218 protein-coding genes and 4 tRNA genes (2 of these 222 cut by a window edge) are annotated in these 227043 nt (G+C 69.8%); 92 read left to right on the forward strand and 130 right to left on the reverse strand.

The genetic code is table 11. The features are described 5' to 3' along the window. The 9 genes from carA to ACFQ0P_RS14230 form a co-directional block, all read left to right on the forward strand. A protein-coding gene (carA, locus tag ACFQ0P_RS14190) for a glutamine-hydrolyzing carbamoyl-phosphate synthase small subunit (protein ID WP_204979301.1) crosses the window boundary here: on the forward strand, positions 1-263 show its 3' end. 895 nt of this gene lie to the left of the window's left edge; the window shows 263 of its 1158 coding nt (coding positions 896-1158); the start codon falls outside the window, past its left edge; the stop codon is at positions 261-263. Then, positions 263-3550: a carbamoyl-phosphate synthase large subunit gene (gene carB / locus ACFQ0P_RS14195; RefSeq protein ID WP_204979302.1), complete on the forward strand. Its 3288-nt coding sequence runs from the start codon at positions 263-265 to the stop codon at positions 3548-3550. Before carA ends, carB begins: the two co-directional genes overlap by 1 nt. Then, positions 3547-4404 carry an orotidine-5'-phosphate decarboxylase gene (gene pyrF, locus ACFQ0P_RS14200; protein ID WP_204979303.1) on the forward strand — a complete coding sequence of 286 codons (858 nt, stop codon included), beginning with the start codon at positions 3547-3549 and terminating at the stop codon, positions 4402-4404. The genes carB and pyrF overlap by 4 nt, the downstream gene beginning before the upstream one ends. Continuing rightward, complete coding sequence (gene gmk / locus ACFQ0P_RS14205; protein WP_204979304.1) at positions 4397-5293, forward strand: guanylate kinase; 897 nt, start codon at positions 4397-4399, stop codon at positions 5291-5293. Before pyrF ends, gmk begins: the two co-directional genes overlap by 8 nt. Before the next feature lie 91 nt (positions 5294-5384). Further along, positions 5385-5639: a DNA-directed RNA polymerase subunit omega gene (gene rpoZ / locus ACFQ0P_RS14210; protein ID WP_169582550.1), complete on the forward strand. Its 255-nt coding sequence runs from the start codon at positions 5385-5387 to the stop codon at positions 5637-5639. An 88-nt stretch (positions 5640-5727) separates the two neighbouring features. Next, positions 5728-6921 carry a methionine adenosyltransferase gene (gene metK / locus ACFQ0P_RS14215; protein ID WP_204979305.1) on the forward strand — a complete coding sequence of 398 codons (1194 nt, stop codon included), beginning with the start codon at positions 5728-5730 and terminating at the stop codon, positions 6919-6921. 30 nt (positions 6922-6951) lie between these two features. Further along, the gene (locus ACFQ0P_RS14220; protein WP_204979306.1) at positions 6952-8928 is read left to right on the forward strand and encodes a primosomal protein N' family DNA-binding protein; all 1977 of its coding nucleotides are present in this window, start codon (positions 6952-6954) and stop codon (positions 8926-8928) included. An 8-nt stretch (positions 8929-8936) separates the two neighbouring features. Beyond that, entirely contained in the window at positions 8937-9860 is a 924-nt protein-coding gene (gene fmt, locus ACFQ0P_RS14225; protein WP_204979307.1) for a methionyl-tRNA formyltransferase, read from the forward strand. Continuing rightward, positions 9857-11227 carry an RsmB/NOP family class I SAM-dependent RNA methyltransferase gene (locus ACFQ0P_RS14230; protein WP_378772624.1) on the forward strand — a complete coding sequence of 457 codons (1371 nt, stop codon included), beginning with the start codon at positions 9857-9859 and terminating at the stop codon, positions 11225-11227. Before fmt ends, ACFQ0P_RS14230 begins: the two co-directional genes overlap by 4 nt. Before the next feature lie 9 nt (positions 11228-11236). Here ACFQ0P_RS14230 and glsA read toward each other — a convergent pair whose 3' ends face one another. After that, positions 11237-12409: a glutaminase A gene (gene glsA, locus ACFQ0P_RS14235; protein WP_204979309.1), complete on the reverse strand. Its 1173-nt coding sequence runs from the start codon at positions 12407-12409 to the stop codon at positions 11237-11239. A gap of 20 nt (positions 12410-12429) precedes the next feature. Here glsA and rpe point away from each other — a divergent pair, with 20 nt between their 5' ends. The 16 genes from rpe to ACFQ0P_RS14315 all read left to right on the forward strand — a co-directional run bounded on the left by rpe (position 12430) and on the right by ACFQ0P_RS14315 (position 29697). Next, positions 12430-13122, forward strand: coding sequence for a ribulose-phosphate 3-epimerase (rpe, locus tag ACFQ0P_RS14240; RefSeq protein ID WP_204979310.1), 693 nt, complete (start codon positions 12430-12432; stop codon positions 13120-13122). 55 nt (positions 13123-13177) lie between these two features. After that, positions 13178-13441, forward strand: a complete 264-nt coding sequence (locus ACFQ0P_RS14245; RefSeq protein ID WP_204979311.1) for a phosphoribosyl-ATP diphosphatase — start codon at positions 13178-13180, stop codon at positions 13439-13441. A 40-nt stretch (positions 13442-13481) separates the two neighbouring features. Then, on the forward strand, positions 13482-14324 hold the full coding sequence (hisG, locus tag ACFQ0P_RS14250) for an ATP phosphoribosyltransferase (RefSeq protein ID WP_204979312.1): 843 nt from the start codon (positions 13482-13484) through the stop codon (positions 14322-14324). Then, entirely contained in the window at positions 14324-15094 is a 771-nt protein-coding gene (gene hisF, locus ACFQ0P_RS14255; protein WP_204979313.1) for an imidazole glycerol phosphate synthase subunit HisF, read from the forward strand. The genes hisG and hisF overlap by 1 nt, the downstream gene beginning before the upstream one ends. Next, positions 15091-15456 carry a phosphoribosyl-AMP cyclohydrolase gene (hisI, locus tag ACFQ0P_RS14260; protein ID WP_204979314.1) on the forward strand — a complete coding sequence of 122 codons (366 nt, stop codon included), beginning with the start codon at positions 15091-15093 and terminating at the stop codon, positions 15454-15456. Before hisF ends, hisI begins: the two co-directional genes overlap by 4 nt. Further along, positions 15453-16058 (forward strand): Trp biosynthesis-associated membrane protein, encoded by a 606-nt coding sequence (locus ACFQ0P_RS14265; protein ID WP_204979315.1) that lies wholly within the window; start codon positions 15453-15455, stop codon positions 16056-16058. Before hisI ends, ACFQ0P_RS14265 begins: the two co-directional genes overlap by 4 nt. Before the next feature lie 31 nt (positions 16059-16089). Then, positions 16090-16320, forward strand: a complete 231-nt coding sequence (locus ACFQ0P_RS14270) for a DUF6704 family protein (RefSeq protein ID WP_204979316.1) — start codon at positions 16090-16092, stop codon at positions 16318-16320. A 1-nt stretch (position 16321) separates the two neighbouring features. Beyond that, positions 16322-17098 (forward strand): indole-3-glycerol phosphate synthase TrpC, encoded by a 777-nt coding sequence (gene trpC, locus ACFQ0P_RS14275; protein ID WP_204979317.1) that lies wholly within the window; start codon positions 16322-16324, stop codon positions 17096-17098. Continuing rightward, positions 17095-18360 (forward strand): tryptophan synthase subunit beta, encoded by a 1266-nt coding sequence (gene trpB / locus ACFQ0P_RS14280; RefSeq protein ID WP_204979318.1) that lies wholly within the window; start codon positions 17095-17097, stop codon positions 18358-18360. The genes trpC and trpB overlap by 4 nt, the downstream gene beginning before the upstream one ends. After that, positions 18357-19151, forward strand: coding sequence for a tryptophan synthase subunit alpha (gene trpA, locus ACFQ0P_RS14285; RefSeq protein ID WP_204979319.1), 795 nt, complete (start codon positions 18357-18359; stop codon positions 19149-19151). Before trpB ends, trpA begins: the two co-directional genes overlap by 4 nt. A 55-nt stretch (positions 19152-19206) precedes the next feature. Further along, a complete protein-coding gene (gene lgt / locus ACFQ0P_RS14290) occupies positions 19207-20178 on the forward strand; it encodes a prolipoprotein diacylglyceryl transferase (protein WP_204979320.1) in 972 nt (323 codons plus the stop codon). A 64-nt stretch (positions 20179-20242) separates the two neighbouring features. Beyond that, positions 20243-24850 carry a glutamate synthase large subunit gene (gene gltB, locus ACFQ0P_RS14295; RefSeq protein WP_204979321.1) on the forward strand — a complete coding sequence of 1536 codons (4608 nt, stop codon included), beginning with the start codon at positions 20243-20245 and terminating at the stop codon, positions 24848-24850. Next, entirely contained in the window at positions 24843-26309 is a 1467-nt protein-coding gene (locus tag ACFQ0P_RS14300; protein WP_204979322.1) for a glutamate synthase subunit beta, read from the forward strand. The genes gltB and ACFQ0P_RS14300 overlap by 8 nt, the downstream gene beginning before the upstream one ends. Positions 26310-26356: 47 nt before the next feature. Then, positions 26357-27808, forward strand: coding sequence for a pyruvate kinase (gene pyk, locus ACFQ0P_RS14305; protein ID WP_204979323.1), 1452 nt, complete (start codon positions 26357-26359; stop codon positions 27806-27808). Positions 27809-27889: 81 nt separating this feature from the next. After that, a complete protein-coding gene (locus ACFQ0P_RS14310) occupies positions 27890-28267 on the forward strand; it encodes an SHOCT domain-containing protein (RefSeq protein ID WP_204979324.1) in 378 nt (125 codons plus the stop codon). A gap of 89 nt (positions 28268-28356) precedes the next feature. Further along, positions 28357-29697 carry a MinD/ParA family ATP-binding protein gene (locus ACFQ0P_RS14315; protein WP_204979325.1) on the forward strand — a complete coding sequence of 447 codons (1341 nt, stop codon included), beginning with the start codon at positions 28357-28359 and terminating at the stop codon, positions 29695-29697. A gap of 16 nt (positions 29698-29713) precedes the next feature. On the opposite strand, the gene ACFQ0P_RS14320 is transcribed toward ACFQ0P_RS14315, so the two are convergent. Beyond that, a tRNA-Leu gene (locus ACFQ0P_RS14320) sits at positions 29714-29796 on the reverse strand. Positions 29797-29842: 46 nt separating this feature from the next. On the opposite strand from ACFQ0P_RS14320, the gene ACFQ0P_RS14325 reads away from it, so the two are divergent. Beyond that, entirely contained in the window at positions 29843-30463 is a 621-nt protein-coding gene (locus tag ACFQ0P_RS14325) for an ANTAR domain-containing response regulator (protein ID WP_378772631.1), read from the forward strand. Positions 30464-30556: 93 nt separating this feature from the next. Here the strand turns inward: ACFQ0P_RS14325 and ACFQ0P_RS14330 are convergent, their stop codons facing one another. Further along, the gene (locus tag ACFQ0P_RS14330; protein WP_204979327.1) at positions 30557-30988 is read right to left on the reverse strand and encodes a hotdog fold thioesterase; all 432 of its coding nucleotides are present in this window, start codon (positions 30986-30988) and stop codon (positions 30557-30559) included. A 54-nt stretch (positions 30989-31042) separates the two neighbouring features. Between ACFQ0P_RS14330 and polA the strand changes: the two genes are divergently transcribed. Together polA and ACFQ0P_RS14340 are read left to right on the forward strand one after the other, a co-directional pair. Further along, the gene (polA, locus tag ACFQ0P_RS14335; protein ID WP_204979328.1) at positions 31043-33682 is read left to right on the forward strand and encodes a DNA polymerase I; all 2640 of its coding nucleotides are present in this window, start codon (positions 31043-31045) and stop codon (positions 33680-33682) included. Positions 33683-33741: 59 nt separating this feature from the next. Then, positions 33742-35415 (forward strand): DUF885 domain-containing protein, encoded by a 1674-nt coding sequence (locus ACFQ0P_RS14340; protein WP_204979329.1) that lies wholly within the window; start codon positions 33742-33744, stop codon positions 35413-35415. Positions 35416-35421: 6 nt separating this feature from the next. On the opposite strand, the gene ACFQ0P_RS14345 is transcribed toward ACFQ0P_RS14340, so the two are convergent. Continuing rightward, complete coding sequence (locus ACFQ0P_RS14345; protein ID WP_204979330.1) at positions 35422-36048, reverse strand: phosphoribosyltransferase; 627 nt, start codon at positions 36046-36048, stop codon at positions 35422-35424. Positions 36049-36158: 110 nt separating this feature from the next. Here ACFQ0P_RS14345 and ACFQ0P_RS14350 point away from each other — a divergent pair, with 110 nt between their 5' ends. From ACFQ0P_RS14350 to ACFQ0P_RS14360, 3 genes are read left to right on the forward strand one after another with little or no spacing between them, the layout of a single operon-like run. After that, on the forward strand, positions 36159-37196 hold the full coding sequence (locus ACFQ0P_RS14350; protein ID WP_204979331.1) for an LLM class flavin-dependent oxidoreductase: 1038 nt from the start codon (positions 36159-36161) through the stop codon (positions 37194-37196). A 37-nt stretch (positions 37197-37233) separates the two neighbouring features. Next, a complete protein-coding gene (locus ACFQ0P_RS14355) occupies positions 37234-38595 on the forward strand; it encodes an MFS transporter (RefSeq protein WP_204979332.1) in 1362 nt (453 codons plus the stop codon). A 19-nt stretch (positions 38596-38614) separates the two neighbouring features. Continuing rightward, entirely contained in the window at positions 38615-39376 is a 762-nt protein-coding gene (locus ACFQ0P_RS14360) for an SGNH/GDSL hydrolase family protein (protein ID WP_204979333.1), read from the forward strand. Here ACFQ0P_RS14360 and ACFQ0P_RS14365 read toward each other — a convergent pair. Then, positions 39365-39865, reverse strand: a complete 501-nt coding sequence (locus ACFQ0P_RS14365; protein WP_378772636.1) for a DUF2087 domain-containing protein — start codon at positions 39863-39865, stop codon at positions 39365-39367. The genes ACFQ0P_RS14360 and ACFQ0P_RS14365 overlap by 12 nt on opposite strands. Continuing rightward, positions 39862-40431: a dihydrofolate reductase family protein gene (locus ACFQ0P_RS14370; RefSeq protein ID WP_204979334.1), complete on the reverse strand. Its 570-nt coding sequence runs from the start codon at positions 40429-40431 to the stop codon at positions 39862-39864. The genes ACFQ0P_RS14365 and ACFQ0P_RS14370 overlap by 4 nt, the downstream gene beginning before the upstream one ends. Positions 40432-40515: 84 nt before the next feature. Here ACFQ0P_RS14370 and ACFQ0P_RS14375 point away from each other — a divergent pair, with 84 nt between their 5' ends. Next, positions 40516-40878 (forward strand): ArsR/SmtB family transcription factor, encoded by a 363-nt coding sequence (locus tag ACFQ0P_RS14375; RefSeq protein WP_204979335.1) that lies wholly within the window; start codon positions 40516-40518, stop codon positions 40876-40878. Further along, positions 40875-41321 (forward strand): SRPBCC family protein, encoded by a 447-nt coding sequence (locus tag ACFQ0P_RS14380; protein ID WP_204979336.1) that lies wholly within the window; start codon positions 40875-40877, stop codon positions 41319-41321. The genes ACFQ0P_RS14375 and ACFQ0P_RS14380 overlap by 4 nt, the downstream gene beginning before the upstream one ends. 1 nt (position 41322) lies before the next feature. Here ACFQ0P_RS14380 and ACFQ0P_RS14385 read toward each other — a convergent pair whose 3' ends face one another. Beyond that, on the reverse strand, positions 41323-42162 hold the full coding sequence (locus ACFQ0P_RS14385; RefSeq protein WP_204979338.1) for a carbohydrate kinase family protein: 840 nt from the start codon (positions 42160-42162) through the stop codon (positions 41323-41325). Further along, positions 42159-43076 (reverse strand): pseudouridine-5'-phosphate glycosidase, encoded by a 918-nt coding sequence (locus tag ACFQ0P_RS14390; protein WP_204979339.1) that lies wholly within the window; start codon positions 43074-43076, stop codon positions 42159-42161. The genes ACFQ0P_RS14385 and ACFQ0P_RS14390 overlap by 4 nt, the downstream gene beginning before the upstream one ends. 203 nt (positions 43077-43279) lie before the next feature. Between ACFQ0P_RS14390 and ACFQ0P_RS14395 the strand changes: the two genes are divergently transcribed. Further along, complete coding sequence (locus ACFQ0P_RS14395) at positions 43280-43543, forward strand: DUF6458 family protein (RefSeq protein WP_204979340.1); 264 nt, start codon at positions 43280-43282, stop codon at positions 43541-43543. 74 nt (positions 43544-43617) lie between these two features. Here ACFQ0P_RS14395 and ACFQ0P_RS14400 read toward each other — a convergent pair whose 3' ends face one another. The 6 genes from ACFQ0P_RS14400 to ACFQ0P_RS14425 form a co-directional block, all read right to left on the reverse strand. Next, the gene (locus tag ACFQ0P_RS14400) at positions 43618-44484 is read right to left on the reverse strand and encodes a GyrI-like domain-containing protein (RefSeq protein WP_204979341.1); all 867 of its coding nucleotides are present in this window, start codon (positions 44482-44484) and stop codon (positions 43618-43620) included. 98 nt (positions 44485-44582) lie between these two features. Further along, positions 44583-45260, reverse strand: coding sequence for a hypothetical protein (locus ACFQ0P_RS14405; protein WP_204979342.1), 678 nt, complete (start codon positions 45258-45260; stop codon positions 44583-44585). A gap of 179 nt (positions 45261-45439) precedes the next feature. Further along, positions 45440-46171, reverse strand: a complete 732-nt coding sequence (locus ACFQ0P_RS14410; protein ID WP_204979343.1) for a phosphotransferase — start codon at positions 46169-46171, stop codon at positions 45440-45442. After that, positions 46168-46626, reverse strand: a complete 459-nt coding sequence (locus ACFQ0P_RS14415; RefSeq protein WP_204979344.1) for a pyridoxamine 5'-phosphate oxidase family protein — start codon at positions 46624-46626, stop codon at positions 46168-46170. The genes ACFQ0P_RS14410 and ACFQ0P_RS14415 overlap by 4 nt, the downstream gene beginning before the upstream one ends. Before the next feature lie 360 nt (positions 46627-46986). Further along, positions 46987-47181 carry a DUF2283 domain-containing protein gene (locus ACFQ0P_RS14420; protein ID WP_204979345.1) on the reverse strand — a complete coding sequence of 65 codons (195 nt, stop codon included), beginning with the start codon at positions 47179-47181 and terminating at the stop codon, positions 46987-46989. Beyond that, positions 47178-47621, reverse strand: a complete 444-nt coding sequence (locus ACFQ0P_RS14425; protein WP_204979346.1) for a hypothetical protein — start codon at positions 47619-47621, stop codon at positions 47178-47180. The genes ACFQ0P_RS14420 and ACFQ0P_RS14425 overlap by 4 nt, the downstream gene beginning before the upstream one ends. 170 nt (positions 47622-47791) lie before the next feature. Here ACFQ0P_RS14425 and ACFQ0P_RS14430 point away from each other — a divergent pair, with 170 nt between their 5' ends. After that, positions 47792-48712: an AEC family transporter gene (locus ACFQ0P_RS14430; RefSeq protein WP_204979347.1), complete on the forward strand. Its 921-nt coding sequence runs from the start codon at positions 47792-47794 to the stop codon at positions 48710-48712. A 3-nt stretch (positions 48713-48715) separates the two neighbouring features. Here ACFQ0P_RS14430 and ACFQ0P_RS14435 read toward each other — a convergent pair whose 3' ends face one another. The 3 genes from ACFQ0P_RS14435 to ACFQ0P_RS14445 are packed head-to-tail and all read right to left on the reverse strand — an operon-like array spanning position 48716 to position 50300. Next, on the reverse strand, positions 48716-48985 hold the full coding sequence (locus ACFQ0P_RS14435) for a DUF6510 family protein (protein WP_204981428.1): 270 nt from the start codon (positions 48983-48985) through the stop codon (positions 48716-48718). Continuing rightward, a complete protein-coding gene (locus tag ACFQ0P_RS14440) occupies positions 48985-49710 on the reverse strand; it encodes a ferredoxin reductase (protein ID WP_204979348.1) in 726 nt (241 codons plus the stop codon). Before ACFQ0P_RS14440 ends, ACFQ0P_RS14435 begins: the two co-directional genes overlap by 1 nt. Then, complete coding sequence (locus tag ACFQ0P_RS14445) at positions 49707-50300, reverse strand: sulfite oxidase-like oxidoreductase (RefSeq protein ID WP_204979349.1); 594 nt, start codon at positions 50298-50300, stop codon at positions 49707-49709. Before ACFQ0P_RS14445 ends, ACFQ0P_RS14440 begins: the two co-directional genes overlap by 4 nt. A gap of 187 nt (positions 50301-50487) precedes the next feature. Here ACFQ0P_RS14445 and ACFQ0P_RS14450 point away from each other — a divergent pair, with 187 nt between their 5' ends. Next, entirely contained in the window at positions 50488-51048 is a 561-nt protein-coding gene (locus tag ACFQ0P_RS14450) for an HdeD family acid-resistance protein (protein ID WP_204979350.1), read from the forward strand. 56 nt (positions 51049-51104) lie between these two features. Here the strand turns inward: ACFQ0P_RS14450 and ACFQ0P_RS14455 are convergent, their stop codons facing one another. Together ACFQ0P_RS14455 and ACFQ0P_RS14460 are read right to left on the reverse strand one after the other, a co-directional pair. Further along, positions 51105-53087, reverse strand: a complete 1983-nt coding sequence (locus ACFQ0P_RS14455; RefSeq protein ID WP_204979351.1) for a S9 family peptidase — start codon at positions 53085-53087, stop codon at positions 51105-51107. Between the two features lie 3 nt (positions 53088-53090). Next, positions 53091-53864 (reverse strand): SDR family oxidoreductase, encoded by a 774-nt coding sequence (locus ACFQ0P_RS14460; protein ID WP_204979352.1) that lies wholly within the window; start codon positions 53862-53864, stop codon positions 53091-53093. Positions 53865-53909: 45 nt separating this feature from the next. On the opposite strand from ACFQ0P_RS14460, the gene ACFQ0P_RS14465 reads away from it, so the two are divergent. The 4 genes from ACFQ0P_RS14465 (at position 53910) to ACFQ0P_RS14480 (ending at position 56620) form a co-directional block, all read left to right on the forward strand. After that, a complete protein-coding gene (locus ACFQ0P_RS14465) occupies positions 53910-54392 on the forward strand; it encodes an NfeD family protein (RefSeq protein ID WP_204979353.1) in 483 nt (160 codons plus the stop codon). Next, entirely contained in the window at positions 54389-55357 is a 969-nt protein-coding gene (locus ACFQ0P_RS14470; protein ID WP_204979354.1) for an SPFH domain-containing protein, read from the forward strand. Before ACFQ0P_RS14465 ends, ACFQ0P_RS14470 begins: the two co-directional genes overlap by 4 nt. After that, positions 55354-56133 (forward strand): glycerophosphodiester phosphodiesterase family protein, encoded by a 780-nt coding sequence (locus ACFQ0P_RS14475; protein WP_204979355.1) that lies wholly within the window; start codon positions 55354-55356, stop codon positions 56131-56133. The genes ACFQ0P_RS14470 and ACFQ0P_RS14475 overlap by 4 nt, the downstream gene beginning before the upstream one ends. 103 nt (positions 56134-56236) lie before the next feature. After that, positions 56237-56620: an RNA polymerase-binding protein RbpA gene (locus tag ACFQ0P_RS14480; RefSeq protein WP_204979356.1), complete on the forward strand. Its 384-nt coding sequence runs from the start codon at positions 56237-56239 to the stop codon at positions 56618-56620. 3 nt (positions 56621-56623) lie between these two features. On the opposite strand, the gene lnt is transcribed toward ACFQ0P_RS14480, so the two are convergent. The 9 genes from lnt to ACFQ0P_RS14525 form a co-directional block, all read right to left on the reverse strand. Then, positions 56624-58201: an apolipoprotein N-acyltransferase gene (lnt, locus tag ACFQ0P_RS14485; protein WP_204979357.1), complete on the reverse strand. Its 1578-nt coding sequence runs from the start codon at positions 58199-58201 to the stop codon at positions 56624-56626. 37 nt (positions 58202-58238) lie between these two features. After that, positions 58239-60737, reverse strand: coding sequence for a DEAD/DEAH box helicase (locus tag ACFQ0P_RS14490; RefSeq protein ID WP_204979358.1), 2499 nt, complete (start codon positions 60735-60737; stop codon positions 58239-58241). Next, positions 60734-61495: a twin-arginine translocase subunit TatC gene (gene tatC / locus ACFQ0P_RS14495; RefSeq protein WP_204979359.1), complete on the reverse strand. Its 762-nt coding sequence runs from the start codon at positions 61493-61495 to the stop codon at positions 60734-60736. The genes ACFQ0P_RS14490 and tatC overlap by 4 nt, the downstream gene beginning before the upstream one ends. 66 nt (positions 61496-61561) lie before the next feature. After that, complete coding sequence (gene tatA, locus ACFQ0P_RS14500) at positions 61562-61819, reverse strand: Sec-independent protein translocase subunit TatA (protein ID WP_204979360.1); 258 nt, start codon at positions 61817-61819, stop codon at positions 61562-61564. 86 nt (positions 61820-61905) lie between these two features. Continuing rightward, the gene (locus ACFQ0P_RS14505; RefSeq protein ID WP_378772646.1) at positions 61906-62868 is read right to left on the reverse strand and encodes a helix-turn-helix transcriptional regulator; all 963 of its coding nucleotides are present in this window, start codon (positions 62866-62868) and stop codon (positions 61906-61908) included. Further along, a complete protein-coding gene (locus ACFQ0P_RS14510; protein WP_204979361.1) occupies positions 62865-63860 on the reverse strand; it encodes a helix-turn-helix transcriptional regulator in 996 nt (331 codons plus the stop codon). The genes ACFQ0P_RS14505 and ACFQ0P_RS14510 overlap by 4 nt, the downstream gene beginning before the upstream one ends. 56 nt (positions 63861-63916) lie before the next feature. Continuing rightward, positions 63917-64855, reverse strand: coding sequence for an FKBP-type peptidyl-prolyl cis-trans isomerase (locus tag ACFQ0P_RS14515; RefSeq protein ID WP_204979362.1), 939 nt, complete (start codon positions 64853-64855; stop codon positions 63917-63919). A gap of 9 nt (positions 64856-64864) precedes the next feature. After that, positions 64865-65881, reverse strand: coding sequence for a tRNA (adenine-N1)-methyltransferase (locus ACFQ0P_RS14520; RefSeq protein WP_204979363.1), 1017 nt, complete (start codon positions 65879-65881; stop codon positions 64865-64867). Next, the gene (locus ACFQ0P_RS14525) at positions 65878-66561 is read right to left on the reverse strand and encodes an HAD family hydrolase (RefSeq protein ID WP_204979364.1); all 684 of its coding nucleotides are present in this window, start codon (positions 66559-66561) and stop codon (positions 65878-65880) included. Before ACFQ0P_RS14525 ends, ACFQ0P_RS14520 begins: the two co-directional genes overlap by 4 nt. 135 nt (positions 66562-66696) lie before the next feature. Here ACFQ0P_RS14525 and ACFQ0P_RS14530 point away from each other — a divergent pair, with 135 nt between their 5' ends. Continuing rightward, the gene (locus tag ACFQ0P_RS14530) at positions 66697-67563 is read left to right on the forward strand and encodes a PAC2 family protein (protein WP_204979365.1); all 867 of its coding nucleotides are present in this window, start codon (positions 66697-66699) and stop codon (positions 67561-67563) included. Positions 67564-67591: 28 nt separating this feature from the next. Here the strand turns inward: ACFQ0P_RS14530 and ACFQ0P_RS14535 are convergent, their stop codons facing one another. From ACFQ0P_RS14535 to ACFQ0P_RS14555, 5 genes are all read right to left on the reverse strand, one after another. After that, positions 67592-68416: an undecaprenyl-diphosphate phosphatase gene (locus ACFQ0P_RS14535; RefSeq protein WP_204979366.1), complete on the reverse strand. Its 825-nt coding sequence runs from the start codon at positions 68414-68416 to the stop codon at positions 67592-67594. 19 nt (positions 68417-68435) lie between these two features. Then, positions 68436-69746 carry a M20/M25/M40 family metallo-hydrolase gene (locus ACFQ0P_RS14540; RefSeq protein ID WP_204979367.1) on the reverse strand — a complete coding sequence of 437 codons (1311 nt, stop codon included), beginning with the start codon at positions 69744-69746 and terminating at the stop codon, positions 68436-68438. A 58-nt stretch (positions 69747-69804) separates the two neighbouring features. Continuing rightward, positions 69805-69889 (reverse strand) — tRNA-Leu (locus tag ACFQ0P_RS14545). Between the two features lie 81 nt (positions 69890-69970). Further along, on the reverse strand, positions 69971-71059 hold the full coding sequence (locus tag ACFQ0P_RS14550) for a VIT1/CCC1 transporter family protein (RefSeq protein ID WP_204979368.1): 1089 nt from the start codon (positions 71057-71059) through the stop codon (positions 69971-69973). Between the two features lie 123 nt (positions 71060-71182). Next, on the reverse strand, positions 71183-73069 hold the full coding sequence (locus ACFQ0P_RS14555) for a DEAD/DEAH box helicase (RefSeq protein ID WP_378772651.1): 1887 nt from the start codon (positions 73067-73069) through the stop codon (positions 71183-71185). Positions 73070-73177: 108 nt separating this feature from the next. On the opposite strand from ACFQ0P_RS14555, the gene ACFQ0P_RS14560 reads away from it, so the two are divergent. Then, positions 73178-74032 (forward strand): SGNH/GDSL hydrolase family protein, encoded by an 855-nt coding sequence (locus ACFQ0P_RS14560; protein WP_204979369.1) that lies wholly within the window; start codon positions 73178-73180, stop codon positions 74030-74032. A gap of 3 nt (positions 74033-74035) precedes the next feature. Here the strand turns inward: ACFQ0P_RS14560 and ACFQ0P_RS14565 are convergent, their stop codons facing one another. Next, on the reverse strand, positions 74036-74839 hold the full coding sequence (locus ACFQ0P_RS14565; RefSeq protein WP_204979370.1) for a TrmH family RNA methyltransferase: 804 nt from the start codon (positions 74837-74839) through the stop codon (positions 74036-74038). Positions 74840-74917: 78 nt separating this feature from the next. Between ACFQ0P_RS14565 and ACFQ0P_RS14570 the strand changes: the two genes are divergently transcribed. Genes ACFQ0P_RS14570 through ACFQ0P_RS14580 form a run of 3 tightly spaced genes read left to right on the forward strand, consistent with a single transcriptional unit; the run spans position 74918 to position 76783 of the window. Next, positions 74918-75769: a Sir2 family NAD-dependent protein deacetylase gene (locus ACFQ0P_RS14570; RefSeq protein ID WP_204979371.1), complete on the forward strand. Its 852-nt coding sequence runs from the start codon at positions 74918-74920 to the stop codon at positions 75767-75769. A 26-nt stretch (positions 75770-75795) separates the two neighbouring features. Continuing rightward, positions 75796-76398: a histidine phosphatase family protein gene (locus ACFQ0P_RS14575; RefSeq protein ID WP_204979372.1), complete on the forward strand. Its 603-nt coding sequence runs from the start codon at positions 75796-75798 to the stop codon at positions 76396-76398. A gap of 10 nt (positions 76399-76408) precedes the next feature. After that, positions 76409-76783: an iron chaperone gene (locus ACFQ0P_RS14580; protein WP_204979373.1), complete on the forward strand. Its 375-nt coding sequence runs from the start codon at positions 76409-76411 to the stop codon at positions 76781-76783. A gap of 9 nt (positions 76784-76792) precedes the next feature. On the opposite strand, the gene ACFQ0P_RS14585 is transcribed toward ACFQ0P_RS14580, so the two are convergent. The 5 genes from ACFQ0P_RS14585 to ACFQ0P_RS14605 are packed head-to-tail and all read right to left on the reverse strand — an operon-like array spanning position 76793 to position 82828. Next, the gene (locus tag ACFQ0P_RS14585; RefSeq protein WP_204979374.1) at positions 76793-77605 is read right to left on the reverse strand and encodes an HpcH/HpaI aldolase/citrate lyase family protein; all 813 of its coding nucleotides are present in this window, start codon (positions 77603-77605) and stop codon (positions 76793-76795) included. Next, positions 77602-78096, reverse strand: a complete 495-nt coding sequence (locus tag ACFQ0P_RS14590) for a MaoC family dehydratase (protein WP_204979375.1) — start codon at positions 78094-78096, stop codon at positions 77602-77604. Before ACFQ0P_RS14590 ends, ACFQ0P_RS14585 begins: the two co-directional genes overlap by 4 nt. 5 nt (positions 78097-78101) lie before the next feature. Further along, entirely contained in the window at positions 78102-79253 is a 1152-nt protein-coding gene (locus ACFQ0P_RS14595; protein ID WP_204979376.1) for an acyl-CoA dehydrogenase family protein, read from the reverse strand. A gap of 15 nt (positions 79254-79268) precedes the next feature. Continuing rightward, entirely contained in the window at positions 79269-81218 is a 1950-nt protein-coding gene (locus ACFQ0P_RS14600; RefSeq protein ID WP_204979377.1) for an acetyl/propionyl/methylcrotonyl-CoA carboxylase subunit alpha, read from the reverse strand. Positions 81219-81223: 5 nt separating this feature from the next. Next, the gene (locus tag ACFQ0P_RS14605; RefSeq protein ID WP_204979378.1) at positions 81224-82828 is read right to left on the reverse strand and encodes a carboxyl transferase domain-containing protein; all 1605 of its coding nucleotides are present in this window, start codon (positions 82826-82828) and stop codon (positions 81224-81226) included. A 104-nt stretch (positions 82829-82932) separates the two neighbouring features. On the opposite strand from ACFQ0P_RS14605, the gene ACFQ0P_RS14610 reads away from it, so the two are divergent. Further along, positions 82933-83529: an SACE_7040 family transcriptional regulator gene (locus ACFQ0P_RS14610; protein ID WP_204979379.1), complete on the forward strand. Its 597-nt coding sequence runs from the start codon at positions 82933-82935 to the stop codon at positions 83527-83529. Positions 83530-83608: 79 nt separating this feature from the next. Here ACFQ0P_RS14610 and ACFQ0P_RS14615 read toward each other — a convergent pair whose 3' ends face one another. From ACFQ0P_RS14615 to pdhA, 3 genes are read right to left on the reverse strand one after another with little or no spacing between them, the layout of a single operon-like run. After that, a complete protein-coding gene (locus ACFQ0P_RS14615) occupies positions 83609-84988 on the reverse strand; it encodes a dihydrolipoamide acetyltransferase family protein (RefSeq protein ID WP_204979380.1) in 1380 nt (459 codons plus the stop codon). A gap of 49 nt (positions 84989-85037) precedes the next feature. Beyond that, positions 85038-86048 (reverse strand): alpha-ketoacid dehydrogenase subunit beta, encoded by a 1011-nt coding sequence (locus ACFQ0P_RS14620; protein ID WP_204979381.1) that lies wholly within the window; start codon positions 86046-86048, stop codon positions 85038-85040. Beyond that, positions 86045-87181: a pyruvate dehydrogenase (acetyl-transferring) E1 component subunit alpha gene (pdhA, locus tag ACFQ0P_RS14625; protein WP_204979382.1), complete on the reverse strand. Its 1137-nt coding sequence runs from the start codon at positions 87179-87181 to the stop codon at positions 86045-86047. Before pdhA ends, ACFQ0P_RS14620 begins: the two co-directional genes overlap by 4 nt. A 167-nt stretch (positions 87182-87348) precedes the next feature. Between pdhA and ACFQ0P_RS14630 the strand changes: the two genes are divergently transcribed. Continuing rightward, on the forward strand, positions 87349-87822 hold the full coding sequence (locus ACFQ0P_RS14630) for an Lrp/AsnC family transcriptional regulator (protein WP_204979383.1): 474 nt from the start codon (positions 87349-87351) through the stop codon (positions 87820-87822). Positions 87823-87831: 9 nt separating this feature from the next. Here ACFQ0P_RS14630 and ACFQ0P_RS14635 read toward each other — a convergent pair whose 3' ends face one another. After that, entirely contained in the window at positions 87832-88833 is a 1002-nt protein-coding gene (locus tag ACFQ0P_RS14635) for an EamA family transporter (RefSeq protein WP_204979384.1), read from the reverse strand. A gap of 74 nt (positions 88834-88907) precedes the next feature. Here ACFQ0P_RS14635 and ACFQ0P_RS14640 point away from each other — a divergent pair, with 74 nt between their 5' ends. Further along, on the forward strand, positions 88908-89462 hold the full coding sequence (locus ACFQ0P_RS14640) for a CGNR zinc finger domain-containing protein (protein WP_204981431.1): 555 nt from the start codon (positions 88908-88910) through the stop codon (positions 89460-89462). Here the strand turns inward: ACFQ0P_RS14640 and ACFQ0P_RS14645 are convergent. Next, positions 89446-90321, reverse strand: a complete 876-nt coding sequence (locus ACFQ0P_RS14645; RefSeq protein ID WP_204979385.1) for an alpha/beta fold hydrolase — start codon at positions 90319-90321, stop codon at positions 89446-89448. The genes ACFQ0P_RS14640 and ACFQ0P_RS14645 overlap by 17 nt on opposite strands. 72 nt (positions 90322-90393) lie before the next feature. Between ACFQ0P_RS14645 and ACFQ0P_RS14650 the strand changes: the two genes are divergently transcribed. After that, positions 90394-91125, forward strand: coding sequence for an exonuclease domain-containing protein (locus tag ACFQ0P_RS14650; RefSeq protein WP_204979386.1), 732 nt, complete (start codon positions 90394-90396; stop codon positions 91123-91125). A gap of 56 nt (positions 91126-91181) precedes the next feature. On the opposite strand, the gene ACFQ0P_RS14655 is transcribed toward ACFQ0P_RS14650, so the two are convergent. The 3 genes from ACFQ0P_RS14655 to glgA all read right to left on the reverse strand — a co-directional run bounded on the left by ACFQ0P_RS14655 (position 91182) and on the right by glgA (position 93558). Next, positions 91182-91433: a type B 50S ribosomal protein L31 gene (locus tag ACFQ0P_RS14655; RefSeq protein WP_204979387.1), complete on the reverse strand. Its 252-nt coding sequence runs from the start codon at positions 91431-91433 to the stop codon at positions 91182-91184. Between the two features lie 120 nt (positions 91434-91553). After that, a complete protein-coding gene (locus ACFQ0P_RS14660; protein ID WP_204979388.1) occupies positions 91554-92354 on the reverse strand; it encodes an ABC transporter ATP-binding protein in 801 nt (266 codons plus the stop codon). A 10-nt stretch (positions 92355-92364) separates the two neighbouring features. Then, positions 92365-93558, reverse strand: coding sequence for a glycogen synthase (glgA, locus tag ACFQ0P_RS14665; protein ID WP_204979389.1), 1194 nt, complete (start codon positions 93556-93558; stop codon positions 92365-92367). Between the two features lie 76 nt (positions 93559-93634). On the opposite strand from glgA, the gene ACFQ0P_RS14670 reads away from it, so the two are divergent. Genes ACFQ0P_RS14670 through ACFQ0P_RS14680 form a run of 3 tightly spaced genes read left to right on the forward strand, consistent with a single transcriptional unit; the run spans position 93635 to position 96295 of the window. Next, positions 93635-94879 carry a glucose-1-phosphate adenylyltransferase gene (locus tag ACFQ0P_RS14670; protein WP_204979390.1) on the forward strand — a complete coding sequence of 415 codons (1245 nt, stop codon included), beginning with the start codon at positions 93635-93637 and terminating at the stop codon, positions 94877-94879. Positions 94880-94922: 43 nt separating this feature from the next. Beyond that, positions 94923-95564, forward strand: coding sequence for a phosphoserine phosphatase SerB (gene serB, locus ACFQ0P_RS14675; RefSeq protein ID WP_204979391.1), 642 nt, complete (start codon positions 94923-94925; stop codon positions 95562-95564). Positions 95565-95599: 35 nt separating this feature from the next. After that, entirely contained in the window at positions 95600-96295 is a 696-nt protein-coding gene (locus ACFQ0P_RS14680) for an alpha/beta fold hydrolase (RefSeq protein WP_204979392.1), read from the forward strand. A gap of 22 nt (positions 96296-96317) precedes the next feature. Here the strand turns inward: ACFQ0P_RS14680 and fabG are convergent, their stop codons facing one another. Next, positions 96318-97028: a 3-oxoacyl-ACP reductase FabG gene (gene fabG / locus ACFQ0P_RS14685; RefSeq protein WP_204979393.1), complete on the reverse strand. Its 711-nt coding sequence runs from the start codon at positions 97026-97028 to the stop codon at positions 96318-96320. A 114-nt stretch (positions 97029-97142) separates the two neighbouring features. Between fabG and ACFQ0P_RS14690 the strand changes: the two genes are divergently transcribed. The 4 genes from ACFQ0P_RS14690 to ACFQ0P_RS14705 all read left to right on the forward strand — a co-directional run bounded on the left by ACFQ0P_RS14690 (position 97143) and on the right by ACFQ0P_RS14705 (position 99207). Then, entirely contained in the window at positions 97143-97631 is a 489-nt protein-coding gene (locus ACFQ0P_RS14690; protein WP_204979394.1) for a DUF4190 domain-containing protein, read from the forward strand. A gap of 81 nt (positions 97632-97712) precedes the next feature. Further along, positions 97713-98099 (forward strand): DUF3099 domain-containing protein, encoded by a 387-nt coding sequence (locus ACFQ0P_RS14695; protein ID WP_204979395.1) that lies wholly within the window; start codon positions 97713-97715, stop codon positions 98097-98099. Then, positions 98096-98320, forward strand: coding sequence for a hypothetical protein (locus tag ACFQ0P_RS14700; RefSeq protein WP_204979396.1), 225 nt, complete (start codon positions 98096-98098; stop codon positions 98318-98320). Before ACFQ0P_RS14695 ends, ACFQ0P_RS14700 begins: the two co-directional genes overlap by 4 nt. Then, the gene (locus ACFQ0P_RS14705) at positions 98317-99207 is read left to right on the forward strand and encodes an SURF1 family cytochrome oxidase biogenesis protein (RefSeq protein ID WP_378772664.1); all 891 of its coding nucleotides are present in this window, start codon (positions 98317-98319) and stop codon (positions 99205-99207) included. The genes ACFQ0P_RS14700 and ACFQ0P_RS14705 overlap by 4 nt, the downstream gene beginning before the upstream one ends. Before the next feature lie 88 nt (positions 99208-99295). Here ACFQ0P_RS14705 and ACFQ0P_RS14710 read toward each other — a convergent pair whose 3' ends face one another. From ACFQ0P_RS14710 to sufB, 13 genes are all read right to left on the reverse strand, one after another. Next, complete coding sequence (locus tag ACFQ0P_RS14710) at positions 99296-100894, reverse strand: ABC-F family ATP-binding cassette domain-containing protein (RefSeq protein ID WP_204979397.1); 1599 nt, start codon at positions 100892-100894, stop codon at positions 99296-99298. Positions 100895-101016: 122 nt separating this feature from the next. Continuing rightward, positions 101017-102051: an ABC transporter substrate-binding protein gene (locus tag ACFQ0P_RS14715; RefSeq protein ID WP_204979398.1), complete on the reverse strand. Its 1035-nt coding sequence runs from the start codon at positions 102049-102051 to the stop codon at positions 101017-101019. Between the two features lie 19 nt (positions 102052-102070). After that, positions 102071-102892: an ABC transporter ATP-binding protein gene (locus ACFQ0P_RS14720; protein ID WP_204979399.1), complete on the reverse strand. Its 822-nt coding sequence runs from the start codon at positions 102890-102892 to the stop codon at positions 102071-102073. After that, complete coding sequence (locus ACFQ0P_RS14725; protein WP_204979400.1) at positions 102889-103908, reverse strand: FecCD family ABC transporter permease; 1020 nt, start codon at positions 103906-103908, stop codon at positions 102889-102891. The genes ACFQ0P_RS14720 and ACFQ0P_RS14725 overlap by 4 nt, the downstream gene beginning before the upstream one ends. Beyond that, the gene (locus tag ACFQ0P_RS14730; RefSeq protein ID WP_204979401.1) at positions 103905-104915 is read right to left on the reverse strand and encodes a FecCD family ABC transporter permease; all 1011 of its coding nucleotides are present in this window, start codon (positions 104913-104915) and stop codon (positions 103905-103907) included. Before ACFQ0P_RS14730 ends, ACFQ0P_RS14725 begins: the two co-directional genes overlap by 4 nt. Then, the gene (locus ACFQ0P_RS14735) at positions 104912-105856 is read right to left on the reverse strand and encodes a siderophore-interacting protein (RefSeq protein WP_204979402.1); all 945 of its coding nucleotides are present in this window, start codon (positions 105854-105856) and stop codon (positions 104912-104914) included. The genes ACFQ0P_RS14730 and ACFQ0P_RS14735 overlap by 4 nt, the downstream gene beginning before the upstream one ends. A 54-nt stretch (positions 105857-105910) precedes the next feature. After that, complete coding sequence (locus ACFQ0P_RS14740; RefSeq protein WP_204979403.1) at positions 105911-107284, reverse strand: MFS transporter; 1374 nt, start codon at positions 107282-107284, stop codon at positions 105911-105913. Further along, on the reverse strand, positions 107284-108432 hold the full coding sequence (locus tag ACFQ0P_RS14745; protein ID WP_204981433.1) for a MalY/PatB family protein: 1149 nt from the start codon (positions 108430-108432) through the stop codon (positions 107284-107286). The genes ACFQ0P_RS14740 and ACFQ0P_RS14745 overlap by 1 nt, the downstream gene beginning before the upstream one ends. A gap of 86 nt (positions 108433-108518) precedes the next feature. Continuing rightward, a complete protein-coding gene (locus tag ACFQ0P_RS14750) occupies positions 108519-108848 on the reverse strand; it encodes a metal-sulfur cluster assembly factor (protein ID WP_204979404.1) in 330 nt (109 codons plus the stop codon). 9 nt (positions 108849-108857) lie between these two features. Beyond that, positions 108858-109652, reverse strand: a complete 795-nt coding sequence (sufC, locus tag ACFQ0P_RS14755) for a Fe-S cluster assembly ATPase SufC (protein ID WP_204979405.1) — start codon at positions 109650-109652, stop codon at positions 108858-108860. Positions 109653-109668: 16 nt separating this feature from the next. Next, positions 109669-109998 carry a non-heme iron oxygenase ferredoxin subunit gene (locus ACFQ0P_RS14760; RefSeq protein WP_204979406.1) on the reverse strand — a complete coding sequence of 110 codons (330 nt, stop codon included), beginning with the start codon at positions 109996-109998 and terminating at the stop codon, positions 109669-109671. Next, positions 109995-111185 (reverse strand): Fe-S cluster assembly protein SufD, encoded by a 1191-nt coding sequence (gene sufD, locus ACFQ0P_RS14765; protein WP_204979407.1) that lies wholly within the window; start codon positions 111183-111185, stop codon positions 109995-109997. The genes ACFQ0P_RS14760 and sufD overlap by 4 nt, the downstream gene beginning before the upstream one ends. Then, entirely contained in the window at positions 111185-112603 is a 1419-nt protein-coding gene (gene sufB, locus ACFQ0P_RS14770) for a Fe-S cluster assembly protein SufB (protein ID WP_378772672.1), read from the reverse strand. The genes sufD and sufB overlap by 1 nt, the downstream gene beginning before the upstream one ends. 259 nt (positions 112604-112862) lie before the next feature. Between sufB and ACFQ0P_RS14775 the strand changes: the two genes are divergently transcribed. From ACFQ0P_RS14775 to ACFQ0P_RS14785, 3 genes are all read left to right on the forward strand, one after another. Continuing rightward, positions 112863-113978: a COX15/CtaA family protein gene (locus tag ACFQ0P_RS14775; RefSeq protein ID WP_378772675.1), complete on the forward strand. Its 1116-nt coding sequence runs from the start codon at positions 112863-112865 to the stop codon at positions 113976-113978. Positions 113979-114129: 151 nt separating this feature from the next. Further along, on the forward strand, positions 114130-114516 hold the full coding sequence (locus tag ACFQ0P_RS14780) for a dinucleotide-utilizing enzyme (RefSeq protein ID WP_204979409.1): 387 nt from the start codon (positions 114130-114132) through the stop codon (positions 114514-114516). Between the two features lie 75 nt (positions 114517-114591). Then, positions 114592-116166 carry a Na+/H+ antiporter gene (locus tag ACFQ0P_RS14785; RefSeq protein WP_204979410.1) on the forward strand — a complete coding sequence of 525 codons (1575 nt, stop codon included), beginning with the start codon at positions 114592-114594 and terminating at the stop codon, positions 116164-116166. Here ACFQ0P_RS14785 and ACFQ0P_RS14790 read toward each other — a convergent pair whose 3' ends face one another. Continuing rightward, a complete protein-coding gene (locus ACFQ0P_RS14790; RefSeq protein ID WP_378772913.1) occupies positions 116167-117066 on the reverse strand; it encodes a heme o synthase in 900 nt (299 codons plus the stop codon). A 287-nt stretch (positions 117067-117353) separates the two neighbouring features. Between ACFQ0P_RS14790 and tkt the strand changes: the two genes are divergently transcribed. The 6 genes from tkt to pgl are packed head-to-tail and all read left to right on the forward strand — an operon-like array spanning position 117354 to position 125565. Beyond that, positions 117354-119450, forward strand: coding sequence for a transketolase (gene tkt / locus ACFQ0P_RS14795; protein ID WP_204979412.1), 2097 nt, complete (start codon positions 117354-117356; stop codon positions 119448-119450). Next, positions 119447-120568, forward strand: coding sequence for a transaldolase (tal, locus tag ACFQ0P_RS14800; protein WP_204979413.1), 1122 nt, complete (start codon positions 119447-119449; stop codon positions 120566-120568). Before tkt ends, tal begins: the two co-directional genes overlap by 4 nt. Then, positions 120565-122187 (forward strand): glucose-6-phosphate isomerase, encoded by a 1623-nt coding sequence (locus ACFQ0P_RS14805; RefSeq protein WP_204979414.1) that lies wholly within the window; start codon positions 120565-120567, stop codon positions 122185-122187. The genes tal and ACFQ0P_RS14805 overlap by 4 nt, the downstream gene beginning before the upstream one ends. A 14-nt stretch (positions 122188-122201) precedes the next feature. After that, positions 122202-123797, forward strand: a complete 1596-nt coding sequence (gene zwf, locus ACFQ0P_RS14810) for a glucose-6-phosphate dehydrogenase (RefSeq protein WP_204979415.1) — start codon at positions 122202-122204, stop codon at positions 123795-123797. After that, entirely contained in the window at positions 123794-124753 is a 960-nt protein-coding gene (locus ACFQ0P_RS14815) for a glucose-6-phosphate dehydrogenase assembly protein OpcA (protein ID WP_204979416.1), read from the forward strand. The genes zwf and ACFQ0P_RS14815 overlap by 4 nt, the downstream gene beginning before the upstream one ends. A gap of 32 nt (positions 124754-124785) precedes the next feature. Continuing rightward, positions 124786-125565 carry a 6-phosphogluconolactonase gene (gene pgl, locus ACFQ0P_RS14820; RefSeq protein WP_204981435.1) on the forward strand — a complete coding sequence of 260 codons (780 nt, stop codon included), beginning with the start codon at positions 124786-124788 and terminating at the stop codon, positions 125563-125565. Positions 125566-125629: 64 nt separating this feature from the next. Here pgl and ACFQ0P_RS14825 read toward each other — a convergent pair whose 3' ends face one another. The 6 genes from ACFQ0P_RS14825 to ACFQ0P_RS14850 all read right to left on the reverse strand — a co-directional run bounded on the left by ACFQ0P_RS14825 (position 125630) and on the right by ACFQ0P_RS14850 (position 130035). Then, complete coding sequence (locus tag ACFQ0P_RS14825; protein WP_204979417.1) at positions 125630-125986, reverse strand: RNA polymerase-binding protein RbpA; 357 nt, start codon at positions 125984-125986, stop codon at positions 125630-125632. Further along, positions 125986-126234 (reverse strand): preprotein translocase subunit SecG, encoded by a 249-nt coding sequence (gene secG, locus ACFQ0P_RS14830; protein ID WP_204979418.1) that lies wholly within the window; start codon positions 126232-126234, stop codon positions 125986-125988. Before secG ends, ACFQ0P_RS14825 begins: the two co-directional genes overlap by 1 nt. Before the next feature lie 56 nt (positions 126235-126290). Then, on the reverse strand, positions 126291-127082 hold the full coding sequence (tpiA, locus tag ACFQ0P_RS14835) for a triose-phosphate isomerase (protein ID WP_204979419.1): 792 nt from the start codon (positions 127080-127082) through the stop codon (positions 126291-126293). Continuing rightward, entirely contained in the window at positions 127070-128287 is a 1218-nt protein-coding gene (locus tag ACFQ0P_RS14840; RefSeq protein WP_204979420.1) for a phosphoglycerate kinase, read from the reverse strand. The genes tpiA and ACFQ0P_RS14840 overlap by 13 nt, the downstream gene beginning before the upstream one ends. Positions 128288-128295: 8 nt before the next feature. Beyond that, complete coding sequence (gene gap / locus ACFQ0P_RS14845; protein ID WP_204979421.1) at positions 128296-129306, reverse strand: type I glyceraldehyde-3-phosphate dehydrogenase; 1011 nt, start codon at positions 129304-129306, stop codon at positions 128296-128298. A gap of 102 nt (positions 129307-129408) precedes the next feature. Beyond that, positions 129409-130035, reverse strand: coding sequence for a superoxide dismutase (locus ACFQ0P_RS14850; protein WP_204979422.1), 627 nt, complete (start codon positions 130033-130035; stop codon positions 129409-129411). 161 nt (positions 130036-130196) lie between these two features. Here ACFQ0P_RS14850 and ACFQ0P_RS14855 point away from each other — a divergent pair, with 161 nt between their 5' ends. Beyond that, positions 130197-131036, forward strand: a complete 840-nt coding sequence (locus ACFQ0P_RS14855) for a PhzF family phenazine biosynthesis protein (protein ID WP_204979423.1) — start codon at positions 130197-130199, stop codon at positions 131034-131036. Between the two features lie 5 nt (positions 131037-131041). Here the strand turns inward: ACFQ0P_RS14855 and whiA are convergent, their stop codons facing one another. The 6 genes from whiA to ACFQ0P_RS14885 all read right to left on the reverse strand — a co-directional run bounded on the left by whiA (position 131042) and on the right by ACFQ0P_RS14885 (position 140750). Then, a complete protein-coding gene (whiA, locus tag ACFQ0P_RS14860; protein WP_204979424.1) occupies positions 131042-132019 on the reverse strand; it encodes a DNA-binding protein WhiA in 978 nt (325 codons plus the stop codon). Between the two features lie 71 nt (positions 132020-132090). Continuing rightward, a complete protein-coding gene (rapZ, locus tag ACFQ0P_RS14865; protein ID WP_204981436.1) occupies positions 132091-132972 on the reverse strand; it encodes an RNase adapter RapZ in 882 nt (293 codons plus the stop codon). Positions 132973-132997: 25 nt separating this feature from the next. Further along, positions 132998-134902 (reverse strand): excinuclease ABC subunit UvrC, encoded by a 1905-nt coding sequence (gene uvrC / locus ACFQ0P_RS14870; RefSeq protein WP_204979425.1) that lies wholly within the window; start codon positions 134900-134902, stop codon positions 132998-133000. Positions 134903-134906: 4 nt separating this feature from the next. Next, entirely contained in the window at positions 134907-137807 is a 2901-nt protein-coding gene (gene uvrA, locus ACFQ0P_RS14875; protein WP_204979426.1) for an excinuclease ABC subunit UvrA, read from the reverse strand. 59 nt (positions 137808-137866) lie between these two features. Further along, positions 137867-140164, reverse strand: a complete 2298-nt coding sequence (locus tag ACFQ0P_RS14880; RefSeq protein ID WP_204979427.1) for a 5'-nucleotidase C-terminal domain-containing protein — start codon at positions 140162-140164, stop codon at positions 137867-137869. Positions 140165-140294: 130 nt separating this feature from the next. Then, a complete protein-coding gene (locus ACFQ0P_RS14885) occupies positions 140295-140750 on the reverse strand; it encodes a MarR family winged helix-turn-helix transcriptional regulator (RefSeq protein WP_204979428.1) in 456 nt (151 codons plus the stop codon). Positions 140751-140793: 43 nt separating this feature from the next. Here ACFQ0P_RS14885 and ACFQ0P_RS14890 point away from each other — a divergent pair, with 43 nt between their 5' ends. Continuing rightward, positions 140794-141048 (forward strand): hypothetical protein, encoded by a 255-nt coding sequence (locus ACFQ0P_RS14890; protein ID WP_204979429.1) that lies wholly within the window; start codon positions 140794-140796, stop codon positions 141046-141048. Between the two features lie 49 nt (positions 141049-141097). Here ACFQ0P_RS14890 and uvrB read toward each other — a convergent pair whose 3' ends face one another. Genes uvrB through nhaA form a run of 4 tightly spaced genes read right to left on the reverse strand, consistent with a single transcriptional unit; the run spans position 141098 to position 147057 of the window. Then, positions 141098-143176 carry an excinuclease ABC subunit UvrB gene (gene uvrB, locus ACFQ0P_RS14895; protein WP_204979430.1) on the reverse strand — a complete coding sequence of 693 codons (2079 nt, stop codon included), beginning with the start codon at positions 143174-143176 and terminating at the stop codon, positions 141098-141100. A 51-nt stretch (positions 143177-143227) separates the two neighbouring features. Further along, positions 143228-143581: a UBP-type zinc finger domain-containing protein gene (locus ACFQ0P_RS14900; RefSeq protein WP_204979431.1), complete on the reverse strand. Its 354-nt coding sequence runs from the start codon at positions 143579-143581 to the stop codon at positions 143228-143230. Between the two features lie 19 nt (positions 143582-143600). After that, positions 143601-145247, reverse strand: coding sequence for an FAD-dependent oxidoreductase (locus ACFQ0P_RS14905; RefSeq protein WP_204979432.1), 1647 nt, complete (start codon positions 145245-145247; stop codon positions 143601-143603). A 10-nt stretch (positions 145248-145257) separates the two neighbouring features. Next, positions 145258-147057 carry a Na+/H+ antiporter NhaA gene (gene nhaA, locus ACFQ0P_RS14910; RefSeq protein WP_378772917.1) on the reverse strand — a complete coding sequence of 600 codons (1800 nt, stop codon included), beginning with the start codon at positions 147055-147057 and terminating at the stop codon, positions 145258-145260. A 447-nt stretch (positions 147058-147504) separates the two neighbouring features. Between nhaA and ACFQ0P_RS14915 the strand changes: the two genes are divergently transcribed. Continuing rightward, the gene (locus ACFQ0P_RS14915) at positions 147505-148419 is read left to right on the forward strand and encodes an alpha/beta fold hydrolase (protein WP_204979434.1); all 915 of its coding nucleotides are present in this window, start codon (positions 147505-147507) and stop codon (positions 148417-148419) included. A 53-nt stretch (positions 148420-148472) separates the two neighbouring features. Here ACFQ0P_RS14915 and ACFQ0P_RS14920 read toward each other — a convergent pair whose 3' ends face one another. Together ACFQ0P_RS14920 and ACFQ0P_RS14925 are read right to left on the reverse strand one after the other, a co-directional pair. Further along, positions 148473-149015, reverse strand: coding sequence for a gamma carbonic anhydrase family protein (locus ACFQ0P_RS14920; protein ID WP_204979435.1), 543 nt, complete (start codon positions 149013-149015; stop codon positions 148473-148475). Positions 149016-149035: 20 nt separating this feature from the next. Beyond that, a complete protein-coding gene (locus ACFQ0P_RS14925) occupies positions 149036-151180 on the reverse strand; it encodes an acyltransferase family protein (RefSeq protein WP_204979436.1) in 2145 nt (714 codons plus the stop codon). A gap of 175 nt (positions 151181-151355) precedes the next feature. Between ACFQ0P_RS14925 and ACFQ0P_RS14930 the strand changes: the two genes are divergently transcribed. Further along, positions 151356-151838, forward strand: a complete 483-nt coding sequence (locus ACFQ0P_RS14930; RefSeq protein WP_204979437.1) for a Dps family protein — start codon at positions 151356-151358, stop codon at positions 151836-151838. A gap of 60 nt (positions 151839-151898) precedes the next feature. On the opposite strand, the gene ACFQ0P_RS14935 is transcribed toward ACFQ0P_RS14930, so the two are convergent. From ACFQ0P_RS14935 to ACFQ0P_RS14970, 8 genes are all read right to left on the reverse strand, one after another. Continuing rightward, positions 151899-152555, reverse strand: a complete 657-nt coding sequence (locus tag ACFQ0P_RS14935; RefSeq protein WP_204979438.1) for a response regulator transcription factor — start codon at positions 152553-152555, stop codon at positions 151899-151901. Positions 152556-152575: 20 nt separating this feature from the next. Next, a complete protein-coding gene (locus ACFQ0P_RS14940; RefSeq protein WP_204979439.1) occupies positions 152576-153961 on the reverse strand; it encodes a sensor histidine kinase in 1386 nt (461 codons plus the stop codon). Further along, positions 153942-155501, reverse strand: coding sequence for a multicopper oxidase family protein (locus tag ACFQ0P_RS14945; RefSeq protein ID WP_204979440.1), 1560 nt, complete (start codon positions 155499-155501; stop codon positions 153942-153944). Before ACFQ0P_RS14945 ends, ACFQ0P_RS14940 begins: the two co-directional genes overlap by 20 nt. 90 nt (positions 155502-155591) lie before the next feature. After that, a complete protein-coding gene (locus ACFQ0P_RS14950) occupies positions 155592-157097 on the reverse strand; it encodes an amidohydrolase (protein WP_204979441.1) in 1506 nt (501 codons plus the stop codon). Beyond that, complete coding sequence (locus tag ACFQ0P_RS14955; RefSeq protein ID WP_204979442.1) at positions 157094-157735, reverse strand: FMN-binding negative transcriptional regulator; 642 nt, start codon at positions 157733-157735, stop codon at positions 157094-157096. The genes ACFQ0P_RS14950 and ACFQ0P_RS14955 overlap by 4 nt, the downstream gene beginning before the upstream one ends. A gap of 38 nt (positions 157736-157773) precedes the next feature. Next, positions 157774-158775: an Fpg/Nei family DNA glycosylase gene (locus ACFQ0P_RS14960; protein ID WP_204979443.1), complete on the reverse strand. Its 1002-nt coding sequence runs from the start codon at positions 158773-158775 to the stop codon at positions 157774-157776. 7 nt (positions 158776-158782) lie between these two features. Beyond that, on the reverse strand, positions 158783-159328 hold the full coding sequence (locus tag ACFQ0P_RS14965; protein ID WP_204979444.1) for a ribose-5-phosphate isomerase: 546 nt from the start codon (positions 159326-159328) through the stop codon (positions 158783-158785). 45 nt (positions 159329-159373) lie between these two features. Continuing rightward, a complete protein-coding gene (locus ACFQ0P_RS14970) occupies positions 159374-160600 on the reverse strand; it encodes a ferrochelatase (RefSeq protein WP_378772699.1) in 1227 nt (408 codons plus the stop codon). 139 nt (positions 160601-160739) lie between these two features. Between ACFQ0P_RS14970 and pepN the strand changes: the two genes are divergently transcribed. From pepN to ACFQ0P_RS14990, 4 genes are all read left to right on the forward strand, one after another. Beyond that, positions 160740-163286: an aminopeptidase N gene (gene pepN / locus ACFQ0P_RS14975; RefSeq protein WP_204979446.1), complete on the forward strand. Its 2547-nt coding sequence runs from the start codon at positions 160740-160742 to the stop codon at positions 163284-163286. 65 nt (positions 163287-163351) lie between these two features. After that, entirely contained in the window at positions 163352-164521 is a 1170-nt protein-coding gene (locus ACFQ0P_RS14980) for a mechanosensitive ion channel family protein (RefSeq protein WP_378772702.1), read from the forward strand. After that, the gene (locus tag ACFQ0P_RS14985; RefSeq protein ID WP_204979447.1) at positions 164518-164988 is read left to right on the forward strand and encodes a globin; all 471 of its coding nucleotides are present in this window, start codon (positions 164518-164520) and stop codon (positions 164986-164988) included. Before ACFQ0P_RS14980 ends, ACFQ0P_RS14985 begins: the two co-directional genes overlap by 4 nt. A gap of 31 nt (positions 164989-165019) precedes the next feature. Further along, positions 165020-166687 (forward strand): FAD-binding dehydrogenase, encoded by a 1668-nt coding sequence (locus ACFQ0P_RS14990; protein ID WP_204979448.1) that lies wholly within the window; start codon positions 165020-165022, stop codon positions 166685-166687. 40 nt (positions 166688-166727) lie between these two features. On the opposite strand, the gene ACFQ0P_RS14995 is transcribed toward ACFQ0P_RS14990, so the two are convergent. Next, positions 166728-167405, reverse strand: coding sequence for a hypothetical protein (locus ACFQ0P_RS14995; protein WP_204979449.1), 678 nt, complete (start codon positions 167403-167405; stop codon positions 166728-166730). Positions 167406-167507: 102 nt separating this feature from the next. On the opposite strand from ACFQ0P_RS14995, the gene ACFQ0P_RS15000 reads away from it, so the two are divergent. Further along, positions 167508-168368, forward strand: coding sequence for an acyl-CoA thioesterase (locus ACFQ0P_RS15000; RefSeq protein WP_204981438.1), 861 nt, complete (start codon positions 167508-167510; stop codon positions 168366-168368). Between the two features lie 4 nt (positions 168369-168372). Here ACFQ0P_RS15000 and ACFQ0P_RS15005 read toward each other — a convergent pair whose 3' ends face one another. The 5 genes from ACFQ0P_RS15005 to yczR all read right to left on the reverse strand — a co-directional run bounded on the left by ACFQ0P_RS15005 (position 168373) and on the right by yczR (position 173645). Then, entirely contained in the window at positions 168373-168855 is a 483-nt protein-coding gene (locus ACFQ0P_RS15005) for an acyl-CoA thioesterase (RefSeq protein ID WP_204981439.1), read from the reverse strand. A gap of 5 nt (positions 168856-168860) precedes the next feature. Further along, positions 168861-170540: an energy-dependent translational throttle protein EttA gene (gene ettA / locus ACFQ0P_RS15010; protein WP_204979450.1), complete on the reverse strand. Its 1680-nt coding sequence runs from the start codon at positions 170538-170540 to the stop codon at positions 168861-168863. A 97-nt stretch (positions 170541-170637) separates the two neighbouring features. Beyond that, entirely contained in the window at positions 170638-171168 is a 531-nt protein-coding gene (locus tag ACFQ0P_RS15015; RefSeq protein WP_378772706.1) for a DUF6993 domain-containing protein, read from the reverse strand. A gap of 41 nt (positions 171169-171209) precedes the next feature. Continuing rightward, positions 171210-171725, reverse strand: coding sequence for a single-stranded DNA-binding protein (locus ACFQ0P_RS15020; protein WP_204979451.1), 516 nt, complete (start codon positions 171723-171725; stop codon positions 171210-171212). 495 nt (positions 171726-172220) lie between these two features. After that, positions 172221-173645, reverse strand: coding sequence for a MocR-like transcription factor YczR (gene yczR, locus ACFQ0P_RS15025; RefSeq protein WP_204979452.1), 1425 nt, complete (start codon positions 173643-173645; stop codon positions 172221-172223). Positions 173646-173707: 62 nt separating this feature from the next. Here yczR and yczE point away from each other — a divergent pair, with 62 nt between their 5' ends. Next, complete coding sequence (gene yczE / locus ACFQ0P_RS15030; RefSeq protein WP_204981441.1) at positions 173708-174328, forward strand: membrane protein YczE; 621 nt, start codon at positions 173708-173710, stop codon at positions 174326-174328. A 19-nt stretch (positions 174329-174347) separates the two neighbouring features. Here the strand turns inward: yczE and ACFQ0P_RS15035 are convergent, their stop codons facing one another. Next, on the reverse strand, positions 174348-174560 hold the full coding sequence (locus tag ACFQ0P_RS15035; protein ID WP_204979453.1) for a methyltransferase: 213 nt from the start codon (positions 174558-174560) through the stop codon (positions 174348-174350). A 104-nt stretch (positions 174561-174664) separates the two neighbouring features. Here ACFQ0P_RS15035 and ACFQ0P_RS15040 point away from each other — a divergent pair. The 6 genes from ACFQ0P_RS15040 to ACFQ0P_RS15065 all read left to right on the forward strand — a co-directional run bounded on the left by ACFQ0P_RS15040 (position 174665) and on the right by ACFQ0P_RS15065 (position 176728). Beyond that, positions 174665-174737 (forward strand) — tRNA-Arg (locus ACFQ0P_RS15040). Positions 174738-174801: 64 nt separating this feature from the next. Then, positions 174802-175428 (forward strand): oligoribonuclease, encoded by a 627-nt coding sequence (gene orn, locus ACFQ0P_RS15045; RefSeq protein WP_204979454.1) that lies wholly within the window; start codon positions 174802-174804, stop codon positions 175426-175428. Between the two features lie 37 nt (positions 175429-175465). Then, positions 175466-175541, forward strand: a tRNA-His gene (locus ACFQ0P_RS15050). A 58-nt stretch (positions 175542-175599) separates the two neighbouring features. Then, on the forward strand, positions 175600-175941 hold the full coding sequence (locus tag ACFQ0P_RS15055; protein WP_378772712.1) for a metallopeptidase family protein: 342 nt from the start codon (positions 175600-175602) through the stop codon (positions 175939-175941). Then, positions 175941-176240: an ATP-dependent Clp protease adapter ClpS gene (clpS, locus tag ACFQ0P_RS15060; RefSeq protein WP_204979456.1), complete on the forward strand. Its 300-nt coding sequence runs from the start codon at positions 175941-175943 to the stop codon at positions 176238-176240. Before ACFQ0P_RS15055 ends, clpS begins: the two co-directional genes overlap by 1 nt. Next, positions 176237-176728, forward strand: a complete 492-nt coding sequence (locus ACFQ0P_RS15065; protein ID WP_204979457.1) for a DUF2017 family protein — start codon at positions 176237-176239, stop codon at positions 176726-176728. Before clpS ends, ACFQ0P_RS15065 begins: the two co-directional genes overlap by 4 nt. Positions 176729-176737: 9 nt before the next feature. Here the strand turns inward: ACFQ0P_RS15065 and ACFQ0P_RS15070 are convergent, their stop codons facing one another. From ACFQ0P_RS15070 to gatC, 6 genes are read right to left on the reverse strand one after another with little or no spacing between them, the layout of a single operon-like run. Beyond that, the gene (locus ACFQ0P_RS15070) at positions 176738-177262 is read right to left on the reverse strand and encodes a hypothetical protein (RefSeq protein WP_204979458.1); all 525 of its coding nucleotides are present in this window, start codon (positions 177260-177262) and stop codon (positions 176738-176740) included. Positions 177263-177305: 43 nt separating this feature from the next. Further along, positions 177306-177626, reverse strand: coding sequence for a hypothetical protein (locus tag ACFQ0P_RS15075; RefSeq protein WP_204979459.1), 321 nt, complete (start codon positions 177624-177626; stop codon positions 177306-177308). Positions 177627-177658: 32 nt separating this feature from the next. After that, a complete protein-coding gene (dinB, locus tag ACFQ0P_RS15080; protein WP_204979460.1) occupies positions 177659-178924 on the reverse strand; it encodes a DNA polymerase IV in 1266 nt (421 codons plus the stop codon). Between the two features lie 52 nt (positions 178925-178976). Beyond that, a complete protein-coding gene (gene gatB, locus ACFQ0P_RS15085) occupies positions 178977-180494 on the reverse strand; it encodes an Asp-tRNA(Asn)/Glu-tRNA(Gln) amidotransferase subunit GatB (protein ID WP_204979461.1) in 1518 nt (505 codons plus the stop codon). Further along, on the reverse strand, positions 180494-182005 hold the full coding sequence (gene gatA / locus ACFQ0P_RS15090; RefSeq protein ID WP_204979462.1) for an Asp-tRNA(Asn)/Glu-tRNA(Gln) amidotransferase subunit GatA: 1512 nt from the start codon (positions 182003-182005) through the stop codon (positions 180494-180496). Before gatA ends, gatB begins: the two co-directional genes overlap by 1 nt. Positions 182006-182013: 8 nt before the next feature. Further along, positions 182014-182313 (reverse strand): Asp-tRNA(Asn)/Glu-tRNA(Gln) amidotransferase subunit GatC, encoded by a 300-nt coding sequence (gene gatC / locus ACFQ0P_RS15095; protein ID WP_204979463.1) that lies wholly within the window; start codon positions 182311-182313, stop codon positions 182014-182016. Positions 182314-182404: 91 nt separating this feature from the next. On the opposite strand from gatC, the gene ACFQ0P_RS15100 reads away from it, so the two are divergent. Then, positions 182405-184105: a long-chain-fatty-acid--CoA ligase gene (locus ACFQ0P_RS15100; RefSeq protein ID WP_204979464.1), complete on the forward strand. Its 1701-nt coding sequence runs from the start codon at positions 182405-182407 to the stop codon at positions 184103-184105. Between the two features lie 14 nt (positions 184106-184119). Here the strand turns inward: ACFQ0P_RS15100 and ACFQ0P_RS15105 are convergent, their stop codons facing one another. The 4 genes from ACFQ0P_RS15105 to ACFQ0P_RS15120 all read right to left on the reverse strand — a co-directional run bounded on the left by ACFQ0P_RS15105 (position 184120) and on the right by ACFQ0P_RS15120 (position 189412). Continuing rightward, positions 184120-184614 (reverse strand): DUF4262 domain-containing protein, encoded by a 495-nt coding sequence (locus ACFQ0P_RS15105; protein ID WP_204979465.1) that lies wholly within the window; start codon positions 184612-184614, stop codon positions 184120-184122. 85 nt (positions 184615-184699) lie between these two features. Further along, positions 184700-187057 (reverse strand): NAD-dependent DNA ligase LigA, encoded by a 2358-nt coding sequence (gene ligA / locus ACFQ0P_RS15110; RefSeq protein ID WP_204979466.1) that lies wholly within the window; start codon positions 187055-187057, stop codon positions 184700-184702. A 60-nt stretch (positions 187058-187117) separates the two neighbouring features. Further along, entirely contained in the window at positions 187118-188215 is a 1098-nt protein-coding gene (gene mnmA / locus ACFQ0P_RS15115; protein WP_204979467.1) for a tRNA 2-thiouridine(34) synthase MnmA, read from the reverse strand. A 9-nt stretch (positions 188216-188224) separates the two neighbouring features. Next, complete coding sequence (locus ACFQ0P_RS15120; protein WP_204979468.1) at positions 188225-189412, reverse strand: cysteine desulfurase family protein; 1188 nt, start codon at positions 189410-189412, stop codon at positions 188225-188227. Between the two features lie 111 nt (positions 189413-189523). Here ACFQ0P_RS15120 and glgX (ACFQ0P_RS15125) point away from each other — a divergent pair, with 111 nt between their 5' ends. From glgX (ACFQ0P_RS15125) to glgB, 3 genes are all read left to right on the forward strand, one after another. Further along, on the forward strand, positions 189524-191608 hold the full coding sequence (gene glgX, locus ACFQ0P_RS15125; RefSeq protein WP_204979469.1) for a glycogen debranching protein GlgX: 2085 nt from the start codon (positions 189524-189526) through the stop codon (positions 191606-191608). Between the two features lie 224 nt (positions 191609-191832). Then, positions 191833-193761: a maltotransferase domain-containing protein gene (locus ACFQ0P_RS15130; RefSeq protein ID WP_378772922.1), complete on the forward strand. Its 1929-nt coding sequence runs from the start codon at positions 191833-191835 to the stop codon at positions 193759-193761. Next, the gene (glgB, locus tag ACFQ0P_RS15135) at positions 193758-195935 is read left to right on the forward strand and encodes a 1,4-alpha-glucan branching protein GlgB (RefSeq protein ID WP_204979471.1); all 2178 of its coding nucleotides are present in this window, start codon (positions 193758-193760) and stop codon (positions 195933-195935) included. The genes ACFQ0P_RS15130 and glgB overlap by 4 nt, the downstream gene beginning before the upstream one ends. A 22-nt stretch (positions 195936-195957) precedes the next feature. Here the strand turns inward: glgB and ACFQ0P_RS15140 are convergent, their stop codons facing one another. Both ACFQ0P_RS15140 and ACFQ0P_RS15145 read right to left on the reverse strand, forming a co-directional pair. After that, a complete protein-coding gene (locus ACFQ0P_RS15140) occupies positions 195958-196905 on the reverse strand; it encodes a tetratricopeptide repeat protein (RefSeq protein WP_204979472.1) in 948 nt (315 codons plus the stop codon). After that, the gene (locus ACFQ0P_RS15145; protein ID WP_204979473.1) at positions 196902-198764 is read right to left on the reverse strand and encodes a glycosyl transferase; all 1863 of its coding nucleotides are present in this window, start codon (positions 198762-198764) and stop codon (positions 196902-196904) included. Before ACFQ0P_RS15145 ends, ACFQ0P_RS15140 begins: the two co-directional genes overlap by 4 nt. A gap of 178 nt (positions 198765-198942) precedes the next feature. On the opposite strand from ACFQ0P_RS15145, the gene ACFQ0P_RS15150 reads away from it, so the two are divergent. Beyond that, on the forward strand, positions 198943-200004 hold the full coding sequence (locus ACFQ0P_RS15150) for an AI-2E family transporter (protein ID WP_204979474.1): 1062 nt from the start codon (positions 198943-198945) through the stop codon (positions 200002-200004). 3 nt (positions 200005-200007) lie between these two features. Here the strand turns inward: ACFQ0P_RS15150 and ACFQ0P_RS15155 are convergent, their stop codons facing one another. From ACFQ0P_RS15155 to rpsB, 9 genes are all read right to left on the reverse strand, one after another. After that, positions 200008-200733 (reverse strand): alpha/beta hydrolase, encoded by a 726-nt coding sequence (locus tag ACFQ0P_RS15155; RefSeq protein WP_204979475.1) that lies wholly within the window; start codon positions 200731-200733, stop codon positions 200008-200010. 26 nt (positions 200734-200759) lie between these two features. Further along, on the reverse strand, positions 200760-201044 hold the full coding sequence (locus tag ACFQ0P_RS15160) for a hypothetical protein (RefSeq protein ID WP_204979476.1): 285 nt from the start codon (positions 201042-201044) through the stop codon (positions 200760-200762). Between the two features lie 4 nt (positions 201045-201048). After that, entirely contained in the window at positions 201049-201795 is a 747-nt protein-coding gene (locus tag ACFQ0P_RS15165; RefSeq protein WP_378772724.1) for an aggregation-promoting factor C-terminal-like domain-containing protein, read from the reverse strand. A gap of 58 nt (positions 201796-201853) precedes the next feature. After that, positions 201854-202420: a DivIVA domain-containing protein gene (locus ACFQ0P_RS15170; protein WP_204981443.1), complete on the reverse strand. Its 567-nt coding sequence runs from the start codon at positions 202418-202420 to the stop codon at positions 201854-201856. Next, a complete protein-coding gene (locus tag ACFQ0P_RS15175) occupies positions 202420-203586 on the reverse strand; it encodes a phosphatidate cytidylyltransferase (RefSeq protein ID WP_378772727.1) in 1167 nt (388 codons plus the stop codon). The genes ACFQ0P_RS15170 and ACFQ0P_RS15175 overlap by 1 nt, the downstream gene beginning before the upstream one ends. A gap of 7 nt (positions 203587-203593) precedes the next feature. Then, entirely contained in the window at positions 203594-204148 is a 555-nt protein-coding gene (frr, locus tag ACFQ0P_RS15180; RefSeq protein WP_204979477.1) for a ribosome recycling factor, read from the reverse strand. 51 nt (positions 204149-204199) lie between these two features. After that, positions 204200-204919: a UMP kinase gene (gene pyrH / locus ACFQ0P_RS15185; RefSeq protein WP_204979478.1), complete on the reverse strand. Its 720-nt coding sequence runs from the start codon at positions 204917-204919 to the stop codon at positions 204200-204202. An 84-nt stretch (positions 204920-205003) separates the two neighbouring features. Then, a complete protein-coding gene (tsf, locus tag ACFQ0P_RS15190; RefSeq protein WP_204979479.1) occupies positions 205004-205831 on the reverse strand; it encodes a translation elongation factor Ts in 828 nt (275 codons plus the stop codon). Positions 205832-205941: 110 nt separating this feature from the next. Continuing rightward, complete coding sequence (gene rpsB, locus ACFQ0P_RS15195) at positions 205942-206904, reverse strand: 30S ribosomal protein S2 (protein ID WP_204979480.1); 963 nt, start codon at positions 206902-206904, stop codon at positions 205942-205944. Positions 206905-207208: 304 nt separating this feature from the next. Here rpsB and ACFQ0P_RS15200 point away from each other — a divergent pair, with 304 nt between their 5' ends. Then, positions 207209-207715 (forward strand): murein hydrolase activator EnvC family protein, encoded by a 507-nt coding sequence (locus tag ACFQ0P_RS15200; protein ID WP_204979481.1) that lies wholly within the window; start codon positions 207209-207211, stop codon positions 207713-207715. A gap of 2 nt (positions 207716-207717) precedes the next feature. On the opposite strand, the gene ACFQ0P_RS15205 is transcribed toward ACFQ0P_RS15200, so the two are convergent. After that, positions 207718-208626: a tyrosine recombinase XerC gene (locus ACFQ0P_RS15205; RefSeq protein ID WP_204979482.1), complete on the reverse strand. Its 909-nt coding sequence runs from the start codon at positions 208624-208626 to the stop codon at positions 207718-207720. A gap of 153 nt (positions 208627-208779) precedes the next feature. On the opposite strand from ACFQ0P_RS15205, the gene ACFQ0P_RS15210 reads away from it, so the two are divergent. The 3 genes from ACFQ0P_RS15210 to dprA are packed head-to-tail and all read left to right on the forward strand — an operon-like array spanning position 208780 to position 211861. Then, the gene (locus ACFQ0P_RS15210; protein WP_204979483.1) at positions 208780-209148 is read left to right on the forward strand and encodes a YraN family protein; all 369 of its coding nucleotides are present in this window, start codon (positions 208780-208782) and stop codon (positions 209146-209148) included. Then, entirely contained in the window at positions 209145-210671 is a 1527-nt protein-coding gene (locus tag ACFQ0P_RS15215; RefSeq protein ID WP_204979484.1) for a YifB family Mg chelatase-like AAA ATPase, read from the forward strand. The genes ACFQ0P_RS15210 and ACFQ0P_RS15215 overlap by 4 nt, the downstream gene beginning before the upstream one ends. After that, positions 210668-211861: a DNA-processing protein DprA gene (gene dprA / locus ACFQ0P_RS15220; protein WP_204979485.1), complete on the forward strand. Its 1194-nt coding sequence runs from the start codon at positions 210668-210670 to the stop codon at positions 211859-211861. Before ACFQ0P_RS15215 ends, dprA begins: the two co-directional genes overlap by 4 nt. A gap of 7 nt (positions 211862-211868) precedes the next feature. On the opposite strand, the gene ACFQ0P_RS15225 is transcribed toward dprA, so the two are convergent. The 5 genes from ACFQ0P_RS15225 to ACFQ0P_RS15245 all read right to left on the reverse strand — a co-directional run bounded on the left by ACFQ0P_RS15225 (position 211869) and on the right by ACFQ0P_RS15245 (position 214877). Then, positions 211869-212192: a DUF2469 family protein gene (locus tag ACFQ0P_RS15225; protein ID WP_056120641.1), complete on the reverse strand. Its 324-nt coding sequence runs from the start codon at positions 212190-212192 to the stop codon at positions 211869-211871. Positions 212193-212257: 65 nt separating this feature from the next. Then, positions 212258-212917 (reverse strand): ribonuclease HII, encoded by a 660-nt coding sequence (locus ACFQ0P_RS15230; RefSeq protein ID WP_204979486.1) that lies wholly within the window; start codon positions 212915-212917, stop codon positions 212258-212260. After that, on the reverse strand, positions 212914-213696 hold the full coding sequence (gene lepB, locus ACFQ0P_RS15235) for a signal peptidase I (RefSeq protein WP_204979487.1): 783 nt from the start codon (positions 213694-213696) through the stop codon (positions 212914-212916). The genes ACFQ0P_RS15230 and lepB overlap by 4 nt, the downstream gene beginning before the upstream one ends. Positions 213697-213861: 165 nt before the next feature. Then, on the reverse strand, positions 213862-214209 hold the full coding sequence (rplS, locus tag ACFQ0P_RS15240) for a 50S ribosomal protein L19 (RefSeq protein ID WP_204979488.1): 348 nt from the start codon (positions 214207-214209) through the stop codon (positions 213862-213864). 170 nt (positions 214210-214379) lie between these two features. After that, positions 214380-214877: an MFS transporter permease gene (locus tag ACFQ0P_RS15245; protein WP_204979489.1), complete on the reverse strand. Its 498-nt coding sequence runs from the start codon at positions 214875-214877 to the stop codon at positions 214380-214382. Positions 214878-214993: 116 nt separating this feature from the next. On the opposite strand from ACFQ0P_RS15245, the gene map reads away from it, so the two are divergent. Further along, positions 214994-215776, forward strand: coding sequence for a type I methionyl aminopeptidase (gene map / locus ACFQ0P_RS15250; RefSeq protein WP_204979490.1), 783 nt, complete (start codon positions 214994-214996; stop codon positions 215774-215776). 1 nt (position 215777) lies between these two features. Here map and treZ read toward each other — a convergent pair whose 3' ends face one another. The 7 genes from treZ to rpsP all read right to left on the reverse strand — a co-directional run bounded on the left by treZ (position 215778) and on the right by rpsP (position 224297). Then, complete coding sequence (treZ, locus tag ACFQ0P_RS15255) at positions 215778-217508, reverse strand: malto-oligosyltrehalose trehalohydrolase (RefSeq protein WP_204979491.1); 1731 nt, start codon at positions 217506-217508, stop codon at positions 215778-215780. Then, on the reverse strand, positions 217505-219847 hold the full coding sequence (gene treY, locus ACFQ0P_RS15260) for a malto-oligosyltrehalose synthase (RefSeq protein ID WP_204979492.1): 2343 nt from the start codon (positions 219845-219847) through the stop codon (positions 217505-217507). Before treY ends, treZ begins: the two co-directional genes overlap by 4 nt. A 9-nt stretch (positions 219848-219856) precedes the next feature. Then, the gene (gene glgX / locus ACFQ0P_RS15265) at positions 219857-222070 is read right to left on the reverse strand and encodes a glycogen debranching protein GlgX (RefSeq protein WP_204979493.1); all 2214 of its coding nucleotides are present in this window, start codon (positions 222068-222070) and stop codon (positions 219857-219859) included. 153 nt (positions 222071-222223) lie between these two features. Continuing rightward, positions 222224-222907 carry a tRNA (guanosine(37)-N1)-methyltransferase TrmD gene (gene trmD, locus ACFQ0P_RS15270; protein WP_204979494.1) on the reverse strand — a complete coding sequence of 228 codons (684 nt, stop codon included), beginning with the start codon at positions 222905-222907 and terminating at the stop codon, positions 222224-222226. A gap of 53 nt (positions 222908-222960) precedes the next feature. Continuing rightward, complete coding sequence (gene rimM, locus ACFQ0P_RS15275; protein WP_204979495.1) at positions 222961-223620, reverse strand: ribosome maturation factor RimM; 660 nt, start codon at positions 223618-223620, stop codon at positions 222961-222963. Between the two features lies 1 nt (position 223621). After that, positions 223622-223852 (reverse strand): RNA-binding protein, encoded by a 231-nt coding sequence (locus tag ACFQ0P_RS15280; protein WP_055965452.1) that lies wholly within the window; start codon positions 223850-223852, stop codon positions 223622-223624. Between the two features lie 4 nt (positions 223853-223856). Further along, positions 223857-224297: a 30S ribosomal protein S16 gene (rpsP, locus tag ACFQ0P_RS15285; RefSeq protein ID WP_204979496.1), complete on the reverse strand. Its 441-nt coding sequence runs from the start codon at positions 224295-224297 to the stop codon at positions 223857-223859. 253 nt (positions 224298-224550) lie between these two features. Between rpsP and ACFQ0P_RS15290 the strand changes: the two genes are divergently transcribed. Continuing rightward, positions 224551-225711 (forward strand): glutamate--cysteine ligase, encoded by a 1161-nt coding sequence (locus tag ACFQ0P_RS15290; protein WP_204979497.1) that lies wholly within the window; start codon positions 224551-224553, stop codon positions 225709-225711. On the opposite strand, the gene ACFQ0P_RS15295 is transcribed toward ACFQ0P_RS15290, so the two are convergent. Further along, positions 225708-227043, reverse strand: the 3' portion of a protein-coding gene (locus ACFQ0P_RS15295) for a glycosyltransferase (protein WP_378772738.1). Its footprint extends 347 nt past the window's final position; the window shows 1336 of its 1683 coding nt (coding positions 348-1683); the start codon falls outside the window, past its right edge; it ends in the stop codon at positions 225708-225710. The genes ACFQ0P_RS15290 and ACFQ0P_RS15295 overlap by 4 nt on opposite strands.

Here is a 227043-nt window from a genome sequence, read left to right on the forward strand (position 1 = left end):
AGATCACGTCGCACAATCACGGGTTCGCCGTGGACGCGCCCCTCGACGCCCCCTTCGACAGCCCGAATGGCTACGGCCGCATCGAAGTCAGTCACATCGGCCTCAACGACCGGGTCGTCGAAGGACTCCGCGCTCTCGACATCCCCGCCTTCTCGGTGCAGTACCACCCCGAGGCGGCGGCCGGGCCCCACGACGCCAACTATCTGTTCGACCGGTTCCGTGACATGGTCGTCGCCCACCTCTCGAAGAAGGACTCCGAGTAATGCCCAAGCGCGAAGACATCGACTCCGTCCTCGTCATCGGCTCCGGCCCGATCGTCATCGGTCAGGCGTGCGAGTTCGACTACTCGGGCACCCAGGCCTGCCGTGTGCTGCGCGAGGAGGGCGTGCGCGTCATCCTCGTCAACTCGAATCCGGCGACGATCATGACCGACCCCGACTTCGCCGACGCGACCTACATCGAGCCGATCACCCCCGCGGTCATCGAGACGATCATCGCGAAGGAGAAGCCGGACGCGATCCTGCCCACCCTGGGCGGGCAGACCGCGCTCAACGCCGCGATGGCGCTCGACAAGGCGGGGATCCTCGAGAAGTACGGCGTCGAGCTGATCGGCGCGAAGGTCGAGGCGATCGAGAAGGGCGAGGACCGTCAGGTCTTCAAGCAGCTCGTCCTCGACGCGGGCGCGGATGTCGCGGCATCCGTCATCTGCCACTCGATGGACGACCTGCTGGCCGGCGCGGAGAAGCTCGGCTACCCGCTGGTCGTGCGCCCGTCGTTCACGATGGGCGGCCTCGGATCGGGCTTCGCCTACGACGAGGCCGACCTCCGCCGCATCGGCGGGGCGGGACTGCACGACTCGCCGACGAGCGAGGTCCTGCTCGAGGAGTCGATCCTCGGCTGGAAGGAGTACGAGCTCGAGCTCATGCGCGACATGGCCGACAACACCGTCGTGGTGTGCTCGATCGAGAACGTCGATCCCGTCGGCGTCCACACCGGGGACTCGATCACCGTCGCCCCCGCCCTGACGCTCACCGATCGCGAGTACCAGAAGCTGCGGGACATCGGCATCGACATCATCCGCGCGGTCGGCGTGGATACCGGCGGCTGCAACATCCAGTTCGCCGTGAACCCCGAGGACGGCCGGATCATCGTGATCGAGATGAACCCCCGCGTCTCGCGCTCGTCGGCGCTCGCGTCGAAGGCGACCGGGTTCCCGATCGCGAAGATCGCCGCCAAGCTCGCGATCGGCTACCGCCTCGACGAGATCCCCAACGACATCACCAAGGTGACCCCCGCGAGCTTCGAACCGACCCTGGACTACGTCGTGGTGAAGGTGCCGCGCTTCAACTTCGAGAAGTTCCCGGCCGCCGACACGACGCTCACGACCACGATGAAGTCGGTGGGCGAGGCGATGGCGATCGGCCGAAACTATTCGACCGCCCTGCAGAAGGCGCTCCGCTCCCTCGAGAAGCGCGGATCGAGCTTCCACTGGGGAGAGGAGCCCCGCAGCGTCGAGGAGCTCCTCGCGATCGCCGCGACCCCGACCGACGGCCGTATCGTCGTCGTGCAGCAGGCGCTGCGCAAGGGCGCCACGGTGGAGCAGGCGTTCGAGTCGACCAAGATCGACCCGTGGTTCCTCGACCAGATCGTGCTGATCAACGAGGTCGCCGACTTCGTCGCACAGGCCGACGAACTGGATGCCGCGACCCTGCGCGTCGCGAAGGAGCACGGTTTCAGCGACGCGCAGATCGCGCAGCTGCGGGGGATCTCCGAGACCGAGGCGCGCGGTGTGCGCCACGCGCTCGACGTCCGCCCGGTCTACAAGACCGTCGACACCTGCGCGGGGGAGTTCCCGGCTCTCACGCCGTACCACTACTCCAGCTACGACACCGAGACGGAGGTCTCCCCGTCGGAGCGCACGAAGGTGGTCATCATCGGGTCGGGTCCGAACCGGATCGGACAGGGCGTCGAGTTCGACTACTCGTGCGTCCACGCCTCGTTCGCCCTCGCCGACGCGGGGTACGAGACCGTCATGGTCAACTGCAACCCCGAGACCGTGTCAACTGACTACGACACGTCCGACCGGTTGTACTTCGAGCCCCTGACCCTCGAGGACGTCCTCGAGGTGCTGCACGCGGAGTCCCGCTCCGGCGAGATCCTCGGCGTGATCTGCCAGCTCGGCGGGCAGACCCCGCTCGGGCTCGCGAAGGGCATCGAGGAGGCCGGGTACACGATCCTCGGAACGAAGCCCGCCGCGATCGACCTCGCCGAAGAGCGCGAGCTCTTCTCCCGTCTGCTCGACGACGCCGGCCTCGTCGCCCCGCGCAACGGCACGGCGATCGACGTCGACGGCGCGGTGGCGGTCGCGGAGGAGATCGGATACCCGGTCCTCGTCCGGCCCAGCTTCGTCCTCGGCGGCCGGGGCATGGAGATCGTCTACTCGACCGACGCGCTGCGCGACTACTTCGTACGCATCGCCGACCAGGCGATCATCGGCCCGGGCCTTCCGCTGCTGGTCGACCGCTTCCTCGACGACGCGATCGAGATCGACGTCGACGCGCTGTTCGACGGCGACGAGCTCTACATCGGCGGCGTCATGGAGCACCTCGAGGAGGCCGGCATCCACTCCGGCGACTCGTCGTGCACCCTCCCGCCGGTGAGCCTCGGCCGCACCGACATCGACCGGGTCCGCGAGGCGACGCGGGCGATCGCCGAGGGAGTCGGCGTGCGCGGTCTGCTCAACGTCCAGTTCGCCATCTCGGCCGGCGTGCTCTACGTCATCGAGGCCAACCCCCGCGCGAGCCGCACGGTTCCGTTCGTCTCGAAGGCGCTGGGCATCCCGCTCGCGAAGGCGGCGTCGCGCCTCATGGCGGGAGCCACCATCGCGCAGCTGAAGGCCGAGGGGCTCCTTCCCGAGCAGGACGGCTCGCGGGTGCCGCTCGATGCGCCGGTCGCGGTGAAGGAGGCCGTGCTTCCGTTCAAGCGGTTCCGGACCGCCGACGGCCAGACGGTGGACTCCGTCCTCGGACCCGAGATGCGCTCGACGGGGGAGGTCATGGGCATCGACCGCGACTTCCCGACCGCCTTCGCGAAGTCGCAGGAGGCGGCGTACGGCGGCATGCCGCTCGAGGGAACCGTGTTCATCTCGGTCGCGGACAGCGACAAGCGCGCGGTCATCCTGCCCGCGCATCGGCTGCAGGAGCTCGGCTTCGACCTGGTCGCCACCGAGGGCACGGCTGAAATCCTCGCGCGGAACGGGATCGATGTGAGGGTCGTGAGCAAGTACTCCGAGACGCAGGAGTCGGGAGCGACGAACATCGTCGACCTCATCAACGCCGGCGAGATCGACATCGTCGTGAACACGCCGTCGGGTGGCAGCGCCCGCGCCGACGGCTACGAGATCCGGGCGGCCGCCGTCGCGGGCGACAAGGCGCTGTTCACCACGATGGCGGTGCTGGGCGCCGCGGTGAGCGCGCTGCCGGTGCTGCGCGAGGGCTTCGAGGTCAAGAGCCTCCAGGAGTACGCCGACGACAGGAGGGAGCGCGCGTGAGCTCGTTCGGTGAGCGCGTCGCGACGGCGGTCGCCGCGCACGGACCGCTGTGCGTGGGTATCGATCCGCACGCACAGCTCCTGGAGGACTGGGGATCGGATGTCTCGGCCGCCGGTGCGCGGGACTTCGGCCTGCGCGTCGTCGAGGCAGCCGTCGGCCGGGTCGGCATCGTGAAGCCGCAGGTCGCGTTCTTCGAGCGGTTCGGGTCCGCCGGCTTCGCCGCGCTCGAGGACGTGCTGGCCGCAGCGCGCGAGGCGGGTCTCGTGGTGATCGCCGACGCCAAGCGAGGCGACATCGGCAGCACGATGGACGGGTACGCGGGCGCGTGGCTCTCGATCGGGTCGCCCCTCGAGGCGGATGCCGTCACCCTGAGCCCCTACCTCGGACCGGACTCCCTCCGCACCACCCTCGCCGCCGCCGTGCGGAACAGGAAGGGGGCGTTCGTCCTCGCTGCGACGAGCAACCCCGAGGCGTTCGCCCTGCAGAGCGCGCACGTCGTCGACGTGGCCGCGACCGACGGGCAGACCGTCGCCGAGCGAGTCGCGCGGGACATCGCGTGGGTCAACGGCTCGGCCGCCTTCTCGGGCGGACTCGGCCCGATCGGCCTCGTCGTCGGCGCCACCGTCGATCGCGAGGCGGTCGGGCTCAGCGACGACGCGCTCCGCGGGGCTCCGATTCTGGCGCCGGGCTTCGGCACGCAGGGCGCTGAGCCGGGAGACCTCGTGCGACTCTTCGGCGAACACGCGTCGCGCGTGATCGCGAGCGAGAGCCGCAGCATCCTGTCGGCCGGCCCGGACGCGCTCGCGCAGCGGATCGAGGAGCGCGCGGCGCTCTACGGGGGCGACCGTGGCTGACTCCCGCACACCCCCCGAGGTCGACCGTGTCGCGGCATCCCGTCGCGCCGTCGCCGCTCGACGCGAGCGCGCCGCCCTCAAGAAGGATGTCGCGATGCGCGTCATCACCCCGCAGGAGCTGCTGCGACGGGCGCTGGACGATCCCGCGTCGGCGGCGGGCGCCATGCGGGTGACGGAGTTCCTCACGAGCATCCCGGCGATCGGCGCGGGCAAGCGCGACCGCATCCTCGACGATCTCGGCATCTCGCCGGTGAAGCGGCTGGGCGGTCTCGGGTCGCGCCAGCGGTCCGCGCTGCGCCGGTTCCTCGATGAGCGGTGGCCCGAGCTCGAGCCGCGCGGCGGCCGGAGCCGGCTCGTCGTGCTGGCCGGGCCGACCGCCGTGGGCAAGGGGACGGTGGCCGCCCACATCAAGGCGCATCATCCCGAGATCCACCTCTCGGTCTCTGCGACCACGCGCGCACCGCGCCCGGGCGAGGTGGACGGCGAGCACTACTACTTCGTCGACGATGCCGAGTTCGACCGCCTCATCGCCGCGGGCGAGCTCCTCGAGCACGCCACGGTGCACAACGCTTCGCGGTACGGCACGCCGCGCGCGCCGATCGAGCGCGTGCTCGCGGAGGGCCGCACGGCTCTGCTCGAGATCGACCTGCAGGGCGCGCGCCAGGTGCGCGCGGCGGATCCGTCGGCGACCCTCGTCTTCCTGCTCCCGCCCAGCTGGGACGAGCTCGTCCACCGCCTCGTCGGCCGCGGCACCGAGGGTGCCGAGGAACGCGCGCGACGGCTGCGCACGGCGAAGGCCGAGCTGGCCGCGCAGGGGGAGTTCGACTACCGCGTGGTCAACGACGACGTGGCGCGGGCGGCGGACGAGATCGCCCGCCTTGCGCGCTGAAGCGTCGCCGCTGACGTAGAATGATGGGATGCCTCGGCACGCCCGCGGCTCCCAGACCTTCCCACCCGTCATCCGATCCAGGAGGATTCCCATGGCCGGAACGAACCAGGGCATCATCGAGCCCCCCATCGACAGCCTTCTCGAGAAGGTCGACTCGAAGTACCAGCTGGTGATCTTCGCGTCCAAGCGCGCGCGTCAGATCAACGACTACTACTCCGACCTGCACGAGGGGAACCTCTTCGACAACGTCGGCCCGCTCGTGGACTCGACGGTGGAGGACAAGCCCCTCACCATCGCGATGCACGAGATCCACGAAGACAAGCTGCGTCTGCGCTCGCTCGACTGATCTCCGTGACCTCCTGATGCCCTCGGGCGCGGCGTTGTCCGCGACCGGGGGCATACTGGTGCCGGCACTCTTCCGATCTGGAGAATCGATGACCGACCTGCGTCTGTTCACGTCCGAATCCGTCACCGAGGGGCATCCCGACAAGATCTGCGACCAGATCTCCGACAGCATCCTCGATGCGATCATCGCCGAAGATCCCCGCGGTCGCGTCGCGGTCGAGACCCTCGTCACAACCGGTCTCGTCCACGTCGCGGGCGAGGTGTCCACGTCGGCGTACGTCGAGATCCCCGCGATCGTGCGCGCAGTCGTCAACCGGATCGGATACACCTCCAGCGAGACGGGATTCGACGGTGATTCGTGCGGCGTGAGCGTCTCGATCGGCGCGCAGTCGTCCGACATCGCGGCGGGGGTCGACAAGGCCTTCGAGCGTCGCGAAGACGGCTCCCAGGATCCCCACGATCTCCAGGGCGCCGGCGATCAGGGAATCATGTTCGGCTATGCGACGACCGAGACCCCGCAGCTCATGCCGATGGCGGCATGGACGGCGCATCGCATGGCCGAGCGCCTGGCCGAGGTGCGCCGTTCGGGAGAGCTTCCGTTCCTCCGGCCGGACGGCAAGACGCAGGTGACCCTCGGTTACGACGGCGTCACGCCGCGCACGGTGGAGTCCGTCGTGCTGTCGACGCAGCATCAGCCCGAGATCTCGCAGAAGGCGCTGCGCGCCGCGGTCCGCGCCGAGGTCATCGATCCAGTCCTCGAGTCCACCGGACTCGCGCTCCCCGACGTCAACTTCTACATCAACCCCGCCGGCCCGTTCGTGACGGGCGGGCCCAAGGGCGACGCCGGTCTGACCGGCCGCAAAATCATCATCGACACGTACGGCGGAGCGTCACGCCACGGCGGCGGTGCGTTCAGCGGCAAGGACCCCTCGAAGGTCGACCGCTCGGCCGCCTACGCGATGAGGTGGGTCGCCAAGAACGCGGTCGCCGCGGGGCTGGCGGATCGGCTCGAGGTGCAGGTCGCGTACGCGATCGGCAAGGCGAAGCCGGTCGGGCTCTACGTCGAGACCTTCGGCACCGGGCGCGTCTCCGATGAGGCGATCACCCGGGCGATCCTCGACGTGTTCGACCTCCGTCCGAAGGCGATCATCGATCAGCTCGACCTGCTCCGGCCGATCTACGCCAAGACGGCCGCGTACGGGCACTTCGGTCGCGAGCTGCCCGAGTTCACCTGGGAGCGCACCGACCGCGCCGACGACCTGCGCGCCGCAGCCGGGCTCTGACGTGAGCGGTCGCGTCCGCGGAGGTCGCACGTGACCGCGCGGAGGGTCGCCCGCGTCCTCATCGACTCCCCGCTGCCGCAGCTCGACAGGCTGTTCGACTACGCCATCCCCGACGAACTGGCCGACGCCGCCGTGCCCGGAGTGCGGGTGCGTGTGCCGCTGCGCACCGCGGGCCGGGTGGTCGACGGCTACCTCGTCGCCATCGGCGAGCCGGATGCCGCCGGTCGCCCGCTCTCCGAGCTCGACGCGGTCGTGTCGCCCGTGCGGGTCCTCACGCCCTCGCTCTATTCGCTCGCGCGACGCTGCGCCGATCGCGCGGCCGGGTCGGCGAGCGACATCCTGCGGCTCGTGATCCCGAAGCGGATGGTGCGTGCCGAGAAGGCGTGGCTGGCCGGCACGCCCACGCCGGCGCCGGATGTCGACGGCGAGGCCCGGACCTGGGCCGACGGTGTGCTCTCGCCGTTCGGGGGTCTGGCTTCGGCGATCGATGAGGGGGAGCGCGTCGCGGTGGACGCACCGCCGGCGACGGCGCAGCTGCCGGACGGCACCGCCGTCGGCTCGTGGGCGCTGCTGCTCGCCGCGGCCGCCGTGCGCGCGCTCGCGTCCGGACGCAGCGCCGTGCTCGTCGTCCCCGATCATCGCGACCGGGCCCAGCTCGAGGCCGCGCTCGACGGACGCGTCCCCGCGACCGCGCTCGTACGCGACGACTCCCGGCAGAGCTCACCCGCGCGGTATGCCGCCTTCCTCCGGATGCTGGCGCCCACGCCGTGCGTCGTCATCGGCAACCGGTCCGCGGTGTACGCGCCGGTCCACGCTCCGGGACTCGTGGCGCTGTGGGATGACGGCGATCCGCTCCTCGGCGAGCCCCTCAGCCCGGGAGTGCACGCCCGGGACGCGGCCCTGCTGCGCCAGGAGCTCGACGGCGGGGCGCTGGTCTTCGCAGGACACACGCGGACGACGGACGTCGAGCGACTGGTGGCGCTCGGCTGGGTGCGCGAGGTGGTCGCCTCCCGGCGAGTCAGCCCGCGTGTCATCCTCAGCGCGACGCGCGAGGGGGAGTCCCGCGGTGCCCGTGTTCCGTCCGCGGCGTTCGCGGCCGCCCGCGGGGCACTGGCCGAGGGTCCCGTCCTCGTGCAGGTCGCCCGTCCGGGCTACGCGCCGGTCCTGGTGTGCGCGGAGTGCCGGACTCCGGCCCGCTGCGCCCACTGCGGCGGGCCTCTGCACGCCGCCCGTCACGGCGCGGTGCCCACGTGCTCGTGGTGCGGACGCGCGGCGACGAACTGGGGCTGCCAGGAGTGCTCGTCGTCGCGGCTGCGCATGGCGTCGTCGGGCAGCGAGCGCACCGCCGACGAGCTCGGACGAGCTTTCCCCGGTGTCCGCGTGATCGTGGCCGACGGCGAACACCCCGTGATGCACGTCGATGGGCGTCCCGCCCTCGTCGTTGCGACGCGCGGCGCCGAGCCGCTCGCCGCGGGCGGCTACCGCGCGGTCATCCTCCTCGACGGCGATCGGATGCTGCTCGCCGACGATCTGCGCATCGGGGAGTCGTGTCTGCGCTGGTGGTCCAATGCGGCCGCCCTCGCCGCTCCGGGAGCCCCGGTCCATCTCGTCGGCGTCGCCGGACCCGTCGCCCGTGCGCTCGCGACGTGGACGCAGGCGGCGTACGCGCGGGCGGAGCTCGCCGATCGCGCGCCGCTGCGCATGCCGCCGGTCGTGCGGGTCGCGTCCGTGGACGGCAGCCGTGCCGCCGTCGAGGCCGCGCTCTCGTCGCTGAAGGCGGACGTTCCCGAACTCGACGCCGAGGCGGTGCTCGGACCCGTTCCGCGCGACGATGGGGTGCGCGCGCTCGTCCGCTTCGAGTACGCGGCGGGTCCGCGGGTGGCCGAGAGCCTGCGCGCGGCCGTGGTGGCCCAGGCGATCAGTTCCCGACGCCCGCCGAAGGGGCGGCCGCCCGGGGCGCGCAATACACTGAAAGTTCGGGTCGACGTGCCCGATCTCGATCTGTGAGGAGCCCCATGCGCCTCGTCTTCGCCGGTACGCCGGAGCCGGCGGTGCCGTCTCTGCGCCGGCTCGCGGCATCCGCCCACGACATCGCCGCCGTGGTGACACGGCGCGATGCCCCGCTCGGACGCAAGCGGGTGCTCACACCGTCGCCCGTCGCCGCCGCCGCCGAAGAGCTCGGTCTGCCCGCCATCCGTGCCGACCGGCTCGACACCGACGCGACCGAGCGCATCTCCGCGCTGCGTCCCGAATTGGGCGTCATCGTGGCGTACGGCGGACTGGTGCGCGAGCCGCTGCTGTCGACGCCCTCGCACGGCTGGATCAACCTGCACTTCTCGCTGCTCCCGCGGTGGCGGGGCGCCGCTCCCGTCCAGCACGCGCTCATCGCCGGTGACACCGTGACCGGGGCCAGCGTGTTCCGTCTGGTCGCCGAGTTGGATGCCGGTGACGTCTACGCCGAGCGGACTCTCGCCGTCCCGCCCGACGCGACGGCGGGCGACCTGCTGAGGTCGCTCGCCGATGAGGGGGCGGACCTCCTCGTCGAGACCGTCGACGCCATCGCCTCCGGAAGGGCGGTGGCCCGTCCGCAGGAGGGGGAGCCGACTTATGCGGGCAAGCTCGCCGATGCCGACGGCGCCGTGCACTGGGCCGACCCGGAGGGTGCGGTGCTGGGCCGGATCCGGGGAGTCACCCCCGAGCCCGGAGCCCACACGACGGTAGACGGCGGGAGGGTCAAGATCCACGCGGTGCGCGCAGCGCCCGCCGACGCGCCGACACTCGCGCCGGGACGCATGACACTCCTCGGTCGCGAACTTCTCGTCGGCACGGGCACCCGGCCGATCCTCGTCGACGAGGTGCAGCCCGCCGGCAAGGCCCGCATGCGCGCCGCCGACTGGTGGCGCGGACTGCGCGACGACGACCCGGTGGCCGGCTCGTGAGCGGCGCCGCACCGGCGCGCCGCGTCGCCTACGACACGATCCGGGCCGTGCACGAGTCCGACGCGTACGCCAACCTGCTCCTGCCGACCTCGATCGCCCGAGCCGGTCTGTCGACCGCCGACGCGGCTCTGGCGACCGAACTGACGTACGGCACGCTGCGGCGGCAGGGGACGTACGACGCCGTCATCTCGCTGGCGGCGGACCGGGCCGTCGCCGACATCGATCCCGCGGTCCTCGATGCGCTGAGGATCGGGGTGCACCAGCTCCTCTCCACCCGCGTCGCCTCGCATGCCGCGGTCCACGAGTCGGTCGAACTGGCGCGCACGGCCGGGGGACGAGGCGTGACGGGCTTCGTCAACGCCGTCCTGCGCCGGGTGTCGCGCGACACGCCGGGGGATTGGATGACCCGCGTGGCCGAGACGGCGCGCTCCGACGACGAGCAGCTGGGCCTGCTGTTCTCGCATCCCGTGTGGGTCGTGCGCGCCTTCCGTCGCGCCCTGGCCGCAGAAGGCCGCGCCGACGAGCTGGAAGCGCTCCTGACGGCCGACAACGCGTCGCCGCGGGTCACGATGGTCGCCTTGCCGGGTCTCGCCGAGGTTCCCGAGGATGCGCGGCGGACGCCTTACTCGCCGGTGGGCTTCCGACGGGCCGCCGGCGACCCGGAGGAGGACGTCCGCGCCTCGGACGGGCGGATTCGCGTGCAGGACGAAGGCTCCCAGCTCGCCGCGCTCGCGCTCACCCGCGCGATTCCCGTCCGCGAGGGCGAGCGTTGGCTCGACCTGTGCGCCGGACCGGGTGGCAAGACGGCGATGCTCGCGGCAGAGGCGCTCGCCCACGGGGCGCAGGTTGAGGCGAACGAGATCTCGCCGGCGCGCGCCGGCCTCGTCCGCCGGGCGCTGGAGGGAGTCCCTCTGGATGTGCCGATCTCCGAGGAGGACGGCCGCGCGCGGACCGCCGCGACGCCGGACACCTACGACCGCATCCTGGTGGACGCGCCGTGCACGGGCCTCGGCGCGCTTCGGCGACGGCCGGAGGCAAGATGGCGGAAGGCTCCCGCCGATGTCCCCGAGCTGAGCGAGCTCCAGCGCGAACTGCTCTCCGGCGCGGTCTCCGCACTCGCTCCCGGTGGCGTGGTCGCGTACGTCACGTGCTCGCCGCACCTCGCCGAGACGGCGGGGGTCGTGTCCGAGGTCCGCCGCGAGTGGGGTGCCGCCCTCGAGGAGCTCTCCGCGCGCGAGGTCCTCACCGCCTTGTCCGATGCCGACCCGGGACTGCTCCCGCAGGCCGACGGCTCGGGACGCGCACAGCTCTGGCCGCACCGGCACAACACCGACGCGATGTCGATCTCCCTGCTGCGGCGGGTGTGACCCGAGCCGTCACTCCGAGAGCCAGATCCAGTTCGGCAGATCCTCGAACTCGCTGCGCAGTGCGACGAGAGCGCCCGGATGGGTGCGCCCCAGCTCGCGGGCATCGACCGTGACCGGCACGTCCTCTGGAAGCCCGCCGGCCACGTCGCGGAGGATCGCCACGATGCGTTCGGCGCCGGCGTACCCGAGTTCGCCGCCCAGCCGCACGACCCGCGCGGTGTCGTCCCCGTGGAGGCTCAGGGCGGGGGAGGCCACGCTCTCGTGCGGTTCGAGCAGATGCATCCCGAAGCGCTCCGAGGCCTCTTCGACGAGGGCCACCGCCCGCACGCTGTTGCCGTGCGTGTCGAGGCGCGGACTGAAGGCCGCCACGCCGAACTGCGAGGGAGCCACCGCCATGAGCCCGCCGCTCACGCCGCTCTTCGCGGGGAGGCCGACCCGGAGGAGCCACTCGCCCGAGTAGTCGTACATCCCGCAGCTCGACATGATCGACAGCACGTCGCGCGCGACGCGCTCGTCCACGACACGCCGTCCCGTGACCGGGTTGACGCCGCCGAAGGCGAGTGTCGCCGCCATGACCGCGAGATCACGCACCGTCACCAGCAGCGAGCACTGCCGGAAGTAGGTCTCGACGGCGACATCCACAGGTCCGTCGATGACCGCGTGGGACTTGAGCAGGTGCGCGAGCGCGCGATTGCGCTCGCCCGTGAGCGACTCCGACGCGTAGACCGCCTCATCCACCCAGAGCGAGCGGCCCGCGAACGCCGAGAGCATGTCGACGATGCGCGCGGTGCGGTCGTCCACGTCGTCGCCGGGGATGAGCGCCGACGTCGCGATCGCTCCGGCGTTGATCATGGGATTGGCAGGGCGTCCGGTCACCGGCTCGAGGCTGATCGCGTTGAACGGCTCGCCGCTGGGCTCGGCGCCCACGCGCCCGAGCACCGCGTCGCGGCCCTTCTCAGCGAGCGCGAGGGCCAGCACGAACGGCTTCGAGATCGATTGGATCGTGAACTCCGCGTGATCGTCGCCGACGGACCTCACGCGTCCCCGCGGACCCACGACCGAGAACGCGAGAAGATCGGGGTCGGCGCTGGCGAGCTCGGGGATGTAGTCGGCCGGTGCGCCGGCGTCCCGGGGCCGGATCTCCTCGAGAACCTCGGCGAGCAGTTCCGTGATGGGGTCCACGGCTCGACCATAATGGACGCGTGCACCTCCGCGACGAGAACGGCCGCGCCGGCGGCATCCGCATCAATCCCAGCGTCCTCGCCGCCGACTTCGTCAACATGCAGGCCGAGCTCGCGCGCATCGCGACCGCCGACTTCGTGCACGTCGACGTCATGGACAACCATTTCGTCCCGAACCTCACCTTCGGGCCGCAGATGGTCGAGCGCATCCAGGCTACGAGTCCGGTGCCGCTGGACGTCCACCTCATGATCGCCGATCCCGATCGCTGGGCTCCGGGGTACGCCGAGCTCGGCGCGGCGTCGGTGACCTTCCACCTCGAGGCGGCCGCCGAGCCCGTCACGCTGGCACGACGCCTCCGCGAGATCGGCGCGCGCGCGGGAGTGGCGGTCAAGCCGGCGACCCCGGTCGACGGACTTCTCGACCTGCTCGACGACTTCGACCAGATCCTCGTCATGACGGTCGAGCCGGGCTTCGGCGGGCAGTCGTTCATGCCCGAGACGATGCCGAAGCTGCGCCACCTCGCCGACGAGGCCCGGCGCCGCGGATCGTCGATCTGGCTGCAGGTCGACGGCGGCATCGGTGAGTCCACGATCGGGCAGGCCGCCGAGGCCGGCGCCGACACGTTCGTCGCCGGCTCCGCGGTGTTCGGCGCGGGTGACCCGGACGCCGCGATCGCGGGTCTGCGAGCGGCGGCCCGGATGCACGCGCACTGATCACCCGCCCGTCACGCGGAGCCGGAGCATCCCTCCCGGCCGGTAACCTGGACGCGTGAAGACGTTCGATGGGCTGTTCGCCGAGCTCGCCGCCAAGGCGGCGGAGCGACCCGAGGGTTCGGGCACCGTCGCGCAGCTCGATGCGGGCGTCCACGCGATCGGCAAGAAGATCGTCGAGGAGGCCGCCGAGGTCTGGATGGCCGCGGAGTACGAGTCGACGGATGCCGCGGCCGAGGAGATCTCCCAGCTGCTGTACCACCTCCAGGTGCTGATGCTCGCGAAGGGCCTGAGTCTCGAGGACGTCTACCGACATCTCTGAGCGCGCTCCCGTCCGCCCTCGAACCGAAAGCCCCCGCCGCATGCTGCGCATCGCCGTTCCGAACAAGGGATCGCTCGCCGAGACCGCCACCGAGATGCTCTCGGAGGCCGGCTACGTCGGGCGCCGCGACCCCAAGGACCTCCACGTCATCGACCCGCAGAACGAGGTCGAGTTCTTCTACCTGCGCCCGAAGGACATCGCGACCTACGTCGGATCCGGCGCCCTGGACGTCGGCATCACCGGCCGCGACCTCCTGCTCGACGCGCGCATGCCGGGCGCGCGCGAGATCGAGGCGCTGGGCTTCGGCGACTCGACGTTCCGCTTCGCGGGCCCGCCCGGTCGCTTCACGTCGGTCGGCGACCTCGAGGGGATGCGGGTGGCGACGGCGTATCCCGGTCTCGTCGACGCGTTCCTCGACGATCACGGCGTGGCTGTGGACCTGGTGCCCCTCGACGGCGCCGTCGAGTCCGCCGTGCGCCTCGGCGTGGCCGACGCCGTCGCGGACGTCGTCTCGACCGGCACGACCCTGCGGCAGGCGGGACTCGACATCTTCGGCCCGATCCTCCTCGAGTCGGAGGCCGTGCTGATCGCCGGTCCGGCGGACGTCGACGGGACCGACACGCTGCTGCGGCGCCTCCGCGGGGTGATGGTGGCGCGCCGCTACGTGATGGTCGACTACGACCTGCCCGAGACACTGGTCGACGACGCCGTCGCGATCGCCCCCGGCATCGAGTCGCCCACGATCTCGCCCCTGCGCGATCCGGCGTGGGTCGCGGTGAGGGTCATGGTCCCGCGCAAGGGCGTCAACCAGGTGATGGACGCCCTGTACGCGATCGGAGCGCGCGCCATCCTCGTTACCGCGATCCACAACGCGAGGCTCTGATGACCCTGGTCTGCCGGGTCATCCCGTGCCTCGACGTCGCAGCGGGCCGCGTGGTCAAGGGCGTCAACTTCGAGAATCTCCGCGACATGGGCGACCCGGTCGAGCTCGCGCGGGAGTACTTCCGCCAGGGCGCCGACGAGCTGACGTTCCTCGACGTGACGGCGACCGTCGACGAGCGTGCGACCACCTACGACGTCGTGCGGCGCACCGCGGAGCAGGTCTTCATCCCGCTCACCGTCGGCGGCGGCGTGCGCTCCGCGGACGACGTCGGCCGTCTGCTCGCCGTCGGTGCCGACAAGATCGGGGTGAACTCGGCCGCGATCGCGCGCCCCCCACTGCTCGAGGAGATCGCCGACCGCTTCGGGTCGCAGGTGCTCGTGCTCTCCCTGGACGTCAAGCGGTCTCCCGCGACCGAGTCGGGCTTCGTCGTGACCACCCACGGCGGCCGCACCGAGACGACGCTGGATGCACTCGAATGGGCTCGCGAGGCGATCGAGCGTGGCGCGGGGGAGCTGCTGGTGAACTCGATCGACGCCGATGGCACGCGAGAGGGCTTCGACCTGGAGCTCGTGGCGCTGATGCGCGAGGTCTCGAGCGTGCCGGTCATCGCATCCGGGGGCGCTGGTCGCGCGGAGGACTTCGGGCCTGCTGTCGAAGCCGGCGCCGATGCCGTGCTGGCGGCGTCGGTGTTCCACTCGGGCCAGCTGACCGTCGGAGATGTCAAGCGGGCGATGTCGCGCGGCGGCATCCCGGTGAGGGAGGCGGCGTGAGCGAGTCCGTTCAGCAGCGCATCGACCGCGTCTCGTTCGACGACAAGGGACTCGTGGCCGCGATCGTGCAGCAGTGGGACACCCGCGAGGTGCTCATGCTGGGCTGGATGGATGCCGAGGCCCTGCGTCGCACGCTGACCGAGGGTCGTGTCACCTTCTGGTCCCGATCGCGCCAGGAGTACTGGCGCAAGGGCGACACGTCGGGAAACATCCAGCTCGTGCGCGGCGCCCGCCTCGACTGCGACGGCGACGCCGTGCTCCTCGAGGTCGAGCAGGTCGGTCCGGCCTGCCACACCGGCACCCGCACGTGCTTCGATGCCGACGACCTCGATCCCGTCGCCGGACCGGAGCGCCCGGAGTGATCCGTCGCGCACGCCTCGTCGCCGTCGTCGCGCTCGTCGCCTGCGGGGCGATCGCGGTGATCTCGTCCACCCAGACGTGGCTGACCGTCGTGCTCGACGACGGTGCGGCGCACGCCCTCGATGTCCCGGGCGCGGCGGCGATCCCCGTGCTGGCGCCGCTGGGGCTGGCGGTGCTGGCGCTGGGCGGTGCGCTCTCGATCGTCGGTCCCGTCCTGCGTTACGTCTTCGGCGCGCTGAGCGTCGCGATCGCGGTGATCCTGGGGTCGTTGACGGGCGCGATCGTGTTCGCGCATCCCGTCGGAGCGGTGGCCTCGACGGTCACGGAGGCCACCGGGATCACGGGCGCCGCCGCGGTGGCCGAGCTGGTGTCCGCCATCACGCCGACCCCGTGGCCGGTCCTGACGCTCGCCACGACCGTCGTGCTCGCCGGGGCGGGTGTCTTCACCCTCGCCACCGCGCACCGCTGGCGGGGATCGGGGCGCCGGTATCGCACGGACGAAGCCCGCGCGGCGGCACCGGCCACCTCCCGGCCGCACGACGCCATCGACTCGTGGGACGATCTGTCGCGTGGCGAGGACCCCACAGACCGCCCGCTAGACTGAGCACACCCCCGTGCCTACCAGGAGGACCCCCATGAGCAACCACATCGGCGACCCCGGCCACGGACACTCGCCCGCCGCCTGGACGGCCGTCGTGATCATGCTCGTCGCGGTGACGCTCGGCACCCTCTTCTACTGGTTCGACATGCCGATCCTCGTATGGGCGTCGGCGGGCCTTCTCGTGGTCGGCCTCCTCGTGGGGTGGATCATGGCGCGAGCCGGCTACGGCGCCCGCGGTCCGAAGTACGCCAAGAAAGAGCACTGACGTGCTCGCCGACCTGACGGCCGGCGCGGTGGAGGATGCCGAGGCCCGCGCCTCGGAGCGACCGTACGCGGTCGTCGAGGCGGCCGCCCTCGCGCAGCCCCCGGCGCGTGATGCGCTGGCTGCCCTGGCGCCCGCCGAGCGCGTCAAGATCATCGCCGAGGTCAAGCGTGCGAGTCCGTCGCGGGGCGATCTCGCGGCGATCCCCGATCCGGCGCTGCAGGCCCGCCTCTACCAGGAGGGCGGTGCGGCCGCGATCTCGGTGCTGACCGAGGGCCGCCGATTCAAGGGAAGCCTCGCCGATCTCGAAGCCGTGCGGGCGGCGGTCGATCTGCCGGTCCTGCGCAAGGACTTCATCGCAGGCGAGTACCAGGTGCTCGAAGCCCGCGCGTCGGGCGCCGACCTGGTGCTTCTCATCGTCGCAGCGCTCGAGCAGGATGTGCTCCGCCGGCTGCATGCGCTCGTGCTCGAGCTGGGGATGACGCCGCTCGTCGAGACGCACTCGGCGGCGGAGGTCGACCGCGCCGCCGACGTCGGCGCCCGCCTCATCGGCGTGAACGCCCGCGACCTGTCGACGTTCGAGCTCGATCGCGATCTCTTCGCGCGGCTGTCCGAACGCATCCCGCCGGGAGCGATCAAGGTCGCCGAGTCGGCTGTGCTCTCGCCCGAGGATGTGGCTCACTACCGCTCCGGAGGCGCGGACGTGGTCCTCGTCGGCGAGGCGCTCGTGACCAGTGACCCCGTGTCGACCCTGCGATCGTTTCTGGAGGCGGGACTGTGAGTCTGCGCGAGGCATCCGGACCCTTCTTCGGCGAGTTCGGCGGGCGCTACATGCCCGAGTCGCTCATCGCCGCGATCGACGAGCTGTCGGCCGAATACGAGGCGGCGAAGGCGGATCCCGCGTTCCAGGCCGAGTTCGTCCGGCTGCTGCACTCCTACGCCGGGCGGCCCTCGCCGATCACCGAGGTGCCCCGGTTCGCCGAGCACGCCGGTGGTGCGCGGGTGTTCCTCAAGCGCGAGGACCTCAACCACACGGGCTCCCACAAGATCAACAATGTGCTCGGCCAGGCGCTGCTGACCCGGCGGCTCGGCAAGACGCGTGTCATCGCCGAAACCGGGGCCGGCCAGCATGGAGTCGCCACCGCCACGGCCGCTGCGCTCTTCGGGTTCGACTGCACCATCTATATGGGAGAGGTCGACACGGAGCGCCAGGCGCTCAACGTCGCGCGGATGCGGCTCCTCGGCGCCGAGGTCGTGCCCGTCAAGACCGGCTCGCGCACCCTGAAGGACGCGATCAACGACGCCTATCGGGACTGGGTCGCCAGCGTCGAGACGACGAACTACATCTTCGGCACCGCGGCGGGTCCGCATCCCTTCCCGGCGATGGTGCGCGACTTCCAGAAGGTGATCTCCGAAGAAGCTCGTGCACAGCTCCTCGACGAGGCGGGTCGCCTGCCCGACGCCGTCCTGGCGTGCGTGGGCGGCGGCTCGAACGCGATCGGCATGTTCGACGCGTTCCTCGACGACGACGGCGTTCGGCTCTACGGCGTCGAGGCGGCCGGCGACGGTGTCGACACGCTCCGCCACGCCGCCTCGATCGAGCGAGGCCGCCCTGGCGTCCTGCACGGTGCCAAGACGTTCGTCCTTCAGGACGAGGACGGCCAGACGGTCGAGTCGCACTCGATCTCGGCGGGTCTCGACTATCCGGGCGTCGGTCCCGAGCACGCGTGGCTGGCGTCCATCGGGCGCGCCGAGTACATCCCGGCCACCGACGACGAGGCCATGCAGGCGCTTCGGCTCCTGTCCGAGACCGAGGGGATCATTCCGGCGATCGAGTCGGCGCACGCCCTCGCCGGTGCGCTGCGGATCGGCCGCGAGCTCGGGCCCGACGCCGTGCTCGCGGTGTGCCTCTCCGGGCGCGGCGACAAGGACATGGACACCGCAGCCCGCTACTTCGATCTCTACGACGAGGGGACGGATGCCGCGGCCGCCGCCCGCGCGCCGCACTACGACGCCGCGCACGGCGAGGGGGAGAAGCTGTGACCTCCCGCGTGGCCGCGGCGATCGATGCCGCGCACGCCGCGGGACGCGGTGCGTTCGTCGGCTACCTGCCGCTGGGGTTCCCCGACCTGCAGACGAGCATCGACGCCGCGGTCGCCGTCGCCGAGAACGGCGCCGACATCCTCGAGCTCGGCCCACCCTACTCCGACCCCGTCATGGACGGCACGGTCATCCAGCAGGCGACGCAGACCGCCCTCGCGGCCGGGTTCCGCCTCCGCGACACGTTCACGGCGGTCGCTGAGATCACCCGTCGTGTCGACGTGCCGGTGCTCGTGATGACGTACTGGAATCCCGTCCTCCAGTTCGGCGTCGACCGCTATGCGGACGAGCTGGCGGCGGCGGGAGGTGCAGGTCTCATCACGCCGGACATCACTCCCGATGCCGCCGCGGAGTGGATCGCGGCGAGCGAGCGAACGGGTCTCGACCGGGTCTTCCTGGCAGCGCCCACGTCGACGGACGAGCGTCTCGCGCTCATCGCCGAGTCCTCGACGGGGTTCGTCTACACCGTGTCGACCATGGGCATCACGGGGGAGCGGGCGGAGCTGGATGCTGCGGCGCGCACGCTCGTCGCGCGCCTGCGCGAGCACGGCGTGGAGAACGCGTGCGTCGGCATCGGCATCTCCACCGCCGAACAGGTGGCCGGCGTGCTGCAGTACGCCGACGGCGCGATCGTCGGGACCGCCCTCGTCCGCGCGCTGCGGGACGGCGGACTGGACGGCCTCGCCGAGTCGGTCCGCGCCCTCGCCGCCGGCACCGCGCGCGTCGCGAACTAGACTTCTCACACCGGCCCGCCGCCGGCATCCCCGACAGCCAAGGATCCGATCGCCCATGATCTCCGCCGCCGCGAGCGTCGTCACCAGCATCCCGAGCCCGCCGATCAGCTCGTTCTCCCTGGGTCCCCTGACGATCCACTTCTACGCCTTGTGCATCATCGCGGGCATCATCGCCGCCGTCTTCCTGACCAATCATCGCCTCACCAAGCGCGGTGCGGAGCCGTGGGTCGTGATCGACATCTCGCTGCTCGCCGTGCCGCTCGCGATCATCGGCGCACGCATCTACCACGTGGTCACCCACTGGGACTTCTACTTCGGGCCCGGCGCCAACCCCATCAGCGCGCTGTTCATCTGGGAGGGCGGCATCGCGATCTACGGGGCCCTCATCGGCGGCGCGATCGGCGCATGGCTCGGCTGCCGATGGACCGGCATCCGCTTCTGGACGTTCGCCGACGCCCTCGCACCCGGCCTCCTCCTCGCGCAGGCGATGGGACGATTCGGCAACTGGTTCAACCAGGAGCTCTACGGCCTGCCGACCGACCTGCCCTGGGGTCTCGAGATCGCGTACCCCAACCCGGCCTGGCCGGTCGGTCTGCCCGAGGGCACGCTCTTCCACCCCACGTTCCTCTACGAGGTCATCTGGAACACGATGGGCGTGATCGTGCTGCTGTGGGCTGGGAACCGATTCCGGCTGCAGTGGGGTCGCCTCTTCGGGCTCTACCTCGTCTGGTACAGCGCGGGTCGCATCGTCTGGGAGTCCATCCGCATCGACCCGAGCGAGATCATCCTCGGCCTGCGCACGAACGTGTGGGCGGCGATCTTCGGCGTCGTGATCGGACTCGCGATCATGTTCATCCAGAAGCGCCGGCACCCCGGGCTCGAGCCGTCGCCCTATGTGTCCGGACGCGAGTGGACCGCCGGACAGCCTGTACAATCGCAGGACACCGACGAATTCGTCGACGTCAGCGAACCCCCGGCGTCCGACCTCGTCGAGGCCAGCGCCACAAGCACTCCCGCCACGAACTAGCGCGCTCCGCGCGCCCCCGGGCCGACGTCGTCCCATTTTGAGCATCAACGTGAGGACGGTAGGTATGGCTGCGAGCCCCCGTCATCTCGCCTCGACCGAGGCGCAGATCACCGCACAGTCCGAGCTGTCCGGATTCCCGCGCAAGCAGGGGATGTACAACCCGGCGTTCGAGAAGGATGCCTGCGGCCTGGCGATGGTCGCGACGCTGCGGGGCGAGGCCGGCCACGACATCATCGACCTCGCGCTGACCGCCCTGCGCAACCTCGAGCACCGCGGGGCGATCGGCTCCGACGCGGGAACGGGCGACGGCGCCGGCATCCTGACCCAGATGCCCGACGCGTTCCTCCGCGCCGTGGTGGACTTCGAGCTGCCGCCCGTGGGGGAGTACGCCGCAGGGATGGTCTTCCTGCCGCGCGACGACGACGCGCGTGCCGCGCAGAAGTCGGGGATCGAGCGGATCGCGGCATCCGAGAACCTCACCGTTCTCGGATGGCGCGAGGTGCCCACCGCCGACGAGAATCTCGGGAAGCTCGCGTTCGCCGCGCGACCTGTCTTCGAGCAGCTGTTCGTCTCGCGGCCGGCCGTCGGCGACGCCGCGGCGCTGTCGGGCATCGCGCTCGACCGTCGCACCTTCCGCCTGCGCAAGCGCGCCCGCACCGAACTCGGCGCCTACTTCGTCTCGCTGTCCGCACGCACCCTCGGGTACAAGGGCATGGTCACCACCCTCCAGCTCGAGCCGTTCTACCCCGACCTTCAGGACGAGCGCTTCGCGTCCGAGCTCGCGGTCGTCCACTCGCGGTACTCCACGAACACGTTCCCGTCCTGGCCGCTCGCGCAGCCGCTGCGGATGCTCGCCCATAACGGCGAGATCAACACCGTCAACGGCAACCGCAACTGGATGCGGGCGCGTCAGTCCCAGCTCGAGTCGGAGCTCCTGGGCGACATCCGCCCGCTCCTCCCCATCTGCACGGACGGTGCGAGCGACTCGGCCTCGTTCGACGAGGTCCTCGAGCTGCTCACTCTGACCGGGCGGAGCCTGCCGCACGCCATCATGATGATGGTGCCCGAGGCGTACGAGAAGCAGGCGGACATCGACCCGAAGCTGCGCGCGTTCTACGAGTTCCACTCCATGCAGATGGAGCCGTGGGACGGCCCCGCCGCCCTCATCTTCACCGACGGCACCCTCGTGGGCGCGACCCTGGACCGCAACGGCCTGAGGCCGGGCCGGTGGACCGAGACCACCGATGGGCTCGTCGTGATCGGCAGCGAGACCGGTGTCCTCGACTTCGCCCCGGAGCGGATCAAGCGTCGTGGGCGACTCCGGCCGGGCCGCATGTTCCTGGTCGACACCGCCCAGGGCCGCATCGTCGAGGACGACGAGATCAAGCGCGACCTCGCAGAGCTCGAGCCGTGGCAGGAGTGGCTGGATGCCGGGCGGGTCCGCCTGGCCGAGCTCCCCGAGCGCGAGCACATCGTGCACCCGATCGCCTCGATCACGCGTCGCCAGCGCACGTTCGGCTACACCGAGGAGGAGGTCCGGATCCTCCTGACGCCGATGGGGCAGACGGGCGCCGAGCCCCTCGGCGCGATGGGATCCGACACTCCGGTCGCCGTGCTCAGCGAGCGTCCGCGCCTCCTGTTCGACTACTTCACGCAGCAGTTCGCGCAGGTGACCAACCCGCCGCTGGACTCCATCCGCGAAGAGGTCGTGACGTCGCTCTCGCTGGGGCTCGGTCCCGAGCGCAATCTGCTGGAGTGGGGACCCGGGCACACGCGCGTCGTGACGCTGGACTTCCCCGTCATCGACAACGACGAGCTCGCCAAGATCCAGCACATCGACACCGCCCTGCCGGGGCGCACGTCGGTCACGATCCGCGGCCTCTACCGGGTCGAAGCCGGTCACAAGGGCATGCAGAAGCGCCTGGCGCAGATGTGCGACGAGGTCGATCAGGCGATCGAGGACGGCGCGGAGTTCATCGTGCTCTCGGACCGCGACTCCAACAAGGATCTCGCGCCCATCCCGTCGCTGCTGATGCTCGCCGCCGTGCACCACCACCTCATCCGCAAGGAGACCCGCATGAAGTGCGGTCTCGTGGTCGAGGCCGGCGATGTGCGAGAGGTCCACCACGTCGCAACGCTCATCGGGTACGGAGCATCCGCCGTCAACCCGTACCTCGCCATGGAGACCGTCGAGTACCTCGTGCGCGCCGGCTACATCACGGGCATCCCGCCCGAGAAGGCTGTCAAGAACCTCATCTACGCGCTCGGCAAGGGCGTGCTGAAGATCATGTCGAAGATGGGCATCTCGACGGTCTCCTCGTACGCGGGAGCGCAGGTCTTCGAGGCGGTCGGCCTGTCCGAGGAGTTCGTCGAGAAGTACTTCACGGGCACCGAGACGAAGCTCGGCGGTGTCGGGCTCGACGTCATCGCGGCCGAGAACGCGGCGCGCCACACGTACGCCTATCCCGAAGACGCGGCCGTGCGCGCCCACGAGCGGCTGTGGACCGGCGGCGAGTACCAGTGGCGCCGCGACGGCTCTCCTCACCTGTTCAATCCCGACACCGTGTTCCGGCTCCAGCACGCAACCCGCTCGCGCCGCTACGACATCTTCCGCGAGTACACCAAGCTCGTCGACGATCAGGCGAGCGAGCTGAAGACACTGCGCGGTCTGTTCAAGCTCAAGACCGAAGGCCGCCCAGCGGTGCCCCTGGACGAGGTCGAGCCGGTGTCGTCGATCGTGAAGCGATTCTCGACCGGCGCGATGAGCTACGGCTCGATCTCGAAGGAGGCGCACGAGACGCTTGCGATCGCGATGAATCGACTCGGTGCGAAGTCGAACACGGGCGAGGGCGGCGAAGACGTCGACCGGCTCCTGGACCCCGAGCGCCGCAGCGCGATCAAGCAGGTCGCCTCGGGCCGGTTCGGCGTCACGAGCCTGTATCTGACGGAGTCCGACGACATCCAGATCAAGCTCGCGCAGGGCGCGAAGCCCGGCGAAGGCGGGCAGCTTCCCCCGACGAAGGTGTACCCGTGGGTGGCGCGCACGCGGCACGCCACGGCGGGTGTCGGACTCATCTCGCCGCCTCCGCACCACGACATCTACTCGATCGAGGACCTCAAGCAGCTGATCTTCGACCTCAAGCGCGCAAATCCACGTGCCCGCGTGCACGTCAAGCTCGTGAGCCAGTCCGGCATCGGCGCGGTCGCCGCCGGAACCGCGAAGGCCCTGGCCGATGTGATCCTGGTTTCCGGTCACGACGGAGGCACCGGCGCCAGCCCGCTGAACTCGCTCAAGCACGCCGGGACGCCCTGGGAGCTCGGCCTGGCGGAGACGCAGCAGACGCTCATGCTGAACGGCATGCGCGACCGCGTCGCCGTGCAGGTGGACGGCCAGCTCAAGACGGGCCGCGACGTGATCATCGGCGCACTCCTGGGCGCGGAGGAGTTCGGGTTCGCGACCGCGCCGCTGGTGGTCTCCGGTTGCATCATGATGCGCGTCTGCCACCTCGACACGTGTCCCGTCGGCGTCGCCACGCAGAACCCCGTACTGCGGTCGCGCTTCAACGGCAAGCCGGAGTTCGTCGTCAACTTCATGGAGTTCATCGCCGAAGAGGTGCGAGAGTACCTCGCCGAACTCGGGTTCCGCTCCCTCGACGAGGCCATCGGCCACAGCGAGCTCCTCGACATCGACGGCGCGGTCGATCACTGGAAGGCCAACGGCCTCGACCTCGCGCCGGTGCTGCAGGGTCCGGTGTTCGCCGACGGCGAGCCGCGTCGCAACACCTCGGCCCAGAAGCACGAGATCGACGAGCACTTCGACATCCAGCTCATCGAGCGTGCGCGCGACGTCATCGCCCACGGCGGAGAGGTCACGATCGACCTGCCCATCCGGAACACGGAGCGAGCGGTCGGGACCTTGCTCGGACACCATGTCACGGTCGCGCGCGGTGAGAACGGGCTGCCCTCGGGCAGCATCGTCGTGAACCTCACGGGGTCGGCCGGCCAGTCGTTCGGGGCGTTCATGCCCGCCGGTATCACGCTTCGCCTCGAGGGTGACTCGAACGACTACGTCGGCAAGGGTCTCTCGGGTGGTCAGATCGTCGTGCGCCCGCCGCGTACGGCGACCTTCGACGCCTCGAAGAACGTGATCGCGGGCAACGTGATCGGCTACGGCGCCACCCAGGGCACCCTTTTCCTGCGCGGGGTCGTGGGCGAGCGCTTCTTCGTCCGCAACTCCGGGGCCACGGCCGTCGTCGAAGGTGTGGGGGACCACGCGCTGGAGTACATGACCGGCGGGCTCGCGGTGATCCTCGGCGTGACAGGGCGCAACCTCGGCGCGGGCATGTCGGGCGGCACGGCGTACGTCTACAAGCTCGACCGGAAGCTCGTCAACCGCGAGGCCCTGGCGTCCGGCGAGCTCGTGCTGGGCACACTCGGGTCGGGGGACGCCGAGATCCTGCGCGACCTGCTCGAGCAGCATGTGGCCGAGACCGATTCGACCCTCGCTGCGGCGATGCTGGCCGACTTCGAGTCGGAGCTCGAGAACTTCGTCCGCGTCCTTCCGCGCGACTACGCCGCGGTGCTCGAGACGCGTCAGAACGCGGTGGCGGAGGGGCTGGATCCCGACGGCGACGTCGTCTGGAATCGCATCTTGGAGGTGACGGGTGGCTGACCCGAAAGGCTTTCTGAAGGTCACCGAGCGAGAGCTGCCCCCGCGTCGGCCGATCCCGGTGCGCATCATGGACTGGAAAGAGGTCTATGAGCCGGGCGACTCCGCCGTGCTGCGGCGTCAGGCCGGCCGGTGCATGGACTGCGGTGTGCCGTTCTGCCACAAAGGCTGCCCGCTCGGCAACCTCATCCCCGAGTGGAACGACCTCACGTGGCGCGGCGAGGGGCGGTCGGCGAGCGAGCGCCTGCATGCGACCAACAACTTCCCGGAGTTCACCGGGCGCCTGTGCCCGGCGCCGTGCGAGAGCTCGTGCGTCCTCGGCATCAATCAGCCGGCAGTGACGATCAAGCAGATCGAGGTCTCGATCGTCGACGAGGCGTTCTCGCACGGCTGGGTCGAGCCCGAGCCGCCGGGGCGTCTCACGGGCAAGACGGTGGCCGTCGTCGGATCGGGCCCTGCCGGGCTGGCCGCCGCTCAGCAGCTCACCCGTGCGGGTCACACCGTCGCGGTGTACGAGCGTGACGACCGCATCGGCGGTCTCCTGCGGTACGGCATCCCCGACTTCAAGATGGAGAAGCGCCACCTCGAAGCTCGTTTGCGCCAGATGCAGGACGAGGGCACGAGGTTCCGCGCCGGCGTCGAGATCGGCCGCGACATCTCATGGAGCGACCTGCGTGCGCGGTACGACGCCGTCGTCATCGCGACCGGCGCGACCGTGCCCCGCGAGCTCGCGATCCCCGGCCGTGACCTGGCGGGTGTGCACTTCGCCATGGAGTACCTGGTCGAGTCCAACAAGGCGGTGGCCGGTGATGCGGTCCCGCACCAGATCTCGGCCGAGGGCAAGCACGTCGTGGTGATCGGCGGCGGGGACACCGGCGCGGACTGCATCGGCACCGCCCACCGGCACGGCGCGTTGAGCGTGACGAACCTCGCCATCGGGCGCCGTCCCCCGGAAGAGCGCCCGGACCACCAGCCCTGGCCGATGTCGCCGACGATCTTCGAGGTGCAGTCCGCACACGAGGAGGGCGGCGAGCGGTCCTACCTCGCCAGCACCGTCGAGTTCCTCGGCAACGACGCCGGCGAAGTGCGCGCGCTGCGCGTCGCCGAAACGGAGTTCGTGGACGGTCGCCGCGTGCCCAAGAGCGGTACCGAGCGCGAGATCCCCGCGGACCTGGTTCTCATCGCCATGGGCTTCACCGGTCCTGAGCGACAGCTCCTCGAGGAGCAGCTGGGCGCCCAGTTCACCGGGCGCGGCAACGTGCACCGCGAGCAGGACTACCAGACCACGGCCCCCGGCGTGTTCGTCGCGGGCGACGCCGGGCGCGGCCAGTCGCTCATCGTGTGGGCGATCGCCGAGGGTCGCGCCGCTGCGGCGAGCGTCGACGCCTACCTCATGGGCGAGACCCAGCTGCCCTCGCCCGTCCGCCCGACCGATGTCGCGATCGGCCTGCAGCCCGCGTAGGCTTTCCCACGGCATTCGCCCTAGAAAAACCCGGAGAACACACACGGATGAGACGCGCCAAGATCGTCGCCACCCTCGGACCCGCCACCTCGTCGTATGAGAGCGTGCGCGCGATCATCGATGCGGGCGTGGACGTCGCCCGCTTCAACCTGAGCCACGGGGACTACTCGGTCCACGACAACAACTTCGCCAACGTGCGCAAGGCGGCAGACGACGCGGGACGCCCCGTCGCCGTGCTGGTCGACCTGCAGGGGCCGAAGATCCGACTCGGCAAGTTCGAGAACGGCCCCCACGAACTCGCCGTCGGCGACACGTTCAAGATCACCACCGAGGACATCCTCGGGACCAAGGAGATCGTCGGCACGACCTTCAAGGGTCTTCCGAACGATGTGAAGCCCGGCGACTTCCTTCTGATCGATGACGGCAAGGTCCGCGTCGAGGTCGTCGAGAGCGACGGCACCGTCGTCACGACGAAGGTCATCGTGGGCGGGCCCGTGTCCAACAACAAGGGCATCAACCTGCCGGGCGTCGCCGTCAACGTTCCGGCGCTGTCCGACAAGGACGAGGCGGACCTGCGGTGGGGCCTTCGCGCCGGGGCGGACATCATCGCGCTGTCGTTCGTGCGGGACGCCAAGGACGTCCAGCGCGTCCACGTCATCATGGCCGAGGAGGGGCGCCACATCCCCGTCATCGCCAAGATCGAGAAGCCGCAGGCGGTCGACAACCTCGAGGAGATCATCGACGCGTTCGACGGGATCATGGTCGCGCGCGGCGATCTCGGCGTCGAGCTGCCGCTGGAAGCGGTGCCGATCGTCCAGAAGCGCGCGGTCGAGCTGTGCCGCCGCATGGCCAAGCCGGTCATCGTCGCGACGCAGATGCTCGAGTCGATGATCGAGAACCCGGTGCCCACGCGCGCCGAGACGAGCGATGTCGCCAACGCCGTCCTCGACGGCGCCGACGCGGTCATGCTCTCGGGCGAGACCAGCGTGGGCAAGTACCCGGTCGTCGTCGTCGAGACCATGGCGCGCATCATCGACTCGACCGAGGAGCACGGGCTCGAGCGCATCCAGCCCCTCACGACCAAGCCCCGCACCCAGGGCGGTGCCATCACGCTCGCCGCCCTCGAGGTCGCCGAGTTCGTCGATGCCAAGTACCTGTGCATCTTCACGGAGTCCGGCGACACGGCGCGACGCATGTCCCGCCTGCGGCCGCGCATCCCGATGATCGGGTTCACGCCGGAGCCGGGTATTCGTCGTCGCATGGCGCTCACGTGGGGCGTCACCTCGACTCTCGTCGAGCACGTCGCACACACCGACCGCATGTTCATCCAGGTCGACGATCACCTGCTGTCGAACGATCTCGCGAAGGTGGGCGACAAGGTGGTCGTGATCTCGGGCTCTCCTCCCGGAATCATCGGCTCGACCAATGACATCCGCATCCACAAGGTAGGCGACGCGGTTCACGGCAAGGCGCCGATCTACAAGTCGAACGAGATCTGACCGGGCGATCTGTTCCCTCAGCGGTCGCGCTCAGTATGCTGAGCGCGACCGCTGTCATTTCTCTCGTGTGGAGGCCGTCGCATGGATTTCTTCTGGTGGCTGCTGTGGATCTTCTGGTTCGTGGCCTACATCTACGTCGTCATCGTCATCATCACCGACCTCTTCCGCGATGAGAAGCTCAACGGCTGGTTCAAGGCCCTGTGGATCATCGCCCTGGTTTTCGTGCCGTTCCTGACCGCGCTGGTCTATGTGATCGCCCGCGGGAGCGGTATGGCCGCGCGCGCACGCGCTCGATACGTCTCAGCACCCGAGGTCGACGACTACAAACCGGCCGCATCGGCAAGCCCGGCTGACGACATCGCCAAGGCCAAGGCCCTCCTCGATGCCGGGTCGATCTCCCAGGGCGAGTTCGAGGCGCTCAAGAGCAAGGCGCTCGGAAACCAGTACTTCGGGGCCTGAACGCGCAAGGGCCGGATGCCGCGGGCAGTGCCGCCCGCGGTGGGCTAACGTGGAGCGGCGCAACGGTTCACCGCGCGGGAGGAAGACGCATGACCACACGCACGCCCGAGGCAACGGTCCACATTCTGTCGAGCACGGTAGCTCAGCTCCACGTCGGCGGTGAGGTCGAGCAGGTCGTCGCGGCGGACAGCCGTGCGCTGCGCGATCGCGTGGTCGAGGAGATCCGGCTGCTCGCCGCATCGGCGGGGGAGCCCGCGCACGCGACCCTCGTCGAGGGGTCGTCCCGGTGGCCGATCGTCGTGCACCCCGACGGGACCTTCGCGGAGTCGCTCGAGCCGGCCGCGGTGGCCGAGGCATCCCTCACACCGGCTCCTCCCGTCGTCACGGCGCCACCCGGCAGTGCGCCGGTCGTACCGGAGTCGCCGGCCGAACCGGCACCCGCCGTCTCGGCCGTGCCGCCTACCCGCGCGGCGGCCACCGCGGCGCGGGACACCGGCAAGCCGACGGTCCAGGACCTCCTCGATTCCCGCGACGCCGGGGAGCGTCCGCGCGCGACCGAGGGATGGCGGGCGACGATCCGCCGCGGCACAGGAGGGCTGATCTCCCCGAAGCCGGGGCGCGCGGAGCAGTCGCGGCTCGATCGCGAGAAGCGCGTGCAGCGCCGACTCGACGCCCCTCGGACGATCGTGGTCCTCAACCCCAAGGGCGGCGCCCACAAGACGACGAGCACCCTCCTGCTCGCGGCGACCTTCGGCACCTTGCGCGGTGGCGCGACGCTCGCGTGGGACAACAACGAGACCCGCGGCACCCTGGGGTGGCGCGCCCAGAACGCTCCGCACAACCGCACCGCGGTCGACCTGCTGGACGATCTGGGCCGATTCGCCGATCCGAGCGCGGCGGGACTGGCGGCTCTCGACACGTATGTGCGAACCCAGGTCGATGCGCGGTTCGACGTGCTGGCCTCCGATGAGGATGCCGCGGCATCCTCCACGATCGACGCCGCGGCGTTCGACCGCCTCCATGCGCTGCTCCGCCGCTACTACCGGCTCATGATCATCGACACCGGCAACAACATGCGGGCGTCCAACTGGATCGCCGCCGTCGCGGCCGCCGACCAGCTCGTGATCGTGTCGACGGTGCGCGAGGACACCGCGGCCAGCGCGGCCTGGCTGCTCGACGGGCTGCGCGAGAAGGGCTTCGGCGACAAGGTCGACCGCGCCGTGACGGTGCTCACGGCGCCTTCCTCGCGCCCGGACAAGCGTCTGGAGTCGCGGCTGACGCGCCACTTCCAGCAGGTCACGTCGGGGGTCGTCATCGCGCCGTTCGACCCCTCGCTCGTCGACGGCGGCCCGATCGACTTCGACGCTCTCTCGTCTCAGACGCGTGACGCGTGGCTGTCGGTCGCCGCGACGGTGGCCGATCGTCTCTGATCGCGAACCGGGGGAGTGCCGGTGGTGGGAGTCGAACCCACACGCCCTCTCGGGCAACCGAGTTTGAGTCGGTCGCGTCTGCCATTCCGCCACACCGGCAGCCGGCTGATGCCCGCTTCCGCGATTGACCATACCGTAGGATTCAATGGTGACTGAGCAGGAGCAGACCCCCGCAACGCCGGCATCGACCCCCCGCCGCGTGGTGGTCGCCGAGGACGAGTCGCTGATCCGACTCGACATCGTCGAGATCCTCCGCGACAACGGCTTCGACGTCGTCGGCGAGGCCGGAGACGGCGAGACGGCGGTGCAGCTTGCCACCGACCTCCGCCCCGACCTGGTCATCATGGACGTCAAGATGCCGCAGCTCGACGGCATCTCCGCAGCCGAGAAGCTCAGCAAGAATCACATCGCTCCGGTCGTCCTCCTCACCGCGTTCAGCCAGAAGGAACTGGTCGAGCGTGCGAGCGAGGCCGGTGCTCTCGCGTACGTCGTCAAGCCGTTCACGCCGAACGACCTGCTGCCTGCGATCGAGATCGCCCTGGCCCGCTACGAGCAGATCATCACGCTCGAGGCCGAGGTGGCCGACATGGTCGAGCGCTTCGAGACCCGCAAGCTGGTCGACCGCGCGAAGGGTCTGCTGAACGAGAAGATGGGGCTGTCCGAGCCCGAGGCCTTCCGGTGGATCCAGAAGGCGTCGATGGATCGCCGGCTCACCATGCAGGACGTCGCCAAGGCGATCATCGAGCAGCTCGCGCCCAAGAAGTGAATCCTGCGGCAGGGCTCATCGTCCAGTAGCCCGCGAAGCGCGCAGATCGGGACGAAGCCCGCGAGAAGACGCCGGTGCGCGACATCCGCTCTCTCACCGCTGCGGCAGATCCTTCACGTGGTTCGTGATGCGAATCGTCGAGCAGCGTCGTCCTTCGTCGTCGGTGACGACGATCTCGTGCACGGTGACCGTCCGGCCGAGGTGGAGCGGTGTGCACACGCCGGTGACAATTCCCGAGGTCGCCGAGCGAGTGTGGGTCGCATTGATGTCGACGCCGACGGCGAGCCTCCCGGGACCGGCGTGCAGATTCGCCGCCATCGAGCCCAGCGACTCGCCGAGCACGACATACGCGCCGCCGTGCAGCAGGCCGACCGGCTGCGTGTTGCCTTCGACGGGCATCGTCGCGACGCACCGCTCGACGGAGAACTCGGTGAAACGGAGCCCCATCTTCTCGGCGAGGGCTCCCATGCCGCGGTTCGCCGCCCATTCCAGACCGTCGACGGGGGCGGGGGCGTTCTCAGGCATCCAGGCACCTTCGGGGAGGGAGGGCGTGTCTCCGGCCCTGGCTAGGCTTGCAGGGTGACGGACTCCGCAAAGCCTACCCTTCTCGTCGTGGACGGCCACTCGCTGGCCTACCGGGCCTTCTACGCTCTTCCCGTCGACAACTTCTCCACGAAAGACGGTCAGCACACCAACGGCATCTACGGATTCCTCGCGATGCTGATCAACCTCATCAAGGCTGAGCGGCCCACTCACATGGCGGTCGCGTTCGACACATCGCGGCAGTCGTTCCGCACGCGTGAGTACCCCGAGTACAAGGCGAACCGCTCCGAGACCCCCTCGGAGTTCAAGGGGCAGATCCCGATCCTCCAGGACTGCCTCGCCGCGATGAGCATCACGGTGATCCAAAAGGAGGACATCGAGGCCGACGACATCCTCGCCACGCTGGCGACCCAGGCGGCCGAGCAGCACTTCGACGTCCTCGTCTGCTCCGGTGATCGCGACACCATCCAGCTCGTGAACGACGACATCACCCTCCTGTATCCGAATGTGCAGGGTGTCTCGCAGCTCAAGCGCTACGACCGGCAGGCCGTCATCGACCGCTATGGCGTACCCCCGGAGCAGTATCCCGACATCGCCGCCCTGGTCGGCGAGACCAGCGATAACCTCCCCGGCGTGCCGAAGGTCGGCGAGAAGACGGCCGTGAAGTGGCTCAATCAGTTCGGCTCGCTCGATGCGCTCCTCGAGCAAGCCGACAAGGTGACCGGGGTGGTCGGCGGCAACCTGCGCGAGAACCTCGACGCCGTCCGCCGCAACCGGACGCTCAATCGTCTCCTCACCGACGTCGACCTCCCCGTCGCCATCGACGAGCTCGAGGTCAAGCCCATGGACGCGCAGGCGGTGCGCGACATCTTCGCGCGCCTGGAGTTCAAGACCCTCATTCCCCGCGTCGCCGAGCTGGCGGGCATCGAGCAGCAGATGGCCGCGGTCGCCTCGGCCGCCGCCGTCCCCATGCCGCAGCCCGCCGAGCCTTCGCCGACCGATCTCCTCGCGTGGCTCGAGGCCGCCGACGGTCCGGTCGGCGTCACGCTCGTGCTCGAAGCCGGCCTGCCCCGTCGCGTGGGCTTCGCGACGGCGAATGCCGCGGCCGAGGCCGAGTGGACGCCCGAGGTGCAGAACGTGCTCGGCCCGTGGTTCGCGTCAGAAGCCCCCAAGCTGTTCAGCGACGCCAAGCCCCAGGTGAAGGGGCTGCGCCGCGCGGGGCTCACCGTGGGCGGGCTCGACTTCGACACGGTCCTGGCCGGGTGGCTGCTTCGACCGAGCCTTCCTGACAAGACCCTCGCCGACCTCGTCGACCGGTACCTCGACGAGAAGCTCCCCGAGTCCGACCCCACGCAGCTCGTGCCCGAGACCGAGGGGGCGACACCAGGACAGCTGTCGTGGTTCACGGTCCGCGTCGCGGAGGCGCTCCGAGGCGAACTGCCTGCGAGCGTCGAGAAGGTGCTCACCCAGATCGAGCTGCCGACCCTCCTCACCCTCGCCGACATGGAGCTCGCGGGAGTCGCCGTCTCCCACGACACCCTGGCGACGTTCTCGGCCGAGCTGGGGCAGCGCGCTGACGGGATCGCCCAAGAGGCGTTCGCGGCGATCGGCCGCGAGGTCAATCTCGGCTCGCCCAAGCAGCTCCAGGAGGTTCTCTTCGACGAGCTGCAGCTTCCGAAGACGCGCAAGACCAAGACCGGCTACTCGACGGACGCCGCTGTCCTGGCCGACCTGCAGGAGACCAACCCGCACCCGTTCCTCGACCTGCTGCTCCAGCATCGTGAGGCCACGAAGCTCCGCCAGATCATCGAGTCCCTCGACACGTCGATCGCCGGCGACGGCCGTATCCGCACGACCTACGTCCAGACCGGCAGCCAGACGGGTCGGCTGTCGAGCACCGACCCCAATCTGCAGAACATCCCGATCCGCACTGAGGAGAGCCGACGCATCCGCTCGGCCTTCACCGTCGGCGAAGGGTACGAGACCCTGCTCACGGCGGACTATTCGCAGATCGAGATGCGGATCATGGCGCACCTGTCGGAGGATCCGGGCCTCATCGAGGCGTTCAACTCGGGCGAGGATCTGCACCGATTCGTCGGCGCCCGTGTGTTCTCGGTCGACCCCGCCGACGTGACGCCCCAGATGCGCACGAAGGTCAAGGCGATGTCCTACGGGCTCGTCTACGGACTCTCGGCCTTCGGCCTGTCGAAGCAGCTGCGGATCGAGCAGTCCGAGGCCAAGCAGCTGATGATGGAGTACTTCGCCCGCTTCGGCGCCGTGCGCGACTACCTGCGCTCATCGGTCGAGCAGGCGCGGATCGACGGCTACACCGAGACCATCTTCGGTCGACGCAGGCCGTTCCCCGACCTGGCCAGTCCCAATCGCGTACTGCGGGAGAACGCCGAGCGAGCCGCCCTGAACGCGCCCATCCAGGGCAGCGCGGCCGACATCATGAAGATCGCGCTGTTCCACATTCACGACGACTTCGCCTCCGCAGAACTCCGTTCGCGCGTCCTCCTGCAGATCCACGACGAACTCGTCGTCGAGGTGGCTCCCGGCGAGTGGGACGCAGCCGAGAAGATCGTCCGTGAGCGGATGGGCGACGCCGCGACGCTCTCGGTGCCGCTCGACGTCCAGATCGGACGAGGCGCCGACTGGAACGAGGCGGGTCATTGACCCCGTCGGCGCACGAAGCGCGTTTGGCGCGTCGCCGAACGCGTCCCTAGGCTCGACGCATGACTGACGAAACACGCACGCCCACGCCGATCGACACGATCGCTGACGCATGGGTCGACACTCTCGCCGAGCTCGAGCCCACCCTCGCGACCTACATCGGCCGGAGCGAGTTCAACGACCGGTTCGGCGACTACAGCCCGGCGGGGCAGGAGCGCCTCATCGAAGAGGGACGCAAGACTCTCGCCGCCCTCGCCGCAGCCACCCCGGTGGACGACATCGACGCCGTCACCAAAGAGGATCTGGCTCGCGAGATCGAGCTCGGGATCGAGCTCGACGACGCCAAGTGGCATCTGCGCGACCTCAACGTGATCGCCTCGCACGCGCAGGATATCCGCTCCGCGTTCGACCTCATGCCGACCGACACGACCGACGACTGGTCGATCATCTCGACCCGTCTCGGCGCGGTCCCCGCGGCGATCGAGGGCTACGTGCACTCGCTTCGCGCGGGCATCGAGCAGGGTGTCGTCCCTGCCCGACGCCAGGTCGTCGAGGTCGCGACCCAGATCGGCCGCTACACAGAGGACACCGGCTTCTTCGCGAGTTTCGCGGCTGAGGCGGCCCCCGCGGAGGGCCAGCTGCCGGCATCCCTCGCGCGTGAGCTGGCCGACAACGCCAACGCCGCCCGTGTCGCCTACGACGAGCTCGCCCGGTTCCTCGGCACCGAGCTCGCCCCCGCCGCGACCGAGAAAGATGCGGTGGGCCGGGAACTTTACGCCCTGCACTCCCGCCGCTTCCTGGGTGCGACGGTCGACCTCGACGAGACGTACGAGTGGGGTGTCGAGGAACTCGCGCGCATGGTCGCCGAGCAGGAGTCGATCGCGAACGAGATCAAGGAGGGCGCCTCCGTCGAGGAGGCCGTCGCGTTCCTCGAACAGGACGACAGCCGCAAGCTCCACGGCACCGCCGCCCTCCAGCGGTGGATGCAGGAGACGAGCGACCGTGCGGTCGAGGAGCTGGGCCGTACCCACTTCGACATCCCCGAGCCGATCCGCAAGCTCGAGTGCATGATCGCGCCGACGAAGGAGGGCGGGATCTATTACACCGGGCCGACCGACGACTTCTCGCGTCCCGGGCGCATGTGGTGGTCGGTGCCCGAGGGGGTCGAGTCGTTCGACACGTGGCGCGAGCTCACCACCGTGTATCACGAAGGTGTCCCGGGTCACCACCTCCAGATCGCGCAGGCGGTCTACAACCGCGCGCAGCTGAACAGCTACCGCCGTCTGCTCGGCGGAACCTCCGGTCACGCCGAGGGCTGGGCCCTGTACGCCGAGCGGCTCATGGAGCAGCTCGGCTACCTCGATGACCCGGCCGATCGTCTCGGCATGCTCGACGGGCAGCGGATGCGCGCGGCGCGCGTCGTGCTCGACATCGGCGTCCACCTCGAGAAGCCGCGGCCGGACGGCCAGGGCATCTGGGACGCCGACTTCGCGCTGGAGTTCATGCGCCACAACGTCAACATGCCGGACGAGTTCGTCACGTTCGAGGTCAACCGCTACCTCGGGTGGCCGGGCCAGGCGCCGTCGTACAAGGTGGGGCAGCGCATCTGGGAGCAGTTGCGCGATGATGTCGCGGCCCGCGAAGGATCCGAGTTCTCGATCAAGCGCTTCCACAAGCGCGCGCTCGACATCGGCGGCGTCGGCCTCGACACCCTCCGCAGCGCGCTGTCGCACTGAGCGGACTCAGTCGCGGAGGTCGTGGGACAGCAGCCCCACGACCTCCGCGTCACTTGTCTGGGTGAAGTCGTCGTAGAACTCGCCCACCGCCCAGAACGGGCGCATCCGATGCGGGCACACGTACCCGTCCACGTCGTCCGGTCCGGGCTCCCACTCCGCCGGCGCGACCGGCGCCGCGAGGATCACCCGCCCTGCTCCCCGGGCTCGAAGGGACCGGCACGCCGCGGTCGCCGTCGCGCCGGTCGCGATCCCGTCGTCGACCACGATCACGACGCGATCGCGAACGTCGTCGGCGGCCCCGAAGAGCCGGCCGCGACGCTCGAGCTCCACGCGTTCCGCGGCCTCCACCTCCGCGATCCGGGCCGGAGAGACGGCATCCTCCCGTCGGGGTGCGGCGTTGAGCACCCGGACGTCCTCGGCGATCGCGCCCACGGCGAACTCCTCCTGCCCGGGAGCTCCGAGCTTGCGCACGATCACGACGCCGAGCGGGAGGCCGAGCACGCGCGCGACCTCCGCCGCGACGACGACACCGCCTCGCGGGATCCCGGCGACAAGCGCGTCCCGGCCCCGCCACGATGCGAGTACGTCCGCGAGCTCGTGCCCTGCGGCGGTACGGTCGGCGAAGAGGGCCATAGGCTCACGGTACGCCCGCGGCATCCTCTCGTCTGCCGGGAATGGGGCGCACGCACGTCGGGTTCCCCCTGTCACATGATTCATTCAAGCGAATGGAAAGGATGCCACGCATGGCCGACCTCGCCACTGTGGAGCTGGGACTGGACACGTTCGGAGACGTGACGCACGACGACGCGGGGGAGCCCGTGACCCATGCGCAGACGATCCGCAACGTCGTCGACCAGGCGGTGCTCGCCGACGAGGTGGGCCTGTCGTTCTTCGGAGTGGGGGAGCACCACCGCCGCGAGTTCGCGATCTCCAGCCCCGAGATCGTGCTCGCCGCTGCGGCAGCGCGCACGTCGCGCATTCACCTCGGCACCGCCGTCACCGTGCTCTCCAGCGATGATCCGGTACGCGTGTTCGAGCGGTTCGCAACGCTCGACGCCGTCTCTCACGGTCGCGCGGAGGTGATCCTCGGTCGAGGCTCGTTCATCGAGTCCTTCCCGCTGTTCGGCTACGACCTGCGCGACTACGAGACGCTGTTCGACGAGAAGCTGGATCTCTTTTCGCAGCTGCTGGAGGAGAAGCCCGTGACCTGGCAGGGCACGCTCCGCGCGCCTTTGCAGGAGGCCGACGTGTTCCCCAAGACGGAGAACGGCCTGCGCGCGTGGGTCGGCGTCGGCGGCACGCCCGAGTCGGTGGTGCGCGCCGCGCGGTACGGCTATGGCCTCATGCTCGCGATCATCGGCGGACCGGCCGAGCGGTTCCGGCCGTTCGCCGACCTCTATCGTCGCTCGCTCGCCACCTTCGACAAACCGCACCTCCCCATCGGCGTGCACTCGCCCGGTCATATCGCTGCGACGGATCAGGAAGCCTGGGAAGAGGCATACGACGGGTTCGCGGCGATGAACAACACCATCGGCCGCGAGCGGGGGTGGCCGCCCTACAGCCGCATGCGGTTCCAACGCGACGTCGGTCCCGAGGGCGCCCTTTACGTGGGCTCGCCCGAGACGGTGGCACGCAAGATCGTCGACACGGTGAAGTCGCTGGGGGTGCAGCGCTTCGACATGAAGTTCTCGACGGGCACGCTGTCGCACGAGCGGCTGATGAATTCGATCGAGCTGTACGGCACGAGGGTTGCGCCGCTCGTGCGGGACATGCTGTCGTGACGACCCGGGCGCGCCCGTGCGTCCGTAGCATGACGCTATGACGGATGCCGAGCCGCGCGTCGCGGCCACGATCTCGCGACGGCTGGACGAACTGCCCTTCACCCGGCGGCACCTCAGGGTCCTCACGGGCTCGGGTCTGGGCTGGGCGCTGGACGCGATGGATGTCGGACTCATCTCCTTCGTGATCGCCGCCCTCGCGGTCCAATGGCAGCTGCAGCCGCAGGAGACGGCGTGGATCGCGTCCGTCGGGTTCATCGGCATGGCGGTCGGCGCCAGTGTCGGAGGACTTCTGGCCGATCGATTCGGGCGCCGGTCGGTCTTCGCCGTCACCCTGCTGGTGTACGGTCTGGCCACCGGCGCGAGCGCGCTCGTCGGCGGGCTCGTGGCGCTGCTCATCCTGCGCTTCATCGTCGGCCTGGGACTCGGCGCCGAACTGCCTGTCGCTTCCACCTACGTGAGCGAGTTCGCGCCCGCGCGGATGCGCGGCCGGCTCATCGTCTTCCTCGAGGCCTTCTGGGCGGTGGGATGGACGGCGGCGGCCCTCATCGGGTACTTCGTCATCCCGGCGTCCGAGGCGGGGTGGCGATGGGCGTTCGCGCTCGGCGCCCTCCCGGCGGCCTACGCACTCGTTGTCCGGTGGGGGCTGCCCGAGTCGGCGCGCTGGCTCGAGCGTCGCGGCCGATTCGCGGATGCTGAGCGCGTGGTGCGCTCCTTCGAGGAGTCGGCGGGGGCAGCATCCCCTTCTTCCGCGGCAGCGACCCAGAGGGTGGATGCCGCGCCCCCCGTTGCGACGAGTCTCTCGTCCCGGCTGGCCGCCCTCTGGGCGACGGAGTTCCGCGTTCGCACGGCGTGCCTGTGGCTCGTGTGGTTCTGCGTGAACTTCTCGTACTACGGCGCGTTCATCTGGATCCCGTCGATCCTCGTCGCGCAGGGTTACGACCTGGTTCGCTCATTCGGATTCACCCTGGTCATCACCCTCGCCCAGCTTCCGGGATACGCCGTGGCGGCATGGCTGATCGAGGTCTGGGGCCGCCGCGTGACGCTGTCGGTGTTCCTGGTCGGATCCGCTATAGCAGCGGGATTCTTCGGCACCGCTTCGACCGAGGTCGCCGTCATCGCCGCCGGAATGGCGCTGTCGTTCTTCAACCTCGGCGCGTGGGGGGCGCTGTACGCCGTCACGCCCGAGATGTACCCCACGTCCCTTCGGGCGACCGGCTCCGGCTGGGCCGCCGGCGCCGGCAGGCTCGCGTCGATCCTGGCACCGCTCAGCGTCCCGCTGCTCCTGGCAGCCGGAGGCGCCCCGCTCCTGTTCGTCGTGTTCGCCGTGTTCTTCGCCGTCGCCGCCGTCGCCGCCTGGGGGCTCGTCGACCGGCGTGGAGCGGCTCTCGACGACCGCTGACCGACCGTAGGCTGGGACGATGGCATCCGTGCGGTACGTCGCGATCGGCGACTCCTTCACCGAGGGCGTGGGCGACGAGCTTCCCGACGGACGCGTGCGCGGCTGGGCCGACCTCGTCGCTCAGGGGTGGGCGCAATCGAGCGGAGAGGCGGTGCAGTACGCCAATTTCGCGATACGGGGAAAGCTCGTGTGGCCGATCGTCGAGCAGCAACTCGAGCCGGCGCTCGCGCTGCGGCCGACCCACCTGTCCTTCAACGGCGGGGGGAACGACATGCTCCGGCCGCGAACGAGCGTGTCCCGCATCTTGGACGCGTTCACCCATGTCCTTCGCCGATGCGATGAGGAGGGTGTGCGGCTCATCGTGCTGTCGGGCGCCAATCCGTCGGCCCAGCTTCCGCTCAGCCGGGTGATCCAGCGCCGCGGCGACCTCCTCTCCGCGGCCGTCTCGAACAAGCTCGCCGACCGCGACGACGTCGTGCGCGCGTTCAACTGGCCCGACCGCGAACTCTCCCGCCCGCCGTACTGGTCCGAGGACCGCCTGCACATGAACGCCCGCGGACACCACCGCGTGGCCGCCCGAGTGCTCACCGCGTTGGGGCAGGAGCCCGACCCGGCATGGTGGTCGCTCCCGGAACTTCCCGCGGCCCTGACCCGCGGTGCCGCCTACTACAGGGAGCACGTCGGGCCATGGGTCCGGCGGCGCCTGACGGGAACGTCATCCGGCGACGGGCGCGCGCCCAAGCATCCGGATTGGTTCGAGGTGCGCCCCTCAGCGTTCTGATCCCGACCCCACGTCGTCCGATGCGAGCGCGTACTCGGATCCGGAGGCGGTGCGCTCGAGCAGCCCGGCGTCGACCAGGTGTCGTCGCAGCGCCGCGACGTCATCGGTGAATCGGCGAAGACGATCGTTCGCCTCGCGCTCGGTGAAGACGACGCCGTGTTCGAATGCCTGCCCGGCGACCCAGCGGAGGAGCTCGTCGCGATCGGCAGCCTTGACCGGATAGCGGTCGATGCGTCCGCGACCATCGAGGAACCGCCCGGGCCCGGTCGGGCGTGCTCTCGGCTGCTCGGCGAGCAGCCCGCGGACGAAGCCTTCGTCGAGGCGGAGATCGCCGGACTCGTCGCGCACCAACCCGAGCTCGACGAGCCGCGCCACCGCGCGGTCCCGGCGATCGCCGCGCAGGTGCTCACCGCCCATCGCCTCGGCGAGCACCGCGCGCAGATCCGGGTTGAGAAGCGCGGCGGCGACACCGCGCCACCGCTCGCTCACGAGGGTGTTCCCGTCACAGAGTAGGTGAGTTCGGCGAAGGCGCCCGCGCGTCGCACGCCGGTCAGGTGCAGGACGTCGGCGCCGAGGTCGCGGGGGAGCAGGGGCTTGCCCGAGATGAGCGTCGCGGGGGCCACCGAGAGCCGGATCTCATCGAGCAGCCCGGCATCCGAGAACTGACCGGCGAGATCGCCGCCACCGACGACCCAGACATCACGATCGCCCGCCGCGGCGCTGATCTGCGGCCAGACCCGGCGGACGTCATCCCGCACGAATCGCACATCGGCACCGGGGATCGATGGCAGATCGCGCCGGGTGAAGACGAAGGTCGGCCGCCTGCCGTAGTACGCCGGCCACTTCTCGGGGTGAGCGATCAGGTCTTCGTGGCGGACAACCCATTCGTAGGTCGCGGAACCCTGCACGAGCACTCCGATGCCGGAGAGGAACTCCTGGAAGTCAGCGTCACCCCCTTCGCCGCCGGGGACGGAGAAGAGCCAGTCGAGCGAATCGGCGTCGTCGGCGAGGAATCCGTTCAAGGTCGTCGCAGTGTAGAAGACGGTGCGAGGCATTTCGCAACGGTATCGCCGACCTCGGACGTTGACCGGTATTCAACTGATGTGTATAGTACCAATCAGTTGAATGAGGAGGGCAGTATGACCACCGATCAGCTCAGTCGCACGTTCGCCGCCCTGGCGGACCCGACCCGCCGCGCCATCCTCGAGCGGCTGAGCGGGGGAGCGGCGACGGTCGGCGAACTCGCCGAGCCGTTCGACATGACCTTCGCCGCCGTCTCGAAGCATCTCCGCGTCCTCGAATCCGCGGGCCTGGTGACCCGCGGACGCGAGGCGCAGTACCGTCCCGCCGCCCTCGACGCACGCCCGCTCGCGGATGCCTCCCGCTGGATCGGCGACTACGCACGCTTCTGGGAAGACAGCGTCGATGCCCTCGACCAGTACCTGAACGCCCTTCAGCAGCTCCGGACCACCACCACCGACCGAACACAGGAGACATCATGACCGAGTACTTCACCCTCACCCGCACGCTGCGCGCCCCGCGCGAGCTCGTCTTCGATGCGCTCACCCGGCCGGAGCACTTCGCCGTCTGGTTCGGCACCGCAGCCGTCGAAGTGCCGCAGGAGAGCCTCGTGATGGATGTGCGTCCCGGGGGAGCGTTCCGGGCCGTGATGGTGCTGCCCGACGGCAATCGCATCGACTGGTCGGGGGAGTACTCGGCCGTCGAGCCGCCGTCGCACCTCGCCATGACCCTCACCGATCAGCCGGACGGCGACGCGGGACTTCCGGTCCTGTTCGACCTCGATGAGGTCGACGGCGGCACCCAGCTGACCATCCGTCAGGATCGCGCCGACTTCACCGACGAGCAGGTGGCAGCGACGATCGCCGGCTACAACGCCTTCGTCGACGACATGGAGCGTGTCGTCGAGGCGATGACCGGCGCCTGACTCACAGGGCCCCGGGCCGTCGAAGCGCGCGCACGGCGAGCTCGCTGCCCGCGTTCGCGGCAACCATCGTGTCGGCGCCGCCCAGTGCCGACACGATGTAGCCTGCCGCGAAGGCGTCGCCGGCGCCCGTCGAGTCGAGCACATCGTCGACCCGGCCCACCGGCACGTCGTGGACGGCATCGGCGGTGCGGACCCTCACCGGCTCGCCACCGCGCTTCACGACGAAGACCGCAGATCCGGTATCCAGGTCGAGTTCGTCGGCTACGACCGCCTCCTCGGCGTTGGCGAAGACGACGGAGGGATTGACGCGGTCGACGATCTCCTGCAGCACGACGGGGCCGATCTCCCGCATCGTGGCGACGCTGGACAGGTCGAGGCTTACGGGCGCGCCCGCCGCGAGAACCGCGGCCGCGGCATCCAGGATCGCCGCGCGCGATGCCGGCGCCGCGAAACCGTACAGGGGCAGATGAAGCCAGTCCGCGCCGTCGAGCCACGCCGGGTCGACGGCGTCGAGCTGTGCCGCGGCGCCACGGTCGGTGATCATCGTGCGCTCGCCCTCGGCGTCGACCAGCACGACGATCGCTCCGGTGCGTCCTGCGCGCTGGACAAAGGGCTCCACGCCTGCCGACTGGAGCTCTTCGACGAGTGCGCGGCCTATGGTGTCGTCGCCGACCCTTCCGATGAAGCGCGCCGGATGCTGCGCCGCGACGGCAACCGCCACGTTGGCGGCGCTCCCGCCCCGGGTGAGCCGCACTTCGGCGGGATTGTCGGTGCCGCGCTCGAGCGGGCCGCTGCCGAGGACGATGAGATCTGCGACGAGGTCGCCGATGACGAGGATCACCGATCCGGTCCCGACAGCGCCACCGCGATCTCCGCACCGAGTCGGACGTTCCCGCGATAGACGTCCACGTTGACGTCGAGGCTCCGGCCATCCGTCTCACGCTGCATGAAGTCCAGAAGGAACGGCGTCGTGTCGTGTCCGGTCACGCCGGCGGCGTCGGCCGCCGCGAGGGCGCGGGCGAGAACGTCGTCGTGCAGATTCGGATCGAGCTCGCGCTCCGATGAGACGGGGTTGGCGATGAGCAGGGTGGAGGAGATGCCCAGGCTGTCGCGCACACGTGCGATGCGCGCGATCTCGGCGGGGGAGTCGACCGAGTACTCGATGTCATGCCCCGAGTCGGCCACGTAGAAGCCGGGATAGTCGGTGGTCCGGTAGCCCAGTACGGCGAGGTTGAGCGTCTCGAGTCGCTCGAGGGTCAGGGGGATGTCGAGAATCGACTTCACTCCGGCGCTGACGACCACCAGAGGCAGCGTGGCGAGGGTCCCCAGGTCGGCGGACTCGTCGAAGGTCTGCTGCGCCTCCCGGTGGACGCCCCCGAGACCGCCGGTCGAGAAGACACGCACGCCCGCAAGATGAGCGAGGTAGGCAGTCGCCGCGACGGTCGTCCCCGCGCTGAGACCCTTGGATGCGACGACGGGAACGTCGCGGAGGCTCGCCTTGACGACACCGTCGTCTTCGCAGAGCCGCACGATCTCCGACGGCGAGAGGCCCACCGTCGGTCGACCGTCGATCACTCCGATGGTGGCGGGGACGACGCCGAGCGCGCGGACGCTCGCCTCGGCCTCCTGAGCGACGTCGACGTTGCGCGGTCGCGGCAGCCCATGAGTGAAGATCGTCGACTCCAGCGCCAACACGGCTGCCCCCGATGCGACTGCGGCCTGCACTTCGGGGGAGACGACGAGGGGAGTGGTCACGGCGGGTCCTTCCGGTCGGATGTCGCCACCCTATAGAGGCGGCGGACCCGCCGCGACGCACCGTGCCGGGCACCGAACACGTCATCCCGCGATTTGTCAAGACCCTCTGCGGCCGATCGGGGTTGCACCATGGTGGGGACGCAGGACGATCACGTCCGCAATCAGGGGAGGGCCGACCGTCGCGCCCCGGAAAGGAACCTCGCATGAGCATCGGAGCAGGTATTGCGCTGTTCGCGATCGGAGCGATTCTCGCGTTCGCCGTGAACATCGACGTCGAATACGTGAGCCTCGACATGATCGGGTACATCCTCATGGCGGCCGGAGCGGTCATCTTCTTCCTGGGGATCATCCTCATGATGCGTCGCCGGAGCGCGGAGTCGGTCACCCGCACGGCCGTCGACCCCGCCGGCGGGGAGCAGGTCACCCGTCGCACCACCAGCACAACGGACGACAGCGTCGGACTCTGACAAAGACCACGACGAGCGGGCGGAGCCACCGCGGCCCCGCCCGCTTGCTCTGTTCGCAGGGCAAACCTCGCGAGTCAGGAGCGCTCCACCGGAAGCCACAGTTCGCACGTCGCCGTCGCGAAGTCCGGCGAGCGATCCAGCACTGCGACGATGGACGGGCCGGGTCGCAGGCGCCACGGGTTGGACGGGAACCATTCGCTCGCCGTCGCCGCCCACGCCTCCTGCAGGGCGTCGGGGTACGCGCCGTCGACGCGGAAGACCGCCCACGTCCCCGAAGGCACATCGATCACATCGAGGTCCTCGGGGGGAGTGGATCCCTCGGCGACGGCCACACCGTGGAGGTAGGTGAGTTCGCTGCCCTCGGCATAGTCCGGGTCGACGTCTGCGCTCACCTGGAGGAGCCCGGACGGCTCGGCAGTGCTGAGCGCCTTCAGTCGGTCGTGCTCCGTCGCCGGAAGCGACGCGATGTGGGCCTGGATGTGCGGATTGACGCCTCGGTGGATGAGAGGGACGCGCGCGGCGTGGCCCACAAGGAGGAACGAGGGTCGGTCGGCAATTCGGTTGATCATGGATTCTTTCCCTTCGACGGTCAGGCGGAACCTGAGCTGCGGTTGCGTGCGAAGGGGGCCGCCGTCACGGCGGACCTCGGCCGGACCGGCGCCGTGGACGGAGCGGAACGCTCGCCCGAAGGCTTCGCTTGAGCCGTATCCATAGCGGACCGCGATCCCGAGCAGATCGCCGCCGCCGAGCACGTCGGCCGCGGCGACCGCCATCCGTCGCCGCCGGATGTACTCGGAGAGCGGCATCCCGGCGAGCGAGGAGAACATCCGGCGCAGGTGGTACTCGGTCGTTCCGAGACTCCGTGCGACGCCGGGGATGTCGAGCTCGTCGCCGAGCCCGGCCTCCACCACGTCGACGACGCGGTTCAGATCAGCGATCACGCTTCCCCCTTCGACATCCAGCCTGGTCGTCGCGCGGAGCGCGCGCCCGATCATCGAGGCCCGAATCTATCGGGCGCGGGGGAGTCCGGGTGCTTCCGTCAAGAAGAGAGGCCGGGCGTCGGAGAGGAGGTCTTGCCGGAGCGGGCGGATCGCCTCTGCAGGGCGCGCCAGATGAGGAAGGCGCCGGCGAACATGATCGCGAGCGGTCCGGCGAGGTTGAGCAGCAGGACCCACTCCGCCGCACTCAGCAGCACGGCGACGGCGGCGACCGTGAGCACGGCCGCCGGGATCCACGCCCACCACCGGCGTCCCGCGCCCCCGGGCAGCACGGCGACGAGGGCGAACGTCGCGGCCGCTCCGAGAAGGAACACCGCACCCGTCGTCGGTCCCTCGACGGCTCCGGTCAGTGCGATCGTCGCAGCCATCGTCGCCAGCACCCCGCCGGGAATGATCGCCCACCAGTGCCGGATGTCCCGCAGATACGCGGCCCAGAATCCTAGACCGAGCGCGCCGAGCATGGCCGCGCCCGCCCATCGGCCCCCGACTGCGGGGCTCATGTCCATCACCGTGACGATCGCCGCTCCCGCGAGGGCCGCACTCGGCAGCGCGGCCCACCAATCGTCGCGGCTCGCGAAGAACACGTAACCGAACACGGCGGCCCCGCCGAGCAGGACCACCGTCTGCAGCAGGGGTGGTGCCTCGACGTCGGCGACCTCCAAGAGCATCAGCACTCCCGCCGTGAGAACGAGCACACCGAGAGTGATCTGAACCCACACGCGCCTCATGGTCTCCGCTCCGATCTGGACGCGCACGCCAGCGCGCCACAATGCGATCGTGTCATGCGCCAGGCGTCCGGGGGAGGACGATAGTCCCGCGGCCGGAGGGACAGTCCACGCGACGCCCAGCTTGAACTGACATAATGTGCATTATCAGCAATGACCTGTCCGCCGTTGGGTCACCTCAGCCTGTCCGCATCCCTGCCATACATGTCGGCGTGAGCTCGGAACTCGGCGCGGCCGGTCTCCGCGAACCGACCCAACGTGAACAGCCGAAGATCCTCGAGGCGACTCACCATCGCCGCCATGACGTCCGCAGCGCTCAGATCGCCGCCGTACGCTGCGATCAGCTGGTCGAGTCGCCGTGCGCGCTTCAGACCGTCGGCATCCGGAGCATCCTCGGCGAAGGGCACGATCCGATACGCGAGGTAAGCGAGATCCCACACCCGCGGCCCGGGTGACGCGAAGTCGAAGTCGATGACTCCGGAAAGCGTATCCCCATCAGCGATGAGGTTGTACGTCGCGAAGTCGTTATGACAGATCACTTCGGCGGGAGTTCGCCTCGACGATCGCCATATGAGTGCGCGATCGTTCACCAGGGGTCGGCTGGCGTCGTGAATGCGACGAAGCAGCTTTCCGGCCGCGACGAGCACCCCGCTCGACCACCGCACGTCGGGCGCGCAATCCACAAGCGTCCGTCCGGGAATGTAGGACAGCGCCTCCCGGCCGTTCGCGTCAGAGCCACGCGGCTCCGGCACCTCATCGACACCGGCATCCCTCAACGTCTGCAGCAGCCGATGCACCGCCGGAGTCCACGCGCCGGCCTCCCGGTGGACGGTATCGCCGCGGCGGACGACCGGCGTGACGTTGCCGCCGACGAGCACCTCCTCGTCGGCGTCGTGCCCCCTCACGGCAGCCACTCCCCCTCACGCGTCAACACGCGACCACGGAGCTCGTTCGCCTCTCGCCACGCCTGGATTCGCACCGGGCGCAGCACGAGGAAGACATACGCCGGGATGCCGCGGGGATCCCAGTCCGCCTGCATCGCGTAAGCGGACCCGAGGTCGGCGTCGTCGTCGACTCCTGCTGTTCGCTCGAGCACGGTGTCCAGCACCACAACTTCCCGCGTCGGCCCCACCGCGAGTCGCGCTCGGCGCCCGCCCGCCAGGTTGCGTGCTGTGATCGAGTCCGCCTCGACGGCGACGACGGCGCGTTCACCGATCCACGCCAGCGAGAGCGGCACGAGGTGGGGGTTGCCGCCTGCCGAGGCGGTGGCCACCCAGCAATCCGTCTCCGGCGAGGACAGCATCGCCACCGTGTCGGCACGACGGGTCACGCGGTCTCTAGGTTCGGCCGCAGCGCTCATCGCTCCACGGTAGCGGCGTTTGGTCGGATTACCTCGGGGGCAGGCTGACCGCTGTCATGTCCCTCGCGCGGCGTGACAGCAGTCGGGCTAGGAGGATTCCATCAGCCCGAACACCACGAGTCGAGGCTCGGCATTGAAGACGATCATGTCGACGTCGCGGGACCAGGTGCCTCCGCTGAGTCCTTCTGTCTCCAGCCATGCTCGCGCGGCGAGCTCCGCATGAGCGCATGGGCCGTCCCATGTCGTTGGCTGAGCCGTCGCTGGCGTCGATGATGCGGTAGCGCCCGGGCTGAGCTGACCAGCCACTGATGGTGGTGGCCACGCAGGTTACCATCAACGTCAGCGCGGAGCGCCTCGACTTCACGTGAGCGACGGGGCTGTCGTGGTGACGTTGAGTATCTCGATTCCCACTAACGCGCCGGACGCATCGACGTCGATCAGCACCGGCAACCCGAGCGTGGTCGGCTCTAGGTCGACCGTATGATCGACGGGGGCGTTGCTGAGCCTGATGTATCCGGCATCAACTTCTGGGTCGTACCGAAACGGAATGGTCATACCCCGCCGCCTCCCCCGCCACCCCCGGTGAGCTTCACCACAGTAATCACTTTCCCCGTGTTGACGTTCACGCGCGCCTCGTAGTTCCCATAGCGTACATACGCAACTCCGTTCCGAGTCGTCTTCTTTCCCTCGTTCAGGATCGTCTTCAGCAACGCGCGACTCACATTTCGCGCTGCCATCGCTTGGGATGCGTGGTGAACGATCGTGATGAACAATCTGAGCACGGCCGACCAGAAGAACTTCACCTTGATCGGACCCACGGCGCTGACGCCACTGGACGTGTTCACTAGCACCGTTGCGGCGTGGGCAACTCCACCCCCCGCGCTCCCAACAAGTGTCGCTACAACTACTCCTGCAGTCCGTTTCTCAAGCCACATCTGGCTCACCTCCAGAGGAACTGGTCTGTCACCTCCAAGACGCATCGCAGTGTGGTTCATGACGCTTGCGCGCGAGGCGCTGGAGGGAAGACGATGCCGGCGACCAGCTGATCAGTCCCCGCGCAGACGCCCCTCGTAACGCGCGGAGCGTCCGCATCGGCGACATCCACGCGCACCTGCGAGCTTGACGGGCGCGCGATAACGGTCGTCACCGGCCATAGGCTCGACTCATGCTGGAGTCGCTCACCGGGTTCGTGGTGGTGGGCGTCGCGATCCTGGTCGGGTGGATCCTCGGCCGCATCGACCTGCTCGGCGAGCACGCGCGCCCGGTGCTGGCGCGCCTCACGTTCTTCGTGCTCTCGCCGTTCCTGCTGTTCGTCGTGCTCGCGCAGGCGGACGTCCGGATGCTGTTCTCCGCCCTGCTGCCCGTCTCGGCCATCGCCGCCGTGGTCGTCATCGGCGTCTATGCGCTCCTCGCGCGCCTGGCGTGGCGTCGGTCTGTCGGCGAGACGGTGATCGGTGCACTGAGCGCCGGGCAGGTCAACTCCAACAACATCGGCATCCCGCTGTCGCTGTACCTGCTCGGGAGCGCCGCCTTCCCCGCGCCGGTGATCCTGCTGCAGCTCCTCGTCTTCACGCCGATCACCATGACGATCCTCGACACGGTGACGTTCGGCCGCACCTCGCTGTGGCGGTCGCTCGCCCGAACCGCCTCGAACCCGATCGTCCTCGGCTCCGCGCTCGGCGCGATCGTGTCGGTGAGCGGTGTAGAACTCCCGCCGATCGTGATGGAGCCGGCGGTGCTCATCGCGAACGCGTGCGTTCCGATCCTCCTGATCAGCTATGGCATCTCGCTGCACGGACAGCGGGTGCTCGCGCCGTCCGGCCGCCGTCGGGACGTCCTCGTGGCGACCGCGCTCAAGCTGCTGGTGATGCCGGTCCTGGCGTGGGTGGTCGCGACGTTCGTGTTCGGCCTGAGTGCGCAGGAGGTGCTGGTGGTCGTCGTCCTGGCTGCGCTGCCCACCGCCCAGAACGTCTTCAATTACGCGCAGCGCTTCGACGTCGGCGAGACGATCGCGCGCGACACCGTCTTCCTCACCACGATCGGCTGCGTCCCGGTGCTCATCGCCGTCACTCTGCTGCTGGGCTGAGCCTCACGACCGCCGCAGCTCCCGCAGCGTCCCGACGACGAGGCGCACGTCATCGTCATCGTGCAGCACCGTCAGCAGTGTGTGCGAGCACGAGCGGCATCGCACGATCGCCGCCACGTCGTCGATCTCGACCACGGTCTCCGCGAGCGCTCCGCGTGCGCCGCATCCCCCGCACACTCCGATCAGCGTCGTCGCGTCGCCCTCGAAGATGCCGCCCAGCAGGCCCGCCAGCACGTTGCCGTCGACGATGGACGACGCGTTCTCCGCACGCATCATGCTCCTCCGAATCGCTCGGTCTTGACCCGATCCGGCGAATGGCCGAGTCGGACGAGCGCGTCCGCGACGTGCTCGACGAAACCGGTCGGCCCGCACACGTACACCGTCGGCTGCAACTCCGCACTCCAGACCGACGCGCGCAGGACGCTCTCGTCGACGCGGCCGATGCGACCGGTCCAGCCCTCGGGCGCCTGTCGCGTGTAGGCCCAGGTCAACTCCACTCCCCCGGGCGTCGCGAAAGCTTCGAGTTCATCGCGATACATCGCGTCTTCCCGAGTCCGCACCGAGTAGAGCAGGCGGACGGATGCCCCCGCCGAGGCATCCGTCGCCGCGCGTGCGATCGCGACCAGAGGCACCACTCCCGAGCCTCCCGCCACGAGCTGCACCAGTCCCTCTCCCCCGGGCCGCCATACGAAGTAGCCACCCAGCGGGCCTTTCACCTCGAGCTCGTCACCCGGCCGGACGTCCTGCACGAGGTACGGCGACACCTCGCCGTCGGGGACCTCGTCCACTCCGAGCTCGATGGACTCGCCCGGACCGTAGGAGCTCAGTGAGTACGAGCGCACGGCCTGATACCCGTCCTCGGCGGTGAGCCGGATGTCGACGTGCTGACCCGCCTCGTTGCCCGGCCAGCCCGGCACGTCCAGACGCAGCAGTCTCGCGGTCGGGGTGGCCGTCGTCACCGAACTCACGCGCGCGGGTCGCCACCCGCCGACGGTCACCAATATCGCTCCTCGGTCCACGGGTCGCCGTGCATGTTGTACCCGTTCTGCTCCCAGAACCCGGGCGCATCGCCGTCCATCAACTCGAGTCCGCGGACCCACTTCGCGCTCTTCCAGAAATACAGGTGCGGCACGAGCAGTCGCGCGGGGCCGCCGTGCTCGGGATCGAGCGGTTCGCCCTCGAACTCGAACGCCACCCACGCGCGCCCGTCGACCAGGTCGTCCAGCGGGATGTTGGTCGTGTATCCGCCGTACGAGTGGGCCATCACGTGGGTCGCTTCGGACTCCACGTTCTCCAGCAGCGTGTCCACGGAAACCCCGCGCCAGCTCGTGCCCAGCTTCGACCAGCGCGTCACGCAGTGGATGTCGGTCGTGATGTCCTCGATCGGGAGGGCGAGGAAGTCCTCCCAGCTCCACGAGGCCAGCCCACGTCCGCCCTCGACGACGGAGAACGACCACTCGGAGGTGTCGATGCGAGGCGTGGGCCCCGCCGACAGCACTGGGAAATCGTCGGTGAGGTACTGCCCCGGCGGCAGGTTCGGGTCGCTCTCCCGGCGCCGCGCGCCGAATCCTCTCGAGAAAACGGCCATCGGATGCCTCCCAACTCAGTACACGCACGCTCACCGTAGCGCCGCGCGAGGCGCCGTGGCGAGAGTTCCGCCGATCGACGATGCGCGGCGCGTACGACGACACACGACATGCAGCGCGCGAAAGGTCGAGTTCGGGTCTAGTCTTTAGGCGCACGTTCCCAGGTAACTCTCAGAAAGGACAACTCGCATGTCCACCGAATCCGCGGCCGAGAAGTCGGCCGTCAACGGCATCCGCACGGCGCTCGGCATCGGCGGCGTCCTCGCGGTCCTCGCCGGTCTCTTCATCATCTTCCAGCCCCAGAACGCGGCGTTCGTCGTCACGATCGTCATCGCGATCTACGCGATCGCCGCCGGCATCGTCTACGCAGGCCTCGGCATCTTCACGCGCAACAAGGGAGGGTGGGCCCGCCTGGGACACATCGCCCTGGGCGTCCTGTTCGTCATCGCCGGAATCGTCGCGCTCGTGAACCTCCAGCAGGCGACGGCGTGGCTGGCGATCTTCGTCGTCATCCTCGTCGGCATCCTCTGGATCGTCGAGGGCATCGTGGCGCTCTCGACCCTCGGCGACGCGGCGTCGAAGGGCTGGTCGATCTTCTTCGCGATCATCAGCATCATCGCCGGTCTCTACCTGCTGTTCAGCCCGCTGTGGGGCGCGGTGGTGCTGTGGTGGATCCTGGGCATCGCGCTCGTGGTCCTCGGCATCATCAACATCGTCCGCGCCTTCACGTTCGGCAGGAAGAACCTCTGATCCGCTAGGCGACGGAAGGGCCCCAGGGAATCCTGGGGCCCTTCTGCCGTCGTGTCTCAGTGCGCGGGCAGGTGCTTCGCCCACCACGCGAGGACGGCCTCGAAGCGCTGCACACGATGCCGAGGCTGACCCGCGCGGGTGAGTTCGTGGTTCTCCCCGGGGAAGACGAGCATCTCGGCCTCGGTGCCGTTGCGCTTGAGGGCGGCGTAGTACCGCGTCGCCTGTTCGAGCGGGCAGCGGAAGTCGAGCTCCGAGTGGATGACGAAGGTGGGCGTCGTGACCTGGTCGACCACGGCCATCGGGCTCTGACGCGCGATGTCGTCGGGCGACACCCCCACGTACTCGTCGCCGAAGAACGTGCCGATGTCGCTCGTGCCCTGGAACGTCGCTGGGTCCAGGAACCCCCGCTCGACGATCGCCCCGGCGAACCGGTGGTCGTGCGCGATCACCCAGGCCGTGAGGTAGCCGCCGTAGGATCCGCCCATGACACCCGCCCGGGAGCCGTCCAGCCGCGGGTCGTGTTCGATCGCCGCGTCGAGGAAGTCCATCACGTCGGCGAAGTCGACGGTGCCCAGGGCCCGGCGGATGCTGCGGCCGTGCGCGCGCCCGTACCCCGAAGATCCGCGGGGGTTGCAGTACACAACCGCGTAGCCGGCGTCGACGAGGACCTGCGTCTCATCGAAGAGGTGGATGCCGTACGCCGCATAGGGACCGCCGTGGATCTGAAGGATCACGGGGAACGGCCCGTCGCCCTCGGGCGCGGCGACCCAGCCGTGGATCGGATAGCCGTCGCGTCCCGTGAAGGTCCGCTCCTGCGGAGTGACGATGCCGGATGCCGCGGCCCCCGCTCCGAAGGCGGTCAGCGTCCGCTCCCGACCTCCGTCGATGAGCACGAGCTCGCCGAACGAATGGGTGGTTGCGATGGAGGCGACGATGCGATCGCGGGCGGCGGCGTGACCGCCGACCTCGACGTCGCCCCCCAGGACCTCCGTGAGTTCGCCGGAGCGCGTGACGCGGACCAGCCGGTTGCGTCCGCGCGCGTTGTGCTGGACGAGGAAGTCGTCGCCGTCGACGGTGATGTGACTCTCGCCGAGGTCGATACTCTCCTCGTCGGTGAGACGGCGCGGGCCCGCCGGCTCGACGAGCCACAGCCCGACGCCCGGAGCGATGAAGTCCACGCCCTCGTCGCCCACCTCGTGGGCGAGAAGGGCGATGGTGCCGTCGGCGGCCACCGCGGCATCCCAGACCGAGAGTCCCGTGTCGCGAGAGAGAATCTCGCGCGTCCCGGAGCCGTCGACGGCCACGGCGACGACCCGCGTGCGAAGGTCGCGGCGCGACGGTTCGATCTCGTCGACCGATGTGATGAGTTCCGCCCCGTCGGCGGAGAACGTGACACGGGCGTGGGACGCGGGACCGTCGGTGAGCTGCCTCGCCTCGGCCGGGACGACCGGTTTGCGCGGGGGCTCGCCACCCTCCGGTCGCACGGCCGGTGCCGGATCGTAGAACGGCTCCGCGTCGGTCTCGGGCGCCGGGACGACGAAGAGCTGCGCCGGCTGATCGGCGAGGTACCCCAGGCCGTTCGCATGCCAGCGGATCCCCGTGATGTGACGCGGCGCTTCGGCGGCGGCATCCAGTCCCTCGACCGTGCCGTAGCGACCCGCCTCGGGCGTACGGGCGACGAAGCCGAAGGATCGGCCGTCGGGCGACCACGCGAACGATTCGACTCCGAGCGGGGCGTCGGTCGCCTGCACCGGCTCGCCGCCACCGGCCGGAATGACGTGGATCTGCGGGCGGCGTTTGGCATCGCCACGGAGGAACGCGATGCTCGCCCCGTCGGGCGAGACGTGCGGCGCGGAGTCCGCCGTCCCGCGCGTGAGCCGGCGGGGCGTGCCCTCCGGAAGGTCGATCCGCCACAGCTGCCCGACGCCCCGGTTGGCGAGGAGATCCGGTCGCGCCGTCGCGAAGACCGCGAAGGACGCGTCCGGCGGCAGGGAGGGGCGGCCGACGGCGATGAGCTTCTCGATGTCGTGAGGGCCCACGCCTCACTCCCCCGCGAACGAGGACGTGTCGCCCACGAGGCGGGTGTTGCCCGGCGGAACGGGGTCGAGAGCGGCGGCCGCAACCTCCGCGGCGAACTCTGAAACGTTGTAGAGCTTGCCCGCATCCTCGCGGCGCGCGGCGATCGCACCGGGGTTGGCCCGTTCCAGGAGGGTGGCGGTGATGGTTCCCTCGATCATGTCCCCCGACACCACGACGAACTCGATCCCGCGCTCGGCGAGGGCGGGGATCATCTCGCGGAGGGCGTCCTCGCCCGCCCGCTTGGACAGGGCCACCGGCTCGTACTCGGGCATGGTCGGCGTCGTGCGGATGAAGTGGGCCTGGTGGCTGGTGACGAAGACGACGCGGGATCCCTCACCCAGCACGGGAAGCGCGGTCTCGAGCACGCGCACCTGCGCATCGCGATTGAGCTGAAGCGCGTAGTCCGCGGCCATCCCCGACTCCATGCCGCCGGAGGCATTGAGGACGAGGATGTCGAGACCGCCGAACGTGCGGGACACTTCGTCGAACATGGCCTGGACGGACTCGGCGTCGGTGAGGTCGGCGCCGACGACGAGGACCTCGACGCCCAGACCGCGCAGCTCGCCTGCGAGCTTCTCTGCGCGCGGAGCCTTGTTGCGGTAGTTGATCACGACGTTCGCGCCCGCTTCGGCGAGGTAGCGCGCGGTGTCGGCGCCGATACCACGGGACGACCCGGTCACGAGGGCGGTCTTGCCGCTCAGCGAACCGCCAGGAAGAGGGGTGGATGTCTCAGTCACGCCCTCGACCCTACCTGCTAGGTTCGAACCACGAGGAGGCGCACAGTGGAGCTCATCCAGACGATCGAACAGTACGCGTGGATCGGGTGGCTTGTGCTCATCCTGCTCTTCCTGGTCATCGAGATGCTCACCCTCGACTTCACCTTCCTGATGCTGAGCATCGGCGGACTCGCCGGACTCGGGAGCGATCTGCTCGGAGCGCCGGTCTGGCTGCAGGTGATCATCGCGGCGGTCGTGGCCGCGGTACTCGTCCTCTTCCTCCGCCCGCCCCTCCTGAGACGGCTGCATCGCGGCGAGGACCCCACCCCGTCCAACGTCGATGCGCTCCTGGATATCGGCGGGCGGGTCGTGTCCACGGTGAGCGCCCACGGCGGTCAGGTGCGGCTGATCAACGGCGACGTGTGGACCGCCCGCACCGACAGCGGCGAGCTCGACCCCGGTACCCCGATCGTGGTCAGCCGCATCGACGGCGCGACTGCCGTCGTTCGCGCCTCGAATCCCACCCTGACGGAGGACACCAGCGCATGAGCGATCTCGGCACTCTCATCCCCACGGCCATCGCGTGGCTGCTCGCCATCGCGGTCTTCATCTTCGTGCTGGTGGTGATCGTCCGGTCGATCCGCATCATCCCCCAGGCCAACGCGGGCATCGTCGAACGGCTCGGCCGGTATCACAAGACCCTCACGCCGGGTCTGAACCTGCTGGTGCCGTTCATCGACCGGCTCCGCCCGCTCATCGACATGCGCGAACAGGTCGTGTCCTTCCCGCCTCAGCCGGTGATCACCGAGGACAACCTCGTCGTGTCCATCGACACCGTCGTGTACTTCCAGGTGACCGATGCGCGCGCCGCGACCTACGAGATCGCCAACTACCTCGGCGCCGTCGAGCAGCTGACGACGACGACCCTGCGAAACGTCGTCGGCGGCCTCAACCTCGAAGAGGCCCTCACCAGCCGCGACAACATCAACGGCCAGCTGCGCGTGGTCCTCGACGAGGCCACCGGCAAATGGGGCATCCGGGTCGGCCGCGTGGAGCTCAAGGCCATCGATCCGCCGATCTCGATCCAGGACTCGATGGAGAAGCAGATGCGGGCCGAGCGGGACCGCCGCGCCGCCATCCTCACCGCCGAGGGTTCCAAGCAGTCACAGATCCTCGAGGCGGAGGGCCGCCGGCAGGCCGAGATCCTCAAGGCCGAGGGCGACAAGCAGGCACAGGTGCTGCGGGCGCAGGGTGAGGCAGAGGCGATCCAGACCGTCTTCGACGCGATCCACTCCGGCAACCCCGACGACAAGCTGCTCGCCTACCAGTATCTGCAGACCCTCCCGAAGATCGCCGACAGCGCCTCGAGCAAGCTGTGGATCATCCCGAGCGAGTTCACCGAGGCGCTCAAGGGACTGAGCGGTTCCTTCCTGAGCGCCGCCGGCGGGGCCGCCGCTCCGCCCTCGATGACGCGCTCCGAGGACCGGGCATCGGGCGTGCAGCCCTTGCCGTGACGCAGCATCCCTGGTTCGCCGGCGCAGCGACTCCCCGCGTGCTGGCGCACCGCGGCCTCGTCACGGCGGAGGATGCCGCGCACGGCGTCGTCGAGAACTCCTTCGCCGCCGTGGCCGCGGCACACTCCGCCGGGGCAGACTACGTCGAGTCCGACTGCCACCTCACCGCCGACGGCGTCGTCGTGCTGTTCCACGACGAGGACCTCTCCCGGGTGACGGGCGATCCGCGCCCGGTCGCGGCGGTTCGTTCTCACGAACTGGAAGGGCTGATGTCGGAGCGAGGCGGTCTGCTCACGCTCGAGCAGGCGCTCGACGCGTTCCCGACCGTGCGGTTCAATCTCGACGTGAAGGCCGCGGACGCCGCGGACGCGGTCGGTCGGCTCGTCGCTCCGCACGGCCATCGCGTGCTCGTCACCAGCTTCTCCGACGAACGTCGACGTGCCGCCCTCGCCGCCGCCGCGGCTGCGGGCCGCGGCGTTCGCCCCGCCACCTCGGCGGGCCGCGGCACGATCGGACGCGTTCTCGCCGGGCTCGCGGTGCGCTCGCGCCGAAGCGTGCGGCGCGCCCTCCAGGACGTCGACGCCGTCCAGGTGCCCGAGCGGCAAGGACGCCTGCGGATCGTCACGCCCCGCTTCGTCGAGGCCGTCCACGGAAGCGGGGCCGAGGTGCACGTCTGGACCGTCAACGACCCCGCCGACATGCGTCGACTCGTCGACGCCGGAGTCGACGGGATCGTCACGGACCGCGCCGATGTGGCGTTGCGCGCACTCCGCTGACGGCGGCTGAGCATCGTCTGTGAAACACCCGGTCCCACGCGCCTTTCGGATGATCCGCACAGGTCACCCCGTTATACCTGTACAGCGACGAGAGGACCACAAAATGGCAGACCGCAGCTTGCGCGGCATCCGACTCGGCGCCCAGAGCCTACAGAGCGAAGAGGGCGTCGTCTTCCACGAACGTGCACAGCACGTCTACTCCTGTACCGCTTGCGGGCGTGACACCACCATGATCTTCGCGGCCGACGCTGAAGTTCCGCCGGCCTGGGAGTGCCGCACGTGCGGCGCCGAGGCGCTGCTGCGGGTCGGCGACGGAACGGCCACGGTCGACCACTCCGGCGACAAGACGCCGCGCAGCCACTGGGACATGCTGCTCGAGCGTCGCACTCTTCCCGAGCTCGAGGAGCTGCTCGAGGAGCGTCTCGCGTACGTCCGCGCCCGTCGTGGCGCCGGCGAGGACGTCACCCTCGACAAGATCAGCGCCTGACGCTCAGCCTCTCTGTCCGACGCCGGCCCCCAGCGGGGCCGGCGTTTCGGCTTTCCGGCGACCGGCGACCTTCACGGCGACGCCGAGTCCGAGAAGCACGACCAGAGATCCCCAGCCGAGCAGCGCCTGGACCCACGGGCCGACGACGACGGCGGGGGTCAGGCCGGTGTACAGCGGCACTTCCGTGAGCATGTGGCCCGGCTGTCCCGCCGGCAGTCCGTCGATCGTGGACCCGTCCGCGGCGATCACCTGGCTCGTGCCCACCGTCGAGAGATTGACGACCGATCGTCCGGTTTCGATCGCTCGCATTCGGGCGAACGCGAGTTGCTGCAGGTTCTCGTCGGTGTCCCGGAAATCGGCGTTGTTGGTCTGGAACATGTATACCTGCGCACCGTCCTGGGCGCCCGCCCAGATCACGTCGTCGTAGATCACGTCGAAGCAGATCGCGAGGCCCACCCCCACGCCGTCGACGTCGAGGAACGGGCGATTGGTGCCCGGCGTGTACTCGCGCTGGATCAGGCCGATCAGGTCGGGGGCGAGCGCCTCGTAGAACCAGCGGTCGGGAACGTACTCCCCCATCGGGACCGGGTTGGTCTTGTCGTGGAGCTGGACAGCACCCTCCCCCGCGATCCACAGCATCGAGGTGTTGTAGGTGTCGTCCCCGCGCGTGGTGGCGGCATTGACGATCAGCGGAGCATCCACCCGCTCCGCCAGCGCATCGAGCGTGCGTGCGGTGCTCTCGTTGGCCAGCGGGTCGGAGTCGATCCCGCCCTCGGGCCACAGGAGCACGTCGAGATCCTCGCCGAACAGCGGGGCGGATGCCTCGAGCTGGGCGTTGAGCACGTCGTTGCGGTCGCGCGGATCGAAGTAGCCGGAGGGCCCGTTCCCCTGCACGCTGCCGACGCGCAGAGCGCCCGAGGGCGTCGTGGGGAAGGCGGGGACGACGAGCAGGAGCACCGCGACCGCGGCCGATGGGATCGCGGTGCGAAGATCCCGGAACCGTGCGAGCCGGAACCACTCGATGACGGCAGCGGTGAAGGCGACCATGAGGAACGTGAGGCCCGCGACGCCCGTCCATGACGCGAGGTGGGCGAGCGGGCTCTCGGACTGGCTCATGCCGATGCGCGCCCAGGGGAAGCCGGTGTAGGGCCAGGAGCCCATGAAGAGCTCGCGAGCCGTCCACACCCCGCCGATCAGGAGGGGCAGGGCGACGAGGGAGGCCCATCGCGACGGGAACAGCCGCGGCATCCACCGATACGACAGGGTGAGGCCGATCGATCCGATCGCCATGAAGACCGTCTCGATGCCCGCCAGCGCGAACCACGGCACGACCCCGAGATACCGCGTGATCCACACGATGTGGATGAGGTAGAACGTCGCGCCGAACACGAATCCGACGAGGACAGCGCCCCACACCGAGCGGCCGACGAGCGCGACGAGCGCCAGGCCGACGCCGACGAAGGCCAGGGGCCACCAGCCGACCGAGGGATAGGCGAGGTCCAGGACCGCACCGCCGACGATCGACGCCAGCACGGCACCCCACAGCGGGAGGAGCGGGCGCGGCGCAGCGGCGAGAGGCACGAAACCACCCTAAGCGTGTGGGACTGTGCGGCCGCTGTCAGACCGCCGAGTACGCCACGATGCCGCGCCGCACCGCCTCTAGAGCCTTCCGCGCCGTCGCCGCGAGCGGCGCCTCGGCGACCAGGGAGAGCTGGTCCAGCAGGTCGATGGTCTGCTTCGCCCACCGCACGAAATCACCCGCGGCCAGTTCGGCCTCGTCCAGCACGCGGTCGAGCATCGCGCCCCGCGCCCACGAGTGCATCGCCTGCGCGAGGCCGGGGGCGATCGGCTCGGAGCCCGGCAGGTGGTGCTCGCGCTCCAGGTCGTCGAGACGCTGCCACAGCTCGAGCGTCTCGCCGAAGGCGGTCCGGAACTCCCCGCGCGGCAGGCCGCGCTCCCCCGGTCCGCCGTCATCGCGGCGCGGCTCGTACACGAGGCAGCACGCGAGCGCTGCGAGACCGGCGGCGTCGAGATGCTTCCACAATCCGCGGCGCAGCGACTCGGCGACGAGGAGGTCGCGTTCGCCGTAGATTCGCCGCATGGTGCGTCCGGCGGGGGTCAGTGCCGTCGCGCCGTCCGACCCGAGGCGGACGTAGTCCAGCTCGGCCAGGACATCGACCACACGGTCGAAGATGCGCGCGACGGTGCCCGTGCGAGTCTCGATCTGCCGGCGCATCTTGTCGATCGTGCCCTTGAGCTTCCAGTACCGCTCCGCCCAGCGCGCGTGGTGCTCGCGGTCGGGGCACGAGTGACAGGGATGCCGCTGCATCCGCTTGCGCAGGCTCGCGATCTGGCGCTGCCGCTCGTCGCGCGTGCGTCGGGACGCCCCGGCGTCGCGGCGGTTCGTCTTCTCGAGGTCGCTCAGCTCGCGGCGGATCCCGGAGTACTCCGCGAAGTCGCCCCGGTCGCAGGTCATGGCGCTCGCATACCCGGAGAGCGACTCCTCCTGCTCGCGCACCTGACGCGCGAGTCCCACGACGGCCCGGTCCGCCTGGAACTGGGCGAACGAGGACTCGAGGATCTCGCGCGCCCGCGGGCGTCCGAACTGATCGATCAGGTTGACGGCCATGTTGTACGTCGGCCGGAAGCTCGAGTTGAGCGGATAGGTGCGGCGTGAGGCGAGCGCGGCGACGGCCTGCGGGTCCAAGCCTTCGGTCCACTGCACGACAGCGTGGCCCTCGACGTCGATGCCGCGTCGTCCCGCGCGTCCGGTGAGCTGGGTGTACTCGCCCGACGTGATCGCGACCCGCGCTTCCCCGTTGAACTTCTCGAGCTTCTCCAGCACGACGGTGCGCGCCGGCATGTTGATCCCGAGCGCCAGCGTCTCGGTCGCGAACACCACCTTCACGAGCTTGCGCTGGAAGAGCTCCTCGACGACCTCCTTGAAGGCCGGCAGCAGTCCGGCGTGGTGGGAGGCGACGCCGCGTTCGAGGTTGTCGAGCCATTCCCAGTAGCCGAGCACGGCGAGGTCCTCGTCCTGGAGCGTGCGGGTGCGCTCCTCGACGATGGCGCGGATCTCGGCGCGCTCCTCCTGGTTCGTGAGCCTCACCCCAGCGCGACGCACCTGCTGCACGGCGGCGTCGCAGCCGACCCGGCTGAAGATGAAGAAGATCGCGGGCAGAAGGTTCGACCTTGCCAGGAGCTGGACGACGTCCGGTCGGTCGAGCCGCTCGATGCGCTGCACGTTCGCCGAGCGGACCGGGCGCTTTCCTCCGCGCTGGGGGCGGCGACGGGATGCCTCGTACCCTCCGTGCCGCGCACTGGACAGCTGCTGGGCGCGCCGGTTGTTCTCGTACGTCGGGCCCTTGAAGGAGCGGATGCGCATGAGCTCCTGATTGACCTGCGCCGTGGCGACGCCCGCCCGATCGTCGAAGAGCGGCAGCAGATCGCCGCGCACGAGGACGTGCTGCTCGAGCGGGACCGGACGCGTCTCGGACACGATCACAGCGGTGTCGCCCCGGACCGTGTCGAGCCAGTCGCCGAACTCCTCCGCGTTGGACACCGTCGCCGACAGCGAGACCAGCCGCACGGACGGGGGCAGGTGGATGATGATCTCCTCCCACACCGCGCCTCGGAACCGATCGGCGAGGTAGTGCACCTCGTCCATCACGACGTAACGCAGGCCACGCAGAGCGGGCGAGTCCGCGTAGAGCATGTTGCGCAGGACCTCGGTCGTCATGACGACGATGCGGGCGCTGCCGTTGATGTTCGTGTCGCCCGTGAGCAGACCGACCTGATCCGGACCGTAGACGTCCTGCAGCTCGCGGAACTTCTGATTGGACAGCGCCTTGATCGGCGTCGTGTAGAACGCCTTGTCGGAGGGCTCGCGCATCGCGAGATGCACCGCGAACTCTCCCACGATCGTCTTGCCGGCACCCGTGGGCGCGGCGACCAGGACGCTGCGGCCCTCTTCGAGGGCGTGGCATCCGGCCAGCTGGAAGTCGTCGAGGGTGAACCGCTGCGCGGCGGCGAAGGTGGAGGTGACCGGGTGGGAGCGATCGCGAGCGGCGGCGTCGCGGGCCCGGGCGTATCGCTCGGCCGGCCCGGGGTCGGTCATGCGCCGGTCTCGGGCGGCAGGATCGCGGCGTCGCGCCTGGCCCGCCGCCGGTCGAAGAGCAGCGAAAGCGCAGCAGCGGCGAAGAAGAGAACCACCATGATCCCGGCGAGCATGAGCATGCTGACGACGTCCGCCGCCGGGGTGGCCAGCGCGGAGAAGACGACCGAGATCAGCACCGCGACGCGCCAGCCCTTGAGGATCGCGCGGCCCGACATCACGCCGGCGACATTGAGGGCGACCAGGAACACCGGGAGGACGAAGGCGACGCCGACGACGATGAGCAGCTTGAAGACGAAGTCGTAGTAATACGCGGCGTCGTAGAAGGATGCCGCGCCCTGGGGAACGAACGAGGCCATCAGCTCCACGATGTGCGGCATGATCACGAGCCCGACCGCGCAGCCCGCGAAGAAGAGCGGGATCGCAGCGGCGAGGAAACCGACGGTGTACCGGACCTCCTTGCGCGTGAGGCCGGGCATGATGAACGCCCAGATCTGCCACAGCCAGATGGGCGCCGAGATCAGCAGTCCGATCGCGAACGACATGCGGAGGCGAAGGTCGAAGGCCGCCGTCACGGTGCTGAACATCAGCTCGACCTTGGCCTCTTCGCCCTCGGTCGCCGCGACGACGCGCAGCGGCTCGGTGATGAGGTGGATGACGGGGTCGGTGATGAAGAACGCGACGACCATGCCGACGATCAGGGCCAGCGCGGCCCACATGATCCGTCGCCGCAACTCGACCAGGTGCTGGCCGAGCGACATGCGCTTATCTCGCCGCGGCGAGTCGGACTCTCCTACGCGCGGCGGTCCTGCCGTAACCACGAGGGGTCAGGGCTGGGAATCGGTGGTTCCGCCCGCGTCCGTGCGCACCTGGGTCGCCGGCGCTTCCGTGGAGGCGGCGGGAGCGGTGGACGTCGCGTCGGTCGGCGAAGCGTCGTCGTCCTTCATGGCCTTCATCTCGCCCTTGAAGACGCGGGCGGACTGACCCATGCTCTTGGCCAGCGCCGGCAGCTTCGCCGCGCCGAACAGCAGCAGGATCACGGCCAGGATGATCAGGAAGTGCCATCCCGTGAGGCCTTGCAGCATGTCGATGTCCTTTCGGCGGGTCCGCCATCAGTGTAACCCGCCGCCGCGCCGGACGAGGCGAGGCCCACGAAGTCGTCACCGAGTCGTCATCGGTACTGCGCGAGACCGGCCTCCGCCCACTCAGCGGCGGCCCGGCGGGCGGCCTCGGGCTCGAGCACCTCCACCTCGCCCCCGCGACGCACGGCGAGTCGGCGCAGGCTGAACTCGTCGGCGACGCGCATCGTCGCGGTCGTCATCCCGTCCTCCGTGTCGAGGACCGCGCGGTCGAGGTAGTCCCCGAGGAGGCGCGCGACGGCCTCCGGGAAGCGGATGCGGGCCACGACATCGTCTTCGCTCGTCTCGAACCAGCCCGGAGCGGGCTCGCCGGCGTGGGTGATCGGGATGTCGGTGAGACGCAGGTCGCTGACCCGGTCGAGGTGGAAGGTGCGCATCGCCTCGCGAAGGTGGCACCACCCCTGCAGGTACCACTGCCCGTCCGCGATGTGCACCTTCACCGGGTCGACCGTCCGGATGGTCGGCGCGGCATCCGGGGCCTTGTAGGTGAAGGAGACGGCGACGCCGCGGCGGAGGGCCGTCGCGACGGTGTCGCGGACGGAGTCGACGGGCCCGGGCGCCACGATGACCTCGGCGGGCGTGCCAGAAGCCCCCCGAGCGAGCTTGGCGAGCAGTCCGGCGAAAAGGTCGGTATCTCCTACTCCGGGGATCGTGCGCGCGAGCTGCAGGCCCGCGAGAAGGGCGGCGGCCTCGCGCGCGGTGAGCTTGGGCGCGCGCTCCAGGCCGACGGAGTTGGTGATGACGATGAGGTCGCGCTGGTCGAGGAGATCCCAGTCGATGTCGAAGAGGTCGTTGGCCATCTGCCAGTAGCCGCCGTCGCCCGGGAGCCCGATGACCGTGAGCTTCTCCACCATGGAGCGCATCTGATCCGGGGTCACGTCGAACTCGTCTGCGGCCTCGGCGATCGACACCTCCCCTTTGCCGATGAGGTAGGGCACGAGCTGCAGCATGAGCGCCGCGCGGTCGGTCGCGACGAGGGGCCGGCGCGCGCTCACGACAGCGATCCGTTCAGGTCGCGCGCGGCGGCGAGCCGATCGATCACGCGGTCGCGCAGCTCGGCCGGCTCCACGACCCGCACCTCGGGACCGTAGGACGCGAGCTCCTCCGCGAAGATGTGGGCGTCGACGTAGGACACGCGGATGCCCTGGTCGGCCGGCACCGCGCGCCGAGCGAGCCGGAGCGCTGCCTCGCTGCCCGGATTGACCTCGAGCAGGGCCGTCTGCGCGCGCGCGACCTCGTCGAGACCGCGGAGCGCGCGCTCGCCTGCGCCTTCACGCAGCACGGGGTCGAACTCCTCCCGCGTGACGGTGACGGGCCCGACGATCCGCGAGAGCAGGAACGTCCGATCCGCGCCGACGCCGAGGTCGATGCCGAAGACGTGCCAGCGCGCCTCGTACTCGACCAGCGCGAGCGGCCGGACCTGACGCGTTCGCGGAGCCTCCTCGCCGGGCTTCAGATACGGGAAGCGGACAACGCGCGACTGTTCGATCGCGCGCTGCAACTGCGGGAACGACGGATCGTGGAGGCTGATCCGCGGCGAGTAGCCGATGATCGGCTCGTCGATGGGGATGCCGAGCGCCCGGATCTTCCGCAGCCCGCTGCGCGCATCGTCGGACATCGAGCTCTCGCTCCACACCCCTCCGGCGAGGTTGAGCAGCGCGAGCTCGGCGGGGGTGAACTCGATGTCCTCGGGCAGCTCGTACTCGGTGGTGGGCACCCGGTAGCGTGCCTCGCGGAGATCGTCCGGGTCGGCCCAGTCGCCGATCGTCTCGATCGGCACCCCCAGTCCGCGCAGACTCTCCTTGTCACGCTCGAACATCTTCTCGAGCGCGTCCTTGGAAGCACCCGCGTTGGACTGTTCGCGGTAGCCCGAGACCGACGAGAGGATGGTGTCCTTCGTCAGCCCCTGATCGGTCGCCATGAGCGCGACGACCAGGTTGACGAGCCGCTCCTCCGGCGGATTCTTCGCGGTCGCGTTGGCAGGCACCCACTCATCCTAGGGTCGCCCGGTCGCGCGCGAGCGACCTCTTCGCGACGCGTCGGCTACGGGGCGGGGGCGGCTTCGTCGAGTCCGAGGATGTCGAACACGAAGACCGTCGCCTGCTCGGTGCCGCCGAGCTCGGCGGGCACGACGGCCATCACCTGCGAGCCGACGGTCTGGCCGACGAGCACGTCCTGCAGGAGCTGCTGTCCGGTCACGGACTGGGACTGCGGGGCGCCGGTCTCCCACGTGGAGGAGATCTGCTCCTTGTCGTCCCAGCCCACCGAGAGCACGTGGAGCCGCACCGTGGAGTCCTCTTCGACGACGGGACCGTGTCCCTTGATGAGGGTCTGGGTGACGAGCTCGTCAGGGGCGGCGCCGTCGGGCACCACCACGCCGGGCGTCCCGTCCGGAGCGCGGACGACGGCCGGCAGGCCCATGCCCGAGTTGTACACCAGGGTCCCGTCGGCGGCACCGCGATAGACCTTGCGCACGTCGACGACGGCGACGGCGGACTCGCCTTCCGAGAGCCCCACGCTGGTCGCGGCCGAGGCCTCGATGCCGTCGGGCGGGATCGCGACGACCACGCGCGCCCCGTCGGAGGCGCAGTGGAGCGCCTGCTCGAGCGCGGGCACGGTGGCGACCCACTGGGACATCGGGATCGGCTGCGAGAGATCGCCGTCGTACCCGCTCGCGACGAGCGGCTCGCCGCTGTCACCCGAGTACAGGCTGAGGTCGAGCACGACCAGCTGGCCGTCCGACGTGATCGGGATCTCGCCGTCGCCCTCCTCGAGGTCGGTGAACTGCGTCACGGGAGGGTTGAACGGCGTGTAGAGGTCGACCTCGGGCGCGGCATCCGTCGAGCCCGTCACCTGGATGAGGTCGAGGTCCTCGCCGCTGCCGTCCGGACGAGGGCAGTCGGAGGCGGCGGGAAGCGAGCAGCCGGCCAGGCCGACCGCTGCGAGTCCGAGGATCGCGAGGGCTGCGGGGATCTTGCGCACCGGAACAGTCTAGGCGGAAGCGCCGGGCTCGCCCGCGTCGCCGTCGGACGCGGCGGCGCGCCGCGCACCCGCCGCCGCGCGCTGCGCCTCACGGACACGTTTGCGGAGGTTCTTGTCGGTGATCTGGCGGTCTCCGACGGCGCCAGGCGTCCACAGCTCGACGTCCTCGTCGCCGTAGCTGGACTTCGACGCACGACGCTTGACCTCGGGCGGGACGGCGCCCGGCGCGAGGCGCCGCGCCCAGAGCAGGAAGCCGGTGTGCGCCACCATGCGATGGTCGGGCCGCACCGCGAGCCCCTCCACGTGCCAGCCTCGGACCATCGTCTCGCTCGCCTCGGGGTCGGTGAACAGACCCGTGTTGCGGAGGTACTCCGCGACACGGCTGAGCTGCGTCGCCGTCGCGACGTAGCAGAGCACCACGCCGCCCGGCGTGAGCGCGTCGGCGACGACGTCGATGCACTCCCACGGCGCGAGCATGTCGAGGACGACGCGGTCGACCGTGCCGGGGGAAACGGCCTGCGGCAGCGTCTCGACGAGATCGCCCACCACGACGTCCCAGTTCGCCGGCGGCTCACCCAGATACGTCTCGACGTTCGCGCGGGCCACCTCGGCGAACTCCGGCCGCCGCTCGAACGAGATGAGGCGCCCGTCGGAGCCCATCGCCCGGAGCAGCCACAGCGAGAGGGCGCCGGATCCCACGCCCGCCTCGACCACGACCGCTCCGGGGAAGACATCCGCCTCCGCGATGATCTGAGCGGCGTCCTTCGGGTAGACGATCGCCGCTCCGCGCGGCATGGACATGACGAAGTCGCGCAGAAGCGGACGAAGGGCCAGGTACTCGTGGCCGCCGCTGTTGGCGACGACCGATCCGTCGGGCTGGCCGACCAGCTGATCGTGCCGCAGCACTCCATGGTGCGTGTGGAGCTCGCCGCGCTCGGTGAGCGTGATGGTGTGCAGACGCCCCTTGGGGCCCGTGAGCTGCACGCGGTCACCGAGGCGGAAGGGGCCGCGGGGCCGTTCGGTCATCGTGCGACCTCCTTGGCGCGGTGGGCGGCGTGGAAGGATGCCACGTCCGCGGCGGTGCGACCTTCGAGCGTCGGCCACAGGGCGTGGGCTCCCGCTCCGGTCAGCGACACCATGAGGGGCACTCCGATCGTGGCGGCCCCGGACGCCACGGCCGACCTCAATCCGTTGGGCGAGTCCTCGATCGCAACGGCCTGGTCGGGGTTCACCCCGAGCGCATCGCAGGCCTGCAGATAGGGGTCGGGAAAGGGCTTGGGGCGCGTGGACTCGTCTCCGGCGACCACGACGTCGAAGGCGTCGAAGTCGATGAGGTCGACGACCGTGTCGGCCATCCGTCGCATCGACATCGTGACCAGTGCCGTCTTCACCCCCGCCGCGCGCAGGTCGCCGAGCAGCTCGCGGGCGCCCGGTCGGAAGGGAACTCCGGTGGTCGAGAGCTGACGCATGACCTCGTCGGTGAGGTGGGCGATGATGTCGTGCGTGCCCATGCGGACGCCCGCATCCTGGAGGATGCGCGCCGAGTCCTCGAGCCCCATGCCCACGAGGCTCAGCGCCTGCGCGTGGCTCCACGTCCCGCCGAAGCTCTCCACGAGCGGCGTCTCCGCCGCCATCCAGTAGGGCTCGGTGTCGACGAGGGTGCCGTCCATGTCCCACAGGACGGCGGCGAGAGGCTCGGAATGCATCGGTCCATGCTAGCCGCCGGGCGACGACAGGCCGCCGCCGGAGCTGCCTCACCGCGGTCGGCGCGCGTCCTCGACCGTCGGCGCCGCGCCGGGCCTATCCTGGAAGGAGCCCGCACCGCGGGCGGAGGAGGTCACGTGGACGGACTGGGTCGCCGGGTGCTCGTCGCCGCGTTCGACGGATGGAACGATGCGGGCGAGGCCGCGTCGTCCGCGATCACGCAGCTTCGCGAGAGCGGCACGTACGAGCCCGTCTTCTCGGTGGACCCCGAGCTCTACTTCGACTACCAGTACACGCGACCGCAGATCGCCACCGACGGCGACGGGAAGCGGATGCTCACGTGGCCCGAGGCCGTTCTCCTGCGCCCCACCCGCACCACGCGCAGCGGGACGCAGCTGTGGCTGCTCACCGGCGTCGAGCCGGCGCGCGCGTGGCAGGCCTTCGCCACGGAGTTCATCGACGTGGCCCTGCGGGAGGACATCACCGGCTTCCTGTCGATCGGCTCGATGATGTCGGACGTTCCGCACACCCGCCCGATCTCGGTGTTCGCCGGGAGCGACAACGAGATGCTGCGCACCTCCCTCTCGCTGGAGCGCAGCACCTACGAGGGTCCCGTGGGCATTCTCAGTGTGCTCGGCCATGCGGCCGACACGGCGGGCATCCCCTCCGCCAGCCTGTGGGCGAGCGTTCCTCACTACGTCGCCGGCCACACGCCGTCTCCGAAGGCCACGCTCGCCCTCCTGGACCGGCTCGAGGACCTCACGGGCGCTTCCGTACCTCGAGGCGATCTCGCGACCGAGGCGGCGGCCTGGGAGGCGTCGATCGACGCGGCTGCGGCCGACGACGAGGAGATGACGGAGTACATCCGCCAGCTCGAGCGCACGCGCGACACGTGGGACTCCCCCGAGGCGTCGGGAGACGCCATCGCTCAGGAGTTCGAGCGCTATCTGCGCCGCGGCGGCGACGGTCCGAGCAAGCCCGGACGCGACGACCCGCGCCGGTAGCGGCATCCCGCGCCGCCCGTACGCGGGGTCAGTAGGCCTCGATGACGCCCAGGCTCAGGAGCACGAGCAGCGTCGCGCCCAGAGCGACCCGGTAGACGACGAACGGCAGGAAGCTGTGCCGGGAGATCCAGTTCATGAAGAACGCGATCACCCCGAGCGCGACGAAGAAGGCCACGATCGTCGCGACGGCCGTCTCGCCCAGCGTGAACACCCCCGGCTCGTTCCAGCTCTTGAACAGCTGGTAGAAGCCGCTGCCGAAGACCGCCGGGATCGCGAGGAGGAACGCGTAGCGTGCGGCGGCCGCCCGCTCGTAGCCCATGAACAGGCCGGCGGTGATCGTTCCGCCCGAGCGGGAGACGCCGGGGATGAGAGCGAGCGACTGCGCGAACCCGTAGATCACACCGTGCCCGACCGTGATGTCCTGCAGCTTGCGCTTCTTGGCGCCGACGTGATCGGCGATGCCCAGCAGCACGCCGAAGAAGATGAGCATCGCGGCGATCAGCCACAGTGACCGGAAGACCGTCTCGATCTGATCCTGGAACAGCAGCCCGAGGACGACGATCGGGATGCTGCCCACGATGATCAGCCAGCCCATGCGCGCATCGGGGTCGTTGCGCGGGACCCGACCCCACAGCGACCGGAACCAGTGCCCGATGATGCGCACGATGTCGCGCCAGAAGAACAGGACCACGGCCGCCTCGGTGCCGATCTGCGTGATGGCGGTGAATGCGGCGCCGGGGTCCTGCGCCGACGGCAGGAACTCGCCGAGGACGCGCAGGTGCGCGCTGGAGGAGACCGGCAGGAACTCGGTGAGTCCCTGCACGAAGCCGAGGATGATCGCCTCGAGAAGCATGAGCGCCTTTCGCGGGTGGTCAGTAGGAACGGAGGAGGTCGGACAGCGCCCGCTGACCGAAGACGAGCGCGTCGATCGGCACGCGTTCATCGACCCCGTGGAACATACCGGTGAAGTCGAGGTCGGCCGGAAGGCGCAGCGGAGCGAAGCCGAAGCCCGCGATCCCGAGCGCCGCCAGCGCCTTGTTGTCGGTCCCGCCGCCCATGAGATACGGGATGACCGGCACTCCGGGGTCGTGGCGCCCGAGGGCCGACACCATCGCGTCGACCAGATCGCCGGAGAAAGGCACTTCCAGGCCGATGTCCTGGTGCACGATCTCGACCTCGACGGCATCGCCGACGATGCGGCGGATGTCGGCGAGGGCGGCTTCCTCGGTGCCCGGCAGCACGCGGACGTCGACCAGGGCCTCGGCGCGGTCGGGGATGACGTTGTGCTTGTAGCCGGCGGTCAGGCCCGTGGGGTTGGTGGTGGTGCGGAGGGTCGACCGCAGGAATCCGGATGCCGCGCCCGCCGTCGCTGCGACGGTGTCCGGATCGTCGGTCCCGGCGTCGACGAGCTCGCCCAGCCGCGCCGACATCTCGCGGGTCGTGGCGGTGAGGGTGACGGGCCATTCGGTCCGGCCGAGCGCGGCGACGGCGGCGGCGAGGGCGGTCACGGCGTTGTCCGGGTGGAGGCTGGAGCCGTGCGCAGCGCGGCCGCGCGCGACGAGGCGGATCCAGATGAGCGCCTTCTCCCCCACCTGGAGCAGGTAGGCGCGGCGTTCGCCGACGGAGATCGAGTATCCGCCCACCTCGCTGATCGCCTCGGTGGCACCGGCGAACCACTTCGGGCGATCCTGCACGACGAGCGCCGAGCCCTCGACGCCGCCGTTCTCCTCGTCGGCGAAGAACGCCAGGACGAGGTCGCGCTCCGGCTGGTCGCCGGCGCGGAGGATCTCGGCGACGGACGTCAGGATCATGGCATCCATGTCCTTCATGTCCACCGCCCCCCGGCCCCACAGCATCCCGTCGCGGACGACTCCCTCGAACGGGTCCACGCTCCAGTCGGAGGCGATCGCGGGCACCACGTCGAGGTGCCCGTGGAGCACGAGGGCGGGCTTGCCGGGGTTGCGGCCGGGGACCCGTGCCATGACGTTGGTCCGGCGCGGAACCGGCTCGTAGTACTCGGGAGCGAGGCCGAGCCGTTCGAGGTAGGCGCCCACGTACTCGGCCGCCTCCCGCTCCCCCGCTGCGCGCCCGCCGCCGTGATTGGTCGTGTCGAAGCGGATCAGGTCGCGCGCCACCGCGGCGACCTCGGGGAGCACGGGGGGCTCAGGAGGGGACGGAGGCATGCCCACAAACCTATCTCTCGACGACGAAGGCCCCCTTTCGGGGGCCTTCTCGTTGTTGTGCGCGAGGGGGGACTTGAACCCCCACGCCCTATACGGGCACTAGCACCTCAAGCTAGCGCGTCTACCTATTCCGCCACCCGCGCAGGTGGTTTTCGGTTTCGCAACCGAGGAACGACACTACCACGTCGCCGGGTGTGGAACGAATCGCCGGAGGCCTCCACGCGTCACGCGAGCGACACTCCGAACAGCAGCCCGAGGGCGTAGGTGACCGCCGCCGCGCCGAACCCGATCGCGAGCTGCCGCAGGGCGCGGCGCAGCGGCGGGGCGCCCGAGAGGAGGCCGACTGCGGCGCCGGTGCACAGCAGCGCGACCCCCACCAGCACGAGGGCGAGGACGACCGCCGCGGCACCCGACAGTCCGAAGATCCACGGAAGTACGGGGATGATCGCCCCCGAGGCGAAGAAGAGGAAGCTCGAGAGCGCGGCACCCCAGTCGCTTCCGACGACCTCGCGATGGTCCACCGTGCTGAGCGGCGATGTGTGAGCGCGGCCCTCGCCGAATGCGCGCGCAGCCTCGACGGCACGTCGGGCGCGCGCGGACGCCTCGGCGGAGGGCATGCCCCGGGTGCGGTAGACGAGGGCGAGCTCGTTGGCGTCGATGTCCAGGTGCGGGATCGCGCCGTCGGCGAAGTCGCTCGGCTCGGTGGCCGCCAGGAGCTCGCGCTGCGAGCGGACCGACACGAACTCGCCTGCCCCCATCGACAGCGCCCCGGCGAGCAGTCCCGCGACTCCGCTGAAGAGCACGAACTGTGCGGGGACGCCCGTCGCCCCGATGCCCATGACGAGCGCGAGGTTCGACACGAGCCCGTCGTTGGCGCCGAAGACGGCCGCCCGGAACGTGCCGGACAGCCGTCGGCGGCCACGGGCGGCGAGTCCGCGGACCACCTCGTGGTGGACCTTCTCGTCCGCCGCCATGGCCGCGGTCGCGGACGGCTCGTCGTCGTAGGGCGAGCGCGCCTCGGCGTTCTGCGCCAGGGCGAGGACGAAGATCGAGCCGAAGCGCTTGGCCATCGATCCGAGCAGCACCGTGCGCGCGTCCGGGCGCGGCAGCCGCGCGGGCTCGCCGCCCAGGAGCTCCAGCCAATGCGCCTCGTGCCGTCCCTCCGCCTCGGCGAGTGCGAGCAGGATGTCGCGCTCCTCGCCCGTTCGCCGCGCGGCCAGCTCGCGATAGATCCGGGCCTCGGCGCGCTCGTTGACGAGGTACTGTTCCCAGCGACGTCGTTCGCGGGCGGTCGGTGCGGCGGGCGCGCTCATGCAGGGTCTCCGGGCCGGTGAGGGGAAGGGCTCTTCCACGCTAGTTCGCACGATGCGCACTCGAACCGCGGGTGGCGCGATTGACAGCATTTCGGGGCTCCGAACGGGTCGCCCGCGGGCGCGCTACGACCGCACGCGGGCGCGCAGAACATCGATTCTCGCCTGCAGTTGGGCGACGGTCGCGTGCGACACCGCCGGCCCGCCGCAGATGCGCCGGAGTTCGGCGTGCACGAGCCCGTGCGGCTCGCCCGACTGCCGCGCGTAGAGCCCGACGAGGCTGTTCAGGAGCTGACGCTGCTCCTTGAGCGAGCGATGCAGTGCCTGAGGCAGCGCGGGCTCCGCCCCGGGCGTCCGAGCCTCGTGGTCTTCGCGCACGCGGCGATGACGGCCCTGACGGGCCTGGCGCTGCATCAGAAGCTCGTGCACGTGCTCGGGCTCCAGCAGTCCCGGAAGGCCGAGGAACTCCTCCTCCTCGGGCGTGCCGGGCACGGCGAGCTGGCCGAACTCCTTCCCGTCGAAGAGCACGCGGTCGAAGTGCGCCATCGATCCGAGGGCCTGGTAGGAGAACTCCTCCGTCAGTGCGTCGGATGCGGAGTCCTCCCGCTCCGCGGCCGCCAGAAGATCTTCCTCGGCGTTCCACTCGTCGCCGTCGCTCTCGCGATCGAGTGCGTGGTCCCGCTGCCGCTCGAGCTCGTTCGCGAGGGCGAGCAGCGACGGCACGTTCGGAAGGAAGACGCTCGCCGTCTCGCCCCGGCGACGGGCCCGGACGAAGCGCCCGATGGCCTGCGCGAAGAACAGCGGCGTCGAGGCGGACGTGGCGTACACCCCGACGGCGAGACGCGGCACGTCCACACCCTCGGACACCATGCGCACGGCGACCATCCAGCGGCTCGTGCCGGCCGAGAACGCCTCGATGCGCGACGACGCCTCGGCCTCGTCGGAGAGCACGACGATCGGCGCCTCGCCGGTGATCCCGCGCAGGATCTCCGCGTACGCGCGCGCCGCGGTCTGATCGGTGGCGATCACGAGCCCGCCGGCGTCGGGCACCTGCTCCCGCACCTCGGAGAGGCGGCGGTCGGCGGAGCGGAGGACGGCCGGGATCCACTCCCCCGCGGGATCGAGTGCGGTCCGCCAGGCCTGCGCCGTGATGTCCTTGGTGTTGTCCTGCCCGAGCTGCGCCTCCATCTCGTCGCCGGTCTTGGTGCGCCAGCGCATCTGCCCGGCGTAGACGAGGAAGATCACCGGCCGGACCACGCCGTCCTCGAGCGCGCGCCGGTAGCCGTAGGCGTAGTCGGTGCGCGAGAGGCGGATGCCGTGCTGATCGGGGTGGTACTCCACGAACGGGATCGGCGCGGTGTCGCTTCGGAACGGCGTGCCCGACAGCAGCAGACGTCGGGTCGCCCGACTGTAGGCCTCGCGCAGCGCGTCCCCCCAGCTCAGCGCGTCGCCGCCGTGGTGCACCTCGTCGAGGATCACCAGCGTCCGTGCGTCCATCGTCAGGCGCTGGTGGACGGATGCCTTCACAGCGACCTGCGCGTAGGTCACCGCCACGCCGTGGAAGTGACGCGCGGGGGCGGAGTGGCGGTTGCTGAAGGCCGGGTCCAGGCGGAGGGAGACGCGGGCCGCGGCATCCGCCCACTGGGTCTTGAGGTGCTCGGTCGGTGCGACCACGACGATGCGGTCGACGATGCGCCGGCGGAGCAGCTCGCTGGCCAGCCGGAGAGCGAAAGTCGTCTTGCCGGCGCCGGGCGTCGCCGCCGCGAGGAAGTCGCGGGGCCCGCCGCCGACGCCGTCGGGCCCGTCGAGGCCGAAGTACAGGTCGAGCGCCTCGGCCTGCCACGCACGAAGCCGCTGGGCGGTTCCCCACGGCGCGCGCTGCGGGTACGCCGGCGAGAGGTGCTCCGCCTTGAAGCTGCCGATGTGCGCCTCGCCGTGCGGGGACGAGGGCCCGTGGGGTTCGGCGGACGAGGGTGCGGCGTTCGGCGCGTCGAGAACCGACTCGTCGTCCATCGCACCTCCCGCCTGCCGCGAACAACGAGTCACCACCCTAGACGACCCGGACGACACACCGTCGGCGGCAGGCGGTAGCCTGTCCACGGTCACGAGCCGAGGAAGACGATGCCCACACGAGACGATCACGTCACCCCCTACGTCCCCAACCTGCAGCCCCATCCGTGGCGACGCTGGGTGGCGATCGGGGACTCCTTCACCGAAGGTGTCGGAGACCCGGACCCGACCGCACCCAACGGGCTGCGCGGGTGGGCCGACCGCGTCGCCGAAGTGCTCTCGCAGCAGGTCGACGATTTCGCCTACGCCAACCTCGCCATCCGGGGACGCCTCATCGGCCAGATCGTCGACGAGCAGGTCGAGCCCGCGCTCGCCCTCAAGCCCGACCTGGTGACGTTCTCAGCCGGCGGGAACGACGTCATCCGTCCCGGCGCCGATCCGGACGCGGTGTCGCAGCTCTTCGAGGACGCCGTCGTGCGTCTGTCGAGCGAGGGAGCGACGGTGGTGGTCTTCACCGGCATCGACACGAACTTCACTCCGGTGTTCCGCGGCATCCGTGGGCGCGTGGCGATCTACAACGAGAACATCCGCGCGATCGCCGACAGGTACGACTGCATCGTGGCCGATCAGTGGGCGCTGAAAGAGGTGCAGGACATGCGCTTCTTCGACGATGACCGGCTCCACTACAACGCGCTGGGACACCACGAAGTCGCGCGCATGGTGCTGCGGGCCCTCAACGTGCCCAACGACCTGCAGCCGATGCAGCCCGACCCCATCCCGACCCGCACCTGGCGCGAGGCGCGGACGGTGGACTTCGTCTGGGCGCGCGAGTACCTGGTGCCGTGGGTGCTCCGCCGGCTGCGCCACCAGTCCTCGGGAGACACCGTGTCGGCAAAGCGCCCCGAGGCCCTGCCGGTGATCACTCTCGCACCGAGGGCCGAGGACGATCCAAGCCCGAAGGCCTGAGCATCACCGCGTGCGGAGCTCCCACAGCGCGACGGCACTCGCCGCGGCGACGTTGAGCGAGTCCACACCGCCGGCCATCGGAATCGTCACCACGCTGTCGGCGGCGGCCAGCGCGGCGCGGCTGAGCCCGTCGCCCTCCGCCCCGAGCAGGAGCGCCACCTTCGCGTGCCCGGCGGCGCGGAATCGGTCGAGCGGCACGGCGTCGTCGGAGAGCGCCAGGGCGGCGAGGTGGAATCCGACGCCGTGGAGGATGCCGCGCGCGGCCCGCCATTCCGGGAGCCGCGTCCACGGCACCTGGAACACGGTGCCCATGCTCACGCGGACGCTGCGGCGGTAGAGGGGGTCCGCGCATCGCGGGCTCACGAGCACCGCATCCGCGCCCAGGCCGGCCGCGGCGCGGAAGATCGCGCCGACGTTCGTGTGGTCGACGATGTCCTCGATCACCACGACGAGCCGTGCGTCCGCCACGACGTCGGCGACCTCGGGCAGCACGGGGCGGTGCATCGCGGCCAGCGCTCCACGGTGGACGGCGTACCCGGTGAGCCGCTCGGCCACCGCCGACTCGACGACGTAGACGGGAGTCCCGGGGTCGAGGCCCAGGGCGCCGATCTCGGGAAGCCACTTGTCCTGCACGAGGACCGACCGCGGCCGGTGGCCGGCGCGGACGGCGCGCTGGATGACCTTCGCCGACTCGGCGATGTAGAGACCGCCGGCTGGTTCGATCACGCGGCGGAGCGCGACATCCGTCAGGTCGCGGTAGTCGGCCAGACGCGGATCGTCCGACGTCGCGATCCGTTCGATGCCCACGCCCCCCACTCTCCCACGCGGCGTAACATCCACGTAAACCTGGCCGCCTACACTCTGACCCGGAAGGGGGTCCACCGCGTGCCGACCGCGACAGAGCTCGACGCCGCCGCTGCGGAAGCGGTGTCGCGCGCCGCCGAGGTCCTCTCCGGGCGACGCATCGCGCTCCTCACGGGCGCCGGCGTCTCCACCGACTCGGGCATTCCCGACTACCGCGGCAAAGGCGCCCCGGTGCGGACCCCGATGACCGCGGACGAGTTCCTCGCGAGCGAAGCGGCACGTCGGCGCTACTGGGTGGGCAGTCACCTCGGCTGGCGGGCGTTCGCCGCTGCAGAGCCCAATGACGGACACGTCGCCATCGCGCGGCTGGAGGGCAGCGGCGTCGCGACCGGGGTTGTCACGCAGAACGTCGATGGACTCCACGTGCGCGCCGGAAGCCGTCGCGTGGTCGAGCTGCACGGCACGATGCGCCGCGTGTTCTGCACGCACTGCGGCCAGGTCTTCGATCGCCGCGACCTCGCCGTCCGCGTCGAGGCCGAAAACCCCTGGATCACCGTTCCCGACGGCGTCGCCCTCGGACCCGACGGCGACGTGCTGCCGGAGAGCAGCGACGGCTTCGTCGTACCGGAATGCACGGTCTGCGGGGGGATGCTGAAGCCCGACGTGGTCTTCTTCGGCGAGTACATCCCGGCCGAGAAGTTCCGCGAGGCTGAGCAGCTGGTGCAGGCCAGTGAGGGGCTCGTCATCGCCGGATCCTCGCTCGTCGTGAACTCCGGCATCCGGCTCCTCGAGCGGGCTCGCCGCCGCCGGCTTCCCGTGGTGATCGTCAATCGCGGTTCCACCCGCGCGGACGCGCGGGCCACCGTCAAGGTCGACGCGGGTACCAGCGAGGTCCTTCGCGCGCTGGCCGAGGTCCTTCCCTCAGCGAGCTGACAGCCCACACCGCGTAGTGTCGGAGGGTGACCGCGCTGACCCTGATCCGCCATGGCGAGACCGACTGGAATCGCGCCCGGCGCATCCAGGGGGCGACCGACATCCCGCTCAACGACACCGGCCGTGCGCAGGCGAGGGATGCGGCGGCCGCGCTCCGGTCGCGTGCGGCGGACCACCCCGTCACGGTCGTGTCGAGCGACCTCTCCCGTGCCCGTGAGACGGCCGAGATCCTCGCGGCAGAGCTCGGCGTCGCCGCTCCGCGCCTCTACCCGGAGCTGCGTGAGCGCTCCTACGGCGAGGCCGAGGGCGTCGACTCCGCGGAGTTCTTCCGGCGCTGGGGCGACTGGCACATCGCGGAGGTGCCCGGCGCCGAGCCGCTGCCGGTCCTTCGCGCCCGCGCACTCTCGGCGCTCCGCCGTGCCGTACGCGATCACCGTGCCGCCACGGCCCCGCGCACGGCCGCGCTCGTCGTCGTGACACACGGGGCGCTCATCCGCGAGGTGATCAGGCACGCATCGGCGGGAGAGCTCCCGCCCGTGGGTGAGCGCCTGGCGAACGGCTCTGCGCATGAACTGCTCTTCGAACGCGATCGCCTGCGCCTGCTGTCGTTCGCGGGAGCGGTGGCCTAGGCTCAGCACCATGCCGACCCCCGCGACCGTCGACGAATACTTCGGCGGGCTCGATCCGGCCGTCGCCGAGAGACTGCGCCACGTGCGCGCGGAGATCATCGCCGCCGTCAGCGCCGCCACCGGTGAAGAGCCCGAGGAGAGGATTCGCTACGGGATGCCCGCGGTGATGCTCGGCGGACGGTACGCGATCCACTACGCCGGCTGGAAGAAGCACATCGGGCTGTATCCGGTCCCGGTCTTCGACGAGCCCCTCGAGTCCGAGGTCGCACCGCACCGCTCCGAGAAGGACTCGGTCGTCTTCCCCCATGCCTCCGAGATCCCGTACGACCTCGTCGCGCGGATCGCTTCGGCGATCGCGGCTCAGCGGGTCGCCGCGAGGGAGTGACCGCGAGCCTCAGCTTCCCGCGCGCCGCAGCGTCGCGCGGGCGTGGCGCAGCACCGGCTCGTCGACCATGCGCCCGTCGTAGGCGAACACCCCCCGCTCGGTCTTCGCGGCCTCGAGCACACCGCGCGCCCACGCCACGAGCCGCTCGTCGGGGCGGTAGGCCTCGCGGATGATCGCGATCTGGCTGGGGTGGATGCAGGCCGTGGCGCGGAAGCCGGACGCCGCCGCATCCGCGGCCTCGATGGCGAGGCGCTTCGTGTCGGCGATGTCGAGGTGCACGGCGTCGATCGCGGCCTTGCCGTGCGCACCCGCGGCGAGGAGCACCCGCGCCCGGGCATAGCGCGCGATGTCGCGGTAGCGGCCGTTGGGTTTGCGGCTGGACGTCCCCCCGACGCTCGCGACGAGATCCTCCGCCCCCCACATCAGCGCGCTCACGTTCGGCAGGGACGCGATCCGGTCCGCCTGTGAGACGCCCTTGGCCGTCTCACACAGCGCGACGACGTCGAAACGCGCGTCGACCTTCCCCAGGCGCTTGGGTGACTCGGCCTTGGCGACCATGATGCGCCGGTAATCGGTCTGCGAGAGCGTCGCGAGATCCGACACGATGTCGTCGGAGTCCAGCGGGTTGACCCTCACGATCACACGGTCGGGATCGAGTTCGGACTCGATCACCGCGCCGCGGGCCGCGGCCTTCGCGGCGGGTGCGACGGCGTCCTCCAGATCGAGGATCACCGCATCCGCCCGTTCCATCGCCTTCGCGAAGCGCTCGGGGCGGTCGGCGGGGCAGAACAAGATGGCGGGACCGAGCCCGAACGCGCTCATCGTTTCCCCTCGGGGGCGCACCACATCAGCGCCGTCCTCGTTGCCGTCGCGACCACCTCGCCACGCTGGTTGCGACCAGTGTGGCGCATCGTGACGATGCCCTGCCCCGGGCGCGAGGCGGACGGCCGCCGGTCGACGATCTCGGTCTCGGTGTAGAGGGTGTCGCCATGGAAGAGCGGCGCCGGGAAGGACACGTCAGTGAGGCCGAGCTGGGCCACGAGCGTGCCCTGGGTGATCTGCGAGACGGATGCCCCGACCATCGTGGCGAGGGTCCACATCGAGTTCATCAGCCGCTGACCGAACGGCTGCCCCTCGGCGAACGCCGCGTCGAGGTGAAGCGCCTGGGTGTTCATCGTCAGCGAGGAGAACAGGACGTTGTCGGCCTCGGTGGCCGTTCGGCCCGGCCGGTGCAGGTAGCGCGCACCGACCTCGAGCTCGTCGTAGTAGAGCCCTCGCTGCACGATCGCCTGGGCCTCGCCGGTGCCGTCCACGTCTGTCACGCTACTCCGAGCGCTCGCGCGATGACGAGAAGCTGCACCTCGTTGGTGCCCTCGCCGATCTCGAGGATCTTGGAGTCGCGGTAGTGGCGGGCGACCGGGTACTCGTTCATGAAGCCGTTGCCGCCGAAGATCTGCGTCGCGTCCCGCGCGTTGTCCATCGCCGCGTCGCTCGCCGTCAGCTTGGCGATCGCGGCCTCGGTCTTGAACGGCTTCCCCGCGTCGCGCAGACGCGCGGCGTGATGCCATGCGAGCCGGGCGTTGTGCACGCGCAGTTGCATCCGCGCGAGCAGGAACTGGATGCCCTGGCGCGTGGAGAGGGCGTCGCCGAACACCGTGCGCTTCTTGGCGTAGTCGATCGCGGCCTCGAGGCATCCCTCGGCCGCACCGGTCGAGAGCGCGGCGATCGCGATGCGACCCTCGTCGAGGATGTGGAGGAAGTTCGCGAATCCGCGGCCGCGTTCCCCGAGGAGGTTGCCCTCCGGGACCCGGACGTCCTGGAACGTGAGGGGGTGCGTGTCGGACGCGTGCCACCCGACCTTGTCGTAGCCGGGCTCCACCGTGAACCCGGGGGTGCCCGACGGGACGATGATCGTCGAGATCTCCTTGCGACCGTCGCTCTCGCCGGTCACCGCCGTCACGGTCACGAATCGTGTGATCTCGGTGCCCGAATTGGTGATGAACTGCTTCGAGCCGTTGATCACCCATTCGCCGCTGTCCAGTCTCGCGGTGGTGCGGGTCGCGCCCGCGTCCGAGCCGGCCTCGGGCTCGGTCAGGCCGAATCCGGCGAGAGCGGTTCCCCCGAGGAGGGCCGGGAGCAGCTCCTGCTTCTGCTCCTCGGTGCCGAACCGGAACACCGGCATCGCGCCGAGGCTGACGCCCGCCTCCAGGGTGATCGCGATCGACTGGTCGACGCGGCCGAGAGCCTCGATCGCGAGGCACAGCGCGAAGTAGTCGCCGCCCTGCCCGCCGTACTCCTCGGGGAACGGGAGCCCGAACAGACCGAGCTCGCCCATCTGTGCCACGACGTCCATCGGCAGCGTCTTCGTGCGATCGGCCTCGTAGGCCTGCGGCGCCACCACCTGGTCGGCGAAGTCGCGCACCATGCGGGCGAGTTCGCGCTCGTCCTCGGTGAGGTTGAAGTGGTCCATGAGTGCTCCTCGGGTCTAGGAGGGGGTGTCGGCGGCTTCGTGAGCCGCCTCGGTCAGCGAGACGTGCGCGAGCACCTGGTCACGACGGACCTGCTCCCCCACGACGACGTCCAGCCGCACGGCGCCGCCGTGCGGAGCGACGACGGGGTGCTCCATCTTCATCGCCTCGATGGTCACGACGAGGTCGCCGGGCGCGACCTCGTCACCGTCGGCGACGTGGACGGCCACGACGGCGCCCGGCATTGGCGCGCGCAGCTCGGGGTCGCTCGCTGCGGCGGCGCGCTCGCGAGCCGCGAGCCGCGCGTCCGTCGCGGCACGCCGGGTGAGTGGTCTCAGCCGGTGCGCCGCGCCGTCGGCGTGGACCCAGACGGCTCCCGCGGCGTCCAGAGCGGTGGCGGCATCCGGATCCGCGCCGACCGAAGGGCTCGAGAGGATCCTGCCGTCGTCGGTCGCGAAGAACAAGGACGGATGCTGCGGCTCACGGCCGAGGCGCCAGCCGGAGCGGCTCGTCCACAGCGGCGACGCGTGGTCCCGGCCCGCCGTCGGCGCGTCGGTCCGGCACGCGGTCGCGGCGGCGGCGATCGCCCGAGCGGTCGGCTCGGACGGAGGGAACGGCGGAAGACGGTCGATCAGGCCGGTGTCCATCGCGGCGGAGCGCACGCGCTCGTCGGCGAGGAGGCTCCGCAGGAACCCGATGTTGGTGTCGACCCCGAGCAGCACCGTGCGCGAGAGCGCCGCATCCAGCCGCCCGAGCGCTTCGGCCCGGTCCGCGCCGTGCGCGATGACCTTCGCGATCATCGGGTCGTAGTCGGCCGTCACCGTCGAACCGGTCTCGACCGCGGCATCCGTGCGCACCTCCCCGGCGGACCGCCACAGCAGCACGTCACCGGTCGCGGGGAGGAAGCCGCGCTCCGGGCTCTCGGCGTACACGCGGGCCTCGATGGCGTGCCCCTCGAGGTGCACGTCCTCCTGCGCGATGGCGAGGCGCTCGCCCGCGGCGATCCGGAGCTGCTGCTCCACGAGGTCGACCCCGGTGACGAGTTCGGTGACCGGATGCTCGACCTGCAGGCGCGTGTTCATCTCGATGAAGAAGAACTCGTCGGGTCGGTCTCCCGCCACGAGGAACTCGACCGTTCCCGCCCCGCGATAGTCGACGCTCGCTGCGGCGGCGCACGCGGCGGCACCGAGCCGGTTCCGCGTGACGGCGTCGACGACCGGAGACGGCGCCTCCTCGATGACCTTCTGATGCCGGCGCTGGAGCGTGCACTCGCGCTCCCCCAGGTGCACGACGGTGCCGTGGGAGTCGGCGAGCACCTGCACCTCGATGTGCCGGGGACGCTCGATGAGCCGCTCCAGCAGGAGCGTGTCGTCTCCGAACGCGGAGGCGGCGATGCGTCGGGCGGTCGAGAGCGCTGGGGCGAGATCCGCCGGCGAGCCCACCACCTGCATGCCCTTGCCGCCGCCGCCGGCCGACGGCTTCACCAGGAGCGGGAACCCCGCCTCCTCCGCGGCCCGCGCGATCTCGGCGTCGGTCATCCCGGACGCGCTGAATCCGGGCACCGTCGGCACCCCGCTCGCCGCGACGTGGTCCTTCGAGCGGATCTTGTCGCCCATCACGTCCAGCGCGCGCACCCCGGGACCGATGAACACGAGACCTGCGTCAGCACACGCGCGCGCGAAGGCCGCGTTCTCGGAGAGGAATCCGTAGCCGGGGTGCACCGCCTGCGCACCGGTCTCCCGCGCGGCGGCGATCACGGCGTCCATGTCGAGGTAGGACGCGGACGCCGCCGCCCGACCGATGCGCACGGCGACGTCGGCCTCGCGGACGTGCGGCGCATCCGCGTCGGCGTCGCTGTAGACGGCGACGGAGCGGATTCCGAGGCGAGCCAGCGTCCGGATCACGCGGCGCGCGATCTCGCCGCGGTTGGCGACCAGGACGGTGGAGAAGGGAGGATCGGAGGTCATCGGGCTCACATCCGGAAGATGCCGAAGCGCGGTTCGGGCAGCGGGGTGCGGGAGACGACGTCGAGGGCGAGGCCGAGGAGATCGCGAGTGTCGGCGGGGTCGATGATGCCGTCGTCCCAGAGCCGAGCGGTGGCGTAGTAGGGGTCGCCCTGCTCCTCGTACTTCGCACGGATCGGCGCCTCGAACGCAGCCTGGTCGTCCGCGGACCACGACTCGCCCCGCGCCTCGAGCTGGTCGCGCTTGACGGTGGACAGCACCGATGCGGCCTGGGGTCCACCCATCACCGAGATGCGACTGGCGGGCCAGCTCCACAGGAACCGGGGCGAGTACGCGCGCCCGCACATCGAGTAGTTCCCCGCACCGAAGGACCCGCCGATCACAACGGTGAGCTTCGGCACGCGCGTCGTCGCGACGGCGGTCACCATCTTGGCGCCGTCCTTTGCGATACCGCCCGCCTCGGCATCCTTCCCCACCATGAAGCCGGAGATGTTCTGCAGGAACAGGAGGGGCACGCCGCGCTGATCGCACAGCTCGATGAAGTGCGCGCCCTTCTGCGCCGACTCGCTGAACAGCACGCCGTTGTTGGCCACGATCCCGACCGGATGGCCGTGGATGCGGGCGAACCCGGTGACGAGGGTGTCTCCGTACTCCCTCTTGAACTCGTGGAGCTCGCTGGCGTCGACGAGGCGCGCGATGACCTCGCGCACGTCGTAGGGCTGGTTGACGTCCACGGGGACGACGCCGTAGAGGTCCTCGGGATCGACGGCGGGCGGCGACGCCTCCACGACCTCCCACGCCTGCTCCCCGGGAGGCGGCAGCGTCGCGACGATGTCGCGCACGATCTCGAGAGCGTGCTCGTCGTCCTCGGCGAGGTGATCGACGACGCCCGACCGACGAGCGTGGAGCTCTCCCCCGCCGAGCTCCTCGGCGGTGACGACTTCCCCGATCGCCGCCTTCACGAGCGGCGGCCCGCCGAGGAAGATCGTGCCCTGGTTCCTCACGATGACGGTCTCGTCGCTCATCGCGGGGACGTACGCACCGCCCGCGGTGCAGGAGCCGAGGACGGCCGCGATCTGCGGGATGCCGGCCGCGGAGAGCCTCGCCTGGTTGAAGAAGATGCGGCCGAAGTGGTCGCGGTCCGGGAAGACCTCGTCCTGCAGCGGAAGGAAGGCGCCCCCGGAGTCCACGAGGTATACGCACGGCAGGCGGTTCTCGAGCGCGATCTCCTGAGCGCGAAGGTGCTTCTTGACGGTCATCGGGTAGTACGTGCCCCCCTTGACCGTGGCGTCGTTGCACACCACCATGACGTGGCGGCCGTGCACGAGCCCGATCCCCGCGATGACGCCGGCCGCAGGAGCGTCTCCGCCGTACAGTCCTTCCGCGGCGAGTGGCGCGATCTCGAGGAACGGACTGCCCTCGTCGAGCAGCCGGTCGACGCGGTCCCGCGGCAGGAGCTTGCCCCGCGCGACATGGCGCTCGCGCGACGACTCGGGTCCGCCGAGCGCCACCGTCGCGAGGCGCCGGCGGAGTCGGGCCGCCTGCTCCTCCTGTGCGGCCCGCGTGCGCGCGAAGATGTCGTCGCGAACAGCCGATGTCGTGAGGGCAGTCATGTCATCTCCGTCGACGTCACGATCGGATCACGTTCGTTGTCCCGACGCGATCGAATTGGTTAGTGTGCACTAACTGGTTCCCAGGTTAGCGAGGATTAACTGAAATGACAAGCGGGGTCACCGAGCGCGATCGCGCCAAGGCGGACCGCCAGGCCGCGATCCTCTCCGAGGCGGCTCGGCTCTTCGCGGAGCGCGGCTTCAGCGGAGTGAGCTTGGAGGAGCTCGGTGCGGCCGTCGGCGTGAGTGGGCCCGCCCTCTATCGGCACTTCGCGAACAAGCAGGCTCTGCTGGGCGCCATCCTCGTCGGCGTCAGCGAGCGGCTGCTCGCCGGCGGACGACGCGTGACGACCGAGCACTCCTCGCCCCTTCACCAGCTCGAGGCGATCGTCGCCTTCCACGTCGACTTCGCGCTGTCCGACGCCGACGTCATCCGCGTGCAGGACCGCGACCTGCCGAGCCTCTCCGAGGAGGATCGGCACACCGTCCGCCGGCTCCAGCGCGAGTACATCGAAGTGTGGGTCGGCATCCTCTCCGCGTTGCACCCCGCACGATCGGAGACCGACCTCCGCGTGCGGGCGCATGCCTGCTTCGGTCTCATCAATTCGACGCCGCACAGCGTGCGCGCACAGCGCACGCGCCCGTCCGACAGCGCAGTGCGCAGCATCCTGGAATCCATGGCCTTGGCGGCGCTGACCGACTGACCCGTTTCGCCCTCATCGAAACGTCTCCGCAGCGGCGAACAGGCCTCTTCGACCCGAAGCCGGACTCGGAGCGACGTCCTCACCGCAGCAGCATCGCCCGACCCGGCTCGCGCAGGACATCGGCGACATCCACCAGGAATCTCGACCCCTGCTCACCGTCGACGAGACGATGGTCGAACGAGAGCGCGAGAGTCATGACGTCCCGCAGCGCGATCTCGCCCTTGTGCTCCCACGGCTGCCGGCGCACCGCCCCGAGAGCCAGGATCCCGGCCTCGCCCGGGTTCAGGATCGGCGTTCCCGCGTCCACCCCGAAGACGCCGACATTGGTGATCGAGAACGTGCCCCCCATCATGTCCGCGGGCGGCGTCTTGCCGGATCGGGCGGTCTCGGCGAGGGCGCGGATCGCGTCCGCGAGCTCGACCAGCGCCAGGTCCTGCGCGTCCCGGATATTGGGGACGACGAGTCCGCGCCCGGTGGCCGCCGCGATCCCGAGGTTCACGTAGTGGTGCTCGACGATCTCGCCCGCCGCCTCATCCCAGCGGGAGTTGAGGCCGGGGTGGTGCGCCAGCGCGAGGCAGACGGCCTTGGCCGCGACGGCCATGACACCGATCTTGTGCTCCGAGAGGGCGCGGTCGGCCTTGAGCGACGCGATGAGCTCCGTCGTCGCGGTCACGTCGACGGTGAGGAACGTCGTCACATGCGGAGCGGTGAACGCGCTGCGGACCATCGCGTCCGCGGTGTGCTTGCGGACGCCGCGGATCGGCGTTCGCGTCGTCCGCTCCCCCGGCGTCGCCGCGAAAGCGGCCACCGGCTCCGGCTCGATCGACGGCTCGGCGACGGCGAGCGATCCGACAGGTGCCACGCCGACGCGCTCCGCGTACGCCTCGACGTCGGTCCGCGAGATCACTCCGTTCGCACCCGTCGCCTCGACGAGGGCCAGGTCGATCCCGAGCTGCTTCGCCAGAAGGCGCACCGGCGGAGTCGATCGCGGCCGCTCTATCGGCCGCTCCGGATCCGACACCTGGATGGCGTCGTGGGGCGCCGCCTCGAGGACGGCGGTGTCGGATGCGGCGGGCCTGCCCGCGCCGGACCGCGCGCGTCGCTGCGGCCGTGCACTCCCGCGCGGCGCCGCACCGTAGCCGACGAGGTTCGGCTCGGCCTGGGACGGCTCCTCGACCTGGTCCGTCTCCGTTGCCGGTGCGGGCGCAGGCGAGTCCTCTCCACCGAGGTCGTAGGAGATGAGCACGGAGCCGACCTCCACGACATCACCGGCGGCGGCGTGGAGCTTCGTGACGGTGCCGGCGTACGCCGAAGGCAGCTCGACGACCGCTTTAGCCGTCTCGACCTCGGCGATGGTCTGGTTCAGCGCGACCGTGTCGCCCTCTGACACGAGCCACGCCACGATCTCGGCCTCGGGGAGACCCTCGCCGAGGTCGGGGAGCCGGAAGTCCTGGATCACAGTTCACTCTCCTTGGTCGAACGCGGCGTCCACGATGCGCACGGGGACATCAGACCTCCAGCCCGGTCAGGCTGTTCGGACGGTCCATGACGCGGTCCACCGCATCGAGGATGCGGTCGAGGTCGGGGATGTGGTGCTTCTCGAGCTTCGCCGGAGGATAGGGGATGTCGTGGCCGGTGACGCGTTGCGGAGCTGCCTCCAGGTAGTTGAAGCAGCGTTCGGTGACGCTCGCGACGAGCTCGGCGCCGACGCCTGCCTCCCGCGCGGCCTCGTGGGTCACGACCACGCGTCCCGTCTTCCGCACCGATGCGGTCACCGTGCGGTAGTCCACCGGTGAGATCGACCGCAGGTCGATGACCTCGATCGACACTCCGTCGTCCTCGGCGGCGGTCGCGGCATCCATCGCCGTCGACACCTGCGAGCCGTAGGTCAGCAGCGTCACGTCGCTGCCTTCACGCGCGACGCGCGCCAGCCCCATCGGCGGCGCATCGGCGAGATCGACGTCCAGATCGACCTCTCCCTTGGTGTGGTAGAGCCGTTTCGGCTCGAAGTAGACCACCGGGTCGTTCGACGCGATCGCCTGGCGGAGCATCACGTAGGCGTCCTGCGGGTTGGACACCGCGATCACCCGCAGTCCGGAGGTGTGCACGAAGTACGCCTCGGGCGACTCGGAGTGGTGCTCGGCCGCGCCCACGCCGCCGGCCCACGGGATGCGGATCGTGATGGGCATCTGCACGTTCCCGCGCGTCCGATAGTGGAGCTTGGCGACCTGGCAGACGATCTGGTCGAACGCCGGGTACACGAAGCCGTCGAACTGGATCTCGACGACGGGCCGATATCCGCGGAAGGCGAGCCCGACGGCCGTGCCCATGATGCCGGCCTCCGCCAGCGGCGTATCGACGACGCGCTGCGCGCCGAACTCGTCCTGGAGGCCGTCGGTGATGCGGAACACCCCGCCGAGCTTGCCGATGTCCTCGCCCATGAGGAGCACCTTCGGGTCGTCCGCCATGGCGCGCCGGAGACCCTCGTTGATGGCCTTGGCCATGGTGAGCTGCGTCATCGCGCGACCCCCTCGGCATCGGCAGCGAACCCATCGAGATAGGCGCCGAACCACATGCGCTGCTCGTCGAGGCCGGAGTGCGGCTCGGCGTAGACGTCGTCGAGAACCGTGAGGGGTGCGCGCGTCACGGCTCCGTGCGCCGCGGCTCGTACCTCGGCGGCGAGGGCGTCGGCATCGGCGGCCACGCTCGCGGCGAACTCGTCGTCGAACTCGCCCTGGTTGCGCAGGAGCGCTTCGATGCGGGTCAGCGGGTCTCGCGCGCGCCAGCGCTCGACCTCCTCCTTGTCGCGGTAGCGCGACGGGTCGTCCGAGGTGGTGTGCGGCCCCATGCGGTAGGTCACGGCCTCGAGGAACGCCGGTCCGTTGCCCCGGCGGGCGTTGTCGACAGCCCAGCGCATCGCCGCGAGGCACGCGAGGACGTCGTTGCCGTCGACCCGCATGCTCGGGATGCCGAAGCCCGGCGCGCGTCCCGCGATCGGGAATCTCGCCTGGACGGCGACCGGCTCGGAGATCGCCCACTGGTTGTTCGAGCACACGAACACGACCGGGGCCCGATAGGACGAGGCGAAGACCATGGCCTCGTTCACGTCACCCTGACTGGTGGCGCCGTCGCCGAAGTACGCGGCGGCGACCTGGTCGGTCCCGTCGCGCTGGATCCCCATCGCGTAGCCCACGGCGTGGAGGGCCTGCGCTCCGATGATGATCTGCGGGGTCGCGGTGTTGAGGTCGTACGGGTTGTAGGTGGAATGCTCCTCGCCGCGCCAGGCCAGCACGTAGTCGGCGGGCTGGGCGCCGCGGGCGAAGGCGACCCCGGTCTCGCGGTAGCTGGGGAAGGCGAAGTCGTCGGCGCGAAGACCGCGGGCGGTGCCGATCTGGGTGGCCTCCTGCCCCTGGCACGGGGGCCACAGTGCCAGCTGGCCCTGACGCTGCAGGGCGACGCCTTCGGTGTCGATCCGGCGCAGGAGCACCATGTCGCGGTAGAGCGAGCGCAGGGCTGGGGCATCCACATCCGCCACCCACCGGTCGAGTTCCGGATCGGCGATGCGCTCGCCATCGGGGGTGACGAGCCGTGCGACGTCTTCGGTGTCGGTCGCGAGATCGGCCATCGGGGTCAGGGTGTGCGTCATCGTCATCACTCCTCGGAGCAACCCTCCCTCGTGAGGAGGGGCGTCGTGGGTCGCCGACATCGTCGCCGGCACCTTCGAGGCTACGTCCGCGTCGCACCTCGCTCAAGCATTCGGGTTTGTCTTGAGCATGTTGACAACTGAAGCCGCATCGAACCGTGCTAACGTTTCGCACTATGAGTGCCCTCGATCACGTCGACCTCGAGCTGCTTGCCGCGCTGTCCGCCGACCCCCGCGCGACCGTCGTCGCGCTCGCCGAGAAGCTCGGACTGTCCCGCAACACCGTCCAGGCGCGGATGGCGAGACTCGAGCGTTCCGGAGTGTTCCTGTCCTACGAGCGGGCCATATCCTCCTCGTCGCTGGGCTTCCCCATCGAGGCGTTCATCAGCGTCATCGTGCGCCAGGCCGATCTCCCCCGCATCACGCCCGAACTGGCCCGCGTGCCCGAGATCGTGCAGGCTCACGGGCTGTCCGGACAGGTCGATCTGCTGGTTCGCGTCGCGTGCCGCGACACCCAGCACCTGTTCGACACCGACGCCCGCATCCTCGCGATCGAGGGGGTCGAGCGCACCGAGACGTCCCTCGTGATGGGCGAGGTGATCGCCCATCGCGTGACGCCCCTCATGGAGCTCGCGCGGCGCGAACCCTGATCCGACCGGTCAGGGAATCGGGACGGCCTCGGCCGCCGGCATCCCGCCGCTGCGGGGTGCAGACCTCAGATCGTCGAGCTTGACCAGGACGACGCCCGCAAGGATCAGCGCGCCGCCCACGAACTGGATCGGCGCGGGCACCTCGGCGAGGAAGATCCACGCGAAGCCCAGCGCGAAGAGCACCTCGGACAGCCCGACGAACGACGCCACGCGCGAGCCGATCCGCGGCACCGCCATGACACCGAGCGCGTACCCGAGGGTCGTCGCGACGGCGGCGACCCACAGCATCGGCACGAACCACGGCACCTCGGTGCCCGCGAGCTCCACCGACACGGCCGGAGCGCGGAACGGCATGATCCCTACGGCGCACAGCACACCCATCACGACGGCGCCGGCGAGCAGCCCGCTCGCGGCGAGGGCGAGCGGCGGCAGGTCGTCGCCGGCGCGCTCCGAGATGACGAAGTACGCGCACACGCACACGGCGGCGGCGAGGGCGAACAGCGTGCCGATCAGGTCGAACGAGGCACCCGAGATGTCGACGACGAGGATGAGACCCGCGACCGCGACCGCCGACCCCCACAGGACGAGTGCGGAAGGGGCCCTTTTGGTGCGCAGCCACACGAACGCCACGAGCATCACCGGCGCCAGGTACTGGATGAGGAGCGCCACGGCGACCGGCATGCGCTGCATCGCCGAGAAGAAGAACAACTGGCAGCCGAGCACGGGCATGAGCCCGAACCCCGCTATGAGCCGCCAGTGCCGTCGCAGGAAGCCGGGCTGCCTGCGCATCGCGCGGAAGACGGCGGGCGACAGGATGAGCCCCGCCACTCCCATGCGCACGAGCAGCGCCGCCCCGAGCGACCAGCCGGCCTCGAGCAGCGGCTTGACGAACGGACCGCTCGAGGAGAAGGCCAGAGCCGAGGCGACGGCCATGAGCAGACCGGTCGTGCGGACCCGGGGGGATGCCGCAAAGGGACCGATCACGGGAAGGGACGCGGTCGAAACGGTCATGGGCGGCATCCGACTGTCAGGAGTGAAACGTGCTTACACTGGTGACCGTATCGAACGCGATGTCAGGAGTCAACATGGTCTTCATCCATGACACGAAACGCACGCTCATGATGGTCGTGGACCTGGTCAACACGCTTCCCGGATACGACGGAGAGGATACGCTGCAGACGCCCGCGGACCTGTCGCGCTTCCTCGAGTCCAACCCCTACACCGGGGTCATCCGCGCGGACGAGCAGGAGGTCGCGGCGGTGCGGGAGTTGCGCGACCGCCTCCATGAGCTCTGGCACGTCGACCGCGAGGGCGCCGTACCGCTGGTGAACCGCATGCTCGCCGACGGCGAGGCTCTTCCCCGGCTCGTCATCCACGACGACTACGACTGGCACATCCACGCCACATCGGACGACTCGCCCCTGGCGACGCGCATGATGGTCGAAGCGGCGATGGCCTTCATCGACGTCATCCGGTCGGACGAGTACGACCGGGTGCGCACCTGCTCCGCCGATGACTGCGACGCGGTCTACATCGACTATTCGAAGAACGGCTCGAAGCGGTACTGCGACACGGGCAACTGCGGCAACCGCATGAACGTCATCGCGTACCGGGCGCGGAAGGCTAGAGAAACCGCCTGATCGCGTCCGCGGCGGCCGCCGGCGTCTCGTAGTGGATCAGGTGACCGACATCGGGGATCTCGACCAGCTCAGCCGAGGGGAACAGCGTCGCGAGCGTGCGCTCGGCCTCGATCGGCGTGATGTCGTCGCGCACGGCCGCCACGAGCAGCGTCGGCTGCGCGATCCGTGGTGCGAACTCCCGGACATCGTGCGAGACCGAGGCGAGGAATGCGTCGTGAAGGACGTCGCGATCGGCGAACCGCGAGAAATAGGTGTCGTGCTGGTCGTGGATGAAGCTGCGCAGCTCCGGGTCGCGCGTCTTCGCCATCGACACGCTCATCACCCGGACGATCACCCCGTTGCGCAGCAGCGCCGTGCCGACCCTGTCGGGCAGTCGGGCGCCGGCCCAGTAGTAGAAGACGGCGAGGCGGGTGAGAAGCCCTCGCGGGCCCTCCAGCGCGGGCGCGCCGATGGGGTTCACGAGCACGACCCTCGGGGTCTCGAGCCCGCCTGCGACGGCGGCCGAGACGACGATCGATCCGAACGAGTGCCCGAGAATGACGGCGCCGGGGGCGACGGATGCCGCGAATTTGCGGAGCCAACTCGCGTAGGCGTCCAGATCGTGGCGCACCCCGGGTAGGGGCGGGGTCTCGCCGAAGCCGGGCAGGTCGGGTGAGATGATCCGCACCTCCGGGAGGTGGGCGACCACCGGCTCGAGGCCGTGGTGCTCGCCGCGGAATCCGTGGACCGCGATCACTGTCGTCGTCGCATCCGACGGACCGTAGACCCAGTACGCCGTCACACCGCCCGCGACCTCGACCTCGTGCCGCTCCACCGGAAGAGTCTCGAGGAGCGGGGCGTACGGATTCACGGCGGCCACCCCTCGATTCTAGAAGGGGTCGCGCGGCGAGCTTGCCGAGCGCTGTCGGAGGTATCGCATACCGTGAGCGGCATGAAGCGAAGGCCGGATGAGCAGCTGGCTCTGTTCGACACCCCGGATTGGGTGTCCGTGGTCGGCGTCTTCGACCTCGAGACGACCGGAGTCGATGTCGGCACCGACCGCATCGTGACCGCGCACGTCGGCCTGCTGGATGCCTCGGGCTCCGTGCTCGATGCACGGGGTTGGCTCGCCGACCCGGGCATCGAGATCCCCGCGGGCGCGGCCGCGATCCACGGCATCTCCACCGCCTACGCGCGCGACCACGGCCGCCCCGCACCCGTCGTGGTCGCCGAGGTCGTCGCCGCACTGCGCGGCCTCCTCGGCGCCGGCATCCCGGTCGTCGCGTACAACGCCCCCTACGACTTCTCGCTCCTCAAGCACGAGGCCCTGCGTCATGGCGTCGCACCGCTGCTCGATCCGTTTCCCGTGATCGACCCGCTCGTCGTCGACAAGGCGTATGACCGTTGGCGACCCGGCAAGCGGACGCTGTCCGTCGTCGCCGCGCACTACGCCGTGCGCCTCGACGGTGCGCACGAGGCATCCGCTGACGCCGTCGCTGCCGGCCGCGTTGCCCAAGCACTGGCCGGCCGATTCGCGCCGTGGCTGCCCGAGACCGTGCACGAGCTGCACACGCGGCAGATCTCCTGGGCTCGGGCGCAGGCGGCGAGCCTCACGGAGTACTTCGTCCGCATCGGCCGGATAGACCCCGATGACCGGGTCGACGGCAGCTGGCCCATCCGCTGAACCCGGCCGCGAGACGACGAAGGCCCCGCCGGAGCGGGGCCTTCGTATACGGCTGCTTACTTGGAGCCGAAGTTCTTGAACCGCTGGTTGAACTTCTCCACGCGGCCGGCGGAGTCCATGATGCGCTGCTTGCCCGTGTAGAACGGGTGCGACGCGGACGAGATCTCGACGTCGATGACGGGGTACTCGACACCGTCGAGCTCGACCGTCTTGTCGCTGGTCACCGTCGAACGGGTGAGGAAGGTCTCGCCGGAGCCGAGGTCGCGGAACACGACGGCCTTGTACTCGGGGTGGATGTCAGTCTTCATGGGAAGTCCTTTGAAAGTGGTGCCCTGGATTTTGCCAGGACGGACAAAGTCTGAGGTGCGAGTGCACCAAAGAGCGATCTTACCAGCCTCGGCGCCGCACGCGGAATCGGACCTGACGCTCTACGCGCTCGTGCCCTCCCGCGCAGCCCGAGCCGCGTATCGGCCGTCGTGCTCGGTGAGTTCGATGCGCGCGCCGAACGTCTCGGTGAGCGCCTCGGCCGTGAGGGTCTCGTGCAGGGGGCCGGATGCCACGGCACGGCCGTCGGCGAGAAGCAGGACGTGCGTGAAGCCGATCGGGATCTCCTCGACGTGGTGCGTGACCATGATCATCGCCGGAGTCGTGGGAGCCTGCGCGTACCCTCCGAGCAGCGTCAGCAGCTCTTCGCGTGCACCGAGGTCGAGGCTCGCGGTCGGCTCGTCGAGCAGCAGGAGCTCCGGATCGGTCATCACCGCGCGCGCGATCTGCACGCGCTTCTGCTCGCCGTCGCTCAGCGTCCCGAACGTGCGGTCGGCGAGGTGATCGAGCTTCCATTCGGCCAGCACCCGCAGGGCGCGCCGCTCGTCGATGTCCTCGTAGTCCTCGCGCCAGCGACCCAGTACCGAATAGGCGGCCGTGAGCACGACGTCGAGCACCGTCTCCTCGGGCGGGACGCGTCGAGCCATGGCGGACGACGCGAAGCCGATGCGGGGACGCAGCTCGAAGACGTCGGTGCGCCCGAGCCGCTCGCCGAGGATCGTCACGACGCCCGACGTCGGGTGCATCAGCGTGTCGGCGAGCTGCAGCACGGTGGTCTTGCCGGCACCGTTGGGGCCGAGGATGACCCAGCGTTCGTCGTCGCTCACGCTCCAGTCGAGTCGGTCGACGATGTCCCTGGCGTTTCGGCGGACGACGACGTCGGAGAATTCGAGGACCTGCGGCATGCCGTCCAGCCTATCGGCCGGAACCCGCCACCTCCGCGTAGAGCGCGGCGGTCTGGTCGGCGATGCTCTGCCAGCTGAAGTCCTTCGTCGCACGCTCTCTGCCCGCCCTGCCGTAGGCGCGCGCCCGCTCGGGGTCGGACACGACCTCGGTGAGGACGGCGGCGAGATCGGACACGAAGCGGTCCGGGTCGGTGGGCGTGCCGGTGCCGTCCTGCACCTGCTCGATCGGCACGATCCGCCCGGTGACTCCGTCGACGACGACCTCGGGGATCCCACCGGTACCGGTGCCGACGACGGCCGCGCCGCACGCCATCGCCTCGAGGTTGACGATGCCCAGCGGCTCGTAGACGGACGGGCACACGAAGGTCGTCGCCGCCGTCAGCACGGTGCACAGCTCGTGGTGCGACAGCATCCTGTCGATCCAGACGACCCCGTCCCTGGTCTCCTGGAGGCCGCGCACGAGATCCTCGACCTCGGCCATGATCTGCGGTGTGTCGGGAGCGCCGGCGCACAGCACCACCTGCACGTCCGCGGGCAGGCGCTCGGCAGCGCGGAGGAAGTAGGGCAGGCCCTTCTGGCGGGTGATGCGTCCCACGAACACGACTGACGGGCGCGAGGCGTCGACCCCGAGTTCCGCCAGCAGGCCCGGGTCGTCTACGGGATGCCACGACTCGACGTCGATGCCGTTGTAGATCACGCGGACGGAGGCCGGATCCAGCGACGGATAGCTGCGCAGTATGTCCTGCCGCATGCCCTCGCTCACGGCCACGATCGCCGCGGCGCCCTCGTACGCGGTCTTCTCGATCCAGCTGGAGACCGAGTACCCCCCGCCGAGCTGCTCGGCCTTCCAGGGCCGCAGCGGCTCGAGGCTGTGCGCCGTGACGATGTGCGGGATGCCGTGGAGGAGCGACGCGAGATGACCCGCGAAGTTCGCGTACCAGGTGTGGCTGTGCACGACGTCGGCGCCCGCGACATCCGTCACGATCTCTAGGTCGGTGCCGAGAGTCTGGACGGCGGCGTTGGCGGAGGCCAGTTCGGCCGGCACACCGTACGCCGTCGTGCCCGGCTCATCGCGCTCCGCACCGAATGCTCGCACCCGCACGTCGACCGACGCGCGCAGCGCCTTGACGAGCTCGGTGACGTGCACCCCCGCGCCACCGTAGATCTCGGGCGGGTACTCCTTCGTCACGATGTCCACGCGCATGGGACGAAACCTAGTACACGCCGCGCTTGGGGAAAACCCGCTACCCCGGGCCCGGTGGTCCCCCTAGGGTGGTGGCATGCCTGCAGCGCCGAAGGTCTTCGGAATCATCCTCGCCGGCGGCGAGGGCAAGCGACTCATGCCCCTCACGGCCGATCGCGCCAAACCCGCCGTGCCGTTCGGCGGCCAGTACCGACTGATCGACTTCGCCATCTCGAACCTGATCAACTCGGGTCTGCGGCAGATCGTCGTGCTGACCCAGTACAAGTCGCACAGCCTCGACCGCCACATCTCCCAGACGTGGCGCATGTCCGCTCTGCTGGACTCGTATGTCGCGTCGGTGCCGGCGCAGCAGCGACTGGGCAAGCGATGGTTCTCCGGATCTGCCGACGCCATTCTCCAGAGCCTGAACCTCATCATCGATGAGCAGCCCGACATCGTCGTGGTGATCGGCGCCGACCACGTGTACCGGATGGACTTCCGGCAGATGCTCGCGGCGCACATCGATTCCGGCGCCCGCGCGACCGTCGCCGGGATCCGGCAGCCGATCTCGCTGGCCAACCAGTTCGGCGTCATCGATGTCGTCAAGGACGACCCCACACGCATCAACGAGTTCCTCGAGAAGCCTCAGAACCCCACCGGACTCGCGGACTCCCCCGGCGAAGTCCTCGCATCGATGGGAAACTACATCTTCAACACCGACGCGCTCGTCGAAGCGGTCGAGTCGGACGGAGAGCTTCCGACGTCCAACCACGACATGGGCGGCGACATCGTGCCCTACTTCGTCGGGCGAGGCGAAGCGGGCGTCTACGACATGAACCGCAACGACGTGCCGGGCTCGACCGATCGCGACCGCTACTACTGGCGCGACGTCGGGACGATCGAGTCCTTCTTCGACGCCCACCGCGATCTCATCTCGACCCTGCCGGTGTTCAACCTCTACAACACCGACTGGCCGATCCACTCGCAGGCCGTCAACTCTCCGCCCGCGAAGTTCGTGCGGGACTCCGTGGGTCGGATCGGGAACGCGATCGATTCGATCGTGTCGCTCGGGTCGGTGCTGTCCGGCACCCACCTCGAGCGCAGCGTCGTCGGTCCGTGGACGCTCGCCGGAGGAGGCTCGACCATCACCGACTCCGTGCTGTTCGACCATGTCCAGGTCGGGGCCGGCGCGCGCATCCACCGCGCGATCCTCGACAAGAACGTCGTGCTCGCCGAGGGCGCGACGGTCGGGGTCGACCGCGAGAAGGACCTCGCACGCGGATTCACGGTGACCGACACCGGTATCACCGTGGTCGGCAAGGGCGTCCGCGTCGAACGGTGACTCCGCGAGCTGGCGGTTCCGCGATCACCGCTAGCGTGGAGGCGTGCCTCTCCCCCGCGCCCGGTTCCTCGTCGTGCTCGATGCCGATTCGACCCTGATCCGCAACGAGGTCATCGAACTGATCGCCGACGAAGCCCACCGTGGCTCCGAGGTAGCGGCGGCGACCGAGGCCGCGATGCGCGGCGAGGTCGACTTCGCCACGAGCCTGCGCTCTCGCGTTGCGCAGCTCGAGGGCGTCCCGCTCGGCGCCTTCGCCCGTGTGCTCGCGCGCGTCGAGCCGACTGCGGGGGCTCAGGCGCTCGTCGCAGCCGTCCACGATCGCGGCGGCCGCGTCGGGGTCGTGTCGGGCGGGTTCCACGAGATCCTCGACACCGTCGCGCCGTCCCTCGGCGTCGACGTGTGGCGCGCCAACCGCCTCGCGGCCGCGGACGGCGCATTGACGGGAGGCGTCGACGGCGCGATCGTCGACGCCGACGGCAAGGCCGCAGCCCTGAGCGAGTGGGCCGCCGAGGCGGGGGTCGCACTGTCGCGCACGATCGCGATCGGGGACGGCGCGAACGACCTCCGCATGATGGCGGCCGCCGGGCTCGGCGTGGCCTTCAACGCCAAGCCCGCCGTCCGCGCGCAGGCTGACATCGTCGTGGGACCCGTCGATCTGTCTCAGGTGATCCCCCTCCTGCCCTGACGCGCGATGTCGGAGGCCCCGGCTACCGTCTGACCATGGACATCATCCTCGTTCCCGGTCTCTGGCTCGACGCGTCCTCGTGGGAGGACGTGGTTGCCGCGCTCGAGTCCGCCGGTCACACGACGCATCCGCTCACGCTCCCGGGGGTCGGTGCCTCGGCCTCCGATTCCTCCGACATCGGTATCCAGGACTGGGTCGACGCCGTCGTCACCGAAATCGATGCCGCAGGCGGTCCGGTGGTGCTCGTCGGTCATAGCGGCGGCGGGAACGTCGTCTGGGCGGCGGCCGAGGCACGCGCCGACTCGGTCCGCCGGGTCGTCTTCGTCGACACCGTCCCCCCGCCGGGCGGAAACGGCATCTCCGAGTTCGAGATCGTGGACGGCGTCGTCCCGTTCCCGGGCTGGGATTCGTTCGACGCGCCTGACGTCGAAGACCTCGCCCCCGGCGTGCGTGAGAAGTGGGCGGCGCGGGCGCGCAGCGTGCCCGCGCGGGTTCCCACCGACCCGCTCGTGCTCGAAGGCACCCACCGGCATCGAGTGCCCGTCACCCTCCTGATGGGGGGAATGGACGACGCGGAGTTCCGCGCGGCGGTGAGTGAGTGGGGTCCCTTCGGCGAGGAGTTCGAGGCAATCGACCACTCCGAGGTCGTTCGCCTCGGCACCGGTCACTGGCCGCAGTTCTCCCAGCCCGACAGGCTCGCCTCGGCGATCCTCGAGGCCGTGAGCCGCTGACGGGCGCCGCCGCGGACTCGGATCAGTGACCCATGCCGAGGCCGCCGTCGACCGGTATGACCGCACCCGAGATGTAGGCCGCGTCGTCGGAAGCCATCCACGTGACGACACCGGCCACCTCGTCGGCAGTGGCGAATCGTCCGGCGGGGATGTTCTTCTTGTACTCGGCCTGGGTGTCCGCAGGAAGTTCGGCGGTCATGTCGGTCTCGATGAACCCGGGAGCGACGACGTTGGCAGTGATTCCGCGCCCTCCGAGCTCGCGGGTCAGCGAACGCGCGAACCCGACGAGGGCGCTCTTCGAGGCGGCATAGTTCACCTGACCGGCTGATCCATAAAGGCCCACCACACTCGAGATGAGGATGACGCGTCCCCATCTGGCGCGCAGCATCCCCTTCGACGCGCGCTTCACGACGCGGAAGGTCCCGCCGAGGTTGGTCGCGACGACGCTGTCGAAGTCGTCCTCGGTCATGCGCAGGAGGAGGGTGTCCTTCGTGATCCCGGCGTTGGCCACGAGGATCTCGATGGGGCCGAGGGCGTTCTCGACCTCGGCGAACGCCGCGTCCACGGCCGCGGCATCCGTCACATCCGCGCGGACCGTGAGCGTACCCGCAGGACCTTCGTCCGACCGCGAGGTGACGGCAACCTTGTAGCCTTGCGCGACGAAGCGCTCGGCGATGGCGCGGCCGATGCCGCGGTTTCCGCCGGTGACGAGGACGACGCGATCGGTGGACATGGTGGGACTCCCGGGGTGTGTGACAGATCCGCACCAGCCTACCGGCGCGCTGTTTGACACCCGGCGACGCGCGCTGGGACGCTATTCAGCGACATCAGAGAAAGAGGTCCCGACGTGAGCGACAACACCCCCGACGCCCCTGCGCCGCAGCCCGGCGCCTATCCGCCGCCGCCCGCGCCAGGCGCCTACCCGCCGCCCACCGGCGGCACCCCGCCCGCCTACGGCGCTCCCCCGTCCTACGGGGTTCCTCCGCAGCAGCCCCCGCAGTACGGGGCTCCTCCGCAGTACGGTGCACAGCCGTACGGCACGCCCGCGTACGGTTACGGCGCGCCCGCCAAGACCAACACGCTCGCCATCGTGTCGCTCATCGCCTCACTGACGGGGATCATCTTCATCCTGCCGTTCGTCGGCTCGCTCGTAGGCGTGATCACCGGGCACCTCGCGCTCAGCCGCCTCAAGACGAGCGGCGAGCAAGGACGCGGCCTCGCACTCGCGGGAACCATCATCGGCTGGGTGGGACTCGCGTTCGCGATCATCGGCGTCATCATCTTCATCGCCATCATCGGCTACTACGCGAGCCTCTCGACGACCTACTCGTCCTGACCGTCGCTCCCGCACGCGCAGTCCTCCCGATCGGCCCGAACCGGCGCCGGGGAGGGCTGCGCGGCGTAGTCTTGAGGGACAGTGAAGAGTTCGAGTCGGGCACAGTCCGCCACGTCGCTGCCACGGGCACCGCGTGACGAAGCCGACGCGCGCTCGGCCCGCTACCTCGCCCTGATGGCGGTGCGCATCGCCTGCTTCATCCTCATGGTGGTCATCACCCCCTACGGCTGGTACACGTGGGTGCTCGGCGCCGCCGCGGTGTTCCTGCCGTACATCGCCGTCGTGCTCGCCAACGTCGGCGAAGAAGGACGCAGCGACCGCCGCGAGGATCCCGAGCGCGCCCTCCCCTCCGCCCCGACCGCTCCCCCGCCCGCGCCGTCGGCCGCGAACGTCATCCGCATCGAGGAGACCCGCGCTCTCCCGGGCGAGCGATCCTCGGACGGGCGGGACCCGGACGAGCGCGCATGACCGACGAGGACGAGGCCGCCGTCTGCTCGCGAGCCGGCTGCCGCTCCGCGGCCCGCTGGCGCGTCGACTGGCGCAACCCCCGGATCCACACGGCGGATCGCACGAAGACATGGGTCGCGTGCGAGAGTCACGTGGACTACCTGCGAGAGTTCCTCGCCGCGCGGAGCTTCCCGGTCTCGGTGTCCGAGCTGCCCTCCGTGACGCCGGAGGCCGCCCGATGAGCCGACGTGAGATGAGCATGCAGAACCTGCCGCGGGCCGGACGCTGGACGATCTACATCGCGCTGGCCGTGGTGTTCGCCGTCGCGTGCGCGTTCCTGTCGAACTGGCAGTTCACGCGGAACGAAGAACGCTCCGCGCAGCTCGCGCTCGTCGCCGAGAACTACGACGCGCCGCCGGTGCCGCTCGCCGCACTCATCCCCGCGGACGGCGAGTTCTCGCCGGCGGATCAATGGCGCCCCGTCGAACTCGTCGGCGAGTACGTCGCGGACGAGCAGCTCCTTGTGCGCAACCGACCCCACGGCGGCACCGCCGCCTTCGAGGTCCTCGTCCCGTTCCGGCTCGAGGACGGCAGAGTGCTCGTGATCGACCGCGGCTGGGTCCCACCGGGAGACGACGGTCCCGGGCCCGACACCGTCCCCGCGCCGCCCCGGGGCGTCGTGACGATCGTGGCACGCCTGAAGCCCTCCGAAGCACTCCCGTCGTCCGGCCGCTCGGCGCCGGCGGGACAGGTTCCCACGATCAACCTGCCGTTCGTCGCGGAATCCGTCTCCGCCGACGTCGGTGACGCGCTCGAGGTGAGCGCCTACGGCCTCCTCGTGTCGGAGGACCCGGCTCCGGCGACGGCACCGCAGCCCCTCGAGAACCCTTCGGAGGATCCCGGCCCGCACCTTTCGTACGCGATCCAGTGGATCCTGTTCGCACTGATGGGCTTCGTGTTCATCGGCTACGTCATCCGTACCGAACGCCGTCATCGTCGCGAGGACGAGCAGGAGGCAGGGTCTCTCGCGGACGCACCACGCGAGCCCGCCGGTGGTCGCCGACCTCAGCGACGACGCGACCGCGACGCCGAGGACGAGGACGCCCTCGTGGACGCCGCGGGGCGATGACGCCGCACAGCGCCGATCCGGGCTGGGCAAGGACCGTCAGTCAACGCCGCGGCTGAAGCCGCGGCTACTCGAGCACCGCGAGATGCGATCACGCGAGCGTGATCAAATCCGCGTAGTCTCGTCCCCAGATGTCCTCGACACCGTCGGGCAGGATCAGGACGCGCTCGGGGTTGAGCGCTTCAACGGCACCCTCATCGTGGGAGACCAGGATCACCGCGCCTTCGTAATGCGCGAGCGCGCCGAGGATCTCCTCGCGGGACGCGGGGTCGAGGTTGTTCGTCGGCTCGTCGAGCAGCAGCACATTCGCGCTGGAGACCACGAGTGTCGCGAGCGAGAGCCGCGTCTTCTCCCCGCCGGAGAGCACGCCCGCGGGCTTGAGCACGTCGTCGCCCGTGAAGAGGAACGACCCGAGCACCTTGCGCGCATCGGTCGCGGTGATGTCAGGGGCGGCGGACATCATGTTCTCCAGCACGGAGCGGGTGACGTCGAGATTCTCGTGCTCCTGGGCGTAGTACCCCACCTTGAGTCCGTGCCCGGGCTCGACCTGTCCGGTGTCGGGAGCGTCGACGCCCGCGAGGATGCGCAGCAGCGTCGTCTTGCCCGCGCCGTTCAGCCCCAGGACGACCACTCTGGATCCTCGATCGATCGCGAGGTCGACGTCGGTGAAGATCTCCAGCGACCCGTACGACTTGGAGAGCCCGGATGCCGTGATAGGCGTCTTGCCGCAGGGTGCGGGCTTCGGGAACCGCAGCTTGGCCACGCGATCCTCCTGCCGCACGTCGTCCAGCCCCGAGAGCATCTTCTCGGCGCGGGCGACCATCTGGTGCGCGGCGGCGGCCTTCGAGGCCTTCGCGCCGAATCGGGCCGCCTGCTGCTGCAGCGCCGTCGCCTTCTTCTCGACGTTCGCCCGCTCCTTTTTGCGGCGCTCCTCGTCGGCGACCCGCTGGCGCAGGTAGTTCTTCCAGTTCATGTTGTAGACGTCGATGACCTGGCGGTTCGCATCGAGATAGAAGACCCGGTTCACCGTCTCGCCGACGAGCTCGACGTCGTGGCTGATGACGATCAGACCGCCCTTGTAGCCCTTGAGGAACTCGCGCAGCCACACGACGCTGTCGGCGTCGAGGTGGTTGGTCGGCTCGTCGAGGATCATCGTCTGCGCGTCGGAGAACAGGATCCGCGCGAGCTCGATGCGGCGGCGCTGTCCGCCGGAGAGCGTCCGCAGGGGCTGGTCGAGGATCCGGTCGGGGAGAGACAGGTTGTGCGCGATGGACGCGGCCTCCGCCTCGGCGGCGTACCCGCCGAGCGCCTCGAAGCGCTCGGTGAGATTGGCGTACTTCCGCATCGCGCGGGCCGCGGCATCCATGTCCTCCTCACCCATCGCGAGAGAGGCCTCGTGCATACCGAGCGCGAGGGTTCCGAGACCTCGTGCGTCGAGGATCCGGGTGCGGGCGAGCATGTCCGGGTCTCCCGAGCGGGGATCCTGAGGCAGATACCCGAGCTCCCCCGATCGCTCGACCTTGCCCTCGGACGGAAGCACATCGCCGGCGAGCACCTTCGTCAACGTGGTCTTGCCCGCGCCGTTGCGGCCGACGAGCCCGATCTTGTCGCCCGCGGACACACGGAATGAGACGTCGGACATCAGCACGCGGGCGCCCACGCGGATCTCGAGGTCGTGCACGGCGAGCACAGCGAAACGTCCGTTCCGTCGGTGGATGGGAGAAGCGGCCGAACGGCCAGCCTCCCAGTATAGATCCAACGCCGCCGCGGGAGCTCCGGCCGAGGCCTCTGCTCCCGCGACGGCGTGGTGCGTCAGCCCTGAGCGACTGCCGTGGCGGTGGCCAGCTGCTCGACGATCTCGGGGAGGATCCACGACAGCGTGAGCGCCGTCGGCGAGACGGCGGCGACGTTCTCCTCGCCGACGATGGGCGCGACAGCACCGGCCGCGACCGCCGGGATCAGTCGGCCCCGGTCGGAGGAGAGGAAGGAGTCCAGGTCCTCCTGGGCCTCGGCCTGGGTGAAGAGCACATCGGCGACGACCTGGTCGAGGTTCTCGCTGCTCACGGTCGTGTAGAAGGTCGACTCGCCGCTGTCGAGCTCGGTGACCGCGGGCGCACTGACGAAGCCGAGGTCCTCGAGGATCTCGACCCGCGGGTCGGCGGGAAGGTAGAGATAGAACGTGTCGACGTCGTCGTCCGCGTAGGCGATGGTCGTCCCTTCGAACTCCGGGTGCTCGGCCGCTGCGGCGGCGATCTGCTCGTCCAGATCGGTGAGCAGGTCCTCCGCCTCGGCCTCGAGGCCGAGAGCTCGGCCGGTGTCCGTCACGACGTCGCGCCACGGAGTCGCCCACAGCGCCTCCTCCGGCGCGATGACCGGGATTCCGGCGGCGGTCACCGCGTCGTACTCCTCCTGGGTCAGGCCCGAGTACGAGGCGACGAGCACGTCGGGGTCGGTCGCCAGGAGCTCCTCGACCGACAGGGTGAACGCGGAGTTGTCCAGCAGCACGGGCTCCTCGGCGCCGAGCTCGTCGAGCGCTTCCTCGACCCACGGGGTGATGCGGTTGTCGCCGCCGCCGTACTCCGACGACGGGATGGCGACGGGGACGATTCCGAGCGCGAGGACGGCGTCCGTCGCTCCCCATCCCCACGTCGCGATCCGCTCGGGGGCCTCCTCGATCACCGTCTCGCCGTACATGTGCTCGAACGTCACGGGGAAGGCGTCGGTCGATGCGCCGTCGGAGGAGGTATCGGGAGCCGGCTCGGCGGTTGCTGCGCAGCCGGAGAGCACGAGGCCGCCGGCGACAGTAAGTGCCGCAAGGGCGCGGAAACGGGACGTCGGGATGGGCATTGTCTTCCTTTCGTTGACGTCAGGCCTCGTCCGCAGGCGCATGCGCGCCGCCGGGAACGGGAATGACGAGGGGTGTGGAGGTGAGCGGATCGGGGATGACGAGCGCGTCGAGGTCGAATGCCTGCGCGACCACCTCTCGCGTGAGGATGTCGGCGGGCGCGCCGTGCGCGAGCACCTTGCCCGCGCTCATCACGACGAGATCATCGGCGTAGCGGGCGGCGAGGTTGAGCTCGTGGAGCACGACGACGATGGTCGTGCCGTCGGTGCGATTCAGAGTGCGCAGCAGGTCGAGCACTTCGATCTGATGGCTGAGGTCGAGGAAGGTGGTGGGTTCGTCCAGCAGGAGCACCCGAGGCTCCTGCGCGAGTGCCATGGCGATCCATACGCGCTGGCGCTGGCCGCCCGAGAGATCCCCGACCGGGCGATCGGCCAAGGCTGCGACCCCGGTCTTCGCCATCGCGTCGTCGACCCGCGCGGTGTCGTCGGCGCCCCACCTCTGGAACACTCCGCGGTGAGGATGACGCCCGCGGGAGACGAGCTCCGCGACGGTGAGCCCATCGGGGGCAGTGGGATGCTGCGGCAGCAGTCCCACGCTCTGCGCGAAGCGCCGACGGGACAGGGTCGCGACGTCGGCGCCGTCCAGCTCCACGGACCCGGCCGAGGGCGTGTTGACACGAGCGAGGGCACTGAGGAGCGTCGACTTGCCGCAGGCGTTCGCGCCGATGATCATCGTCATCCGTCCCGGCGCGAAGTCCAGATCGAGCCCCTCGATGACGGTGCGCCCGGGATACCCGGCGGAGAGCCCGCGGGCACTCAGTCGCGCGGTGGAGGCGGAGGTCACAGGTTCCGTCCTTTCGACGTGGCGAGCAGCCAGAGCAGGAAGAGCGCGCCGATCGCACCGGTGACGACGCCCACGGGCACGGACTGCCCCGGGATCGCGAACTGGGCGACGAGGTCGGCGGCCGCGAGCAGGGCGGCGCCGACCGCGGCGCTGGTCCCCACGCCGATCGCTCCGTGACCGAGGAGCGGGCGTGCGATCGCGGGGGCGCACAGGGCGATGAACGAGATGGGACCGACGAACGCGCACGTCACCGCCGTGAGCACGACCGCCGTGACGACGGTCACCACCCGCACCGTCGAGGTGCGGACACCGAGCGAGGCAGCAGTGGCGGCACCCATCTGCGTGAGGGGCAGCCATCGTGCGGACGCGACGACCGCGGGCACCGCCAGCGCGACGACGACGGCGACCGTGGCGACGTTCCACCAGGGAGTTGAGGCGAGACTGCCGGTGAGCCAGATCAGTGCGAGCTGAGCCAGCTCCACCTGAGCACGGACCATCAGGAAGTTCGTGACCGCGACGCACAGGAATGCCACCCCGACGCCCGCGAGGATCAGCCGGTAGCCGCCGTCCGCGCGGTGGCGTCCCGCCAGGAGCAGGAAGGCCGCCACGACGTTCCCGCCGGCGAAGGCCGCGACCGCGAGAAGCGGGCCGCCCCACCCGAGGATGAGCAGGGCGAACACCGCCGCGGCACCCGCGCCGCCGCTGATTCCGAGCAGGTCGGGTCCGGCCAGCGGGTTGCGCAGCAGCGACTGCAGCAGCGCTCCCGCCGCGCCGAGCGCGGCACCGACGAGGAGCGCCATCGCGAGCCGCGGCAGCCGCACCTGGAAGACGACGTACGTCTGCGCTCCGTCCCCTCCTCCCCACAGGGTCCGCCACACCTCGGCGGGGGCGATGGGGTAGTCGCCGAGCGACAGCGTGACGACGGCGAGCACCACCACGACCCCGAGCACGGCGCCGACGACGACACCGCGCCGGCGAGCCACGCGGGCGCGGATCTCGAGCACCGAGGCCGTCACAGGGTCACCTTCCCCGGACGCAGCACGAGCGAGATGAGGACCGGAGCCCCGACGAACGCGACGACGAGGCCCGCCTGGACTTCGCCGGGGAGAGCGATGACGCGGCCCAGGATGTCCGCGGTCAGCAGGACGATCGCCCCCGCGGGCGCGCCGATCGCGAGCAGCCAGCGGTAGTCGCCGCCCACGAGGGCGCGGAGCGCGTGGGGCACGAGCAGTCCAACGAAGACGATCGGTCCCGCGATGGACGTTGCGCCGCCGCACAGCAGGACCGTTGCGACGATCCCGAGTGCGCGGGTGCGGGCGACGCTGTGCCCGAGACCGGTCGCCGTGTCATCCCCGAGCGCCAGGAGGTCCAAGCCGCGCGCCGAGGTGAAGGCGATGATCGCACCGACGAGGATCGGCACGGCGACGACGGCGACCGTGTCGAGACCGCGCACCGTGAGTCCCCCGACCTGCCAGTAGCGGAAGACGTCGAAAGCCGTGATGGATGTCGTCAGCACGAGCGTGGTCACCGCGGTCAGACCGGCCGTGACCGCCGCCCCGGTGAGCGCGAGCTTGGCCGGACTCGACCCGTCGGGGCCGCGGGTGCCGATCACGGCGACGATGACCGCGGCGACCGCAGCGCCCGCGAATGCGAACCACACGAATCCCGAGGGGGCCGTGATGCCCCAGATCGTGATGGCGCCGAGGACCGCGACGGAGGCGCCGGCGTTGATGCCGAGGAGTCCCGGATCGGCGAGCGGATTGCGCGTGAGTCCCTGCATGAGCGTGCCCGCCAGGGCGAGCGCCGCCCCCGCGAGCACTCCGATCACGGTGCGCGGCACGCGCTGCGTGAGGATGACGATGTGGTCGGCCGAGTCCGGGTCGGGGTGGAGGAACGCTTCGAGGACCACCGCGGGAGCGACTCCGCGCGCCCCGATCATCAGGCTCGCCAGGATCGTGACCGCGAGCAGAGCGACGGCCGCGGCCAGCAGGAGACGCCCGCGCCGTGCGCGAGCCGTGATCATTCCTGTCGCTCGGACTGACCGAGTCGCCAGTACCCCATGAACGCGACGCGCTTGCGGTCGACGCCGCACGCCTGGACGAGGTGTCGGCGCAGGCCCTTCACCATCGCCGCCTCCCCCGCGATCCACGCGTAGAAGTCTCCCTCGGAGTCCTCGGGGCTGTCCCACAGCAGCTCGACATCCACGTCGACATCGGCGAGCTCCTGCGCACGCGGGGCCGCGGCACGCGCGAGGACCTCGGGCGAGGACCGCGTCCATGCCGACACCGCCTCGGCAAGCGACTCGCCATGGTCGCGTGCGTCGCGTGCGATCCAGCTCACGCGAAACGAGTCCGGCAGGTCGAGCGTCAGCCGGTCGGCGTCGGTCGGAACCTCGATGTACGCATCGACCTCGTAGTCGTCGTCGAGCGACTCCAGGATGCCGCTGATGGCGGGTGCGGCGGTCTCGTCTCCGGCGAGCAGCACGCGCCGTGCCGTGCCCGGGTGCCAGTCGAGTCCGAGACGGTAACCGTCGCTGCGCTGGTCCGGGCCCACGATCACGATCTCCTGCCCCACGGCGGCGCTCTCGGCCCAGGTGCCGGCGGGGCCGGCGTCGTGGTGCACCACGAAGTCGATCTCCAGACGGCGGGCCGAGGCATCCACCCTCCGGACCGTGTAGGTGCGGAGTGCCCCGCGCTTCATGGTGGGAAGGGCACGCCAGATGGCGTACCAGTCCCCCGCCGCGATCACCGCGTCGTCGTGCTGGCCGATGTCGCTGAGTGAGCCGTCGGCGAGCGGGAGGATGAGCTTGACCCGCTGGTCGAGGCCCGCCGTGCCGAAGACGTCGAAGTCCTCCCCCGTGAACGTGACACGGACGAAGTGCGGCGAGAGGCGTCGCACATCGGCGACGGTCGCGGCATACGGCCGATATGCGGGACGCGTGGCGACGGCGGTCGAAGAAGTCACAGGGTAAGGCTAGCCTTACCTCTCCTCCTCCTCAAATCGGGTGTCACACGAATGTCACGGTCTCCCGGACACCTCACGTGCGTGACCCAGGCGGAGGCCCGGAACGAGCCCGAGGAGCGTGAGGAGAGCCGCGATCGCGAACACGGCCGGGAACGCGGCATCCGTCCCCGCCAACGCCGTGAAGACGAGCCCCATGGCGGCGATCGTGCTCGCGGCCCCGACGGAGTCGGAGATCGACAGCGCCGACGAGTTGAAACCCTGGTTCTGCGGCGTCGAGTAGGCGAGCGTGAGCACCGTAAGCCGTGGATACATCAGCCCCATGCCGGCGCCCGCGAGCGCCCAGCCGGCGATCAGCACCCACGGCGGCAGAAGGAAGAGCGCAGTGATCGCGGCGAACCCGGTCGCCGACAGCAGCAGCACGGAGCCGATCAGGGTGATCCGGGTGTTGCCGAGTCGATCGCCGTAGCGCCCCTGCACGTCGGCCGCGGTCGCCCACAGGAGCGCCGCGCTCGTGAGCCCGAGCCCGGCCCAGGTCGGGGAGAAGCCGTAGTGGTCGATGAGGAGATAGGGCACGTAGATCTCCGCGCCGAACAGCGCACCGGCGATGAGGCCGCGCATGAGCACGACGCTGGGCAGCCCCCGCGCCGCCCGGAGGGTTCCTCGCGGGAGGAGCGGCCGTGCCGCGAACGCGATGACGACGACGGATGCCGCCACCACCGCCCACGCGTACGCTCCCGCCTCGCCCGCGAGGCTCAGCGCGAGTGCTCCCGCGGCGACCGCCACCGCGCACGCCAGCCGCGGCGCGACGCGTCCGTTCGCCGGATCATCCGTGTCGAGGGGCCACGCGTGCAGGCGCAGCACGACCATCGCGAAGGCGACGAGGGTGAGAGCGGCGACCCCGAGGAAGACCCACCTCCAGTGGAGGAACTCCGTCACGGCGCCGGCGAGGAACGGGCCGATGAGCGAAGGGACCACCCACGCCGCCGAGAACGCGGCGAAGACCCTGCCGTGCAGCGCGGCCGGATACACCCGCGCCACCACCACGTAGAGAGCGACGGTCTGGCCGCCCGTGCCGAGCCCCTGCACCAGGCGGCCGGCAACGAGCCACTCCATGCTCGGCGCCAGGCCCGCGATGACCAGGCCGAGCACGAAGAGCGACACGGCCGTCGTCAAGGGCGCCAGCACTCCCCCGCGGTCGCACCACGCGCCTGCGGCGACCATGCCGATCACGCTCGTCGCCAGCGTGCCCGCGAAGGCGACGGCGTAGAGGGCGCCGCCGTCCAGATCGTCGCTGACGACGGGCATGACGGTGGTGATGGCGAGCGATTGGATCGCCGCGAGGAAGATGAGTGCGACTGCGCCGACCGTCACCCAGAGGTACTTCGACTGCCACACGCCCGTCGAGGTGTCGACGGGTGCGGAGGCCATCAGACCAGGCTACCCACCCTCCGGACGGCCTCGGTCAGCACTTCGGGTGCGCACCCGAAGTTGATCCGGACGTGCCCGCGCCCCTCGCGACCGAAGTACGGCCCGTGGTGGAGCGCGACCTTCGCGTCCTCCCGAATGCGAACGGCCGGGTCCTCACCCCACCCGAAGGCGCTGAGGTCGACCCAAGCGAGGAATCCCGCGTCGGGGATGCGATAGCGCGCCGCGGGAAGATGCTCGGCGAGGAGGTCGGCGAGGCGGATCCGGTTCGCATCCAGCGCCGAGAGCTGTGCGTCCAGCCACGCATCGCTCTCGGGGGCGAACGCGGCGACCGACGCGATCGCGCCGAAGAGCCCCGTCCGCCATTCCACCTCGTCCGGAAGGGACCGCACGACGCGGGTCGTCCTGTCGTGAGCGGTCACCATCAGCGCGCACTTCAGGCCGGCGAGGTTGAAGGCCTTGCTCGCGCTCGCCACGACGTAGCCGACGCGCGCGGCGGCGGGCGACGCGGACAGGAACGGCGTGAAGTCGACTCCGCGGTGGGTCAGCGGTGCGTGGATCTCGTCGCTGACCACCGCCGCACCGTACCGGTCGGCGAGCTCCGCGAGAGCGGCAAGGCTCTCGCGCGAATGCACCGTGCCGGTGGGATTGTGCGGGTTGCACAGCAGGACCGCCCGCGCGCCGCCCGCCAGGGCCGCCTCGATCTCCGTGAGGTCGAGGCGCCACCCCGAGCCTTCGTCGATCAACGGCACACGCTCGACGACCGCACCCGCCTCCGGCACGACGTCGAAGAACGGCGGGTACACCGGCGGCGTCACCACCACGCGGTCTCCGGGTGCCGTGACGCGACGGAGCAGCTCGACCACGGCCATCATCACGTCGCACGTCGTGCGGATACGGCCGGGATCCACCGTCCAGCCGAACCTGCGGTCCGCGAATCCGGCGTAGGCGAGGGCGACGCCGGGCTCGGGCGGCGTATAGCCGGTGTCGCCCAACTCCACCGCGCGCCCCAGGGCCCGGCGGATCGCCGGCGCCTGCGGGTAGTCGGTCTCGGCGACGAAGAGCGGCAGCACGTCGTCCCCGTATTTGCGCCACTTGGTGCTCGACCGCTGCCGGAGCAGGTCGATGGGAAGCGCCTCGAGGGGGGTGATCACGTGCACCCGACGAGGCTAACGACGGCGACGGATTCCTCGCCGCGGCGTGTCCTTGTGTTGCAGCGGCCGGGTCCGCGAACGCGTCAGATCGCGAAGCCGAGGGCCCGCATCATGTCGCGCCCGTCGTCGGTGATCCGCTCCGGACCCCACGGCGGCATCCACACCCAGTTGATGCGGAACCGCTCGACGACGTCGTCGAGCGCCTGGGCCGTCTGCTCCTCGAGGACGTCCGTGAGGGGGCATCCTGCCGAAGTGAGGGTCATGTGGATGACCAGCGCGTCGTTCTCGTCGTCCCAGCCGAGGTCGTAGATGAGACCGAGGTCGACGACGTTGATCCCCAGCTCGGGGTCCATGACGTCCTTCAGGGCCTCGGTGACCTCGTCGTACTTCTCGGGTGTGAGCGTTGCGGTCATGTAACGATTCTAGGCGTCAGCGACGGCGGGCGCCTCGGCGGGCTCCTCGACGCCTGCGGGCAGGTAGCGGTCGTAGCCCTCGTCCTCGAGCCGATCGGCCAGTTCGGGACCGCCCTCCTCGGCGATGCGACCCGCCACCATCACGTGCACGTAGTCGGGCCGGATGTAGCGCAGGATGCGGGTGTAGTGCGTGATGAGGAGCACTCCGAGACCGGTCTCCTCCTTCGCGCGGTTGACGCCTTCGGACACGACCTTCAGCGCGTCCACGTCGAGACCGGAGTCGGTCTCGTCGAGCACGGCGATCTGCGGCTTCAGCAGCTCGAGCTGCAGGATCTCATGGCGCTTCTTCTCGCCGCCGGAGAATCCCTCGTTGACGTTGCGCTGCGCGAACTTCGGGTCCATGCGCAGGTTCTTCATCGATGACTTGACGTCCTTGGTCCAGGTGCGGATCGCGGGCGCCTCGCCATCGATCGCGGTCTTGGCCGTGCGCAGGAAGTTCGTCACCGTCACGCCGGGGATCTCGACCGGGTACTGCATCGCGAGGAACAGCCCCGCGCGGGCGCGCTCGTCGACCGACATCTCGAGGACATCCTGGCCGTCGAGCGTGATCGTGCCGCTGGTGACGGTGTACTTCGGGTGGCCTGCGATCGTGTAGGCGAGGGTCGACTTGCCCGAGCCGTTGGGGCCCATGATCGCGTGCGTCTCGCCGGTGCGGATGGTGAGGGTGACGCCGTTGAGGATCGGCGTGACGCCGGCATCCGTCTCGACCGTCACGTGCAGGTCTCGGATCTCGAGGACAGACATGATTTCAATACCTTCTTCAGTTCGCTTCGAGCGTGACGGCTGGGTCGATGAGCACGTCATCGCCGTCGATGGTGACCGCGAAGACCGGGACCGGCTCGTACGCGGGGAGGTTGAGGGGCTTGCCGGTGCGCAGGGAGAACGCCGAGCCGTGGGCCCAGCACTCGAGCGTCTCGCCGTCGACGAAGCCGTCGGCGAGCGAGATGTCACCGTGGGTGCAGGTGTCGCCGATCGCGTGGACTTCGCCGTTGGAGTCGAGGACGACGGCGATCGCGACGCCGTCGAGCTCGACCCGCCGAGCCTCGTCCTGCACGAGATCGCTGAGGGCGCAGGCGCGCTGTGCGGTCATCGCTCGACCACCTGCGCGAGTTCGGCCTCGACGGCCGTCGACAGCTCGGCTTCGATCTCGGGCACGCCGATCTTCTGGATGATCTCGGCGAGGAAGCCGAGCACCACGAGGCGACGGGCCTCGTCCTCGGCGATGCCGCGTGCCTGCAGGTAGAACAGCTGCTCATCGTCGAAACGACCCGTTGCGCTGGCGTGACCTGCGCCGCGGATGTCGCCGGTCTCGATCTCGAGGTTGGGGATCGACTCCGCGCGCGCTCCGTCAGTCAGGACGAGATTGCGGTTGGCCTCGTACGAGTCCGTGCCGACGGCATCCGGACCGATCAGCACGTCGCCGATCCAGACGCTCCGGGCTGCCGCCCCCTGGAGCGCACCCTTGTAGAGGACGTCGCCGACGGTCTCGGCCCCCTTGTGGTGCAGGTACACCTGGCTCTCGAGGTGCTGCCCGGCGTCGGAGTAGCTGAGGCCGTACAGCTCACCCCGCGAGCCGGTACCCGCGAGTTCGACGCTCGGGTTGACCCGCACGACATCACCGCCGAAGCTCACCACGATGTGGCGAAGGGTCGCGTCGCGCTCGACCCGAGCCTGGTGCGACGCCGCGTGCACCGCGTCGTCGTCCCACTCCTGCACCGAGATCACGGTCAGGTGGGCGCCGGGCCGCACGATGATCTCGAGGTTCTGCGCGTGGTGCGCCGAGCCGGTGTGCCGGAACACCAGGGTCGCATGCGAGTTCGCCTGAGCCTCGATCACGACGTGCGCGTGAGCGAGCCCGCCGGTGCCGCGGAGATTGACGATGACGGGCTCGGACAGCTCGGTTCCGGCAGGGATGCGCATCAGCGGCGCCTCGGTCTCCTGCTTCCACGCGATCGCGGCAGGAAGATCCTCGGGTCGGAAGACCTCGCCACGCGGTGCCTCACCGTGCGTGAGGCGCTCCTGAACGAGACCGTCGGGCGCCGAGATGTCGACCTCGATCACGCCGTGGCGGCCGGTCTCGTCGGAGAACAGCGGTGTCAGGCGGTCGATCGGGGTGTGCTTCCAGTTGACCTCGCGGCCGCTGGGCACCTCGAAGGCGGCGGGGTCGAACGAGTGGAAGCGCTCGGAGCGGGTCTGGATCGGCACGAACGCGCCGGCACCATCGGTGTGGCCCTGCGCGCCGGGGATGGTGGCAGGGGCCTGGGTCACGGAACTCACTAGCCGACGGATCCTTCCATGCCCATCTCGATGAGCTTGTTCAGTTCGAGTGCGTACTCCATGGGCAGCTCGCGCGCGATCGGCTCGATGAAGCCGCGCACGATCATCGCCATCGCCTCGTCCTCGGGGAGGCCGCGGCTCATGAGGTAGAACAGCTGCTCTTCGCTCACCTTGGAGACCGTGGCCTCATGGCCGAGCTGCACGTCGTCGACGCGGATGTCGATCGCCGGGTAGGTGTCCGATCGCGAGATCGTGTCGACGAGGAGGGCGTCGCACCGCACGGTGTTCGCCGAGTGATGCGCGTTGGCATCGACGCGGACCTCGCCCCGGTAACCGGCACGGCCACCGCCACGGGCGATCGACTTCGAGACGATCGAGGACTGCGTGTAGGGCGCCATGTGGATCATCTTGGCGCCGGCGTCCTGATGCTGCCCCGGCCCGGCGAAGGCCACCGAGAGCGTCTCGCCCTTGGCGTGCTCGCCCATGAGGAAGATCGACGGGTACTTCATCGTGACCTTCGAGCCGATGTTGCCGTCGATCCACTCCATCGTCGCGCCCTCGTGCGCGACGGCGCGCTTGGTGACGAGGTTGTAGACGTTGTTGGACCAGTTCTGGATCGTCGTGTAGCGAACGCGCGCGTTCTTCTTCACGATGATCTCGACGACGGCCGAGTGCAGCGAGTCGCTCTTGTAGATCGGGGCCGTGCAGCCCTCGATGTAGTGCACGTACGATCCCTCGTCCGCGATGATCAGCGTCCGCTCGAACTGACCCATGTTCTCGGTGTTGATGCGGAAGTACGCCTGCAGAGGGATCTCCACGTGCACACCGGGCGGGACGTAGACGAACGAGCCTCCCGACCACACCGCGGTGTTGAGGGCGGCGAACTTGTTGTCGCCCGCCGGGATCACGGTGCCGAAGTACTCCTCGAAGAACTCGGGGTGCTCGCGCAGCGCGGTGTCGGTGTCCATGAAGATCACGCCCTGAGCCTCGAGCTGCTCGTTGATCTGGTGGTACACGACCTCGGACTCGTACTGCGCCGCGACGCCGGCCACGAGGCGCTGGCGCTCGGCCTCGGGGATGCCGAGGCGCTCGTACGTGTTGCGGATGTCCTCGGGAAGCTCCTCCCAGGAGCCCGCCTGCTTCTCCGTCGAGCGGACGAAGTACTTGATGTTGTCGAAGTCGATCTCCGACAGATCGGCACCCCACGTCGGCATGGGTTTGCGGCCGAACAGCTGCAGTCCCTTCAGCCGGGTCTTCAGCATCCACTCCGGCTCGGCCTTGAGAGCCGAGATGTCGCGGACGACCGCCTCGCCGAGCCCTCTCTTCGCGCTCGCACCGGCGGCGTCGGGGTCATGCCAGCCGAATTCGTAGACCCCCAGGCCTTCGAGTTCCGGTCGATCGATCAGCACATCAGACATCGTCACGTTCTCCTCCGGGTCCTGCGGTGTCATCCGCCCCGGCATTCCGGCTCCTCCGGTGGAGTTACCGGAGGGGGATGCCGCTCGTGGGCCCTCTCATTCGGCGCCGATCTTCGCGCCTAGACTGTCAGTAGTCGCCGCGCCCGTACCTCCCGGTCGAGTGCGCGCGACCGACCCCTCGATTCTACAGGTACCGCTCCGCACCGGGAGCCGCATGCCGCGGCCGTCCCGAAGCGGCGCCCATGAGAAAAGGCGCAGATTGTCCTCCTCGACGCGTCCCGGCCGCTGGCTCCTGCTGCTGGCGTGGCTGTCGTTCATCGCCGAAGTCCTCATCATCGGCACGGGCGGAGCCGTGCGGCTCACGGGGTCGGGGCTGGGGTGCTCCGAGTGGCCGCTCTGCACGCCCGAGTCGCTCGTTCCCACTGCGGAGCTCGGTATCCACGGCGTCATCGAGTTCGGCAACCGCACGCTGACCGGAGTGGTCGGCCTGCTCGCCCTCGCCGTCCTCGCGCTGACCCTCCTGCACCTCCGCGCGCGTCGCGAGCTGCTCCTCATCGCGTCGTTCGCTGCGGGCGGAATCGTCATCGGCGCGGTCGCGTACTTCGTCGCCGGCGCGCTGGGTGCACCGGGATTCGTCGTCTTCAACGCCGTGCTCCTCCTGGCGGTCATCGCCGCTGCCCTCGTCACGGTGCCGCGGATCGGCGCGCGACGGGACCTCGTCGTCCTGGCGTTCATCGTCGTGGGCGGAGTCGTGGCGCAAGCACTCGTCGGCGGCATCACGGTGTTGACCGGCCTCAACCCCTTCATCGTCGGGTTCCACTACGTCTCGTCGGTTCTGCTCGTGATGGTCGCGAGCGCGTTCCTCGTGCGCGCCTACGAGGTGCCGGGCCCCCGCGAGTCGGCAGCACCCCGGTGGGTTGCGATCCTCACGTACCTGACCGCGATCGCGCTCGGCGCGACGCTCGTGTTCGGCGTGCTCACCACGGCGAACGGCCCTCACTCCGGCGATGCCGATGTGATCCGCAACGGCTTCGACGCCTCACTGCTCGCCCACATCCACGCCATCCCCGGCTATGTGCTCGTCGGACTCCTGCTGCTTCTCGCCGTCGCGGGCGTCGTCCTGCGGCTGCGCCTGCGCCGTTGGGCGATCGCGCTGCTCCTCGTCATCGTCGTCCAGGTCGCCGTCGGCGTCTATCAGGCGCGCGAAGGCCTGCCGCCGCTCGCCGTCGGCATCCACATGGTGCTGGCCGCCCTGTCTGCCGCGGCGATGACCGTGGTGGTTCTGCGGCTGAGGCGGCCGATCGCGTCCGAGGGCTCCTTCCTCGCATCGGCGGCGGCTTCGTCGGAGATCCCGAGCGTCGCAGCGGGCCGGTGATCCGACGGCGGATTCCGCAATCGCCTGGGCGTCTCAGGAAGCCCGCCGGGCTTTCATAGGGAGTTCATCGGAACCGCCGAGGTCCTGTCCATGCGGGCGCGAGAGGGTGGCGGATGCCGCGGCCGACCGTGCCGCGCATGAGGAGTGAAACATGCCCACCCGCCCCCGCCTGGTCCGCAGCATCCCGTTCTGGGCTCTCGTGGCCGCCTCGCTGTTCACCGCCCTCACGGGCGCGGTCCTCCTGGTCGACAAGCTCGGCGTGATGACCACGACCCTCACCGACGGCTCCGCCACCGGTGTCGAGGTGTACGTCGGCCAGTCGATCGCCGGCCTGGGTGCCACGTTGCTCGGCGCCGGCGTCGTCGGCATCCTGATCGCGCTGGCGGTCGCGTCGTTCGCGACCCTCCGCCCGTACGCGCCGGTGGAGGTCGTGGAGCCCATCGACCGATCGGGCGAGCCCGAGACCGCTCCCGCCGAGCGCCCGAACGCCCCGATCGCCGAAACCACCCCTACCGAGGATCTCAGCGCGACGCGCTGACCCGCCTGCGAGAGGGCGCTCGTCCGGATCACCGGACGAGCGCCCTCTCGGCGTTCCCGGCCCGATACTGAAGGCGTGAACGCTGTCGAATCGATCACCTGGATCGTCCTGTTCGTTCTGACGACCGTCACCGTCACCGGTGTCGTCGGCCGTATCGGATGGTCCGCCCCGGTCGCGCTGGTCGCGGTCGGGGGAATCGTCTCGTTCGTACCGGGCATCCCGCAGGTCACGGTCGAGCCCGATCTGATCCTGTACGGGATCCTCCCGCCGCTGCTCTTCGCCGCCGCCATCCGCACCTCGGTCATCGATGTGCGCGCCCGGCGTGACAGCATCCTCCTTCTGTCCGTGGGCCTCGTCGCGTTCACCGTGGTGGTCGTCGGGTTCGCGACGTACCTGCTCGTCCCCGCGATCACCCTCGCCGCGGCGTTCGCGTTCGCCGCCGTCGTCGCTCCCACCGATGCGATCGCCGTGACCGCGATCGCCGGACGGCTCGGCCTGCCACGTCGCGTCGTGACGATCCTGGAGGGGGAGAGTCTGCTCAACGACGCGACAGCGCTCGTCGCGCTCAACGCCTCGATCGCGGCGATCGTGGCTGTCGTCACGCCCGCGGACATCGCGACCGACTTCGTCATCGCCGTCGTCGCGGGCGTCGCCGTCGGACTCGGCGTGGGCTGGCTCGTCTCGCTCGTTCGCTCACGGCTACGCTCCCCCGTGCTCGACACGAGCCTCATCCTGATCATCCCCTTCGCCGCGTTCCTCCTGGCCGAGGTCGTGCGCGGCTCCGGGGTCCTGGCGGTGGTCATCGCCGGTCTCTTCCTCGGCTTCCGCGCCCCGACCGTCGCCTCCGCCGAAGCCCGTGTCGCGGAGCGCGTCAACTGGAAGACGATCCAGTTCCTGCTCGAGAACGCGGTGTTCCTCTTCATCGGCCTCAACCTGAGCGGCATCCTTGCGGAAGCGATCGAGACCGGCCCCGGTGTGTGGCCCACGGTTCTCATCTGTGCGGGAATCCTGCTCACCCTCGTCGTCTCGCGCTTCGCGTGGGTCATGGCGACGACGCTGCTCTACCGCAAGGGCCCGCGCCGCCTCCGCGAGCGCAGCTGGGCGTGGGGCAACGGCGTCGCGGTCGCCTCGGCGGGCGTTCGCGGTGTCGTGACGCTCGCGGCGGTCTTCCTGCTGCCCCCCGAGACCCCGGACCGCGAGTACCTGCAGTTCCTCGCCTTCGTCGTGGTCGTGGCGAGCCTCGTCGGCGGCCTCGCCCTGCCGTGGGTGGTGCGCCGGCTGCATCTTCCGGCGCCCAGCCTGAACCAGGAGCTGACGGAGCGACGCCTGCTCATGGCGGAGGCGAGGGCCGCCGGCATCCGACGTCTCGAGCAGGAGGCGACTCCGGGCGACGAGCAGCGGATCGTCGACCAGCTCCGCGCCGACGCGGTCTTCCTCGGCGAGACGCTGGAGATCTACGGCCCGGATGCCTCGATCCCGCAGCTCGAGTCCAAGCTCCGTCTCCGCCGGGCCATGCTCGACTCCGAGCGCACCGCGGTCCTCGAGGCCCGCCGCGAGGGTCGCTACCAAGAACCGGCGATCATGGCCGCTCTCCAGGCCATCGACGCCGAGGAGACAGCGCTCAAGGCTCAGATCCCGCAGCAGGACTGACTAGAACGGCAGCAGCGGGTCGACCGCGATCGCCACGAACAGCAGCGTGAGGTACGTGATCGACGCGTGGAACACCCGCATCGGTCGCGGCTCCGTCCCGCGGACGGCACGGTTGTACAGCCGGTGCGACTCGTAGATGAACCAGCCGCCGAAGACGAGCGCCGAGACCGTGTACACCAGCCCCATGCCGGCGACCGGGACGAGCAGCAGCGAGCACGCGACGGTCGCCCACGCGTAGAGGATGACCTGCAGCCCCACCTGCGAACCGTTGCGCGTCGCCCCGAGCATCGGCACGTTCACGTCGTCGTACTGCTGCTTGTACTTCATCGACAGCGGCCAGTAGTGCGGCGGCGTCCACAGGAACACGAGGGCGAAGAGGATGACCGGCGGCCACGCGAGCGAGCCCGTGACGGCCGTCCACCCGATGAGCACGGGGAAGCAGCCGGCGATGCCGCCCCACACGATGTTCTGCTCGGTCCGGCGCTTGAGGATCATCGTGTAGATGACGACGTAGAAGAAGATCGCCCCCGCCGAGAGGACGGCGGCCAGCCAGTTGGTCGTCAGCCAGAGCCACGCCGTCGAGAAGACGGCGAGCGTCCACGCGAAGACCAGTGCGCCACGCGGCGACACCTCACCGGTGACCAGCGGGCGGTTCACGGTCCGCTGCATGTGCGCGTCGATGTCGCGATCGAGGTACATGTTGAACGCCGCGGCGGAGCCCGCGCTCGCTGTGCCCCCGATCACGGTCGCGAGCACGAGCCACAGGCTCGGGAATCCGCCCTCGGCGAGGATCATGACGGGGACGGTCGTGACCAGGAGCAGCTCCAGCACGCGTGGCTTCATCAGCGCGATGTACGCGCGCACGGTGCGAGCGAAGGGCTGACGCGTCCCGCGCGACATCGGAGAGGTCGCCGCGGATCCCGCCGTCGTCGTGATGTCCATCGCCCCCGCAATCGCCGCCCGCTGAACCAGCGTCAAGTCTATGGCATCGGCCGCGCACGACCGGGCGCCGGGGACCGTCTCCACAGCGCAAGACTCCGTCACACTGCGCTGCGCATGGCCGGTGCGGCATGCCCCTTCGCTATGCTGAGGAAACACGCGCGCCCCGCGCCGATCCCCCTTCTCCGTCCTGGACGAGGCTGCGGCACGGCCCTCGTCGGGCGCTCCTTCATGAGAGAGGCGGTCCCGTGTCGGAACTGCGTTGGGATGAGATCGATCGGCGCGCGGTGGACACCGCTCGAGTTCTCGCGGCGGACGCCGTGGAGAAGGTGGGCAACGGCCACCCGGGCACCGCGATGAGCCTCGCGCCGGCGGCTTACCTGCTGTACCAGCGGGTGATGCGCCACGACCCGGCCGACACGCACTGGCTGGGCCGTGACCGGTTCATCCTCTCCGCCGGGCACTCCTCGCTCACGCAGTACGTCCAGCTCTACCTGGGCGGATTCGGGCTGGAGCTGGACGACCTCAAGGCGCTGCGCACCTGGGGCTCGAAGACCCCCGGGCACCCCGAGTACGGCCACACCGCGGGGGTCGAGATCACGACCGGACCGCTCGGGCAGGGCCTCGCCTCGTCCGTAGGGTTCGCGTACGCCGCGCGCTACGAGCGGGGGCTGTTCGACCCCGAGGCGCCGGCGGGCACTTCGCCCTTCGACCACCACGTCTACGTCATCGCGAGCGACGGCGACCTGCAGGAGGGCGTCACGTCCGAAGCCTCGAGCCTCGCAGGACACCAGCAGCTCGGCAACCTCATCGCGATCTACGACTCCAACCAGATCTCGATCGAGGACGACACCAACGTCGCCTTCACCGAAGACGTCGCGGGCCGCTACGAGGCCTACGGCTGGCACGTGCAGACGGTGGACTGGAAGAAGTCGGGCGAGTACGTCGAGGACGTCGAAGAGCTCTACGCCGCGATCGAGGCCGCCAAGGGCGAGACCGACAAGCCGTCGCTCATCATCCTCCGCACGATCATCGGCTGGCCGTCGCCCGGCAAGCAGGACACCGGCAAGATCCACGGCTCGGCGCTCGGCGCGGACGAGCTGGCCGCGACCAAGAAGGTGCTGGGCTTCGACCCCGAGCAGTCCTTCTTCGTGGCCGATGATGTGATCGCGCACACCCGGTCCCTCACGGAGCGCGCGGCCGCCGAACATGCCGCCTGGCAGGAGTCGTTCGACGCCTGGGCCGCGGCGAACCCGGAGCGCAAGGCTCTTCTCGATCGCCTGCTCGCGGGCGAGCTCCCCGAGGGCATCGCCGATGCCCTCCCCTCGTTCGAAGCAGGCAAGGACGTCTCGACGCGTGCGGCGTCTGGCGTGGTCATCAATGCGCTGGCCGCTCAGCTCCCCGAGCTCTGGGGCGGCTCGGCGGATCTGGCGGAGTCGAACCTCACCACGATCAAGGACGCATCGTCGTTCATCCCCTCCGAGTGGTCGACGCACGAGTGGTCCGGCGATCCGTACGGCCGCGTGCTGCACTTCGGCATCCGCGAGCACGCCATGGCAGCCATCGTCAACGGAATCAAGCTGCACGGGCCGACCCGTCCGTTCGGCGGCACGTTCCTCATCTTCAGCGACTACATGCGCCCGTCCGTCCGGCTGGCCGCGCTGATGGACATCCCGTCGGTCTTCGTGTGGACGCACGACTCGGTCGCCCTCGGAGAAGACGGCCCCACCCATCAGCCGATCGAGCAGCTCGCGACGCTGCGGGCCATCCCGAACTTCACGGTGGTGCGCCCGGCCGATGCCAACGAGACGGCGGCCGCGTGGCTGGAGATCCTCCGGCGTCAGGGCGGCCCGGCCGGTATCGCGCTGACCCGCCAGAACATCCCGGTGTTCCCGCGCGGCGAGGGCGAGGCATCCGGTGACGTCTTCGCATCGGCCGACGGCGTCGCAAAGGGCGCCTACGTGCTGGCCGAGGCGCCGAACGGCACCCCCGACGTCATCGTCATCGCGACCGGTTCCGAGGTGCAGCTCGCCGTCGCCGCGCGTGAGACGCTCGCCGCCGAGGGCGTCAACGTCCGCGTCGTCTCGGCTCCGTCGCTCGAGTGGTTCGACGAGCAGGACGAGGCGTACCGCGAGTCGGTGCTCCCCTCGTCCATCAGGGCCCGTGTGTCCGTCGAAGCCGGTTCGGCGCTCACGTGGCGCGGGATCGTCGGCGACAGGGGGCGCTCGGTCGCGATCGACCACTTCGGCGCCTCCGCCGACTACAAGACCCTCTTCCAGAAGTTCGGCATCACCGCCGACGCCGTCGTCCAGGCGGCACGCGAGACCATCCAGGAGAACGCATGAGCACCCCCACCGAAAAGCTCTCCGCCGCAGGCGTGAGCATCTGGCTGGACGACCTGTCGCGCGACCGAATCACCTCGGGCAACCTGACTGAGCTGATCAGCACGCGGAATGTGAGCGGGGTGACGACGAACCCCACCATCTTCCAGGGCGCGATCGGTGGCGGCGGGCACGCGTACGCCGACCAGATCGCGCAGCTCGCTGCGGGCGGCGCGTCGGTCGACGACGCGATCTTCGCCGCCACGACCGACGACGTGCGCGACGCCGCCGACATCTTCCGGCCCGTGTACGACGCGACCGGCGGGGTGGACGGCCGGGTGTCGATCGAGGTCTCCCCCGACCTCGCGCACGACACCGAGGCGACCATCGCGCAGGCCAAGGAGCTGTGGGCGACGGTCGGCCGTCCCAACGTGCACATCAAGATCCCCGCCACGAAGGCCGGCCTGCCCGCCATCACCGCGGTGCTCGCGGAGGGCATCTCGGTCAACGTGACCCTGATCTTCAGTCTCGGGCGGTACGCGGAGGTCATCGACGCCTACCTGTCGGGCATCGAGCAGGCGAAGGCGAACGGCCACGACATCTCGCAGATCCACTCCGTCGCATCCTTCTTCGTCTCCCGCGTGGACACCGAAGTCGACAAGCGCCTCACCGCGATCGGCGGTGACCACGCCGAGGGGCTGAAGTCGCTCGCCGGCGTCGCGAACGCGCGCCTCGCCTACGAGCTCTTCGAGCAGCAGTTCGCCACGGACCGCGCACAGGCACTGACGGATGCCGGCGCCCAACGCCAGCGCCCGCTCTGGGCCTCGACCGGCGTGAAGGACCCGGCTCTGCCCGACACCCTCTACGTCACCGAGCTCGTCGCCCCCGGGACCGTCAACACCATGCCCGAGAAGACGCTGCAGGCAACGTTCGACCACGGCGAGATCGCGGGCGACACCGTGACCGGCACGTACGAAGGCGCCCGCAAGGTCTTCGCCGACCTCGCCGAGGTGGGTGTCGACTTCGCCGACGTCACGCAGGTGCTCGAGGACGAGGGTGTCGACAAGTTCATCGCGTCGTGGCACGACCTCCAGGCCACGGTCAAGGCGGCGCTCGAAGCAGCGCCGGAGGTCACACGATGAGCTTCGACATCCACCTCTCCGGTCACGTGAAGTCCGTCGTCGACGCCACCCTGCCCTCCCTGGTGGCGAGCCTGGTCGCGTCGGGGATCACCGCCGGCGACAGCTCGCTGTGGGGACCCGAGGCAGAGGAGGAGGCGTCGCGGCGACTCGGCTGGGTGCAGGCGGTCAGCGTCTCGCGCCCCCTCGTGCCCCAGATCGAGGCGCTGCGTCAGCAGCTCGCGGCCAAGGGCGTCACGCGCGTCGTCCTGGCCGGCATGGGCGGCTCGTCGCTCGCCCCCGAGGTGATCGCCCAGACGGCCGGCGTGCCGCTCGTGATCCTGGACTCCACCGCACCGGGTCAGGTGCTCGCCGCGCTCGACGGAGACCCGCAGCAGGGAGACCTCACCAACACCGTTCTGGTGGTGTCGTCGAAGTCGGGATCCACCGTCGAGACCGACTCCGCCAAGCGCGCGTTCGAGGCTGCGTTCCGCGACCTCGGCATCGACCCCCTCGAGCGGATCGTGGTGGTCACCGACCCGGGCTCTCCGCTGGACCAGTCGGCCCGGGCCGACGGCTATACGGTCTTCAACGCCGACCCGACCGTCGGCGGACGCTACTCGGCGCTCACCGCCTTCGGCCTGGTTCCCAGCGGCCTGGCGGGCGTCGACATCTCGGAGCTCCTCGACGAGGCCGAGGCGTCGCTGCTCGAGGTCGCGATCGACAGCCCCGACAACCCTGCTCTCGTCCTCGCCGCCGCGATCGCCGGCGGAGAGCCGCGACGCGACAAGCTGGGTCTCGTGACCGACGGCACGCACATCGTGGGTCTTCCGGACTGGATCGAGCAGCTCGTCGCCGAGTCGACCGGCAAGGAGGGAACCGGCATCCTTCCCGTCGTGCTGCTGCCCGTCTCCCCCGAGGTCGAGAACCCGCCGGCCGACCTGCAGATCTTGCGGCTCGTCGACGAGGCCAAGCAGTTCCACCTCTTCGAGCACCACGCCGGTGAGATCCTCATCAGCGGATCACTCGGGGCGCAGTTCGTCGTCTGGGAGTACGCCACCGCCATCGCGGGCCGGATGCTCGGCATCAATCCGTTCGATCAGCCGGACGTCGAGTCGGCGAAGATCGCGGCGCGCGGCCTCCTCGAGGCCCGTCCGGAGCCGACCGAGCCGGCGTTCTCCGCCAACGGTGTCGAGGTGCGCGTGTCCGACCCGGAGCTGGCCTCCTCGGGCACGGTGGCGGGAGTGCTCGATGCGCTGTGGTCGCGTCTCCCCGCCGACGGCTACGTCTCGATCCAGGCCTACGTGAACCGCCTCGAGCTCGATCAGCTGCCCGGCCTGCGCGAGCTCGTCGCGGCCGACTCCGGCCGCCCGACGACGTTCGGCTGGGGCCCCCGGTTCCTCCATTCGACCGGCCAGTTCCACAAGGGCGGTCCCCCGACCGGTGTCTTCCTGCAGATCCTCGAGCAGACCGACGTCGACCTCGAGATCCCCGGACGACCGTTCACGTTCGGGCAGCTGATCCAGGCGCAGGCCGCCGGTGACGCGACCGTGCTGGCCGAAGGCCACGGACGACCGGTCGTGACGCTGACCCTGACCGATCCCCGCGTCGAAGTGCTCTCGCTCTTCGAAGCGGCCCAGTAGGGATCACCCCTTCGATGACTGTTCAGGACACCCCTGGATCGAGTCGCGCCGCGCGGGGCCGCGGCGTCGAGATCTCGCGCGGGCACAACCCGCTGCGCGATCCCGAGGATCGCCGTCTCAATCGGATCGCCGGACCCAGCGCTCTCGTGATCTTCGGTGTGACGGGCGACCTCTCGCGCAAGAAGCTCATGCCGGCCGTCTACGATCTGGCCAACCGCGGCCTGCTCCCTCCCGGGTTCGCCCTGGTGGGCTTCGCGCGCCGCGACTGGGAGGACCAGGACTTCGCGGAGGTCGTCCACGACGCCGTCCGGCAGCACGCGAGGACGGAGTTCCGCGACGAGACGTGGCAGCAGCTCCTGCAGGGCATCCGGTTCGTCTCGGGCGAGTTCGGCGACCCCGAGGCGTTCCGGCGTCTGCGCGAGACGGTGGACAAGCTCGACGTCGAGCGCGGCACGATGGGGAATCACGCGTACTACCTGTCGATCCCGCCCAAGGACTTCGCCCTCGTCGCCGAGCAGCTGCGCGCCTCGGGACTCGTCGACGACACGGCCGATCAGCCGGACCGGTGGCGGCGCGTCGTGATCGAGAAGCCCTTCGGCCACGACCTCGCGTCGGCGCAGGCGCTGAACGACGCCCTCCGCTCGACCTTCCCGACGGACTCGATCTTCCGGATCGACCACTACCTCGGCAAGGAGACGGTCCAGAACATCCTGGCGCTGCGCTTCGCGAACGAGCTGTACGAGCCGATCTGGAATCGCAACTACGTCGACCACGTGCAGATCACGATGGCCGAGGACATCGGCGTAGGCGGACGCGCCGGCTACTACGACGGCATCGGCGCCGCGCGCGACGTCATCCAGAACCACCTGCTCCAGCTCATGGCGCTCACCGCGATGGAGGAGCCCATCTCCTTCGACGCGAAACACCTGCGCGCCGAGAAGGAGAAGGTCCTCGCCGCCGTCACGCTCCCCGACGACCTCTCGCGCTCCACGGCTCGCGGGCAGTACGCCGGCGGCTGGCAGGGTGGGGAGAAGGTCCTCGGGTTCCTCGAAGAAGACGGCATGGACCCTCAGTCCACGACCGAGACGTACGCGGCCATCACGCTCGAGGTGAACACGCGTCGCTGGGCCGGTGTGCCGTTCTACCTGCGCACCGGGAAGCGGCTCGGTCGCCGCGTGACCGAGATCGCCGTGGTGTTCAAGCGCGCGCCCGAGCTGCTGTTCTCTCGCAGTCAGACCTCCGGGCAGGGCCAGAACGCCCTCGTGATCCGCGTCCAGCCCGACGAGGGCGTCACGATCCGCTTCGGCTCCAAGGTTCCGGGCGCGGGCGCTCAGGTTCGCGATGTGACGATGGACTTCGGTTACGGGCACGCCTTCACCGAGGCGAGCCCCGAGGCGTACGAGCGCCTCATCCTCGACGTGCTGCTCGGCGATCCGCCGCTCTTCCCGCGTCACGAGGAAGTGGAGCTCTCCTGGAAGATCCTCGATCCCATCGAGGAGTTCTGGACCGAGCAGGGCGGTCCTCTCGAACAGTACTCGCCGGGATCCTGGGGCCCGGCGTCGGCGGACGAGATGCTCGCCCGCGACGGCCGCACCTGGAGGCGCCCATGATCGTCGACCTTCCCGACACGAACGTCAGCAAGATCTCGCGCGCTCTCGTGAGCGTGCGCGAAGAGGGCGGCGCCGTGGCGCTCGGCCGCGTGCTCACCCTGGTGATCATGACCCGCGAAGGCGCCATGGAGGAGGTCATCGAGGCCGCCAACGACGCGTCGCGGGAGCATCCGATGAGGGTCATCGTGCTCCTCATCGGCAACGCCGAGGAGTCCGATTCGCGGCTCGACGCCCAGATCCGCGTCGGCGGCGATGCGGGCGCGAGCGAGGTCGTCACCCTCCGCATCACCGGCGAAGCCGGGCGATCCAACCTCGAGTCCCTCGTGACCGGTCTGCTGCTCCCCGACGCGCCCGTGGTCGTGTGGTGGCCCAACCGCACGCCTGCGAACCCCTCGGAGACCTCGATCGGGCGCATCGCCCAGCGACGGATCACGGATGCCGCCACCAAGTCAGATCCGTCGGCGTGGGTCGCGTCCCTCGGCGAGCACTACGCACCCGGCGACACCGACCTCGCGTGGACGCGGCTCACGCGCTGGCGCGAGCAGCTCGCCGCGATCCTCGATCAGCCGCCGTACGAGCCCGTGACGGGCGTCCGCGTGCGCGGGGCATCCGACTCGCCCTCCACGGCGCTGCTCGCGGCCTGGCTGCGTCTGGCGCTCGACGTGCCGGTCGACTGGGGATATCTCGACCCCGAGGAGTGGCCGCACGGCATCAAGTCCGTCAGTCTCGTCCGCGAGGGCGGCGAGGTCCTGCTGGAGCGCCCCACCGCCGGGTCGGCGATCCTGACGCAGCCCGGACAGCCGAGCCACGAACTCGCTTTCCCCCGCCGGACGCTGCGCGAGTGCCTGGCCGAGGAGCTTCGGCGCCTCGACCCGGACGTCCTGTATGGTCGAGTGATCACGGAGGGCTGGGAGCTGCTCGACCCTCCGGCGACGAAGGAGACGCAGGACGCATGACGCATGAGCGAGTCGTATGGTGAGTGACCGCGATGGTTGAGGCCTGGGCCGAGAAGCGCGTCGTCATCAGTCCCGATCCCTCGAGCCTCGCCGACTCGGTGGCCGCGCGGTTCCTCAGTCGCATCGCGAAGCGTGTCGACGAGGGCAAGCCCGCGCACGTGTCGCTCACCGGCGGCTCCATGGGTTCGGCCGTGCTCGCCGCCGCTGCGAAGAGCCCGCGCGTCGAGCGCATCGACTGGTCGCGGGTGCACTTCTGGTGGAGCGACGAACGCTTCGTTCCGGCCGGGCATCCCGACCGCAACGATCAGCAGGCGCGCACCGCACTGCTGGACTCCCTCGGGCTCCCCGCCGCGAACATCCACGCGCCCGCGGCCAGCGACGACGGCCTCGAACTGGATGCCGCGGCAGAGGCGTACGCCGCGGAGCTGGCACGCTTCGCCGGCGTCGACGGTCCCTGGCCGTCGTTCGACGTCTGCTTCCTCGGCGTCGGCCCCGACGGGCACATCGCCTCCCTTTTCCCGGATCGCCCGGAGATCCTCATCACCGACCGGGCGGTCGTGGCGGTGCGAGACTCCCCCAAGCCCCCGCCGTCGCGCATCTCGATGACGCGTCCGGTGATCAACAGCTCCAAGCGCGTCTGGATGGTGCTGGCCGGGACCGACAAGGCGTCCGCGCTCGGACTCGCGCTCGCCGGCGCGAGCTACGCGAGCGTGCCCGCGGCGGGTGCGAAGGGCCGCAAGCGCACCGTGTTCTTCATCGATCTCGCTGCGGCGGCCAACGTGCCGCCCGAGCTCATCGACCGCGAGTACTGAGGCGACTGCTGACACGAGAAGAGCGGATGCCTCGGCATCCGCTCTTCTGTCGCTTGTGGTGTCGTCAGTCCTGACCGCGGCGCTCACGGAGTTGCTTGAGCGCATCGTCGAGGAGGGCGTCGGCCTCTTCCTCTGTGCGGCGCTCCTTCACGTAGGCGAGGTGGGTCTTGTACGGCTCGGTCTTCGCAACGGCGGGCGGGTTCTCCTTGTCACGGCCCGCGGGAAGACCGGAGTGCGGGGAGTCGATCGTCTCGGGGATCTCCTCTTCGGGGATTCCCGCGGCGAAGTACCGCACGGTCTCGTTTCCGAGCGCGTCCCAGTACGAGATCGCGATGCGGTCTGCGTGGAAGCCGTGGTCCTGCTCCCCCATCGGCCCGGCACCGACGCGGGTGCCGCGGATCGCGTTGCCTCCGGTCGCCATCAGAGCGCCTGGAACTTCGTGATGAGGCCGAGCGCCACGATGGCGACGAACCACGCGAGGGCGAGGATCACCGTGAACCGGTTGAGGTTGCGCTCAGCGAGGCCCGACGAGCCGAGGGCGGACGTCATGCCGCCGCCGAACATGTCGGACAGGCCGCCGCCGCGCCCCTTGTGGAGCAGGATGAGGAGGGTCAGCAGGAGGCTCGTGATACCGAGGAGCACCTGCAGGACGAACTCGAGGATCTGCACAGTCGTTGAAGCCTTTCGCCGCGATCCGCCGATCGCACAAGGGTCGAGTATACCGGTCAGACGCCCACGTGCTTCTGGTACCGGATGATGGCGGCGAACTCGTCCACGACGAGGCTCGCTCCGCCGACGAGCGCGCCGTCCACATCGGGCTCCCGCATGAAGCTCGCGATGTTCGCCGCCTTGACCGATCCGCCGTACAGGACGCGCGTGCGTGCGGCCGCCTCGTCGCCCAGCTTCTCGGCGATCACGCCGCGCACGGCGGCGCACACCTCCTGGGCCTGCTCGGGCGAGGCGACCTGTCCGGTGCCGATCGCCCAGACCGGCTCGTACGCCACGACGATCTCGGCGTCGGCGGGCACGCCGTCGAGCGCCACTCTCAGCTGTGCCACCGAGACCGCGGTCGGGCCCGACTCCTCACGCTGCTCCAGCGTCTCGCCGACGCAGATGACCGGGACGAGCCCGTGGCGCAGTGCGGCCTTCACCTTCGCCGCCACGACCTCGTCGGTCTCGGCGTGGTACTGGCGACGCTCGGAGTGCCCGATGATGACGTAGCGGTTGGCGAGCTTCGCCAGGAAAGCTCCCGACACCTCGCCGGTGTAAGCGCCGGAGTCGTGCGCCGACAGATCCTGAGCGCCGAGCGCGAACGGGATCTTGTCCGCGTCGAGCAGCGTCTGGACCGTGCGCAGATCGGTGAACGGCGGGAACACCGCCACCTCGACCGAGCCGTCCTCGTGCTTGGCGTCCTTGAGGGTCCAGTGCAGCTTCTGGACGAACGCGACCGCCTGCAGGTGGTCGAGGTTCATCTTCCAGTTGCCGGCGATGAGCGGGGTGCGGGTCATGCCTGCCATCCGAGGACCTCCAGTCCGGGGAGCTTCTTGCCTTCCAGGAACTCGAGGCTCGCGCCCCCTCCGGTCGAGATGTGCCCGAACCGGTCGTCCGCGAAGCCGAGCTGACGGACGGCGGCTGCCGAGTCCCCTCCGCCGACGACCGAGAGTCCGTCGACCTCGGTGAGGGCTTCGGCGACCTCTCTCGTACCGGCGGCGAATGCCGCCATCTCGAAGACGCCCATCGGGCCGTTCCAGAAGACCGTCTTGGATCCGCGCACCGCCTCAGCGAACCGCGCGGCGGTCTCGGGGCCGATGTCGAGCCCGATGCCGGTGTCGCCGAACGGAGTCTCCTCGAGCGCATCGGCGGGGGCGACGACGTGCTCGGCGTCTGCGCTGAAGGACGCGGCCATCACGGCATCCACCGGGAGGAGCAGCTCGACCCCGTTCTCCTGCGCCGTCGTCATGTAGCGCGTGACGGTGTCGATCTGGTCTGCCTCCAGGAGCGACTTGCCGACGCGATACCCCTTGGCGGCCAGGAAGGTGAACAGCATCCCTCCGCCGACGAGGATCTTGTCGGCGCGCGGCAGGAGGTGCTCGATCACGCCGAGCTTGTCGCTCACCTTCGACCCGCCCAGGACGACCGTGTACGGCCGCTCGGGGTTCTCCGTCAGGCGGTCGAGGACGTCCAGTTCCTTCTCGATGAGCGTGCCCGCCGCGGAGGGCAGGATCTGCGCGAGATCGTAGACGGACGCCTGCTTGCGGTGGACGACGCCGAAGCCGTCCGAGACGAGGACATCCCCGAGACCCGCGAGCTCCTCGGCGAAGGCGCGACGCGCCGCGTCGTCCTTCGCGGTCTCGCCGGGGTTGAAGCGGAGGTTCTCGATCACCGCGACGTCGCCGTCCTCGAGGGCGGAGACGGCTTCGTGCGCCGACTCCCCCACCGTGTCACGTGCGAAGGCGACCGGCTTGCCGAGGAGCTCGGACAGCCGCTGCGCCACCGGGGCGAGACTGTACTTGTCATCCGGCGCGCCGTCGGGGCGGCCGAGGTGGGAGCACACGACGACGCGGGCGCCGTCGTTGATCAGACGATTCAGCGTGGGGAGCGTGGCCCGCACACGGCCATCGTCCGTGATGACGCCGTCCTTCAGGGGGACGTTCAGGTCAGCACGGACGATGACGCGCTTGCCGGCCAGCGAACCCAGGGACTCGAGGGTGCGCAGAGCCATGATCGGCGTTACAGGCGCTCGGCGACGTACTCGGTGAGGTCGACGAGTCGGTTCGAATAGCCCCACTCGTTGTCGTACCAGGCCGAGACCTTGACCAGGTTGCCGCTGACGTTGGTCAGTTCGGCGTCGAAGATCGAGGAGTGCGGGTTTCCCTGGATGTCGCTCGAGACGATCGGGTCCTCGGTGTACTGGAGGTAGCCCGCAAGCCGACCCTCGGCGGCAGCCTCCTTGTAGACGGCGTTGACCTGCTCGGCGGTCAAACCCTCGGCCGGGGTCACGATGGTCAGGTCGACGATCGAACCGGTGGGCACGGGAACGCGGTAGGACGACCCGCTCAGCTTGCCGTTGAGCTCCGGAAGAACGTGGCCGATGGCCTTGGCGGCTCCGGTCGAGGCCGGGACGATGTTGATCGCGGCGCCCCGAGCGCGGCGCAGGTCGCTGTGCGGACCGTCCTGGAGGTTCTGGTCGGCCGTGTAGGCGTGCGCCGTCATCATGAAGCCGCGCTCGATGCCGAACGCGTCGTTGAAGACCTTGGCCAGAGGCGCGAGGCAGTTGGTGGTGCACGAGGCGTTCGAGATGATGACGTGGTTGGCGGGGTCGTAATCCCCCTCGTTCACGCCCATCACGACGGTGACGTCGTCGCCGGTGGCCGGCGCGGAGATGAGGACCTTCTTGGCGCCGCCCGCGATGTGCTTCTTGGCGTCCTCGGCCTTGGTGAAGCGGCCGGTCGACTCGATGACGATGTCGACGCCGAGCTCACCCCACGGGAGGTTGGCGGGGTCGCGCTCCTCGAAGACCTTGATGGTCTTGTCGCCGACGGTGATCGAGTCCGCCGTGTACGAGACGTCCTCTGCGAGCACGCCGCCCACGGAGTCGTACTTGAGCAGGTGCGCGAGGGTCTTGTTGTCGGTGAGGTCGTTCACCGCCACGATGTCGAGGTCCGCCCCCTGCGCGAGAGCCGCGCGAAGGAAGTTGCGTCCGATGCGGCCGAAGCCGTTGATGCCGATCTTGACAGCCACGGAATTTCTCCTGAGATGTGTCGTGCGCGAGCGCGCGGTTTGGTGCGGTTCAGAGAGCGGACAACGGCGTCCCGGCGGGAGTCCCGCCGGGACGCCCGCTTGCTATGACAGTACCAGCAGGCCCGAGGTCTTCTCACGGGCAGCGTCGAGGCGCTCGGCGACGTTCTGCCAGTCGGCGATGTTCCAGACCGCCTTGACGTAGTCGGCCTTGACGTTGAGGTAATCGAGGTAGAAGGCGTGCTCCCACATGTCGAGCTGGAACACCGGGATCGTGCCCTGCGCGGTGTTGCTCTGCTGGTCGAACAGCTGCTGGATGATGAGCTGCTCGCCGATCGGGTCCCAGCTGAGGACGGCCCAGCCCGAGCCCTGGATGCCCGTTGCTGCGGCCGTGAAGTGCGCCTGGAACTTGTCGAAGCCGCCGAAGAACTCGTCGATGGCCGCGCGCAGCTCTCCCTCGGGCTCGCCCCCGCCCTCGGGTGAGAGGTTGGTCCAGAAGATCGAGTGGTTCACGTGCCCGCCGAGATTGAACGCGAGGTCCTTCTCGAGCTTGTTCACGTTCGCGAGGTTGCCGCTCTCGCGCGCCTCCGCGAGCTGCTCGAGTGCGGTGTTGGCACCGGTCACGTACGCCTGGTGGTGCTTGCTGTGGTGCAGCTCCATGATCTTGCCGCTGATGTGCGGTTCCAGGGCGGCGTAGTCGTAGGGCAGGTCGGGCAGGGTGTACTTCGCCATGTTCTCTTCTTCCTGTCGGCGCGCGCCGAGATCCCCGGCGCAGCGAGGGTGACGGGTTCATCCTACTGAGCACCAACACCGCGAGGAGGGGGTTGCTTCCCGCGACGACGGCAACTATCGCGCCGCTGTGTCGGTGCGCTGCGTCGCGCTACGATCGGGCCGTGCAGCGACCGCGGATCCAGCGATGGGCGGCGTTCTCCGCCGACCCCGACGGCGGCAATCCGGCGGGCGTCGTCCTCGCCGCCGATACGCTCGCCGTGCCCGAGATGCAGCGGATCGCGGCGGAGGTCGGCTATGCCGAGACGGCGTTCGTCTCCGGCGTCGGCCGCGCGCGCGACATCCGCTACTTCTCCCCCATCGCCGAGGTCCCGTTCTGCGGCCACGCGACGATCGCCACCGCCGTCGCCCTCGCGGATGAGCTCGGTGACGGTGTGTTCACCTTCTCGACCCCGGTCGGTCCCGTCGAGATCAGCACGACCTCCGCCGCCGGCGGACGCACGGCGTCGTTCACGAGCGTCGAGCCGTGGGTCGAGGTGCTCCCCGCCGACGCGCTCGAGGCGGTGCTCGCGCTCCTCGGGCTGTCGGCATCGGACCTGGATCCCGGGCATCCGCCCCGCCTCGCGTTCGCGGGGAATCCGCACCCGCTCCTCGTGGTGGAGGACCCGGCGGTGTTCGACGGGTTCGGATTCGATCCGGTCGCCGCGCGGGCGCTGATGGATGCCGCGGGCTGGCCCGCGACGATCATCGTGCTGCACGAGCGCGCACTGTCGGAGTGGGAGGCCCGCAACGTCTTCCCCGTGGGGACCCTGAGCGAGGATCCGGCCACCGGAGCGGCCGCAGCCGCAACCGGCGCCTACCTCCGCGCGACCGGAGCCGTCTCGCCGCCGGCTCGCGTGCGCATCCGGCAGGGACGCCACGTCGGTCGGCCGGGAGTCCTCGACGTGGACATCCCCGTGGCGGGTGGCATCACCGTCTCGGGAGCCGCGGTCCGGATCGACTGAGCGGCTCAGTCCTCCATGCCGGCGGGCACCGCGGATTCGGTGCCCGGGACGCCCTCCGCTTCGGCCTTCTTGTCGGCCATCGCGAGAAGACGGCGGATGCGCCCGGCCACGGCATCCTTCGTGAGGGGAGGGTCCGCATGGTGGCCCAGCTCGTCGAGGCTCGCGTCGCGGTGCGCCAGACGGAGATCCCCCGCCTCGCGCAGGTGGTCCGGCACCTCGTCCCCGAGGATCTCGAGAGCGCGCTCGACGCGCGCGCACGCGGCGACCGCGGCCTGCGCCGACCGGCGGAGGTTCGCGTCGTCGAAGTTGACGAGCCGGTTCACGCCCGCACGCACTTCACGGCGCTGGCGGAGCTGATCCCACTCGGCGGCGGCCTTCGCCGCGCCCATCGCCGCCAGCGCGGCGCGGATCGCCTCGCCCTCGCGGACGACGACTCGCGGAACGCCACGCACCTCGCGGGCCTTCCCCGGGATGCCGAGGCGATGCGCGGCTCCGACCAGCGCCATCGCCGCCTCCGAGGACGGGCACGTGATCTCGAGCGCAGCCGACCGTCCGGGCTCCGACAGCGACCCCGCCGCGAGGAACGCGCCGCGCCAGATGGCGGCGAGGTCCGCGCGCGAACCGGTCGTGAGCTTGTTCGGAAGGCCGCGCACGGGACGCCGACGCTGGTCGAGGAGGCCGGTCTGCCGCGCGAGCGTCTCCCCGCCCTCGATGACGCGCACGGCGTAGTGGCCCGCGCTCCGACCACCCGATCCCTGGACGTGGACGAGCTCGGGGCGCACGCTGTACAGCTCGACGAGGTCGCGGGCGGTGCGGCGCGCGAGCTGGTCGGAGTCGAGCTCGGCCTCCACGGCGACGCGGTTCGCGATGGAGTGGAGACCGCCCGAGAACCGCAAGAGGGAGGTGAGCTCAGCCACGCGGGCCGTCGGGCGCGGGTCGCGCACAGTGATCAGCTCGGCCTTCACGTCAGCGGTGAGCGACACGGGACTCCTTCTTCAGATCGGTGGGAACGACGCTCCAGCCTAGTCGCGTGCGGACACGCGTGCGGAGCATCTCATTCCCGGCCGAGGTCGCGGTGCTTGACCCGCACCGCCACTCCGGGAATCGCGGCGAGACGGTCTGCCAGCTCCCGCACCATCACGACGGAGCGATGCTTGCCGCCGGTGCACCCGACCGCCACCACGGAGTGGCGCTTGTTCTCGCGCTGATACCCCTCCAGCACCGGTTGGAGGGCGGCGGCGTAGGCATCCACGAATTCCCGCGCACCCTGCTGAGCGAGCACGAAGTCGCGCACCGAGTCGTCCTCGCCCGTGAGGGCGCGCAGATCCTCGTTCCAGAACGGGTTCGGAAGGAAGCGCATGTCGGCGACGAGGTCGGCATCGGGAGGGAGTCCGTACTTGAAGCCGAAGCTCAGGAGTGTCACGATGTGCCGCGCGGCGGCGGGATCGGTGAACAGCTCCGTGATCTGGGTCGCGAGCTGGTGGATATTGAAGCGCGACGTGTCGATGATCACGTCCGCGCTTTCGCGCACGGCGGCGAGGCGCTCACGCTCGAGGCGGATGCCGTCGAGGATCGTGCCGTCGCCCTGCAGCGGATGCGGACGCCGCACGGCCTCGAACCGGCGCACGAGCACGTCGTCCGCGGCATCCAGGAACATCAGCCGGATCTGACGCCGCTCGCGCAGGGCCCGCATCGCGTCGGGGAGGTCGGCGAACAGGTCGCGCCCGCGCACATCGACGACGACCGCCACGCGAGGCAGGGCGCCCGCGGCGATCTCGGTGAGGTCGAGCAGCGGACGCAGCATCTGCGGGGGAAGATTGTCCACGACGTACCAGTCGAGGTCCTCGAGGGCGTTGGCCGCGGTGGACCGCCCCGCTCCCGACATGCCCGTCACGATGAGAACCTCGCCCGCTTCGCGGCGCTCCGCCTCGACCATGACCACCCCCGACGTCGGGACCAGCCTACCCACCGGCGAGATGCGAATGGATCGACGCCGCCAGCTTGGGACCTACTCCCGGCAGCTGCGCGATCTGCTCCGGCGTCGCGGTGCGCAACGCGGCGACCGATCCGAAATGCCGCAGGAGGGCCTTGATGCGTGCCTCGCCGAGCCCCGGCACTTCGGCCAGCACACTCTGGATGTCGCGACGGCGCCGCTTGCGCTGATGGGTGATCGCGAACCGGTGCGCCTCGTCGCGGAGCCGCTGAAGCAGATAGAGGGCCTCGGAGGTGCGCGGAAGGATCACCGGGTACTCCTCCCCCGGCAGCCACACCTCCTCGAGCCGCTTCGCGATCCCGCACAGGGCGATCTCCTCGTGCCCAGCCTCGCGCAGCGCGCGCGCGGCCGCTTCGACCTGAGGCTTCCCGCCGTCCACGACGAGCAGCTGAGGACGGTAAGCGAACCGCGCGCGGCGGCGCTCGGTGACGACTTCCCCGTCGTCGGTCGGTTCGGGCTGCGCGGGCGGCTCCTCCGGCCGATCGAGATAGGCCAGCCGTCTCGCGAGCACCTGGCGCAGCGAGTCGGTGTCGTCGGTCGTCTCCTCGATCTTGAAGGACCGGTACTGGTCCTTCCGCGGGAGACCGTCCTCGAACACCACCATCGAGGCGACGACGTTCGTGCCCCCGAGGTGCGAGACGTCGAAGCACTCGATGCGCAGGGGAGCCTCCGCGAGATCGAGCGCCTCCTGGAGGTCGGTCAGTGCTTGCGTCCGCGCGATGTAGTCGCTCGTCCGCCGTGTCTTGTGCAGCATGAGCGCCTGCTGCGCATTGAGCGAGGCCGTCCGCATCAGCTCGGCCTTGCGTCCGCGCTGTGCGATCTGGATCGTGACGGACTTGCCGCGTCGCCCGCGCAGCCATTCCTCCAGGTCGGCGGCGTCGTCGGGCATCGCGGGAACGAGGACCTGACGAGGGATGTCTGGCCCGGCCGCGTTGCCGTAGGTGCGCTGCAGCACCTGATCGACCAGGTCGCCGCCCGAGATGTCGAGCTCCTTCTCGATCGTCGTCGCGCGAACACCACGCACCCGCCCGCCGCGGATGACGAAGTGCTGCACGGCAGCGGCGAGTTCGTCCTCGGCGATGCCGAAGAGGTCGGCGTCGGTGTCGGCGGCCAGGACGAGGGCACTCTTGTTGAGGACCGCGTCGATCGCCTGGAGACGATCACGGTAGACCGCGGCGGCCTCGTAGTCCATCGCGGCGGACGCCTCCCGCATGCGGGCCGTCAGCTCGCGCGTGAAACGCTGATCGCCGCCCGACATGAAGGCGACGAAATCCTCGACGATCGCGCGGTGCTCCTCGATCGAGACCTTCATCGAGCAGGGGCCGCCGCATCGGCCGATCTGACCGGGGAAGCACGGCCGGCCGGAGGCCATCGCCTTCTTGTAGGACGAGTCACTGCACGTGCGGATCGGGAAGACCTTGATCATCAGGTCGATCGTGTCGTGCACCGCCCACACCTTCGGGTACGGGCCGAAGTACTTGGCGCCCTTGATTCGCCGATTGCGGGTCACGATCACCCGCGGCGCCTCGTCGGCGAGAGTGATCGCCATGAACGGGTAGGACTTGTCGTCGCGGTAGCGGACGTTGAACGGCGGATCGAACTCCTTGATCCACATGTACTCCAGCTGCAGCGAGTCCACGTCGCTGGCGACCACCGTCCACTCCACGGATGCCGCAGTGGTGACCATGCGGCGCGTGCGCTCGTGGAGGGTGTGCAGTGGAGCGAAGTAGTTGGACAGACGCGCACGGAGATTCTTCGCCTTGCCGACGTAGAGCACGCGCCCGTCGGAATCTCGGAAGCGATAGACCCCGGGATTGGTCGGTATCTCGCCCGGCTTCGGCTTGTACGAGACGGTGGGCGTGGATCGCGCCATGGGCTCAGCCGGCCTTGCGGACCGCCTGGGACCCGCCGAGGACCTCGGCCAGGAAGGCGCCGGTGTGGCTGCCCTCGACCCGTGCCACCTGCTCCGGGGTCCCGGTCGCCACGATCTGCCCGCCGCCGGAGCCGCCCTCAGGACCCAGGTCGATGATCCAGTCTGCGTTCTTGATCACGTCGAGGTTGTGCTCGATCACGATGACCGAGTTGCCCTTGTCGACCAGACCGTTCAGCACCTCGAGCAGCCGCCGCACGTCTTCGAAGTGCAGTCCGGTCGTCGGCTCGTCGAGGACGTAGATCGACCGGCCGTTCGAGCGGCGCTGGAGCTCGGTCGCGAGCTTGACGCGCTGCGCCTCACCGCCGGAGAGCGTGGTCGCGGACTGACCCAGGCGCACGTAGCCGAGGCCCACGTCGACGAGGGTGCGCAAGTAGCGGTGGATCGCCTGGATCGGCTCGAAGAACTCCGCCGCCTCCGAGATCGGCATCTCGAGGACCTCGGCGATGTTCTTGCCCTTGTAGTGCACGGCGAGCGTGTCGCGGTTGTACCGCTTGCCGTGACACACCTCGCAGTCAACGTAGACATCGGGCAGGAAGTTCATCTCGATCTTGATCGTGCCGTCTCCCGAGCACGCCTCGCAGCGACCGCCCTTGACGTTGAAGCTGAACCGGCCGGGCTGGTAGCCCCGGGCCTTGGCCTCCGGCGTCTCGCTGAACAGCGTGCGGATGCGGTCGAACACGCCGGTGTAGGTCGCGGGGTTCGAGCGCGGGGTCCTGCCGATGGGTCCTTGGTCGACGTGGACGACCTTGTCGAGGTCGTCCGTTCCGGTCACGCGCGTGTGCTTGCCCGCGACGCGGCGGGCGCCGTTCAGGCGGGTGGCGAGCACTTCGTAGAGGATGTCGTTCACGAGCGAGGACTTGCCCGATCCGCTCACGCCTGTCACCGCCGTCAGCACGCCGAGCGGGAAGTCGACGGTCACGTTCTGCAGGTTGTTCTCGCGCGCGCCCACCACGGTCACCTTGCGGGCGCGATCGATCTTGCGGCGCTTCTTCGGCGTCGGGATCTCCCGCCGGCCGGCGAGGTAGTCGCCGGTGATCGACTCCCCCTCGGCGAGCAGCTGGTCGAGGGGTCCGGAGTGCACGACGGCGCCTCCGTCGACTCCGGCGCGCGGGCCGATGTCGACGATCCAATCGGCCGCGTGGATGGTCTCCTCGTCGTGCTCGACGACGATGAGCGTGTTGCCGAGGTCGCGCAGGGTGAGCAGGGTCTCGATGAGGCGCCGGTTGTCGCGCTGATGCAGGCCGATCGACGGCTCGTCCAGCACGTACAGGACTCCGGTCAGCCCCGAGCCGATCTGGGTCGCGAGCCGGATGCGCTGCGCCTCGCCGCCCGAGAGGGACCCGGCGGAGCGGCTGAGATTGAGGTAGGTGAGCCCGACCTGGATGAGGAAGTCCAAGCGCAGGCGGATCTCGCGCAGCACCTGGGCGCCGATCTTGGCCTCGCGGTCGGTGAGCTTCAGCCCCGCGAAGAACTTCTGCGCGTCGGCGAGGCTCAGGCGTGAGGCATCCGCGATGGAGTGTCCGTGGACGAGCACCGCCAGCACCTCGGGCTTCAGGCGGGCGCCGTCGCATACCGGGCAGGGAACCTCGCGGAGGAACTCGGCCCAGCGCTGACGCTGGGTGTCGGTCTCGGCCTGCATGTACTGGCGCTCGATGTACGGGACCACGCCCTCGAAGCCCGACGAGTACCGCATCTCCCGCCCGTAGCGGTTCTTCCACCGCACCGTGACCTTGTAGTTCTCGCCGCGCAGCACGGCCTCGCGAACCTCTTCGCGCAGCATCCGCCACGGGGTGTCGAGTGAGAACCCGAGATCGCCGGCCAGCCCCTCCAGCAGTCGCTCGTAGTACTGGAACAGTCCCTTGCCCTGCGTGGTCCACGGGATGAGGACGCCCTCGCGGATCGAGAGGTCCTCGTCGCCGATCATGAGGTCGACGTCGACGGACATGCGTGTGCCCAGGCCCGAGCAGGCGGGGCAGGCACCGAAGGGTGCGTTGAACGAGAAGGTGCGCGGCTCGATCTCGGTGAGCTGCAGCGGGTGTCCGTTCGGGCACGCGAGCTTCTCGGAGAACGACTGCCAGGCGTCATCGCCTTCGAGATCGACGTAGTTGACCTGCATCACTCCGCCGGCCAGGCCGAGCGCCGTCTCGACCGAGTCGGTGACCCGGCTCAAGATGTCGGGGCCAGCCACGAGGCGATCGACGACGACTGCGATGTCGTGCTTGTAGCTCTTCTTGAGCGCGGGCGGCTCGGCGAGCTGGACGAGCTCGCCGTCGACGACGGCTCGGGCGTAGCCCTTGGCCGAGAGCTCCTTGAAGAGGTCGACGAACTCGCCCTTCTTCTGGGTCACGACGGGAGCCACGATCTGATAGCGCGTGCGCTCGGGCAGCTCCATGAGCTGGTCGGCGATCTGCTGCACCGTCTGCCGCTGAATCACCTCACCGCACTCGGGGCAGTGCGGGACGCCGATCCGGGCCCACAGCAGACGCATGTAGTCGTGGATCTCGGTGATCGTGCCGACCGTGGAACGAGGGTTGCGGTTCGTGGACTTCTGGTCGATCGACACCGCGGGGCTCAGCCCCTCGATGAAATCGACGTCGGGACGGTCGACCTGACCGAGGAACTGTCGCGCGTAGGCGCTTAGCGATTCGACGTAGCGACGCTGGCCCTCGGCGAAGATCGTGTCGAACGCGAGGCTCGACTTGCCGGATCCGGAAAGACCGGTGAAGACCACGAGGGAATCGCGCGGGATGTCGAGATCGACGTTCTTGAGATTGTGCACCCGGGCACCCCGGACACTGAGTTTTCCGCTGGAGTTTCCGGGCAGGGCGACGGGGACGATTGGCACCCGACAAGTGTAGGCGGGGCCCCGGACATCGGCTCCGGGGGCCCCGCCTTCCCTGGCGTTTACCAGACGAGGACCGGGATCCTCGGGCTGGTCGACGACTGCGCGGTGTCGCTTCCGGAGTAGGTCGCCTTCAGGAGGTGGAGACCCTTCCCGAGTCCGGTGATCTTCATCTTGACGATCCCGCGGCTCTTAGCCCCGAGCGTCTCGGTCGCGACGACCTTCTTGCCGTCGTACACCGTCACCGTGCCGGTCGGGTTGCGCTCGCCGTCGACGATGACGATGGCCGTGTACGGCAGCGCCGATCCCTTCTTCACGAGGATCTTCCCGGGGATGCCGAGGATCGCCGATTCGGCCTTCTCGAAGACCGTGATCGGCACGTCGAACGACGTCCCCGTCGGCGTCGTGATGGACAGTGGCACGACGCCCGACACGCCCTCGGGCACGGTCACGGTGAGCGACGCCCGGCCGGCCTCATCGGTCAGCGCGACCAGCGAGCGGTCGATCGGGGCCGAGCCCACGGGTTGGCCGTCGATCGCGATCTCCACGGTTCCCGCCGGCGTCGCCGTCTGGGTGAAGTCGAGCGACGACAGCGAGACGTCGATCGTGGACCCCGCCTCGTATCCGCTCTCGCTGGGAGTCGGCGAGAGCTCGACGCCGATCGATCGCTGAGCCAGATCCGGAGTCGCCTCGCCGTTCGCCGCGAACCAGTCGACCTGCGCCTGCAGGTCCACGAGACCCGAATCGGCGCGCTCGGTGCCCTGAGCGAGCGTCCGGAAGTTGTCTCCGCCCGCAGCCAGGAACGAGTTGGTGACGACGCGGTAGTTCCCGGCCGGGTCGACGGCCACGCCGCCCAGTTCGAGGTTGGTGATCCGCGAACCAGCCGGAGCGTCGTAGTCGGTGATGTAGGTCAGTCCCTCGGAAACCCCGAGCTTGAGGAACGGTCGCGACGCCCCGGCGGGCTGCCACTGCTCTTCGAGCACGGACTTGAGCTGTGCACCCGTGAGCGTCATCGTGAACAGGGTGTTCGCGAAGGGCTGGACGGCGGCCGCCTCGGCATACGTGACGTTGCCGTCGGGGTCGTTGGGGTTGCTGCTCGCGTACACCAGGTTCGCGCGCAGACCGCCGGGGTTCATCAGCGCGATCTGCGTCTCGGGGAAGCGCTGCTGCGCTGCCCACAGCTGGATGTCCGCGACGAAGTTGCCGAGCGTCGACTCCCCTCCTCGCGCCTCCTCGGTCGTCGAGGGATTGTCGGCCGTGGGGGTGCGCGGCTGGAGCTCGCGACGGAAGTCCGCCGTGATCTGCCCGACGGACTTGCCGCCCTCCACCGCCGCGAAGGCGACGGCGGCCGTCACGATGTCGTTCACCGCCGAGACGACGGGGTTGGCGAGGTCGGCGGTCACATTGCGGACCGGCGGGTTGACCGTCGTGTTCCACATCGTGGTCGTCTGGGTGGGTGCGAAGGTCACCTCGTCGGTGTCGCGGTCGTACGTGATCGCGGTGTTCTGGATGCGCTCACCGTACTGCCCGGCCTGCGTGACCCGGAGGCCGTCGATGTCGTACGCGTACGACGCGTGCGTGTGAGCCGTGACGAGCATGTCCACCTCGCCGCCGAGCCCGCCGACGATCGCACCGAGCGGGGTCGCGGGGTCGCCGGCGTCGGCGGGGTTGGACGAACCGCCTTCGTGCACCAGAGCGACGACGATCTCCGCGCCAGCGGCGACCGCCTCATCCGCCGCGATGTTCACCTCGGTGGCGATGTCGCGGAACTCGAGTCCCGCGATCCCGGCCGGGCTCACGAGTGACGGCATCTCCTCGGTGACCGCACCGACGAAGGCGACGTCCACGTCGCCCGCGACCGTCACGATCTCCCAGGGGTCCAGGGCCCGGGTGCCGTCGTCGTAGTAGACGTTCGCGCCGAGCCAGGGGAAGTCCGATTCCGGAATCACGCGGTCCGTCAGGTCGGCGAACCCGCGGTCGAACTCGTGATTGCCGACAGCGCTCACGTCGAGGCCCGCCGCATTGAGGGCGTCGATGGTGGGCGTGTCGTTCTGGATGAACGACGTGAAGGTCGAGGCGCCGATGCTGTCACCGGCCGACGCGAAGATCGTGTTGGGATTCGCTGCCCGGATCTGCTCGACCACGGTCGTGAGAGCGGCCACACCACCCGCAGGAGACGACGACTCGAGTCGCCCGTGGAGGTCGTTGATGGTGACCAGGTTGATCGATACCGGATCGGCGGCCTGGGCGGGCGCGGCGGCGAGCATGCCGGCTCCGAGAGCGACCACGCCGACGGCTGCCGTGACGGCGAGTCTGCGGTGACGAGGGACGGCGGGGTCGGGGTGTGACCTGCTGCGCATGGATGACTTCCTCTGTGAAAGATCGGACGACGGGATGCCGGCATCCTGGCACGCGGATTCACCGCGTTCGGGACGCCGTTCCCGAGCCTAGGATCCCCCGCCGACGTCGACCAGAGTGATGAGAAGATGTTCACGTACCCGTGGCCGGCCGTCGACGTTCCCCCGCGAACGGGGCGAGCGCGTCCCGCAGCGCGACGAGGGACTCCGCATCGGATCCGACACTCTCCATCACCCGCGCCGGCACGCTCAGCGCCTGCTCCCGGAGCTTCTGCCCCTCCGGCGTGAGGGCGACGGCCAGCACACGCTCGTCGCCGTGACGACGGCCTCGAGTTACCAGCCCCTGCACCTCCAGTCGCTTGATGAGGGGTGACAGCGTCGCCGGCTCGAGGGCGAGTTCGTGGGCAAGCTCCCGAAGCGAGCGCGGGGACTGCTCCCAGAGGGCGAGCATGACCAGGTACTGGGGGTGGGTGAGCCCGAGGGGCTCCAGGATCGGCCGGTAGATGGAGACCACGTTGCGCGCGGCGGTGACGAGTGCGAAGCACACCTGGCTGTCGAGCGCGAGTGGGTCGTCGAGCGCGTCGGTCATGCGTGGATCTTATCGCGCACGAATTCTTAGTACACTAACTATCGTGACTGATCAGGATTCCGCGTCCCCCGAACGGCGGCCGCTCCGCGCGCGTGTGCGCGAGGCGGGCGGATGGTACGCGTTCCTGAATGCGACGCTGATCCGGGCGGCCGGTCCGGCCGCCGTAGGCCCATACGAGACGACGCCCGCGCCGTCGGCCACCGAGCGGGCGGAGCGGCCGTGCCCGCTCTGCGGCGCCCCGATCACCCGGCACACGTTCGACCGCTCGGGACCGAAGCCGCTGATGCACTGTCCCTGAACGCGGTGCGTCCACGCTATTCCGCCCGTGAACTCCCTTCGAGGTGGACTCAGGCGTGCCCGGCCCGCTCCATTGCCCGAAGCTCCTTCTTGAGATCCTGCACCTCGTCGCGCAGACGGGCAGCGAGTTCGAACTTGAGCTCGCCCGCTGCGGCGATCATCTGGTCGCTGAGGTCGGCGATGGTCGCTTCGAGCTGCTCCGCTCCCTCGGCGGCAAGACCCTCGCGGCGGAGCTGCGGCGTCGGCGACTTGCCCTTGCCCGACTTCAGGCGCGAGTCCTTCCGCGTGAGCATGGCCTTCGTGTCGGACGCCTCCCGCGCGAGCACCTCGGTGATGTCGGCGATGCGCTTGCGCAGCGGCTGCGGGTCGATGCCGTTCGCCGTGTTGTACGCGATCTGCTTGTCGCGGCGGCGGTCGGTCTCCTCGATCGCGTTGCGCATCGAGTCGGTGATCGTGTCGGCGTACATGTGCACCTCGCCGGACACGTTGCGCGCGGCACGGCCGATCGTCTGGATGAGCGATGTGCCACTGCGAAGGAAGCCCTCCTTGTCGGCGTCGAGGATCGACACCAGCGACACCTCGGGCAGATCGAGGCCCTCGCGGAGGAGGTTGATGCCCACCAGCACGTCGTAGACCCCGGCGCGCAGTTCGCTCAGCAGCTCGACGCGGCGCAGTGTGTCGACGTCGGAGTGGAGGTAGCGCACCCGGACCCCGTGCTCGCCGAGGAAGTCGGTGAGCTCCTCGGCCATCTTCTTCGTCAGGGTGGTGACGAGGACCCGCTCGTCTCGCGATGCGCGCAACCGGATCTCCTCGAGGAGGTCGTCGATCTGGCCCTTGGACGGCTTGACGATGATCTGCGGGTCGACGAGGCCCGTGGGACGGATGATCTGCTCGACCACACCGTCGGCGATGCCCATCTCGTAGCGCCCGGGGGTGGCCGACAGGTAGACGGTCTGGCCGACACGGTTCTTGAACTCATCGAAGCGCAGCGGGCGGTTGTCGAGGGCGCTGGGAAGGCGGAACCCGTGCTCGACGAGGGTGCGCTTGCGCGAGGCATCCCCCTCGTACATCGCGCCGATCTGCGGAACCGTCACGTGCGACTCGTCGATCACCATGAGGAAGTCGTCGGGGAAGAAGTCCAGGAGGGTGTGCGGGGGCTCGCCGGGGAGGCGTCCGTCGAGGTGACGCGAGTAGTTCTCGATGCCCGAGCAGAAGCCGAGCTGCTGGAGCATCTCGAGGTCGAACGTCGTGCGCATCCGCAGTCGCTGAGCCTCGAGGAGCTTGTTCTGCGACTCGAGCTCCTTCAGCCGCTCGTCGAGCTCGTGCTCGATCGTGCCGATCGCGCGCTGCACCGTCTCGGTGCCGGCGGCGTAATGGGTCGCGGGGAAGATCGGCACCGAATCCATGCGCTGCACCACATCCCCCGTCAGCGGGTGGAGCATGTAGAGGGCTTCGATCTCGTCGCCGAACATCTCGACGCGGATCGCGTACTCCTCGTAGACGGGGATGATCTCGATCGTGTCGCCTCGCACACGGAAATTGCCTCGAGAGAAGTCGACGTCGTTGCGGTTGTACTGCATCGCGATGAACTTGCGGATGAGGGCGTCGCGGTCGTACCGCTCCCCCACCTGCAGCGCCACCATGGCGCGGAGGTACTCCTCCGGCGAACCGAGTCCGTAGATGCAGGACACCGTGCTGACGACGACCACGTCACGACGGGAGAGCAGCGAGTTGGTCGTCGAGTGACGCAGGCGCTCGACCTCGGCGTTGATCGACGAGTCCTTCTCGATGAAGGTGTCCGTCTGCGGCACGTACGCCTCGGGCTGGTAGTAGTCGTAGTAGCTCACGAAGTACTCGACGGCGTTGTGCGGCATGAGCTCGCGGAATTCGTTCGCCAGCTGCGCCGCCAGAGTCTTGTTGTGCGCCAGCACGAGGGTCGGTCGCTGGACCGCCTCGACGAGCCACGCGGTCGTCGCCGACTTGCCGGTGCCGGTCGCGCCGAGCAGGACGACGTCGGTCTCGCCCGCGTTGATGCGCGCAGCGAGCTCGGCGATCGCCTGGGGCTGATCGCCGGACGGGGCGAACTCACTGACGACCTCGAACGGTCGGACGGATCGGGTGGCTTGCACGTATCCAGCGTAGGCGCGGCCACGGACATCGGGCCGGTCAGCGAGGGATCGTCAGCGCCCGGCCGCCTCGAGCAGCGCCCGCCAGTCCTGCGGGACACGGCCCCGGGGACCCGGCGAGGGCTGCGAGCGGGGATGGCTCGTGGGCGGCGCGAGGACTGGGCCCTGCGCCCAGTCGGCGGCATCGTAGTCCCACCACCAGTCCTCGTCGGGCTCGTAGCTCTGCACGAGTCGGTGGCCGCTCTCGCGCGCGTGCCGGGAGGCGTGCTGCCCGAGCGAACTGTCGCAGCATCCGACATGCCCGCATGCCGCGCAGCGACGAAGGTGCACCCACCAGCCGTCGATCGCATCGCACTCGGCGCAGCCGTCGCCGCTCGGCGGTGCACTCGTGTCCACGGCATCCGTCACGTCATCCGCCTCCGATCGCTCACACCGCCAGCGCGCGGTGCACCGAGGCGACCGCGCTCGAGCCTTCGCCCACCGCCGCAGCCACGCGCTTCATCGAGCCGCGGCGGACATCGCCCGCGGCGAACACCCGCGGCATCGACGTCTCGAACGGCAGCGGCTCCCGTCCCATCCGCTGCCAGTGCTCGAGCGACTGGATCGCGACATCCGTGCCCGTGCGGAGGAACCCGTCCGCGTCGCGGTCCAGAGCCGGGAGCCATCCCGTCGCCGGATCGGCTCCGATGAAGCAGAACAGCCCGCGTGCGTCGACGTCGCCGGCAGTGTCGATCCGCACGCGCCGGAGCGCACCGTCGCCGTCGAGGCCGACCACTCTCGAGGCGGTGTGCACCTGGACGCGAGGCTCCTCCGACAGCCGGTCGACGAGATAGGAGGACATTCGAGCGCCCAGATCGCCGCCGCGCACCACGAGGTGGACGGGGCATCCGCTCGCCGCCAGATACAGCGATGCCTGCCCGGCGGAGTTCGCGCCGCCCACGACGACGACCGGAGACTCCGCCACCTGACGCAGCTCGAGAGGCGTCGCCGCATAGTAGATGCCCGCGCCTTCGAAGTCCGACCACCGGTCGAGGTCGAGCCGGCGGTACGCGGCACCGGACGTGACGATCGTGGAGCGCGAGCGGATGATGCGCCCGTCAGCGAGGGTGATGTCGAGGAGGTCTCCCACGGGTTCGAGCGAGACGGCCTCGCACGGGGCGTACACCCGCACGCCGAACTTCAGCGCCTGGAGGCTCGCCTGGCCGATCAGGTCCCCGCCGCTCACACCGAACGGGAACCCCAGGAAGTTCTCGATGCGGGACGTGGATGCCGCCTGGCCGCCCGGAGCGACGGCATCCAGCAGCACCGTCGAGAGGCCCTCGGATGCCCCGTAGATCGCGGCCGCGAGACCCGCCGGGCCGCCGCCGACCACGACGAGGTCGACGATCTCGTCCCCCTGCGCCTGGTAGCTCAGACCCAGGCGATCGGCGACGATGCCCGGCGTCGCGCGCGGGATCGGCTCCCCCTGGATGTACGCGATCGGCAGGTCGTCGACGCTCACGCCGAGTTTCGCGTGGGCGCCGAGATCCTCCGGGCGCACCTGAACGGTCTTGTGCACGAGATCGAGCCGTTCCGCGAATCGCTGCAGGGCGAGGAAGTCGCGCGAGGAAGGCTGCCCGACGAACTTGAGGGTGAGCGCCGCCGGGCCCCGCCGCAACGACTCACGGCGAGCCCACAGCGCGTGCAGGACGATATCGCACAGCTCATCGTCCTCCGCCATCAGTCGTCGCAGCTCACGACGTGGCACGCGAAGGACTCGACCGTCCCGGGTCGCGCGGGCGGACAGGAAGGCTCCCTGACCGTTGAGGAGGCCGAGCTCGCCGACGAAGCTCCGCGGCCCGGCGCGGGTGAGCACGGCCTCGTCGATCCAGAAGAGGGAGTCGCGGACGATCTCCACCTCTCCCTCCTCGACGAGGATGAGGTCGTAGTCGCGGTCGCCGGAACGAAAGAGGTAGTCGCCGGCCGCGACATCCTCCGGGACGCCGAACGAGCACAGGCGCGCCCACTGATCATCCGTGAGTTCGGGCCGCTGGATCAGATCGACGCCGTCCGCGGCGGGCGTGGTGTCTTCCATCGCGACCAGGCTACTTCCGTGCCACCGGAGACGGGCCGGTATCGTCCGCAGCGCTCTCTTCGAGTGCGCGGATGAGCGACTGCGCGTCGTACGGACCCACGTGGCGGCGCCCGTTCACGAACAGCGTCGGCACCGACGTGATGCCCATGGCCTCGGCATCCAGCATGTCGGACTGGACCCGACCGGTCACCTCGGCTGACGTCAGGTCGTCCTCGAAGCGGTCGACGTCCATGCCGAGATCCCGGGCGAGTCGGATGATGTCGGACGGCCGCTGATTCTCCTGATCGGCGAACAGCCCCCGCTCGAACTCGAAGAACTTGCCCTGCAGCGCGGCGGCTTCGGATGCCTCAGCACCCGCGAGCGCGTTCGGATGCACGTGCGTCAGTGGAGCGTGACGCCAGACATAGCGCAGCCGATCTCCGAGGACTTCGTGAACCTCCTGGATCGACCCGGACGCCTTCAGACAGAACCCGCACTGGAAGTCGCCGTACTCCACGATCGTGAACGGCGCATCCGGGAACCCGAAGACGTGATCGCGTCGGGGATCCACGGGGCGGGCGAGCGTCTGTCCGGAGTCCTCGCGGGGCCGCAGCGCGTCCGAGATGCGGAACAACACGGTCGCGATGACGAACGCCAGGACGGATGCCGCGAGCACGCCGACGCGCGCCTCGTTCTGCGCGTCCTCGTCGGAGATGGCGAGATCGACGATGAAGAGGGAGATCGTGAACCCGATGCCGCACAGCGCTGCGCCACCGGAGAGCCTGTCGAGGGTGAGGCCCGGCCCGAAGTCGCCGAGGCGCATCAGCTTGAGGATCGCCGTGGAGCCCAGGACTCCGACCAGCTTGCCGACGACCAGTCCCGCGACGATGCCCCAGGTCAGCGAAGACACCACGGCACCACCGAGGATCTCGGGGCTGAGCACGACCCCCGCGTTCGCGAGGGCGAACAGCGGGAGGATCACGAATGCGACGTACGGGGCATAGGCGGACTGCAGCCGCTCGTTGATCGAGATGGACTCGCGCAGGCTGTTGGCCGCCGCGCGCGCGTACTCGGAGTTCGGCGACTGACGGAAGGTGCGCGCGAGTTCCAGTGCGTGCTCGACGTCGCGGCGGTCTGGACGGTACACGGGGACCAGGAGCGCGATCGCCACTCCCGCCAGTGTGGGATGCACGCCGGACGCGAGGAAGGCGAGCCACACGATGATCGCCAGGGTCGCGTACACGGGTCCGCGCCCGGTCGGGAGGTAGCGCGTGAAGTAGACGCCGATGAGACCGGCCGCGGCGATCAGGAGCGGCATCGGCGTGAAGTTGTCGGTGTAGACCAGCGCGATGATCGAGAGGGCGCCGATGTCGTCGACGACGGCAAGTGCCAGCAGGAAGACCCGCAGCCGCCCGGGGGCGCGCGGGCCCACGATCGCCAGCGCGCCGACCAGGAATGCGGTGTCTGTGGAGATGACCACGCCCCACGCGTTCTCGTAGCCCGAACCCGTCGCGACCAGCAGGAACACCAGCGCCGGCACCACCAGCCCGGCGATCGCCGCGATCACGGGGACCATGGCCCGGGACCAGCTCGTGAGCTCGCCGATGGCGAACTCGCGTCGTACCTCCAGGCCGACGGTGAAGAAGAAGACCGCCATGAGCGCGTCGTTGACGAGGGCGTGCAGCGTGAAGTCCAGCTGCAGGTCGCCGACGCCGACCGTCAGGTGCGTATCCCAGAACGCCTCATACGATCCACCGGCGAGGTTCGCCCAGACGATGGCGGCGACCGTCGCCAGCAGCAGGAGCAGCGCCCCCGAGCGGTTGAGTCCCATCGCGCGGATTTTCTCGGCGATGGACCGGCGGGTGCGCGAGCGGTCCGTCGCGGGCGAAGGCTCGGGCGGACGCGTGCTGATCGAGACGTCGGTCATCAGACGCATTCTTGCACCGCCGACGTTACGTGCGGGTGAAGATCGGCGGTGTCGTAGGTTTGTTCTAGTTTCGGGGTATAACAGTAGCTGGGGATCGTGCGCCGGATGCCGCGGCCGAGCCGGGCTGGAAAGACTCTTCGTGGGTGCCGCCGGTGCCCGATGAGGTCGATCTGGTGACCACGGCGACGTTCCGGCCTCATGGTGCGGACGACGGAGGGGTGATTTTGCGATCTCGTACTTATGCCCGTCGACGTCTGAGGGCAGAATTCCGCTGTGCGAAAGGGCAGAACCGCGCGGACACCCGGGACGCACGGACACCCGATGACAGCGCGAAGAAGGATGAGGGAAGCGATGACCACACCGACATCGCCCGCCGGAGCGCCGAAGCCGCGGAAGCTCCCGCGTCGTCCCGCGTCGAGCCTGGCCGAGAAATGGACGCGCATCGACGACGTCGACGTGTTCTACCGCGAGTCGCCCGTCAGGCCCGCGGACCCGCGGGTGATGATGCACGTCCACGGTTTCGGGCTGTCCGGCCGCTATCTCCTGCCCACGGCTGAGCGCCTCGCCGACGAGTTCCACACTTACGTTCCTGACCTCCCGGGGTTCGGTCGGAGTGGCAAGCGGCGCGACATGCTCGACATCCCCGACCTCGCCGCCGCCGCCCGTGACTTCATGGACGATCGCGACGTCGAGAAGGCGACGCTCGTCGGAAACTCGATGGGATGCCCGGTCATCATCGAGTTCGCCCACACCTACCCGGACCGCATCGATCGCGCCGTGCTCGTCTCCCCCGCCGGCGGCCTGTTCAACCAGCCGCTGCGACGTGCCATCGCACAGCTCTCGAAGGACGCACCCCGGGAGCCCACGCGCATGGCGCGCGTCGCCGTTCCCGACTACGTCAGGTTCGGCGTGCCCAGCACGATGCGGATGTTCCGCGCGCTCACGCAGTATCCGTCGCTGGAGCGGCTGCTCGAGCTGAAGATCCCGACCCTCGTGGTCCTCGGCGAACGGGACCCCCTCCTGCCGCACGCGCACCGCGTCGACGAGGTGGCGAGCCAGACCGACAGCCATGTCCTCGTCGTCCTGATCGAGGGCGCCGCCCACGCCATCAACTTCAGCCATCCCGGACAACTCGCACACGTCATCCGGCTGTTCATGGACGACCAGCCGATCGTCAACGACCCCGCGTGGCCGGGTCACGTGCGCCTCTACGAGGTCCACCGAGGGAAGCACCATCCGCCGCCGAAGGGCGACCCGATCGCCTGACGGACGTCAGTCCGGCCCGAGAACGGCGAGGAACGACTCCGTCAGCACGACCGTCAGGATCCCGCTCGAAAGGCCGCACGGTGCGCCGCGAGGTGCTCGCGGTAGGTCCGCGCATTGCGGATGATTCCGGCGCGTTCCTCGTCGCTGAGCTCTCTCCGGACCTTTGCCGGCACACCCGCCACGAGCGATCCGGGCGGCACGACGGTGCCCTCGAGGACGACCGCACCGGCGGCGACGAGGCATCCCTCGCCGATCACCGCACCAGAGAGAACGACGCTTCCCATACCGATGAGGCTGCCATCGCCGATGATGCAGCCGTGCACCACGGCGTTGTGGCCGACCGACACGTCCGCGCCGATGACGACCGGGTGGCCGGCGTCGACATGCACCGAGACGTTGTCCTGGAGGTTGCTGCCCGGCCCGACCGAGATCCGCGCGCCGTCGGCCCGCAACACGGCGTTGTACCAGACGCTCGCCCCTTCGGCGAGCGTGACCTCGCCGATGACGCGCGCGCCCGACGCCACGAAGGCATCGGCGTGGACATCGGGGGCGCGTTCCGAGACGGCGAGGACGGCGGCGTCTTCCGAGATGGTCATGCCCTGACCCTACCCACCGCCTACGGCGCGGCGCCTGCCAGGCTCTCGCGCAGTGCCTGCGCGTACCACGGCGCGAGAGTATCGGCGAAGGTGACCGTGAGGTGATCCTGATCGCGGTACACATTGGCTCCGCCCACGACCGGCTGGCACATCTCGCCGTCGCAGAAGACGTCGGTGAAGTCGAGCAGCGTCACACCCTCTCGCTGGGATGCCGCCTCCCGAAGCGGATCGTCCGCCACCAGCACGTCCGCGCGTGCGCCGACGCACTCGCTCTGAGCCCGCGTGCGCAGGCACTTGTTCGGGTCTGTCTCCCACACGGGATTGTCGACGACCGTGATGACCGGGATGCCTCGATCCAGCACCTCGTCCCAGGCTTCGACGTATCCGGCGACCGCGGCGTCGTACGAGGAGTCGTATCCGGCCGACGAGTAGGGCGTCGTGGCGATCGCCGCCGTGAACACCGCGTCGACGTCCGCTCGGGCGAGCTCGGCGGTGACCGCCTCACGCCACTGGGTGCACGCCTCGCCGAAGGCGCCGGGGGTCGCCAGGGGCGTGGTGCTCCACGGGCACGCACCCTTGAGCCAGGTCACCAGCTGCCAGCCCTCCTCCTGCGCGATCCGGTCGAAGGTCGAAATCAGCTGGTAGGCGTGGCTGTCGCCGATGAGAGCGACTCGGGGCGCGTCGGGATCGTCCGAGCCGAGCGTGCACGACACCGGTCGCGCGTCGGTGAGCTGGACGAAGCAGTCGCCCATCTGGGGTCTATCGATGCCCGCGAAGCCCGGTGCCGGCAGGATCTCGTCCCCGAAGTCGGCGGTCGCGCAGTCCGGATCCAGGATGGACGCCGCACCGAAGCACGGTGGCGGGTCTTCCTGCAGCTGCTGGATGGCCCGGAATCCGGCGTTGTACGCGGGTGCGTTGACGAACCACGCCGTGGCCGCCACGAGCGCGACCACGATCATCGCCCCGAGCGAGCTCCACAGCGTCGCGCGCGCGGGGCGCGAGGTGAGCACCTTCCAGCCTCGAACGGGATCCTCGACGAACCGCTTGGTGAGCCACGCCAGCAGGAAACACAGCCCGAGCAGCGCGAGGCGGTGGTAGATCGTCAAGCCCCAGAACGGCACCGACGGCGCGATGATGATGAGCGGCCAGTGCCAGAGGTAGAGCGAGTAGGAGATGTCGCCGACGAACTGCGCCGGGCGAAGCGAGAGCAGACGGGTCGGGTACCACCACCGGTCCGCATTGGATGCCGCGATCACGGCCGCCGCACCGAGCGTCGGGAGGAGCGCCATGTAGCCGGGGAAGGGGGTCTGCCCGTCGAACTGGAAGATCGTGTAGACCAGCACCGCGATGCCCGCCCAGCCGAGGACGAAGCTGCCGATCGCGTTGCGGACCCGCAGCATCGGCACGAGGGCGATCATCGCCCCGACCCCGAACTGCCACATGCGTCCGAACGTCACGAAGTAGGCCGGGGCCGGATTCGTGATCGTGAAGACCACGCAGAAGACGAAGGAGATCACCGACACCACGGCGAGCGTCGAGATCACCGCGCGGCGCCGCGCCCCGCGGAACCACTTCACGCCGATCCACGCGGCCAGGAGCATGAGCAGCGGCCACATGACGTAGAACTGCTCCTCGAGCGACAGCGACCAGTAGTGCTGGACGGTCGTCGGGTCGCCGGAGTGGTTGAGGTAGTCCGCCGAGTTGAGGGCGAGGAACCAGTTCTCGACGTAGAACGTCGACGCCAGGATCTCGCGCACCTCGTTCGGCAGAGCAGACGTCGGAGTGAGGTACGGCGACATGGCGACGACGGCGCAGAAGAGCAGCACCAGCAGCGATGCCGGCAGCAGCCGCCGCGCGCGCCGCGCCCAGAACTGCCCCAGGCGCACGGTCCCCGTCGCCGAGAGCTCGCGCATGAGGTGCGACGTGATGAGGAAACCCGAGATGACGAAGAAGATGTCGACGCCGACATAGCCGCCCGAGAATCGCGCCGGCCAGAAGTGGTAGAGCACCACCGCCATCACGGCGATCGCCCGAAGACCCTGCACGTGCGGGAGGAACCGCGAGGGCTCTGCGTGTTCGGGAGACCGATCGCGTGGCTCGCGGGTCACGGTGACGGCAGGTCGCCCGAGGTTCTGGGGTCCGAGGTCGTGATCGGCGGAAGGCACTCAACGACGTTAGCCGGTTCCGGCTGACAATCACGCCCCGCCGAGCGGGCGGTGCCCGAGACGGTGTTAGCGGAGCCTTGTCTTGCTTGCGGAATGCCCCCGCCTGAGTAGCGTTGCACCCACCGGAGGACGAAAGACCGCGCAGACGCCGTCCTCCCGAAGATGGAGACGAGACATGACGAACACGAACACCACCCCCGCCACCGCTGCCGACCCGACCGTCGCGGCCGCCAGCGCCCAATTCCTCACCCCCGTCGTCCTCGGGCTCCAGGCCCTCGCCGTCAACGGCAAGCAGGCGCACTGGAACGTCCGCGGCGCGAACTTCATCGCCATCCACGAACTGCTCGACACGGTGGTCGCGAACGCGCAGGCCGGTGCCGACCAGGCCGCTGAGCGCATCGTGGCCCTGGGCCTCCCGATCGACGCGCGCGTCAGCACCGTGGCGGCCAAGACCGCCAGCGAGGTTCCGGCGGGATTCACTCAGTGGGAGGCGCTGATCCGCACCGTTATCGCCGACATGGACCGCGTCATCGCGGACGTCCAGGCCGCGATCGACGGACTCGACGAGCTGGACCTCACGAGCCAGGATGTCGCCATCGGCATCAAGGAGACGATCGAGAAGGACCGCTGGTTCCTCTTCGCGCACCTCGCGGAGTGAGCGCCCGCACCACCGCACCACCGCACGATGCCCCCGGCTCCGGCCGGGGGCATCGTCGTTTCACCGCTGCAGGAAGGCGAGCACCGCCAGCACACGACGGTGCTCGGTGCCCGACTCCTCCAGCCCGAGTTTGGCGAAGATCGCGCTGATGTTCTTCTCGACCGCGCCGACGCCGATGAAGAGACGCTGGGCGATGCTCGCGTTGCTGCGCCCCTCCGCCATCAGCGTGAGGACGTCCCGCTCGCGCGGGGTCAGTGTGGACAGCGGATCGGGGCGCGCGGCAAGGAGCCCCTGCACGACCAGCGGGTCCAGGACGGTGCCGCGCTCTCGTACACGCCGCACCGCATCGGTGAACTCGTCCAGCGACGTCACGCGGTCCTTCAGCAGATAGCCGACACCACCGTCGCCACCGGCCAGGAGCTCGCGCGCGTATACCCCCTCCACATACTGGCTGAGGACGAGGATGCCGATATCCGGGAGGGCCGCGCGCAGCGCGAGCGCCGCGCGGATGCCTTCGTCGCGGAAGCCCGGCGGCAGCCGCACATCGAGGATCGCGACGTCTGCGCGGGCGTCCCGCACACGGGCGACGATGTCGTCCGCGTCCCCCCACGCGCCGGCCGTGACGTACCCCGCTTCGTCGAAGAGGCGGACGAGCCCCTCCCGCAGCAGGACGGAGTCCTCCACGAGAACGACCCGCGCCGGATCCCTGTCGGTCATCTGCTCAGCATACGGAGCGCTCACGAGGCAGCCGCCGTCAGCGGCACGTGCGCCCCGACCGACGTCGGACCACCGGCCGGACTGTCGACCACGAGCATCCCCCGCAGACCCGCGACGCGCTCCCGCAGACCCTCCAGGCCGTGCCCGGGGGCGAACGACGCTCCCCCGCGGCCGTTGTCGACCACCCACACGTCGAGCATCGAGGGCGCCCCGCTCACGGACGGCCGGAGCACCGCCTTGAGGGTGACCGCCGTCGCGCCGGAGTGCTTCACGACGTTCGTGAGGAGCTCCGCGACCACGAAGTACACCGTTCGCGCGACCTCCGGGCTCGTGAAGCGGTCGATCGCCGGATCGATGTCTGTGTGGACGACGAGCGGCGTCCCCGCGGCGATCGCGCCGAGGGCGGCCGCGAGGCCGCGATCCTGCAGGAGCGGCGGCGCCACCCCGCTGGACAGGGCGCGCAGTTCATCGAGCGCGGCCTTCGCGTGACCGCGAGCCTCGCGGGCGAGTTCGGCCGCGGCATCCGCGTCGCCCGACTCCGCTCGCCGCTCCAGGGCTGCCAGGTCGAGCTGCAGGCGGACCAGGCGCTGCTGAGGTCCGTCGTGGATGTCCCGCTCCAGCCGGCGGAGCGCGACATCCTCCGCCTGGACCGCCGACGCCCGCGCCGACGCCTCGGCACGCACCTCTGCCGCGAGGTCGTCGGACTTCCAGCGCCCGAGCATGCCGCTCGCGACGGCATGGTGACCGCGCGCGAGCCCTCCGAGCACCCACGGCATCGTGATCGTGAAGACGATTCCGGCCACGAGGTAGAGGACGACCTCGACGCCCCAGGACGACCATCCGCCGAACATCCAGGGCAGGGCGTCGGCGACGTACCCTCCCCACTCCGCACCGTCCCCGCGTGGCGTGAGCGCGCCCCAGAACCAGTACGTGAGCCCCCCGAGGCCGACACTGAGCCAGACGGTCGTGAGCACGAACGACACGATGCTGATGATCGGCGACACGATCATGCCGTGGACGAGGTATATCCAGTAGTGAGCGTTGCGCAGGGGGCGGGTCAGGGTCATCCAGAACCCGTCGGACCCGGGCCGGTCACGGTTCCACTCCGGCTCGTCGACCTCCGGCAGGCCCGTCAGCCGCAGAAGTCCACGATCGGCGAAGCCGAAGCCCCGCGCTGCGATGAGGGTTCCCGCCAGGATCGGAAGACCGATCAGCACAACGAGCAGGCCGACCCCGGTCCAGAACAGCGACGCCAGGACGACGAGCGAGGCCATCGCCAGCACGAACACCGCGAGAAGGTAGAGGGCGCTCCCCGGCGTCCGCACCCAGGCGCGGCCGTACGAGGTCCAGAAGCCGTCGCGCGGCGCGGTCGCCGTCGCGCTCACGTCAGTGGTCGTGGTCGTCATCGGTGTCTCCTTCGGGACGTCGCAGGTCGGGCTGCTGGCCCGGTTCGACGACCAGGAACTGTCCCATCATGCCCTGGTCCTCGTGCCACAGCAGGTGGCAGTGGTACATGTACGGTGTGGTCGGATCGGCGTAGTCCTCGAACGTCACGAGCAGCCGGTACTCCCGGTTCCACTCCAGCGCGATCGTGTCCTTCCACCCCGACAGCCGTCGCGGAGGCGGACCGCCGTCCACCGTGAGCACGCGGAACTGCGTGTCATGGACGTGGAACGAGTGCGGCAGCGGATTCTCATTGCGCACCGTCCACACCTCGGTCGTGTCGACCTCGGTGACGAAGTCCGCGCGCCCCAGGTCCATCTGCCGCTCGTTGATGGAGTGCCCCGACATGACGAAGGTCCGCTGTGCCGCGGCATCCGCGTCGTCGGCCGCAGGCAACGGGACGAGGGTCTCCGGGAGCTCGGGAGATGGCGCGAGGGATGCCGCGGCCCGCAGCTGCAGGACGTCGAAGGCCGCCGCCCCGGCGTGGAGAGCCGGATCGGGCGCGCGCGAACGCAGCACGGCATCCTCGCCGGGCGAGAGCTCCACGACGATCTCCGCGCGCTCCCCCGGCGACAGCGGCACGCTCGTCGTCCTCACGGGAGCGGCGAGCAGCCCTCCGTCGGTGCCGATCAGGGAGAACTCCCGCCCGTCGGCGAAGACGAAGTCGTACATGCGGGCGCTCGATCCGTTAAGCAGCCGCAAGCGGACGCGCTCGGTGGAAACCGCGAGATGGGGCGTGACGGTGCCGTTCACCAGGATGGTGTCGCCGAGCGCTCCGTCGAACTGCATGCCCGGTCCGCCCGCGAAGCCGCCGTCGGCGCCGAACGAGCGGTCCTGAACGATGAGCGGCACATCGTCGACCCCGTACGTGCGCGGGAGCGGCAAGCTCGCCTCCGCATCGTCGGTCACGAGGAACATGCCCGCCAGACCCGCGTCCACCTGCTCCCGCGTCCGCCCGTGAAGGTGCGGGTGATACCACAGGGATGCCGCAGGCTGATCGATGGTCCATTCCGGTGTCCAGGATGCTCCGGCCGGGATCGGGCTGTGCGGGCCGCCGTCCATCGCTGCCGGCAGGTGCATGCCGTGCCAGTGGACCGTCGTACTCACGTCGAGCCCGTTCTGCACGCGCACGCGGACGCGCTCGCCGCGGGCGGCCACGAGCGTCGGGCCGAGATAGGCGCCGTCGTATCCGAGCGTCGGGGTGTCGCCTTGCGGGACGAACGACGTGCGTCCCGCGCCGGCCTCCAGCTCGAAGACGCGGACCCCGTCCCGGACGATCGACTCCGCGAGCTCGGGGATCCTCAGCGGCCGATCGAACGACGCGGCGCCCGCGGGCGGAGGCGTCGGACGGGAGGCGCCCGCGCCGAACCACACCGCCGCACCGCCGACGACCAGGACGGCGACGAGACCGACGGCGACGAGGGCGGCGATGAGCCCGCGCCGCCGGCGGCGGACGGGGACGGCGGGGGGCGGCGGAGGCGGTCCGGGGGTGGAATCGAGCATGCCTCCAGCCTCGCGACGCCGCACGGGACGCGGCATCCGACGTCCTCCCGAACCGCGACGGGGGCAGACCCCCGCACCGCACGGAGGGTGTCAGGCGAGGTGGGTGACGCGACCGCCGAGGAGCGTGGCGAAGACCTCCATCCGGCGCAGCGCGGTCTCGTCCGCGCGAAGCGGATCCCGTCCGCACAGGACCAGATCGGCGGGCGCGCCCGGCTCGATGCGGGACGGACCGGCCGATCCGCCCTGGGTGGATGCGCCGAGCGCGGTCGCCGCATCGAGCTCCTGGTGGGGCTGCCACGGCTCGCGGCCGTCCCGGGTCCGGAACACCGCCGCCGCCATGGCGGCCCAGGGGTTCAGCGCCGACACGGGGGCATCCGACCCGAAGAGCAGATTGGCACCGCTGTCGGCGAGGGAACGAAGGGGGTACGGCTGGGCGGTCTGGTTCGCCCAGAGGGAGTCGGTCATGTCGCGGTCATCGATCGCATGCTCGGGCTGCACGCTCGCGCCGACACCGAGCCGGGCGAATCGCGGCACATCGGCGTGGGCGACGAGCTGAGCGTGCTCGATGGTCCCCCACGCACCGGTCGCCGCGAAGGCGTCGAGCGCGTTCGTGTTGGCCACGTCGCCGATCGCGTGGATCGCGGACGCGAGGCCGGCGGCTGTTGCCCGCGACATCAGGTCGACGAGAGTCTCGGCGTCGACCGTGAGGAGCCCGTGGTCGTGCGGGTCGTGCGGATAGGCGTGCGTGCACGCTGCGGTGCGGGTGCCGAGCGAGCCGTCCGTGATGACCTTGAGCGGACCCACGCGGACCAGGTCGGATGCCGCGCCCCGCGCGACAGCGCCGGTGCGCAGTCCCTCGGCGATGGCACGGTCCAGGTCACGGGGATAGATCCCGAACTCCACCCGCAGGAGGTCGAAGCCCGCCGCCGTGCGACGCGCCCACGCCTCCTCGTTCCATGCCATGTCCAGGTCCACGAGCCCGACGACGCCGCGCGCCGCGGCGGCGCGCGCCATCCGCTCCACGAGCGGGTCGGTGACCTCCGGACCGAGCTCGTTGAGCCTGCGCGAGATCTCGAACGCCGGCTCCTCGCGCAGAACGCCCGAACCGTCCGCGGACAAGCCCTCCCGGCGCAGCGCGGCCGAATTGAGCCACACGCTGTGGACGTCGGCGTTGATGAGGTAGGTCGGGATCTCCCCGGTCGCGGCATCCAGCAGCTCCCGTGTGGGTGCGTCCGGCCACAGCGCATCGCGGAAGCCGGTCCCCACGCGCCGCCCGTCGTCAAGGACCGGCGCGGCCGACATGATCGCGGCCGCTTCGGCCGCCGAGGCCGCTGCGCCGAGCGGTTCGCGCTGCGCCGCCAGCGCCCACTGCACGACGTGGACATGATGGTCCCACAGTCCGGGGGCGAGCCATCCGCCGCCGCCGTCGAGGACCCGTCCCCGGTGCGGCAGCGCACCCGCGGGCGCGATATCGGCGATGGCCCCCTCGCGGAGATGGACGTCCACGAGGTCGCGGTCGAACGGGTCCGTGCGCTCCGGCGCGCTCAACCGCACGTCCGTGATCACGTCGGGGTGCGCCCCGCGCTCGGGCGTCACCGTGCGGCCCTTCGCGTGTCGAGGTCGCGCCGCATCTCGCCCGCGAGGCGCGGGTCGGCGTAGGGGCTTCTCCCGCCCTCCAGCTCGGCGATGATCGTCTCCACCACGTCGTCCGAGCGGTTCTGGCTCAGCTTGCGCTTGGCCACCACGCGGGTGGGCGTGAGCCGGAACCCGACGGTGCCACGCTCGAGGCGCGTGATGTAGTCGGGATCGTTCGGGCGCTCCCAGAGAAGGCGGGGCTCGGGCATCCCGCTCTCGAACCGGGCGACGAGGCGATCGAGCACCGCGAGGTTCTCGTCGGGCGCGAGGATCTGCGGGACGCCCGTGAGGTGTGCGGAGACGAAGTTCCACGTCGGCACGCTCGGGCCGTCGCCGTACCACCCCGGCGAGATGTAGCCGTGGGGTCCCTGCACGACCACCAGGAGCTCGCGCTCGCCGAGATCGTGGATGAGGTCGTCGGGCTTGCCGACGTGTCCGACGATCGTGAGATCGTCGCGCTCGTCATCGAGGAGCACCGCGTAGTGCGAGGCCACGAGTCCGTCGTCCGTCGCGCTCACGAGGGTCGCCCACGGATTGGACTCCACGAGACGCCGCAGCTCCGCGACATCCGTCAGGGCGAAGCTGGGATTCTGGCGCATGGCACCAGCCTACGGTCGGCGCGCGGCCCGTCCCGCGCTCACCGCTGGCACGACGGGCACCAATAGAGCTTGCGCGTGGCGACCTCCTCGACGACGATCTCGGTGCCGCACACACGGCACGGCAGACCCGCGCGGTGGTAGACCCAGTGGCGGTCGTCCCGGCTGGCCATCGCGCGACGGTAGTCCTCGGGCGACAGATCGTCCATGGTCATCATCTGGCCGGTCTCGACGCCGATGGACAGGAGCGCGACCCAGTCGCGCCACAGGCCGCGGACGACCTCTTCGGGGACGTCCCGTCCGGGGGTGTGGGGATTGAGCCGAGCCCGGAAGAGCAGCTCGGCCCGGTACACGTTGCCGATTCCGCTCACGACGGACTGATCCATCAGCAGAAGCCCGATCGGCGTGGGCTTGCGGCGCACGACCGTCGTGAAGCGCTCCTCGCCTTCGGTGACGTCGTCGACCAGCGGATCCGGACCGAGTTTCGCGATCGTGGCGGCAACCTCGTCGGCCGACAGGAGCTCGCACGCCGTCGGCCCGCGGAGATCGGCGGCCGTCACCTCGGTGAGCAGGCGCAGGCGCACCTGCCCGACCACGGGCGGCGGCCACTCGGCGTCTTCGTCCTCGCCGGGCAGCCCCGTCGTCTGCTCCGACATCCGCACGTGCACGCGCGCACGGCGAGGGGCGCCGATCGAGGTCAGCGAGTTCTCGCCTCCCTCGTCGAGGACCTGCGGAAGTTCCGTGCCGCGCTGATTGGTCTGACCCATCCGGCCGTTCGCGGACGCGATCGTCGGATCGATGACGATCTCCCCCGCGAAGTCCCACGCCCCGTACATGCCGAGGTGCACGCGCAGCCAGAGATCGCCCTCGAACTGGAGGAACATCTGCTTGCCGACGGCGCGCACCGCCGTGATCGCGCGTCCGTCGATCATCGCAGCACCCTCCGCGAAGCGCCCCTGCGGGCTCGATGCCGAGACGACACGACCGACGAAGTTGCGAGCGAACTGCCGCGCGATCCGGTGGACGGAATGGCCCTCGGGCATGGGTGCGTCAGCCCGCCTCGGGGTCGAACGAGCTGTCGTCGGCGGCCAGCACGTCGGGCACTCCCGTCGTCGCCCGCGGATCCGGCTCCAGGGATCCGTCCTGCTCGTAGGCGGCGAGCTGCGCGATGCGCCGCGCGTGCCGCTCCTCGCCCGAGAACGGCGTCTCGATGAAGCGGTCGATGAACGAGGACGCCTCTTCGAAGGTGTGCTGGCGAGCGCCGATCGCGATCACGTTGGCATCGTTGTGCTCGCGGGCGAGCTCGGCCGTCGCGACGCTCCACGCGAGCGCTGCCCGGACACCGCGCACCTTGTTCGCAGCGATCTGCTCGCCGTTGCCCGACCCGCCGAAGACCACCCCGAGCGCCTCGACCCCGTCGGCCTGGTCGCGAACCACGGCCTGAGCGGCGCGGATGCAGAAGGCGGGGTAGTCGTCCAGCGGGTCGTACTCGACCGGACCGTGGTCGATCACCTCGTGACCGGCGGCGGCCAGATGGTGCTGCAGCTGGGTGGAGAACTCGAGGCCGGCGTGGTCGGTCGCGATGTGGATGCGCATGGGCTCCATCCTAGGGAGCGCGCAGAGGCTCTCCGGCCGACGGAATCAGGGGGCGATCCCCGCCGCGGCGGGCTTGAAGCCCGCGCGGATGTTCTCGCAGCAGCCGGGCCGGCAGACGTCGAACCAGGGCCCCAGTTCGGTGCGGTGAGGGCGCTCGGATGCCGGGGTCCCGCGCAGGCGCTCCTCGACGAGGTCGATGAGGCCGGCGACGAAGACGGGATCGACGCCGGGCGTGGGCGTGCGCACCGCACGGATCCCCGCCTCGGATGCCGCTTCCATCGCCTCGGTGTCGAGATCCCACATGACCTCCATGTGATCGCTCACGAACCCGAGCGGCACGATGGCCACCGACGTGACCCCCGCGCCGGGGAGGTCGGCGATCGCGTCGTTGACGTCGGGCTCGAGCCACGGCTGGGTGGGTGGGCCAGAGCGGCTCTGGTACACGAGCTCCCATCCGACGCGCGCAGCCGCCGGGATCTCCGCGGCGACAGCGGCCATCACCGCCTCGCCGACCGCGAGATGCTGCGCCGCGTAGGCACCGCCCTCGCCGAACTCGCGGTGCGCGGGGTCGCCCTCGCGCGGTCCGGATCGCTCGGCGTCGGCGGTCGGGATGCTGTGCGTCGAGAAGAGCACCCGCACCGCCTCGGGGGGCGTCCCGTCGGACAGGAAGCCCGCGACGGCGTCGCGCACGCCGTCGACGAAGGGCTGGACGAAACCGGGGTGGTCGAAGAACTGCCGGACCTTGTCGATCGTCACGGTGCCGGCGAGCCCGGTGTCCGTCAGCACGCGGGCGAAGTCCTCCCGGTACTGGCGACAGCTCGAGAACGAGGAGTAGGCGCTGGTGGCGAGACCGAGGAGCTTCGTATCTCCGGCGGCCGCGGCATCCTTCACCGCCTCTTCCAGATAGGGCGCCCAGTTGCGGTTGCCCCAATAGACCGGCAGATCGATGCCGCGGCGGGCGAGTTCGGCCTCCAGTGCCGCCTTGAGCGCGCGATTCTGCGCGTTGATGGGGCTCACCCCGCCGAAATGCCGGTAGTGGTGGGCGACCTCCTCGAGGCGCTCATCCGGGATGCCTCGCCCCCGCGTGACGTTGCGCAGGAACGGGATCACGTCGTCCTGGCCCTCGGGTCCGCCGAAACCGGCGAGCAGGATCCCGTCGTAGGCGACGGGCGTCTCGACATGCGGCACACCGGATGCCGCGGCCTCCGAGGCGAACGGCACCGGGTCCTGGGCGGAGGGACTGTCGGACGAATTCTGCGCTCCCGTGGTCACCTCTCCATCCTTGCATCGTCCCAGGCCCCGGGATCCTGGCGCCGCGTCCCGGCGGGGGCTGGAATAGGCTGGACCGGTTGCCGCCGGCGCCAGCAGCGCCTGCCCGCGGTCACTCACCCTCACCCACGGGAGCATTGCAGTGCCTGGAGAGAACCTCACCCGCATCGAAGCGCAGGAGCGCCGCGCGATCGTCGACACGCAGTCGTACGACGTCACCCTCGACCTGACGAAGGGCGGTGAGATCTTCACCTCGCGCACCGTCGTCCGGTTCACCGCCACCGCCGGCGCCGACACCTTCATCGATCTGATCGCGCGCGACGTCCGTGAGATCACCCTCAACGGACGCGCGATCGACCCGGCGACCGCGTTCGCGGACTCGCGCATCGCGCTGAGCGGCCTCGCCGAGGAGAACGAACTCGTCGTCGACGCCGACTGCCTGTACACGAACACCGGCGAGGGGCTGCACCGCTTCGTCGACCCCGTCGACGGCGAGGTCTACCTCTACTCGCAGTTCGAAGTGCCCGACTCGCGCCGCATGTTCGCCGTCTTCGAACAGCCCGATCTGAAGGCCACGTTCCGATTCACCGTCACGGCGCCCGAGCCGTGGAAGGTCGTGTCCAATTCGCCCACCCCCGAGCCCCAGACGTACGGCGACGGCACCGCCACCTGGTCCTTCCCCGCGACCCCTCGCATCTCGTCGTACATCACCGCGCTCATCGCCGGGCCGTACGAGGCGACGTTCTCCGAGCTGACGAGCGCGTCGGGCCGCGTCATCCCCCTCGGCGTCTACGCCCGCAAGAGCCTGTGGAAGTTCCTCGACGCCGACTACGTCTTCGAGAAGACCCGTCAGGGCTTCGCCTACTTCGAGGACAAGTTCGACTACGCGTACCCGTTCGAGAAGTACGACCAGCTCTTCGTCCCCGAGTTCAACGCCGGCGCGATGGAGAACGCCGGTGCGGTCACCTTCACCGAGACATACGTGTTCCGCTCGAAGGTCACCGACGCCGTCAAGGAGCGTCGCGTCGTGACGATCCTCCACGAGCTGGCACACATGTGGTTCGGCGATCTCGTCACCATGAAGTGGTGGAACGATCTGTGGCTCAATGAGTCCTTCGCCGAGTGGGCGTCCACCATCGCGACCGCCGAGGCCACGGAGTGGACCGAGGCGTGGACCACCTTCAACGCGATGGAGAAGACCTGGGCGTACCGCCAGGACCAGCTCCCCTCGACCCACCCTGTGGTTGCCCAGATCAACGACCTCGAGGACGTGCAGGTCAACTTCGACGGCATCACGTACGCCAAGGGCGGCTCGGTGCTCAAGCAGCTCGCCGCGTGGGTCGGCATCGAGCAGTTCTTCGCGGGCGTCGCCGCCTATTTCAAGAAGCACGAGTGGTCCAACACCGAGCTCTCGGACCTCCTGTCCGAGCTCGAGGTGACCAGCGGTCGCGAGCTGTCGAGCTGGTCGAAGAAGTGGCTCGAGACGGCCGGCGTCAACACCCTCTCGCCGGAGATCGCCGCCGACGTCGACGGGACGATCACGCGGTTCGCCATCGTGCAGACCGCGCCGGCCGACTACCCGACGATCCGCCCCCACCGGCTCGGCGTCGGGTTCTACGCGCTCCAGGGCGACACGCTGGTGCGGGTGCACCACATCGAACTGGACGTCGACGGCGACCTCACCGAGGTCCCCGACCTCAAGGGGCACAAGCGTCCCGACCTCGTGCTGCTCAACGACGAAGACCTCGCCTACGCGAAGATCCGCCTCGACGAGCGCTCGCTGCAGACCGCCATCGACCACCTCGCCAAGATCAGCGACCCGCTCGCGCGTTCGCTCGTGTGGGGGGCGGCCTGGGATCAGACACGGGATGCCGAGGCATCCGCCTCCGACTACGTCGACCTCGTCCTGCGCAACATCGGGTCCGAGACGGAGTCGACGACGGTGCGGACGACCCTCGCCCAGCTCCAGCTCGCCGCCAACTCGTACGTCTCGCCCGACAAGCGCGACGCCACGAGGGAGAAGGTGGCCGACACGCTGTGGACCCTCGCGGAGGGCGCCGCCGCCGGCAGCGACAGCCAGCTCCAGTTCGTGACAGCCTTCGCGAGCGCGGCCGCGACGCCCGCGCAGGTCGACAAAGTGCGGCGTGTGCGCGACGGCGAGGTTGCCTTCGAGGGTCTCGAGATCGACACCGACCTCGCGTGGCAGCTCCTGGTCGCACTCGCGGCCGGCGGCGCGGTGACCACCGCCGACATCGACGCCGCACTCGCGGCCGACAACACCGCGAAGGGCGGCGAGTTCGCAGCCCAGGCCAAGGCCGCGCTGCCGAGCGCCGAGGCGAAGGCGGAGGCGTGGGCCTCTCTGGTCGACCGCGACGACCTGCCCAACACGATCGTCCGCTCCGCGGCGCTCGGGTTCGTGCACCCTGCGGGCCGGGAGCTCCTCGGCTCGTACATCGAGCCGTACTTCTCCTCGCTGCTTCCGATCTGGGAGTCGCGAAGCTACAAGATCGCCGAGTACCTCATCTTCGGGCTCTACCCGGCTCCGCTCGCGAGCCTCGAGCTGCGCGACGCGACCCGAGCCTGGCTCGAGGTCAACGCCGATGCCCCGCCCGCGCTGCGCCGTCTCGTGGCCGAGAACCTGGCGGGCGTCGAGCGCGCACTCTCCGTGCAGGAGCGCGACGCGCAGTAAACCGCACGACGACCTCGGCCCCGCGTTCAGGCGGGGCCGAGGTCGCCGTCGTTAGGATCGTGGCGATGATGACGAGCTCCCTCCCTCGCGGCGCCGCCCCGGAACCCGCTCCCGACCTCACGTCGGCAGAGTTCTGGCAGGCGGTGGCGGATTTCTTCGTGCAGGCGGGATGGAACCTGCTCGCCATCGCGGGAGTGGTGCTGGGCGCCCTGATCCTGACCTGGATCCTGCGGATCGTCATCCGGCGCGTTGTGAACAGGGTGGTATCGGGCGCGAAGTCCAAGGCGAACGTCGACGACACGCAGGCGCTCGAGCGCTCACCGCTCGCCTCGGTTCGGCTGGTGCAGCGGACCCGCACGCTGGGATCGATCCTGCAGAACATCGTCGGCGTCACTGTCGTGATCATCGCGATCCTGCTGATCGTGAACATCGTCGCACCGTCCGCGCTCGGATCGCTGACCCTTCTGACCGCTGCGATCGGTGCGGGCCTGGGCTTCGGCGCGCAGAACATCGTGAAGGACGTGCTCAACGGGATCTTCATCGTGGCGGAGGACCAGGTCGGCATCGGCGACGTGGTCGATCTCGGTCTCGCGTCGGGCATCGTCGAGTACGTGAGCGTCCGTGTCACCCACGTGCGGGACGTGAACGGCACGCTCTGGTACGTGCGCAACGGCGAGATCACCCGCATCGGCAACCTGTCCCAGGGCTGGTCGCGCGTGATCGTCGACCTGTCGATCCCCGTCGACGCCGACATCGACGAGGTGGAGCAGCTGCTGCTGGACACGGCGAAGGGGCTCGCGAAAGACGTCAAGTGGCGCACCCGCATCCTCGAGCGGCCGGAGGTGTGGGGCCTGGAGTCCATCTCGGGTGACGCCCTCGTCATCCGGCTCGTGATGAAGACGCGTGCGAATGCGAAGGACGACGTCGCGCGCGAACTGCGCATGCGCATCAAGCGGGCCCTCGACGAAGCGGGCGTGACCCTGCCCGCCCTGAACACGATCATGCCGACCGGGATCGAGGGGGCGCAGCGCGTGCGCGGCGCCAATCCGCCCAAGACCAAGCCGACACCCGTCCCGAGCGCGGTCTCGGCATCCCGTCCCGTCTGGAAGCCGAAGCGCTTGACGAAGCGGGATGCCGCGGCCGAGGACACCCTCCCGACCGGCGAGGCGCCGACGAGTGGCGCGAGCCCCGCCGGCTCAGGCGCCGCAACGACCGACGAAGCGGGGACGCCGTGACCGACGCGCCCCTGAGCTTCTACGACGAGATCGGCGGCCACGACGCGTTCGTGCGCCTCGTGGACTCCTTCTACCGCGGCGTCGCGCAGGACGACGTGCTGCGTCCCATGTACCCGGAAGAGGACCTGGGACCCGCGAAGGAGCGGCTCACCGGATTCCTCGAGCAGTACTGGGGCGGGCCGACCACATACAGCGAGCAGCGCGGCCACCCGCGGCTGCGCATGCGTCACGCCCCCTTCCACGTCAATCCCGATGCCCGCGACCGGTGGCTCGCGCACATGCGCGCGGCGGTCGACGAACTCCAGCTCTCGCCGCTGCATGAGGCGACGCTGTGGGACTACCTGCAGCGGGCCGCCCACGCCATGGTGAACACGTTCGAGCCCACCGGCATCGGGCCGGCTTCTGGCGGACGTGAGGCCGGCTCCGGCCCCTCGCTCCCGCACACCGCCCTGCCCCCGTCCCCCTGACCCGAGCACCGCACCCGACGAAGGAGTCGCCATGCCCGCCCTCACCTCGCACACCGCAGACGTCCTCGTGATCGGCTGGGGTCTGGCGGGACTCGTCGCCGCGTCCGAAGCCGCCTCCGCGGGGAAGCGAGTCGTCATCGTCGACCAGGAGCCGCGGTCGAATCTCGGGGGCCAGGCATGGTGGTCCTTCGGCGGCCTGTTCTTCGTCGATTCGCCCGAACAGCGTCGGATGGGCATCAAGGACTCCATCGAACTCGCCCGCCAGGACTGGTTCGGCAACGCCGGGTTCGACCGCGAGGAGGACCTCTGGCCGCAGCGATGGGCCGAGGCCTACCTGCAGTTCGCGCACGGCGAGAAGCGCGCGTGGCTGCGCGAGAAAGGCGTCGGGTTCTTCCCCGTCGTCGGATGGGCCGAGCGCGGCGGCTACACCGCGACCGGGCCCGGCAACTCGGTGCCCCGCTTCCACATCACGTGGGGAACCGGCCCCGGGCTCGTCGCCCCGTTCCAGGCATCCGTCGAGACGGGCGAGGTACAGGGTCGCGTCACGGTCCTCCCCCGCCACCGCGTCACCCGCCTCACCGAAGCGGGCGGCTCCGTCACCGGCGCGGAGGGCGACATCCTCGCCCCGTCCGGCGCGGCTCGCGGCGTCGCCTCGTCCCGCGAGGTCGTCGGCTCGTTCGCGATCACCGCCGGGGCCACGATCGTCGCGTCGGGAGGCATCGGCGGCAACCACGACCTCGTGCGGCGCTGGTGGCCGGAGCGGCTGGGGACGCCCCCGAGCGCGATGGTCACCGGCGTCCCCGCGTACGTCGACGGTTCCATGCAGTCGGTGTCCGAGGCCGCCGGGGCTCGGCTGATCAACGGCGACCGCATGTGGCATTACGTCGAGGGGATCCAGAACTGGGATCCCGTCTGGCCGGGCCACGGCATCCGGATCCTCCCCGGACCCTCGTCGGTCTGGCTCGACGCGACAGGCACCCGGCTGCCTGTCCCGCTCTTCCCCGGCTTCGACACGCTCGGCACACTCGCGCACCTGCGGGCCACCGGGTACGACCACTCCTGGTTCGTGCTGTCGCAGCAGATCATCGAGAAGGAGTTCACCCTCTCCGGCAGCGAGCAGAACCCCGACCTGACGGGCAAGGACGTCCGGCTGCTCGCCAAGTCCCGACTGGGCAAGGGCGCGGCCGGCCCGGTTCAGGCCTTCATGGACAAGGGCGCGGACTTCGTCGTGCGGGAGTCGCTCGACGATCTCATCGCAGGAATGCAGGCCCTGCCCGGGGGCGAGGCGCTCGATCCCGAGCGGGTCCGGTTCGAGGTCGAGGCGCGGGACCGCGAGGTCGACAACGACTTCACGAAGGACGCGCAGATCGCGATGCTCCGCTCCGCGCGCGCCTACCGGGGCGATCGCCTCATCCGCACCGCGACCCCGCACCGCATCCTCGACCCGAAGGCGGGACCCCTCATCGCCGTGAAGCTGCATGTGCTCACCCGAAAGTCGCTCGGCGGGATCGAGACGGATCTGTCCGGCCGTGCCCTCGGCACCTCGGGTGAACCGATCCCCGGCCTCTACGCGGCGGGCGAGGCGAGCGGCTTCGGCGGCGGAGGCGTCCACGGGTACCGGGCTCTCGAGGGGACCTTCGTGGGCGGATGCCTCTTCTCGGGCCGCATCGCCGGGCGCGCCGCCGCGGCGGCCGTCTGATCCGAACGTCCCCGGGCGGCCTGGACGCGCGCGGGCCGCGTCAGCCCGGGCTCGCGCCCGTCCGCCGCACCGGGGTCAGACCGACAGCCACCGGTCCGCGGACGAGGACGTGACCACGCGCGAAGCTCACGCGAGTCCACGGTCCGCTCGCAAGCACGCGCGCGGTCTCGGCGCCGCTGATGAATCCCATGCTGAGGGCGGCGAACGCCGTGCCCAGCGGAAGGCCGTCGAGCTCGTCGTCGGGCGCGCCCCACACAGCCGCGCGGACGGTGCGCACGGCATCCTCGCCGGCGTCCGTCGGCACCGTCTCGGCGACCGCGGCCATGCCCCCCTGGGCTTTGGCGGCGAGCACGGATGCCTCGAGCCCGCCGCGCGGGGTCCATCCCGTCCGCGGCGGCGAGATGCCGGCCCACGGCGGGGACAGCGCCGTCTCGGGCAGCTGTACGGCGGCGGGGTCGTCGACGGCGCGAGCCAGAGTGGAGGCCTCGACGGAGAGGTCGCACACGAGCTCGGGGTCGGCCGCGAGTGTGCGTAGCGCCAGAACCGTGGGGGTGGCATCCCCGATGCCTCGCGGCGCCAGCGGAGCGGCGGTCATCACGAGCACGCCGCCCGTCGCCTGCAGCCGCACCGGCTCGTCGGTGAAGCGCTGAGCGCGTCCGGCGAAGGTGAGCGCGTCCGCGGCGGACTCGGCGTCGGCGAGCAGAAGGCGGGGGGACATCGCCTCTAAGCTACCAAGCGGAGGTTCGGGCGGCCGCCCATCCCGGAAAGGAGACCCGTGGAGCAGGCGGAGTGGGAGCCCGATCCTGACCCTGTGGCGTCGATGCTGTCGGTGCTCGACCTCGCGTCGTCGGATGCCCGCACGACCGAGGACATCTTCACAGGGGTGTCGCAGTCGATGCCGCTGGGCCGCGTCTACGGGGGTCAGGTGCTCGCGCAGTCGATCGTCGCCGCCGCCAGGACGATTCCCGACGGCCGTGACGTCCACTCGATGCACGGGTACTTCCTCCGCCCGGGCGACTCGGCGAAGGGGATCACGTTCGCCGTCGATCGAATCCACGACGGCCGATCCTTCTCGACCCGCCGCACGCAGGCCTTCCAGGAGGGTGTGCCGATCTTCTCGATGATCGCCTCGTTCCAGGACTCCGATCCCGGCATCGAGCATCAGACCGCGATGCCCGACGGCATCCCTGAGCCGGACGCACTCCCCGATGTCGAGGCACATCTGCGCGGTCTGCACCCGATGTCGAAGCGCCTGTTCACCGACCGCCCCGTCGATCTGCGGCACGTGCCGTCTCCGATCTACCTCTCGGTCGACGGCGAGCAGCGGCCGAGTCAGGCGGTGTGGATGCGGGTGCGCCGCGCGATCCCGGATGACCCGGCCGTCCACCGCGCCGCCCTCGCCTACCTCAGCGACCTGACGATCCAGGAGTCGATCCTGCGCGCTCACGGGATCCCATGGGCGATGCCGGGCCTCAAGGTCGCGAGCCTCGATCACGCGATGTGGTGGCACCGGTTCGGCCGGGTGGACGAATGGCTGCTCTACGTGCAGGAGTCGCCCAATGCCCGCGGAGGTCGCGGGCTCGCGACGGGGCACATCTATTCGAGGGACGGGATGCTCCTCGCCAGCGTCGCGCAGGAGATCACTGTCCGAGTCCCCGACCCGTCCGCCGCGGAGGCCTGAGCGGTCAGCGCCGGTGCGCGTAGTCGATCGACTCCCCGAGGTAGGGCTCCCACGCGCGGCGCTCTTCGGCCGACAGGCGCAGCGGACGGCCGGTCGCGGCATCCACCTTCACGATCACCGTCGTCGCCCGCGCGTACACCGTCTGGCCCGCCTCGCCCGCGGTTTCGGTGGGACTGCAGACCTCGTAGCACACCTCGATGCTCGACCCGCCGAGCTTCCCGAACCACATCTGGACGTCGAGCGGGTGTCGTTGATACGGCACGGGGGCGAGGTACTCGATCTCCTGCCGGGCGATGAGGGTCAGCACGCCGGTGTGGAGGCTCGACTCGAGGACCGCCGTCCCGGGGGCTTGCTCCCCGGGGAGCGGCAGCCAGAATGCCCGCACGCGCGCCTCCTCGAGGAGCTTGAGCATCGAGGTGTTGTTGACGTGGTTGAACGCGTCGAGGTCCCCCCAGCGCAGGTGGATGGGGATGTGCAGGCGCTGCATGCCGGTCAATCGCGGGTGAGCTTGCGGTACGCGGACCGATGGGGCTTGGCGGCCTCCGGGCCGAGCCGCTCGATCTTGTTCTCCTCGTACGCCTCGAAGTTGCCCTCGAACCAGTACCACTTGTCGGGGTCCTGGTCGGTGCCCTCGTAGGCGAGGATGTGCGTCGCGATGCGGTCGAGGAACCACCGGTCGTGCGTGATGACCACGGCACAGCCGGGGAACTCGAGAAGGGCGTTCTCGAGAGACTGAAGGGTCTCGACGTCGAGGTCGTTCGTGGGCTCGTCGAGGAGGAGCAGGTTGCCTCCCTCCTTGAGCGTGAGCGCGAGGTTGAGACGGTTGCGCTCACCGCCTGAGAGCACGCCGGCCTTCTTCTGCTGGTCCGGTCCCTTGAAACCGAACTTCGAGACGTAGGCGCGGGAGGGGATTTCGGTCTTGCCCACCGTGATGATGTCCAGCCCGTCCGAGACGACCTCCCACAGGGACTTGTTGGGGTCGATGTTCGCGCGCGACTGGTCGACGTAGCTGATCTTGACCGTCTCGCCGATCTTGAGGTCTCCCCCGTCCAGCGGCTCGAGGCCGACGATCGTCTTGAACAGCGTCGTCTTGCCGACGCCGTTCGGTCCGATCACGCCGACGATGCCGTTCGGGGGCAGGCTGAAGCTGAGCCCGTCGATGAGCGAGCGGCCGTCGAAGCCCTTCTGGAGCTTCTTGGCTTCGATCACGACGCTTCCCAGGCGGGGGCCGGGCGGGATCGTGATCTCCTCGAAGTCGAGCTTGCGCGTGCGGTCGGCCTCCGCTGCCATCTCCTCGTACCGCGCGAGGCGGGCCTTGGACTTCGCCTGGCGCCCCTTCGCGTTCGAACGCACCCACTCGAGCTCTTCGGCGAGTCGCTTGGCGAGCTTCGCGTCCTTCTTGCCCTGGATCGCGAGGCGCTCGGACTTCTTCTCGAGGTACGTCGAGTAGTTGCCCTCGTAGCCGATGAGCCGGCCGCGGTCGACCTCGGCGATCCATTCGGCGACGTTGTCGAGGAAGTAGCGGTCGTGCGTGATGGCGATGACAGCGCCGGGATACTTCTGCAGGTGCTGCTCGAGCCACAGCACGCTCTCGGCGTCGAGGTGGTTCGTCGGCTCGTCGAGCAGGAGGAGGTCGGGCTTCTGCAGGAGGAGCTTCGTCAGGGCCACGCGGCGCTTCTCACCGCCGGACAGATTCGAGACGGATGCCTCGCCCGGAGGGGTCCGCAGAGCGTCCATGGCCTGCTCGAGCTGCGAGTCGAGATCCCATGCGTCCGCCGCGTCGATCTCCTCCTGGAGCACCCCCATCTCGGCGAGGAGCGAGTCGAAGTCGGCGTCCGGGTCGGACATGAGGCCCGAGATCTCGTTGAACCGGTCGACCTTCGCCTTGATGGCGATGCCGTCCTGGATATTCTCGAGCACCGTCTTGGACTCGTCGAGCTCCGGCTCCTGCATCAGGATGCCGACGCTGAACCCCGGCGAGAGCTTGGCTTCCCCGTTGGAGGGCGTGTCCAGACCCGCCATGATCTTGAGGATCGTGGACTTGCCGGCGCCGTTGGGGCCGACCATGCCGATCTTCGCGCCGGGGAGGAACGCCATGGTGACGTCGTCGAGGATGAGCTTGTCTCCGACCGCCTTGCGAGCGCGGACCATCGAGTAGATGTATTCAGCCATGTCGTGTGTGCGTTCTCCTCTAGCGTGACGACGTCAGCGTCCCAGCCTACCGGCCGCCTTCCGCGCGCGAGTGGTTCCGGTCCGATCGACCGCGGTGTCACCAGTCGATCGGACGCGTGTTCCCGATGAGGCAGCCGCTCTCAGGCACGACGGGGAGGACCGCGGTCACCGGGTCCCCGGTGACCGGTCCGACCTGGCCGACCAGGCACTCGTCACCCCACTGGACGGAGAACATGATGCTCTCCGCGGGGTCGTCGATGGTCGTCCGATCGTACGTGACCTCCATGGCCGCCTTGTCGAACCCCGCCGCTACGAGGGCATCCACATACGCGCGCCCGGAGACCTGGTCGGGCGACGCCCACACGCGTTCGGTCACGGCCGTGAAGAGCGGAAGGTTGTCGTACGCGCTGCCATCGGGAACGAGCGCGGGGCCCGCCTGCGGAGTAGGGGTGGATGCCGTCGAGCTGGGCGTCGAAGTCGCCGACGCGGTGGGGCCGGCACTCGCGGACGGCGCGTCCGGCGCGGACGCCGTGCAACCGGCGAGCACGGTCAGGGCGACCACTGCCAGCGCGAGGAGGGATCCACGAGCGACGCGAGAGGCGGAAGGACGCTCGGGATGTCGGGGCACGGGCCGATTATAGGTCCGGCGCCCCGCCCACCCCTGAGAGCTCAGAAGGGCGGCTCCGCGCCGACCAGCGATGGCTCGAGCACCGATTCCGACCTCACCTCCTCGGTCGCCGGTGCCGGATCCGCGCTCTCCGGCGCGGCCCAGGTGTCCGTCGACGGCCCGGAGGTCGCCCAGGCATCGTCCCGGGGGCCGGCCGGCGGGCGCGAACCCTTCGTGAATGCGCTCGTTCCCCACAGGAGATCGTGTCCGATCGCGTCGGCATCGATCTCGACGGCGGTGCCGCGGGTCGTCCCGTTGTCCCAATTGCGGATCCTCAGACGGCCCGTCAAGACGACGCGGTCGCCGCGACGAAGGGACGCGTGCGCATGCTCAGCCAGGCTGCGGAACGCCGAGACCGAGTACCAGTTGGTCCCGCCGTCGACCCACGCGTTGGTGTTCCGGTCGAATCGGCGCTGTGCGCTCGCGACCCGGAAGGAGGCGATGACGACTCCTCCGGGCGTGTGCTTGAGCTCGGGGTCGGTCGCGACGTTCCCCGTGATGGCGATCGTGTCGCTCATGTGGTTCCTCTCCTCACAGCCGGGGACTCTCCCCGGCCCCGCCGACGCCCGAGTGCCCATCGGGCGCCGGCGGTGAGTCCACCCTGTATTCGCGGGCTGGCCTCGGGGTGCGATCAACGGCTCGATGTGGATGGCTCCGCCGCCAGCCCCGCCTGTGGAGAAGGCGTCATCGGCGGATGTCGGATGTCGGATGTCGGAAGTAGCACATATGTTCGATAGCGAAAGGAGCGACCATGATCCCCACAGACACGGACAGCGCCCCCACCCCCACCGTTCCGCCGGGAGTGCCCTTGCGGCTGTTGAGCGCCGCTCCCTCACTGTGGCGGGTGGTCGATCTTCGCGGCCGAGCCATCGGGCACCTCCAGGCCGTCACGCGGGCGGGTGGTGTCCGCTACCGAGCGCGCCGATTCCACGCAGCTTCGAGGGCGTTTCTCGAGCTGGGCGAGTTCTGGAGCCCATCCGATGCCCTGGATTGCCTTCGGTTCGCGCGGTGAGTCACACCACGGAGTCGACCCGGTCGACCAGTGCCACCGGAGCGCCCGCCTTAACCCGCGCCCACGACTCCGCGAGAAGTCGGGCGGCACGCACCATGTCGTCCGGCGGCGCGGTGAAGGGCACGCGCAGGTGGCGGTCATGGCCGCCGTCCACCGAGAACCGCGGTCCGGCCGACAGCAGGACGCCACGTGATCGCACGTCCATGACGAGCGCCGAGCTCAGCGGCGCATCCAGTCCGATCCACAGCGACACTCCGCCGGCGGCGGCAGGAATCCGCCACGAGGGGAGCTGTTCCCGAAGCGCCCGCGTCACGGCATCCCTCCCCGTGCGCAGGAGGGCGGATCGCTGTGCGACGACCGCACCGAAGTCGCCGAAGAGAGCGGTCGCAACGGCCTGCTCGTATTCCGGCGTCCCGAGGTCGTGGGCGGGGCGCGCAGCGACGAGGCGGCGGATGAGCTCGCCGTCCGCACGGATCCAGCCGACGCGCAAGCCTCCCCACACGGTCTTGCCGAGAGAGCCGAGCCGGACGACTCCCCCCGGCACGGACTCCGCGAACCCCGCCGGGACAGGACCCCGGTCGATGTCGAGGTCCGCCGTGGTCTCGTCCAGAACCAGGATCGAGCCGGCGCGATCCGCCGCACGGGCGATGGCATCCCGCTCTTCACCGGTCATCGAGCGACCCGTGGGATTCTGGAAGTCGGGCATGAGGTACGCCATCACGGGGAGCGTGCGCGCGAAAGCCTGCTCTGCGCGATCGAGGTCCCAGCCATCGTCCGTGGTGACGGGAACGCCGACCAGACGCGCTCCCGAGCGGCGCAGTGCGTCCACGGCATGCGGATAGGTCGGGGTCTCCACCACCACACGGTCGCCGCGGCCGAGCAGCACCGAGGCCACGAGATGGATCGCGCTCTGGGCGCCGGTGGTGATGAGAACCTCCGACGCCGTCGTCGGGATGCCTCGGCGCTCGTAGTGGGCCGCGACGGCTTCGCGCAGTTCGGCGCGACCGAGCACGTCGTAACCAACACGCGACACCAGCGAAGCCGCGCGCGAGCCGACCTCGCTCATGATGCCCGCCAGTCCCGGCCACGCCGGCGGGCTCGCCTGCTGCAGGTCGATCATCCCCTCGGCCGCGAGGGCCCGCCCAGGGTCACGGCGTTGCAGGGGCAGGGTCACGCTTCCCGATCCGCGCAGGCTCGCAATGTGTCCGGTCTCCCGCAGGCTCCGGTACGCGGCTGCCACCGTGCTCCTGCTCACGTGGAGCGCTGCGGCGAGCTCTCGCTCCGCCGGGAGCGCCGTGCGGGGTGCGAGCCGGTTGTCCAGGCACAGCAGCCGGATGCCGTCGGCAAGAGCCTCGTACACGGGCTCGCGCGTGCGCCACCCGCCGAGCGCAATCGCCAACGCACGAGCAGAGATCCGCGAGTCCATGAGGCCACAATACGCATATTGGACTGGTTCATGCAGGCCAATGATGAGATTGGATGGTGGTTATGATCCGTCGCGTCGTGCAACTCCTCGTCGGCCTCGTCCTCTACGGCGTGGGCTGCGCGATGACGGTCGAAGCCGGCCTGGGAGTCGACCCGTGGACGGTGCTGGCCGAAGGGCTCTCGATCCACACCGGCATCGGAATCGGGTGGATCGCGAACATCCTGGGGTTCTTCGTCCTGTTCCTGTGGATCCCGCTGCGCCAGAAGCCGGGAGTGGGCACCGTCGCGAACATCCTGGTGGTGGGCACCAGCATGCAGGTCGGCCTGTGGATCTTTCCTCCGGTGGTCGGAACGCTCCCTCAGTTCGCGGTGCTCCTCGGCGGCATCCTCGTCGTGGCCATCGCGTCCGGTCTGTACATCGGCGCACACTTCGGTCCCGGTCCCCGGGATGGCCTGATGACGGGCATGCACCGACGGCTCGGATGGCCGATCTGGACCTGCCGTGCCGTGGTCGAACTCAGCGTGCTCGCCATCGGCTGGCTGCTCGGCGGCACGGTCGGCATCGGGACGGTGCTGTTCGCGTTCCTCATCGGACCGCTCGTGCACGTGGCGCTGCCGGTCCTCGACACCCGCCGGAGCGCGCCGAAGCCCGAAACCGCGAAGGTGACGCCCGTCCGAGGCTGAGTGGGGCGGGCTCCTGTGATCAGTGCTCGCGGAACTCCGGCCAGTCGCTGCCCGGGATCATCCGCGAGTGCAGTGCGCTCTTGGCGATCTCCATGGACGGGTACGTTCCCGCCGCCGTATCCGCGCCCGCCATCGTGACGGTGTAGCCGTCGTCATCCTTCCGGATGCTCCCGACGACCCCGGATGGCCCGTAGGCGACCCACAGCGGGTGATGCGTCTCCGTGGTGCTCATGACGAACTCCTTTCGATGCGTCCTCGGCCGACGCTACGCCGCTCCACACCGCCGCACCAGTCTTCGACGGCCGCAGCGGGAACCGATAGCCTGTTCTCACCCTTCCCTCCGTAGCTCAGGGGACAGAGCGAGCGGTTTCTACCCGCCAGGTCGGGGGTTCGAATCCTCCCGGAGGGGCAATCCGCTGCGACGTCCGCGTAGAACGCGTTCAGCGTCCGGGGCCGTCAATAGGATGGAGCGCATGGTGGGGGCACCCGAGAACGACCGTCTTGTCTGGATCGACTGCGAGATGACGGGACTCGACCTCGCCGTCGACGAACTCGTCGAGATCGCCGTCGTGGTCACCGACTTCGAGCTGCGTCCGATGCACCCGGGGTTCCAGGTGGTCATCAAGCCCGACGCCACGGCCCTCGCCAACATGAACGAGTTCGTCACCAAGATGCACGAGAAGTCCGGGCTGCTCGACGAGATCCCCCACGGCGTGAGCGTCGCCGACGCCGAGTTCCAGGCGCTGGAGTACATCCAGCAGTTCGTTCCGCTCGAAGGCAAGGCTCCGCTGGCGGGCAACACGATCGGCACCGACCGCATGTTCATCGCCAAGTACATGCCGCGTATCGACCACTGGCTCCATTACCGCAACGTCGATGTGTCGAGCATCAAAGAGCTCGCGCGGCGGTGGTACCCGCGTGCGTACATCCACGCCCCGGCAAAGGACGGCGGCCACCGAGCGCTCGCCGACATCCTCGAGTCGATCCGCGAGCTCGCCTACTACCGCCAGGCGGTCTTCGTACCCGGGCCCGGTCCGACGAGCGACGGTGCGCGCGCAGCGGCGGCGGCCGCCGTGTCATCGTTCGCCGCCGAGGTGTGAGAGAATCTTCTGGTTGCCCGCGCAGGCGGGAGACATGGTGGGTATAGCTCAGTTGGTAGAGCACCTGGTTGTGGTCCAGGGGGCCGCGGGTTCAAGTCCCGTTACTCACCCCAATCGCACGGCACGGGCGCTCGCCCCCGGAACACGTGTGGGCGAGGTCTCATGATGGAGATGGATGCCGCGACCTTCGAGCAGCTCGTGATCGACGAGCTGGATCTCCTCCCCGACGACATGGTCGAAGGGCTCGACAACGTCGTGTTCGTGGTCGAGGACCGCCCTGAGGACGGCTCTCTGGACCTGTTCGGCCTGTACGACGGGTGGGCGTTGACGGAGCGCGACCGCTACGGCGGCGGAGAGCTCCCCGACCGGATCATCGTGTACCGCGAACCCCATCTCGCCTCCTGCGAGGACGAGCGAGAACTGCGTGACGAACTTCACACGACGCTCGTCCACGAGATCGCGCACTTCTACGGGATCGATGACGATCGTCTTCACGAGCTGGGGTGGGCGTGATGGGTGCGCTCACGACCCCCGACCTCGATGTCGACCGGCGAGCGGATGTACTCGAACGCGCGCATCGCCCGTGGCAGACGCTCGTGTGGGACGATCCGGTGAACCTCATGAGCTACGTCACGCATGTCTTCCGGGAGTACTTCGGTCTTCCTCGTGAAGCGGCCGAGCGACTCATGCTCGCGGTCCACAACGAGGGCCACGCGGTCGTCGCCGAAGGGGCGCGAGAACAGATGGAGCTCCACGCGAAAGCGATGCACGATTATGGCCTGTGGGCCACCGTGCGAAGGGCGCCCGCATGACCCCGCGCACCGTTGTCCTTGAAATCACGCGTCTCGAAGCGGCACACCTCGCCGGCCTCCTGGGGCAGTTCGCCGAGCTGGTCGACGGCGCGAGCACGTCCGACGGCGACCCGGCGATCGGCCGCCTCGCGCCCGACGCGTACGACGACGCCGCCGAGGCGCGAGAGTTCCGCGAGCTGACCGAGGCTGATCTGCTGGATCGTCGACGGGACGACGCGGCAGCCATGCTGGCGACGCTGTCCGAAGCATCCGACATTCCCGAGGATCCCGAAGACCCCGCTCTCCTCGAGACGGTGACGATCGCGCTCGACGCTCCGGCCGCGGGAGCGTGGCTGCGCACTCTGGCAGCAGTGCGACTGGTCCTGGCGACCCGGCTCGGCATCACCGAGAGCGACGACCACGACTCCGCGGACCCGCGCTTCGGGATCTACGATTGGCTCGGCTATCGGCTCGATGGCCTCGTCAACGCCCTCGACGGTGGTGACTGACCTGCGCGGTCACGGGACCTCGAACACGTGGGTCGCCAGCCTCGCCGGTTCATCCCTCGTCACGTGGCGTGCTTCCTGCCGCGCCCATTGCTCCCAGTGCGGGCGGTAGGTGTCGCCGTCGCGGGCGAGCGCGCGGGCGCGACGTGACGACGCGGGTGCCTCCAGCCAGACACGAACATCTCCGAGTCGTCGCGTCTCGTCGGTGAGCAGTCCCGAACCCTCGAGGATGAGCGGCAACGACGGGTCGACCGCGTGGGCCTCGGCCGGCGCGCCCGTCTCCCAATCCCATCGCTGCCATACGCCGATCAAGCCACGCGCGTGCGGGGCGAGGATCTGCTGACGGGCGAGCTCCACACCCTCGTCGAGCCCATCCCACCCCGGATACAGCGAGTCGAGGGCCACCAGCTGCACCCTTCCCGAGAGGGGCCAACGCGCGACGAGCGTGCGCGCGAGCGAGGACTTCCCGGCCCCGCTGCGGCCGTCGATCAGCACGACAGGATTGGCCGCCGCCAGACTCCGGACCGCATCGAGCACGGTCCGCGCCGCCGCGTCGAGCGTGCGTGCAACCGGATCCGAGCTACTTCTTGAGGGCGCGGATGACACGGCTGAAGGCGCGGCCGGCGAAGAACACCAGCGGGATCGCGACCGCGAGGACGGACACGATGTTCGGCTCGAACCGGAGGTCGTCGCCTCGGCGGATGTAGGCGCCGAGCGGAATCGACCAGCCCCCGCCCCCGCCCCCGCCGTTGCCGGCCTCGTCAGAGCCTCCGCCGTACCCCGACCACGTGAGCGCCACCGGGATGAGGCGGATGCCGTCGACGTCCTGCTGATCGCCGTAGGCGCTCTTGACTCCGAACGACGCGGACTGCTGACCGAGCTCCAGTGCGATATTGGGCATACGACCACGCTACCCGCCGCGACCGGCCGGTGTCAGCCCCGATCGAGTCGAGTGGCGGGTGGGCTGGTCGGGATCGAGCCACCGCCGCGTGCATTGCCGAGCAGGGTGGCGCGGGTGACCGCTCCTCTTCCGAACCGAGCGGCGGCGTCGTCGAGCGCATCCTCGACCCGCCGCCACTCGCCGTCGTCGTCCCACAGCGCGAGCGGAGCCGAGCCCGCGACACGCAACTTCTCCGCCCGGACGCCGATGAGGCGCACGGGCAGGCTTCGTTCGACGCCGTCGAAGAGGTCGCGCGCAGCATCCCCGATCCGCTGGCCGACGGCTGTGGGCTCGGCGAGGGTTTGCGCGCGGGTGATGGTCGTGAAGTCGGCGAAACGCACCTTGATCGCGATCGTCGAGGCCTCCCAGCCGTTCGCTCGAAGTCGGGCACCGACACGGTCCGCGAGACGTCTCAGCTCGGCTCGCAGCACGACGGGGTCGGCGATGTCGTCATCGAACGTCTCTTCGTGACCGACGCTCTTCTCGACCCGATCCGTGTGGACTTCGCGCGCATCGATTCCGCGCGCGAGGTGCCAGAGACGTTCGCCCATCGCGGGGCCGAGTGCGCGATCGAGCACCTCGCGGGGGGTGTCGAGCACATCGGCGACGGTGCGGATGCCGCGCCCTTCGAGGGACTCGGCGCTCTTGGGTCCGACCCCCCAGAGGGCGCGGACCGACCGGGGCCGCAGAAATCGCTCCGTCTCGTGCTCCGGGACGATCAGCAGACCATCCGGCTTGCTGATCGTCGAAGCCATCTTCGCGACGTGCTTGGTCGCGGCGACCCCGATGCTGCAGGTGAGGCCCGTCTCCCGCTGCACGCGTGCACGAAGATCGTGCGCAATGACACCAGGGCTCCCCCAGAGCCGCCGAACGCCCCGGACGTCGAGGAACGCCTCATCGATGGACAGCGGCTCGACGAGGGGGGTCACGTCACGGAAGATGCGCATCACCGCCGCGGACAGCGCAAGATAACGGTCGAAGTGCGGTGTGACCACGATCGCCGTCGGGCACAGACGGAGCGCCTGCGACACGGGCATCGCCGAGCGCACGCCGAAGCGTCGCGCCTCGTACGAGGCGCTGGACACGACGGAACGGCCCTCGGGTGCGCCGACGATGATCGCCCGGCCGCGCAGCGTCGGATCGTCGAGCTGCTCCACCGAGGCGTAGAACGCGTCCATGTCGACATGGAGGATGCCGGTACCAGCGTCATCCGCACCCTCGGGTGAGACGAGCCTGCCCGTACCGTCCCCGCGTCCCATGGGTCGATTCTCCCCCGAGTCACCGACGCCGGCATCGACCGGCGCCGTCGATTCAGGAAGCCGCAGCCCTCTCCAGCACGAGCTCCCGCACGCGCGCGGCGTCGGCCTGGCCTCTCATCGCCTTCATGACCGCGCCGATGACCGCACCCGCCGCCTGCACCTTGCCCTCGCGGATCTTCGCGAGCACATCCGGCTGGGATGCCAGCGCCTCATCGATCGCGGCGAGGAGCGCGCCGTCGTCCGAGACGACCGCCAGTCCGCGGGCGTCCACGACCTGCTGCGGCGTGCCCTCGCCAGCGACGACGCCCTCCAGGACTTGGCGTGCGAGCTTGTCGGTCAGGGTTCCGGCGTCGACCAGCGCCTGCAGCGCGGCGACGTCAGCCGGAGCGATGAGGTCGGATGCCTCTCGACCCTCGGCGTTCGCGATGCGCGTGAGTTCGCCCGTCCACCACTTGCGCGCGGCGGCGGGCGCCGCACCGGCGGCGACGGTCGCCTCGACCTCGGCGAGGAGGCCCCCGTTGACGACATCCTGGAACTCGAGGTCCGTGAATCCCCAGTCGGTCTTCAACCGCCTCCGTCGGGCCGCGGGCGGCTCGGGCAACGCGGCGCGAAGCTCCTCGATCAGTGCCGGCGCGGGCGCGACGGGGAGGAGGTCGGGCTCGGGGAAGTAGCGGTAGTCATCGGCGTCTGACTTCGGGCGGCCCGGCGAGGTGGTGCCGGTGTCCTCGTGCCAGTGGCGCGTCTCCTGCGTGATCGTCCCGCCCGCAGCGAGGATCGCCGCCTGACGCTGGATCTCGTAGCGGACCGCGCGCTCGACCGAGCGCATCGAGTTGACGTTCTTCGTCTCGGTGCGGGTTCCGAGTTTCTCCTGACCGCGCGGCCGGAGCGACACGTTCGCGTCGCAGCGCAGGTTGCCGCGCTCCATGCGCGCCTCGGAGATGCCGAGCGACAGGACGATGTCGCGGATGGTCTGGACGTAGGCCTTCGCGATCTCGGGCGCGCGGTGCTCGGCTCCGAAGATCGGCCTCGTCACGATCTCGACGAGCGGCACGCCGGCGCGGTTGTAGTCGACGAGCGAGTACTCCGCACCCTGGATGCGTCCGGTCGAGCCCCCGACGTGGGTCAGCTTGCCGGCATCCTCCTCCATGTGGGCCCGCTCGATCGGCACGGTCACGACCGATCCGTCGGCGAGCTCCACCTCGACCTGTCCGTCGAAGGCGATCGGCTCGTCGTACTGGGAGATCTGGTAGTTCTTGCCGAGGTCCGGGTAGAAGTAGTTCTTTCGCGCGAACCTGCTCGAGGGCGCGATCGAGCACCCGAGCGCGAGACCCAGGCTGATGGAGTACCTCACGGCCTCGGCGTTGACGGTCGGCAGCGAGCCGGGCAGGCCCATGTCGACGGGTGCGACGAGCGTGTTCGGCTCGGCACCGTGATTGTCCGCGTGGGCCGGGTTGGCGGCACCGGAGAACATCTTGCTGCGGGTGTTGAGCTCGACGTGGACCTCGAAGCCGAGCACGGGCTCGAACTGCTCGAGCGCGGCATCGAAGTCCATCAGCTTGTCCTTGGCCATCAGCGGGCTCCTCCGAGGGCGGGGGCGCGATCGAGCAGCGGCGCACCCCACGAGTCGACCAGGGCGGCTTCGAGCGCGGCGGCGACGCGGTAGAGGCGTGCGTCCTCCCGCGCCGGGGCGAGGAACTGGATGCCGACCGGGAGACCGTCCTCCTCTGCGAGGCCGGACGGGATCGAGATTCCCGGCACCCCCGCGAGGTTCGCCGGGATCGTGGTGACGTCGTTGAGGTACATCTGCATCGGATCGTCGATCTTCTCGCCCAGCCGGAAGGCAGTGGTCGGCGCAGACGGCGTCGCGATGACGTCGACGTGCGCGAACGCCGCGTCGAAATCCTGCTGGATGAGCGTGCGGACCTTCTGCGCCGACCCGTAGTACGCGTCGTAGTAGCCCGCCGACAGCGCATAGGTGCCGAGGATGATGCGTCGCTTGACCTCATCGCCGAACCCGCGCTCCCGCGTGGCAGCCATGACGTCCTCGACGGTGCCTCCGGGCACCTCCACCCGCAGGCCGAACCGCACCGAGTCGAACTTCGCCAGATTGCTGGATGCCTCGGCCGGGAGGATGAGGTAGTAGGCGGCGACGCCGTACTCGAAGTGGGGCGCGCTCACTTCGACGATCTCGGCTCCGTGGGCCTCCATCGTGGCGAGGGCGGATCGGAACGACGCCGAGACCCCCGACTGGAAGCCGTCGTCGGGAAGCTCGGAGATCACTCCGACGCGCAGACCCTTCAGCACGTCGCCGCGGGCGCCCTCGCGGGCGGCCTCCGCGAACGAGGGCCAGAGGTCGGTGAGGGATGTCGCGTCGTGCGGATCGTGCCCGCCGATCACGTCGTGAAGCAGTGCGGAGTCCAGAACGGTGCGTGCGACGGGGCCGACCTGGTCGAGGCTGGACGCCAAGGCGATCGCGCCATAGCGGCTCACTCCGCCGTAGGTCGGCTTCAGCCCGACCGTGCCGGTGACGTGCGCCGGCTGGCGGATCGATCCGCCCGTGTCCGACCCGAGAGCGAGGGGCGCCTCGAACGCGGCCACGGCGGCGGCCGATCCGCCACCCGAGCCGCCCGGGATCCGCTCGAGATCCCACGGGTTGCGGGTCGGACCGAACGCGGAGTGCTCGGTCGAAGACCCCATCGCGAACTCGTCCATGTTCGTCTTGCCGAGGGGAACCAGACCGGCCGCGCGCGCGCGGGCGACCACCGTCGCGTCATAGGGCGACATGTACCCCTCGAGGATCTTGGAGCCGCTCGTGGAGGGCATGTCGGTGGTGACGAGGACGTCCTTGATCGCGAGCGGGACACCGGCCACGGCGGACAGGTGCTCACCCGCCGCGCGTCGGCGATCGATGTCGGCGGCCACGTCGAGTGCGTGCTCGTTGACATGCAGGAAGGCGTGCACGTCACCGTCGACGGCGGCGATCCGGTCGAGGTGCGCCCTCGTCGCCTCGACGCTCGTCACCTCGCCGGATGCGAGCTTCTCGGCGAGGACGGCGGCGGTCAGGTTCGTGAGTTCGGTCACGGGCATCCTCACTGCTCTTCGCCGAGGATGGCGGTCACGCGGAATCGTCCGTCCGCGGCATCCGGGGCGTTCTGGAGAACTTGTTCCGGCGTCAGCAGATCACCGACGACGTCGGGGCGGAACACGTTCTGCAACGCGATCGGATGGCTGGTCGCCGCGACGTCCGGGGTCGCGACCTCGGACACTTTCGCGATGTTGTCGACGATGACGTCAAGCTGGCCGGTGAGTCGGCCGACCTCTTCGTCGCTCAGCTGGATCCGGGCGAGCACACCGAGATGGCGCACGAGATCGGGGGTGATTTCAGACACCAGGACAGTCTATTCGGAGACCGGCGGGCTCCTGCGGACGAGCGGTCCTCGGGCAGCGTCCGCCGCGCACACGGGGTTTAGGCTGGGCGCCGTGACGACGTATGACCCGCCGCGCCCGTGGATCGCCAGCTATGCCGAGGGCGTGCCAGAAGACCTCGAACCGGTGTCCGGATCCCTCGTCGACATCGTCGAGGCGTCGGCACAGGACTTTCCCGATGCCCCCGCGCTGCAGTTCTTCGGTCGCACGACCACGTATCGCTCGCTGCGGGAGCAGATCGATCGTGCCGCCGCCGCGCTCAAGGCACGGGGGGTCCGTCCCGGCGACCCGGTGGCGATCGTGCTGCCCAACTGCCCACAGCACATCGTGGCGTTCTACGCGATCCTCCGGCTCGGTGCGGTCGTCGTCGAACACAATCCGCTCTACACGCCGCGCGAACTCCGCAAACAGTTCGAGGATCACGGCGCCAAGCATGCGATCGTCTGGTCGAAGGTCGTGAGCACGGTGCAGGAGTTCCCCGCGGACCTCGCGGTGACCACGATCATCTCGGTGGACTTGACCGCGGCTATGCCGTGGAGCACGCGGCTCGCGCTGCGGCTGCCCATCGCGAAGGCGCGCGAGGCTCGGAAAGCCCTCACTGAACGGGTGACAGGCGCGGTCGCGTGGCAGGACATCGTGGGCGCGGAGCCTCTCCCCCTCACCCACCCGAAACCTGGGACCGACGACCTCGCGCTCATCCAGTACACCAGCGGAACGACCGGATCCCCGAAGGGCGCGTCGCTCACTCACCGCAACCTGCTCTCCAACGCCGCACAGGCTCGGTCGTGGGTCCCGTCGATCGTGCGCGGGGACGGCTGCGTCGTCTACGCCGTGCTCCCGATGTTCCACGCGTACGGCCTCACCCTGTGCCTCACCTTCGCGATGTCGATGGGCGCGCGTCTCGTGCTCTTCCCGCGCTTCGATCCCGACATGGTCCTCGACGTCACGAAGAAGCACCCCGCCACCTTCCTCCCGCTCGTGCCGCCGATCGCCGAGCGGCTGCTCACCGCTTCCAGGGAGAAGGGCGTCCCCCTCACCGGGACGCAGGTGGCGATCTCGGGCGCGATGGCTCTTCCTCACGAACTGGTCGTTCCCTTCGAAGAGGCTTCCGGCGGCTACCTCGTCGAGGGCTACGGCCTGAGCGAGTGCTCGCCGGTGCTGATGGCCAATCCCGTCGCCGGGAATCGGGTCCCGGGAACCGTCGGCCTTCCGCTCCCCGGCACGGAATGCCGCGTGGTCGACCCTGAGGATCCGACCCAGGACGTCCCCCGCGGCGAGCGTGGGGAACTCGTCGTGAGGGGACCGCAGGTGTTCAGCGGCTACTACGGCAAGCCCGAGGAGACGGAGGCGGTGTTCGTCGACGACTGGTTCCGAACCGGCGACATCGTCACGATCGACGAAGCCGGCTTCGTCCGCATCGTCGACCGCATCAAGGAGCTGATCATCACGGGCGGATTCAACGTGGCGCCGACGGAGGTCGAGAGTGCGCTGCGACAGCATCCGTGCGTGGAGGATGCCGCTGTCGTCGGCCTTCCGAGCGAGCACTCCGGCGAAGAGGTCGTCGCCGCCGTCGTCCTCACGCCCGGCGCCGACGTCGACATCGAGGAGATCCGCGCCTCGGTGCGCGGCATCCTCACCCCTTATAAGGTGCCCCGCCGCATCTTCGTCGTGGACGAGCTGCCCACATCGCTCATCGGCAAGGTGCTGCGCCGACAGGTTCGCGACCGACTGCTCACGCTCACCACCGGCTCGTGATCCTCCGCCCGGCGTCACCATGCGGTGAATGAGCCTGGTCGCGGCTGGATCCATACGGCTGTGGAGTACCCGTCCTCCCACGGAAAGCGGCCGTCGCGATCGTCATAGGTCAGTTGCAGGAGCTCGACGGAGACTTCGTCCGGTCGCTGATAGTAACGATTGGCCGCGAACGCGATCTCGCCGGGATTCGGGACCGTCTCCACAGTGACGCGGTGGCTCCAGCCGTCGAACTCGAGGAGCTCGCCGGGCACGATGTCGAGTCCGCCACGCACGCGATCGGCCACATCGTTCAGGAGCAGCCCGGTGGTGCGAGCATCGAGTCCGAACACCAGCAGCTCCGGATGCCCCCATCCGAACAGTCCGATCGTGTACGCGAACGGCGTCTGACGATGACGCATGTCGCCCATGACGTATTCGATGCTCATGCCGTGACTGCGGATCGTCTGCGCGGTGCGCTTGTCCTGCTGGTCGAGCCAGGCGATCGTGGCCGGATCGGGGATCATGGTCATCTCGGTGTCCTCTCATCGGGGACTTCCGACATTAGAACATACCTACGACACAGGCCCCTCGGCTCCACGCCCCGGCCCGCGCCGCTCAGCCCGCGTCGGGATCGAGGGACTCCAGCGCCGACGGACCCCGTGTGACGAGGAGCCGGAATTGCGCGGCATCGAGAATGCGCACGCCGAGCTCCTCCGCCTTGGCGAGCTTCGAGCCCGCGCCCGGACCTGCAGCGACGAAGTCGGTCTTCTTCGAGACGCTCGATGCCGCCTTGCCTCCGGCGTTGATGATGGCCTCCTGGGCCCCTTCGCGCGTGTAGCCCTCAAGGCTTCCGGTCGCCACGACGGTCAGCCCGTCGAGCACGCCCCCGCCCGCAGCGGCGGAGCCGGGTCCGGGATGACCCGGCGTGGAGAGTCGTGCCCCCGCGCGCGCCCACCGCTCCACGATCTCGCGGTGCCAGTCGACGGCGAACCAGTCGGTGAGCGAGTCGGCGATGATGCCACCCACGCCCTCGACCGCCGCCAGTTCGTCACGGGATGCCGAGCGGATGGCGTCCACCGAACCGAACCACTGTGCCAGCGCCCGAGCAGCCACCGGCCCGACATGACGGATGTTGAGTGCGACCAGGAAGCGCCAGAGGTCCTTCGTCTTGGCACGCTCGAGCTGGTCGATGAGCGTCAGCGCCTGCGCCGACGGCTGAGGCCCCTCGAGTCCGTCCTTCTTCTCGAGCGCCGTCGGATTGCGACGGAACGGCGCACGGCGAACGGGGTCACCGGACTTCTCGTCGATGCGCGGCTCACCGGTCTCGGCATCCCGCACGATCACCTCGATGGGGACCAGCTCGGCGAGGGTCAGCTCGAACAGTCCGGCCTCCGTCTCGAGGGGCGGGACCTCCGGGACCGACGGCTGCGTCAGCGCTGCGGCGGTCACTTCGCCGAGCGCCTCGATGTCGAGCGCACCGCGAGACCCGATGTGCTCCACGCGACCGCGCACCTGCGCGGGACACGCTCGCGTGTTCGGGCAGCGCAGGTCGATGTCGCCCTCCTTGGCCGGCGCGAGCGGGAAACCGCACTCGGGGCACTCCGTCGGCATGACGAAAGGACGCTCGGTGCCGTCGCGCAACTCGACGACCGGCCCGAGGACCTCGGGGATGACGTCGCCCGCCTTGCGCAGCACGACCGTGTCTCCGATCAGCACGCCTTTGGCGCGGACCACGTCCTGGTTGTGGAGCGTCGCCTGGCGCACGACGGAGCCGGCCACCCTCGCCGGCGCCATCACCGCGAACGGGGTCGCGCGACCCGTGCGGCCCACCGAGACGACGATGTCGAGCAGCTTCGTGTTCACCTGTTCGGGCGGATACTTGTAGGCGATCGCCCACCGCGGCGCCCGGCTGGTCGCTCCGAGCTCGTCGTGAAGGGCGAGCTCGTCGACCTTCACGACGACGCCGTCGATCTCGTGCTCGACGTCGTGACGATGATCGCCGTAGTGGCCGACGAATCCGAGCACGCCGTCGATGTCGTCGAAGGTGCGGTAGTACGGACTCGTGGGAAGCCCCCACTCGGCCAGCAGCGAGTAGATCTCGCTCTGAGACTCGACCGGCGGCCGCGGCCATGCCCCGATACCGTGCACGAACAGACGCAGCGAGTCCAGCCGGGCCTGTCCCGCCTCGCGCTCGAGTCCCTCCTTCTTGTCGAGCTGCTGGCGGAGTCCGCCGGAGGCGGCGTTGCGGGGGTTCGCGAAAGACGGGAAGCGGCGCTCGGCGCTCAGCCGCGCCTTCGCCTCGTCGAAGGAACGGCCGCGTGCACGGGTCTCCTCGACCGCACGATCACGCATGTCGGCCTGCAGCGCATTCAGCTCGGCGAAGGCCGCGACTGGGATGAACACCTCGCCGCGCACCTCGACGAGCTCGGGATGCCCCGACCCGGCCAGTCGCTGCGGGATGCCCGCGACGCGGACCGCGTTGACGGTCACGTCTTCGCCCGTGCGACCATCGCCGCGCGTCGCCGCAGATGTCAGGACGCCGCGCTCGTAACGCAGGCTGATGGCGAGCCCGTCGATCTTGAGCTCGGTGAGCCACCGCACGGCACGTCCCGCCCCGGACTCGGCCTTCCGGCACCAGTCCCCCAGCTCATCGAGGCTGAAGACGTTGTCGAGGCTCAGCATGCGCTCGGCGTGCTCTACCGGGGCGAACAGCGAGCTCTCCGCCGCGCCCACCGTCTGCGTGGGCGAGTCCTGACCCTGAAGCTCCGGATGGAGCCGTTCGAGCTCTTCGAGCCGATGCATCCACCCGTCGTACGTCGCGTCGTCGACGATCTCGGCGTTGCGGCCGTAGTACGCGTCACGCGCGTCGAGGATGCGTTCGGTCAGCTCCCGCGCTTCGGTCCGCGATGCCTCGAGACCCGGATCGGCGGGAAGGGCGGCGGGCGAGTCGAGAGCGGCGTCGTCATCGGTCACGCGGCAAGTCTAGGAGTGCCCGCCGACAGCGCGCGGGCCGCTCGGGACGGCGCATCCGCGCTAGGCGCCGACGGGGACGGCCGATGCCGTGCGGTCGATGGTGAACTGTCCGATCACGCGCGTGCCGTCGTACAAAACCGCGGTCTGTCCGGGGGCGACACCGTCAAACGGCGTCTCGGGGACGACCGTGATCACTCCCGCCTCCAGTGTCGCGCGCGCCGGTACCGGCTCCGCGTGCGCACGGATCTGAACATCGCAAGTGAATTCGCCCTCGGGCTGCGGGCGGCCCGCCCAGGAGTGCCGCTCCCCCGCGATCTCGGCCGTCGCGAGGGCTTCCTTCGGTCCGACGACGACCGTGTTGGAGACCGGTCGCACCTCGAGGACGAACCTGGGCTTGCCGTCCGGCGCGGGGACTCCGAGCGAAAGGCCCCGGCGCTGTCCGACCGTGAAGGCGTGGGCGCCCTCGTGCCGGCCCACGACGGCGCCTGAGCGGTCCACGACGTCACCGGACGTCGCACCGACCTTGTCTGCGAGCCACCCTCGCGTGTCGCCGTCGGGGATGAAGCAGATGTCGTGACTGTCCGGCTTCTGCGCCACCGAGAGTCCGCGCTCCTCGGCCTCGGCGCGGACGACCGCCTTCGAGGGCGTCGCGCCGAGCGGGAAGTAGGTGTGCGCGAGCTGCTCGGCGGTCAGGACGCCGAGCACGTAGGACTGGTCCTTGGCCGCATCCGACGCGCGGTGCAGCTCGAGGCCGTCAGGCCCGGAGACGAGCGTCGCATAGTGGCCCGTGCAGACCGCGTCGAAGCCCAGTTCGAGGGCCCGCTCGAGGAGCGCGGCGAACTTGATCTTCTCGTTGCAGCGCATGCACGGGTTGGGCGTGCGCCCCGCGCGGTACTCCGCCACGAAGTCGTCGATGACGTCGTCTCGGAAACGCTCGGAGAAGTCCCACACGTAGAAGGGGATGCCGAGCCGGTCGGCGGCGCGACGCGCGTCCATCGCGTCCTCGATCGTGCAGCAGCCGCGGCTGCCCGTGCGCAGCGTTCCGCCCGCGCGCGAGAGCGCGAGGTGCACGCCGACGACGTCATGCCCCGCCTCGACGGCCCGGGCGGCCGCGACAGCGGAGTCGACACCGCCGCTCATGGCCGCGAGGATCCTCATGCGAACAGTCTACGAACCCGCGCCTGGACGCGCCCCGGACGCCGCCCGCGCTCGCTCGACGACCTCCGGGAGCACCGCCAGCACCGCGGTCACGTCGTCCGCGACCGAGGTGCGACCCAGCGAGAACCTCAGCACCTGGCGTGCCTCCGCGTCGGTCCGCCCCATCGCCCGCACCACATGCGACGGCTCGGGAACACCGGCCTGGCAGGCCGAGCCGGTGGACACCGCGATGCCTTCCCGGTCCAGGAGGAAGAGCAGCGTGTCTCCGCCGGCCCCCGGGAAGAGCACGTGGGCGTTGCCCGGCAGTCGGGCCGACGCATCGCCGAGCAGCTCCGCGGAAGGAACGGCGGCGAGGATACCGCGCACGAGGTCGTCGCGGAGCGTCGCGAGACGCGCGGCCTCCGTCTCGCGCTCGGTCTCAGCCAGCTCCGCGGCGACGGCGAACGCCGCGGCACCGGCGACATCCTGCGTCCCTGCCCGCAGGCCGCGCTGCTGACCGCCTCCGTGGAGCAGCGGGGAGAGGCGCGCACGACGGGACACCACGAGCGCGCCGATCCCGACAGGACCGCCGACCTTGTGGGCGGACACGCTCATCGCCGCGAGCCCGGCGTGGGCGTCGGCATCGGCCCGCCACCCCCGGAAGCCGACCGGCATGTGTCCGAGCGCCGCGACGGCGTCGACATGAAGCGGGACTCCCGCGGCGGCGGCAGCGGCCGCGAGGACCGAAGGGTCATTGACCGTTCCGACCTCGTTGTTGGCCACCAGCCCCGTAGCCAGCGCGGCCCCCGGGAGTGCCCGCGTGAACTCGGCGGTATCGATGGCGCCGCGGCTGGACAGCGGCACCGGGCGGACCACGGCCCCCTCGCTGCCGCGCAGCCACTCCACGGCGTCCAGCGTGGCGTGGTGCTCCCCGTCGGGGAGGACCACGGCGTCCGTGCCCTCGGCACGGGACCACCAGAGACCCTTGAGCGCGAGGTTCACGGCCTCCGTCCCGCCCGACGTGAAGACGACCTCGACCGGATCGCAGTCCACGACCGCCGCCAGCCGCTCGCGCGCGTCCTCGAGAAGCCGGCGAGCGGACTGTCCGTAGCCGTGTATCGACGAGGCGTTGCCGACTTCCTCGGTCGCCGCGAGCCACGCCTCCCGCGCCTCCGGCCGCAGCGGCGCCCCTGCGGCGTGATCGAGGTAGACCGGCATGGCTCTCCTCGGTCGTCGGTGCGGCATGGGCTCAGGTGGGTTCGTTCGCTTGTGCACAGGGACCTCGCCCGCGTAACGCCCCTGACTCACTCCCTCACTACTGTAGATCGCATGCCCAGCCCCGAGTCCGCCGCGACCGCCCTCTCCCCGGGTCTGCACAGCACCGATCTCGACGACCTCGGCGTCTCGCTCGGCGACGGCGTCGGAACGCTCCGGGTGTGGTCGGGGGCCGCGAGCGCCATCGAAGTCGTGATCTTCGACGATCTCGACCTCGACTGGGCAGTCGACAGCGCCCCACTCGAGCCCGTCGGCGGGGGCGTGTGGCAGGTCACGACGCCTCTCCTGCGTCCAGGAACCCGATACGCGGTGCGCGTCGACGGACCCCATGGGCCCGGCAACACCTTCAACCGCAACACCCTGCTCACCGATCCGTACTCGCGGGGGCTTGCCCGCGGCGGCTACGACGATTGGCGCTCGGTGGTCGTCGAGGGCGGCTTCGACTGGGGCGGCGTGGCGAAGCCGCGCGTGCCCCTGGACCGGACCGTCATCTACGAGGGCCACCTCAAGGGCATGACCAAGCGCCACCCGGGGGTGCCGCCGGCCCTGCACGGCACCTATGCCGGCCTCGCGCATCCTGCGATGGTGGAGCATTTCCTCTCGCTCGGCATCACGAGCATCGAGCTGCTTCCTGTGCACGCGTTCGCCACGGAGCCCCGTCTGCTCCAGCACGGTCTCGCCAATTACTGGGGTTACAACACCCTCAACTTCTTCACGCCCCACGCCGAGTACGCCACCGAGCAGGCTCGGCGCGAGGGTCCGGAGGCGGTGCTGCGGGAGTTCAAGGGGATGGTGCGCCTGCTCCACGAGGCCGGGCTCGAAGTCATCCTCGACGTGGTGTACAACCACACGTCCGAAGAGGGAATCGGCGGGCCGCGGTCCAGCCTGCGCGGCATCGACAACCGCGCGTACTACCGCCAGCAGGACGACGGTGCCTACATCGACGTCACGGGCTGCGGCAACGCGATCGACACGTCGACGGATGCCGCGTCCCGCCTCATCCTCGACTCACTGCGCTACTGGGCCGGAGAAGTCCAGGTCGACGGGTTCCGGTTCGACCTCGCTGCGACGCTCGGTCGCGATGCCGCCCACCACTTCACGCCCGATCACCCTCTGCTCCGGGCCATCATCGACGACCCCGCCCTCGCGGACGTGAAGAAGATCGCCGAGCCGTGGGACGTCGGGATGGGAGGCTGGCAGACCGGCAATTTCGGTTCGGGCTGGAGCGAGTGGAACGACCGCTATCGCGACCGCGTCCGCAACTTCTGGCTGAGCGACATCGACTACGCCCGCCGCGCGTCCACCGCGCCGGTCGGGATCGGGGGCTTCGCCACCAGGCTCGCCGGCTCGTCGAACACCTTCGCCGTCGAGCGCGGTCCGCTGGCCAGCGTCAACTTCGTCACCGCCCACGACGGCTTCACTCTGCGCGATCTGGTGTCGTACGACGTCAAGCACAATCTCGGAAACGGCGAGCAGAACCGCGACGGCGCCGACACCAACCGGTCGTTCAATCACGGCGCGGAGGGCCCGACGACCGACGAGGCGATTCTCGCCGTGCGGCGGAAGGCGATGCGCAACCTCCTCGGGACACTGCTGCTCTCGGCCGGAGTCCCGATGCTCACCGCCGGCGACGAGTTCGGGCGAACCCAGCGTGGGAACAACAACGCCTACTGCCACGACTCCGCGCTCACCTGGTTGTCGTGGGACCACGCCCCTTGGCAGCGCGACCTGTTCGCGCATGTGCAGCACCTGCTGCGGATGCGGCGCGAGAACCCCGCGCTGCGCCCCGTGCACTTCGCGCGACTCGACGAGCACACGCCTTCGGCGTCGGTCATGGAGTGGTACGACGAGCACGGCGAGACGATGTCGATCGAGCGCTGGACGAACCCTGCGCACCGCACGCTCCAGTACGTCGCGGCATCCACACCGGAGCACGAGGACTTCAACCGCATCCTGCTCATCGTCCACGGCACCGAGCATCCGACCCAGGTGACCCTGCCCGAGATCGAGGGTGTGCTGCGCTACGTGCCCCTGTGGTCGAGCGCCGACGAAGCCCCCGCCGAGTCGGCGCCCGCACGCGAACCGGGCGATGTCGTCCCGGTGCCCGGCACGTCGATGCACCTCTTCCGCGCCGAGTGATCTTGGCGGCGCGGCACGCGCCGCGCAAGCTCCTATCGACGCGTCGACGCGGCCGGTAGGTTCGAGTCGTGGCACCGAGCAAGAATCCGACCCCCGATCGCCCGTGGCGAAGCGCGTCTGCGCTCCCCCTCCGACCCGCTCGCGAACAGCGCTCCCCCTTCGCGACCAAGACCGGACGGATCCCCCTCACCAAGCCGTTCCCGTCGATCCCCGGCGAGCCCTACATGCCGAAGGCGTTCAACGGCGAGGCGGTCCCCTTCTCGGTGACGTCGTTCCGCGAGGGGCACGACCGGATCGGGGTGCACCTCCGACTTCACTCGCCGTCGGGCGACGAGTCGCTCCACGGCGTGACAGCCCTCGAGAACGGCCTGGACCGTTGGGTCACGACGGTCGCGCTGCTCGAGGACGGTGTGTGGTCTTTCCGTTTCGAAGCGTTCGGCGATGACTTCCTCACGTGGCAGCACGCGGCGGACGTGAAGATCGAGGCCGGCGTCGACGTCGAGCTGATGCGGGAGATGGGCGCGCTGTTGTTCGATCGCGCCGCAGCGGAGAAGGATCGGCCCGCCGCCGAACGTAAGACGCTGTCGGGCGCGTCGACCGCCCTGAGAGACGAGCAGATCGGCGTGGAGGGGGCACTCGCCGTCGTCCGCGACCCGGCGATCGCTCGCTTCTTCGCGCAGCGTCCGGTGATGTCGATCGCGTCCCAGGGTCCGCTCCTGGAACTCCTCGTGGAGCGTGAGCGCGCGGGAGTCGGCTCGTGGTACGAGTTCTTCCCGCGCAGCGAGGGCGCGAAGCGCTTCAAGGACGGGCGCGTCAAGCCCGGCAACCTCCGCACCGCACGGGCACGCATGCCCGCCGTGCGCGACATGGGCTTCGACGTGCTGTACATCCCGCCCGTCCACCCGATCGGCATGACGAACCGCAAGGGTCGCAACAACACCCTGACGGCCGAGCCGGGAGATCCCGGGTCGCCGTACGGCATCGGATCTCCCGACGGCGGACACGACGCCGTCGCACCCGAGCTCGGCACGATGGCGGACTTCCGTGCCTTCGTCCGCGCCGCCGCGGAGAACGGGCTCGAGGTCGCGCTGGATCTGGCACTCAACGCCTCGCCCGACCATCCGTGGGTGACGGAGCATCCGGAGTGGTTCGTGCGGCTTCCCGACGGAAGCATCGCCTACGCGGAGAACCCGCCCAAGAAGTACCAGGACATCTATCCGGTCTACTTCGACACCGACCCGGTGGGCGTGTACGCCGAGGTCCTCCGCGTCGTGCGCCACTGGATCGCGCAGGGGGTCACCATCTTCCGCGTGGACAACCCCCACACCAAGCCGCTGGAGTTCTGGGAGTGGCTGATCGCGACGATCAACGCCGAGCGCCCGGACATCGTGTTCCTCGCGGAGGCCTTCTCGCGGCCCGAGGTCATGCAGACCCTGGCCAAGGCGGGTTTCCAGCAGAGCTACTCGTACTACACGTGGCGCAACACCAAGAAGGAGCTCGAGGAGTTCTTCACCTCGATCGCCACCGAGACGGCCGACTTCATGCGGCCGAACCTCTTCGTGAACACCCACGACATCCTGACCGAGTATCTGCAGTTCGGCGGCCGGCCCGCGTACGCCATCCGGGCCGCCCTCGCCGCCACCGCCGCACCCACCTGGGGCGTCTACGCCGGATACGAGCTGTTCGAGAATGTGGCCCGCCCGGGCTCCGAAGAGAACATCGACAACGAGAAGTACGAGATCAAGGTCCGCGACTGGGCGGGCGCGGAGGCGCGCGGCGAGTCGCTCGCGCCCTGGCTGCGTCGCCTCAACGAGATCCGCCGCGAGCACCCTGCCCTGCGGCAGCTGCGCAACCTCACGATCCACTGGAGCGACGACGACGCCATCCTCGTCTACGCGAAGCATCTTCCCGCGGCGCTCTCCCCCACCGGCCGCACCGACACGATCATCGTCGTGGCGAACACCGATCCGCACTCGGTACGGCAGACCATGGTGCACCTCGACACCCGCGTGTGGGGGGTCGAGCCGGGCGAGCCGTTCGAAGTCGAGGATCTCGTGACGGGGGCGCGCTGGACCTGGTCCGATCACAACTTCGTGATGCTCGATGCGTTCACCGATCCGGTGCACATCCTCCACGTGAAGGAGAAGTCATGACGCCGTCAGACGAGGTGCTGGACGCTGTCGCCGCGGGAGCGCACCACGATCCGCACGCCGTGCTCGGCATCCATCCCGCTTCCGACGGAAACGGAGACACCGAGTTGATCGTGCGTGCGCGACGCCCGCTGGCCGGCAGCGTCACCGCGGTGTTCGTGGACGGCGCCCGCGTGCCGCTCGAGCACGTCCGGTCCGGCATCTGGGAAGGAAGGCGCTCCGGCGACCTGAGACGCTACGAACTCGTCACGTCGTACCCGGATGCCCCGGACTTCGTGGCCGATGACCCCTACCGCTTCGCCCCGACGATCGGCGAACTGGATCTTCATCTCATCGGGGAAGGGCGCCACGAGGAGCTGTGGCGCGTGCTGGGCGCGCACGTGCGCGAGCACGACGGCTGCAGCGGCACCGCCTTCACGGTCTGGGCCCCCAACGCACGCGCCGTCCGGGTCACCGGCTCGTTCAACGACTGGGACGGCATGGGTCACACCATGCGCTCCATGGGAGGCACGGGCGTGTGGGAGCTGTTCGTCCCGGGAGTGGGTGCGGGCACCGCCTACAAGTTCGAGCTGCTGGGCCGCGACGGCGCTTGGGTGATCAAGGCCGACCCGATGGCCCGCTTCGCAGAGATCCCCCCGGCGACGGCATCCGTCGTCGTTCAGTCCTCCTACCGCTGGGAGGACGAAGATTGGATGTCGCGCCGCGCGCGAGAAACCCCGGTCTCCCGCCCGATGTCGGTCTACGAGCTCCACTTCGGCTCGTGGCGCCCGGGACTGTCCTACCGCGACGCCGCCGATCAGCTCATCGACTACGTGACGGCGCAGGGCTTCACCCACATCGAGTTCCTGCCGCTCGCCGAGCACCCCTTCGGCGGCTCATGGGGGTACCAGGTGACCGGGTACTACGCTCCCACGAGCCGGTTCGGGCACCCCGACGACCTGCGCTATCTGATCGACCGGCTCCACCGGGCCGGCATCGGCGTGATCATGGACTGGGTGCCCGGCCACTTCCCGAAGGACTCGTTCGCCCTCGCGCGCTTCGACGGCGAGCCCCTCTACGAGCACGCCGACCCGCGGCGCGGCGAGCATCGAGACTGGGGAACCCTCATCTTCGACTACGGACGCAGCGAGGTGCGCAACTTCCTCGTGGCGAACGCGCTCTACTGGTTCGAGGAGTTCCACGTCGACGGGCTCCGCGTCGACGCGGTCGCCTCGATGCTCTACCTCGACTACTCCCGTGAACCCGGGGAGTGGGTCCCGAACGTGCACGGTGGACGTGAGAACCTCGAGGCGATCGGATTCCTGCAGGAGGTCAACGCCACCGCCTACAAGCGCTACCCCGGCATCGCGATGATCGCCGAGGAGTCGACGAGCTTCCCCGGCGTCACCGCCCCTACCTCGCAGGCCGGGCTCGGCTTCGGCTTCAAGTGGAACATGGGGTGGATGAACGACTCCCTGCAGTACATCAAGCGCGATCCGATGTACCGCTCCCACCACGAGGGCGAGCTGTCGTTCTCCTTCGTGTACGCCTTCAGCGAGAACTATGTTCTTCCGATCAGCCACGACGAGGTGGTGCACGGCAAGGGCAGCCTCTTCGGCCGGATGCCGGGTGACCACTGGCAGAAGCTGGCGAACATGCGGGCATTCCTCGCCTACATGTGGGGTCACCCGGGCAAGCAGCTGCTCTTCATGGGCCAGGAGTTCGGTCAGCTCTCCGAGTGGTCCGAGGGCAGACCGCTCGACTGGTGGCTGCTCGACCAGCCGTCCCACGCCCAGCTCCAGGAATTCGTGGGCGCACTCAACCGCGTCTACCGCGACCACTCCGCACTCTGGTCCCGTGACAGCGACGGCGCCGCCTTCACCCGCCTGGGCGCTCCCCAGTGGAACCCGAACGTCGTGGCGTTCTCACGGCGTGACTGGCATGGCAACTCCGTCGCGGTGATCTGCAACTTCTCGGGGGTGCCGATCGCCTCGTACGAGCTGGATCTGCCTGAGCACGGGGTGTGGCACGAGATCCTCAATACGGATGCCGAGGCCTACGGAGGCTCCGGGGTGGGCAATCTCGGGATGGTGTACGCCGGCGACGGCGGCCGTGCTTCGCTCGTGCTGCCGCCGCTCGGGGTGCTGTGGCTGCGACACGATCCGCAGGCCCACATCGCCTCGCCCACACAGGGTTAGCGGAGGGTCGGTCAGCGGCGCGTCAGAACAGGAGCGAGGCCAGCGAGCTCCTCGCGCGGACGACGCGGGGGTCGGCGTCGCCCACGAGCGCGAACAGCTCGAGGAGGCGCTCTCGCACCGGGGTGCGCTCGTCGGCCGGAAGCTGGGCGAACAGCTCGAGGAGCCGACCGAACGCGTCGTCCACGTGTCCGCCCGAGAGGTCGAGGTCCGCGACCGCGAACTGCGCGGCGACGTCGGTCGGCGCATCCGCCGCTGCTGCCCGCGCCGTATGCAGATCGAGACCGTGCACGCGATCCAGCAGGCGCACCTGGCCGAGCCCGGCACGCGCGTCGGCGTCACGGGGGTTCTCGGCGAGGGCCTTCTCATACGCGGCGATCGCTCGCGGGTAGTCGCCCACCTCGATCGCTGCGAAGGCCTCCGCGTGCAGCGGGGGCAGCGGTGGCTCTGCCGGTCCGGTCTCCTCAGCGGTCCCGGCGTCCGCCGCGACGGGAACGGTTCCGGTGACGCCGTTCTGCGCGGCGAGCTGGAGCAGCTGAGCGAACACGTCGCGCACCTGCTGCTCCGGCACAGCCCCGGTGAAGAGGGGGACGGGCTGACCGGCGACGAGCGCCACGACCATCGGGATGGACTGCGCGCGGAACGCCTGCGACAGTTGCGGGTTCGCGTCGACGTCGACCTTCGCGAGCACCAGCCTGCCGCCGAGCTCGGTGACGACGCGCTCGAGCACCGGGCTCAGCTGCTTGCAGGGTCCGCACCATTCGGCCCACAGGTCGACGACGACCGGCACGGTGCGGGACAGCTCGAGGACCTGGGGGAAGGTCTCATCGGTGACGTCCATCACGAGCGAGGCGACGGCCTGCGGACCGCCCGGTTCCGCTGATGCTCCCGCCGGCGTCGGTGCGGGCCGGTTGCGCAGCGCTGAGAGGTCCACCGCGCCGCGCAGCGCGGCGCCCGATGAGGGATCGGTCACTTGATCACCTTCGCGTTGAGGATGTCGGACGAGTACCCGAGGAGACGGATCTTCTCGGTCGAGCCCTGACCGGGCACGTAGAAGAACACCTGATCGGTGAAGGTGGTCGTGAAGCCTGTCGCCGACTGATCGGCGCCGGCCAGTGCCTTCACGGTCGCGTTGTTCTCGAGCTTGATCACCGCGTCCTCGTTGGTCGGCTTGACGGTGTCGGTCTCGTTGATGTTGACGGCGACGATCGCCCCGCTCTCCACCGTCGCGATGGCGAAGGGAGGGAACGTGCCGGGCGATGACGAGAAGGTCAGGCTGCCGGTCTGCGATGCGGTCTGATTGAACTCGTCGAGCCGGGCCTGGCGGTCCACCGCGATCCGCTCCCGCAGTTCGTCGCCCTCGGCCTCGAACATGTCGTAGAACTCGCTGTCCTCACCCTTGTTGATGATGTCGGAGTACGCTGCCGCGAGGTCCTCCGGCGCGATCGCGAGGAACTGGGAGTTCGGAGCCGGCTGAACAGCGCCGATGTAGACGGGGTGCAGGTCGGGCATCGTGGTGGACGCCTCGAGGCTCGCGACGTAGGAGAGCTTGTAGGGCGCCCAGGCATCCGCCTGGGTCAGCACCATGATGCTCGAGGTCTTCGTCTCGTCGTCGTCGACGACGGCCATGACGGAGCGCGGCCAGCCGTCGTACGCCTGCGGGAGGACGATCTCGAGCGGCTTCGTGAGGATCGCCGGAGGCACCGCGTAGTCCGGGATCGCTCCCCGCAGGGCGTAGTTGGTCGAGCGGGCCGCTAGCGCGACGCCATCGAGGCGCGTCGCGGCGAGCTTCTCGTCCATCTCGGCGTCCGCGTCGGCGACGGTGTCCGCGATGCGCGCAAGGATCCGCTCGGCCTGGGGCTTGGTCACGGCAGGCGCCTGCTGCCCCTCCGGCACGACGACCGTTGCGGTGGGCGACGGTGTCGGCGTCGCGGAGAACTGCGGCCACGCGTCGGCGGAGCATCCCGTGAACAGGAGCGCCGAGACGGCCACGACGGGGAGCACGGCGAACGCGCGCCGGCCGGATCCCACGGCGCGGCGGGTGGACGGAGTGGAGCTGATGACGCCCTTGTCGGCGCCCTCGACCGCGAGATCGATCGGCTCGGTCACCGGCAGCGGCAGCCCCTTGCGTCGGGGACCGCGTGCGCGGCGCGCATGACGGATGGCGAGGATGTAGAGCATCACGCCGATCGCCAGCACGATCCCGCCCCCGACGATGAGGGGACCCGCCCACGGGGTCGCGTTCTGGATCGGCCACGTGATCGTCACGGTCGTCGGGGCCGGCGCGTCGCCGTCCGACGCGATGAGCACGCTCATGCCCTCGGGAAGCTGGAGCGGCGCGATCAGAATGTCACTCTGGGCGAACTCGTCGAGCCACAGGTCGGATCCGACGGGGCTGCGGGCAGGCGCCTCTTCGGCGGCCGCCTCCTCCGCCGCGGCATCCTCCGCCGCAGCATCCTCCGCCGCAGCGTCCTCTGCCGCAGCTTCGTCGGCGGGCTCGGCGGGCGCCTCCGGCTCGATCAGCTCTGTCTCGACCTGTCCCGACCCGCTCACGGTCACGGAGTTGTACGAGGTGTCCGACAGCCAGGCCTGAACGTCGGCAGTGCGGCCGTAGGCGGCGAAGATCTCGCCCTCCCCCTGCGCACGCAGCGTCTGCGATCCGGCGTACTGATTCAGCACGGACCCGTCGATGACGAGGTAGGGAGCGGGCTCCGAGGACGAGATCGACGCGACGGTCGTGTCGGGCCCCTGGAAGATCGTCCGCTGGGCGACGCCCGCCCCGATCATCACCGCAGCGAGCACGAACGCCGCGACGGCCCATACGAAACGCACGAAGAAACACCTTTCCGATATCCGCCCGGAAGCCGCGGACACTCGATTCGACATTTCAGACTATCGAAATCGACCTGAAAGCGTCCCGGGAGGCGCCATTCCCCGGACTGAGGGTCCCCAGTGCGTATCCTGACGAGACAGGATTCGGCGATCGCGTCGAGGACGGCGGGGAGGCCGAATGAAGGTTCACAATCCGTTCCGGGTCGCATTCGTCGCGACACTCGGAGTCGGGCTCGGCCTGCTGCTGATCGGCAGCATCCAGACGCTGTCGACGATCCTGCTCTACGTCGGCACCGCGCTGTTCCTCTCGCTCGGCCTGGACCCGATCGTGGCATGGCTCGAGCGGCGCAAGCTTCCTCGATGGGCGGCGGTGCTCATCACGATCCTCGCCGTGCTGGCCGCCTTCGCCGGCATCATCCTCATGGTCGTGCCGATCATCGTCGGCCAGATCACCCAGCTCGTCGCCGACATCCAGGACCTCTTCGCGAAGGGGTTGAACCCCGTCACCGAGCTCCGGAAGTGGATGTCCGACACCTTCCCGGCCCTCAACGTCGACGAGGTCTTCACGTACCTCAACGACTGGTTCGAATCCATCGACGTCGGGGCGATCGGCGAGCAGATCGGTGGCGGCATCATCGCCGTCAGCGGGGCTGTCCTCGCAGGATTCGCCGGCGCCTTCATCGTGCTGATCCTCACGATCTACTTCACGGCATCCACCCCGAACCTCAAGCGCGCGGTCTACCAGCTCGTGCCGGCTTCGAAGAGGGCCCGCTTCATCGATCTCGGCGAGCAGATCACCGACTCGGTCGGCTATTACGTCATCGGCCAGCTCAGCCTCGGAATCATCAACGGCGTGCTCAGCGCGATCTTCCTGTCGATCATCAACGCGCCGTTCCCCGCCGTGCTCGCGGTCATCGCGTTCTTCTTCTCGCTCATCCCTCTCGTGGGCACCCTGACGGGCTCGACGATCATCGTGCTGTTCTGCCTCGGCCTCGGCTCCCCCACCACGGCGCTGGTCGCCGCGATCTACTACCTCATCTACATGCAGATCGAGGCGTACATCATCTCCCCGCGCATCATGGGCCGCGCGGTCTCCGTGCCGGGCGCGGTGGTCGTGATCGCCGCCCTGGCGGGCGGAGCGCTGCTCGGTCTGCTGGGCGCGCTCGTCGCGATCCCCGTGGCGGCGAGCATCCTGATCATCTACCGCCAGGTGGTCATCCCCCGCCAGAACGAGAGGTGACTCTCACCCCTCGACGACGGGTCCGTCCCACTCCGTCGGCAGCGGCAGCGCGTCGGGGTTGACCGCCGCGACGATCTCGGTGAGGACGCGGCGGGTCTGGTTCTCCCCCACCCACAGGTGCTTGCCGCCCTCGACGGGGATCAGCACCGTATGCGGCACGCTCGCGAATCGGGATGCCGCGGCATCCGGTCGCAGGTAGTCATCGAACTCCGGCACGACCACGACGAGGTGCCGAGGGTCTCCCGCCCACGCGGCGACCTCGTCGTCGGTGGCGCGGTGAAGAGGCGGCGAGAGCAGAACCGCGCCCTCGATGTCGTGATCGCGCCCGTATTTGAGCGCGATCTCGGTACCGAAGGACCAACCGACGAGCCACGGCCGGGGTAGACCGCGCTCGCGCACGAAGTCCACCGCCGCGGCGAGGTCGAACGCCTCGCCGTGTCCGCCGTCGAACGCGCCCTCGCTGGTCCCGCGGGGGGAGGTCGTTCCCCTGGTGTTGAAGCGCAGCACAGCAAGGTCCGCGAGGGCGGGGAGCCGTCCGGCGGCCTTGCGGAGGATATGGGAGTCCATGAATCCGCCGGCGGTCGGCAGCGGGTGGAGCGTCACCAGCGTGGCCGCGGGCTCCCCATCCTCGGGGAGGGCGAGCTCGCCGACGAGGGTGAGCCCGTCGATCGTTTCCAGTTCGATGTCCTCCCGACGCGCGGGGAGAAGCATCGGTCCGCGGATCTCCATGTCAACCGATCCTCTGCGAGGGGCCGTCAGGCCGTCTTCCAACAGTGCTGATGCCAGTGGCGGCGCGCGGCGAGGTCGGCGCGGTCGCCGAGCACTCCGTCCGCCCGCCAGACCACCACATGCGCGAGGCCGGAGGGGATCTCTCGTCCGCAGCCGGGGCACACGTACGTCTTCTGGGCCTGCGCGGCCGACACCGGCTGCACGGTCCACTCCCATCCACGGCGCACGTCGGTGCGCTTCCACCCGGCGAGGAGGCGCTCGAAAGAGTCGTCGCCGCTCGGATCCGGACGGCGGCGGTTCGACCGCGGCACCGGCTCAGTACCAGCCGACGCTCTGCGAGTGACCCCAGGCACCGCACGGCGTGCCGTACCGGCCGCCGATGTAGCCCAGGCCCCACGTGATCTGCGTCGCCGGGTTGGTCTCCCAGTCGGCCCCCGCCGACGCCATCTTGTTGCCGGGAAGCGACTGGGGGATGCCGTACGCACCGGACGAGGCGTTGTACGCGTTCACGCGCCAGCCCGACTCTTTGTTCCACAGCGCCACGAGGCATGCGAACTCCGCATCGCCCCATCCTCGGCCGAGGACCATCTCGTACGCGATCGCCTGGGCGGTGCCGGGATCCGGCGTCACGAAGGGCGGCGCCCAGCCGGTCGACGCCGAGGAACTCTCGACGGCGGGGGGCGGCGGCGGCTCGGGCTCCGGCTCCGGTTCGACGTAGACGGAGTAGCTGTCGCGATCGAGAGCGCGGGCGGCCGTCTGCTCATCGGTCTGCTCGCCGGACGCAAAGCTCTGCACGTCGCCCACGGATTTCTCGTACAAGGACATGACCGGGCCCTGCTCGGCGTTCGCGCCACTGAGTGCGAGACCCGTCGGACCGACGTATGCGGCGACGAATCCGACAGCCGCGAACGCGGCGAAGACTCCGAGGACACCTCGGCGCCGGGACCACCGCTGGGTCGGTGCGGGACCTCGGCGAGGGGACGGGGCCGGCGTCTCCGCGAGCGTCGAGACACCGTGACGGCGTGAACGCCGAGTCGGGATCAGCTCGTTTCCGGAAGTCACAGTGGCCCGAGTCTACCGATCGATGCGGACACATGCCATCCGCGAGCAGCCGCGTCCGTCATGAGACGGCGAGCATGACCTCGACGACGGCGTCGAGAACCGCATCCACCTGCGATTCGCGGTAGCCCCCGCGCTGCATGCGGAAGGCGACGGCCCGCACCTGCTCGACCGTGACCGATTCATTGGTCTCGAGATAGCGGGCGATCTTGTCGGTGACCAGATCCACCTCGTCGATCCGGTAGCCGTAGCGCAGCGACGACACGCGGTCAAAGCGCTTTCCGCGCGGACGCGACAGACGATCGAGCACGACCTGCGCAGTCTCGCGTGTCTGCCCGACCCACGCGCGCACGCCGCCCCGATCGGAGAGGGCCGCCTCCCGCTCGCGGGCGGCGAACGCGTCCTCGATGCGGCCGAGCGCGGCATCGACCGACGCGATCGCGTAGCCGCGGCGCACGAGCGGGAAGGCTGCCCGGCGCACATCCGCGGACGTCAGCGCCACGTCTCCAGACTCGAACGCGTCGCGGGCCCTCGCGAGGAACGTGTTGACGGCGTCCTTGTCGTAGCCCTTCTCCCGACCGCGAGTCTCGGGAAAGGCGGCCGGGGCGGGGGCGGGAGCTGTCGTCATCATGCCACCAGGGGGGTGAAGAGGTAGTAGAGGGCAAGCGCCGCCGCGGTGGACGGCAGGATCGAGTCGAGCCGGTCCAGGACGCCGCCGTGACCGGGGAGCCACGAGCTCATGTCCTTGATGCCGAGGTCGCGCTTGATCATGGACTCCCCCAGGTCACCGACCGTCGCGGTACCGAGGATCACGACGCCGATGACGACGCCCATCCACCAGTCCAGTCCCAGGAGGAACATGGCGAGGAGCACTCCGGCCAGCGCGGATGCCGCGACCGCGCCGGCGAATCCCTCCCAGGTCTTCTTCGGGCTGATCCGGGGCGCCATCGGATGCCGCCCGAACGACAGTCCCGCCGCGTACGCGCCGGTGTCGGCTGCGACCACTACGGCGATGAACGACAGCACCCACCATTCGCCGCGGTCCTGCGCGAGCAGCACGACGCACAGGCTCGCGAAGAAGGGGACGTAGAGCTGGATGAATCCCGCAATCAGCACATCGGCGAGCACCTTGCCGTATGTGCGGCCGTCGTGCGCGACCATCTGTGCCAGCAGGCGCCAGGTCACCACGACCGCCACCGCGACGAACACGACGACCCAGTGCAGCCAGACATCCAGGAAGTAGCCCGAAAGCACGAGCACGACGCCTGCGCCGATCTGCGGGGCGGCGTCGACGCGGCGTCCGGACGCCCGCAGCGCGCGCGAGAACTCATAGACGCCCAGGACGACAGCGGCCAGCGCGAAGACCAGGAACAGCTGCTTGATGAAGATCAGGGACCCGAGGAGCACCGCACCCGCGGCGACGCCGATGAGGATCGCGAGGATGAGGTCCCGGCCGGTGCGCTGCTTGATGCGCTCATTGGCCTCCTCGAACTCGGCGCGCGCGTGGGCGACCTGCGTCTCGAACTCCGTCCGGGCCGCGCGAAGGTGCGAGTGGATCACGGGCGACGCGTCCGACTCCCCGCCCGCCTCAGCCGTTGCGAACGGGGCAGGCGGCTCCGCGGGAAGCGGAGGGCGCGGGGGGATCATGTCCGTCGAGAATGCGCCCGCCGTCGCCGCGGTGTCGCCGTCGGGCACCATATCGGCGCGTCGCGCCGCAGCGGCTTCGCGACGGGTCAGCGGCGCATCGGGAACGACCTCGTCGTCCCCGGGCGGTTCACCGGATGCTTCGGCCATCCGGGTCTCAGACCTCGAGCAGCTCCGCCTCTTTGCGCTTCAGCGCCTCGTCGATGGCATCGACGTGCGCGCGCGTGAGGGCGTCGAGCTCTTTCTCGGCACGGGTGAGCTCGTCCTCGCCGACCTCGCTCTTGAGGGAGTCGATGTCGTCCTTGGACTTGCGGCGGATCCCGCGCAGGTGGATCTTGTGGTCCTCGCCCTTCGAGCGCACGAGCTTGACGTACTCCTTGCGCCGCTCTTCGGTGAGCTCGGGCATCGTCACGCGGATGAGGTTGCCGTCATTCGTCGGGTTGACGCCGAGATTCGGGATGTCGCGGATCGCCTGCTCGATCGCCTTGAGCGCCGACTTGTCGTAGGGCGTGATGATCAGCGTGCGAGCCTCGGGGTTGTTGATCGAGGCGAGCTGGGCCAGGGGCGTCGGCGTGCCGTAGTAGTCCACGAGGACCTTCTGGAAGAGCTGCGGGTTGGCGCGACCGGTGCGCACCGTCGCGAAGTCCTCCTTCGCAGCCTCGACGGCGCGGTCCATGCGCGCTCCGGCATCGGCCAAGACGTCCGCGATCACAGTGTCTCCTTCAGTGGGTGGGGCGAGGACCAGTCTACTCAGGGCGATCTTTCACGCCGTGACCAGCGTGCCGATCGATTCCCCCAGAAGGGCCCGGGTGACGTTGCCCTCGGGCTCCATGCCGAACACGCGCATGTCCATGCTGTTGTCCATGCACAGGCTGAACGCGGTCGAATCGACCACCTTGAGACCACGCTGGAGCGCGTCGAGGTAGGTGATCCGGTCGATGCGGGTGGCTGAGGCATCCTTCTTCGGATCCGCCGTGTAGACCCCGTCGACCCCGTTCTTGGCCACGAGCACCTCCTGGGCGTCGATCTCGAGCGCCCGCTGGGCCGCGACGGTGTCCGTGGAGAAGTACGGCAGTCCGGCGCCGGCGCCGAAGATCACGACGCGTCCCTTCTCCATGTGCCGCTCCGCGCGCCGCGGGATGTAGGGCTCGGCGACCTGAGTCATCGAGATGGCCGACTGCACGCGCGTCGCCGCGCCCGCCTGCTCGAGGAAGTCCTGGAGGGCGAGCGCGTTCATGACCGTGCCGAGCATTCCCATGTAGTCGGCCCGTCCGCGGTCCATCCCCCGCTGGCTGAGCTCGGCGCCGCGGAAGAAGTTGCCTCCGCCGACCACCACCGCGATCTCGACCCGGTCGACGGCCGCGGCGATCTCACGAGCGATCTGGCTGACGACGTCGGGATTGACTCCGAGCTGGCCGCCTCCGAACGCTTCCCCCGACAGCTTCAGCAGGACGCGGCGGCGCCCGGTGTTCTCATTGATCACGACGGATCCTCTCGTTGACGACAAACTACCCAAGCGCATGAGAAAAGGCCCGCATCGGCATTCGATGCGGGCCTTCCCACGGTGTTACGCGCCGACCTTGAAGCGGGCGAAGCCCGTGAGGGTCAGACCGGCGTCCTTCGCGACCTGGGCGACGGACAGCTTGTTGTCCTTCGCGTAGTCCTGGTCGAGAAGCGACACCTGCTTGAAGAACGCGTTCACGCGGCCCTCGACGATCTTCGGGAGCGCCGCTTCCGGCTTGCCCTCGTTGCGCGAGATCTCGGTGACGATCTCGCGCTCCTTCTCGACCTCTGCCTCGGGGACCTCGTCGCGCGAGAGGTACGTCGGGTTGGCGAACGAGATGTGCTGCGCGAGGCTGCGGGCCGTCTCGGCGTCATCACCCGTGTAGGCCAGCACCACGCCGACCTGCGGGGGCAGGTCCTTGCTCGTCTTGTGGAGGTAGATCTCGAACTTGTCGCCGGCGAGCGTGCGCACGCGGCGCAGCTCGACCTTCTCGCCGATGATCGCGGCCTCGTCCGAGATGAGCTCGGCGACGGTCTGCGCACCGGCGGGGGCGGCGAGAGCGGACTCGGCCGTGTCGGCACCGGCGGCCGCGGCCGCGTCGAGGACCTTGTCGGCCAGCGCGATGAATCGCTCGTTCTTGGCGACGAAGTCGGTCTCGGTGTTCAGCTCGATGATGGTGACGGTGTCGCCTTGCTGCTTCGCGGCGACGAGGCCCTCGCTGGTGGAGCGGTCGGCACGCTTGGCGTTGCCCTTCGCGCCCTTGAGGCGAAGGATTTCAACGGCCTTCTCGAGGTCGCCGTCGGCCTCCTCGAGCGCCTTCTTGGTGTCGACCATGCCCGTGCCGAGCTGCTCGCGCAGCGTCTTGATGTCGGCGATCGTGAAGTTTGCCATGGGTGGCGGCTCCTTGTTGTGGTGAGTTCGGAGGATGCCTCGGCGGGACCGTCCTGAGCGAGGTGGCTCAGCGCGATCCCGCCGGGGCGCAGTTCATGCGGCGATGCCCGTTACTTGTCGGCGGCCTCGGCGTCGGCGACCTCGGTCGCGGTCTCGCCGGACTCCGCGGCGACGGCCTCGTCGTGCGCCTCGGCGCCCTCGGCGTCGGCGGCGGTCTCGGTCGTGGCCTCGGAGACGGCGGCAGCGCCCTCGACCTCGACCTCAGCGGTCGGGGCCTCAACAGCCGGGGCCTCCGCGGCGGTCTCGCCCGCGGCACCCTGCTCGAGGAGCTCGCGCTCCCAATCGGCGAGAGGCTCGGCGTCCGCCGACTCGTCGGTGGGCTGGTGACGCTGGATGAGGCCCTCGGCCGCAGCGTCGGCGATGATGCGCGTGAGCAGGCTCACGGAGCGGATGGCGTCGTCGTTGCCGGGGATCGGGTACTGGAACTCGTCCGGGTCGGCGTTCGTGTCGAGGATGCCGATGATCGGGATGCCGAGCTTCGTCGCCTCGTCGACCGCGAGGTGCTCGCGCTTGGCGTCGATGACCCAGATGGCCGAGGGCGTCTTCTGCAGGTTGCGGATGCCGCCCAGCGACTTGTGGAGCTTGTCGAGCTCGCGCTTCTTGATGAGCAGCTCCTTCTTGGTGAAGCCGCTCGCAGCCGGGTCGTCGAAGTTGAGCTCCTCGAGCTCCTTCATGCGCGCGAGGCGCTTGGAGACGGTCTGGAAGTTCGTGAGGAGGCCCCCGAGCCAGCGCTGGTTGACGTAGGGCTGGCCGACGCGGGTCGCCTGCTCGGCGACGATCTCCTGGGCCTGCTTCTTGGTGCCGACGAAGAGGATCGTGCCACCGTGCGCGACGGTCTCCTTGACGAACTCGTACGCCTTGTCGATGTAGGTCAGCGACTGCTGGAGGTCGATGATGTGGATGCCCGAGCGCTCGGTGAGGATGAAGCGCTTGACTTTCGGGTTCCAGCGGCGGGTCTGGTGTCCGAAGTGGACACCGCTGTCGAGCAGCTGGCGGATCGTGACGACGGCCATGGCCGGTCTCCTGTTCTGGCGCTCGCGCGCCTCTTGCGGTTGTGATGTGTCGGCGCACTGCCGACGTGCCTGGTGCCCGGCGCACGCCCGCTCGCTGTTCGCAAGACCGGTGGGAGTGGATGCCGCACCGCGCGATCCTGGGACCTGCCGCGGTGCTCTGGGCACGCGTAGTCACCCCGACGGGCGGGGTGCAGGGTCCAGTGTATCAGCCGCAGGCTCCTCCCCAGGGCGGGCGGACGCGGCATCCCTCCACCGAAGCGCGCCGACGGCTCTGGCGTCTCGCAGGGGACGCGAGCATGGGGCCATGAGCCGCCGTCGCTTCGCCGTGGTGCCGATCGCGCTTCTCGCTGTGGCCGTGACCCTGGGGTCCGCATCGGCGGCCGCGGCCACGCCCCACGCACCGCCGGACGACTGGGTGTGGCCGCTGGCCGCCTTCCGCATCGAGCGGCCGTTCGAGGCGCCGGCCCATCGGTACGGCGCGGGGCATCGGGGCATCGACCTGCGCGGGGATGCGGAGTCCGACGTCCGTGCCCCGGCCGCCGGGACGATCGCCTTCTCCGGCGTCGTGGCGGGGCGTGGCGTCCTCACGATCGATCACGGCGGAGGGCTCGTGACCACCCTCGAGCCGGTGGAGAGCGACCTGCGAGCGGGTACGGCGGTCGCGGGGGGCGAGCCGGTGGCCACCGTCTCCCTCGGGGGTCACGCGGCGCCCGGGGCCCTGCACTTCGGCGTGCGCCTGGACGGGGACTACATCAACCCCCTGCTTCTGCTCGACGATGTGCCGCGGGCGGTGCTCCTCCCCTGCTGCTGAGCTCACGCCCGCGGGTGCGCGAGGCGATAGGTCGCCGTGAGCCGTTCGCTCGACACGTGCGTGTAGATCTGGGTCGTACCGAGACTCGCATGGCCGAGGATCTCCTGCACCGCACGCAGGTCGGCTCCCCCGTCGAGGAGGTGCGTGGCCGCGGAATGCCGGAGTGCGTGCGGCCCCACGGCCCCGCCGAGTTCGGGTCCGAGCGCGCGCGCGACGACGTCGTATGCCGACCGGGTTCCCAACGGTCCGCCGCGGGCGCCGAGGAAGACAGCCGTAGGCATGTCGCCCGCGCTCGCCCCACGAGCGATGAGAACGGGTCGTCCGCGCACAAGATAGGCATCGACCGCGCGCGCAGCGGCCCCGCCGAACGGCACCACCCGCTCTTTGGCCCCTTTCCCGAGGACACGAGCGGTACGGCGGTCGCGGTCGATGTCGGCGAGCTGCAGTCCGCAGAGCTCGGACACGCGGACGCCCGCGCCGTACAGGAACTCCAGCAGCGCGTGGTCGCGGAGCGCGAGCGGGTCGCCGGCGCGCGCCGCCGCCGCGGCGCGATCGAGCACGGCCGTGAGGGAATCCGAGGTGGCGACCCGAGGGAGCGTCCTCCCGCGCTTGGGCGCGACCAGACGCAGCGAAGGATCTTCGGAGACGAGCCCCTGATCGCTGGCCCACGCGAAGAAGCCCCGGGCTGTCGAAGTCCGGCGGGCGATCGTCGATCGGGCATCCCCTCGCTGCGTCGCACGCCACAGCCACTCGCGAAGGACTTCGAGATCGACGTCATCCAGCTCCGCCGCGCCCGTCACCGCCGCGAGGTCGACGAGGTCCGCCCGATAGGCACGCACGGTCGCGGGCGAGAGCCGCCGCACGTCCGAGAGATGACGCGCGTAGGCCTCTCCCGCCTCCACGAGCCGCATGGATACAGCTTGCCTCGCGTCCGGGCCGAGCCGCCGCCGACTCACCGCGTACGGTACCCGCCGCCTCCTCCCCAGGTCGCTGGTGCCGGCGGATTGTCCGCAGGTCGCTTCTGAACGGCCGGAGGGGTGCCGCCGCCCCCTCAGGCTCTCGGTATGGCAGACAAGGACGAGCTCGGCAGAGCGGGCGAGGAACGCGCCGCCCGCTACTATCTCGACGACGGCTTCACACTGGTGGACCGCAATTGGCGCGGCAGCGCGGGAGAGATCGACATCGTCGCCGTCGACACCCGCCACGTCGTCGTGGTCGAGGTGAAGACGCGGCGCGGTGAGGGCTTCGGCCATCCCTTCGAGGCGATCGATGCTCGCAAGCGGGCGCGACTGTGGCGACTGGCCTGCGAGTGGATCGCGTCGCATCGGGATCTCGCGCAGGGACGGACACTGCGCATCGACGCGATCGCGGTGCTCGGGCCCGATCCCCGGACCGCGAGCCTGGAGCACATCGTCGACGTGGAAGTGCCGTGAGCCTCGGCCGCACGTGGTCGGTGTGCCTGGTGGGCGTCGACGGAGCGCTCGTCGAAGTCGAGGCCGACCTCTCGAACCAGACACCCGAGTTCAAGATCATCGGCCTTCCCGACAAGGCGCTCGGCGAGGCGGTGCGTCGCGTCCACAACGCGTGTGCGAACACCGGGACACCGCTGCCTCGGCGACGGCTCACGGTGAACCTCTCACCCGCGAGCCTGCCGAAGCAAGGATCCGGATTCGACCTGGCGATCGCCGTGGCATGCCTCGCGACCGACGTGCGACTCGACTCCGCGTCCCTGGCAGACACCGTGCACCTGGGCGAACTCGGGCTCGACGGCAGACTCAGGCCGGTCCCCGGCGCGCTGCCCGCGGTCCTCGCGGCCGCGAAGGCCGGATACCGTCGTGTCGTCGTGCCGTGGGGGAACCGTGACGAAGCGCGCCTCGTGACCGGCGTCGAGGTGATCGGAGCCGTCAACCTGGCCCAGGTGCTCGCCGTGCACGGCGCCGACATCGAGGTGCGCGAAGAAGAGCCCGTCGAAATCGCCGAGGAGACGATTCCTCCCGAGCGGGCACCCGATCTCAGTGACGTCATCGGCCAGCCGGAAGCCGTGGACGCCCTCGTGGTCGCCGCCGCGGGCGGTCATCATCTGATGATGTGCGGCCCGCCCGGGGCGGGCAAGACGATGCTCGCGCGGCGCCTACCCGGCATTCTTCCGGACCTCGACGACACTGCCGCGCTCGCGAGCGCATCGATCCGCAGCCTCTCCGGTGCGCGCGTCGTCGAACTCTCACGCACTCCGCCGTTCGAGGCACCCCACCACAGTGCCAGCATGGCCGCCCTCGTCGGCGGGGGCTCACGGACGCTGCGCCCCGGTGCGATCGCACGGGCGAGCGAGGGAGTCCTGTTCCTCGACGAGGCGGGCGAGTTCGCCGCAAGCGCGCTGGACGCCCTCCGACAGCCGCTCGAGAACGGCTCGATCGCAATCCATCGATCCGGCGTAAGCGCGACCTTCCCCGCGCGGTTCCAGCTCGTCCTGGCGACGAATCCCTGTCCGTGCGGCGACTACGGGATCCGCGGCGGTTCGTGCACCTGTCCGCCCGCCGCGATCAGGCGCTACCTCGGCCGGCTGTCCGGCCCGCTCCTGGACCGTATCGACATCCAGTTGACGCTGGCGCGGGTGTCCGTCGCGCATCGCAGCCGCAGCGCGTCGACCACCACGACCGCGCAGGCCAGGGCGCGCGTCGCCGAGGCTCGGGCGCGCACCGCACGGCGTCTCGCCGAAACACCGTGGCGCACCAACGCCGGGGTCCCGGGCGGCTGGCTTCGTGAGGGGCCGCAGGCGCCCGCGCCGGCGGTGCGGCGACCGCTCGACGCCGCACTGCACCGCGGAGCCCTCACACTCCGCGGATACGACCGAGTCCTCCGTGTCGCCTGGTCGCTCGCCGACCTCGCCGGGCGTGAGCAGTTGGCCGGCGAAGACGTGGGTCGAGCGCTGTTCCTCAAGAAGGGTCTCGTCCGATGACGCGCTTCGCCCTCGATGCCGCCACCGCTCGCCGAATCCTCGGCTCGCACTCCCCCGCAGAAGCCGACGACACCTCCGTGCGCGCCCGCTACGCCGCCGTCGTCTGGTCGCACCTCGTGGAGCCGGGCGACGGCGTCGCGGGCCGGCTGGTCGAAGCACACGGATGCGTCGAGGCTCTCGAGCTCGCCGTCGGCGGTGCGGCGACGGAGGTCCTCACGCGGCGCGATCTGGACGAGGCGCGCAAACGTTGGATGCCGCGCCTCGACGCAGACGAGATCGCCCGCGGTCTGCGCACTGCGGAGCGCCGCGCCGTCTCGATCGTCACCGCCGCGGATGCGCCGTGGCCCGAACAGCTCGACGATCTCGGCATCCACGCACCGCACTGCCTGTGGGTGCGGGGCGCTCCCGGTGTCCTCTCGCGGCTCCACCCGTCCGTCGCCGTCGTGGGAGCTCGCGCCGCGACCGCCTACGGCGAGCACGTCGCACTCGAGCTCGCCGCCGACCTCGCAGGCGGCGGCATCCCGGTGATCTCGGGCGGTGCGTACGGAATCGACGGCGCCGCTCATCGGGCAGCCGTGTCGGTCGGAGGGACGACGATCGCGCTCCTCGCGGGCGGCGTGGACCGCAGCTATCCCGCCGGTCACGCGGGCCTGATCGATGACGTCGCCCGGTCCGGTGCCGTGATCAGCGAGGTGCCGTGCGGCGCCAGCCCCACGAAATGGCGATTCTTGCAGCGCAACCGGCTCATCGCCGCGCTCAGCGACGCGATCGTCGTCGTCGAGGCCGGATGGCGCAGCGGCTCACTCAACACCGCGGGCCACGCCGCCGCGCTGTCGCGTCCGATCGGCGCGGTGCCCGGCCCGGTCACCTCGGCGGCATCCGCCGGAACCCATCGACTGCTGCGTGAGTACGACGCGACCTGCATCACCAGCGCGGCGGACGTCCGCGAACTCCTCGGGCTCGGCATCGCCCCCGGCGACGCGCGGGGAGCCGCTTCCGGAGCGCGCACCGACGACACGACGCGGGTGCGTGACGCCCTCAGCACGCGCGCGGGACGCTCCGCGGCGGAGGTCGCCCGACGGGCGGGGATGTCGGTCGAGGACGTCGCAGCCGTCCTGGGGCTGCTCGAGCTCGAAGGCACGGTCGAGAGCACGCCGACGGGCTGGCGGATGCCGCGCTCGGCCCGATGAGCAGTGCTCAGGTGTCGAGCGACAGCTCTTCGGGCAGGTGGAAGTCGCGCCGCTGGAGCTCCTCGACGTTGACGTCCTTGAACGTGAGGACCCGCACAGCCTTGACGAAGCGATCGGCACGGTAGATGTCCCACACCCACACATCGGACATCGAGATCTCGAAGTAGAAGTCGTGCTCGGTGTCGCGGCGGACGACGTTCACCTCGTTGGCGAGGTAGAAGCGCCGCTCGGTCTCGATCACGTACTGGAACTGAGAGACGACATCGCGGTACTCGCGGTACAGCGCGAGCTCCAGCTCACGGTCGTAGTCTTCGAAGACTTCGTCATCCATGGTGAATCCATCCTAGGGGGCGACCGGCGGCCGAGTCGGCCCGTACGCCGACGGCGGACGGGCGGTCAGAACAGCGTCGGCGCGCCCGTGATCGACCATGATGCGCGATGGTGCGCACTGATCCCGTGCTCCCGGATCGCCTCGCGATGATCGGGGCTCGCGTAGCCCTTGTTCCGCGCCCAGTTGTACGCCGGCAGCTCATCGTGCAACCCCGTCATCAGCGCGTCGCGCGCGACCTTCGCGATGACGGATGCCGCGGCCGCCGACGCGCAGTCGCGATCGGCTTTGATCACCGGCCTCACGCGAAGGCCCCATGCGCCCGCCGGCGAAATGTAGTCGTAGTTGCCGTCGAGGATCACGATCGCTTCCTCGGGGACGACGCCGTGCGCGCGCAGATCCGCGAGAGCCCGGAGCGAGGCGAGACCGAGCGCGCGCATGATCCCGATCTCGTCGATCTCCGCCGCGCTCGCCCAGCCCACCGCGCTCGCCGACACCCATGCCGCCGCGCGCGTCGCGACATCCGCCCGCTTCGGCTCGGGAACGAGCTTGGAGTCGCGGAGGCCCTGCGGGATGCGCTTGCGGGAGCGGGGTGCATCGATCACCGCGGCGCCGACGGCGACCGGACCCGCCAGTGCACCGCGCCCGACCTCGTCGCACGCGATGACGATCTCATGCTCGCGCAGGAGCCGGCGTTCGAGCGTCAGTCGCGGCTCGGCGACCGTCATGGGGCGGGCTCCTCCTCCGAGGGCGCAGGAACGCCGGAGAAGTCGTCGTGATGGAAGTCCAGCATGCCGAACCGATCGAGCGGCCAGGTGATGAGGAACGCGCGCCCCACGACGTTCTCGATCGGAACGAACCCCTCGCCCGGCTGATCCTGATTGAATCGCGAGTCCCGCGAACTGTAGCGGTTGTCGCCGAGGACCCACAGGCGGTCGTCGGGCACGACCACGTCGAACGGCTCGCCCGACGCGGCTGACTCTCCCGACGGCACCTTGATGTAGTCCGTCTCGTCGATCGCGACCCCGTTGATCGTGATCTGGCCGAGGGCGTTGCAGCACACGACATGGTCGCCCGGCAATCCGATGATGCGCTTGACCAGGTGGTCGTCACTGTCCGGAGCGGCGAGGCCCACAAGGGAGAGCACCCACTCCACTCCCTCGACGAATGGCGCGCGAGCCGGATCGCTGGAGGGAGGGAGCCACCCGCCCGGGTCCCGGAACACCACGATGTCGCCGCGGTCGTAGCCGCCGAAGCGCGGGGTGATCTCGTCCACCAGGATCCGGTCGTCGATGTGGAGCGTGTCCTCCATCGACCCCGACGGGATGTAGAACGACCGCACGAGGAACGTCTTGACCAGGAACGACACGAGAACGGCGATCAGGATGATCACCACGACATCGCGCAGGAAAGTCAGCCATCCGCGGCGACGTCGCTGGCCCGACGGGTCCCGGCGCGATCCCGACGACGACGCCTCGTCGGCGGAAGTCGTCTTTTCGGAGGTCATGCACGTTCCTTCACCGGCGCACCGCGGTTCGGTGGTCCGTCCTTCAAGGGTCGCACATTCGCGAGCCCCGGATGTGCGCGGGGGCCCACTTCGCGGAACGTCGTCGGCGTCTCCGCGAACGAAGAAACCCCGGACCATGTGGTCCGGGGTTTCGTGAAGCGGAACTCAGTTCTCGCGCTTCTCCTTGATCTTGGCCTTCTTGCCGCGGAGGTTGCGGAGGTAGTAGAGCTTGGCGCGACGCACGTCACCGCGCGTGACGACCTCGATGTGGTCGATCACCGGGGAGTGCACCGGAAACGTGCGCTCGACTCCGACCTGGAAGCTGATCTTGCGGACCGTGAAGGTCTCGCGCACGCCGTCTCCGGAGCGGCCGATCACGACGCCCTGGAAGACCTGGATGCGGGACCGGTTGCCCTCGGTGATGTTCACGTGCACCTTGACGGTGTCACCGGGCGCGAAGGCGGGGATGTCGGAGCGGAGCGAAGCCGCATCGACGGAGTCGAGGATCTGCATGATCGTTTCTCTCTGCGGCCGCCACAGGTCGACCGCGGGAAGTATCGGAAAATTGTTCGTGTGCCCAGGGCCGCGGGCGCAGAGCCGTGCGGCGGATTCCCCTGAGGCAGAACCTGGTCAGGGCACAAACATCCATTCTGCCACGGATGCCTCGGCCGGCCAAAACGTCGTCACGACGTGGGCGGCGCCTGCCTCTCCGTGACCACGATCACTTCACGTGCGGTCGCGGTCGATCCGGGCTCCGGGGCCGACGGCGGGATGTACGCCATTCCCTCCTCGGTGCGCAACAGCAGCCGGGACGGCTTGGCCTCGCTCCAGAGCTGCCACAGTTCGAGCCAGAAGAGCCCGACACCCACGAGAACCGCGGTGGCCATCACGGGGAACCACCAGGCCTGGTCGAAGAATCCGAGCGAGATGATCAGCAGATGCCACACCGCGAAGCCGAGCACATCCCACCACGACAGTGCGCGATGCGCTCGCACGGTGCCCCGCGCCCGCACGAGCAGGGTGAGCAGGAGCTGCCACAGGAAGACCCCCGGGACGGCGAACAGCATCCACACGAATCCCCAGCCGTTCGCACCGGAGATGATCCATCCGACGAACAGCCACAGCGGCAGGACGAAAGCGGCCGGAATCATCCAGCCGAAGAATCCACGGCGAAGCCACATGGTGAGATGGTACGCCCGCCGGGCCTCTGCGGCACCCGTTCGCGGGCAGCCCGGAGCATCCTCACAGCGGACGACGTCCGCGTCGGAGAGAATGGACGAGACACGAGAGGAACCACATGATCGAGCTGCGCACTCCGGCCGAGATCGAGGCGATGAAACCGGCCGGCCGATTCGTCGCGGAGACCCTGGCGACACTGCGCGACGAGACGAAGGTGGGCACGAACCTCCTCGCGATCGACCGCCGTGCGCACGACATGATCCGTCAGGCCAGTGCCGAGTCGTGCTACATCGACTACCATCCCTCGTTCGGCGCGAGCCCGTTCGGCAAGGTCATCTGCACGTCGATCAACGACGCGGTGCTCCACGGGCTCCCGTTCGACTACGACCTCCGCGACGGCGACCTGGTCACGCTGGACTTCGCCGTCTCGATCGACGGCTGGGTGGCCGACTCCGCCGTCTCGTTCGTCGTCGGAACACCCCGCGACGAGGACCTCGCGCTGATCGACACGACACAGCGAGCGCTCGCAGCGGCGATCGCGGCCGCGACCGTGGGCAACCGCATCGGCGACATCTCCGCGGCGATCGCCGACGTCGCCCATGGAGACGGCTACTCGATCAACACCGACTTCGGCGGACACGGAGTCGGACGCGAGATGCACGGCGACCCGCACGTCGCGAACGACGGCAAGCCCGGCCGCGGCTATCCGCTGCGTGACGGGCTCGTGCTCGCGCTCGAGCCCTGGTTCCTGCAGACGACGGACCGGCTCGTCACGGATCCCGACGGCTGGACCCTCCGCTCGGCCGACGGATCACGCGGCGCTCACTCCGAGCACACCGTGGCGATCACCGCCGCCGGCACCGTCGTCCTCACCGACCGTTCCTGGCTCGGGGTCGACTGACTCACGCGCGGATCCGGACCACGACGACCGCGGACCGGCCCGGGAGTACGGCGACACCGTCCTCGACCGCGGCCGCGGCATCCGTCGCCAGCACGATCTCCCACCCGGGCGGCACCGGCTGGCTGACCGACGACGTCGAGAAGTTCACGAGCACCTGCACTCCGGGTCGCTCGAGCCGGAACCATCTCGCCTGCTCGTCCGCGGACGCCGTCACGCGACGGAAGTCGGGATCGGTGAGCGCCGGAATCTCTCGGCGCAGCCCGAGGAGCCGGCGATAGAGCTCGAGGATCCGGGCGTGCGGCTCGGCGTCCCGCTCGGCCCAGTTCAGGCGCGAGCGCGAGAAGGTCTCAGGATGCTGCGGATCGGGGACGACCGACTCGTCCCAGCCCATACGGGCGAACTCGGCCTTGCGACCGCGCGCGGTCGCTTCGCCGAGCTCAGGCTCGGGGTGCGAGGTGAAGAACTGCCACGGCGTGGAGGCACCCCACTCCTCCCCCATGAACAGCATCGGGGTGAACGGAGCGAGCACGGTCAGCACCGCCGCGATCGCGAGACCGCCGGGATCGAGCGTCTGCGACAGGCGGTCCCCCGCTGCGCGGTTGCCGATCTGGTCGTGGTCCTGCGAGAAGGTCACCAGCCGCCACGTCGGGATGCGCGGATCGATGGGGTGGCCGTGATCGCGTCCCCGGAACGACGAATACGTCCCGTCGTGGAAGAACCCGCGGGTCGAGGCCTTGACGAGAGCCGAGAGCGGGGCGAAGTCGGCATAGTAGCCGCTCGTCTCGCCCGTGAGCGCGACGTGGAGCGCGTGGTGGTAGTCGTCGTCCCATTGGGCGTCCAGACCGTAGCCGCCGGCCTCACGGGCCGTGACGAGGCGGGCATCGTTGAGATCACTCTCCGCGATGAGGGTCAGCGGGCGGCCGAGATGCGCGCTGAGCGCGCCCACGGTCTCGGCGAGCTCCTGCAGGATGTGCAGCCCGCTTCGATCCTTCAGGGCGTGGACGGCGTCGAGGCGGAGGCCGTCCACGTGGAAATCCCGCAGCCACATGACGGCGTTGTCCAGGATGTATCTGCGCACCTCGGGTTCGTCGAGATCCACCGACGAGCCCCACGTGTTGGATTCCGCGTCGCGCAGATAGGGTCCGTACTCGGGCAGGTAGTTGCCGCTGGGCCCGAGGTGGTTGTAGACGACGTCCTGGATCACCCCGAGCCCGGCCGCGTGGCAGGCGTCCACGAAGCGCTGGTAGGACGCCGGCCCGCCGTACGCCTCGTGCACGGCGAACCACAGCACGCCGTCGTAGCCCCAGTTGTGGACGCCGTTGAAGGCGTTCACGGGGAGGAGCTCCACGAAGTCGACGCCGAGGTCCACGAGATGGTCGAGGCGGGCGGCGGCAGCATCCAGCGTTCCCTCCTCCGTGAAGGTCCCGACGTGGAGTTCGTACACGACGGCACCGGCGAGCTGGCGTCCGGTCCACGTCGTGTCCTGCCACGTGTGGGCGGTCGCATCGAACACGGCGCTCAGCTCGTGCACGCCGCGCGGCTGGCGGCGCGACCGGGGGTCGGGACGCACCGGCCCGCCGTCCAGGACGAATCCGTACTCCTCACCCTCGCGGAGCGCGGTGTCGCTGCGCCACCACCCGTCGGCCGCGGGGCGCATCGGGAGCGTTCCCCCGCTCTGCGGCGCGTGAAGGGCGACGCTGCCGGCCCGCGGCGCCCACACCGCCGGGATCACGACTCGTCCTCCGCAAGGAGCGCCACAGGATAGCGGTCGAAGAGCGCCTCGAGCGGGGTCTCGCCGCCCGCCAGGCGCCGCCCCGTGAGGACGTCGGTCAGGGGTCGCTTCCTCGTCATCAGCACCGTGTCCTCCCACGCTGATCCGGATGCCTCGCCTCGGCGCGCGAGGCCGACCGGCAGCCTCGTCGCCACCGCCACGACCCCGCCACGATCCACCGCGATCGCGTGGCGGGCGGCGCCGCCGGAGACGGAGGCCGCGGCGTAACGCGTGAAGAGTTCGGGGCGGTCTCGCCGCAGGCGCAGCGCACGAGCGGTCACGAGGAGCTTCGCCGCGCCGCTCGCGTCCACCGGCGGGAGCTCTCCCGTCTCGATGCGTCCCAGGATGCCGCGACGCTCGGCGAAGTCGACCGGCCGTCGATTGTCGGGGTCCACGAGGCTCTGCTCCCACAGTTCGCTGCCCTGGTATACGTCCGGCACGCCCGGACCCGTGAGCTGCAGCAGCTTTGCCGAGAGCGCGTTCGACCAGCCGGCCGCGGCGATCTCCGAGACGAACGTCTCGATGAGGGCGGAGACCGTCGGGTCGTCGAAGGCCGCGTCGACCAGCGCGTGCATGCGCGCCTCGAACGCGGCGTCCGGATCGAGCCAGGATGTCGCATCCCCCGCCTCCCTCGCGGCCTTCTCGGCGTAGGCATGGAGGCGCTCGCGCGACGCCGGCCAGGCACCGATCACCGCCTGCCACAGCAGCGCGTCCAACGGGCCGTGCCCGGTGGTGGCGGCATCTCTCAGCCGAGTGAGGACCTCGTCCCAGCGGCGGGGGATCTCGGAGAGGACGGACAGGCGAGCGCGTACATCCTCGCCGCGCTTGGTGTCGTGGGTGGAGAGCGTCGTCATGCCGTGGGGCCAGGCGGCGTGCCGCCGCGCCTGGGCGCTGTGGAAGGCATCGACCTCGAGCGCGAAGACCGACGGATCTGCACCGACCTCGGTGAGCGTCCCGAGTCTGGTCGCACGGTAGAACGCGGTGTCCTCGACGCCCTTGGCCATGACCATTCCGCTGGTCTGCTGGAAGCGCAGCGCCGCGGGATGCCTCGGATCGGCAAGCCGCGGCACGACCCGGTCGAAGGCGGGGGCGAGGTCTGGCCGATGCTCCCTGGCGGCGGCCACCGCGTCGTCGAGGTGCTCCCGTCCGGCGGGAAGATAGGACCGGTACACGGGGAATCGCGCGAGGAGCTCGGCCACGGCGTCCTCCGTCGCCGCGTCGTCCGCCGCGTCGAGCTCACGGGCGATCCGGCGCACCTCCGACCGCAGAATGCCGTCGGCGATCCCACGCTTGGTCTCGGCGATGAGCGCGTGCCATGGCGCAGCGGGCGGAAGACCGGACTCCTGCCGGAGGCGCGCGTCCAGTCCATCGAGCTCGACCTCGCCGTCGGGGTCGACGAGGACGCGGTCGATCTCCGCGAGCGCCTCGTAGCCGGTCGTCCCCTCAGCGGCGAAGAAGGACGGGAGGTCCTCGCCGTGCTCCAGGATCTTCTCGACCAGCACGTACGCGCCGTCCGTGAGCTGCGCGAGCCGATCGAGATACTCGACGGGCGCACGGAGGCCGTCCGGGTGATCGACCCGCAGTCCGTCCACGAGCCCGGTTTCGAACCAGCGAGCGATCTCGCCGTGGGTCCGCGCGAACACCTCGGGGTCTTCCACGCGGACGGCGGCGAGGCTCGAGACGCCGAAGAAGCGCCGATAGTTGAGGTCGGTCGCCTCACGGCGCCACGACATCAGCTCGTAGTGCTGCCGCCCGTGCACGGTGAGGACGTCGGCACCGTCTTCCGTCGACCCCGGCGCGAGGGGGAACCTGTGGTCGTAGTAGCGCAGCTCGCCGGCCTCGAGTCGAAGGGAACCGGCCGCCGCGGCATCCGTCAGCTCCTCCCCGAGCACCGGAATGCGCACCCGGCCCTTGCCGAAGTCCCAGTCGATGTCGAAGGACGACGCGAAGGCGGACGCCCGACCGTGCATCAGGACGTCCCACCACCAAGGATTCTCGACCGGGCGCGCGACCCCGACGTGGTTCGGGACGATGTCGACCAGCACGCCGAGCCCGGCGGCGCGGAAGACGCGCGAAGCCCGCTCGAGACCCTCGGGGCCCCCGCGAGCCGGATCGATGCGGGTCGGATCGACCACGTCGTAGCCGTGGTCGGAACCCTCGGACGACGCCAGGATCGGCGACAGGTACACCGCGTCGACGCCGAGGCCGACGAGGTAGTCGGCCAGGCCGGCCGCGTCGTCGAGCGTGAACGACGGCCGGATCTGCAGTCGGTAGGTCGAGGTGGGGCGGAATCCGGGCACGCGTCCTCCTCAGCGGCTGAGCTCTGCGCGCGGCGCGGCGCCGGGCACCTCGTCGGGACCGGCGACGCTGGTCACGGCGAGAGAGGCGGCGACCGTGTGCCCGACCTCGGGCTCCGGCAACTCGTGCTCCCGCAGCACCATGAGCGACCGCCCGGGGACGGCGAGCGACGAACCCGGCTCAACGGGTGCGGTGTTCGCGTGCTCGCCCGCGGTGTCGACGACGACGTCCCACTTGGGACTGAATTCATCGGCCGGGATCTGGAAGTCGACGACGTCGTCGCCCGCGTTGAACAGGATGATGAAGTGGTGATCGGAGATGGCGGCGCCCCTCCGGTCGCGCTCGCGGATCCCGTCGCCGTTGAGGAACACGGCGACGGCCCGGCCGAATCCGGAGTCCCAGTCCTCGGGCTGCATCTGGCTGCCGTCGGGCCGGGCCCACACGATGTCGGGGATCGGCGCTCCCTCTTCGCGCCGCACCGGGCGACCGTCGAAGAACCGGCGACGGCGGAACGTCGGGTGCTCGCGGCGCAGGCGCGCGAGCGCCGCGGTGAACTCGACGAGCGGATGATCCGCGGAGGACCAGTCGACCCAGGTGATCTCGTTGTCCTGCGCGTAGCCGTTGTTGTTGCCGCCCTGGGTGCGCCCGAGCTCGTCTCCGTGCAGCAGCATCGGGACGCCCTGCGACAGCATCAGGGTGGCGATGAAGTTGCGCTGCTGACGGGCCCGCAGCGTCAGCACGTCGGGGTCGTCGGTCGGCCCCTCGACGCCGCAGTTCCACGACCGGTTGTCGTCGGCACCGTCGCGTCCGTCCTCGCCGTTGGCGTCGTTGTGCTTGTCGTTGTACGACACGAGGTCTCGCAGCGTGAAGCCGTCGTGGGCGGTGACGAAGTTGATGGATGCCACGGGCCGGCGCCCCGAGTGCTCGTACAGGTCGGCGGAACCGGTGAGCCGGGAGGCGAACTCGCCGAGGGCCTGCGGCTCTCCCCGCCAGAAATCACGGACGGTGTCGCGGTACTTGCCGTTCCACTCGGTCCACTGGGGTGGGAAGTTGCCCACCTGATATCCCCCGGGTCCCACATCCCACGGCTCGGCGATGAGCTTGACCTGGGACACCACCGGATCCTGCTGGACGAGCTCGAAGAACGTGGCGAGGCGATCGACCTCGTAGAACTCGCGGGCGAGCGTGGAGGCGAGGTCGAAGCGGAACCCGTCGACGTGCATCTCGAGGACCCAGTAACGCAGGGAGTCCATGATCAGCTGCAGGGTGTGGGGGTTGCCGGCGTTGAGGCTGTTGCCGGTCCCGGTGTAGTCGGTGTAGTACCGCTTGTCCTTCTCCTCGAGGCGGTAGTAGGCCTCGTTGTCGATGCCGCGCATGGACAACGTCGGGCCGAGATGGTTGCCCTCGGCCGTGTGGTTGTAGACGACGTCGAGGATGACTTCGATACCGGCCGCGTGCAGCGCCTTCACCATGCCCTTGAACTCCTGCACCTGCTGGCCGAGCTGACCGCTCGAGGCGTAGGAGTTCTGCGGAGCGAAGAACGCGATGGTGTTGTAGCCCCAGTAGTTCGACAGGCCCTTCTCCTCCAGCACGGAGTCGTTGACGAACTGGTGGACCGGCATGAGCTCGATAGCGGTGACACCGAGCTTCTGCAGGTGCTCGATGATCGCGGGGTGCGCTATCCCACTGTAGGTTCCCCGGATCTCCTCGGGGATGTCGGGGTGCAGTTCGGTCAGTCCGCGCACGTGGGCCTCGTAGATGAAGCTCTCCGCATACGGGGTCTTGGGCTGGCGGTCCCCGCTCCAGTCGAAGAACGGATTGACGACGACGCCCTTCATCTGGTGTGCCGCGGAATCCTCGTCGTTGCGGGAGTCCGGGTCCCCGAAGTCGTACCCGAACACCGGCTGTCCCCAGGTCACCTGGCCGTCCACGGCCTTCGCGTAGGGATCGAGCACGAGCTTGTTCGCGTTGAACCGCTTCCCGGACGCCGGGTCGTACTCGCCGTGGACGCGGAAGCCGTAGCGCTGTCCGGGCTGCACCGTCGGCAGGTAGCCGTGGTGGACGAAAGCGTCGACGTCGACCAGCGGCACCCTCGTCTCGGTTCCGTCGTCGTCGAAGAGGCACAGCTCGACGCTCTCGCCGCCCTCGCTGAAGAGGGCGAAATTCGTCCCGCTGCCGTCGAAGGTCGCTCCGAGCGGGTAGGGGGATCCGGGCCAGACCTGCATGCGACCTCCACGTGTGACGAGGACTTCACGATATCGAGGACGACAGATCCGAATCGGGGCTGGTCATCGGGCATCGGGTGAGGTAGGCGGCCCACCGCTCGCATTCTCACATGGTCGACCCGCTGCCCGGCGGACGGGATCGAGGGGCAGCGCCTAGCCCTCGGGAAGCAGGTCGGGGCGGAGTGCGCGAGTGCGGGCCAGGCTCTGCTCGCGCCGCCAGGCCGCGATGGCGCCGTGATTGCCGCCGAGGAGCACGGAAGGCACCTCGTGGCCTCGCCAGACCGCGGGCTTGGTGTAGCTCGGGTACTCCAGAAGCCCGCCCTCGTGGGACTCCTCGACGAGGCTCTGCGGATTGCCGACGACTCCGGGCACGAGCCGGGATACCGCCTCGACGACAGCCATCGCGGCGACCTCACCGCCGTTGAGCACGTAGTCGCCGAGACTGATCAGCCGGACACGACCGCGGGCCGAGTAGTGGTCGACGACCCTCTGATCGATCCCCTCGTACCGTCCGCACGCGAAGACGAGGTGGCTCTCCTGCGCGAGCTCGCGCGCCATCGACTGCGTGAACAGCTCGCCCGCCGGGGAGGGTACGAGGAGCACCGCGTCGTCGGTCAGCACCTCGTCCAGCGCTTCACCCCACGGCTCCGGCTTCATCACCATTCCGGCGCCGCCGCCGTAGGGGGTGTCGTCGACCGTCCGATGACGGTCGTGGGTCCACTCACGCAGGTCGTGGACGCGAAGATCCAGGATGCCCCGATCCCGCGCCTTCCCGATGAGCGAGACGTCGAGGACATCGAAGAACGCCGGGAAGATCGTGACGATGTCGACGCGCATGGGATCGAGTCTAGGCATCCGCTCGCCGGCGGACCGGCAGGGGATGCCGCGGCTCAGGCGTCGGTCGGCTCGTCATCGCGCGGACCCGCCTCGTCGCCGGGGATGTCCTCGAAGAGGCCCGCCGGCGGCGTCACCACGACGCGGCCGCCCGGGACGTCGACCTCGGGCACGATCGCCTTCACGAAGGGCACGAGCACCTCGCGCGCCTCGCCCGAGGCGTCCTCCCCCGTCGTCCGGACGATGAGGAGATCCTGCGCCGGCATATGGTCCACGCGCACGACACGACCCACCGTCTCGCCGTCTCGGACCACAGCGAGGCCGACCAGCTGGTGATCGAACCACGCGTCGTCCTCGGTGGGATCGGCAGCGGTGTCCTGGTCGACCCAGAGGATCGCGCGGATGAGCTCCTCGGCCGCACCGCGGTCGTCGACGCCCTCGAAGAACGCCACGGGATGAGAGTTCATCCAGCGGAACTCGCGCACCGTGAGGGGCTTGCCGTGCCATGGCGAGGACTCGGGAACCTGGAGTGTGAAGGTCGCCCCGGGGGTGAATCGTCCCTCGGGGTCGTCGGTGTACAGCTCGAGCTTGATCGCGCCCTTGAGGCCGTGGGCCTTGACCAGGCGTCCGACGCGGAGTTGCGTCTTTCCGGTGGGCGCGGGAGCCTTCACCGGATCGTCCGGGCCATCGCCCGGCTCGAGAGCGTCGCCTGACACCTCAGTCGTCCGCGACGTCGACGCGGACGCGCCTGCCGTCGGCGAGCGCGCTGATGAGGGTGCGCAGGGCTTTGGCCGTGCGTCCGCCGCGCCCGATCACGCGACCCCGGTCATCGGGGTGGACGTGCACCTCGAGGACGTCGCCTCGCGGCGACGTGGACGAGTCGATCCGCACGGCGTCGGGGTGATCGACGATCCCCTTGACGACGTGCTCGAGCGCGGCGGCCAGCAACGGATTACTCGGCGGACTCGGCGGACTCGGCGGCCTCGTCGGCCGCGTCGGTCGCCTCGTCGGCGGGAGCCTCGGCGGGCTCCTCGGTCTTCTTCTCGGCCTTGGGCTTGATGACCGACTTCTTGGACGAGTCGACCTCGAAGGCGCCCTTGTCCTCGCGGGTCTTCACGGTCGACACGGCGTTCTTGTCGCCCTTGAAGGTGCCCCAGTCGCCGGTGAGCTTGAGGATCGCGAGGACCTGCTCGGTGGGCTGTGCGCCGACACCCAGCCAGTACTGCGCGCGCTCCGAGTCGACCTCGATGAACGAGGGCTCCTCGGTCGGGTGGTACTTGCCGATCTCCTCGATCACGCGACCGTCGCGCTTGGTGCGCGAGTCGGCGACGACGATGCGGTAGTAGGGCGCACGGATCTTTCCAAGGCGCTTGAGACGAATCTTGACAGCCACGATTCTCCTGAATGTGTGGGAAGTGAACGAACCGGACGTCCGGGAGAGTGGGGTGCACACCCGGCGGAAGCTCTGAGGAGGACCTCCCCGCTGGATAGAGGGTCGAGCGGGTGATCCGACCCTTTATTCTGCCAGATCGCAAGAGGCCCCGCGAACCGGCCTCGCGAACGGGCACGAGAACCCGCCGCCGCGCCGATGACGCGCCGTGCGGCGAACCGCCCTCGCGGGCGCGCGCCCGTGCCAAACTGTCGCCATGACGGTGCCCTTCGCGACATCCTCCCGCTCCTCCGTCGGGCTCGAATGGGAGCTCATGCTCGCCGACGGGGACACCGGGGATCTCGCGCCCCGAGCACCCGAGGTGCTCGCCGACCTCGAGGAGCGCACGGCGCTCGAGCGCTACACCGTGACCGGAGAGCTCCTCACGAACACGGTGGAGGTGACGAGCGGCATCGGCGACACGGTGGCGGCCGCCGTCGACGACATCGCCGACGCGATCGCCGCCGTCCGGACCGAGACGACGCCGCTCGGGGTCGAGCTCCTCTGCGCCGGCAGCCATCCCTTCGCGCAGTGGTACGACCAGCAGATCACCGACAAGACGCGCTACCACAAGCTCATCGAGCGCACCCAATGGTGGGGGCGCAACATGATGATCTGGGGCATCCACGTGCACGTCGGGGTGGACGACGTGCACAAGGTCTTCCCGATCATCAACGCGCTCGCGGTGTACCTTCCCCATCTCCAGGCGCTCTCCGCGTCGAGCCCGTTCTGGGCGGGCGAGCGGACCGGGTACGCCTCCAACCGCTCCCTCGTCTTCCAGCAGCTGCCGACGGCGGGACTTCCCTGGCCCCTCGAGTCGTGGGCCGAGTTCGAGGGATACCTCGACGACCTCGTGCGCACCGGCGTGATGGAGGATGCCACCGAGGTGCGGTGGGACATCCGCCCCGCGCCGCGCTGGGGAACCATCGAGGTGCGCGCGTGCGATGGCATGTCCACCCTGCCCGAACTCGCCGCCGTCGCGGCGCTCGTGCAGTCCCTGGTCGAGCACTTCTCGCGCGAGCTCGACGAAGGACGCGGCATCCCCCAGCTCCAGCCGTGGTTCGTGCGGGAGAACAAGTGGCGCGCCGCCCGGTACGGGCTCGACGCCCGGGTGATCGTCGACCGCGACGGCACGCAGGTTCCGGTCTCAGAGCATCTTCGGGACACACTCGAGCAGCTCGAGGACATCGCCGTGGAGCTCAAGTGCGTGCGCGAGCTGGCCGGCATCCGCACCATTCTCGACGAGGGTGCCAGCTACGCCCGGCAGCTCCGCGTGGCGGATGCCGCAGACGGCGACCTGCGGGAGGTCGTCCGGCACCTGATCCGGGAGTTCCGATCGGGCCCGACGCTGCGCGAGCACCTGGCCGGCACCGCCTAGGCGGATGCGGGCGCGGTGGCGGGACCGACGATGCCCTCCACCGTGAAGTGGGACATCCCGTGCTCGGTCTTCTGCCAGTAGTGCGGTTTGGTGATGAGCTGCCACAGCGCCTTGTACGACGCGAGCGAGTGGAGCAGCCAGTAGACGGGATTGAGGATCGCCCACCCGACGAGCCAGAACGCGCCCCGCTTGTACGGGCCCATCATGTTCAGGTACACCATCAAGGCGTTGCCGATGAAGAAGTTGAGCAGGCAGATCCAGAGGATGACGGGCGGGAACTCGGGTGCCGGATTCGCCCACGGGATGAGGAACGACACGACGGTGAGGGCGGTGAAGGGGATCACGCCGAGGAACGTCAGCGGCGTGCCCGCGATGAGCAGGCTGAACGACGCGAACCGCCGCAGGCCGATCCGCCGGATCAACGCGAACGGCCGACGCGCGTGGACGAGCGCGGTCTGCATGTAGCCCTTGATCCAGCGGCTGCGCTGGCCGATGAAGATCCCCAGACGGGAGGTCGCCTCCTCCATCGTCGTCGAGTCCACGACGCCCACGCGGTAGCCGAGCGCGCTCGCCCGGATGCCGAGATCGGCGTCCTCCGTCACGTTGTAGGGATCCCAGCCGCCGAGCTCGCGCAACGCGGCCGTGCGGAAGTGGTTCGACGTGCCGCCCAGCGGGATCGGCAGGTCCCGAACGTCCAGGCCCGTGAGCATGTAGTCGAACCAGTAGCTGTACTCGAGGGCGAACATGCGCGTGAGGACGTTCTCGCGCGCATTGAAGTAGTTGAGTGCCGCCTGCATGACCACGACCGACGGGTCCGCCCGGGAGAAGGCGACGACGGTTTTCTTCAGCTGGTCGGGCTCGGGCGCGTCCTCAGCGTCGTAGATCACGAGGAACTCGCCGCGCGCGACATCCAGACCGACGTTGCAGGCGCGGGGCTTGGTCTGCGGCGATCCCTTGGGCACGGTGACCACCAGGAAGTGCGCCGGCGGGTCCGATTCCGCGATCGCGTCGCGCGTCTCCGAGTCCTCCTCCTCCACGAGGATGATCACTTCGAGCTTCTCGGTCGGGTAGTCCAGTCGCCCCAGGTTCTCGACGAGGCGTCCGACGATGCGCGCCTCCCGGAACACCGGGACGAGCACGGTGTACATCGGAAGCTTCTCGTCGCCGAGCGCTGCGATCTCGTCGGGCCGCACGCGTGCCACCAGGTCGTACCGCGAACCGCGGAGGGCGATGAAGAACTTGAACAGCGTGCTGGCGAGGAAGACCACACTCGCGATGCCGATGAGGACGAGCGCGGTGGTGAGCGGCCACACGATCGCACACGCGATGAGG

It is taken from the genome of Microbacterium insulae (assembly GCF_042677065.1).
Taxonomy (GTDB): Bacteria; Actinomycetota; Actinomycetes; order Actinomycetales; family Microbacteriaceae; genus Microbacterium; species Microbacterium insulae.

Coding starts and splice junctions, on each gene's coding strand:
- ACFQ0P_RS14580 (WP_204979373.1), top strand. CDS start 76,409: ATGCCGACCCCCGCGACCGTCGACGAATACTTCGGCGGGCTCGATCCG.
- ACFQ0P_RS14340 (WP_204979329.1), top strand. CDS start 33,742: ATGACTGACGAAACACGCACGCCCACGCCGATCGACACGATCGCTGAC.
- ACFQ0P_RS14315 (WP_204979325.1), top strand. CDS start 28,357: ATGACCACACGCACGCCCGAGGCAACGGTCCACATTCTGTCGAGCACG.
- ACFQ0P_RS14965 (WP_204979444.1), bottom strand. CDS start 159,328: ATGCGCATCCACATCGCGACCGACCACGCCGGCCTCGAGTTCTCCACC.
- ACFQ0P_RS14585 (WP_204979374.1), bottom strand. CDS start 77,605: ATGAGCGCGTTCGGGCTCGGTCCCGCCATCTTGTTCTGCCCCGCCGAC.
- ACFQ0P_RS14790 (WP_378772913.1), bottom strand. CDS start 117,066: ATGTCGCGCGGGACGCGTCAGCCCTTCGCTCGCACCGTGCGCGCGTAC.
- ACFQ0P_RS14880 (WP_204979427.1), bottom strand. CDS start 140,164: ATGCGCAGCAGGTCACACCCCGACCCCGCCGTCCCTCGTCACCGCAGA.
- ACFQ0P_RS14780 (WP_204979409.1), top strand. CDS start 114,130: ATGCCCACCCGCCCCCGCCTGGTCCGCAGCATCCCGTTCTGGGCTCTC.
- ACFQ0P_RS15130 (WP_378772922.1), top strand. CDS start 191,833: ATGCCGAAGGCGTTCAACGGCGAGGCGGTCCCCTTCTCGGTGACGTCG.
- lgt (WP_204979320.1), top strand. CDS start 19,207: ATGATCTCCGCCGCCGCGAGCGTCGTCACCAGCATCCCGAGCCCGCCG.
- ACFQ0P_RS14660 (WP_204979388.1), bottom strand. CDS start 92,354: ATGCCGCAGGTCCTCGAATTCTCCGACGTCGTCGTCCGCCGAAACGCC.
- ACFQ0P_RS14825 (WP_204979417.1), bottom strand. CDS start 125,986: ATGGCGACCGGAGGCAACGCGATCCGCGGCACCCGCGTCGGTGCCGGG.
- tsf (WP_204979479.1), bottom strand. CDS start 205,831: ATGGCAAACTTCACGATCGCCGACATCAAGACGCTGCGCGAGCAGCTC.
- ACFQ0P_RS14600 (WP_204979377.1), bottom strand. CDS start 81,218: ATGACCTCCGATCCTCCCTTCTCCACCGTCCTGGTCGCCAACCGCGGC.
- pyk (WP_204979323.1), top strand. CDS start 26,357: ATGAGACGCGCCAAGATCGTCGCCACCCTCGGACCCGCCACCTCGTCG.
- hisF (WP_204979313.1), top strand. CDS start 14,324: ATGACCCTGGTCTGCCGGGTCATCCCGTGCCTCGACGTCGCAGCGGGC.
- ACFQ0P_RS14815 (WP_204979416.1), top strand. CDS start 123,794: ATGATCGTCGACCTTCCCGACACGAACGTCAGCAAGATCTCGCGCGCT.
- ACFQ0P_RS15230 (WP_204979486.1), bottom strand. CDS start 212,917: ATGACGGTCGCCGAGCCGCGACTGACGCTCGAACGCCGGCTCCTGCGC.
- pgl (WP_204981435.1), top strand. CDS start 124,786: ATGGTTGAGGCCTGGGCCGAGAAGCGCGTCGTCATCAGTCCCGATCCC.
- ACFQ0P_RS14805 (WP_204979414.1), top strand. CDS start 120,565: ATGAGCTTCGACATCCACCTCTCCGGTCACGTGAAGTCCGTCGTCGAC.
- ACFQ0P_RS14680 (WP_204979392.1), top strand. CDS start 95,600: ATGGACATCATCCTCGTTCCCGGTCTCTGGCTCGACGCGTCCTCGTGG.
- fmt (WP_204979307.1), top strand. CDS start 8,937: ATGCGCCTCGTCTTCGCCGGTACGCCGGAGCCGGCGGTGCCGTCTCTG.
- yczR (WP_204979452.1), bottom strand. CDS start 173,645: ATGGACTCGCGGATCTCTGCTCGTGCGTTGGCGATTGCGCTCGGCGGG.
- rplS (WP_204979488.1), bottom strand. CDS start 214,209: ATGCAGATCCTCGACTCCGTCGATGCGGCTTCGCTCCGCTCCGACATC.
- ACFQ0P_RS15055 (WP_378772712.1), top strand. CDS start 175,600: ATGGATGCCGCGACCTTCGAGCAGCTCGTGATCGACGAGCTGGATCTC.
- ACFQ0P_RS14395 (WP_204979340.1), top strand. CDS start 43,280: ATGAGCATCGGAGCAGGTATTGCGCTGTTCGCGATCGGAGCGATTCTC.
- ACFQ0P_RS14360 (WP_204979333.1), top strand. CDS start 38,615: ATGGCATCCGTGCGGTACGTCGCGATCGGCGACTCCTTCACCGAGGGC.
- mnmA (WP_204979467.1), bottom strand. CDS start 188,215: ATGAGGATCCTCGCGGCCATGAGCGGCGGTGTCGACTCCGCTGTCGCG.
- ACFQ0P_RS14480 (WP_204979356.1), top strand. CDS start 56,237: ATGGCAGACCGCAGCTTGCGCGGCATCCGACTCGGCGCCCAGAGCCTA.
- ACFQ0P_RS14955 (WP_204979442.1), bottom strand. CDS start 157,735: ATGCGCCAGAATCCCAGCTTCGCCCTGACGGATGTCGCGGAGCTGCGG.
- tatA (WP_204979360.1), bottom strand. CDS start 61,819: ATGCTGCAAGGCCTCACGGGATGGCACTTCCTGATCATCCTGGCCGTG.
- ACFQ0P_RS14605 (WP_204979378.1), bottom strand. CDS start 82,828: ATGACTGCCCTCACGACATCGGCTGTTCGCGACGACATCTTCGCGCGC.
- ACFQ0P_RS15065 (WP_204979457.1), top strand. CDS start 176,237: ATGACCCCGCGCACCGTTGTCCTTGAAATCACGCGTCTCGAAGCGGCA.
- ACFQ0P_RS14750 (WP_204979404.1), bottom strand. CDS start 108,848: ATGACCGCAACGCTCACACCCGAGAAGTACGACGAGGTCACCGAGGCC.
- ACFQ0P_RS14730 (WP_204979401.1), bottom strand. CDS start 104,915: ATGATCACGGCTCGCGCACGGCGCGGGCGTCTCCTGCTGGCCGCGGCC.
- metK (WP_204979305.1), top strand. CDS start 5,728: ATGACCGACCTGCGTCTGTTCACGTCCGAATCCGTCACCGAGGGGCAT.
- ACFQ0P_RS15105 (WP_204979465.1), bottom strand. CDS start 184,614: ATGACCATGATCCCCGATCCGGCCACGATCGCCTGGCTCGACCAGCAG.
- carB (WP_204979302.1), top strand. CDS start 263: ATGCCCAAGCGCGAAGACATCGACTCCGTCCTCGTCATCGGCTCCGGC.
- gatB (WP_204979461.1), bottom strand. CDS start 180,494: ATGGCCAAGGACAAGCTGATGGACTTCGATGCCGCGCTCGAGCAGTTC.
- ACFQ0P_RS14380 (WP_204979336.1), top strand. CDS start 40,875: ATGACCGAGTACTTCACCCTCACCCGCACGCTGCGCGCCCCGCGCGAG.
- trmD (WP_204979494.1), bottom strand. CDS start 222,907: ATGCGCGTCGACATCGTCACGATCTTCCCGGCGTTCTTCGATGTCCTC.
- clpS (WP_204979456.1), top strand. CDS start 175,941: ATGGGTGCGCTCACGACCCCCGACCTCGATGTCGACCGGCGAGCGGAT.
- yczE (WP_204981441.1), top strand. CDS start 173,708: ATGATCCGTCGCGTCGTGCAACTCCTCGTCGGCCTCGTCCTCTACGGC.
- nhaA (WP_378772917.1), bottom strand. CDS start 147,057: ATGGGACTCAACCGCTCGGGGGCGCTGCTCCTGCTGCTGGCGACGGTC.
- ACFQ0P_RS14490 (WP_204979358.1), bottom strand. CDS start 60,737: ATGACCGACCCCGGGCCGGCCGAGCGATACGCCCGGGCCCGCGACGCC.
- hisG (WP_204979312.1), top strand. CDS start 13,482: ATGCTGCGCATCGCCGTTCCGAACAAGGGATCGCTCGCCGAGACCGCC.
- uvrC (WP_204979425.1), bottom strand. CDS start 134,902: ATGGCGCGATCCACGCCCACCGTCTCGTACAAGCCGAAGCCGGGCGAG.
- ACFQ0P_RS14540 (WP_204979367.1), bottom strand. CDS start 69,746: ATGCCTCCGTCCCCTCCTGAGCCCCCCGTGCTCCCCGAGGTCGCCGCG.
- ACFQ0P_RS14655 (WP_204979387.1), bottom strand. CDS start 91,433: ATGAAGACTGACATCCACCCCGAGTACAAGGCCGTCGTGTTCCGCGAC.
- ACFQ0P_RS14375 (WP_204979335.1), top strand. CDS start 40,516: ATGACCACCGATCAGCTCAGTCGCACGTTCGCCGCCCTGGCGGACCCG.
- ACFQ0P_RS14345 (WP_204979330.1), bottom strand. CDS start 36,048: ATGGCCCTCTTCGCCGACCGTACCGCCGCAGGGCACGAGCTCGCGGAC.
- ACFQ0P_RS15075 (WP_204979459.1), bottom strand. CDS start 177,626: ATGCCCAATATCGCACTGGAGCTCGGTCAGCAGTCCGCGTCGTTCGGA.
- ACFQ0P_RS14885 (WP_204979428.1), bottom strand. CDS start 140,750: ATGACCGACGCGCTCGACGACCCACTCGCGCTCGACAGCCAGGTGTGC.
- ACFQ0P_RS14995 (WP_204979449.1), bottom strand. CDS start 167,405: ATGTCCCCCCGCCTTCTGCTCGCCGACGCCGAGTCCGCCGCGGACGCG.
- glgX (WP_204979469.1), top strand. CDS start 189,524: ATGCCCAGCCCCGAGTCCGCCGCGACCGCCCTCTCCCCGGGTCTGCAC.
- ACFQ0P_RS15210 (WP_204979483.1), top strand. CDS start 208,780: ATGGCAGACAAGGACGAGCTCGGCAGAGCGGGCGAGGAACGCGCCGCC.
- ettA (WP_204979450.1), bottom strand. CDS start 170,540: ATGGCTGAATACATCTACTCGATGGTCCGCGCTCGCAAGGCGGTCGGA.
- ACFQ0P_RS14915 (WP_204979434.1), top strand. CDS start 147,505: ATGACCACACCGACATCGCCCGCCGGAGCGCCGAAGCCGCGGAAGCTC.
- glgB (WP_204979471.1), top strand. CDS start 193,758: ATGACGCCGTCAGACGAGGTGCTGGACGCTGTCGCCGCGGGAGCGCAC.
- orn (WP_204979454.1), top strand. CDS start 174,802: ATGGTGGGGGCACCCGAGAACGACCGTCTTGTCTGGATCGACTGCGAG.
- ACFQ0P_RS14445 (WP_204979349.1), bottom strand. CDS start 50,300: ATGGCCGTTTTCTCGAGAGGATTCGGCGCGCGGCGCCGGGAGAGCGAC.
- sufB (WP_378772672.1), bottom strand. CDS start 112,603: ATGTCTGATGTGCTGATCGATCGACCGGAACTCGAAGGCCTGGGGGTC.
- ACFQ0P_RS15200 (WP_204979481.1), top strand. CDS start 207,209: ATGAGCCGCCGTCGCTTCGCCGTGGTGCCGATCGCGCTTCTCGCTGTG.
- fabG (WP_204979393.1), bottom strand. CDS start 97,028: ATGTCCACCGATCGCGTCGTCCTCGTCACCGGCGGAAACCGCGGCATC.
- ACFQ0P_RS14370 (WP_204979334.1), bottom strand. CDS start 40,431: ATGCCTCGCACCGTCTTCTACACTGCGACGACCTTGAACGGATTCCTC.
- map (WP_204979490.1), top strand. CDS start 214,994: ATGATCGAGCTGCGCACTCCGGCCGAGATCGAGGCGATGAAACCGGCC.
- ACFQ0P_RS14905 (WP_204979432.1), bottom strand. CDS start 145,247: ATGGAAGACACCACGCCCGCCGCGGACGGCGTCGATCTGATCCAGCGG.
- ACFQ0P_RS14355 (WP_204979332.1), top strand. CDS start 37,234: ATGACGGATGCCGAGCCGCGCGTCGCGGCCACGATCTCGCGACGGCTG.
- ACFQ0P_RS14560 (WP_204979369.1), top strand. CDS start 73,178: ATGCCCACACGAGACGATCACGTCACCCCCTACGTCCCCAACCTGCAG.
- ACFQ0P_RS14270 (WP_204979316.1), top strand. CDS start 16,090: ATGAGCAACCACATCGGCGACCCCGGCCACGGACACTCGCCCGCCGCC.
- ACFQ0P_RS14935 (WP_204979438.1), bottom strand. CDS start 152,555: ATGACCGACAGGGATCCGGCGCGGGTCGTTCTCGTGGAGGACTCCGTC.
- ACFQ0P_RS14525 (WP_204979364.1), bottom strand. CDS start 66,561: ATGCATTCCGAGCCTCTCGCCGCCGTCCTGTGGGACATGGACGGCACC.
- ACFQ0P_RS15170 (WP_204981443.1), bottom strand. CDS start 202,420: ATGACGACAGCTCCCGCCCCCGCCCCGGCCGCCTTTCCCGAGACTCGC.
- ACFQ0P_RS14760 (WP_204979406.1), bottom strand. CDS start 109,998: ATGACCGCACAGCGCGCCTGCGCCCTCAGCGATCTCGTGCAGGACGAG.
- dprA (WP_204979485.1), top strand. CDS start 210,668: ATGACGCGCTTCGCCCTCGATGCCGCCACCGCTCGCCGAATCCTCGGC.
- ACFQ0P_RS14520 (WP_204979363.1), bottom strand. CDS start 65,881: ATGACCGAACGGCCCCGCGGCCCCTTCCGCCTCGGTGACCGCGTGCAG.
- ACFQ0P_RS15225 (WP_056120641.1), bottom strand. CDS start 212,192: ATGGATGACGAAGTCTTCGAAGACTACGACCGTGAGCTGGAGCTCGCG.
- tpiA (WP_204979419.1), bottom strand. CDS start 127,082: ATGGCAGGCATGACCCGCACCCCGCTCATCGCCGGCAACTGGAAGATG.
- ACFQ0P_RS15020 (WP_204979451.1), bottom strand. CDS start 171,725: ATGAGCGACACGATCGCCATCACGGGGAACGTCGCGACCGACCCCGAG.
- ACFQ0P_RS14555 (WP_378772651.1), bottom strand. CDS start 73,069: ATGGACGACGAGTCGGTTCTCGACGCGCCGAACGCCGCACCCTCGTCC.
- ACFQ0P_RS14740 (WP_204979403.1), bottom strand. CDS start 107,284: ATGGCCTCCGCACCCGTCGACACCTCGACGGGCGTGTGGCAGTCGAAG.
- ACFQ0P_RS15120 (WP_204979468.1), bottom strand. CDS start 189,412: ATGCCGGTCTACCTCGATCACGCCGCAGGGGCGCCGCTGCGGCCGGAG.
- ACFQ0P_RS14325 (WP_378772631.1), top strand. CDS start 29,843: ATGGTGACTGAGCAGGAGCAGACCCCCGCAACGCCGGCATCGACCCCC.
- ACFQ0P_RS14960 (WP_204979443.1), bottom strand. CDS start 158,775: ATGCCCGAGGGCCATTCCGTCCACCGGATCGCGCGGCAGTTCGCTCGC.
- ACFQ0P_RS14620 (WP_204979381.1), bottom strand. CDS start 86,048: ATGACGCAGCTCACCATGGCCAAGGCCATCAACGAGGGTCTCCGGCGC.
- ACFQ0P_RS14940 (WP_204979439.1), bottom strand. CDS start 153,961: ATGACGACCACGACCACTGACGTGAGCGCGACGGCGACCGCGCCGCGC.
- ACFQ0P_RS14715 (WP_204979398.1), bottom strand. CDS start 102,051: ATGCCCATCCCGACGTCCCGTTTCCGCGCCCTTGCGGCACTTACTGTC.
- ACFQ0P_RS14610 (WP_204979379.1), top strand. CDS start 82,933: ATGACAAGCGGGGTCACCGAGCGCGATCGCGCCAAGGCGGACCGCCAG.
- pdhA (WP_204979382.1), bottom strand. CDS start 87,181: ATGACGATGACGCACACCCTGACCCCGATGGCCGATCTCGCGACCGAC.
- ACFQ0P_RS14840 (WP_204979420.1), bottom strand. CDS start 128,287: ATGGCTCTGCGCACCCTCGAGTCCCTGGGTTCGCTGGCCGGCAAGCGC.
- ACFQ0P_RS14425 (WP_204979346.1), bottom strand. CDS start 47,621: ATGAACCACACTGCGATGCGTCTTGGAGGTGACAGACCAGTTCCTCTG.
- ACFQ0P_RS14350 (WP_204979331.1), top strand. CDS start 36,159: ATGGCCGACCTCGCCACTGTGGAGCTGGGACTGGACACGTTCGGAGAC.
- ACFQ0P_RS14650 (WP_204979386.1), top strand. CDS start 90,394: ATGAAGCGAAGGCCGGATGAGCAGCTGGCTCTGTTCGACACCCCGGAT.
- ACFQ0P_RS14450 (WP_204979350.1), top strand. CDS start 50,488: ATGTCCACCGAATCCGCGGCCGAGAAGTCGGCCGTCAACGGCATCCGC.
- ACFQ0P_RS14435 (WP_204981428.1), bottom strand. CDS start 48,985: ATGCGTGCGGAGAACGCGTCGTCCATCGTCGACGGCAACGTGCTGGCG.
- ACFQ0P_RS14640 (WP_204981431.1), top strand. CDS start 88,908: ATGGTCTTCATCCATGACACGAAACGCACGCTCATGATGGTCGTGGAC.
- ACFQ0P_RS15155 (WP_204979475.1), bottom strand. CDS start 200,733: ATGGAGATCCGCGGACCGATGCTTCTCCCCGCGCGTCGGGAGGACATC.
- ACFQ0P_RS14700 (WP_204979396.1), top strand. CDS start 98,096: ATGACCGACGAGGACGAGGCCGCCGTCTGCTCGCGAGCCGGCTGCCGC.
- dinB (WP_204979460.1), bottom strand. CDS start 178,924: ATGGGACGCGGGGACGGTACGGGCAGGCTCGTCTCACCCGAGGGTGCG.
- sufC (WP_204979405.1), bottom strand. CDS start 109,652: ATGTCTGTCCTCGAGATCCGAGACCTGCACGTGACGGTCGAGACGGAT.
- ACFQ0P_RS15205 (WP_204979482.1), bottom strand. CDS start 208,626: ATGCGGCTCGTGGAGGCGGGAGAGGCCTACGCGCGTCATCTCTCGGAC.
- ACFQ0P_RS14630 (WP_204979383.1), top strand. CDS start 87,349: ATGAGTGCCCTCGATCACGTCGACCTCGAGCTGCTTGCCGCGCTGTCC.
- rpsB (WP_204979480.1), bottom strand. CDS start 206,904: ATGGCCGTCGTCACGATCCGCCAGCTGCTCGACAGCGGTGTCCACTTC.
- ACFQ0P_RS14635 (WP_204979384.1), bottom strand. CDS start 88,833: ATGACCGTTTCGACCGCGTCCCTTCCCGTGATCGGTCCCTTTGCGGCA.
- ACFQ0P_RS15005 (WP_204981439.1), bottom strand. CDS start 168,855: ATGCAGCGCCTGCACATCCCCATCCACCTGCGCTGGGGGGACCTCGAC.
- ACFQ0P_RS15000 (WP_204981438.1), top strand. CDS start 167,508: ATGCTGTCGGTGCTCGACCTCGCGTCGTCGGATGCCCGCACGACCGAG.
- ACFQ0P_RS15150 (WP_204979474.1), top strand. CDS start 198,943: ATGAAGGTTCACAATCCGTTCCGGGTCGCATTCGTCGCGACACTCGGA.
- ACFQ0P_RS14980 (WP_378772702.1), top strand. CDS start 163,352: ATGATGACGAGCTCCCTCCCTCGCGGCGCCGCCCCGGAACCCGCTCCC.
- zwf (WP_204979415.1), top strand. CDS start 122,202: ATGACTGTTCAGGACACCCCTGGATCGAGTCGCGCCGCGCGGGGCCGC.
- ACFQ0P_RS14535 (WP_204979366.1), bottom strand. CDS start 68,416: ATGCTTCTCGAGGCGATCATCCTCGGCTTCGTGCAGGGACTCACCGAG.
- ACFQ0P_RS15175 (WP_378772727.1), bottom strand. CDS start 203,586: ATGGCCGAAGCATCCGGTGAACCGCCCGGGGACGACGAGGTCGTTCCC.
- rapZ (WP_204981436.1), bottom strand. CDS start 132,972: ATGGTCGAGGCGGAGCGCCGCGAAGCGGGCGAGGTTCTCATCGTGACG.
- glgX (WP_204979493.1), bottom strand. CDS start 222,070: ATGCAGGTCTGGCCCGGATCCCCCTACCCGCTCGGAGCGACCTTCGAC.
- ACFQ0P_RS14920 (WP_204979435.1), bottom strand. CDS start 149,015: ATGACCATCTCGGAAGACGCCGCCGTCCTCGCCGTCTCGGAACGCGCC.
- lepB (WP_204979487.1), bottom strand. CDS start 213,696: ATGACCTCCGAAAAGACGACTTCCGCCGACGAGGCGTCGTCGTCGGGA.
- tal (WP_204979413.1), top strand. CDS start 119,447: ATGAGCACCCCCACCGAAAAGCTCTCCGCCGCAGGCGTGAGCATCTGG.
- ACFQ0P_RS15035 (WP_204979453.1), bottom strand. CDS start 174,560: ATGAGCACCACGGAGACGCATCACCCGCTGTGGGTCGCCTACGGGCCA.
- ACFQ0P_RS14705 (WP_378772664.1), top strand. CDS start 98,317: ATGAGCCGACGTGAGATGAGCATGCAGAACCTGCCGCGGGCCGGACGC.
- ACFQ0P_RS14330 (WP_204979327.1), bottom strand. CDS start 30,988: ATGCCTGAGAACGCCCCCGCCCCCGTCGACGGTCTGGAATGGGCGGCG.
- ACFQ0P_RS14595 (WP_204979376.1), bottom strand. CDS start 79,253: ATGGACCACTTCAACCTCACCGAGGACGAGCGCGAACTCGCCCGCATG.
- gltB (WP_204979321.1), top strand. CDS start 20,243: ATGGCTGCGAGCCCCCGTCATCTCGCCTCGACCGAGGCGCAGATCACC.
- ACFQ0P_RS14990 (WP_204979448.1), top strand. CDS start 165,020: ATGCCCGCCCTCACCTCGCACACCGCAGACGTCCTCGTGATCGGCTGG.
- ACFQ0P_RS14470 (WP_204979354.1), top strand. CDS start 54,389: ATGAGCGATCTCGGCACTCTCATCCCCACGGCCATCGCGTGGCTGCTC.
- rpoZ (WP_169582550.1), top strand. CDS start 5,385: ATGGCCGGAACGAACCAGGGCATCATCGAGCCCCCCATCGACAGCCTT.
- ACFQ0P_RS14415 (WP_204979344.1), bottom strand. CDS start 46,626: ATGAGCGCTGCGGCCGAACCTAGAGACCGCGTGACCCGTCGTGCCGAC.
- ACFQ0P_RS14670 (WP_204979390.1), top strand. CDS start 93,635: ATGCCTGCAGCGCCGAAGGTCTTCGGAATCATCCTCGCCGGCGGCGAG.
- ACFQ0P_RS14310 (WP_204979324.1), top strand. CDS start 27,890: ATGGATTTCTTCTGGTGGCTGCTGTGGATCTTCTGGTTCGTGGCCTAC.
- ACFQ0P_RS14430 (WP_204979347.1), top strand. CDS start 47,792: ATGCTGGAGTCGCTCACCGGGTTCGTGGTGGTGGGCGTCGCGATCCTG.
- glgA (WP_204979389.1), bottom strand. CDS start 93,558: ATGCGCGTGGACATCGTGACGAAGGAGTACCCGCCCGAGATCTACGGT.
- ACFQ0P_RS15245 (WP_204979489.1), bottom strand. CDS start 214,877: ATGTGGCTTCGCCGTGGATTCTTCGGCTGGATGATTCCGGCCGCTTTC.
- ACFQ0P_RS14850 (WP_204979422.1), bottom strand. CDS start 130,035: ATGGCGAAGTACACCCTGCCCGACCTGCCCTACGACTACGCCGCCCTG.
- ACFQ0P_RS15290 (WP_204979497.1), top strand. CDS start 224,551: ATGACGGTGCCCTTCGCGACATCCTCCCGCTCCTCCGTCGGGCTCGAA.
- ACFQ0P_RS14420 (WP_204979345.1), bottom strand. CDS start 47,181: ATGACCATTCCGTTTCGGTACGACCCAGAAGTTGATGCCGGATACATC.
- tatC (WP_204979359.1), bottom strand. CDS start 61,495: ATGTCGCTCGGCCAGCACCTGGTCGAGTTGCGGCGACGGATCATGTGG.
- ACFQ0P_RS14945 (WP_204979440.1), bottom strand. CDS start 155,501: ATGCTCGATTCCACCCCCGGACCGCCTCCGCCGCCCCCCGCCGTCCCC.
- ACFQ0P_RS14930 (WP_204979437.1), top strand. CDS start 151,356: ATGACGAACACGAACACCACCCCCGCCACCGCTGCCGACCCGACCGTC.
- ACFQ0P_RS14550 (WP_204979368.1), bottom strand. CDS start 71,059: ATGAGCGCGCCCGCCGCACCGACCGCCCGCGAACGACGTCGCTGGGAA.